This window comes from Acidovorax sp. NPDC077693 (assembly GCF_044542805.1).
Lineage (GTDB): Bacteria > Pseudomonadota > Gammaproteobacteria > Burkholderiales > Burkholderiaceae_C > Acidovorax.
The window spans coordinates 111,194-325,636 of sequence record NZ_JBITVD010000006.1; the positions used below are offsets into that span (position 1 = coordinate 111,194).

The 214,443-nt window shown below is 65.7% G+C and carries 198 protein-coding genes and 1 pseudogene (1 of these 199 running past the window's edge); 93 read left to right on the forward strand and 106 right to left on the reverse strand.

Features of this window, described 5'->3' with window-relative positions:
• Both ACIGHN_RS09920 and ACIGHN_RS09925 read left to right on the forward strand, forming a co-directional pair.
• Positions 1-599 carry the 3' portion of an alpha/beta hydrolase gene (locus ACIGHN_RS09920; RefSeq protein ID WP_396504229.1) on the forward strand. Its footprint begins 538 nt before the window's first position, so the window shows 599 of its 1,137 coding nt (coding positions 539-1,137); its start codon lies beyond the left edge, outside the window; the stop codon is at positions 597-599.
• Positions 600-605: 6 nt separating this feature from the next.
• A complete protein-coding gene (locus ACIGHN_RS09925; protein WP_396504230.1) occupies positions 606-1,055 on the forward strand; it encodes a DUF4952 domain-containing protein in 450 nt (149 codons plus the stop codon).
• A 15-nt stretch (positions 1,056-1,070) separates the two neighbouring features.
• Here ACIGHN_RS09925 and ACIGHN_RS09930 read toward each other — a convergent pair whose 3' ends face one another.
• Both ACIGHN_RS09930 and ACIGHN_RS09935 read right to left on the reverse strand, forming a co-directional pair.
• On the reverse strand, positions 1,071-1,694 hold the full coding sequence (locus ACIGHN_RS09930) for a flavin reductase family protein (RefSeq protein WP_200912361.1): 624 nt from the start codon (positions 1,692-1,694) through the stop codon (positions 1,071-1,073).
• Positions 1,695-1,760: 66 nt separating this feature from the next.
• Positions 1,761-2,708, reverse strand: a complete 948-nt coding sequence (locus ACIGHN_RS09935) for a LysR substrate-binding domain-containing protein (protein ID WP_396504231.1) — start codon at positions 2,706-2,708, stop codon at positions 1,761-1,763.
• A gap of 169 nt (positions 2,709-2,877) precedes the next feature.
• Here ACIGHN_RS09935 and ACIGHN_RS09940 point away from each other — a divergent pair, with 169 nt between their 5' ends.
• Positions 2,878-3,285 (forward strand): tautomerase family protein, encoded by a 408-nt coding sequence (locus ACIGHN_RS09940; RefSeq protein ID WP_396504232.1) that lies wholly within the window; start codon positions 2,878-2,880, stop codon positions 3,283-3,285.
• A 103-nt stretch (positions 3,286-3,388) separates the two neighbouring features.
• Here the strand turns inward: ACIGHN_RS09940 and ACIGHN_RS09945 are convergent, their stop codons facing one another.
• Positions 3,389-4,210 (reverse strand): AraC family transcriptional regulator, encoded by an 822-nt coding sequence (locus tag ACIGHN_RS09945; protein ID WP_396504233.1) that lies wholly within the window; start codon positions 4,208-4,210, stop codon positions 3,389-3,391.
• A gap of 130 nt (positions 4,211-4,340) precedes the next feature.
• On the opposite strand from ACIGHN_RS09945, the gene ACIGHN_RS09950 reads away from it, so the two are divergent.
• The 4 genes from ACIGHN_RS09950 (at position 4,341) to ACIGHN_RS09965 (ending at position 7,754) form a co-directional block, all read left to right on the forward strand.
• Positions 4,341-5,594 (forward strand): MFS transporter, encoded by a 1,254-nt coding sequence (locus tag ACIGHN_RS09950; protein ID WP_396504234.1) that lies wholly within the window; start codon positions 4,341-4,343, stop codon positions 5,592-5,594.
• 180 nt (positions 5,595-5,774) lie between these two features.
• Entirely contained in the window at positions 5,775-6,656 is an 882-nt protein-coding gene (locus ACIGHN_RS09955) for a hypothetical protein (RefSeq protein WP_396504235.1), read from the forward strand.
• A 40-nt stretch (positions 6,657-6,696) separates the two neighbouring features.
• A complete protein-coding gene (locus tag ACIGHN_RS09960) occupies positions 6,697-7,080 on the forward strand; it encodes a VOC family protein (RefSeq protein ID WP_056410568.1) in 384 nt (127 codons plus the stop codon).
• A 161-nt stretch (positions 7,081-7,241) separates the two neighbouring features.
• Positions 7,242-7,754, forward strand: a complete 513-nt coding sequence (locus ACIGHN_RS09965) for a DUF1993 family protein (RefSeq protein ID WP_396504236.1) — start codon at positions 7,242-7,244, stop codon at positions 7,752-7,754.
• A gap of 244 nt (positions 7,755-7,998) precedes the next feature.
• Here the strand turns inward: ACIGHN_RS09965 and ACIGHN_RS09970 are convergent, their stop codons facing one another.
• Genes ACIGHN_RS09970 through ACIGHN_RS09980 form a run of 3 tightly spaced genes read right to left on the reverse strand, consistent with a single transcriptional unit; the run spans position 7,999 to position 10,339 of the window.
• Entirely contained in the window at positions 7,999-8,337 is a 339-nt protein-coding gene (locus ACIGHN_RS09970; RefSeq protein ID WP_396504237.1) for a DUF3325 domain-containing protein, read from the reverse strand.
• Positions 8,330-10,015: a PepSY domain-containing protein gene (locus ACIGHN_RS09975; protein WP_056410565.1), complete on the reverse strand. Its 1,686-nt coding sequence runs from the start codon at positions 10,013-10,015 to the stop codon at positions 8,330-8,332. The genes ACIGHN_RS09970 and ACIGHN_RS09975 overlap by 8 nt, the downstream gene beginning before the upstream one ends.
• A 27-nt stretch (positions 10,016-10,042) precedes the next feature.
• Positions 10,043-10,339 (reverse strand): hypothetical protein, encoded by a 297-nt coding sequence (locus ACIGHN_RS09980; RefSeq protein WP_056410563.1) that lies wholly within the window; start codon positions 10,337-10,339, stop codon positions 10,043-10,045.
• A 257-nt stretch (positions 10,340-10,596) separates the two neighbouring features.
• Between ACIGHN_RS09980 and ACIGHN_RS09985 the strand changes: the two genes are divergently transcribed.
• Positions 10,597-11,991 (forward strand): RAD55 family ATPase, encoded by a 1,395-nt coding sequence (locus ACIGHN_RS09985; RefSeq protein WP_396504238.1) that lies wholly within the window; start codon positions 10,597-10,599, stop codon positions 11,989-11,991.
• A 16-nt stretch (positions 11,992-12,007) separates the two neighbouring features.
• Positions 12,008-12,454 (forward strand): response regulator, encoded by a 447-nt coding sequence (locus tag ACIGHN_RS09990; protein ID WP_056410558.1) that lies wholly within the window; start codon positions 12,008-12,010, stop codon positions 12,452-12,454.
• A gap of 108 nt (positions 12,455-12,562) precedes the next feature.
• On the opposite strand, the gene ACIGHN_RS09995 is transcribed toward ACIGHN_RS09990, so the two are convergent.
• The 6 genes from ACIGHN_RS09995 to ACIGHN_RS10020 all read right to left on the reverse strand — a co-directional run bounded on the left by ACIGHN_RS09995 (position 12,563) and on the right by ACIGHN_RS10020 (position 18,850).
• Positions 12,563-13,465 (reverse strand): sugar phosphate isomerase/epimerase family protein, encoded by a 903-nt coding sequence (locus ACIGHN_RS09995; protein WP_396504239.1) that lies wholly within the window; start codon positions 13,463-13,465, stop codon positions 12,563-12,565.
• 5 nt (positions 13,466-13,470) lie between these two features.
• Positions 13,471-14,682 carry a dihydrodipicolinate synthase family protein gene (locus ACIGHN_RS10000; RefSeq protein WP_396504240.1) on the reverse strand — a complete coding sequence of 404 codons (1,212 nt, stop codon included), beginning with the start codon at positions 14,680-14,682 and terminating at the stop codon, positions 13,471-13,473.
• Positions 14,683-14,776: 94 nt separating this feature from the next.
• Positions 14,777-15,940: a Gfo/Idh/MocA family protein gene (locus ACIGHN_RS10005; protein WP_056410549.1), complete on the reverse strand. Its 1,164-nt coding sequence runs from the start codon at positions 15,938-15,940 to the stop codon at positions 14,777-14,779.
• A 108-nt stretch (positions 15,941-16,048) separates the two neighbouring features.
• Positions 16,049-17,041, reverse strand: coding sequence for a tripartite tricarboxylate transporter substrate binding protein (locus tag ACIGHN_RS10010; RefSeq protein WP_056410545.1), 993 nt, complete (start codon positions 17,039-17,041; stop codon positions 16,049-16,051).
• Positions 17,042-17,584: 543 nt separating this feature from the next.
• Positions 17,585-18,235 (reverse strand): TetR family transcriptional regulator, encoded by a 651-nt coding sequence (locus tag ACIGHN_RS10015; protein ID WP_056410542.1) that lies wholly within the window; start codon positions 18,233-18,235, stop codon positions 17,585-17,587.
• Between the two features lie 153 nt (positions 18,236-18,388).
• Positions 18,389-18,850, reverse strand: coding sequence for an Lrp/AsnC family transcriptional regulator (locus ACIGHN_RS10020; RefSeq protein WP_056411578.1), 462 nt, complete (start codon positions 18,848-18,850; stop codon positions 18,389-18,391).
• A 241-nt stretch (positions 18,851-19,091) separates the two neighbouring features.
• Here ACIGHN_RS10020 and ggt point away from each other — a divergent pair, with 241 nt between their 5' ends.
• Positions 19,092-20,969, forward strand: a complete 1,878-nt coding sequence (gene ggt, locus ACIGHN_RS10025; RefSeq protein ID WP_396504241.1) for a gamma-glutamyltransferase — start codon at positions 19,092-19,094, stop codon at positions 20,967-20,969.
• 94 nt (positions 20,970-21,063) lie between these two features.
• On the opposite strand, the gene ACIGHN_RS10030 is transcribed toward ggt, so the two are convergent.
• Both ACIGHN_RS10030 and ACIGHN_RS10035 read right to left on the reverse strand, forming a co-directional pair.
• The gene (locus ACIGHN_RS10030) at positions 21,064-22,338 is read right to left on the reverse strand and encodes an alpha/beta hydrolase family protein (RefSeq protein ID WP_396504242.1); all 1,275 of its coding nucleotides are present in this window, start codon (positions 22,336-22,338) and stop codon (positions 21,064-21,066) included.
• Between the two features lie 109 nt (positions 22,339-22,447).
• Positions 22,448-23,398 (reverse strand): LysR family transcriptional regulator, encoded by a 951-nt coding sequence (locus tag ACIGHN_RS10035; RefSeq protein ID WP_056410537.1) that lies wholly within the window; start codon positions 23,396-23,398, stop codon positions 22,448-22,450.
• Positions 23,399-23,542: 144 nt separating this feature from the next.
• Here ACIGHN_RS10035 and ACIGHN_RS10040 point away from each other — a divergent pair, with 144 nt between their 5' ends.
• Complete coding sequence (locus ACIGHN_RS10040) at positions 23,543-24,958, forward strand: hypothetical protein (RefSeq protein WP_396504243.1); 1,416 nt, start codon at positions 23,543-23,545, stop codon at positions 24,956-24,958.
• Positions 24,959-25,168: 210 nt separating this feature from the next.
• On the opposite strand, the gene ACIGHN_RS10045 is transcribed toward ACIGHN_RS10040, so the two are convergent.
• The 5 genes from ACIGHN_RS10045 to ACIGHN_RS10065 all read right to left on the reverse strand — a co-directional run bounded on the left by ACIGHN_RS10045 (position 25,169) and on the right by ACIGHN_RS10065 (position 34,173).
• Complete coding sequence (locus tag ACIGHN_RS10045) at positions 25,169-27,406, reverse strand: NADP-dependent isocitrate dehydrogenase (RefSeq protein ID WP_056410531.1); 2,238 nt, start codon at positions 27,404-27,406, stop codon at positions 25,169-25,171.
• Positions 27,407-27,664: 258 nt separating this feature from the next.
• Entirely contained in the window at positions 27,665-28,405 is a 741-nt protein-coding gene (pdeM, locus tag ACIGHN_RS10050; RefSeq protein WP_396504244.1) for a ligase-associated DNA damage response endonuclease PdeM, read from the reverse strand.
• A 31-nt stretch (positions 28,406-28,436) separates the two neighbouring features.
• Entirely contained in the window at positions 28,437-31,262 is a 2,826-nt protein-coding gene (locus ACIGHN_RS10055) for a ligase-associated DNA damage response DEXH box helicase (protein WP_396504245.1), read from the reverse strand.
• A complete protein-coding gene (locus ACIGHN_RS10060) occupies positions 31,259-33,106 on the reverse strand; it encodes an ATP-dependent DNA ligase (RefSeq protein WP_396504246.1) in 1,848 nt (615 codons plus the stop codon). The genes ACIGHN_RS10055 and ACIGHN_RS10060 overlap by 4 nt, the downstream gene beginning before the upstream one ends.
• The gene (locus ACIGHN_RS10065; protein ID WP_396504247.1) at positions 33,103-34,173 is read right to left on the reverse strand and encodes a ligase-associated DNA damage response exonuclease; all 1,071 of its coding nucleotides are present in this window, start codon (positions 34,171-34,173) and stop codon (positions 33,103-33,105) included. Before ACIGHN_RS10065 ends, ACIGHN_RS10060 begins: the two co-directional genes overlap by 4 nt.
• Positions 34,174-34,420: 247 nt before the next feature.
• On the opposite strand from ACIGHN_RS10065, the gene ACIGHN_RS10070 reads away from it, so the two are divergent.
• On the forward strand, positions 34,421-34,993 hold the full coding sequence (locus ACIGHN_RS10070; protein ID WP_396504248.1) for a BON domain-containing protein: 573 nt from the start codon (positions 34,421-34,423) through the stop codon (positions 34,991-34,993).
• A 26-nt stretch (positions 34,994-35,019) separates the two neighbouring features.
• Here the strand turns inward: ACIGHN_RS10070 and ACIGHN_RS10075 are convergent, their stop codons facing one another.
• Positions 35,020-35,721, reverse strand: coding sequence for a hypothetical protein (locus ACIGHN_RS10075; RefSeq protein ID WP_056410510.1), 702 nt, complete (start codon positions 35,719-35,721; stop codon positions 35,020-35,022).
• A gap of 64 nt (positions 35,722-35,785) precedes the next feature.
• Positions 35,786-36,289, reverse strand: coding sequence for a hypothetical protein (locus ACIGHN_RS10080; RefSeq protein ID WP_396504249.1), 504 nt, complete (start codon positions 36,287-36,289; stop codon positions 35,786-35,788).
• 285 nt (positions 36,290-36,574) lie between these two features.
• Here ACIGHN_RS10080 and ACIGHN_RS10085 point away from each other — a divergent pair, with 285 nt between their 5' ends.
• Positions 36,575-38,122 carry an ABC transporter substrate-binding protein gene (locus tag ACIGHN_RS10085; protein ID WP_396504376.1) on the forward strand — a complete coding sequence of 516 codons (1,548 nt, stop codon included), beginning with the start codon at positions 36,575-36,577 and terminating at the stop codon, positions 38,120-38,122.
• Between the two features lie 378 nt (positions 38,123-38,500).
• Here ACIGHN_RS10085 and ACIGHN_RS10090 read toward each other — a convergent pair whose 3' ends face one another.
• The gene (locus ACIGHN_RS10090) at positions 38,501-38,824 is read right to left on the reverse strand and encodes a YnfA family protein (protein WP_056166658.1); all 324 of its coding nucleotides are present in this window, start codon (positions 38,822-38,824) and stop codon (positions 38,501-38,503) included.
• The gene (locus ACIGHN_RS10095) at positions 38,821-39,582 is read right to left on the reverse strand and encodes an ArsR/SmtB family transcription factor (RefSeq protein ID WP_396504250.1); all 762 of its coding nucleotides are present in this window, start codon (positions 39,580-39,582) and stop codon (positions 38,821-38,823) included. Before ACIGHN_RS10095 ends, ACIGHN_RS10090 begins: the two co-directional genes overlap by 4 nt.
• A 90-nt stretch (positions 39,583-39,672) precedes the next feature.
• Here ACIGHN_RS10095 and ACIGHN_RS10100 point away from each other — a divergent pair, with 90 nt between their 5' ends.
• Together ACIGHN_RS10100 and ACIGHN_RS10105 are read left to right on the forward strand one after the other, a co-directional pair.
• On the forward strand, positions 39,673-40,017 hold the full coding sequence (locus ACIGHN_RS10100) for an NIPSNAP family protein (RefSeq protein WP_056410501.1): 345 nt from the start codon (positions 39,673-39,675) through the stop codon (positions 40,015-40,017).
• Positions 40,014-40,358, forward strand: coding sequence for an antibiotic biosynthesis monooxygenase family protein (locus tag ACIGHN_RS10105; RefSeq protein ID WP_396504251.1), 345 nt, complete (start codon positions 40,014-40,016; stop codon positions 40,356-40,358). The genes ACIGHN_RS10100 and ACIGHN_RS10105 overlap by 4 nt, the downstream gene beginning before the upstream one ends.
• A gap of 44 nt (positions 40,359-40,402) precedes the next feature.
• On the opposite strand, the gene ACIGHN_RS10110 is transcribed toward ACIGHN_RS10105, so the two are convergent.
• The 6 genes from ACIGHN_RS10110 to ACIGHN_RS10135 form a co-directional block, all read right to left on the reverse strand.
• Positions 40,403-41,140, reverse strand: a complete 738-nt coding sequence (locus ACIGHN_RS10110; RefSeq protein ID WP_396504252.1) for a metallophosphoesterase family protein — start codon at positions 41,138-41,140, stop codon at positions 40,403-40,405.
• Between the two features lie 14 nt (positions 41,141-41,154).
• Positions 41,155-41,910, reverse strand: a complete 756-nt coding sequence (locus tag ACIGHN_RS10115) for a hypothetical protein (protein WP_396504253.1) — start codon at positions 41,908-41,910, stop codon at positions 41,155-41,157.
• 74 nt (positions 41,911-41,984) lie between these two features.
• Positions 41,985-42,752 carry an alpha/beta fold hydrolase gene (locus tag ACIGHN_RS10120; RefSeq protein WP_396504254.1) on the reverse strand — a complete coding sequence of 256 codons (768 nt, stop codon included), beginning with the start codon at positions 42,750-42,752 and terminating at the stop codon, positions 41,985-41,987.
• Between the two features lie 800 nt (positions 42,753-43,552).
• A complete protein-coding gene (locus ACIGHN_RS10125) occupies positions 43,553-44,374 on the reverse strand; it encodes a hypothetical protein (RefSeq protein ID WP_396504255.1) in 822 nt (273 codons plus the stop codon).
• A 65-nt stretch (positions 44,375-44,439) separates the two neighbouring features.
• The gene (locus tag ACIGHN_RS10130) at positions 44,440-45,315 is read right to left on the reverse strand and encodes a DUF6402 family protein (protein WP_396504256.1); all 876 of its coding nucleotides are present in this window, start codon (positions 45,313-45,315) and stop codon (positions 44,440-44,442) included.
• A 387-nt stretch (positions 45,316-45,702) separates the two neighbouring features.
• Positions 45,703-47,127 (reverse strand): FAD-binding oxidoreductase, encoded by a 1,425-nt coding sequence (locus ACIGHN_RS10135; RefSeq protein ID WP_396504257.1) that lies wholly within the window; start codon positions 47,125-47,127, stop codon positions 45,703-45,705.
• Positions 47,128-47,291: 164 nt separating this feature from the next.
• Between ACIGHN_RS10135 and ACIGHN_RS10140 the strand changes: the two genes are divergently transcribed.
• The 8 genes from ACIGHN_RS10140 to ACIGHN_RS10175 all read left to right on the forward strand — a co-directional run bounded on the left by ACIGHN_RS10140 (position 47,292) and on the right by ACIGHN_RS10175 (position 54,734).
• The gene (locus ACIGHN_RS10140; protein WP_396504258.1) at positions 47,292-47,981 is read left to right on the forward strand and encodes a TetR/AcrR family transcriptional regulator; all 690 of its coding nucleotides are present in this window, start codon (positions 47,292-47,294) and stop codon (positions 47,979-47,981) included.
• A 117-nt stretch (positions 47,982-48,098) separates the two neighbouring features.
• On the forward strand, positions 48,099-49,100 hold the full coding sequence (locus tag ACIGHN_RS10145) for a Bug family tripartite tricarboxylate transporter substrate binding protein (protein WP_396504259.1): 1,002 nt from the start codon (positions 48,099-48,101) through the stop codon (positions 49,098-49,100).
• Positions 49,097-50,611: a carboxylesterase/lipase family protein gene (locus tag ACIGHN_RS10150; RefSeq protein WP_396504260.1), complete on the forward strand. Its 1,515-nt coding sequence runs from the start codon at positions 49,097-49,099 to the stop codon at positions 50,609-50,611. The genes ACIGHN_RS10145 and ACIGHN_RS10150 overlap by 4 nt, the downstream gene beginning before the upstream one ends.
• 126 nt (positions 50,612-50,737) lie before the next feature.
• Positions 50,738-51,601: an FCD domain-containing protein gene (locus tag ACIGHN_RS10155; RefSeq protein WP_396504377.1), complete on the forward strand. Its 864-nt coding sequence runs from the start codon at positions 50,738-50,740 to the stop codon at positions 51,599-51,601.
• Entirely contained in the window at positions 51,598-52,419 is an 822-nt protein-coding gene (locus ACIGHN_RS10160; RefSeq protein ID WP_396504261.1) for a transporter substrate-binding domain-containing protein, read from the forward strand. The genes ACIGHN_RS10155 and ACIGHN_RS10160 overlap by 4 nt, the downstream gene beginning before the upstream one ends.
• A 199-nt stretch (positions 52,420-52,618) precedes the next feature.
• Complete coding sequence (locus tag ACIGHN_RS10165; RefSeq protein ID WP_056410469.1) at positions 52,619-53,293, forward strand: amino acid ABC transporter permease; 675 nt, start codon at positions 52,619-52,621, stop codon at positions 53,291-53,293.
• A 6-nt stretch (positions 53,294-53,299) separates the two neighbouring features.
• Positions 53,300-53,953, forward strand: a complete 654-nt coding sequence (locus ACIGHN_RS10170) for an amino acid ABC transporter permease (protein WP_218383891.1) — start codon at positions 53,300-53,302, stop codon at positions 53,951-53,953.
• Positions 53,937-54,734, forward strand: coding sequence for an amino acid ABC transporter ATP-binding protein (locus ACIGHN_RS10175; protein ID WP_396504262.1), 798 nt, complete (start codon positions 53,937-53,939; stop codon positions 54,732-54,734). Before ACIGHN_RS10170 ends, ACIGHN_RS10175 begins: the two co-directional genes overlap by 17 nt.
• A gap of 231 nt (positions 54,735-54,965) precedes the next feature.
• Here ACIGHN_RS10175 and ACIGHN_RS10180 read toward each other — a convergent pair whose 3' ends face one another.
• Complete coding sequence (locus tag ACIGHN_RS10180) at positions 54,966-55,331, reverse strand: EF-hand domain-containing protein (protein ID WP_396504263.1); 366 nt, start codon at positions 55,329-55,331, stop codon at positions 54,966-54,968.
• 334 nt (positions 55,332-55,665) lie between these two features.
• Between ACIGHN_RS10180 and ACIGHN_RS10185 the strand changes: the two genes are divergently transcribed.
• The gene (locus ACIGHN_RS10185) at positions 55,666-56,103 is read left to right on the forward strand and encodes a hypothetical protein (RefSeq protein WP_056411574.1); all 438 of its coding nucleotides are present in this window, start codon (positions 55,666-55,668) and stop codon (positions 56,101-56,103) included.
• Positions 56,104-56,337: 234 nt separating this feature from the next.
• Positions 56,338-56,907: a cob(I)yrinic acid a,c-diamide adenosyltransferase gene (locus ACIGHN_RS10190; RefSeq protein ID WP_396504264.1), complete on the forward strand. Its 570-nt coding sequence runs from the start codon at positions 56,338-56,340 to the stop codon at positions 56,905-56,907.
• 270 nt (positions 56,908-57,177) lie between these two features.
• On the opposite strand, the gene ACIGHN_RS10195 is transcribed toward ACIGHN_RS10190, so the two are convergent.
• From ACIGHN_RS10195 to ACIGHN_RS10205, 3 genes are all read right to left on the reverse strand, one after another.
• Positions 57,178-57,600, reverse strand: coding sequence for a hotdog fold thioesterase (locus ACIGHN_RS10195; protein WP_056163384.1), 423 nt, complete (start codon positions 57,598-57,600; stop codon positions 57,178-57,180).
• A 99-nt stretch (positions 57,601-57,699) separates the two neighbouring features.
• Positions 57,700-58,851: an ABC transporter substrate-binding protein gene (locus ACIGHN_RS10200; protein ID WP_056410458.1), complete on the reverse strand. Its 1,152-nt coding sequence runs from the start codon at positions 58,849-58,851 to the stop codon at positions 57,700-57,702.
• Between the two features lie 320 nt (positions 58,852-59,171).
• Complete coding sequence (locus ACIGHN_RS10205; RefSeq protein WP_396504265.1) at positions 59,172-60,458, reverse strand: solute carrier family 23 protein; 1,287 nt, start codon at positions 60,456-60,458, stop codon at positions 59,172-59,174.
• Between the two features lie 169 nt (positions 60,459-60,627).
• Here ACIGHN_RS10205 and ACIGHN_RS10210 point away from each other — a divergent pair, with 169 nt between their 5' ends.
• The gene (locus ACIGHN_RS10210) at positions 60,628-61,401 is read left to right on the forward strand and encodes a zf-TFIIB domain-containing protein (protein ID WP_396504266.1); all 774 of its coding nucleotides are present in this window, start codon (positions 60,628-60,630) and stop codon (positions 61,399-61,401) included.
• A 94-nt stretch (positions 61,402-61,495) separates the two neighbouring features.
• On the opposite strand, the gene ACIGHN_RS10215 is transcribed toward ACIGHN_RS10210, so the two are convergent.
• Both ACIGHN_RS10215 and ACIGHN_RS10220 read right to left on the reverse strand, forming a co-directional pair.
• Positions 61,496-61,996, reverse strand: a complete 501-nt coding sequence (locus ACIGHN_RS10215) for a hypothetical protein (RefSeq protein WP_396504267.1) — start codon at positions 61,994-61,996, stop codon at positions 61,496-61,498.
• The gene (locus ACIGHN_RS10220) at positions 61,997-62,905 is read right to left on the reverse strand and encodes a hypothetical protein (protein WP_396504268.1); all 909 of its coding nucleotides are present in this window, start codon (positions 62,903-62,905) and stop codon (positions 61,997-61,999) included.
• 371 nt (positions 62,906-63,276) lie between these two features.
• Here ACIGHN_RS10220 and ACIGHN_RS10225 point away from each other — a divergent pair, with 371 nt between their 5' ends.
• On the forward strand, positions 63,277-64,107 hold the full coding sequence (locus tag ACIGHN_RS10225) for a class I SAM-dependent methyltransferase (protein ID WP_396504269.1): 831 nt from the start codon (positions 63,277-63,279) through the stop codon (positions 64,105-64,107).
• A gap of 192 nt (positions 64,108-64,299) precedes the next feature.
• On the opposite strand, the gene ubiM is transcribed toward ACIGHN_RS10225, so the two are convergent.
• From ubiM to ACIGHN_RS10245, 4 genes are all read right to left on the reverse strand, one after another.
• On the reverse strand, positions 64,300-65,652 hold the full coding sequence (ubiM, locus tag ACIGHN_RS10230) for a 5-demethoxyubiquinol-8 5-hydroxylase UbiM (RefSeq protein WP_396504270.1): 1,353 nt from the start codon (positions 65,650-65,652) through the stop codon (positions 64,300-64,302).
• A gap of 322 nt (positions 65,653-65,974) precedes the next feature.
• A complete protein-coding gene (locus ACIGHN_RS10235; RefSeq protein WP_056410443.1) occupies positions 65,975-66,406 on the reverse strand; it encodes a hypothetical protein in 432 nt (143 codons plus the stop codon).
• 189 nt (positions 66,407-66,595) lie between these two features.
• A complete protein-coding gene (locus ACIGHN_RS10240) occupies positions 66,596-67,552 on the reverse strand; it encodes an alpha/beta fold hydrolase (RefSeq protein ID WP_396504271.1) in 957 nt (318 codons plus the stop codon).
• Between the two features lie 387 nt (positions 67,553-67,939).
• The gene (locus ACIGHN_RS10245; protein ID WP_056410441.1) at positions 67,940-68,551 is read right to left on the reverse strand and encodes a TetR/AcrR family transcriptional regulator; all 612 of its coding nucleotides are present in this window, start codon (positions 68,549-68,551) and stop codon (positions 67,940-67,942) included.
• A gap of 469 nt (positions 68,552-69,020) precedes the next feature.
• On the opposite strand from ACIGHN_RS10245, the gene ACIGHN_RS10250 reads away from it, so the two are divergent.
• Positions 69,021-69,851 (forward strand): M48 family metallopeptidase, encoded by an 831-nt coding sequence (locus tag ACIGHN_RS10250; RefSeq protein ID WP_396504272.1) that lies wholly within the window; start codon positions 69,021-69,023, stop codon positions 69,849-69,851.
• Between the two features lie 195 nt (positions 69,852-70,046).
• Entirely contained in the window at positions 70,047-72,155 is a 2,109-nt protein-coding gene (locus ACIGHN_RS10255; RefSeq protein ID WP_396504273.1) for an acetoacetate--CoA ligase, read from the forward strand.
• A 272-nt stretch (positions 72,156-72,427) separates the two neighbouring features.
• Here ACIGHN_RS10255 and ACIGHN_RS10260 read toward each other — a convergent pair whose 3' ends face one another.
• Both ACIGHN_RS10260 and ACIGHN_RS10265 read right to left on the reverse strand, forming a co-directional pair.
• A complete protein-coding gene (locus ACIGHN_RS10260; RefSeq protein ID WP_396504274.1) occupies positions 72,428-73,465 on the reverse strand; it encodes a Bug family tripartite tricarboxylate transporter substrate binding protein in 1,038 nt (345 codons plus the stop codon).
• Between the two features lie 128 nt (positions 73,466-73,593).
• Positions 73,594-75,576, reverse strand: coding sequence for an acyl-CoA synthetase (locus tag ACIGHN_RS10265; RefSeq protein WP_396504275.1), 1,983 nt, complete (start codon positions 75,574-75,576; stop codon positions 73,594-73,596).
• Between the two features lie 251 nt (positions 75,577-75,827).
• Here ACIGHN_RS10265 and pssA point away from each other — a divergent pair, with 251 nt between their 5' ends.
• Complete coding sequence (gene pssA / locus ACIGHN_RS10270; protein ID WP_056410436.1) at positions 75,828-76,454, forward strand: CDP-diacylglycerol--serine O-phosphatidyltransferase; 627 nt, start codon at positions 75,828-75,830, stop codon at positions 76,452-76,454.
• 66 nt (positions 76,455-76,520) lie between these two features.
• Here the strand turns inward: pssA and ACIGHN_RS10275 are convergent, their stop codons facing one another.
• A complete protein-coding gene (locus ACIGHN_RS10275; RefSeq protein ID WP_396504276.1) occupies positions 76,521-77,450 on the reverse strand; it encodes a DMT family transporter in 930 nt (309 codons plus the stop codon).
• 184 nt (positions 77,451-77,634) lie between these two features.
• On the opposite strand from ACIGHN_RS10275, the gene ACIGHN_RS10280 reads away from it, so the two are divergent.
• The 7 genes from ACIGHN_RS10280 to yccS all read left to right on the forward strand — a co-directional run bounded on the left by ACIGHN_RS10280 (position 77,635) and on the right by yccS (position 83,846).
• Entirely contained in the window at positions 77,635-78,426 is a 792-nt protein-coding gene (locus ACIGHN_RS10280; protein WP_396504277.1) for a hypothetical protein, read from the forward strand.
• Positions 78,427-78,582: 156 nt separating this feature from the next.
• Positions 78,583-78,900, forward strand: coding sequence for a proteophosphoglycan ppg4 (locus ACIGHN_RS10285; protein ID WP_396504278.1), 318 nt, complete (start codon positions 78,583-78,585; stop codon positions 78,898-78,900).
• 212 nt (positions 78,901-79,112) lie between these two features.
• Positions 79,113-79,919 (forward strand): septum site-determining protein MinC, encoded by an 807-nt coding sequence (gene minC / locus ACIGHN_RS10290; RefSeq protein ID WP_056410431.1) that lies wholly within the window; start codon positions 79,113-79,115, stop codon positions 79,917-79,919.
• Positions 79,920-79,923: 4 nt separating this feature from the next.
• Positions 79,924-80,742 (forward strand): septum site-determining protein MinD, encoded by an 819-nt coding sequence (gene minD / locus ACIGHN_RS10295; protein ID WP_056163081.1) that lies wholly within the window; start codon positions 79,924-79,926, stop codon positions 80,740-80,742.
• A gap of 3 nt (positions 80,743-80,745) precedes the next feature.
• Positions 80,746-81,012: a cell division topological specificity factor MinE gene (gene minE, locus ACIGHN_RS10300; RefSeq protein WP_056163087.1), complete on the forward strand. Its 267-nt coding sequence runs from the start codon at positions 80,746-80,748 to the stop codon at positions 81,010-81,012.
• Positions 81,013-81,087: 75 nt separating this feature from the next.
• Complete coding sequence (locus ACIGHN_RS10305; RefSeq protein ID WP_056163091.1) at positions 81,088-81,480, forward strand: VOC family protein; 393 nt, start codon at positions 81,088-81,090, stop codon at positions 81,478-81,480.
• Positions 81,481-81,569: 89 nt separating this feature from the next.
• Entirely contained in the window at positions 81,570-83,846 is a 2,277-nt protein-coding gene (yccS, locus tag ACIGHN_RS10310; protein WP_396504279.1) for a YccS family putative transporter, read from the forward strand.
• A 54-nt stretch (positions 83,847-83,900) separates the two neighbouring features.
• Here yccS and ACIGHN_RS10315 read toward each other — a convergent pair whose 3' ends face one another.
• A complete protein-coding gene (locus ACIGHN_RS10315) occupies positions 83,901-84,476 on the reverse strand; it encodes an MOSC domain-containing protein (RefSeq protein ID WP_396504280.1) in 576 nt (191 codons plus the stop codon).
• Between the two features lie 74 nt (positions 84,477-84,550).
• Complete coding sequence (locus ACIGHN_RS10320; RefSeq protein WP_056163102.1) at positions 84,551-85,072, reverse strand: flavin reductase family protein; 522 nt, start codon at positions 85,070-85,072, stop codon at positions 84,551-84,553.
• 188 nt (positions 85,073-85,260) lie between these two features.
• On the opposite strand from ACIGHN_RS10320, the gene ACIGHN_RS10325 reads away from it, so the two are divergent.
• Positions 85,261-86,049 carry an alpha/beta fold hydrolase gene (locus tag ACIGHN_RS10325; RefSeq protein ID WP_396504281.1) on the forward strand — a complete coding sequence of 263 codons (789 nt, stop codon included), beginning with the start codon at positions 85,261-85,263 and terminating at the stop codon, positions 86,047-86,049.
• Between the two features lie 129 nt (positions 86,050-86,178).
• Complete coding sequence (locus ACIGHN_RS10330; protein WP_396504282.1) at positions 86,179-86,952, forward strand: YdcF family protein; 774 nt, start codon at positions 86,179-86,181, stop codon at positions 86,950-86,952.
• Positions 86,953-86,961: 9 nt separating this feature from the next.
• On the opposite strand, the gene ACIGHN_RS10335 is transcribed toward ACIGHN_RS10330, so the two are convergent.
• From ACIGHN_RS10335 to ACIGHN_RS10345, 3 genes are read right to left on the reverse strand one after another with little or no spacing between them, the layout of a single operon-like run.
• Positions 86,962-87,318 (reverse strand): hypothetical protein, encoded by a 357-nt coding sequence (locus ACIGHN_RS10335; RefSeq protein WP_396504283.1) that lies wholly within the window; start codon positions 87,316-87,318, stop codon positions 86,962-86,964.
• 51 nt (positions 87,319-87,369) lie between these two features.
• Positions 87,370-87,930 (reverse strand): NAD(P)H-dependent oxidoreductase, encoded by a 561-nt coding sequence (locus tag ACIGHN_RS10340; protein ID WP_056411566.1) that lies wholly within the window; start codon positions 87,928-87,930, stop codon positions 87,370-87,372.
• A gap of 38 nt (positions 87,931-87,968) precedes the next feature.
• Entirely contained in the window at positions 87,969-89,306 is a 1,338-nt protein-coding gene (locus tag ACIGHN_RS10345; protein WP_396504284.1) for a D-amino acid dehydrogenase, read from the reverse strand.
• A gap of 117 nt (positions 89,307-89,423) precedes the next feature.
• Between ACIGHN_RS10345 and ACIGHN_RS10350 the strand changes: the two genes are divergently transcribed.
• A complete protein-coding gene (locus ACIGHN_RS10350; RefSeq protein ID WP_056410413.1) occupies positions 89,424-90,335 on the forward strand; it encodes a LysR family transcriptional regulator ArgP in 912 nt (303 codons plus the stop codon).
• A 113-nt stretch (positions 90,336-90,448) separates the two neighbouring features.
• Entirely contained in the window at positions 90,449-91,072 is a 624-nt protein-coding gene (locus ACIGHN_RS10355; protein ID WP_156370394.1) for a TetR/AcrR family transcriptional regulator, read from the forward strand.
• 87 nt (positions 91,073-91,159) lie between these two features.
• On the opposite strand, the gene ACIGHN_RS10360 is transcribed toward ACIGHN_RS10355, so the two are convergent.
• The 4 genes from ACIGHN_RS10360 to ACIGHN_RS10375 all read right to left on the reverse strand — a co-directional run bounded on the left by ACIGHN_RS10360 (position 91,160) and on the right by ACIGHN_RS10375 (position 94,158).
• Positions 91,160-91,615 carry a fasciclin domain-containing protein gene (locus tag ACIGHN_RS10360; RefSeq protein ID WP_396504285.1) on the reverse strand — a complete coding sequence of 152 codons (456 nt, stop codon included), beginning with the start codon at positions 91,613-91,615 and terminating at the stop codon, positions 91,160-91,162.
• A gap of 166 nt (positions 91,616-91,781) precedes the next feature.
• Positions 91,782-92,204, reverse strand: coding sequence for a universal stress protein (locus ACIGHN_RS10365; protein WP_056410408.1), 423 nt, complete (start codon positions 92,202-92,204; stop codon positions 91,782-91,784).
• A gap of 116 nt (positions 92,205-92,320) precedes the next feature.
• The gene (locus ACIGHN_RS10370; RefSeq protein ID WP_396504286.1) at positions 92,321-93,166 is read right to left on the reverse strand and encodes a metallophosphoesterase; all 846 of its coding nucleotides are present in this window, start codon (positions 93,164-93,166) and stop codon (positions 92,321-92,323) included.
• A gap of 32 nt (positions 93,167-93,198) precedes the next feature.
• On the reverse strand, positions 93,199-94,158 hold the full coding sequence (locus ACIGHN_RS10375) for a LysR family transcriptional regulator (RefSeq protein ID WP_056411561.1): 960 nt from the start codon (positions 94,156-94,158) through the stop codon (positions 93,199-93,201).
• 137 nt (positions 94,159-94,295) lie between these two features.
• Here ACIGHN_RS10375 and ACIGHN_RS10380 point away from each other — a divergent pair, with 137 nt between their 5' ends.
• The gene (locus ACIGHN_RS10380) at positions 94,296-94,736 is read left to right on the forward strand and encodes a hypothetical protein (protein ID WP_056163122.1); all 441 of its coding nucleotides are present in this window, start codon (positions 94,296-94,298) and stop codon (positions 94,734-94,736) included.
• 212 nt (positions 94,737-94,948) lie between these two features.
• Here ACIGHN_RS10380 and ACIGHN_RS10385 read toward each other — a convergent pair whose 3' ends face one another.
• From ACIGHN_RS10385 to ACIGHN_RS10425, 9 genes are all read right to left on the reverse strand, one after another.
• A complete protein-coding gene (locus ACIGHN_RS10385) occupies positions 94,949-96,820 on the reverse strand; it encodes a phosphoenolpyruvate carboxykinase (GTP) (protein ID WP_396504287.1) in 1,872 nt (623 codons plus the stop codon).
• Positions 96,821-97,260: 440 nt separating this feature from the next.
• Positions 97,261-97,968, reverse strand: coding sequence for a 7-cyano-7-deazaguanine synthase QueC (gene queC / locus ACIGHN_RS10390; protein ID WP_396504288.1), 708 nt, complete (start codon positions 97,966-97,968; stop codon positions 97,261-97,263).
• Positions 97,969-98,035: 67 nt separating this feature from the next.
• Positions 98,036-98,185: a hypothetical protein gene (locus ACIGHN_RS10395; RefSeq protein WP_200912360.1), complete on the reverse strand. Its 150-nt coding sequence runs from the start codon at positions 98,183-98,185 to the stop codon at positions 98,036-98,038.
• A 131-nt stretch (positions 98,186-98,316) separates the two neighbouring features.
• A complete protein-coding gene (locus ACIGHN_RS10400) occupies positions 98,317-99,516 on the reverse strand; it encodes a threonine ammonia-lyase (RefSeq protein WP_056163130.1) in 1,200 nt (399 codons plus the stop codon).
• Positions 99,517-99,568: 52 nt separating this feature from the next.
• Positions 99,569-100,792 (reverse strand): hypothetical protein, encoded by a 1,224-nt coding sequence (locus ACIGHN_RS10405; RefSeq protein WP_396504289.1) that lies wholly within the window; start codon positions 100,790-100,792, stop codon positions 99,569-99,571.
• 180 nt (positions 100,793-100,972) lie between these two features.
• A complete protein-coding gene (locus tag ACIGHN_RS10410; protein ID WP_396504290.1) occupies positions 100,973-101,818 on the reverse strand; it encodes a hypothetical protein in 846 nt (281 codons plus the stop codon).
• Between the two features lie 156 nt (positions 101,819-101,974).
• Positions 101,975-103,867, reverse strand: a complete 1,893-nt coding sequence (gene recQ / locus ACIGHN_RS10415; RefSeq protein WP_396504291.1) for a DNA helicase RecQ — start codon at positions 103,865-103,867, stop codon at positions 101,975-101,977.
• Positions 103,868-104,134: 267 nt separating this feature from the next.
• Positions 104,135-104,485 carry an RNA-binding protein gene (locus tag ACIGHN_RS10420; RefSeq protein ID WP_056163143.1) on the reverse strand — a complete coding sequence of 117 codons (351 nt, stop codon included), beginning with the start codon at positions 104,483-104,485 and terminating at the stop codon, positions 104,135-104,137.
• Positions 104,486-104,603: 118 nt separating this feature from the next.
• Positions 104,604-104,843, reverse strand: coding sequence for a hypothetical protein (locus ACIGHN_RS10425; RefSeq protein WP_200912359.1), 240 nt, complete (start codon positions 104,841-104,843; stop codon positions 104,604-104,606).
• Positions 104,844-105,191: 348 nt separating this feature from the next.
• Here ACIGHN_RS10425 and ACIGHN_RS10430 point away from each other — a divergent pair, with 348 nt between their 5' ends.
• The 3 genes from ACIGHN_RS10430 (at position 105,192) to yegQ (ending at position 108,988) form a co-directional block, all read left to right on the forward strand.
• Positions 105,192-106,256, forward strand: coding sequence for a homocysteine S-methyltransferase family protein (locus ACIGHN_RS10430; RefSeq protein WP_396504292.1), 1,065 nt, complete (start codon positions 105,192-105,194; stop codon positions 106,254-106,256).
• Between the two features lie 191 nt (positions 106,257-106,447).
• A complete protein-coding gene (gene ttcA / locus ACIGHN_RS10435) occupies positions 106,448-107,398 on the forward strand; it encodes a tRNA 2-thiocytidine(32) synthetase TtcA (RefSeq protein WP_396504293.1) in 951 nt (316 codons plus the stop codon).
• A 189-nt stretch (positions 107,399-107,587) separates the two neighbouring features.
• Positions 107,588-108,988, forward strand: coding sequence for a tRNA 5-hydroxyuridine modification protein YegQ (yegQ, locus tag ACIGHN_RS10440; protein WP_396504294.1), 1,401 nt, complete (start codon positions 107,588-107,590; stop codon positions 108,986-108,988).
• 78 nt (positions 108,989-109,066) lie between these two features.
• Here the strand turns inward: yegQ and ACIGHN_RS10445 are convergent, their stop codons facing one another.
• Both ACIGHN_RS10445 and ACIGHN_RS10450 read right to left on the reverse strand, forming a co-directional pair.
• Positions 109,067-109,657: a hypothetical protein gene (locus ACIGHN_RS10445; protein WP_396504295.1), complete on the reverse strand. Its 591-nt coding sequence runs from the start codon at positions 109,655-109,657 to the stop codon at positions 109,067-109,069.
• 82 nt (positions 109,658-109,739) lie between these two features.
• Entirely contained in the window at positions 109,740-109,874 is a 135-nt protein-coding gene (locus ACIGHN_RS10450; RefSeq protein WP_396504296.1) for a hypothetical protein, read from the reverse strand.
• A 615-nt stretch (positions 109,875-110,489) separates the two neighbouring features.
• Between ACIGHN_RS10450 and ACIGHN_RS10455 the strand changes: the two genes are divergently transcribed.
• Complete coding sequence (locus tag ACIGHN_RS10455) at positions 110,490-111,836, forward strand: SH3 domain-containing protein (RefSeq protein ID WP_396504297.1); 1,347 nt, start codon at positions 110,490-110,492, stop codon at positions 111,834-111,836.
• 245 nt (positions 111,837-112,081) lie between these two features.
• Positions 112,082-112,591, forward strand: a complete 510-nt coding sequence (locus tag ACIGHN_RS10460; protein ID WP_396504298.1) for a hypothetical protein — start codon at positions 112,082-112,084, stop codon at positions 112,589-112,591.
• A gap of 3 nt (positions 112,592-112,594) precedes the next feature.
• Here ACIGHN_RS10460 and ACIGHN_RS10465 read toward each other — a convergent pair whose 3' ends face one another.
• The gene (locus tag ACIGHN_RS10465; RefSeq protein ID WP_396504299.1) at positions 112,595-113,236 is read right to left on the reverse strand and encodes a hypothetical protein; all 642 of its coding nucleotides are present in this window, start codon (positions 113,234-113,236) and stop codon (positions 112,595-112,597) included.
• A 256-nt stretch (positions 113,237-113,492) separates the two neighbouring features.
• Here ACIGHN_RS10465 and ACIGHN_RS10470 point away from each other — a divergent pair, with 256 nt between their 5' ends.
• The gene (locus ACIGHN_RS10470) at positions 113,493-114,602 is read left to right on the forward strand and encodes a hypothetical protein (RefSeq protein ID WP_396504300.1); all 1,110 of its coding nucleotides are present in this window, start codon (positions 113,493-113,495) and stop codon (positions 114,600-114,602) included.
• Between the two features lie 110 nt (positions 114,603-114,712).
• Positions 114,713-115,537: an EAL domain-containing protein gene (locus ACIGHN_RS10475; RefSeq protein ID WP_396504301.1), complete on the forward strand. Its 825-nt coding sequence runs from the start codon at positions 114,713-114,715 to the stop codon at positions 115,535-115,537.
• Between the two features lie 98 nt (positions 115,538-115,635).
• On the opposite strand, the gene ACIGHN_RS10480 is transcribed toward ACIGHN_RS10475, so the two are convergent.
• The 5 genes from ACIGHN_RS10480 to ACIGHN_RS10500 form a co-directional block, all read right to left on the reverse strand.
• Positions 115,636-117,033 carry an MFS transporter gene (locus ACIGHN_RS10480; protein WP_396504302.1) on the reverse strand — a complete coding sequence of 466 codons (1,398 nt, stop codon included), beginning with the start codon at positions 117,031-117,033 and terminating at the stop codon, positions 115,636-115,638.
• Positions 117,033-118,691 (reverse strand): class I adenylate-forming enzyme family protein, encoded by a 1,659-nt coding sequence (locus ACIGHN_RS10485; protein ID WP_396504303.1) that lies wholly within the window; start codon positions 118,689-118,691, stop codon positions 117,033-117,035. Before ACIGHN_RS10485 ends, ACIGHN_RS10480 begins: the two co-directional genes overlap by 1 nt.
• Positions 118,692-119,219: 528 nt before the next feature.
• Positions 119,220-120,539, reverse strand: a complete 1,320-nt coding sequence (locus ACIGHN_RS10490; protein WP_396504304.1) for a Glu/Leu/Phe/Val dehydrogenase — start codon at positions 120,537-120,539, stop codon at positions 119,220-119,222.
• A gap of 164 nt (positions 120,540-120,703) precedes the next feature.
• The gene (locus ACIGHN_RS10495) at positions 120,704-121,597 is read right to left on the reverse strand and encodes a PPK2 family polyphosphate kinase (protein WP_056410380.1); all 894 of its coding nucleotides are present in this window, start codon (positions 121,595-121,597) and stop codon (positions 120,704-120,706) included.
• Positions 121,598-121,773: 176 nt separating this feature from the next.
• Complete coding sequence (locus ACIGHN_RS10500) at positions 121,774-122,784, reverse strand: helix-turn-helix domain-containing protein (RefSeq protein ID WP_396504305.1); 1,011 nt, start codon at positions 122,782-122,784, stop codon at positions 121,774-121,776.
• A gap of 126 nt (positions 122,785-122,910) precedes the next feature.
• On the opposite strand from ACIGHN_RS10500, the gene ACIGHN_RS10505 reads away from it, so the two are divergent.
• Entirely contained in the window at positions 122,911-123,723 is an 813-nt protein-coding gene (locus tag ACIGHN_RS10505; protein ID WP_396504306.1) for an MBL fold metallo-hydrolase, read from the forward strand.
• Between the two features lie 49 nt (positions 123,724-123,772).
• On the opposite strand, the gene ACIGHN_RS10510 is transcribed toward ACIGHN_RS10505, so the two are convergent.
• Together ACIGHN_RS10510 and ACIGHN_RS10515 are read right to left on the reverse strand one after the other, a co-directional pair.
• Positions 123,773-125,929 carry a TonB-dependent siderophore receptor gene (locus ACIGHN_RS10510; protein ID WP_396504307.1) on the reverse strand — a complete coding sequence of 719 codons (2,157 nt, stop codon included), beginning with the start codon at positions 125,927-125,929 and terminating at the stop codon, positions 123,773-123,775.
• A 278-nt stretch (positions 125,930-126,207) separates the two neighbouring features.
• Entirely contained in the window at positions 126,208-127,143 is a 936-nt protein-coding gene (locus ACIGHN_RS10515) for a LysR family transcriptional regulator (RefSeq protein WP_056410377.1), read from the reverse strand.
• A 72-nt stretch (positions 127,144-127,215) separates the two neighbouring features.
• On the opposite strand from ACIGHN_RS10515, the gene ACIGHN_RS10520 reads away from it, so the two are divergent.
• Positions 127,216-127,698, forward strand: a complete 483-nt coding sequence (locus ACIGHN_RS10520; RefSeq protein ID WP_396504308.1) for a PACE efflux transporter — start codon at positions 127,216-127,218, stop codon at positions 127,696-127,698.
• Between the two features lie 45 nt (positions 127,699-127,743).
• On the opposite strand, the gene ACIGHN_RS10525 is transcribed toward ACIGHN_RS10520, so the two are convergent.
• On the reverse strand, positions 127,744-128,130 hold the full coding sequence (locus ACIGHN_RS10525) for a hypothetical protein (protein WP_056410373.1): 387 nt from the start codon (positions 128,128-128,130) through the stop codon (positions 127,744-127,746).
• A gap of 229 nt (positions 128,131-128,359) precedes the next feature.
• On the opposite strand from ACIGHN_RS10525, the gene metH reads away from it, so the two are divergent.
• Both metH and ACIGHN_RS10535 read left to right on the forward strand, forming a co-directional pair.
• A complete protein-coding gene (metH, locus tag ACIGHN_RS10530; protein ID WP_396504309.1) occupies positions 128,360-131,098 on the forward strand; it encodes a methionine synthase in 2,739 nt (912 codons plus the stop codon).
• A 22-nt stretch (positions 131,099-131,120) separates the two neighbouring features.
• On the forward strand, positions 131,121-131,501 hold the full coding sequence (locus ACIGHN_RS10535; protein ID WP_396504310.1) for a hypothetical protein: 381 nt from the start codon (positions 131,121-131,123) through the stop codon (positions 131,499-131,501).
• Between the two features lie 101 nt (positions 131,502-131,602).
• Here the strand turns inward: ACIGHN_RS10535 and ACIGHN_RS10540 are convergent, their stop codons facing one another.
• Positions 131,603-132,169, reverse strand: coding sequence for a shikimate kinase (locus ACIGHN_RS10540; protein ID WP_056410369.1), 567 nt, complete (start codon positions 132,167-132,169; stop codon positions 131,603-131,605).
• Positions 132,170-132,261: 92 nt separating this feature from the next.
• Complete coding sequence (locus ACIGHN_RS10545; protein WP_396504311.1) at positions 132,262-133,407, reverse strand: serine hydrolase domain-containing protein; 1,146 nt, start codon at positions 133,405-133,407, stop codon at positions 132,262-132,264.
• A gap of 186 nt (positions 133,408-133,593) precedes the next feature.
• Between ACIGHN_RS10545 and ACIGHN_RS10550 the strand changes: the two genes are divergently transcribed.
• Together ACIGHN_RS10550 and ACIGHN_RS10555 are read left to right on the forward strand one after the other, a co-directional pair.
• The gene (locus tag ACIGHN_RS10550) at positions 133,594-134,532 is read left to right on the forward strand and encodes a YihY/virulence factor BrkB family protein (RefSeq protein ID WP_396504312.1); all 939 of its coding nucleotides are present in this window, start codon (positions 133,594-133,596) and stop codon (positions 134,530-134,532) included.
• 176 nt (positions 134,533-134,708) lie between these two features.
• Positions 134,709-135,542: a glycine zipper 2TM domain-containing protein gene (locus tag ACIGHN_RS10555; protein ID WP_396504313.1), complete on the forward strand. Its 834-nt coding sequence runs from the start codon at positions 134,709-134,711 to the stop codon at positions 135,540-135,542.
• Between the two features lie 77 nt (positions 135,543-135,619).
• On the opposite strand, the gene ACIGHN_RS10560 is transcribed toward ACIGHN_RS10555, so the two are convergent.
• From ACIGHN_RS10560 to fdxA, 4 genes are all read right to left on the reverse strand, one after another.
• Entirely contained in the window at positions 135,620-136,807 is a 1,188-nt protein-coding gene (locus ACIGHN_RS10560) for an amidohydrolase family protein (RefSeq protein WP_056163203.1), read from the reverse strand.
• A 104-nt stretch (positions 136,808-136,911) separates the two neighbouring features.
• Positions 136,912-137,628, reverse strand: a complete 717-nt coding sequence (locus ACIGHN_RS10565; protein ID WP_396504314.1) for a TetR/AcrR family transcriptional regulator — start codon at positions 137,626-137,628, stop codon at positions 136,912-136,914.
• 67 nt (positions 137,629-137,695) lie between these two features.
• Positions 137,696-138,472, reverse strand: a complete 777-nt coding sequence (locus ACIGHN_RS10570; protein ID WP_056163208.1) for a ferredoxin--NADP reductase — start codon at positions 138,470-138,472, stop codon at positions 137,696-137,698.
• A gap of 76 nt (positions 138,473-138,548) precedes the next feature.
• On the reverse strand, positions 138,549-138,878 hold the full coding sequence (gene fdxA / locus ACIGHN_RS10575) for a ferredoxin FdxA (protein ID WP_056163211.1): 330 nt from the start codon (positions 138,876-138,878) through the stop codon (positions 138,549-138,551).
• 174 nt (positions 138,879-139,052) lie between these two features.
• Between fdxA and ACIGHN_RS10580 the strand changes: the two genes are divergently transcribed.
• The 13 genes from ACIGHN_RS10580 to ACIGHN_RS10640 all read left to right on the forward strand — a co-directional run bounded on the left by ACIGHN_RS10580 (position 139,053) and on the right by ACIGHN_RS10640 (position 155,556).
• On the forward strand, positions 139,053-140,699 hold the full coding sequence (locus tag ACIGHN_RS10580; protein ID WP_396504315.1) for a 6-hydroxynicotinate reductase: 1,647 nt from the start codon (positions 139,053-139,055) through the stop codon (positions 140,697-140,699).
• A 13-nt stretch (positions 140,700-140,712) separates the two neighbouring features.
• A complete protein-coding gene (locus tag ACIGHN_RS10585; RefSeq protein ID WP_396504316.1) occupies positions 140,713-141,663 on the forward strand; it encodes a UPF0280 family protein in 951 nt (316 codons plus the stop codon).
• A 27-nt stretch (positions 141,664-141,690) separates the two neighbouring features.
• On the forward strand, positions 141,691-142,332 hold the full coding sequence (locus ACIGHN_RS10590; protein ID WP_056163220.1) for an amino acid synthesis family protein: 642 nt from the start codon (positions 141,691-141,693) through the stop codon (positions 142,330-142,332).
• Positions 142,333-142,385: 53 nt separating this feature from the next.
• Positions 142,386-142,970, forward strand: a complete 585-nt coding sequence (locus tag ACIGHN_RS10595; protein WP_396504317.1) for an amino acid synthesis family protein — start codon at positions 142,386-142,388, stop codon at positions 142,968-142,970.
• 78 nt (positions 142,971-143,048) lie between these two features.
• Positions 143,049-144,254 carry an ABC transporter substrate-binding protein gene (locus ACIGHN_RS10600; RefSeq protein WP_396504318.1) on the forward strand — a complete coding sequence of 402 codons (1,206 nt, stop codon included), beginning with the start codon at positions 143,049-143,051 and terminating at the stop codon, positions 144,252-144,254.
• A gap of 229 nt (positions 144,255-144,483) precedes the next feature.
• A complete protein-coding gene (locus tag ACIGHN_RS10605) occupies positions 144,484-146,391 on the forward strand; it encodes an ABC transporter permease (RefSeq protein ID WP_056163228.1) in 1,908 nt (635 codons plus the stop codon).
• Complete coding sequence (locus tag ACIGHN_RS10610; RefSeq protein ID WP_396504319.1) at positions 146,388-147,188, forward strand: ABC transporter ATP-binding protein; 801 nt, start codon at positions 146,388-146,390, stop codon at positions 147,186-147,188. The genes ACIGHN_RS10605 and ACIGHN_RS10610 overlap by 4 nt, the downstream gene beginning before the upstream one ends.
• 2 nt (positions 147,189-147,190) lie before the next feature.
• Positions 147,191-147,934, forward strand: coding sequence for an ABC transporter ATP-binding protein (locus tag ACIGHN_RS10615; protein ID WP_396504320.1), 744 nt, complete (start codon positions 147,191-147,193; stop codon positions 147,932-147,934).
• Positions 147,935-148,006: 72 nt separating this feature from the next.
• Complete coding sequence (gene pncA / locus ACIGHN_RS10620; protein WP_396504321.1) at positions 148,007-148,732, forward strand: bifunctional nicotinamidase/pyrazinamidase; 726 nt, start codon at positions 148,007-148,009, stop codon at positions 148,730-148,732.
• A gap of 121 nt (positions 148,733-148,853) precedes the next feature.
• The gene (locus tag ACIGHN_RS10625) at positions 148,854-150,026 is read left to right on the forward strand and encodes an ABC transporter substrate-binding protein (protein WP_200912358.1); all 1,173 of its coding nucleotides are present in this window, start codon (positions 148,854-148,856) and stop codon (positions 150,024-150,026) included.
• Between the two features lie 195 nt (positions 150,027-150,221).
• Positions 150,222-150,713 carry a (2Fe-2S)-binding protein gene (locus ACIGHN_RS10630; protein ID WP_396504322.1) on the forward strand — a complete coding sequence of 164 codons (492 nt, stop codon included), beginning with the start codon at positions 150,222-150,224 and terminating at the stop codon, positions 150,711-150,713.
• Complete coding sequence (locus ACIGHN_RS10635) at positions 150,710-154,480, forward strand: molybdopterin cofactor-binding domain-containing protein (RefSeq protein ID WP_396504323.1); 3,771 nt, start codon at positions 150,710-150,712, stop codon at positions 154,478-154,480. Before ACIGHN_RS10630 ends, ACIGHN_RS10635 begins: the two co-directional genes overlap by 4 nt.
• A gap of 128 nt (positions 154,481-154,608) precedes the next feature.
• Positions 154,609-155,556 carry an SMI1/KNR4 family protein gene (locus tag ACIGHN_RS10640; RefSeq protein ID WP_396504324.1) on the forward strand — a complete coding sequence of 316 codons (948 nt, stop codon included), beginning with the start codon at positions 154,609-154,611 and terminating at the stop codon, positions 155,554-155,556.
• Between the two features lie 60 nt (positions 155,557-155,616).
• Here ACIGHN_RS10640 and ACIGHN_RS10645 read toward each other — a convergent pair whose 3' ends face one another.
• Together ACIGHN_RS10645 and ACIGHN_RS10650 are read right to left on the reverse strand one after the other, a co-directional pair.
• Positions 155,617-156,156, reverse strand: a complete 540-nt coding sequence (locus tag ACIGHN_RS10645; protein WP_396504325.1) for an EVE domain-containing protein — start codon at positions 156,154-156,156, stop codon at positions 155,617-155,619.
• Positions 156,157-156,335: 179 nt separating this feature from the next.
• Positions 156,336-156,716, reverse strand: coding sequence for a VOC family protein (locus tag ACIGHN_RS10650; RefSeq protein ID WP_396504326.1), 381 nt, complete (start codon positions 156,714-156,716; stop codon positions 156,336-156,338).
• Between the two features lie 187 nt (positions 156,717-156,903).
• Between ACIGHN_RS10650 and ACIGHN_RS10655 the strand changes: the two genes are divergently transcribed.
• Positions 156,904-158,232: a flavin-dependent oxidoreductase gene (locus tag ACIGHN_RS10655; protein ID WP_396504327.1), complete on the forward strand. Its 1,329-nt coding sequence runs from the start codon at positions 156,904-156,906 to the stop codon at positions 158,230-158,232.
• Between the two features lie 60 nt (positions 158,233-158,292).
• Here the strand turns inward: ACIGHN_RS10655 and ACIGHN_RS10660 are convergent, their stop codons facing one another.
• The 7 genes from ACIGHN_RS10660 to ACIGHN_RS10690 form a co-directional block, all read right to left on the reverse strand.
• Positions 158,293-158,721 (reverse strand): VOC family protein, encoded by a 429-nt coding sequence (locus ACIGHN_RS10660; protein ID WP_396504328.1) that lies wholly within the window; start codon positions 158,719-158,721, stop codon positions 158,293-158,295.
• 251 nt (positions 158,722-158,972) lie between these two features.
• The gene (locus ACIGHN_RS10665; RefSeq protein ID WP_056410336.1) at positions 158,973-160,715 is read right to left on the reverse strand and encodes a tannase/feruloyl esterase family alpha/beta hydrolase; all 1,743 of its coding nucleotides are present in this window, start codon (positions 160,713-160,715) and stop codon (positions 158,973-158,975) included.
• Positions 160,716-160,842: 127 nt separating this feature from the next.
• Positions 160,843-162,573: an acyl-CoA dehydrogenase family protein gene (locus tag ACIGHN_RS10670; protein ID WP_396504329.1), complete on the reverse strand. Its 1,731-nt coding sequence runs from the start codon at positions 162,571-162,573 to the stop codon at positions 160,843-160,845.
• Between the two features lie 469 nt (positions 162,574-163,042).
• On the reverse strand, positions 163,043-164,032 hold the full coding sequence (locus tag ACIGHN_RS10675; RefSeq protein ID WP_396504330.1) for a Bug family tripartite tricarboxylate transporter substrate binding protein: 990 nt from the start codon (positions 164,030-164,032) through the stop codon (positions 163,043-163,045).
• Positions 164,033-164,235: 203 nt separating this feature from the next.
• Entirely contained in the window at positions 164,236-165,021 is a 786-nt protein-coding gene (locus ACIGHN_RS10680) for an SDR family NAD(P)-dependent oxidoreductase (protein WP_396504331.1), read from the reverse strand.
• A 42-nt stretch (positions 165,022-165,063) separates the two neighbouring features.
• A complete protein-coding gene (locus ACIGHN_RS10685) occupies positions 165,064-166,932 on the reverse strand; it encodes a feruloyl-CoA synthase (RefSeq protein ID WP_396504332.1) in 1,869 nt (622 codons plus the stop codon).
• 54 nt (positions 166,933-166,986) lie between these two features.
• Positions 166,987-167,772: a crotonase/enoyl-CoA hydratase family protein gene (locus ACIGHN_RS10690; RefSeq protein ID WP_056410327.1), complete on the reverse strand. Its 786-nt coding sequence runs from the start codon at positions 167,770-167,772 to the stop codon at positions 166,987-166,989.
• A 157-nt stretch (positions 167,773-167,929) separates the two neighbouring features.
• Between ACIGHN_RS10690 and ACIGHN_RS10695 the strand changes: the two genes are divergently transcribed.
• Genes ACIGHN_RS10695 through ACIGHN_RS10705 form a run of 3 tightly spaced genes read left to right on the forward strand, consistent with a single transcriptional unit; the run spans position 167,930 to position 172,009 of the window.
• Positions 167,930-169,144 (forward strand): thiolase family protein, encoded by a 1,215-nt coding sequence (locus ACIGHN_RS10695; protein ID WP_396504333.1) that lies wholly within the window; start codon positions 167,930-167,932, stop codon positions 169,142-169,144.
• A 2-nt stretch (positions 169,145-169,146) separates the two neighbouring features.
• A complete protein-coding gene (locus tag ACIGHN_RS10700; protein WP_396504334.1) occupies positions 169,147-170,400 on the forward strand; it encodes a thiolase family protein in 1,254 nt (417 codons plus the stop codon).
• A 37-nt stretch (positions 170,401-170,437) separates the two neighbouring features.
• The gene (locus ACIGHN_RS10705; protein ID WP_396504335.1) at positions 170,438-172,009 is read left to right on the forward strand and encodes an acyl CoA:acetate/3-ketoacid CoA transferase; all 1,572 of its coding nucleotides are present in this window, start codon (positions 170,438-170,440) and stop codon (positions 172,007-172,009) included.
• Between the two features lie 183 nt (positions 172,010-172,192).
• Here ACIGHN_RS10705 and ACIGHN_RS10710 read toward each other — a convergent pair whose 3' ends face one another.
• Positions 172,193-172,708, reverse strand: a complete 516-nt coding sequence (locus ACIGHN_RS10710) for a MarR family winged helix-turn-helix transcriptional regulator (protein ID WP_396504336.1) — start codon at positions 172,706-172,708, stop codon at positions 172,193-172,195.
• A 163-nt stretch (positions 172,709-172,871) separates the two neighbouring features.
• On the reverse strand, positions 172,872-173,567 hold the full coding sequence (locus ACIGHN_RS10715) for an ATP-binding protein (RefSeq protein WP_396504337.1): 696 nt from the start codon (positions 173,565-173,567) through the stop codon (positions 172,872-172,874).
• 45 nt (positions 173,568-173,612) lie between these two features.
• On the opposite strand from ACIGHN_RS10715, the gene ACIGHN_RS10720 reads away from it, so the two are divergent.
• From ACIGHN_RS10720 to ACIGHN_RS10735, 4 genes are read left to right on the forward strand one after another with little or no spacing between them, the layout of a single operon-like run.
• Positions 173,613-174,269: a TnsA endonuclease N-terminal domain-containing protein gene (locus ACIGHN_RS10720; RefSeq protein ID WP_396504338.1), complete on the forward strand. Its 657-nt coding sequence runs from the start codon at positions 173,613-173,615 to the stop codon at positions 174,267-174,269.
• Complete coding sequence (locus ACIGHN_RS10725; RefSeq protein WP_396504339.1) at positions 174,262-176,154, forward strand: helix-turn-helix domain-containing protein; 1,893 nt, start codon at positions 174,262-174,264, stop codon at positions 176,152-176,154. Before ACIGHN_RS10720 ends, ACIGHN_RS10725 begins: the two co-directional genes overlap by 8 nt.
• Positions 176,138-177,043, forward strand: coding sequence for a TniB family NTP-binding protein (locus tag ACIGHN_RS10730; RefSeq protein ID WP_396504340.1), 906 nt, complete (start codon positions 176,138-176,140; stop codon positions 177,041-177,043). Before ACIGHN_RS10725 ends, ACIGHN_RS10730 begins: the two co-directional genes overlap by 17 nt.
• Positions 177,027-178,583 (forward strand): TniQ family protein, encoded by a 1,557-nt coding sequence (locus ACIGHN_RS10735; RefSeq protein ID WP_396504378.1) that lies wholly within the window; start codon positions 177,027-177,029, stop codon positions 178,581-178,583. The genes ACIGHN_RS10730 and ACIGHN_RS10735 overlap by 17 nt, the downstream gene beginning before the upstream one ends.
• Before the next feature lie 18 nt (positions 178,584-178,601).
• Here the strand turns inward: ACIGHN_RS10735 and ACIGHN_RS10740 are convergent, their stop codons facing one another.
• Complete coding sequence (locus tag ACIGHN_RS10740; protein ID WP_396504341.1) at positions 178,602-179,207, reverse strand: N-acetylmuramoyl-L-alanine amidase; 606 nt, start codon at positions 179,205-179,207, stop codon at positions 178,602-178,604.
• 138 nt (positions 179,208-179,345) lie between these two features.
• On the opposite strand from ACIGHN_RS10740, the gene ACIGHN_RS10745 reads away from it, so the two are divergent.
• The 5 genes from ACIGHN_RS10745 (at position 179,346) to ACIGHN_RS10765 (ending at position 188,695) form a co-directional block, all read left to right on the forward strand.
• Entirely contained in the window at positions 179,346-181,097 is a 1,752-nt protein-coding gene (locus ACIGHN_RS10745) for a hypothetical protein (protein ID WP_396504342.1), read from the forward strand.
• Between the two features lie 119 nt (positions 181,098-181,216).
• Positions 181,217-182,890 (forward strand): hypothetical protein, encoded by a 1,674-nt coding sequence (locus ACIGHN_RS10750; RefSeq protein WP_396504343.1) that lies wholly within the window; start codon positions 181,217-181,219, stop codon positions 182,888-182,890.
• A 655-nt stretch (positions 182,891-183,545) separates the two neighbouring features.
• Positions 183,546-184,304 carry a hypothetical protein gene (locus ACIGHN_RS10755; RefSeq protein ID WP_396504344.1) on the forward strand — a complete coding sequence of 253 codons (759 nt, stop codon included), beginning with the start codon at positions 183,546-183,548 and terminating at the stop codon, positions 184,302-184,304.
• Positions 184,305-184,643: 339 nt separating this feature from the next.
• On the forward strand, positions 184,644-188,558 hold the full coding sequence (locus ACIGHN_RS10760; RefSeq protein ID WP_396504345.1) for a hypothetical protein: 3,915 nt from the start codon (positions 184,644-184,646) through the stop codon (positions 188,556-188,558).
• Between the two features lie 11 nt (positions 188,559-188,569).
• Positions 188,570-188,695, forward strand: coding sequence for a hypothetical protein (locus tag ACIGHN_RS10765; protein ID WP_396504346.1), 126 nt, complete (start codon positions 188,570-188,572; stop codon positions 188,693-188,695).
• Positions 188,696-189,129: 434 nt separating this feature from the next.
• Here the strand turns inward: ACIGHN_RS10765 and ACIGHN_RS10770 are convergent, their stop codons facing one another.
• The 5 genes from ACIGHN_RS10770 to ACIGHN_RS10790 form a co-directional block, all read right to left on the reverse strand.
• Positions 189,130-189,525: a hypothetical protein gene (locus tag ACIGHN_RS10770; RefSeq protein WP_396504347.1), complete on the reverse strand. Its 396-nt coding sequence runs from the start codon at positions 189,523-189,525 to the stop codon at positions 189,130-189,132.
• Positions 189,522-190,376: a metallophosphoesterase gene (locus ACIGHN_RS10775; RefSeq protein WP_396504348.1), complete on the reverse strand. Its 855-nt coding sequence runs from the start codon at positions 190,374-190,376 to the stop codon at positions 189,522-189,524. The genes ACIGHN_RS10770 and ACIGHN_RS10775 overlap by 4 nt, the downstream gene beginning before the upstream one ends.
• 315 nt (positions 190,377-190,691) lie before the next feature.
• A complete protein-coding gene (locus tag ACIGHN_RS10780; protein WP_396504349.1) occupies positions 190,692-191,336 on the reverse strand; it encodes a hypothetical protein in 645 nt (214 codons plus the stop codon).
• Positions 191,337-191,748: 412 nt separating this feature from the next.
• Positions 191,749-192,399, reverse strand: a complete 651-nt coding sequence (locus ACIGHN_RS10785) for a hypothetical protein (protein ID WP_156371904.1) — start codon at positions 192,397-192,399, stop codon at positions 191,749-191,751.
• A gap of 9 nt (positions 192,400-192,408) precedes the next feature.
• On the reverse strand, positions 192,409-192,966 hold the full coding sequence (locus ACIGHN_RS10790; protein WP_396504350.1) for a hypothetical protein: 558 nt from the start codon (positions 192,964-192,966) through the stop codon (positions 192,409-192,411).
• Between the two features lie 24 nt (positions 192,967-192,990).
• Between ACIGHN_RS10790 and ACIGHN_RS10795 the strand changes: the two genes are divergently transcribed.
• A complete protein-coding gene (locus ACIGHN_RS10795) occupies positions 192,991-193,218 on the forward strand; it encodes a helix-turn-helix domain-containing protein (protein ID WP_396504379.1) in 228 nt (75 codons plus the stop codon).
• Between the two features lie 211 nt (positions 193,219-193,429).
• Here ACIGHN_RS10795 and ACIGHN_RS10800 read toward each other — a convergent pair whose 3' ends face one another.
• Positions 193,430-193,891, reverse strand: a complete 462-nt coding sequence (locus tag ACIGHN_RS10800) for a helix-turn-helix domain-containing protein (protein ID WP_396504351.1) — start codon at positions 193,889-193,891, stop codon at positions 193,430-193,432.
• Between the two features lie 105 nt (positions 193,892-193,996).
• Here ACIGHN_RS10800 and ACIGHN_RS10805 point away from each other — a divergent pair, with 105 nt between their 5' ends.
• Complete coding sequence (locus ACIGHN_RS10805) at positions 193,997-194,308, forward strand: hypothetical protein (RefSeq protein WP_396504352.1); 312 nt, start codon at positions 193,997-193,999, stop codon at positions 194,306-194,308.
• A gap of 39 nt (positions 194,309-194,347) precedes the next feature.
• Here ACIGHN_RS10805 and ACIGHN_RS10810 read toward each other — a convergent pair whose 3' ends face one another.
• Positions 194,348-195,190 carry a DNA/RNA non-specific endonuclease gene (locus ACIGHN_RS10810; RefSeq protein ID WP_396504353.1) on the reverse strand — a complete coding sequence of 281 codons (843 nt, stop codon included), beginning with the start codon at positions 195,188-195,190 and terminating at the stop codon, positions 194,348-194,350.
• A 346-nt stretch (positions 195,191-195,536) separates the two neighbouring features.
• Positions 195,537-195,851, reverse strand: coding sequence for a helix-turn-helix domain-containing protein (locus ACIGHN_RS10815; RefSeq protein WP_396504354.1), 315 nt, complete (start codon positions 195,849-195,851; stop codon positions 195,537-195,539).
• A gap of 50 nt (positions 195,852-195,901) precedes the next feature.
• Between ACIGHN_RS10815 and ACIGHN_RS10820 the strand changes: the two genes are divergently transcribed.
• From ACIGHN_RS10820 to ACIGHN_RS10830, 3 genes are read left to right on the forward strand one after another with little or no spacing between them, the layout of a single operon-like run.
• Positions 195,902-196,201: a DUF4031 domain-containing protein gene (locus ACIGHN_RS10820; protein ID WP_396504355.1), complete on the forward strand. Its 300-nt coding sequence runs from the start codon at positions 195,902-195,904 to the stop codon at positions 196,199-196,201.
• Positions 196,202-196,225: 24 nt separating this feature from the next.
• Positions 196,226-197,509, forward strand: a complete 1,284-nt coding sequence (locus ACIGHN_RS10825) for a nucleoside triphosphate pyrophosphohydrolase family protein (protein ID WP_396504356.1) — start codon at positions 196,226-196,228, stop codon at positions 197,507-197,509.
• Positions 197,506-198,177: a uracil-DNA glycosylase gene (locus tag ACIGHN_RS10830; protein ID WP_396504357.1), complete on the forward strand. Its 672-nt coding sequence runs from the start codon at positions 197,506-197,508 to the stop codon at positions 198,175-198,177. The genes ACIGHN_RS10825 and ACIGHN_RS10830 overlap by 4 nt, the downstream gene beginning before the upstream one ends.
• On the opposite strand, the gene ACIGHN_RS10835 is transcribed toward ACIGHN_RS10830, so the two are convergent.
• From ACIGHN_RS10835 to ACIGHN_RS10865, 7 genes are all read right to left on the reverse strand, one after another.
• Positions 198,174-198,992, reverse strand: a complete 819-nt coding sequence (locus ACIGHN_RS10835; protein ID WP_396504358.1) for a hypothetical protein — start codon at positions 198,990-198,992, stop codon at positions 198,174-198,176. The two genes, ACIGHN_RS10830 and ACIGHN_RS10835, sit on opposite strands and share 4 nt — an antisense overlap.
• Positions 198,993-199,628 carry a C1 family peptidase gene (locus ACIGHN_RS10840; protein ID WP_396504359.1) on the reverse strand — a complete coding sequence of 212 codons (636 nt, stop codon included), beginning with the start codon at positions 199,626-199,628 and terminating at the stop codon, positions 198,993-198,995.
• Positions 199,625-200,701, reverse strand: a complete 1,077-nt coding sequence (locus ACIGHN_RS10845) for an ImmA/IrrE family metallo-endopeptidase (protein ID WP_396504360.1) — start codon at positions 200,699-200,701, stop codon at positions 199,625-199,627. The genes ACIGHN_RS10840 and ACIGHN_RS10845 overlap by 4 nt, the downstream gene beginning before the upstream one ends.
• A gap of 3 nt (positions 200,702-200,704) precedes the next feature.
• A complete protein-coding gene (locus ACIGHN_RS10850) occupies positions 200,705-201,064 on the reverse strand; it encodes a helix-turn-helix transcriptional regulator (RefSeq protein WP_396504361.1) in 360 nt (119 codons plus the stop codon).
• On the reverse strand, positions 201,061-201,336 hold the full coding sequence (locus ACIGHN_RS10855) for a hypothetical protein (RefSeq protein WP_396504362.1): 276 nt from the start codon (positions 201,334-201,336) through the stop codon (positions 201,061-201,063). The genes ACIGHN_RS10850 and ACIGHN_RS10855 overlap by 4 nt, the downstream gene beginning before the upstream one ends.
• A gap of 156 nt (positions 201,337-201,492) precedes the next feature.
• Positions 201,493-201,777 (reverse strand): hypothetical protein, encoded by a 285-nt coding sequence (locus tag ACIGHN_RS10860; RefSeq protein WP_396504363.1) that lies wholly within the window; start codon positions 201,775-201,777, stop codon positions 201,493-201,495.
• A gap of 727 nt (positions 201,778-202,504) precedes the next feature.
• On the reverse strand, positions 202,505-202,777 hold the full coding sequence (locus ACIGHN_RS10865) for a hypothetical protein (protein ID WP_396504364.1): 273 nt from the start codon (positions 202,775-202,777) through the stop codon (positions 202,505-202,507).
• Positions 202,778-202,981: 204 nt separating this feature from the next.
• On the opposite strand from ACIGHN_RS10865, the pseudogene ACIGHN_RS10870 reads away from it, so the two are divergent.
• The 5 genes and pseudogenes from ACIGHN_RS10870 to ACIGHN_RS10890 all read left to right on the forward strand — a co-directional run.
• A pseudogene (locus tag ACIGHN_RS10870) lies at positions 202,982-203,277 on the forward strand (DNA polymerase II); the annotation flags it as partial.
• 1,432 nt (positions 203,278-204,709) lie between these two features.
• The gene (locus ACIGHN_RS10875; RefSeq protein WP_396504365.1) at positions 204,710-208,624 is read left to right on the forward strand and encodes an RHS repeat-associated core domain-containing protein; all 3,915 of its coding nucleotides are present in this window, start codon (positions 204,710-204,712) and stop codon (positions 208,622-208,624) included.
• Between the two features lie 3 nt (positions 208,625-208,627).
• The gene (locus ACIGHN_RS10880) at positions 208,628-209,083 is read left to right on the forward strand and encodes a hypothetical protein (RefSeq protein ID WP_396504366.1); all 456 of its coding nucleotides are present in this window, start codon (positions 208,628-208,630) and stop codon (positions 209,081-209,083) included.
• Between the two features lie 47 nt (positions 209,084-209,130).
• Entirely contained in the window at positions 209,131-209,562 is a 432-nt protein-coding gene (locus ACIGHN_RS10885; RefSeq protein WP_396504367.1) for a hypothetical protein, read from the forward strand.
• Positions 209,563-209,802: 240 nt separating this feature from the next.
• Positions 209,803-210,774: an IS481 family transposase gene (locus ACIGHN_RS10890; protein WP_396504368.1), complete on the forward strand. Its 972-nt coding sequence runs from the start codon at positions 209,803-209,805 to the stop codon at positions 210,772-210,774.
• 200 nt (positions 210,775-210,974) lie between these two features.
• Here ACIGHN_RS10890 and ACIGHN_RS10895 read toward each other — a convergent pair whose 3' ends face one another.
• Positions 210,975-212,345 (reverse strand): hypothetical protein, encoded by a 1,371-nt coding sequence (locus ACIGHN_RS10895; RefSeq protein ID WP_396504369.1) that lies wholly within the window; start codon positions 212,343-212,345, stop codon positions 210,975-210,977.
• Between the two features lie 273 nt (positions 212,346-212,618).
• Here ACIGHN_RS10895 and ACIGHN_RS10900 point away from each other — a divergent pair, with 273 nt between their 5' ends.
• Both ACIGHN_RS10900 and ACIGHN_RS10905 read left to right on the forward strand, forming a co-directional pair.
• Positions 212,619-213,395, forward strand: a complete 777-nt coding sequence (locus tag ACIGHN_RS10900) for a hypothetical protein (protein ID WP_396504370.1) — start codon at positions 212,619-212,621, stop codon at positions 213,393-213,395.
• A gap of 57 nt (positions 213,396-213,452) precedes the next feature.
• Complete coding sequence (locus tag ACIGHN_RS10905; protein WP_396504371.1) at positions 213,453-214,157, forward strand: hypothetical protein; 705 nt, start codon at positions 213,453-213,455, stop codon at positions 214,155-214,157.
• A gap of 82 nt (positions 214,158-214,239) precedes the next feature.
• Here ACIGHN_RS10905 and ACIGHN_RS10910 read toward each other — a convergent pair.
• A partial coding sequence (locus ACIGHN_RS10910; RefSeq protein WP_396504372.1) for an IS3 family transposase occupies positions 214,240-214,443 on the reverse strand: 204 nt, incomplete at its 5' end.

Consider the following 214,443-nt stretch of genomic DNA (forward strand, 5'->3'; position numbering starts at 1 on the left):
TCACGCACGCGCGGGCCGCCCTGCAGGCCGATGCGCAGCAGCGCGCGCGGGATGGCGGGCCCGCGCTGCCCCAGTTGCTGGTCGGCATCTCCGAAGGGGCCGAGCTCTTGCCCGCCCTGGCGCCCGACGTGCCGCAATTGGCGGGCCTGGTGCTGCTGTCGGCCAGTGGGCTCGATCCGCAGGAGGCGGGCACGCTGCAGGCGCAGCGCCTGGGCGCGCAGGCGGACTGGGACGCACTGGCCCGCAGGGTGGCCAGCCGCCAGCCCGACACCGCCGTGGCACAGGGCCGCAGCCTGGGCTACTGGCGCGACCTGTGGAGCTGGCCGCTCACGCTGCCGCTGGTGCACAGTCCCTGGCCGCTGCTCCAGGTGTGGGGCGCCGACGATGCGCTGGTGCCCGCTGCGGCCTACGAGCGATTTACCGGGCTGGCCGCGGTGCGCACCGTGCCGTACTGCGCGCGCAGCCTTGCCGGCGCCGACCACGGCCTGCAGCGCCGCACTGCCGATGGGAACGCCGACGGGGTGCAGCAGGTCTGGGCCTGGACCGAGCAATGGGCACGCACCCCGGCCGCCGGGCTGTGCGCGCCCCTCGGGCGCTGACCAGCCATGGCGCGCACCGCTGCACTGTGTCTGAGCCTTGCGCTGGCCCTGCTGGCACCCGCCGCTGTCGGCCAGACGGTGCCTGCTCCCGCGTGCGGTGATTTCCTGGCCGCGCAGCGGCACAAGCCGCCGGGCCTGCAATGGACGGGATGCACCGAAGACCACTTTCACCAACTGCGCGCCCTGGTCGCCACCTACCGCGTGCCGGGCGCCCAGGCCGCCGCCGTGGAGCGCTACCTCGTGCGCCGCACCGGCATGGCGCGCCTGCACTTCGTGTGCTGCGGCTGGGAGCCCCGCAACCGCCGCGGCCGCGAGGGCGCCGGCAGCCTGCCGGGTCCGGCCGAGGCGTACATCGTGGAGATGGCTGCCGGCGACACCCTGGTCACGCGCCGCAGCGACTGGGCGCAGATCCCGTGGTTCGAGGTGCGCGTCACGCTGCCGCTGGAGTCGCCGTAGCCCCGGCGCTCCTGCTCAGCGCGGCCGGTACATCTTGAACAGCTGCTCCGGCCCCACCGTGAAGTAGTCGGCCGGGCCCCCGGCGCGCAGGATGTGGCCGGCGTTGGCGGTGTCGTACACACCGTCCTTGAGCAGCCGCTGGTCGATGTGCACCACCACCACCTCGCCCAGCACCAGCCAGGTGGGCACCTGCACGCCATCGGCGCCCTGCAGCTGCAGGATCTGCGTGCTGCGGCATTCGAAGGCCACGGGGCTCTCGGCCACGCGCGGCGGGCGCACCTGCGCGGACGGCCGCGGCGTGAGGCCCGCAAGGGTGAACTCGCTGACCTCGGGTGGCGCGTTGGCGCAGCTCTGGTTCATGGCCTCGGCCAGGTCGCGCGTGGCCAGGTTCCACACGAACTCGCCGGTCTCCTGCACATTGCGCACCGTGTCCTTGAAGCCGATGCTCGCAAAGCCCACGATGGGCGGCACGTAGTTGAACGCGTTGAAAAAACTGTAGGGCGCCAGGTTGGTGGCGCCCGCCGCGCTCTGCGTGGAGATCCAGCCGATGGGGCGCGGCCCCACGATGGCGTTGAACGGGTCGTGCGGCAGGCCGTGGCCCTGGCGGGGTTCGTAGCTGTGGATGGCGGAATCGGTCATGGCGGGCGCGCTGGGCGGGAGCGGGTTGGATGCAAGGGACGCAGGAAGGCCCATCGTAGAACCAACTCAGCCTGCGTGCGGGCCTGGGGGTATCGCCTGGGCCGCGGCCTGCGCCAGGAGCCAGGCGCAGAACGCGTCGAGCCGCGGGTGGGTGCCCGCGCGGCGCCGCAGCAGGTAGTCGTAGCCCGAGGCCACGAAGCCCAGCGGTGCCACCAGCCGGCCGGCCTGCACGTCGTCCATCACCAGGTGCCAGGGCGCCACGGCCACGCCCAGGCCGCGCACGGCGGCTTCCAGGGTGAAATAGTAGTGCTCGAACTCGGGCGCCGTGGGGCCCGCCGTGGGCAGCGGCGCGCCGGAGGCTGCGGCCCACATGGCCCAGGCATTGCGCCGCGTGCGGGTGTGCAGCATGTGCGGCGGCAGGGCCGGGGTGGCCATGTCGGCGGGTTGGCGCAGGGTCAGGCGCTGTGCCAGCGCGGGGCTCAGCACCGGGCCGAGGTGTTCGGCAAACAGGCGCGGCGGCGCGGTGCCGGTGCCTGGCTCACCCCCGTACTCCGGGGCGTTCCCCGAGTGGTCGCAGGCTTCGGCGGTGATGGCCACGTCGCAGTGCGTGGGGTCGGCTCCGGGGCCGGTGCGCAGGCGCACCTCGATGCCGGGGTGCCGCGCCTGGAAGTCGAACAGCCGCGGGATCAGCCACTTGACGGTGAGGGTGCTGAAGCAGGCGACGTCCACCGGGCCGCGGCTGCCGTCGCTGACCTCGCGCACGGCGTTGGCGATGTGCGCGAACGCCGTGGTCAGCACGGGCTGCAGCACGCGCGCCGCCGGGGTGAGCGTGGGCCGGGCCTTGCTGCCGTCGAACAGCGGCACGCCCAGGTGCTGCTCGAGCTGGCGCACCTGGCGGCTCACCGCGCCGGGCGTGACCGACAGCTCATCGGCCGCAGCGGTCATGCGGCCCAGGCGGGCAGCGGCTTCGAAGGCGCGCAGAGCGCTCAGCGGGGGCAGGCGGTGGTGGCTCATCTATGTGAGTTTATGGCGCGCATGGGTGGAGAAATCATCGCTTTTCATGGAAGAGGCGGATGGCAAGAATGGCCGCCGGCTGGTGCGGTGGCGGCCTGAAAGGCGTGTGACTGCCCCGACCCACCGAACTCCGATTATTTGATATTGAAGAACATACAGGAAGCACTTCATGCCCTTCATCCGTACCAACGTTCCGCAAGACACCCCCGCCGCCACGCGCGAAGCCATCGTGCAAGGTATCCACCAGGCACTGGTGGACAGCATCGGCATGCCGCCGGACGAACTGTTCAACCTGGTGGCCGGCTATGCGCCAGGCGACTTCGCCTGCAGCCGCACCTTCAACGGCGTGGCCCGCTCCGACCGCGTGGTGGTGGTGGAGATCACCCTGCGGCGCGGGCGCAGCGATGCGATGAAGCGCGCCCTGTATGCCGCCGTTGCGCGCAACCTGCAGTCGATGGCGGGCGTGGCCCCGGCCGACGTATTCATCTTCATGCACGAGAACGACTATTCCGACTGGTCGGTGGGCCACGGCCGGTTCGCCATGGAGCTGGCGCAGCAAACGGGCGCGCCCCGCTGAGCGGAGTCTGCGGCTGGCGCGCCGCCGGCACCGCGGGGAGGCACAACGTACGCTCCATTATTTGCTATCAAATAAATAGCTGCTTGCGCTTGCCGAGAGCGCGCTAGGCAGTGCTTTTGCCGATGAAAGAGCTTGGCGGCTGCCCCATGGCCGTCTTGAACATCGCCGAAAACGCGCTGTCGCTCGCGTAGCCACTGGCCGCCGCCACCTGGGCCACGGGCTCGCCGCGCGCCAAGCGGGGCAGGGCGTGGGCCAGCACCGCCTGGCGGCGCCACTGCGCAAAACCCATGCTGAACTGCGCGCGGAACAGGCGCGCCAGCGTGCGCTCGCTGGCGCCGCTGTCGGCCGCCCAGTCGTGCAGCGTGGCGTAGCGGCCCGGCGCGTCCAGCACGGCCTGGCACAGCGCACGCAGGCGCTTGTCGCTGCCCGGCCCGGGCAGTGGCACGCCCAGGGCCAGGCTTTCGGCGTGGCCGATCTCATCGAGCACCAGACCGGTCAGGGCCGCCATGCGCGCGGGGCCGGGCGGCGGGCCGCCCACCGGGTCCAGCGCGGACACCAGCTCGCGCAGCAGCGGCGTCACCGCCATCACGCGGCAGTGGGCCCCCACGGCCGGCGCCACGCTCGGGTCGATGTACAGCGTGCGAAAGGCCGCGGCCTCCAGCACCGCCACCGCATGCAGCGCGCCGGGGGCGATCCACACCGCGCGCGAGGGCGGCACGATGTACGCCGTGGCGGCGGCCGCGGCGTGCACGCTCACCTGGATCACCCCGCTGGCGCAGTAGGCCAGCTGCCCCCAGGCGTGGCGGTGGGGCTCGAAGTGCATGTCGGCCGGCATGTCGCGCGCCCGCACCCGCACGGGGATCTCGGGCGTGGGGGTGAACGGGTCGATGTCTCCAAGCGGAGCGGCTTGGCTGGTGCGGGCCATGGCGGGGTTGGCAAAAAAAGCGGTGTGTTGCGCTAGCGGTCTGCCGCAGACCGACGGGTTGGCGCAAATTCGCCGAAAGCTGTCGTTCCGTCGCATTCCAGAAACCGGGGCCCAATACTACGATGCCCCCATGACCACCGCAAACGCCACCAGCCTTCCGCCTGCCCCCATCCCGTTGCGCGCTGACGCCAGCGTCATCGGGCTGGTCGGCATCGCCCACCTTATCAGCCACTACAGCCAGCTGCTGCTCGCCCCGCTGTTCCCGTGGCTGAAAGACGCGTTCCAGGTCGGCTACACCGAGCTGGGTTTTCTCATGACCATCTTCTTCGTGGTCTCGTGCGCGGTGCAGGCGGGCTCGGGCTTCGTGGTGGACCGCTTCGGGCCCCGGCCCATCCTGTTCGGCGGCCTGGCGTTGCTGGGCCTGGCGGCCTTCGGTTTTGCGGCCAGCACCAGCTACGCCATGCTGGCGGGCTTTTCGGTGCTGGCAGGCATCGGCAACGGCGTGTTCCACCCGGTGGACTACACGCTGCTCAACCGCCGGGTGAGCGCGCCGCGCCTGGGCCATGCCTACAGCGTGCACGGCATCACCGGCAGCCTGGGCTGGGCGCTCGCCCCCGCCATGCTGGTGCCGATCGCCATCGCCACATCATGGCGCGTGGCGCTGGTGTGCGCGGGCGTGCTGGCGTTCTCGGTGCTGCTGGTGCTGCTGGTCAGCCGCCGCCACCTGGCGCTGCCACCCCTGCCTGCGCCGAGCCCTGCGGCCAAGTCCGCCGCCACGGCTGCGGCGGGGCAGGGCGGCAACTTCGCGTTCCTGCGCATCCCGGCCGTGTGGATGTGCTTTGCGTTCTTCTTCTTCTACGCCGTGGCGCTGAACGTGGTGCAGGCCTTCGCCCCCGAGGCCGCGCGCCAGCTGCACGCCGTGCCCGTGGCGCTGGCTGCGATGTGCCTCACGGTCTACATGGTGGCCAGCGCGGGCGGCATGGTGCTGGGCGGCTTCCTCGCGGCCGACCCCACCCGCTGCGAGCGCATCGTGGGCATCGGTTTCGGCCTGGCGGCCTGCGTGGCCGTGGCACTGGCCCTGGCGCACCCGCCCGGCGTGCTGGTGCCCGTGCTGTTCGGCGTGATGGGCTTTTGCGCGGGCATCGCCGGCCCGTCGCGCGACCTGCTGGTCAAGCGCTCCACGCCCGAGGGCTCCACCGGCCGTGTCTACGGCATCGTGTACTCGGGCCTCGACATCGGCCAGGCGCTGTCGCCGCTGCTGTTCGGCGTCCTGCTCGACCAGGGCCGCTTCACGGCAGTGCTGCTGGGGCTGGCCGTGGTGCAGGGCGTGCTGATCGCCAGCGCGTTCAATGTGCGCCGGGTGCGCAGGACAGCCCTGGCTTGATGGAGAGAACTGACTGAGCCACCAGCTGTTGCGACCCCTGTGCGGTGAGATCGTGCGACGAGGCTGGGCGACAATGTAGCCGTGCGTTGGACGGTGCAAGCCGTGACTTTGTACGCGATGTCCACCGCAGCCGCAGGTTCAGCGAGAGCCTATTTCGTTGTGGCAATAGTGGACTGAAAGATGGCTAAAAAGAAATTGACCACCAAAGGGGTGGCATTGCCTGGTAATCCTGACGGCATGCCGCTCAGTGAACTGCTGGCATTGCTGGAGAACGACTCCAACGACGAACATGCGCAGACGGCAATATTGGACACCGGAAAAATCCTGTTTTCGTCTTCGAGGCGCAAAGGGCTCGCTGCCTGGAAGACGCTCGGGACCTCGATAACTGCAGCGCCGAAGACCAGCTTGGCTGCCTGGCTAGGACACCGCGATTCCATTGCGGCCTTGGAGCGGCAAGGTCTGGCGATTCCCCACTCCAAAATCTTTGCACGCGATCCACAATTGAAACCCGACCCCCATGGCCTGGGGCTTTCTGTGGAGCAAAAAGCTACGGATCTTTTTGTGCGCTGCGTGGCCTTCTGGGGCGCGCAGTCGATACAGCGCGCGGCTCTCGCGTGCGCAGAGCTGCAGTTCGCTGCGCGCAACCGCGCTCCTGCTGCGTTGTTGGTGTTGCGAAACGCTGCGATGGCCGCGGCCCGCAACTACATCGCTTGTCCCTGTGACGCCACCCGGTTGGCTGCGGTACAGGCATCCGAGGCTTGCTGGCAACACTGGGAAAAGCACCGCAACCCAGACAGTGCTGCTGCCCGTGCCACCTGGGAACACCTAGGCGCTCCCTGGTTTGCCGCCACGTTGGCGGGGGACGCCATGGACCTGACGGAATATGACGGCCCTCCACCCCGAGTCGCCAGCGGTACCTGGGGTGCCCGCAGCACGAGTCATCTCAACCATGCCGCAGAAGCCGCAGGGCACTGGACACGTCCAGCCGAAGCCTTGCGTGCGATGCAGGAGGCCTTGCTGGCTTGGGCACTGAGCGACGCGCCAGAGGCAGAGTTCACCTAGACTTTCATCCACCATAGCTTCAGGAAAAATTGTGTCCACCATGCCCCCGTCCGGCGCCGTCGTTTTTGCCAAGGATATTCAGCGGCTCGCTGCGTTCTACGAGCAGCTGTGCGGCCTGACCGTGGTGCATGCCGAGAGCGACCACATCGTGCTGGAGTCGGGCGCGGTGCAGATCGTGGTCCACGCCATTCCGAAGCGGATCGCCCGGACCATCACCATCACGCAGCCGCCCGTGGTGCGCGAGGAGACCCCCATCAAGCTGTTCTTCGCCGTGCCGGACCTCGCCCAGGCCCGGCTGCGGGCTGCGGAGCTGGGCGGGCAGATAGCGCCTGCAGGCAAGGAATGGGAGGCCCGGGGCTTTCGGGCCTGCGATGGCCATGACCCCGAAGGCAACGTGATCCAGCTGCGCCAGCGCCTGGCCTGACGCGGCCGGGCCGGCGCGCAGAAAAAGGCAGGGTGCCAGCACGGAGTGCGCCGATGTGCTGCAATGCGCTCCGGTCCCGGCAGGCAACGAACAACCCAGCCGCCGGGCACTGACCATTCTTTCCCTGTGCTTGACCCCATCCCCAGACCAGAAACCCTGCCATGACCTCTCCCCTGTACAACGCCAGCGTCCCGGTTCTTCGCCAGATGCTGAACTCGCTCAAAGACATCCTGGCCAAGACCGAGGCCCACGCCACGGCCCGCAAGATCGAGCCCGACGCCCTGCTGCAGGCGCGGCTGTTCCCCGACATGTTCCCGCTGGCGCGCCAGGTGCTGATCGCCTGCGACTTCGCCAAGGGCGTGGCGGCGCGGCTGGCGGGTGTGGACGTGCCCTCGTACCCGGACGCGGACCGCCCCGGTTTTGCTGATCTGAACCAGCGCATCGACACCGTGCTCGCCTTCATCGCGAGCCTGCCCGTGGAGGCCTTTGCCGATGCCGCCACGCGCACCATCGTCCTGCAGGCCGGCACGCCGAAGGAAAAGCAGTTTGTGGGCGAGCAGTACCTTCTGCACTACGGCCTGCCGCAGTTCTTCTTCCACGTGACTACCGCCTATGCGCTGGCCCGCCACAACGGCGTGGAGCTGGGCAAGCGGGACTACATGGGCAAGGCCTGAAGCCCCCTGAGCCGCTGCGCGGCTTCCCCCTCAGGGGGACACACCCAGTGGCCCGGCGAAGCCGGTTCCACGGGTGCACTGGCGTTGGGGGCGCGCCAGTGGTTGAGGGCGTGGCGGAATCGGGCTTGGGCAGCCGCGCCTCCCGATATTTCACAACCCGTTCGGGCTGAGCTTGTCGAAGCCGGTGCGCAAACGTTGCACCATCAAGCCCTGAGTTCAGCGAGCAATCTGTGGGTGACGGCGGTTACCTGGCCACGCCAGCCGGACTGCGCCGCACCCAGGCGATCAGCACGCTCAGTACACGCGGGCGCCACGACAGCGTGAACGCGATGGTGAGCGCCGCGCCCGCGAGCGCCATGAACCATACCAGCGACGCCATCGATGCGTGGTCCACGGCCAGGCACAGGGCCAGGGCCACGAGCAGGCCGGTGGCGCCCATCCAGCGCAGGGTGCGCACGGTGTGGCGCTGCAGGGGCTCGGTGCCGCGCACCTGCTCCCAGTGCGCGTCCATCGACAAGGCCAGCCATCCGAGGCTGATCACATTGACCGCCACGGCGGCGGTCAGCAGCAGGGCGTCAGGCACGGGCGGTCTCCAGCGCAGCGGCGGCGCCTGCATCTGTGCCAGAGGGGGTCAACTGACCCTGAGCGCGGCGATGGAGCTTGCGCGCGGCGAGCACGGCGATGGCGCTGCTGGCCAGGATGGCCAGGTCCACACCGGCCACCGGCCAGTAGCCGTTGCCGATGGTGCGCAGCAGGTGGTCGCCGGTGGTCACCCAGTTGAGCAGCACCGCGGCCACGCCCAGCACGGCGATGGCCCAGCACTGCTCGGCCCAGGCCGGTGCCATGCGGGCGCTGGCGACGGGGGCGGTGCGCCAGATGCCGTGCGCAAACGCCAGGGCCCAGGCGCCCCAGAAGATGGCTTGTTCCCAGTCTCCGCGCCCGGCGAGGTCTGTGGGCAGCAGGCGGTTGCCGATGAGCATGGTCAGCGCTGCGATGACGATGCCCGTCACGGTGGACACCGCGAACGCATCCACCCAGCGCGCACCGGTCACGCCCTGCTTGGCGTGCTGGCGCTTGCGCTTTTCCACGAAGAAGATGAAGCCGGTGGCAATGCACACGCAGCCCGACAGGCCGCCCAGCACATACAGCCAGCGCAGCAGCCAGTGGCGAAAGTGCTGCAGGTGCAGGCCGGTGAGGAAGGTGTTGACGCTGGCCACCGCGGTCTGGGGCGGGTCTTCGCGCAGCACGTCGCCGGTGCTGCCCTTGAAGTGGATGCCGTTGCCCACCAGCGCGATGCGGTCGGTGCCCGCGCGGTAGATGCTCACGTACGCATTGGCATCGCCCACGTGCCGCACCACCAGAAAGCCCACGTCGCCCGCCATGCCCTGCGCGGCCCACCGGCGCTGGGCTTCGGTGACCATGGTGTCCACGGAGGCCAGCGTCCCGGGCACGCCCGCGCGGTCGTGGGGCAGGCCGGTCTCGGCGGCCTCGTGTTTTTCATGCAGCTCGTGCAGCGGGTGCAGCTGCGTGTGCGTGATGGGAAAGTAGGTCCCGCCAAAGATCACCAGCCCCGAGAACGCGAAGATGAAGTGAAACGGCAGCGCCACCACGCCCGTGAGGTTGTGCAGGTCGAGCGCGCTGCGCTGCGTGTGCTTTTTCGGGCGGAAGGTGAACAGCTCGCGGAAGATCTTGCGGTGCATCACCACGCCGCTGACCAGGGCCACCAGCATCATCAGCGCTGCGAACCCCACGACCCAGGTGCCCAGGTTCTTCCAGTTCAGGTTCAGGCTGTAGTGCAGCGGGTAGAAGAACTGGCTGCCGATCTTGAGGTGGTCATCGGGCAGCGCCGCGCCCGAGCGCGGGTCGATGGTGCGGCTGCCCCAGACGGTGTCTTCGGGGTCCTTGGCGTTGGGCAGCTCGTAGCCTGCAAACAGGCCCAGCACCGGGTCGCGGTGGGTGGTGTAGGCGCTCCAGGTGTTGATGACCGGAAAGCTCTGCGCGATGGGCCCGTTCACGCGGCTCTTGGCCGCCTCCACGTTGGCCGCATCGGGCTTCATGTCCTGGAACACCGGCTTCAGGACCTTGTCGAACGAGGGCATCGGCTGCGGTTCGAACCGCGTCGCAGGAATCGCCCAGCGGTCGATCTCGCGGTCGAACACCGACAGCGAGCCGAAGAAGAAAACGACCATCAGCACGAAGCCCAGCACCAGGCCGAACCAGGTGTGCAGCCAGGCCATGGTGAGCCGGAAATTTTGAAACATGGGACCTATCTCCTCAGGGCGTGCGGATCACAGGATGGCGCGCTGCACCAGCCAGGCAGCACCCGTCATCACCGCGCCGCCGCCGGCCAGCACCAGCCACACGCGCTTCACGCTCGCCGCCGCAAAGGCCCACACAAAGGCCACCAGAAAGACGATAAAACCCACGATGTAGCCCAGCGCCTCGGCGTCGTGGAACTCCATGCGGGCCGCGAACAGCAGGCCGATGGCCAGCGCGATGAAGCCCCAGGTGAAGGCATACCCGCCCAGCACCCCCGCTGCGATGCGCGAAACGATGTTCAGGCGGGAGACTGCGCTGGTGGCCATGGGTGCGAAGATGCGAGTGGGATTGGTGATGAGACTGATTCGTAATTATGCCGTCCCTCGACCGATTACCCCATGGATGCCATGGTGATTGGGCGTCTTGCGGCGGCTGTGCGGCGCGCCGGTGGCGGGCGCTCTGCGCGCGTTTCGCAGGCCGCGTGCCGTCCTAGAATCGGCATTTCCGGTACCCCGGTCTCGCGCGCCGCCGGCGTGCGGTGGCGCGGGTCTGTTCTCCACCACCTCCTGTCACGCCAATAAGAATGAAACGATTGCCCACCCTTGTGGAAGGTTTGGACGAGATCCTCAACGGCGGTCTGTTCGAGGGCGGCGTGTACATCTTCGAGGGCCCGCCCGGGGTCGGCAAGACCACGCTGGCCAACCAGATCGCCTACACGCTGGCCCGGCGCGAGATCCGCACGCTGTACGTCACCATGCTGGCCGAATCCCATGCGCGCATGCTGCAGCACATGGAGCAGCAGATCTTCTTCGACCAGCAGGAAGTCAGCGCCACCGTGTTCTACGTGAGCGGCTACCGCGAGCTGGAGCAGGGCGGCCTCAAGTCCGTCGTCGAGCTGCTGCGCGCCGAGCTGATGCGCCACCGGGCATCGCTGCTCGTCATCGACGGCCTGGTGGTCAACAGCCTGGAGACCATGACCAACGACTCGGTGCGCCAGTTCGTGCACGAGCTGCAAAGCCTGGTCAGCGCCATGTCCTGCACCAGCCTGGTTCTCACCAGCGGCAACGGCAACGCGCTGAGCGCGGAGCAGACCATGGTGGACGGGATCTTCTCGTTCGAGGACCACGGCTTTCACTGGCGCGCCGAGCGGCGCATGCAGGTGCGCAAGTTCCGCGGCAGCCAGATCATCCGCGGGCAGCACACGTTCTGCATCTCCACGCAGGGCCTGCAGTTCTTTCCGCGATTGGAGAGCCTGCCGCTGACCGGCACCCACGCCAGGCTGGGCAAGACCGCCATCTCCACCGGCATGCCCGCGCTCGACGGCGTCCTACACGGCCGCGGCATCCTGACCGGCAGTGCGTCAGCGGTGATAGGGCAAACTGGCACAGGAAAAACCACATTGGCTCTGGCCTTTGCCGCCTGCTCCACACCCGACGCGCCAGGCTTGGTGCTTTCGTGCACGGAACTGGGCAGCGACCTGCGCCAGCTCGGCTCGGAACTGGGGCTCGGCATCGAGGCCGCGGTCGCCTCCGGGGCCCTGTCGATCAGGAACCTGGGACACGAGGACGAGTCGATGGACGAGATGGGCCACAAACTGCTGCGGTTGGTCGATGAGCTGAAGATCCGGCGGCTGGTCGTGGATGGGGTTGCCGGGCTGGCGGACACCCTGGCGTTTCCGGAGCGTGGCTACCGGTTCCTCGGCCGCCTGCTGATCGAGTTGAGGCAGCGCGGTGTGACATCGCTGTTCACGGTCGACCCCGATGCGCTGGCCGTCGCTGCAGGAACGCCGCTGGCCGATGGTGTGACGGGCTGGTTCGACAACGTGTTCACGTTCGAGACGGGGCCCACGCGCGACAGAAAGGTGGACCAGCGTGTGCTCACGATCGGCAAGGTGCGCGGTGGCGGTGGCGGGGCCACACAGTCGACGGTCGACCTGTTCGTTTCATTCTCCAAGGCCGGTGAGGCCTCCGCTGTTTAAATGAAAGATCGTCTCGATGAAACTTGTTCTGATAGTCGAGGACGAATATGGAAACGCCGAAGTGCTGCAGCTCCTGCTGGAGGCGGAGGGCTACCGCGTCGCCGTGGCGTCCAACGGCAAGCACGCGCTGGACATACTGCAAACCGGTGAGCACCCCGCGCTGATCCTGTCCGATTTCATGATGCCCATCATGAACGGCGGCGAGTTCGGTGCGGTGTTGAAGCAGGATGCTGCCCTGGGCCAGATCCCGTTCGTGTTCATGAGCGGCACCAGCGAGGACGTGGTGCGACGGGTCTTCCAGGGCTACGACGCCTTCCTGGTCAAGCCCATCGAACTCGACAGCCTGCTGGACGTCGTCAAGCGCCTGGTGGAGGAGGGCCCGCAACTGCAGTCCAGCGCAGAGCGTGTGGAAGCCTCGACGCGCCAGGTGCTGCAAGGCATGCGCGTACCACCCCGCGACTGACGCGGCCCCGTGCCGCGCTGGTGCACCCCATCGCGGCGTCACGGCCATGCCGTGCCATGCCAGAGTGATGTCGGCGATCGCGGCGATCGCATCGCCTGCATTGACGGGTCAGACCACGCTGCGGTGCCGCTCGATGCAGGTGTCCAGCGTCTCCTCGCCCGTGCGCTGCCACCAGTCCAGCGCCGAGAAAATCTCCACCTCGGCATAGCCCGCAAAGCCCGCAGCCTCCACCCACTGGCGGATCTTTTTGAGCTCGATCACGCCGTCGCCCATCATCCCCCGATCGCTGAGCAAGTCGCGCGTGGGCAGGCGCCAGTCGCAGACGTGAAAGGCCAGCAGGCGCTCCTTGCCGGCGCGTGCGATCTGCTGCTGCAGCTTGGGGTCCCACCACACGTGGTACACGTCCAGCGCCACGCCCAGCGCGGCTGGCCGCGCTTGTCCATTCGCGCCGGTGGTGAGCGGGTCGAGCGCATCGCAGATGTCGAGCGCGTGCTCCAGCGTGTTGATGCAGGCGCGGTCGGCCGCCTGCATGGGGTGCAGCGGCTCGATGGCCAGGGGCATGCCCACCTGGCGCGCGTACTCCAAGGATGCGGCGATGCCGTCGAACACCTCGCTGCGCGCACGGGCGAGGTCGGTGTAGTGCGGCGTGCCGTCGAGCGCACCGGGCAGCGCACCCACCACCAGCACCAGGCAGGCGGCGTTGAGCGTCTTGGCCTCGTCGATGGCGCGGCGGTTGTCGTCGAGCGCGGCGCGCAGGCCCGCTGCGTCCGCGGCCGGGAAGAACCCCCCGCGGCAGTAGCCCGACAGCTCCATGCCGTGGGCGCGCAGCTGGCGCGCGGTGGCATCGAGCCCGGCCGCAGCCACCTGGTCGCGCCAGGGGCTGATGGCGCGGATGCCGCGCTCCGCGCACTGGTCGATGATGCGTGCGAGCGGCACTTCCGCACCCTGCTGCTTGCGCACGGTGGCGGTGTTGATGGAGAGCCAGCGGTGGTCTTGGGTGAAATCGCGCATGGTGGTCAGGCGCTCACGCCATGCAGTGCCAGCAGATGGCCCATGCGCTGCACCGCCAGCTCGGGCTGCTCCAGCAGGTCGGCCTGGTCGGCCAGCCGGAACAGCTCGGCAAAGTGCACCAGCGATCGCGTGCTCTGCTGCCCGCCCACCATGGTGAAGTGGCTCTGGTGCCCGTTGAGCCAGGCCATGAAGACCACGCCCGTCTTGTAGAACCGCGTGGGCGCCGCGAAGATGTGGCGCGACAGCGGCACGGTGGGGCCCAGGATGGCGTGAAAGCGCGCCGCGTCGCCCGCGGCCAGGGCGGCCAGCGCCGCGCTGGCGGCCGGTGCGATGGCGTCGAAGATGCCCAGCAGCGCATCGCTCTGGCCCTGGCGCGGCGTGCCGCCCGCGCCGTCGCCGGCGATGAGTTCCGCGTAGTTGAAATCGTCGCCGGTGTACATGCGCACGCCCTGGCCGTCGGTGCCGCCGGTGGCGGGCAGGCGGCGGCGCATGGCGACTTCCTTGTCCTTGTCGAGCAGCGAGATCTTGATGCCGTCGACCTTGTCCGGGTGCGCGGCGATCACGGCCAGGGCGGTGTCCATGGCCGCATCCACGTCGCGCGAGCCCCAGTAGCCCGCGAGGGCCGGGTCGAACATGTCGCCCAGCCAGTGCAGTACCACGGGCTGCTGTGCCTGCGAGAGGATGCGGTCGTACACACGCTCGTAGTCGGCCGGGCTCTGCGCCACGCGGGCCAGCGCCCGGCTGGCCATCACGATGAGCTTGCCGCCCAGCTTCTCGATGGCTTCCATCTGCTCCTCGTAGCCGCGGATCACGTCGTCCACGGACTTGACCTCGTCGAGCACCAGGTGGTCCGTGCCGCAGCCCGAGGCCACCAGCGCGCCGGGGCCGAAGTCGCGCGCCGCGTCCAGCGAGCGGCGGATCAGCTCCAGCGACGTCGGCCAGTCCAGCCCCATGCCGCGCTGCGCGGTGTCCATGGCCTCGGCCACGCCCAGGCCCAGCGACCACAGGCGCTGGCGGTAGGCAATCGTCGCGTCCCAGTCCACTGCGCACTGCAGCCACGGGTCGATCGCGGCCAGCGGGTTGGCCACCACGTGGGCGGCCGAGTAGGCGATGCGGTTGAACGCCGCGCCCTGCTGCGGCACGACCGGCGGGCGGCCTTGCAGGGTGTAGGGGCTGGTGCGGCCATCGGCCGTGGGCAAGGGGAGGCTAAGGGCCATGGTGTGCTCGCGGATTGAAGTCAAAATGCTGCCTGCCGCTTGTTAGGTAAGCGCTAGCAGCTATTAAATTGATAGTGTTTGCCTTGGAGAGCCGTCACGCCTGCAATGGCGCCACGTCTACCCAGCGGCGTTCCTTCCAGCTCTCCAGGGCCGCTTCGACCAGCTGCACGCCCTTGGCGCCTTCGGGCAGGGTCCAGCGGTACGGCGCGTCTTCCACCACGTGGCGGATGAAGTGCTCCCACTGGATCTTGAAGCCGTTGTCGTAGACCTGCGAGTCCGGAATCTCCTGCCACTGGTCGAAGAAGTTCATGGTCTGCTTCTCGTCGGGGTTCCACACCGGGCGCGGCGTGGCCACGCGGCTTTGCGCGCGGCAGCTCGACAGGCCCGCGACGGCCGAGCCATCGGTGCCGTCCACGTGGAAGGTCACCAGGTCGTCGCGCCGCACGCGCGTGGCCCAGCTCATGTTCAGCTGCGCGATCACCGGCTCGCCGTTGTGGCCGGTGAGCTCGCAGGTGGCATAGGCCGCGTCGTCGGCGGTGGCCTGGTACGGCTGGCCGGCCTCGTCCCAGCGGGTGGGGATGTGCGTGGCACCTATGCAGGACACCGACTTCACCTCGCCGAACAGGTTGTCCAGCACGTAGCGCCAGTGGCACATCATGTCCAGGATCATGCCGCCGCCGTCTTCGCTGCGATAGTTCCAGCTCGGGCGCTGGATGGGCTGCAGGTCGCCTTCGAAGACCCAGTAGCCGAACTCCAGGCGCACGCTCAGCATGCGGCCGAAGAAGCCCGCGCGGCGCAGCATGTCCAGCTTGCGCAGGCCGGGCAGAAAGAGCTTGTCCTGCACCGCGCCGTGCTTGAGGCCCGAGCCCGACGCCAGGCGCGCGATCTCCACCGCCTCGTTCAGGTTGGTGGCAATCGGCTTTTCGCAGTACACATGCTTGCCTGCGCGGATCGCCTTGGCCAGCAGCGTGGGGCGCATCTGCGTGGTGCCGGCGTCGAAGAACACCGTGTCCTCGGGGTTGGCCAGGGCGGCGTCCAGGTCCGTGCCCCAGCGCGCGATGCCATGGGCTTTGGCCAGGGCCTCCATCTTCTCGGCATTGCGGCCGATGAGGATGGGGTCGGGCATCACGCGGTTGCCGTTGGACAGCACCACACCGCCCTGCGCGCGGATGGCGCAGATGGAGCGGATCAAGTGCTGGTTCATGCCCATGCGGCCGGTGACGCCGTGCATGATGAGTCCGAGTCGTTGGGTTGCCATGGTGTGGGTCCGTTCGTACAGTTCAAAGATTGCAAAAAAAGAAGGGGCAAAGGCGCGGCCTGACCACCCCGTGGCAGGGGCGGGCGTTGCAGTGCTGCGCGCGGGGGATTACTGGGTGGGTTGTAGACCGGCCGCCTTGACGAGCGTGGCGTTGCTCTTGATCTCGTCCTTGATGTAGGCGTCGAACTGCTCGGGCTTGAGCGTCCAGGCATCCGCGCCGAGCTTCAGGAAGCGCTCCTTCACCTCGGGCGTGGCCAGCGCCTTGACCACCTCGTCGTGCAGGCGGTTGACGATGTCGCGCGGCGTCTTGGCCGGCACCATCATCCCGATCCAGAAGTTGAACTCCGAGCCGGGCACGCCGGCCTCGGCCGTGGTGGGCACATCGGGCAGGGCGGCGGCGCGCTTGGGCGAGCCCACGGCCAGCGCCAGCAGCTGGCCGTCCTTGATCTGGCCGATGACGGGCGCAATGGGCGAGAAGTAGTAGTCCACGCGGCCCGACAGCACCTCGGTCACCGCCTCGGCCGAGCCCTTGAAGGGGATGTTCTGCGCGTCGATCTTGGCGGCCAACTTGAACTTCTCGGCATTCAAATGCGTGGCGCTGCCCTGGCCGGCCGAGGCGAAGTTCACCGTGCCGGGCTTGGCCTTGGCCGTGGCCACCAGGTCCTGCAGCGTCTTGATGCCCTTGGCGGGCGAGATCACCAGCGCGTTGGGCAGCGACGAGATCGGCGTCACGCCCGCAAAGTCGCCCACCGTGTCGAACGGCAGCTTGGCAAACGTCGAAGGGCTCACCGTGTGCGACGACGAATGGATCATCACCGTGTAGCCGTCCGGCGCGGCCGTGGCCACGGCCTGCTGGCCGATGGTGCCGCTGGCACCGCCCCGGTTGTCCACCACCAGCGTCTGGCCCATGCTCTGGCCCATCTTGTCGGCAATGGCGCGCGCAATGATGTCGGTGGTGCTGCCCGCGGCGAACGGCACGATCACGCGCACCGGCTTGGTCGGGTAGCTGCCTTGCGCCAGGGCGCCCAAGGACAGGGTGGTGAGCGCGACCGCCGCCAGGGCGGTGGCCGCAGCGCGGCGGGTGGTGCGGGTGATGGGCATGGATTTGTCTCCGTTGGCAGGCTTGGACTTGCTCTTTAATTCACTGATTGGTGAATAGAGTGCATTTTTCAGGAACATGCCTTGCACGTCAACGCGGTTCGACACGGTGGATTTAGGGGTTTACCCGGCTCGCGGTTTGTCGGTTGGGGATTTTGGGAGGTGGTGGCGGGACCTTGAAGGCGCCACTTGCGTTCTCTTCACTCCCTCTCCCGCGAGGGTAGAGGGGATGGGGCAGGGGCGCGGATGGCGGCGGTGTCCGCGAGGGGAGAGGGGATAAGCCGGGGTGTGCGACGACGGTGCCGCGTGTCCGTAGTGCGTGTTTCAGTCACGGTGGGGGAGACCGACACGGCCGACGGCCTCAACACGCGCGAAGCCCTGCCTTCACTCCCTCTCCCCTCGCGGGAGAGGGCCGGGGAGAGGGGGGCGATACAGGCGCGGCGCTGGAATCCGGCCCCCTCTCCCCAACCCCTCTCCCGAAGGAGGAGAGGGGCTAGTGCCTGACAAGCAACAAGTGCTGCAGCAGCGCCCCTGGTGCTCAGACGCTCACGCCCGCAGCACGTACCCCAAAATCACGTCGCACATGTGCGAGAGCCGCTCGTTGCACGCCTTGGGCGCCATGAGGTCGCGCCCGAAGATGGCCGACAGGGTGTGGTTGTTGGACAGATAGAAATACGACAGCCCGGCGATCGACACATACAGCTGCAGCGGGTCCACCCCGCCGCGAAAGCTGCCGTCGCTGCGGCCGCGCTCCAGCACCTCGGCCAGGGTGGCGATCAGCGGCGAGTTCATCTCCCGGGCGCGCTGGGACTCCTGCAGGTGCCGCGCCTTGTGCAGGTTGGCGCTGTTGAGCAGTGTGAGGAACTGCGGGTTCTCCAGGTAGTAGGTCCAGGTGAACTCCACCAGCCGCCGGATGGCCGTGGCAGGCGCCAGCTCCAGCAGGTTGAGCTTGCGCTCTTCCTCGCGGATGTGCAGGTACGCCTGCTCCAGCACGGCCTGGAACAGCTTTTCCTTGTCTTCGAAGTAGTAGTAGATCAGCCGCTTGTTCAGCCCCGCGCGCTCGGCGATGCGGTCCATGCGGGCGCCGCCCAGGCCGTGCTCGGCGAACTCGTCGCGTGCGGCGCTGAAGATCGCGCCCTGCGATCGGTCTGCGTCCCGCTGGCGCTCCTTGGCGGGGGTCTCGGTGTCTTTGGTCATGCCCGAATAGTTCACTATTTGGTTAACAAAATCCAGTCCTGGCTGGATTGCTGGAGGGCGGGCGGCGGCGATGGCGGCGGGCGCGGTGCGGCGCAGTGGCCGGATTGTGCCGTGCGCACGGCGCGAGCGGACGGGCCGCCGCAGGCCAAGGCGTCACTGCGCGTAGTCGAGCGGCAGCGCCGTGGTGAACTTGATCTCCTCCATCGCAAAGCTGGAACTCACGTCCGACAGCGCCACGGCACGGGTCAGCCGCTTGTACACCGCGTCGTACGCGCGGATGTCGGGCACCACCACGCGCAGCAGGTAGTCCACGTCGCCGCTCATGCGGTAGAACTCCACGATCTCCGGGATGCCCATCACCACGTCGCGCAGGGTCTCGAACCACTGCTGGTGGTGCTGGTTGGTCTTGATGGCCACGAACACCGTCACGCCCACGTTGACCTTGCGCGGGTCCACCAGCGCGACGTGCCGGGTGATGTAGCCCTTCTCGCGCAGCCACTGGATGCGCCGCCAGCAGGGCGTGTTGGAGAGGTTCACGGCCTCGGCCAGCGTGGCCAGCGGCGTCTCGGCGTCGTGCTGCAGCAAGGCCAGCAGTTGGCGGTCGATGGAATCCAGATTCTGTTTCACGGCAAATATGAAAACTCGTTTCTCCTATTTGGCGCCTGCGCGGGAATAAAAGCAAAATGATTTTCATCAATTCGTCACATACTGGGCGGGCGTTCTGGCACGGAACCTGCGCTCGCCGTGGCGTGCTTTGCCGGGTTGACGCCAACGTGGTGCGGGGTGCTGTTTCGCAGCGCCCTGCACTGCGGTGCGGTCGGCCCGTTTCCCCTTCCCTCATACAAGGACTTCATTCATGACGGCTTCAGACTTTTCACGCAAACCCGCCCTCTGGGCGCTGAGCCTTGCCGCGCTGGCGGTGCTGTCGGCCTGCGGCGGCAGCGACGGCCCCTCCACCCCCGTCGCCACGCCCGAGCCCGTCGAGCAGTACGTGCCGCCAGAGCCGCCCTCGGGCTACACGCCCAAGACCATCAGCTATGCCAACAAGGACATGGTGTCCACGGCCAACCCGCTGGCCACCAAGGCCGGGGTCGACATCCTGGCCAAGGGCGGCTCCGCGCTCGATGCCGCGATTGCCGTGCAGATGGTGCTGAACCTGGTGGAGCCGCAGTCGTCGGGCATCGGCGGCGGCGCGTTCATGCTGCATTTCGACAAGGGCGCCAACAAGCTCCTGGCCTATGACGGCCGCGAGACCGCGCCCAAGAACGCCACCCCCAACCTCTTCATCGGTGCAGACGGCAAGCCCCTGGCCTTCTTGGCAGCGGTGGACGGCGGCCTCTCGGTGGGCACGCCCGGCGTGCTGCGCATGCTCGAAGCCGCGCACAAGGTGCACGGCAAGCTGCCCTGGAAGGACCTGTTCGAGCCCGCCATCGCGCTCAGCGACAACGGCTTTGCCATCTCGCCGCGCATGAGCGTGTCCATCGCAGGCTCGGCCGCGCGCATCAAGGCGCAGGGTGAGCCCGGCGCCAGCTACTTCCTCAACGCCGACGGCACGGCCAAGGCCGCCGGCACGCTGCTGAAAAACCCCGAGCTCGCGGCCACGCTGCGCGCCATTGCAGCCGGCGGTGCCGATGCGTTCTACAAAGGCGACATTGCCAAGGACATCGTGGCCAAGGTCACGGGCCACCCCACCAACCCCGGCAAGCTCTCGCTGGACGACCTGAACAGCTACACCCACAAGGTGCGCGAGCCCGTCTGCGGCGTGTACCGCACCCAGTACCGCGTCTGCGGCATGCCCGCGCCGAGCTCGGGCGGCATCGCCGTGCTGCAGACGCTGGGCCTGCTGCAAGGGTTCGATCTGGCGGCCATGAAGCCCAACACGCTGGACTCGGTGCACGTGGTGTCCGAGGCCTACCGCCTGGCGTATGCCGACCGCGCCGTGTATGTGGCCGACCCTGACTTCGTCAACGTGCCGCAGGCCGGCCTCATCAACGCCGACTACCTCAAGGACCGCGCCAAGCTCATCAGCCTGACCAAGAGCATCGGCACGCCCACCGCAGGCACGCCTCCCGGCGTGAGCGGCGCCAAGGGCCTCGACAACTCGGCCGCCCTGCCGTCCACCACCCACCTGTCCATCATCGACAACGCGGGCAATGCGGTGTCCATGACGACCACCATCGAGAACGGCTTCGGCAGCCTGCAGATGGTGCGGGGCTTTTTGCTCAACAACCAGCTGACCGACTTCTCGTTCACCGCCACCGACGCTGCAGGCTTGCCGATTGCCAACAGCGTGCAGCCCGGCAAGCGCCCCCGCAGCTCCATGGCGCCCACCATCGTCTTCAACGCCACCACCGGCGACCTGGAAGGCGCCATCGGCTCGCCCGGCGGCAGCGCCATCATCCAGTACACCGCCAAGGCCATCCTGGGCATGACGGACTGGGGGCTGAACGTGCAACAGGCGATCAACCTGCCCAACTTCGGCGCGCAGACCAACGCCACCACGTCCATCGAAAAAGGCTCGGTCATCGACACGGTGGCCATCCGCGACGGCCTGAAGGCCCGCGGCCACACCGTGGCGCAGACCGACACCTTCACCAGCGGCCTGCACGGCGCGGTCTACAACGGTGTGCGTGGCAACGGCACCCCCGGCCTGTTCGCGCGCAACCCGGGCGCGGGCACTTTTGCCGGTGGTGCAGACCCACGGCGCGAGGGCACGGCGCAGGGCAACAACTGATCGGTTGATGTGCGAAAGGCCGCCGCGCTCCGAGGGGGCGCGGCGGCCTTTTTTTGTGGCCGGCCTACCGTCCCATCGGCCCACTGACACATGCTCAGCGCGGCGGGACGACCCGTTGCAGATAGTCCGTAACCGCACCCTCCCACAGGGGCCTTTCGGTGTGGATGAAGTGCCCGTTGCCGCCCGCGGGCGCGGGCAGTGCGATGAACCGGCCCTGTCCGCCGGCCGCCTCGAACGCCGCAAAATTCTGCCGGCTGTGTTGCAGCGAGTAGTACGGGTCCTTGTCCCCATAGAGCCACAGCGTCGGCTTGCGAAAGGCCGCGCCCCGGCGAAAGGCCACCGGGTTGATCTGGTCTGCCGCAGGGCACAGGTCTCCCACCCAGCCGCCCACGAAGTTGATCACGCCCGCGAACATCTGCGGCTGGCTGCCCGCATACCCCACCGACAGGATGCCGCCGCGCGACACGCCGCCGATGAGCAGGCGGGTGGTGTCGACATCCGGCCGCTGGCGCAGGTAGGCCATGGTGGCGTCGAGGTCCGCGATGGCACGGTCCACGCCGGGCAGGGACCGCTCGGGCCGGCACGCATAGCGCGAGCGGTCGGCTTCGAAACCCTCGTCGTACAGCCCGTCGGACTGGCCGCGCCCGCGACGCTGCGGAAACACCACCTGCCAGCCGCGCTCGGCAAAGTAGCGGCCGACCTCGGGGCTCGCCGAGGTGAACTTGAACCACGCGGGCTGATTGCCCTCGCCGGTGGAGCCGTGGTTGAAGACCAGCGTGGGCCAGGGTCCGGGCGTTGCCACCGGGCGGTACACCACCATCTCCAGCGTCTGGGCCTGGCCGTTCTCCGTCCAGGGCGTGGGCACGCGCTCGGTGCTGCGGCGGTAGGGCCGGGCCTGCGCTTTTTGCGTCAGCACGCCCGCCGACAGCAGCTGCGCATTCGGGCGCCACAGCGACATGTCCATGTCGCCGTCGGCCCGCAGGCGCAGCACCAGCTTCGTGCCGGTCTTGAGCTGCGCGACGAGCTCCCCGTCGACAAAGCGGGCGTCCGTGCGTTCGGTGAAGGCCGGTTGCCCGCTGCTGGCCGCTGCGTAGGCCAGGGTGGCGCCGGTGGGTGACAGTTTCTCGACGGCCAGCTTCACATCGCACACCTGGGCGACACAGGCCCAGCCCTGCCACAGGCCGCTCCAGCGTGCGATGCCGGGCGGCACGGTGCTGTCGGGCGCGACCACCGCCACATCGGCCGGCAGTGCGGCGTCGATGGGACTTTCCGACACGCCAGCGGACAGGCGCGGCATGTAGTCCGGCCACGCCGTGGGTTCTGCGTGCACCGCGCCCGCGGCAGCCCATACGGCTGCTGTAGCGACCATCACGGCCCTCAGCCGCCAGCCCTGTCCTGCCATCGCCGTCCTCCTGTCGAATGATCGAACGACTATAGCAACGGCACTGTGCGCCGCGGCACTATCGGCGCTGTCGGCACTACCCGCGCGGCGTTGTCCGGCGTGGCGCTGCCGCCGGCAGTGCACCCGCCAGTGTCTTGAGCAGCGCGGTGAAGGTCGCCGTGGGGCCCACGTTGTCGTCGCTGCGGTAGACCAGCGTCAGCGGCACTTCGAGCCGGCCGTGGTCCACCAGCGGCCGGTACGCAATCGCATGGCGGTGCACGCCCAGCATCGACGATGGCACGACGGAAATGCCGGTGCCTGCGGCCACCAGGTTCAGGTTGGTCAGCATGCGCGCCACTTCGGCCACCACGCGGGGCTGCACGCCGTGCTCGTCGCACAGCGCCAGCAGGTTGGCGTACAGGCCCGGCGCCCCGGTGCGGCGCACCAGGATCATCGGCTCGCCGTGCAGGTCGGCCACTTCGATGGGCAGCGGCTTGCCGCGGCGCTGGCGCAGCGCGAGCGGGTGGTCGATGGGCAGCGCCACCATGGCGGGTTCGTGCTGCAGGGTGTCGAACGCCAGGCCCACAGGCCGTGCCACAGGCACGCGCAGCAGGCCGCAGTGCAGGCGGCCATCGGCCACGGCCTCGGTGATCTCTGCGGCGTTGTTCTCGCCGATCTCCAGCACCAGGTCGGGGTGCCGCGCGCGGCATTCGCGCAGGGCAAACGGCGTGAACTCGTGCGCCGCCGCCGAACTGGTGAACGCGATGGACAGCCGCCCGGTCTTGCCTTCGGCCAGCAGCTGCATGCGGCTGTGCAGCGCATCGAAGTCGTGCACCAGGCGCGTGGCATCGGCCTGTAGCGCGCGCCCGGCCTCGGTGAGCGCCACGCCCTTGGCATGGCGCTTGAACAGGGCCAGGCCCACCGCGCCTTCCAGCGCCTTGATCTGCTGGCTCAACGGTGGCTGGGCCATGCCCAACTGCTCGGCGGCGCGCGTGATGTGGCCCGCCTCGGCGACGGCCAGGAAGTAGCGCAGTTGGCGGATGTCCATGTCAGTGGCTGCAGGGTGCGTTAAAGCAGGTCATAGGTGAATCGTATGGCATGCCGCAATTCAGCATATTTGACGTATGGAACGTGCGTTCCTACGATGCGCTGCGACAGCCGATTCCATGACTATTCCAACGGAGACAACCGCATGACTGCACCGCAGCACCATCCCCTCATCCCGCGCACGCCCCTGCCCGCACGCCTCACGCTGGTGGCGCTCGCCGGCCTGGTGGCCGCCTGCGCCCCGGTGCCACCCCGTGCGCCCTCGGCTGCGCAGGCGGTGCCGGCCCAGGCCACCCGCGAGGCGGCGCCCACGGCGACGGCCTGTCCCAAGGAGCTGGCCGCCATCGCCAAGTGCCTCGCAGGCCAGGATTCCGCCGGGGCCTATTACCTGATCGCCATGCCCACCACCTGGAACCAGCGCCTGGTGCTGCACGCGCACGGCGGCCCGGCCCTGGGCGCGCCCAAGCCCGAACGGTCGGTGGAGGACCTGGAGCGCTGGTCCATCATGGTCCGCGCGGGCTATGCGTGGGCGGGCAGCACCTTCCGCCAGGGCGGCGTGGAAGTGCGCGCCGCGGCGGAGGACACCGAGCGCCTGCGGCAGATCTTCGTGCAGCACGTGGCCCAGCCGCAGCGCACCATCCTGCACGGCCAGTCGTGGGGCGCCAGCGTGGCGGCCCAGGGGGCCGGGATGTTCCAGCGCACGGCCGACGGCAAGCGCCCGTACGACGCGGTGCTGCTGACCAGCGGCGTGCTGGCGGGCGGCACGCGGTCGTACGACTTTCGCACCGACCTGCGCGTGGTCTACCAGTACCTGTGCCACAACCACCCCCGGCCCACCGAGGCGGCGTACCCGCTCAACATCGGCCTGCCGCGTGATGCCACCATGTCGCAAAACGACCTGCAGGCGCGGCTCAACGAATGCCTGGGGCTGAACAAGCCGGCCGCAGAGCGCACGGCGGAGCAGCAGGCCAAGGTCAAGACCATCGTCGATGTGATCCGCATTCCGGCCAGCTCCATCCAGGGCCACATGAACTGGGCCACCTTCCACTTTCGCGACGTGGTGCAGCACCGCACCGGCGGCGCCAGCCCGTTCGGCAACCGGGGCGTGGTCTACAAGGGTTCGCCGGACGATGCGGCGCTCAACGCGGGCGTGCTGCGCTACCAGGCCGACCCACAGGCCGTGGCGCGCTTCGGCCAGGACACCGACCCCACGGGCCGCATCCCCGTGCCGGTGCTGACGGTGAAGGGCGTGGACGACCCCACCGCGTTCGTCGAACTGGACGCGCAGTTCAAGGCCACGATGGAGCAGGGCGGCAGCGGCGCGCGGCTGGTGCAGACCTTCACGCGCCACAACACCCACAGCTACCTGAGCGACCCGACCTACCCCACGCTGTTGACCGCGCTGCTGCGCTGGGCGGATGAAGGCGTCAAACCCACGCCCGAGAGCATCGCCCAGCAGTGCCCTGCCAACGAAGCTGCCTTCGGCAAGGGCTGCGCGTTTTTGCCCGACTACGTGCCGGCGCCCCTGGCCAGCCGGGTGTACGACCGCACACGGCCCTGAGCCCACGACGGCAACAGGCTCCGCAAAGCACAAAGGCCCTGCTGGTCAGCAGGGCCTTTGTTTTAATGCGCTATGAAAAATATAGCTGATAGCGCTTATTGGGAGCGCGGTAGAGGCTTATTTCATCAATAAATCACCATCCGCCCTCCCACTGGATAACTGGCGCGTTCCCTTTCGGGGACAGCGCACAGCGGCTCAGGGGCGTGGCTCTCAGGCTGCGACGCTTTTCAGCGCGTCGTTCAGCGTCTTGCTGGGGCGCATCACGGTGTCGAGCTTGGCGGTGTCGGGCAGGTAGTAGCCGCCGATGTCGGTGGGCTGGCCCTGCACGGCATTGAGCTCGTCCACGATCTTCTGCTCGTTGTCGGCCAGTTGCTTGGCCAGGGGCGCGAACTTGGCGGCCAGGGCGGCGTCGCCGGTCTGCGCGGCCAGCTCCTGCGCCCAGTACAGCGCCAGGTAGAACTGGCTGCCGCGGTTGTCCAGCTGGCCGGTCTTGGGCGAGGGGTTCTTGTTGTTGTCCAGCAGCTTGCCCGTGGCGGCATCCAGCGTCTTGGCCAGGACCTTGGCCTTGTCGTTGCCGGTCTTCAGGCCCAGGTCTTCGAACGACACGGCCAGTGCCAGGAACTCGCCCAGCGAATCCCAGCGCAGGTGGTTTTCTTCCACCAGCTGCTGCACGTGCTTGGGCGCCGAGCCGCCGGCACCCGTTTCGTACATGCCGCCACCGGCCATCAGCGGCACGATGGACAGCATCTTGGCCGAGGTGCCCAGTTCCATGATGGGGAACAGGTCGGTCAGGTAGTCGCGCAGGATGTTGCCGGTGGCGCTGATGGTGTCCAGGCCGCGGATCACGCGTTCCAGCGTGTAGCGCATCGCACGCACCTGGCTCATGATCTGGATGTCCAGGCCCGTGGTGTTGTGCTCGTGCAGGTACATCTTGACCTTGGTGATCAGCTGCGCTTCGTGCGGGCGGTACGAGTCGAGCCAGAACACCACGGGCATGCCCGAGTTGCGGGCGCGGTTCACGGCCAGCTTCACCCAGTCGCGGATCGCGGCGTCCTTGACCTGGCACATGCGCCAGATGTCGCCCTGCTCCACGTTCTGCGACAGCAGCACTTCGCCCGTGGCCAGGTCGGTGATGTTGGCCACGCCGTCTTCGGCGATCTCGAACGTCTTGTCGTGCGAGCCGTATTCCTCGGCCTGCTGGGCCATCAGGCCCACGTTGGGCACCGTGCCCATGGTCTTGGGGTCGAACGCGCCGTGCCACTTGCAGAAGTTGATGATCTCCTGGTAGATGCGGGCGAAGGTCGACTCGGGCATCACGGCCTTCACGTCCTTCAGGCGGCCGTTGGCGTCCCACATCTTGCCGCCGTTCCTGATCATGGCGGGCATGGAGGCGTCCACGATGATGTCGTTGGGCGAGTGGAAGTTGGTGATGCCCTTGGCCGAATCGACCATGGCCAGCTCGGGGCGGTTCTCGTGGCAGGCGTGCAGGTCGCGCTTGATCTCGTCGCGCTGGCTTTGCGGCAGCGTCTCGATCTTGCTGTACAGGTCGACCATGCCGTTGTTCACGTTCACGCCCAGCTCGTCGAAGGTCTTGGCGTGTTTCTCGAAAGCATCCTTGTAGAAGATACGCACGCAGTGGCCGAACACGATGGGGTGCGAGACCTTCATCATCGTGGCCTTCACGTGCAGCGAGAACATCACGCCGGTCTTGCGGGCGTCTTCGATCTCTTTTTCGTAGAAGGCCAGCAGCGCCTTCTTGCTCATGAACATGCTGTCGATGACCTCGCGGTCGAGCAGCGCGACCTTGGGCTTCAGGACGATGGTCTTGCCGCTCTTGGTGATCAGCTCCATCTTGACTTCGCGGGCGCGGTCCAGCGTCATGGACTTTTCACCGTGGTAGAAGTCTCCGGCGTGCATGTGCGAGACGTGCGAGCGCGAGGCCTGGCTCCACTCGGCCATGCTGTGCGGGTTCTTGCGCGCGTATTCCTTGACGGCCTTGGGCGCGCGGCGGTCGGAGTTGCCTTCGCGCAGCACGGGGTTCACGGCCGAGCCGATGCACTTGCCGTAGCGGGCCTTGATGTCCTTTTCCTTGTCGTCCTTGGGCTGGTCCGGGTAGTCGGGCAGTGCGTAGCCCTTGCCCTGCAGCTCGGTAATGGCTGCCTTGAGCTGGGACACCGACGCGCTGATGTTGGGCAACTTGATGATGTTGGCATCGGCCTGCAGCGTCTTCTTGCCCAGCTCGGCCAGCGTGTTCGGCGCGCGCTGGTCTTCCTTCAGGAATTCGGGGAACTCGCCCAGCACGCGGGCGGCCACGGAGATGTCCGATTCCGCCACGTTGATGCCGGCCGGTGCGGCAAAGGTGCGGATGATGGGAAGAAAGGAAGCCGTGGCCAGGCGAGGTGCCTCGTCGGTCAGGGTGTAGATGATGGTCGGTTGCTGAGTCGTCATGGCTTGTCTCACGAAACGAGTATGTGGACGGCCCCTACCGGTGCAGGACAGAGGCCAAACGCGGATGCTCTCGCATTCTCCTTCCTTGGCGCTTTCTCGGGCCCCGGTTTTTGCAATCGAATTCCACGATGCAAAATTTACGGGTGGGTAAACACATTTTTTTCGCTCGTTTCCATGCAGGCATGGGCATTCGCCAAGCGAAAAGGGGTTCTCAAAAAAACGCTAAACCCCATGGCAGGCAGGGCCAAGCACCAGGGCTCAACGGGCCGCAGCTGGGAGCGTGATGGCCATTACGCGGTCCCCCACCACCGCAAACCGCCGCGCCATCGGCGGCACCGATTGGCTCGATGTGCCCGTGAAGGCACCGAATGCCGGCAGCACCAGCAGCCCGGGTGTCAGGGCATAGCAGGGCAGCCGCATGGCATCGCGCGCCGGGCCGTACAGCGTGGTGGTGGGGTGCAGATGGCCGGCCAGCACAGTGGCGCCTTCCGCGGTCTGCGGGTGGTGGCAGGCGGCCACCGGGGCGCCTGGCAGGGGTTGCCAGGGCTCGTCGGCCAGGTCGATGCCCAGGGCGCGCGGCGGGTCGCCCGCGTGCAGGTCGTGGTTGCCGCGCACCAGGGTCATGGCGATGTGCGCGTGGTGCTGGCGCCAGGGCAGCAGCTGGTTCCACAGCCGCTCGTCCGCACCGCTGCGGGCGTGCAAAAAGTCGCCCAGAAAGACCAGGTGCTCCGCGCCCGTCACGGCCAGCACGGTGTCGAGCCGGGCCAGGTTGTCCGCCGTGGTGCCGTGCGGCACGGGCTGGCCTGCGCGGCGGAAGGTGGCGGCCTTGCCGAAATGCACGTCGGCCACGAAGGCCATGCGCGCGGCGGGCCACCACACGGCGCGCTGGGGCAGCAGCCACAGGGCGGTGCCGCAGTGCAGGGTGATGGCGTGGGCGCCAGCAGGTGGGGATGCCAGCGAAGAGGCGGTGGTGGTGTCGGTGTCTGCGGTCACGGGCAAGGTCGGTCGGTCGTCGTCTTCGTCGTCGTGCTCAGAATCCGTGGCGTCCCCGGGGTCGGCGCGGCGCGGCACCGGCGTCGCCGCGGCGTGCGCGCCGGGGGGATGCGGTGGCGCCGTCGGGGACGTCCCAGGCCATGTCGGCCGGGGCCACGGGATTGTCGGCGAGGTGGGTGCCGGTGCTGTCGTCGGCGGCCTTCTCCAGCGCCTGCACCATGCGCGCCAGGCGGTCGGCCAGCGTTTCGGTGCTCAGGCGTTCGCGAAAGCGCTCCACCATCAGCGGCAGGGCGAACGGGGTGGGGCGCGTGAGGGCATGGATGGACAGGGTCTGCGCCTGCATGCCGCGCAGCGTGCGTGCCAGCCGCTCCATGTCGAGCTCGTTGGCCAGCAGCTCGGCACGGGCCTGGGCCAGCAGCAGGTTGTCGGGGTCGTACTGCGCGAACACGTCGTAGTACAGCGACGACGAGGCCTGCAGCTGGCGGCTGCTGCGCTGCTCGCCCGGGTGGCTTTGAAAGATGAGGCCTGCGATGCGCGCGATCTCGCGAAAGCGCCGGCGCGCCATCTCGGTCGCGTTCAGACTGGCGAGCACTTCGTCCTCCAACCCGCTGCCGATGGTGGTGTGCGTGCCCTCGCCGATCAGGCGCGGCAGCAGCGCGGCCCAGTCCACGGGCTTGGCCGACAGCAGCTCCAGCCCATAGTCGTTGACCGCGATGGAGAAGGTGTTGGGCACCTGCTCCGATGCGCGCCAGGCCAGCAGCCCCGCCAGGCCCAGGTGCACCAGGCGGCCCGCGAGCGGGTACAGGTACAGGTGCCAGCCTTCGCGCGTGTGCAGGGTTTCGGCCACCAGGCGGCTGGGCGTGGGCAGGGCCGACCAGGCATGCTGCAGCGCCAGCAGCGGCTGGGCGCACTGCATCTCGGGCGATGCGTAGACGCCGCGCTCGGCCTGCTCCAGCATCTCCAGCATGGCGTCGGCCAGCGTGTTCGACAGCGGCATGCGCCCGCCGTTCCAGCGCGGCAGCGCGGCGCTGCCCTTGGGGGCGATGCGCACGTAGGCCGTCATCTGCTGGGTGCGCACCAGCTCCAGCAGGCGGCCGGCGAACATGAACACGTCGCCCTTGCGCAACCGGGCGATGAAGCTCTCTTCCACCGAACCCAGGCGCCCGCCGCTCAGGAACTGCACCTGCATGCTGGCGTCGCTCACGATGGTGCCGATGTTGCTGCGGTGGCGGCGCGCGAGCCGCGCATCGGGCACGCGCCAGATGCCCTCCTCGTCGGGCGCGGCGCGCTGGAAGTCGGGGTAGATTGCCAGCGAGGCCCCGCCCTGGCGCACGAACTGCAGCGCCCACTGCCAGTCGTTGTCGGCCAGCGTGGCATAGGCCGGGGCGCGGCGCACCTCGGCCAGCAGCGCATCGGGTTCGAAGCCGCCGCCCAACGCAATGGTGACCAGGTGCTGCACCAGCACATCGAGCGGTGCGCGCGGCGTGTGCCGGTCTTCGATGCGGCCCTGGGCCAGCGCGTGGCGTGCGGCGGCGGCTTCCACCAGCTCCAGGCTGTGGGTGGGCACGAGTGTGATGCTGGACGTGCGCCCCGGCGCATGGCCCGAGCGGCCCGCACGCTGCACCAGCCGCCCCACGCCCTTGGCCGAGCCGATCTGCAGCACCTGCTCCACCGGCAGAAAATCCACGCCCAGGTCCAGGCTCGACGTGCAGACCACGGCCTTGAGCAGGCCGGTTTTCAAGCCGTTCTCCACCCAGGCCCGCACGTCCTGGCTCAGCGACCCGTGGTGCAGCGCAAGGGTGCCGGCCCAGTCGGGCCGCGCCTCCAGCAGGGCCTGGTACCAGCGCTCGGCCTGCGAGCGCGTGTTGGTGAACACCAAGGAGGATGCACAGGCCTCGATGGACTCCACCACCTGCGGCAGCAGTGCCAGGCCCATGTGCCCGGCCCAGGCAAAGCGGTCCACCTTGGCCGGCAGCATCACCTGCACCTGCAGCGCCTTGTCCACGCGGCCCTGCACCAGCACGGCCGGTGGTGCCGCGGGGGCGCCCGGGGCAGGGCGGGGCAGCAGCGTGTCCAGCGCCTCCTGCAGGTTGCCCAGCGTGGCCGACATGCCCCACACCTGCAACGCCGGATTCCAGCCCGACAGGCGGGCCAGCGCCAGTTGCGCCTGCACGCCGCGCTTGTTGCCCACCAGCTCGTGCCATTCGTCCACGACCACCAGTTGCACATGGCGCAGGCGCTCGTGGGCGTCGGCGCGGGCCAGCAGCAGCGACACGCTTTCGGGTGTGGTCACCAGCAGCGTGGGCAGGCGGCGGTCCTGCGCGGCGCGCTCGCCGCTGGCGGTGTCGCCGGTACGCAGGCCGCTGGTCCAGTCGGGCGCCAGGTCGGGCAGCGGGGCCTGCAGCGCGCGCAGCGTGTCGGCCGCCAGGGCGCGCATGGGGGTGATCCACAGCACGGTGAGGGGCGGGGCGGCAGCACGGCGCTTGCGCAGGGCAGTGCGGTCGCTGGTACTGGCCGAGGACGTCGCAGCCTCGATGGAACCTGCCCCGGCTTCGACAGGCTCAGCCCGAACGGGTGGGGATGTGATCGGTCTGGTCGATCCGGCTGTCGGCACCAGCGCTGGTGCCTCCCCAGCCCTTGCCAGGTGCTGCAGGGCGCCCAGCCACACCGCATAGGTCTTGCCCGCACCGGTGGTGGCGTGCAGCAGGCCCGAACGGCCCTCGCCCAGGGCGCGCCACACTTCTTGCTGAAAGCCGAACGGTTGCCAGCCGCGCGCCGCCATCCAGCCCGCTGCGGCGCTCAGGGCGACGGTGGGCAACGGCTTGCGCGGGCGGCGCGGCGGGGCCTTGGCAACGGTGCTCATTGCGGTGCGTCTTGCCCTGGCAACAGCGCCATCAAGGTTTGCAGCGTGTCCGCCTCGGCCACGGTCTTGTCCTTGCGCCAGCGCAGCATGCGCGGAAAGCGCACCGCGATGCCGCTCTTGTGGCGCGGGCTCTTGCCGATGCCCTCGAAGCCCAGCTCGAAGACCATGGTCGCATCCACGCTGCGCACGGGGCCGAAGCTCTCGCGCGTGGTCTTGCGCACGATGGCGTCCACCTGGCCGATCTCCACATCCGTCAGGCCCGAATACGCCTTGGCGAATGGCACCAGTTGCCGTTCAGGGTCGTCCGGCGGGCCGTTCCACACGGCAAAGGTGTAGTCGCTGTACAAACTGGCGCGGCGACCGTGGCCGCGCTGGGCGTAGATGAGCACGGCGTCCACGCTCATGGGGTCGATCTTCCACTTCCACCACACGCCCACGTCCTTGGTGCGGCCCACGCCGTAGTGCGCCTGGCGGTGCTTGAGCATGAAGCCCTCGGTGCCCATGCCGCGCGCGGCCTCGCGCTGGCGCGCCAGGTCGTCCCAGTCGGCGCCGTGCAGCAGCGTACTCAGGCGCAGGGTCTGATGCGGTGCGATGGTGGCAGAGGGCGTGGGTGTGGGAGTGGGAGTGGGTTCGGGGGCAAGCTCCACCATCCGTTCGGACTGAGCCTGTCGAAGTCCAGCGCCGCGCTTCGGCAAGCCCGTCGTGAACAGTTCGGTGGCCGGGAGTGTTCCTTGCGGTGCATCGGCCGGTGGTTGCAGCAGCGCCTCCAGCAGCGCGCGGCGCGCCTGCTGGGGCTGCTGGCGCAGGTCCTGGCCCGCATGTTCGAGCAGGTCGTAGGTCACCAGCACCACGGGCAGCTCGCGCAGCAGCTTGGGGCCCAGGGTCTTGCGGCCCAGGCGTTTTTGCAGGTCGGCGAAGGGGCGGGGCTGGGGCTCGCCGGGCAGCCACACCAGGATCTCGCCATCGACCACCGAGCCATCGGGCAGCTGCGCCATGGCAGCCTCGGCCAGTTCGGGAAAGCGGTCGGTCACCAGTTCTTCGCCACGCGACCACACCCACACCGCGCCGCCGCGCCGCACGATCTGCGCGCGGATACCGTCCCACTTCCACTCCACCAGCCAGTCGCCGGGCGTGCCGAGCAGCGCAGGCATCTCGGCCACGGGCTGGCTGAACGGGTGGGCCAGGAAGAAGGGGTAGGGCTGGCCTGCCATGCCGGCATCCACCGTATCGCCCGCGTCCCCATCCGCAGCCTCGCCCACGGGCGCCACCAGCGCGCTGTAGTCTCCTGCTGCGGGCTGCCGGCCGATCTGCGTGTAGCCCATCAGCCGGTGGGCGATGCGCTTGGGGTCGAGCGCGCTCACCGTGGCCAGCGCCTGCGTCACCTGCAGGCGCGACACGCCCACGCGGAAGTTGCCGGTGATGAGCTTGAAGTACACGAAGCGCTGCTCCGGTGCCAGCCTGTCCCACTGCGCGCGCAGGCGGGCGTCGGCTTCGTCGGGCGGCAGCGCGCGCAGGGGCAGCAGCTGGGCCATCCACTCGGCCAGCGGCAGGTCTACGGGTTGCACCGGCGCAGGCAGCAGTAGCGCGAGCGTTTCTGCCAGGTCGCCCACGGCCTGGTAGCTTTCTTCGAACAGCCATTCGGGCAGGCCGGCGGCCTCTTGAGCCAGGGCTTTGAGGCGCTTGGTGGGCACCATCTGGCGCGGCTTGCCGCCCGCCAGGAAGTAGGTGGCCCAGGCTGCATCGGCCGGCGGCGCCGCGCGCAGGTAGGCCACCAGCGCCGCCAGCTTGGCCGACTGCCCGGTGGTGGCATCCAGCGCCTGGAACAGCTCGGCAAACGCCCTCATGGCGCGGCCTCGGGTTGCGTGCCCGGCTCCTCGGCAGGGGCCGCAGGGAGCGCTGCGTTGGCGTCGTCCTCGTTGTCGTCGGCGCCGTATTCCGTCTTGAACACCTGCGCGTCCAGGCCCTGCTCGCACAACCAGCGCACCATCACCTCGGTACTGCCGTGGGTGACGATGACGCGCTCGGCCCCGGTGGCCCCGATGGCCTTTTGCAGGCTGGGCCAGTCGGCGTGGTCGCTCATCACGAAGCCCCGGTCCACGCCGCGGCGGCGGCGTGCGCCGCGCACCAGCATCCAGCCGCTGGCAAAGGCATCGGAATGCTCGCCAAAGCGCTTGAGCCAGGGCGTGCCCGCCGCCGAGGGCGGGGCCAGCACGAGCGCGCGGCGCAGCTCGGCCTTGGTGACGCCCGGGTCCGTCACGCGCAGCGTGGGCGGCAGTGCCACGCCGGCTGCGCGGTATACGGCGTTGAGCGGGTCCACCGCGCCGTGCACGACGATGGGGCCGATGTCCGGGTCCACCCCGTGCAGCAGCCGCTGCGCCTTGCCGAAGGCATACGCATACAGGATGCTGGCCTTGCCCGCTGCGGCATTCGCAGCCCACCAGGCATTGATGTCAGCGAACAGCACCGGCTGCGATGGCCAGCGGTAGATGGGCAGGCCGAAGGTCGACTCGGTGATGAAGGTGTGGCAGCGCACCGGCTCGAACGGCGGGCAGGTGCCGTCGTCCTCCAGCTTGTAGTCGCCCGACGCCACCCACACCTGGCCGCCATGCTCGATGCGCACCTGCGACGAGCCAAGCACGTGCCCCGCAGGGTGCAGCGACACGCGCACGCCCTGCTGGTCGATCACGTCGCCATAGGCCAGCGTCTGCAGGTCGATGTCCGCACCCAGTCGGTTGCGCAGCGTGCCTTCGCTGTCCGTGTGCGCCAGATAGTGCGCCGAGCCCATGCGCGCGTGGTCCGAATGCGCATGCGTGATCACCGCCCGGCTGACCGGTCGCCAGGGGTCGATGTAGAAGTCGCCGGGCGGGCAGTACAGGCCTTCGGGGCGGTGAACGATGAGGTCGCTGGGCATGGCGTGATGGTCAGGGACGCGGGCTGCAGATAAAAAGCAGTGCTGCCGCTGGATGGAATTAGCCTCTTTGCTATGAAATAGTGAGCGCTTGATGTTGGGCGACTGTCCGCCATCATCACCACATCGGCCCAGCCGTCTGCAGGCCAACGCCGCATGTTGCTGAGCACGGGGTGGAATCCGCAGGTGCGAACAGGGGGTCGCTGAGCCGTACCATGGCGCATTCTTTTGCCGAAAGGAAGTGGTTTCCATGCACCTCGTCCTGACTGGGCGCCTGCTGCGCTCCGTGTGCGTCGTGGCAATCCTGGCCAACACGGCGTCTGTCGCCCTGGCGCAAGGCGCTGGCGCCCCGGCGCCAGCCCGCACCAACGCCTTCAACGACCCGTTCGTGCAGGTCACGTCCGCCATGCGCGCCTGCCCCGTGCCCGAGGGCCCGCTCTACACCGAGGCCGAGGTGCGTGAGCTCGCGCATGTGCGTTCGCAGCACGGCGGCAGCTGCCACCGCGTGGGGCGCTGCCGGCTGCCCAACTCGTACCTGTACGACGCCGAGATCATCCCGCGGGTGCAGCACTACTTGCGCGAGGACGGGCGCTTTGGCGATACCAGCGTGTGGGTGCTGGGCGAGCGCCGCCTGGTCACGCTGATGGGCTGCGTGCAGTCGGCCGAGCAGGCGCTGGCGATGGAAAAGGCCGTGGAACTGGTGGACGACGTGATGGGGGTGGTCAACCTGCTGCAGGTGGGCACGGCGCGTGGTGCCGCGCGCTATCCCTTGGCGCCGCTGACGCCGACGCCGACGCCGCCAGAGCCGCTCCAGCAGCGGTAGCGGTAGCGCGCCACGCGCCGGCGCGATCAGACGAACAAGGTGGACAGCATGTGCGCCGGGACGGGCAGGCCGGGCGTGGCGTCCGTGGCTTCAAAAAAATCTGCGCCTTGCTGGGCCGGGCGGATGGACGAAAAAATGGGTGGGAACACGGGCTGCGTGATGTGGTGCTGGGTCTTGCACTCTTCGCAGGCATGCAGCTTGGGGACGAACTGGCGGTTCTTGCGCGAACCCACCGGGCCCAGCGTGTCCCAGACAACGCGCGAGGCTTCTGCCGACACCGGTTTGCAGTGGTTGCGCCAGTCCACGTTGCCCAGCACGGCCACGTAGAAGCCGAGCAGGTTCGACACCAGATCTTCTTCGCTGAAGCCGCTGTCCGTGAAGGCCGACAGCGAGGCCTGCACGTCTTCGAAACCCAGGGAGACTTCCTTGAAGATCGCCAGCGCCACCGAGCGCTGGGTGGCCAGCGGCAGGCCCTTGCGGATGAAGTAGAACTTCGTGAAGTCGCGCGAGAGGCCGAACTTGCGCATCCCCTGGCGGTACATCACCAGATGGTGGTCCGGCTTGCCCGTGACCTGCAGGCCGCGTTCCAGCGAGACGTCCTTCCACAGATAGGCGGCGCTCGCATGGCGGTTGGCCGGCTTCTCGACCGACACCAGGTGGCCAATATCGATCCAGCCGCAATTGCACGTGTAGATGAGGCGATTGGGAATGTCCGAGCGAGATGACATGGGTGTTCAACGGGGAAGTGGAGGAAAGGAAGTGCCCGGCACGAAGGGCGGCGTCTTGGTCGAATCAATCGAAGTGGGTGATTTCGAAGCGGATCAACGGGGTTCCCCCATCGCTGTCCTCATAAGTGGTCAGCAGGACCAGGTCGTGCTTGGCAGAGGTGTATTGCGCCTCCCGCAGTCCCGGGGAGACGGTGTGCTTGTTGCTGGCCACGGTCGGGTCGTTGCCGCCGGTGCTGACGGAGTGCAGGGCCAGGTTTTGCAGTTGCCGGGTCATTGCGTCCCAGACCGCATCGGCGGTTGCAGGCGGCACCTTGAAGCTCAATTGCGATTGGGCCGGCTTGTTCCCATCGCCGACCGAGCCGAAGTACTCGGGGCCCTGCGCCCCGTCGGGCACCTGTACATCGCGGACCAGCGACGAGATGCCCAGGTAGTACACGGGCGAGCCGGGCCGTGTCACGTAGTCTTCCACGGCAAAGAGATAGCCCAGCGTGGCCATGGCCGCCAGCACAAGGGCAGAGGCCGCGACGGCGGCCCATCGAAAGACAGTGCGAAGGGAGAGCCCTGGCATGGTGGGATCGGGGTCGAGCAAAGGAGGACCGGCGATTCTGGCCGTGAAACTCCAAGGCCTGCGTGTAAGAGATGTAATGGACCGTATGCAGCGCCGGGCGGTGGCATGTCATGTGCATGCACCGCGAGGCCCTTGGCTCGCCCATGGTGCCGCACCCCAGGGATTTCCATATCCGCAGAAGCGGGGAGCTATTGCACATTGCGTGCTGACAACACATTGGAGGTTTGTATGCGCCTGCGTTTCGATCGTTCTTCGCTGCTATCCGCCCCTGCACTGGCGGCAGTGATGGCGTGCATGGTGCCCGCCATCGCGGGCGCAAAGCCTTTCAAATGGGCCGGTTCCAGCGACATCCAGACCATGGACATCCACTCGCAGAACAGTGCCCTGGGCAACGGCATCCATGCGGCGGTGTACGAGTCGCTGGTGATGTTCAACAGCCGCACGCTCAAGGTCGAGCCGCTGTTGGCCACCTCGTGGCAGCAGGTCACCCCCACGCAGCTGCGCCTGAAGCTGCGCCAGGGCGTGAAGTTCAGCGACGGCTCGGCCATGACGGCCGACGACGTGGTGTATTCGCTGCAGCGCGCGATGAGCAAGACGTCCACCTACGCCATCTACACCCAGGGCATGGACCGCATCGCGAAGGTGGATGGCGAGACCATCGACATCTTCCTGAAGAACCCCAACCCGGTGCTGCTCAACCAGCTGACCGAGCTGCGCGTGATGAGCAAGGCCTGGGCCGAGAAGAACAACGCGGTGGAGCCCAAGGACATCAAGGCCAAGGACGAAACGTTTTCGCACCGCAATGCCATGGGCACCGGGCCCTTCGTGCTCAAGGAATGGGTGCCCGACCAGAAGATCGTGTTCGCCGCCAACCCGCTGTGGTGGAACGCCGGCAAGACCGAGGGCAACGTGACCGAGATCACCTACACGCCCATCAAGTCCGAGGCCACGCGCATCGCGGCGCTGCTGTCCGGCGAGGTCGACATGGTGCGCGACACCAGCCTGCAGGACCTGGAGCGGCTTCGGGCCAACCCCAATCTCAAGGTCATGGAGATGGTCGAGAACCGCACCATCTACCTGGCCATGGACCAGTTCCGCGACGAGCTGCCGGGCAGCAACATCAAGGGCAAGAACCCGCTCAGGGACCTGCGGGTGCGCAAGGCGCTCTACCAGGCCATCGATGTCGGTACGTTGCAGCGCGTGACCATGCGCGGCATGTCCAAGCCCACGGGCGCCATCGTCTCGCCGCTGGTCAACGGCTGGACGGAGGCGGTGGACAAGCGCCTGCCCTACGACCCCAACGCGGCCAAGGCGCTGCTGGCCGATGCGGGCTACAAGGACGGCTTCGAGGTCGACCTGGCCTGCAGCAACAACGCCATCATCCAGGACGAAGGGCTGTGCCAGGCCATCACCTCGATGTGGGCGCGCGTGGGCGTCAAGGCCAAGCTGCGCACGCTGCCGGCCGTCACCTACTACCCCATGGCCCAGCGGCACGAGGCCAGCATCGCGCTGCTCAGCTGGGGCGTGCCCACGTTCGACGCGCTGTACACCCTGCAGTCGCTCACGCGCACCAAGACCACCGGCGGCGACGGCAACTACAACCTGGGCCGCTACAGCAACGAACGCATGGACTACATCGTGGACCGCGTGAAGACCGAGATCGACCTGCCGGTGCGCAACCGGCTGCTCACCGAAGGGCTGCAACTGCAAAACGACACCGTGGCCAACATTCCACTGCACAACCAGATGCTGGCCTGGGCCATGAAGAAGAACGTGGATCTGGTGCAGCGGCCGGACAACCGCATCGACTGGCGGTTGATCAAGGTGAATTGAGGGTTGGCGGGTTGCTGGTTGGAAGGGGACTGGGGTGAAGCAGCCGTAGCGCGCGGAAGACGGCCCCCTCTCCCCGACCCTCTCCCGCGAGGGGAGAGGGGGTGAAGCCGGGGTGGGGTGAGGCACTGACAAAAATGGCCTCTGGCGCGCTTTCTACGAGCGCTAGAAGCTATTCTTTGTATAGCATTCTTATCCACTGCATCTCGCGGCACACACAGCGACAGGAGCCGCAGACAGCCCCCCAAAAAACGCCCTCTCCCCTCGCGGGAGAGGGCTGGGGAGAGGGGGCGTGAGCAGCAGAGCCTCAATACAAACCCCCGCTCTGCGCACACTGGCAGCCAGCGCGATCGATCCATCCGCCTGCACCCCATCGGTTGCTCACTTCATGGGCTGCCACACGATGATCGCCATGCCCGCCAGCGCCACCAGCACCCCCGCCACATCCCACGGCGTGGGCCTTATGCCGTCCACTGCCCACAGCCAGGCCAGCGCCACGCCGATGTAGACGCCGCCGTACGCCGCATAGACGCGCCCCGCGCCGGCGGTGTCGTGCAGCGTGAGCAGCCAGGCAAACAGCGCCAGGCTCAGCGCGGCGGGCACCAGCAGCCAGGCTGGCTTGCCCTGCCGCAGCCACAGCCACGGCAGGTAGCAGCCCACGATCTCGGCCAGCGCTGTGGCCACGAAGAGTGCGAAGGTCTTCACAGGCCCACCTGCGCTTTCGTTTTCGCATTCGCCAGACGGGGGCGGTGGGCCGTGTCGTTGCTCGCTGCCTCGCCAGCGGCAGGCGCCGTCCATGCGCGCAGGGCCAGCTCGCCCTCGGCCGAGAAGTGCACCACGCGCGAGTCCTTGTCGCGCCGCGCCCAGCCGCGTTCCACCAAGCGCTGCAGCAGCGCGGCACCGAGCGCGCCGCCCAGGTGGTGGCGCCGCTCGCTCCAGTCCAGGCAGGGGCGGCACAGCATGCGCCGCTGGCGCTCCACCACGGCCGTGTCGATGCCTTGCTGGGCAAACCACTCGGCACCCGCCGTGGTCAGCGCGAGGCCGCCATCGGCAGCGTGCAGATAGCCCTGGCGCAGCAACGCCTCGTGCAACTGCACGCCCACTTCGCCCGCCAGATGGTCGTAGCAGACGCGGGCGCGCCGCAGTGCGGGTTCGCGCGGGCTGGCGCGCAAGCGCACCGCGCCGGCACGGAACGCCACGTTCATTAGCGACTCCAGCAACTGCGCCACGTCGCGGTCGGCCAGGCGAAAGTAGCGGTGCCGGCCCTGGCTCTCCACCGCCAGCAGGCCGGCGTCGAGCAGCTTGGCCAGGTGCGCGCTGATGGTCTGCTTGGTGACGCCGGCAATGTCCGCCAGCTCGGTGGCCGTGAGGGCGCGGTCGGCCATCAGTGCGGTCAGGACTTCGGCGCGCGCGCTGTCGCCGATGAGCGCGGCAATGCGCGCGATGTGGGGGCCGTCTTTCATGGTTCGATGTTGGGCGAACCATTCCAGCACGTCAAGCGCCTATCGTCAAACCCTCACACACCACACGCATCCCGACCCGGGCATCACACCATGATCACCTGCTTCATCCGCTACGACATCGACCCCTTCCAGCGCGAGCAGTTCGCCGAATACGCGCGCCGCTGGGGGCAGATCATCCCGCGCTGCGGCGGCCACCTGCTGGGCTACTTCCTGCCACACGAAGGGACCAACTACGAGGCGTGGGGCCTCATCGGCTTTGACTCGCTGGCCGCGTACGAGGCCTACCGCGCCCGCCTGCGCACCGACCCCGAAGGCCGCGCCAACTTTGCGATGGCGCAGGAAAAGCGCTTCATCCTGCGCGAGGAGCGCACCTTCACCCAGGGCGTCGAAGGCACGCTGGGCCTGCCCGCGCACCCTGTGGAGTCCGCCCCATGATCGCCGTGATCTTCGAGGTGCTGCCCGCACCCGGCCGCAAGGACGCCTACCTGGCCGCCGCCGCCGCGCTGCGGCCCGCGCTGGAGCAGATGGACGGCTTCATTTCCATCGAACGGTTCGAGAGCCTGAGCGAGCCCGGCAAGCTGCTGTCACTCTCGTTCTGGCGGGATGAAGAGGCCGTGGCCCGCTGGCGCCAGGTGGAGGCCCACCGCAGCACCCAGCAGGCCGGCCGCGCTGGCATCTTTGCCGACTACCGCCTGCGCGTGGCCGCCGTGGTGCGCGACTACGGCCTGCACGACCGCGCACAGGCGCCAGCGGATTCACGCCGGGTGCACGGCTGAGCGGTGCGCTGCATTGCGGCCCTGCCTGAGGCGCACGATCTGCGTCAGGGCATGTACCCTGTGCGAAGCGCATGCGCCCAATCCGGCCTCTGCCGCTGCTCGGCCAGCAGCGCCATCGCTTCATGGTCGTAAGCCACGGCGATGTGCTCCACCTGCCACTGGCCGCTGTGCAGCGTGATCAGCGCGTAGCGCGCATCGGGCGTGCCAGATTCCACCGCGTGGTAGACCGGGTGGTCGTCGCTGTACGCCTGCAATCCCACGCTGCCGGGGTTGACCAGCAACTGCGCGCCCAGCCGCACTGCGCGCGGCACATGGGTGTGCCCGCAGGCGATCACAGACACCGCAGTCTCTACATCGAGTCGCTCGCGGATCTCTGCGGGCCGCGCCAGGCGCAGGGCGTGGCCGTCCAGCGTCTCCAGCAGGTATTCGTGGTCACTGCGCGGCGAGCCGTGGCACAGCAGCACGTCGTCGGTCAAGCGCACGCGGTGCTGCAGCGTGCGCATCCATGCGAACTCGGCCTCCGTGAGCTGCGCGTGCGCGTACTCGTCCGACGCGCCACCCCGCCCGGGCTGCAGGTGCAGCACCTGCCGCTCGTGGTTGCCCGCCAGCGACAGCCATCCCGAGGCCATGAGCCACTGCGCCGTCTCGCGCGGCAGCAGCGGGCCCGAGAGGTTGTCGCCCAGGTTCACCACCCGGTCGGCGCCGCGCTGTCGGATGTCGGCCGCCACGGCTTCGAGTGCCGCCAGATTGCCGTGGATGTCGGAGACGAGGGCGATGCGCATGGTGAGAAAAACTTTCAGCAGGGTGACACGGAGATGCTCCCCATGCCCTGGCACAGGTGTCCGCTCACGCGGGCCTGGTTGAACAGCAGGTCGCACAGCCACGCGTACACCACCGCAATGTAGGCCAACTGGCCCCATCCCACGTAGCTGCCGAAGACGATGGTGGAGAGCCAGTTCTGGCCCCACAGGTACACACCGCTGCAGATCAGCGTAGCCGCCAGCAGCGTGGCCGCGGCCGGTACCAGCGCCGCCGCTTGTGCACCGCGGCGCCGCCATGCGGCCAGCCCCAGCAAGGCAAACGCGAGCGCATTCGCGCCGCTGAAGATGCGCAGCTCGCGCAGCAGCTTCTCTGCCGTGTCGAGGTAAGCCGTGCGGATCAACGCGTCGAGGCGGGCCTGCATCTGCTGCGCCGTGCCGATCTCCAGCTGCAGGCGCTGCTCGCGCCGCTTGCGGCACTCGCAGGCGGGAATGCCCATCTCGGCTGCGATGGCAGCCACGCGCGCTGGCAGGCCTGCCGACAGCGCCTGGCGTGCCGCGTCGATCTCTTGCTGCTTGCCCTGCCAGAGAAGCCGCGCCCGCCCGGTCAGAAAGCGCTCATCCAGGGCCTGCAGCTTCTCGCCGGTTTTCTTTTCAATGTGCTGGCGGATCATGTCGCGCGCCGTGTGCTCGACCCAGGTGGGTTGCAGCAGGGAGGTGATCAGCAAGGCGCCAAAGAGCAGGCTGCCAAGAAGCGCGATGAGCAGCGTGAACGAGCGAATGAACTGGGGCATTGGTCGAGCATAGATGGGCACGCCCGGGTGGCCTTCACGTGCAGCGATGCCGCCGGATCGCGTCGTGAAATCCATCACTGTTGATGAGAAAAGCTGTCGGTACGGGCCCTGTCGTCCGGCCCCTCGGTCGTCGCAGCAACAGATCTCCACGCGGCTTCGGTCCGCGCACAAAAAGTTGCCACCGCCGACGCGGCAGCGGCGGGCGCGACCTGCAGCAGCAAGTGCGGAGCCTCGATGCGAACAAGCTCGACGCTGGGGAGCGCGCGCGTGATCACCTGAGCCGATGCGTCCTTGATCAACCGATCTTCCGTGGCTTGAAGGTACAGCACCGGCACTTGCACAGTGCGAAGCTTGGCCACCACGTCCACACCCAAAATGGCGCTCGCTCTTGCGCGCAGCGCCGTACCGGACACCTTAGCCAGCGCTGCGTGCAGCAGGCGCCCCAGTTCCGGCGACGCGTGCCGGCCCATGAGAAATTTGCCCACCAGCCAGGCGGGTGCAAGCTCGAAGGGCGTGATGGCTGCGAGCGCCCTCACAGCGCGTAGCAACGGGACCGGGTTCTTCGCAAACGTGGCGCAGAGCACCACCCCGGCCAGCCCTGGCGGACAAGACGCAGCCAGCGACAGTGCGATGGGGCCTGAGAACGACTCACCCAAAAGAACATAGGGTCCGTCCGTAGGCAGTGCTTTTCGCGCCACCGTCTCAAGCGCTTGATAGTCGAGCGCCGCATCCGTGGGATAGCTCACCACAACCGTACGGATCATCGGTCCCAAAGCCGCAACGAATGGTGCGAAAAGGTCACCTGTGCCGTCCATGCCGGGGAGTAGTACGACTGTGACCATGATCCGGATTTTTGACATTGGACGTGTAGGTCTTCCAGGTGCCAACCAGGATGACTAGGCTACAACTGGCACATCAGCCTCTTCCTGCCTCCGCCGCCCATACACCAGCACAGCCAACATGCCAGCGGCCACCGCAGCCTGAATGGCGCGTGAAGGCGCTTCAAAAAAATAAGAGGGAAGCATAACCAACATGCTGGCTGTGATCACCCACTTCGTGGTGTGCGAAATCGCTCCAGACGTCTGCCGGTTGGTGATCAACTTGCCGAACTTTTGGGTGGGTCGTCAGCCACTTGTCCAAGACCGGTGACGAGCGTGAAAAGCACCCAACACCCAACGGCCAGTGCAAGAAACACGATGCCTGGAATTAATGGCACCACCAGAGTGATCAGTGCAATGCTTGTACCTTGACCAGTGTCTACCAGTAAGTGGCATCTTGGACTGCAGAATTTGGCGTGGCGTGGGACTGTCGGCAGTTCGTCCATGAGCGTTGTTGCACCTTCAACACTATGGGATGGCTCGAAAAACGTCAGCGTGCAGAGCCACTTCTTGCAGGATTTCGTCAGAACTCGCGCGGCCAGCTATAGCGAATACGACGCAGATTGCCAGGGATTGCTTTCAGCCAAACACTCTGAGCAAGTTCTTGCGAATTTCTAGCGCGTCGTCGCCCCTTTTGGCCGCTTGCATCAGCGCAGTACACGCCTCTGCATCGGATACAGGAGATGGCGGGCTGATGTCTAATGTTTTGTCCTGTGCTCAGCATCGTCGCTTTGCGTATGGAGTTGGTTTGTGGGAGCAGGCAGTTAGATTTTGAGGCATTTTGTCCATCTTCTCCAAGATTGGCGAAAGATAGGCGCAGAGAAAAAAACAAGCAGAAGCAACACGACGCTGCGCCAAAAAATTGACTTCAATTCTTCAGAGGTAGGGGCGAAGGCGGTTGGGGTACTCGCCATGCTCGGTTGCAATGTTAAAAACGAAAATATGCTAAGTGCGATGCCTAGCAATAGCGTTCCTACCAGTGCCCAACGTGCCTTGTGCCATCGAAATGCCATTCCGATGCCAAATAGCAGCAACCCTAGCATGGTCATGAAAAAATAAAAATTTTCTATGCTGGATATAGGCCAATCACCCGCATTGAATACATATGCCATATGGAGCTTGATCGCCCAGCCGATCAACAAGGCAAAACTGGAAAAAGCCAAATAAAACCACTTAAATACATTGTGGTGTATTAAGAATTTGATTCTTCGACGCCATAGTTTCAACCGCAACCAGCGCCGAGTTCTGGGCGAGTGCAGCGTCACTAGTATCAATAAGGCTATGCAGATGACAAGTGTGGTCGTCAAATTGTCCGTGTTTGGACTGTATACGATAGATATGCTCAAGTCCTCGGCTTGACTTGGATAGGTGTATAAAGAATGTGCGGTAATGCCGCAGCCAATTAGCAGTAGTGAACCCAGCAATGATTGTGCGCCACGCAGGCGAAAAGAAATTCCTGCCCAGAATAGCAAAAATGCGAAAAACGTTGTGTAGGCGGAAAACAAGTCGGCAGACCCGCCGCCAAGCATGGTGCCGGTGACATCCCGTACATTATTCAGTCCGAATAGCCCGATGAGCATGATCATACTTGCCGTGAGCAAGTAGGCGTAACGGAAAAAAGATGAGATTGACAAAGGCACGAAGATTAAGATTAAATTTGGATGGTGATCGGGCGCGGTAGCCTTTTTGTCAGCAAATCGGAAAATATAACAAAGTCGCCGCCACGATTATGTCTGTCTCGCCATTTTCTGAATACGTTGTTTTCGGCAAAGAACTTGCCTAGTACATATGGTGAAACCGACGCGCCAGTTCGATTCCAAGAGCCAAGCGGCTCTCGGTCTGAAGTAAAGTCGTAGCAATCGCGTACATAGAAGTGTAGTTCTGTGATTTCTACCTCATGCGTTTTGCTGGTGCTTTTTGTGCTGAGGGGACTAACAAAACCGCTTATTGCCATATGGAGGGTGAAAGCGGCCAGCGCGCAATCCAATGGATCGACAGTGCCTCCCCAAGGAATGGGTTCTGAATTAAGATGCGCAGTTTCATGCAACACGACAGTGTCTCGTGATACGCCTATTGGTTCACGCCTATTGGTGAGAAACTGTTGGCGTTGTAGAATGCGTCGCAACTCTCGCGATGCTGCAGCGGTTGTGATGCGCTCTCTTTCGAGTTTGATCAATCCATTGACCACGCGAGGAAAGCCTGCAACCCAACTCATCTTGATGGTAGTTGTGTTTAGGTTCTGACTTGGGATGCTGAGGGAGTTAATGTTTCCCGGGCGCCATGACTCGGGCAAAACGAATGGAGGAGATTGAAACCACTGTCGCATCAACTCCGCTCCTTGGGGAGCGTTCATGCTGTGTTGCATTACGGCGGGAATTTCAATTAACTCAAAGTGTTCTGCTATGTCTTCAATTCGGACGGCTGATACGGCCGGTTCTGTTCCAAGGGTGCGACCTATCGTGACTGCTGCCTCGTTGGCAGGGTTTATCTGTGATGCTTTCTTTTTTATGCTCTCAACTAAGCTCATATTATTCTCAGAGGCGGTAGTGTTAATTTGACGGTGAATGTCTAAAATTTCATCACACTATACCCGGTCTGCTTCACATCGGAGTCGCGGTCGTCTTCGGCGATTCTAGGCAGGCGGTATTTTGTGGGCATAATATAAATTCGCCCGAATAAAACTGAATGAAGCAATCATACAGTTGACATGCAAATGGAATAAAGCATTTTCTTCTGTTTTTTTGATGATATGGACATGCTTCTGTGTATTGCATGCGTTGAGGCGGATAAGATGCTTTGTGCCGACCAGAGTGCGCAGGCTCTATAGGAGCTAAGCAAAGATGACGCCCGCGAGATCGGTTGACGCCCGAGAAAAATTATGGGATTAATAGCTCGTCGGGCAGCGTGCTCAAAATCACATCGAAAAAATCTTCCCAGGATTCAAGATGTTCTTCGGGTCCAGCGCCCGCTTGATAGACCGCATCATGTCCACCGCGCCCGCCCCCGTTTCGTCCAGCAGGAAGCCCATCTTGTGGATGCCCACGCCATGTTCGCCGGTGCAGGTGCCGCCCATGCTCAGCGCGCGGGCTACCAGGGTGTGGTTCAAGGCCTCGGCCTTCGCGCGTTCTTCGGCGCTGTCGGGGTCGATCAAGTAGCCGAAGTGGAAGTTGCCGTCGCCCACGTGGCCGACGAGGAAGTACGGGATGCCGCTGGCTTCGGCCTCGTCCACGGATTCGAGCAGGCAGTCGGCCAGGCGGCTGATGGGCACGCAGGTGTCGGTGCTGATGGCGCGGCAGCCCGGGCGGCTTTGCACGGCGGCGAAGTAGGCGTTGTGCCGTGCGGTCCACAGGCGGGTGCGTTCCTCGGGCGTGCTGGCCCATTCGAAGGCCTGGCCGCCAAACTCGCTGGCGATGTCCTGCACGGTCTCTGCCTGCTCCTTCACGCCCGCAGGCGAGCCGTGGAACTCCATCAGCAGCATCGGTTCCTCGCGCAGCGTGAGTTTGCTATGGGCGTTCACCATGCGCACCGTGTGGTGGTCGATGAGCTCCACGCGCGCAATGGGCACGCCCAGCTGGATGGTCTGGATCACGGTGTGCACGGCGGCCTCGATGCTCGGGAACGAGCAGATCGCGGCGCTCACTGCTTCGGGCAGCGGGTACAGGCGCACGGTGATCTGCGTCATGATGCCCAGCGTTCCCTCGCTGCCCACCAGCAGGCGAGTGAGGTCGTAACCGGCGCTGCTCTTCTTGGCGCGCGTGCCGGTGTGGATGATGTCGCCGCTGGCCGTGACCACCTCCAGCGCCAGCACGTTCTCGCGCATGGTGCCGTAGCGCACGGCGTTGGTGCCGCTGGCGCGCGTGGCGCTCATGCCGCCGATGCTCGCGTCGGCGCCGGGGTCGATGGGGAAGAACAGGCCCGTGTCCTTGATCGCATCGTTGAGCTGCTTGCGCGTGATGCCGGGCTGCACCGTCACCGTGAGGTCTTCGGCGTTCACGCTCAGCACTTGGTTCATGCGGCTCACGTCGATGCTGATGCCGCCCTGCACGGCCAGCAGGTGGCCTTCGAGCGATGAACCCGCGCCGTAGGGGATCACGGGCACCTCGTACTGGCTGGCCAGCTTCACGGCGTCGGCCACGTCCTGCGTGTTCTGGGCAAACACCACGGCCGAAGGCGGGGGCGCCTGCAGCGAGCCCTCGTCGCGCCCGTGCTGCTCGCGCACGGCCTGGGCCGTGGAGCACTGCGCGCCAAAGCGGTTTTGCAGTGCCTCGATCAAGGCCTGCGGCACATCGCGCAGGTGGATCTCGGGCATCAGGTGGGCGGTGGCGGTGGGGGCGTTCATGGGTGTGTCTCCGTAGGTCGGCGGTTGGAAATCATTCTAGGTGGCCGGGCCGGCCCTGTGCGGCCGGCCCCCAGTGCGGGCAGGGTTGCGCACCGGGTATTCCCCGATGGGGTGCGACGGCGCCGCATTTACATTACGTTTGAAATGTATATTGCTTGTGCCGCATGAACACCCGGAACATCCCTGAGCGCCGCAGCCACGCCGAGCGCAGCGCGGCCACGCGCCAGCACCTCATCGCCACGGCCATCGACGTGATCCAGCACCGCAGCCTGGAGGAGATGTCCATCCACGAACTGGCGCGCTCGGCCGGCATGACCTCGGGCGCGGTGCAGCACCACTTCGAGTCCAAGGCCGTGCTCATGATGCGTGTGCTGAGCGAGCTGGTGGAGCAGCGCGTGGAGGCAGGCCAGCTCTGGCCGGCGCGCACGCTGCCCGCCGCGCAGCGCGCGACGCTGTTCGTGCAGGCCGCGTGGGATCTGATCTATGCCCAGCCGCGTTTCATCGTCGCCTGGAACATCTACCTCGGTTGCCGCAACCAGAGCGCGGTGCTGGAGCACATCGCGCAGTTGCGCCAGCAGATCAACGCGCAGATGCGCGATGGCTTCTTCGACGCGTTCCCGGAGCTGGCCACGGCGCCGGACCGTGCGGCGTTCCTGGGGCTGGTGTTCTCCACGCTGCGCGGCATGGGGCTGCTGCAGCTGTTCCCGGACACGGCCACCGCACCTGCTGCGGGCGACAGCGCAGCGCCGCAGGCACAGCTGCGGTGCCTGGCGGGCCTGATCGCCAGCCGCTGCGAGGCCGCCGCACCGCCACTTGCAGCCCGCCACGGCGCGCGGCGCGGCCCGAAGACCTGACGACTGTTTCACCGCACGCCGCCTGCAAGGTCGGGCCCAACCGGCCAAGTGCCCGGCCGAGCGCCCGGTCTGGCGCGCGCGTGCAGCCCTTCGCTCACCACCACCTGGAGACACCGCATGACGTCCTCGAAAGCCCATTGCATCCGCCCCACCGCGCTGGCGGCCACGCTGGCCTGTGCGGCCTGGTGGCCCTTCGCCCAGGCCCAGCCGGCGGCGTATCCGGCCAAGCCCCTGCAGCTCGTGGCGCAGCAGCCGCCGGGCAGCGGGTCGGACGCGATGACCCGTGTCTGGGCCGACTGCGCCGCGCGTGAGCTGGGCCAGAGCGTGGTGGTGCAGAACAAGCCGGGTGCCAACGGCATCCTGGCCGTCAACTTTCTCAAGGGCCAGCCGGCCGATGGCTACACGCTCATGAGCATCGGCATGTCGCAGATGTCGATCACGCCCTATGTGTACCGCCAGCGCCCGTACGACCCGCTGGCGGACTTCGATGGCGTGGCCGTGCTCGGTACCTCGCCGCTGGTGCTGGCCGTTCCGGCGGGCAGCGGCATCGCGCGGCTGCAGGACCTGGACAGGCTGGCGCGCGCCACGCCCGGCGGCGTCAACTTCGGCTCGCCGGGCAAGGGCAGCCCGGCGCACCTGCTCACCTCCGCGCTGCTGGACAAGATGGGTGCGCCCGGCACGCACGTTCCGTTCGTCGGCGAAGGGGCGGGGCTCACGGCGCTCATGGGCCAGCAGATCCAGGCCATGACCCTGGTGATGGGCACGGCCGCCGCGCAGGTCAAGGCGGGCAAGCTGACGGCGCTGGCGGTGTTCGGCGCGCAGCGCTCGCCGCTGCTGCCCGATGTGCCCACCATCGCCGAAGCGCTGCCCGCCGCGGCCGACCTCGCGCGGCCATCGTGGATCGCCGTGGTGGCGCGCGCCGGCACGCCGCCCGAGCTGCTCAACCGCCTGAATGCCGCCACCGAGAAGTGCCGCGGCGACGCGCAGTACAAGAGCCGCTTCGACGCCATGAACGTGAGCCTCACGGCCACCGCGCCGCGCGACGTGCGCGTGTGGGCCGAGCGCGATGCGGCGGTGTGGCGGCCGCTGATCGACAAGCTGGGCCTGGCCACCGAATGACCGGCAGCGCTGTGCACTGCGAAGTCTCGCTGGCCCACGGGGGCGGCCTGCGCGGCAGCGTGCAACAGGGCATGCAGGTGTACCGCGGCATTCCGTACGCCCAGCCACCGTTTGGAGCGCTGCGTTTTCAGGCGCCCGCACCCGTGCCGCCCTGGCAGGGCGTGCGCGATGCGCTGGCGTTCGCGCCGGCCGCGCCGCAACTGCCGCGCGTGGCGCAGGCCCACACGCCCGTGGTGGGCGGGCCGGAGTGCCTGGCGCTCAACATCTGGGCGCCCGACCCACCCGCCACCGACGCTGCGGGGGCGCTCCCCGTGGTGGTGTGGGTCCACGGCGGCGGCTTCTTCCGGGGCTCGGCCAGCGACCCGCTCTACGACGGGGCATCGTGGGCCCGGCAGGGCGTGGTGTTCGTGTCGGTGCAGTACCGCCTGGGCATCGACGGCTTTGTGCACCTGCCCGGCGCGCCGGCCAATCGCGGCCTGCTCGACATCGTGGCGGCCTTGCGCTGGGTGCAGCAGCACATCGCTGCCTGGGGTGGCGACGCAGGCCGTGTCACGGTGATGGGCCAGTCTGCCGGCGCGGGTGCGCTGGCCTGCCTGCTGGGCATGCCGCAAACGCTGGGCTTGTTCCAGCGGGCCATCCTGCAAAGCCCCAGCGTGGCTTGCCAGACGCTGGAGGAGGCCGCCGCAGCCCGCGAAGCCGTCGCTGCGCTGGCGGGCGTGGCGCCCGAGCGCGACACGCTGGCGCTGGCGCCGCTTGCGGCGGTGCTGCAGGCCGTGCATCGCCTGGCCATCGACCCGGCGCTGCGCCGCCGCATGGGCCTGGGCGGGCGCCAGTTCTTTCCGCTGCGGCCCGTGGTGGATGGCGAGGTGCTGTCCGCGCCGCCGCTGCACGCCATGCACCATTGCTGGGCCGCACACCCCGTGCAGGCCCGCGCGCTGCAGGTCCTGGTGGGCAGCAATGCCGACGAGATGCGCCTGTACCACCTGCCCACGGGCCTGTGGGACCACGCCACGCCCGCACACGTCGATGCGTTCGCACACGATGCCGAACTGCCCGCAGCGCTGGTGGCCGCCTACCGCACCCGCGTGGACGGCGGCCAGGCCACCCCGGGGGCGCTGCTGGCCGCCTTGCAGGCCGATTACTACTACCGGGCGCCGGCCCTGGGCATCGCGCGCCTGGCGGCGCGCTGCACGGGCGGGGCCTATCGCTACAGCTTCGAATGGCCGTCGCCCCAGGCGCGGGGCCGCCTGGGGGCCGCGCATGCGGTGGAGCTGCCCTTCGTCTTTGCCAACCTCGACACGCCGCAGGGCCTGGAGTTCACTGGCCCGCAGCCGCCGGCGGCCTTGTCGCAGGCCATGCACTCGGCATGGGCACAGTTCGCCGTGTCGGGCGACCCGGGCTGGCCGGCGTTCACCGACAGCCAGGCCTGGACCATGCGCTTCGGTGCGCCGTCTGCCTGCACCGACCGGCCGTACGACGACCTGCTGCACCTCTGGGATGCGCTGACCTGAGGCGGTGATGCCCCATGCCGGGGCGAGGGCGCCCGGCCGGCACGCTGATGGGCAGCCCGGGTGCGCCAGACTGGTGCGCAGAGCTTGTATACCAGTTGGCACGGAACCTGCAATCGGTGGATGGCAATGACCACCGCCAACGACATCAGCAACCGCATCATCGAAGCCGTGATGGCCCAGAAGCTGGCCCCCGGCTCGCGCCTGGGCGAGCAGCAGCTGGCGATGCTGTTCGACTGCAGCCGCACCATCGTGCGCGAGGCGCTCACGCGCCTGTCCACCCGCGGCATCGTCACCGTGAGCGCGCGGCGCGGCTGGTATGTGATCGAACCGTCGGAAGACGAGGCCCGCGAGGCCTTCGAGGCGCGCCGCGTGATCGAACTCGGCCTGTTGCACCAGCTCAAGTCGGTCGACAAGGCCGCCGTGCGCCAGCTCAAGGCCCACTTGCAGCGCGAGAAGGCGGCGCTCGCGGGCAGCGACGTGGGCGTGCGCAGCTTCCTGCTGGGCGACTTCCATGTGTGCCTGGCCGAATGCCTGGGCAACGGCCTGCTCGCCGACACGCTGCGCGACTTCACGGCGCGCACCACGCTGATCGCCATGCTCTACCAGTCGTCGCACGATGCGGCGCAGTCCTGCGCGGACCACGTGCGCATCGTCGAGGCGCTGGAGGCCGGCGACATCGCCCGGGCCGAGGCGTTGATGTCCGAACACATCGGCTCGGTGCAGTCGGCACTGCGCCTGCAGGCCAGCACCGACCCGCTGGCGGGGCTGCGCGACGCGCTGGCGCCCATGCACAAGAGCCCCGCCGCCGATCCGGGCGCTGCCAGGTCCGCCATTGCTGCCACGCCGGCCCAGCCTGCAACCCCAATCACACCTGACAAGAAGCCCCGGCCCCGCAAGCCGCGCGCCGCCACCGCACGTTCCCTTTCCCCCGCGTCCGACAACGACGCAGCACCCGCCGACGCATCCACCTACCTAGGAGCCCTGCTATGACCATCCGCCGCACCCCTGCACCATCGACCCGCCGCCTGACCCTGGGCGTGCTCGCCGCCGCCGGCCTGTCGGCTGCGCTCATGGCACCCGCCGCCCACGCGCAGAACGCGCTGGACAACATCCTCAAGGCCAAGGAAATCAAGATCGCCATCCCCACCGACTACCCGCCCTACGGCTTCGTCGGCACCGACCTCAAGCCCCAGGGCCTGGATGTGGAGATGGCCCAGTACATCGGTGCCAAGCTCGGCGTGAAGGTCGAGCTGATCCCCGTGACCAGCGCCAACCGCATCCCCTACCTGCAGACGCAGAAGGCCGACCTCGTGATCTCCACGCTGGGCAAGAACCCCGAGCGCGAGAAGGTCATCGACTTCACCGCTTCGTATGCGCCATTCTTCCAGGCCGTCTTCGCGAGCAAGAGCCTGTCGATCAAGAGCTTTGCCGACCTGACCGGCAAGTCGGTCGCCGTGACGCGCGGCGCGATGGAAGACCAGGAGCTGGGCAAGGTTGCGCCTGCCGGCGTGGACGTCAAGCGCTTCGAAGACCACGCCGCCAGCATCTCGGCCTTCGTGTCGGGCCAGACGCAGGCCATAGCCACCAGCGCCTCCACGGCCGGCACCATCATGATGAAGAACCCCAACCTGCAGACCGAATACAAGCTGCTGCTGAAAGACAGCCCCAACTTCATCGGCGTGGCCAAGGGCGAGGACAAGCTGCGCCTGCGCGTGAACGAGATCATTGCCGAAGCGAAGAAGTCGGGCGACATCGACAAGCTGTCGAGCAAGTGGCTGGGCCGGCCTGCAGGTGAATTGCCTCTGTGATCAACGGCGCGTTGTGACTCTTTCCCACCGTTCACGTTGATGAGCCTGTGCAAGCCGTTCCCGACGCGCCGTGCGCGCGCCCTGGCTTCGACAGGCTCAGGCCGAACGGGTGTGAGGGCGGTGGCCGTGAAAGTGCTACCCCGCGTTCCATGACGCGCACTGCAGTGCGCAGGCACCCACAACCCAAGCCGCAAGCACCATGCTGATCCAACTCGACTTCTCTGCCGTGCTCTCGTCCTGGCCGCTGCTGGTGCGTGGCCTGGCGTGGACCATCGGCCTCACCATCGTGGGCACCGTGCTGGGGCTGCTGCTGGGCACGGCCTGCGCCTGGGCGCGTGCGCGCAACCTCGGGCCGCGTGCGGCGCCGCTGCGCTGGGCCGTGGCGGCGTATGTAGAGCTGGTGCGCAACACGCCCTTCATCGTGCAGCTGTTCTTCCTGTTCTTCGGGCTGCCGGCGCTGGGCCTCAAGCTCTCGCCCGAGGTCGCGTCGGTGCTGGCCATGGTGATCAACCTGGGCGCGTACTCGGCCGAGATCATCCGCGCCGGCATCGAGGCCACGCCGCGCGGCCAGATCGAGGCGGCGCAGAGCTTGGCGCTCACGCCCGGCCAGACCTTCCGGCGCGTGGTGCTGCCGCCCGCGCTGCTCAAGGTGTGGCCTGCGATGGTCAGCCAGATCATCATCGTGATGCTGGGCTCGGCCGTGTGCGGCCAGATCTCCACGCCCGAGCTGAGCTACGCCGCCAACCTGATATCGAGCAACACCTTCCGCGCGTTCGAGGCCTTCATCCTGGCCACGCTGGTGTACCTGGTGCTGTCCATGCTCACCCGCCGCCTGCTGATGTGGGTGGGGGCGCGTTTTCTGGTGGGAAGGTAGATCGCCATGGTTGATTTTTCTCTGTGGGACATCCTGCGCAACCTGCTGATGGCCGCGCGCTGGACGGTCACGCTCTCGCTCATCGCCTTCATCGGCGGCGGGCTGGTGGGCCTGGTGCTGCTGGTGCTGCGCCTGTCCAAGGTGCGCGGCACCGAGCGGCTCATCGGTGCCTACGTGCAGGTGTTCCAGGGCACGCCGCTGCTCATGCAGCTGTTCCTCGCGTACTTCGGCATCGCGCTCTTTGGCATCAAGACATCGCCGTGGACGGCCGCCGCGTTTGCGCTCACGCTCTATACCAGCGCCTACCTCACCGAGATCTGGCGCGGCTGCGTGGCGTCCATCCCCAAGGGCCAGTGGGAGGCCGCGCAGAGCCTGGCGCTCAACTTCGGCGAGCAGCTGCGCCACGTGGTGTTGCCCCAGGCGCTGCGCATTGCGGTGCCGCCGACGGTGGGTTTTCTGGTGCAGGTGATCAAGGGCACGGCGCTGGCGTCGGTGATCGGCTTCGTCGAGTTGACGAAGGCGGGCAGCATGATCTCCAACGCCACCTACCAGCCCTTCCTGGTCTACGCCTGCGTGGCCCTGCTGTACTTTGTGTTGTGCTTCCCGGTGAGCCTGGTCGCACAGTCCCTCGAAAGGAAACTCCATGGCCACCGCCACTGACACCAGCGCATCCCCCGTGGCTGCACCAGACGCATCGCCCGTGGGCCGCCCCATCGTCGAGATCACGGCGCTGCGCAAGTCGTACGGCACGAACGAGGTCTTGAAGGGCATCGACCTCAAGGTGCGCAAGGGCGAGGTGATCGCCATCATCGGCAAGAGCGGCTCGGGCAAGAGCACGCTGCTGCGCTGCGTGAATGGCCTGGAAGTGTTCCAGGAAGGTGCGCTCAGCGTGGACGGCCAAAAGCTGATGCACGAGAGCCCCACCGCCATGCGCGCACTGCGCCAGCAGGTGGGCATGATCTTTCAGAGCTTCAACCTGTTTCCGCACCTCTCGGTGGGCCGCAACATCATGCTCGCGCCCACGCTCGTGAAGGCGCGCGATGCCAAGACGGCCGAGGCGCAGGCGCGCAAGCTGCTCGAGCGCGTGGGCCTGGCCGAGAAGTTCGATGCCATGCCCGAGCAGCTCTCGGGCGGCCAGCAGCAGCGCGTGGCCATTGCGCGCGCGCTGGCCATGGAGCCGCAGGTGCTGCTGTGCGACGAGATCACCTCGGCGCTGGACCCCGAACTCGTGGGAGAGGTGCTGCGCGTGGTGGAGTCGCTGGCGCTCGAAGGCATGACGCTGATGATGGTCACGCACGAGATGGCGTTTGCCCGCAAGGTGAGCGACCGGGTGATCTTCATGCACCAGGGCCGCGTGCACGAGACGGGCGCGCCGGCAGAGATCTTCGGCAACCCGCAGACGCCGGAGCTGCAGCAGTTCCTGTCGTCGCTGCACGACTGACCGGCCTACCGATCTACCGGCCGGCGACCGCGTTGCAGCGCATCGGCGCCGCAGGCCTAACCCACGCTAACCCACGCTTTTTTTCTGCACGCACAAGAGCCTGCCCACGCCCTGGAGTTCCAGCGCGGGCAGGCTCACGAGCCCTTGCGTCACCGCAGGGCCCGCACATGGCGTGGGGACACCGCGACCCAGGGCATGGCGGCCCTGTGCGGCAGCGTCAGTGCAGGGGCATCAGGAACTGGCGCCTTTCTCGAATTCAGAGCGGGAAAGGGCGCCGTTCTTGTCGGCATCCAGCTCCTTGAAACGTTGGCCGATGGCGGGCAGCTTGGCGGCTTCCTGCGCGCTGAGCTGGCCGTCCTTGTTGGCATCGGCGCGGTCGAATGCGGCAGAGGCCGCGGTGGCTTGAGGCGCCGCTATCACGGCGGGGCCTGTGGAATTTTTGGAGCCAGCGTGGGGCGCAGTCTTGTCACTGGGGCCGAACTGGGGCGAGGAAGTCGTCTGTGCTTGCAATGCGCCTACGCCGCCCAGGGAAAGGGCCGCGAAAAGCATCACGCTGCGCGTGTCGAACGAGTAGTTGCGTCGTTGCAGTGCCTTCATGGAAGTGGATTCCTTCGAAGTTGAACAGGACTCCATTGCACCGCAGCATGGGCGCCAACACCAGCACTCTTGCCTGCTGTTGCCTTGCCCAACATTTGCCAGCGCGGTGTAACGGCCAGGGCGTGGTTTGTGTCCGAATGCGGCAGGCATGTACCCAAACGTACTGCGCGCCGGTGCGGCGTGCGCCGGTATCGAGCCGCCCTGCAGGCTGACCGCTGTGCCCGCGCAAGTCCTACATGGCGTTCGCCCATCGCTTCCAACAATGACTCCAAGCCCGCAACAGTGCGGTGCTTTATTCAACCCTCTGTTGTACTCACTCATCAAGGAGCTCTTCATGCAAAAGCACACCGTCATCGCCGCCCTCGCAACCCTCGCTTGCACTGCCGCTCTGGCCCAGGCACCGAACGCACCCCGTCCTCCGTCGGAAGTGAACCCCGCAGCATCGGGCGGCCCTGCCGCTGCCAATGCACAGAACAAGGCCGATGACCGTGCTGCCCGCAGCACCGCCATGCCCGCCAACCCCGCTGCCGGTGACGGCCGCGGCGCCCCAGTGGCCGAGATCAACCCCAGCGCCTCCGGCGGCAAGGCCGCTGCCAAGGCCGACGCCCGCGTGAACGCACGCCTGATGGACACCAACGGTGACGGCATGGTGTCCCGCGCGGAATGGGATGCGTACCACACCACGTCCTGGAACAACATGAAGCCCACAGGCTCGGGCGTGTCGACCGCCGATATCGACCGCATGAACCGCATGCCCACCACGACCCACTAAGGTTTGTGGATGGCTGCCTGCGGGGGGCGCTGGCCAGTTCCCCCTGCGCAAAGCCCGCACCCACTGATCCACCTCGCGGTGAATCAGTGGGTGCGGGCTTTTTGCTGTGGATGTGGAAGCGCTGATGCCGGTGTGTGAGGCAGCATGTGGCGCAAAATCCGGTCTGCAGACTTTCAGGCCGACCGCTTGCGATCAGGCAGGCGCGCGGACACGACCCTTTCTCTCAAGGCACCCATGGGCAACCGACTCACACAAATCGCCACGCGCACCGGCGACGCCGGCACCACAGGCCTGGGCAACAACGAACGCGTCTCCAAAGACAGCCTGCGCATCCATGCGCTCGGCGATGTGGACGAACTCAACTCCCACATTGGCCTGCTGCTGTGCGAGCCCCTGCCGGGCGACGTGCACGACCTGCTGGTGGAAGTGCAGCACCAGCTGTTCAACCTGGGCGGTGAGCTGTCGATCCCCGGCTTCGAACTGCTCAAGCCCCAGGCGGTGCTGGACCTGGACGAGGCCCTGGACCACCACAACGCCGCGCTGCCGCGCCTGCAGGAATTCATCCTGCCCGCCGGCACCCGCGCCGCCGCGCAGGCCCACGTGTGCCGCACCGTGGCGCGCCGGGCCGAAAGGGTGGTGGTCGCCCTGGGCACCGCCGAGCCCCTGAACGACGCCCCGCGCCAGTACCTGAACCGCCTGTCGGACCTGCTGTTCGTCCTGGCCCGCGTGCTCAACCGCATGGACGGCGGCGACGACGTGTACTGGAAAAGCGAGCGTCTTGCGGCGCAGAATGCTACTGAATAGATAGCTGCTTGCGCTTGTTCAACAAGCGCTGGCGGCCGATTCTCCATCAATTCCGCGACTTCTGAAACTGGCACGCCCCAATACCAGGGATGCCTAGCAAGGGCCGCCCCGCAGCGAGGGCATCGTCCCCCTTCCCGAATCGCGTAGCGATTCGAGAGAAGGGGCTGAGGGCCGCGGCTCCGAGCCTGCTTGCGCAGGCTTGGACGGCCCGAAGAGCTGTCGCCTCTGGCGACCAGCACCGAGGCGCAAAGCGGCTCAGGGGGATGGTCTCTATCTCGGAGCCAGGATCGCCATCGTCAGCCGCGACACGCAGGTCAGCTCGCCCGCGTCGTTGACCATGTCGATGTGCCACACCTGCGTGGTGCGCCCGATGTGGATGGGCCGCGCGGTGGCCGTCACCCAGCCGCTGGTCGCAGAGCGCAGGTGGTTGGCGTTGATGTCCAGGCCCACGGCGTTGTGGCCTTCGGGGCTGGCGTAGTAGGCGCCCACCGATCCCAGCGATTCGGCCAGTACCACGCTCACGCCGCCATGCAGCAGTCCAAACGGCTGCTTGGTGCGCTGGTCCACGGGCACGCGGCCACGCAGGAAGTCGTCACCCAGTTCGATGATCTCGATGCCCAGGTGCGAGGCAGCGGTGTTGTGGTGGTCGGCGTTGAGTCGAGCCAGGTCGACAGGCTTTTTCCAGATGGGCATGGTGGCTTCGGTCGGGCAGGGAGGTGCGGAGGGTGTGGATCTGTTCGGACCGGCCATTGTGCCCATCTCGCCGCCCGGGGCGGCGTGCGGACCTGCTGCTTACCCCACGAACTTGCCGTTGGACCCCATCACGCCCAGCTCCAGGAAGCGCGATCCCACATACGGGGCGCTGCCCGCGTAGTCGATCATCAGGCCGCCCATGTCGTTGCTGCGGATGCCCGCCAGGGCGTTGCGCAGCTTGCCGCGTGTCAGCTCACGGCCGGTGCGCTCCAGGCCTTCGGTCAGAACGCGGGCGTTCACATAGCCTTCGAAGCTGCGGGCCGAGAAGTCCTGGAAGCCCGCGGCCTTCATGGCGCGCTGGTAGTCGCGCACCAGGGCGACGCTGGTGCGGCTCGCGTCGGGCAGCACCATCGACAGGGCCAGGCCGGAGGCCTTGCCGCCCAGCTCGCGCAGGTTGTCGCCGGACAGGGCCACACTGGTTGCGGCCAGCGGGGTGCTGGGCGACACCTTCTTGAACTCGCTGATCAGCGAGGCCGACACATCGCCCGCGGTGCCCAGCAGCACCGTGGTGGGCTTGGCCGCCACGGCCTGCTTGACCACGTCGGCCACCTGCGCACCCTGTGCGTCGAGCTTGAAGGCCTTGGGTGCGGGCTGCTTGGCGGCCTTCATGGCGTTGTTCACATCGGCCAGGAATTCGCGGCCGAAGGCCGTGTCCTGGTAGACGATGGCCAGGTCGGTGATGCCCATGGCCACCAGCTTTTGCGTCAGGCGCTGGGCTTCGTCGGAGTAGCTGGCACGCACGTGGAACACCGAGCGGTAGTCCGCCTTGCGCAGCGACGTCGCGCCGCTTTGCGGGGCCACGTAGGGGATCTGCGCTTCGTCCACCAGCGGCAGGATGCGCTGGTTGTTGGCCGTGCCCATGCACGACAGCAGCGCCACCACGCCGCCGTCGGCGATCAGCTTGCGCGCGTTGGCTTCGGAGCGCGCTGCGTCATAGCCGTCGTCCAGCACCACCAGCTTCAACTCGCGGCCATGGATGCCGCGGGCGTTCGCCTGGGCGATGCCTGCGTCCAGCCCCTGCTTGAGCTCCTTGCCCAAGCTGGCCAGCGGGCCGGTGAGGCCGATGGAGCAGCCGATGGCCACGCTCTTGGCGTCCATCGGGTCCTGCACGCCCACGGCGCGCGAGGGGTTGGCAAACAGCAGGCCGGTGCTGGCGGCGACGAGGGATTGGGTGAACTGGCGACGTTGCATGGAATGAAAACTCACGGGCAAAAAACATCCAGCCCCGGCGGGGCTGGATGTAGCAGGGAACACAGGGGTGGGGGCGGTCGAAAGACCTAGGGTTAACCCTGATTGTAACCAGGGGTGTGTGACAGCCCCGTGTTTGGCCCTGTCCCGGCCGGGGATTCGCTGCCGCACGGCCCGCCATGAACACCGTGCAGCGCGATGCCGGGCAGCGTGGCGCCCGGCCGATAAAAAAAGCCCCCCGCCACGGGGCGGGAGGCCTGGGACCGCACCGCCCTGCCGGCAGTTGCGTTGGATGGAAGGGCCGCCCGCCCTGGCCGAGCCGCTCAGCCCTTGCGGTTGAGCAGCGCGTATAGCAGGATGGCGCCGAACGTGGCGGTACCGATGCCGCCCAGCGCGAACTGGCCGAACTTGAGCGTGAAGTCGCCCGTGCCCAGGATGAGCGTGATGGCCGCCACGATCAGGTTCTTGTTCTGCGAAAAGTCCACCTTGTTGTCCACCCAGATCTTGGCGCCCGCCACTGCGATCAGTCCGAACACCACGATGGAGACACCGCCCATCACCGGCAGCGGAATGGTCTGAATCAGCGCGCCGAACTTGGGAGAAAGACCCAGCACCAGCGCGAACACGCCCGCCAGCAAAAACACGGCGGTCGAGTAGATCTTGGTCGCGGCCATCACGCCGATGTTCTCGGCATAGGTCGTCACGCCCGTGCCGCCCACGCCGCCGCTGACCATGGTGGCCACGCCGTCGCCGATGAACGCGCGGCCCATGTAGCGGTCCAGGTCGCGCCCGGTCATGGCCGTGACGGCCTTGATGTGGCCCAGGTTCTCGGCCACGAGGATGATGGCCACCGGGGCGATCAGCAGCATCGCATTGCCGTCGAACACCGGTGCGGCGAAGTTGGGCATGCCCACCCATGCGGCGTTCGCCAGGATGGACAGGTCGATGGGCTTGCCCAGGCCCAGGCCGTTGGTCAGCACCGCGTAGATGATGCTCGCCACGATCAGCCCCACCAGGATCAGCAGGCGCTGCACCATGCCGCGCGTGAGCACGGCCACCAGGCCCACGCTCACGAAGGTCACTACCTGCATCCAGCTGTCGAAGTTGCTGGCCGCCATGTTCTTGATCGGGATGCTCGCCAGGTTCAACCCGATCACCGCCACCACCGAGCCCGTGACCACGGGCGGCATGAAGCGCTCGATCCAGCGCGTGCCGATGGCCTGCACCAGCGCGCCGATCAGCGTGTAGAGCAGACCGCACGCGATGATGCCGCCCAGCGCCACGGCGATGTTGGCGTTGGGGCCCTTGCCCGCGTAGCCCGTGGCCGCGATCACCACGCCGATGAACGCAAAGCTCGAGCCCAGGTAGCTGGGCACCCGCCCGCCCGTCACCAGAAAGAAGATCAGCGTGCCCACACCGCTCATCAGGATGGCCACGTTGGGGTCGAACCCCATGAGGATGGGCGCCAGCACCGTCGCGCCGAACATGGCGATCACGTGCTGCACGCCCATGGCGGCGGTCTGGGGCCAGGGCAGCCGCTCGTCGGGCGCTATCACCCCGCCTTGCTGCAGCACGGCAGCGCTTTTTTCTTGCCAGTTCATGAATCCCATGGATGTTCCTTGTACTTTGTAGTTCGAGGCGCGAATGCTAGTGGATGAATCCGCCCGCGCTCCACGAACGTCCGGGAAGACCCGGGGCCGGGGAGCGTGCGGCGCCCCGGCGTTAGGATGCGGCCACCGGCGGGCGCGAGGGGCCCGCCTTCACCCTTGCAACGAAACCATGCAGCCTTTCGCACCGTCCTGCCCGTCCTGCCCGTCGTGCCGCCAGCCCATGCAGGCCTACCCCTTCACCAGCAACACCGGGCACGCGCTGGAGCTGGACATCTGCTATGCCTGCCAGGGCATCTGGCTCGACCGGTACGAAAACCTCAAGCTCTCGCCCCAGGCCGTGGTGGACCTGTTCCGGCTGCTGCACGAGCACCGCACCGACGAACACCGCCCGCTGGAGTCGCGCATGGACTGCCCGCGCTGCCACTCTTCGCTGGACAAGGGCTTCGACGTGGTGCGCAGCGGCCGGTACATGACCTACCGCTGCGCGCGCCAGCACGGGCGCTTCAGCACCTTCTCTTCCTTCATGGTCGAGAAAGGTTTCGTGCGCCACATGACGCGCCCCGAGATCGACGACCTCGCCAAGCGCGTGGGCGCCATCTATTGCACCAGCTGCGGCGCGCCGGTGGACATCCGCAAGGACCACGCGTGTCCGTACTGCCGCGCTGCGTTCTCGCTCATCGACCCCGATGCCGTGGTGCGTGCGATGGAAGGCTACGCCCGGGCCAGCGCCCGCCCCGCCCACACCGCACCCGGCACGCCGGCCGCGACGGTGGACATCGGCGACGCCCTGGTGGCGCTGGAGCGCGACCGCAGCCGGGCCGAGCGGGAGCGGCAAAAGAGCGCGTTCAGCGGCACGCGGGACCGCGATGAAGACTCGTTCACCGGCGATCTGCTGGCGGCTGGTGTGGCCATCGTTTGGAGTGTGCTCACTTCTGCGCGATGACGGGAGTCCGGCGAGCCTGTGCGCCGGGGAGGCGCTGCGAATTGCTCAGCGAGTGAAATCGAAGGGCTTTGGCAATCCAACATCGCACAGGCTCTCAAGGCCGAGGGGTGGTGCGCGCTTGCTCCTGCACCCATGCCATGTCCTTCCCGCTTACACACCAATTTGGATTTTGAATCCAGTCCGTGAACCATAAACTGGGATTCCCCTGCAGCAGTGAGCATTGTGTGTAGCCCCGTGCAGGCATTACATGGTTTTGAGCTATGGATGACGCGAAGAAAATCAGCCCAATCAGCCCTACCTGCACCAGCCCCGAATAGAGCAAGACCTTGTCCAGCATGCGAGTGAAGGGGCCCTCGTAAGCGGTAGCCCTTACCAAAGCCAATATCAGTGCGGCGCCAAAGAAGACCAATCCAACCGGGCCGATGACCGCACCTGGCCAAAAGCGCACCATGGGTGCGCGGGCCGCGATGTGTTGCATCAAGGTAACCAAATCCCATGTCATCCATAGGCAGAGAGCCGCCATGGCTGAAAACATGGGAACGATGTACCAAAGGTTACGCCGGAGCTTTTCAACATCTATCGTTGGGGTAGACATTCAATACCTTCTGCAAATGGGGCAAAGCCAGTCCATCAGTTCCTGGTATTTTGCTTGGAGGTCGGAATTGATTTTCTTTTGAAAGCTTTGCGATGTTGTATTTATAACATAAATGCCTTCTGTCACCGTGCTTGGAATAGCCTTTAAGGCGTCGATAACCCCTTGTTTTATTTTATGGTGCCCATCTATTTTGTTCAATGCATAACCGACAATGAAAGTAACTGCTACCACGCCCACAAGCGGAGCAATGGCTACTGTGGTAACTAATCCTACTCCCGCTCCGAATGCATAGGCGGCCATGGAAGCAAGTCCCGCCTTGGCCGCCTCCACACCAATGCCTCCGATTAGGTCGTACATTGTTTTTTCATCATTAAAAATAAACTCGGCGATTTCGATTCCACTTGCTACAACTACGCTCAGAATAAAACCGCCTTTGACGACGCCTGCCATTCCTTTCATTCCAAGGCCGAGCTGTACCATTTTTGGGTTTGCGGCCAGGTAGCGGGTTCCGTTGAGCGCGGCACTTCTATAGGCTGCATAGCCTTTGATAATGATGTAAGTGCCGGCAGGGGTAGTTTTGATATAGGTGGTGATGCCTGATATCCCTAACGCGTTCAAAGTTTTTGTGACCATTACGGCGTCATTGACGCCCATGGCGACGGGCGCTACCCAAGGCTCGCCAATGTTGGGGCTGAGAACTGTTTTCCAGTACTTTCCTGAGCTGCTGCCGGACAATATTTTGCGCAGTGCGCTAGCCAGGGATGGATTATTTTTTGATCTGTCTTCTAGGATGCTGATGTAATCTTCAGGCGTCAATACAAGTGTATCCACCTGATTTTCGCTCATTGATTGAGAAACGGCATTTGCATAACCAACCAAATAAAATGTAGAGGCAATATCTGCAGACATGGGTACCTATAGAAAATGAGGTTGGATTGTCTCTTTGTGTTTGGAGGTTCTGACTTGCCGTTACGAAAAATATGTATTGTGTGTAACTGAAGAGCTGAAAATCAGTGCCCCGTCGGGGATGGGTTTCGGCTGAAATACGGTGGTATATCGGGCTATGGATGCCCCAATAAGCGGCGGGCCATCGTTCCTTTGCGCATCAGTGCACGTCACAATAGATCGCAGCGTTGGCGCGATGGTGGTCGGCGTCGTCGCAAGCTCAGGAGGTAATCAGCGTGCTGCAGTTCCTAACTCCCGCTTCCATTCGCACATTTCCGGCCGCTGCTCACAGCGCGCAGCTCTGCGATGGCAAGGCGCAGGCGCGCGGCCCCGCCTTGCCCCCCGTACCCAGCACCCTGCTCATCCCCCTGGCCGCACGGGCACGGGGCGACCATTACTTTCCGTGGCTGGCGTGCGGCGATGCGGTGGCTGCCGAGCTGCTGGAGCGCATGGGCGCCGACGTGGAGGCCTACCTCAACGACCTGCCCACGGTGCTCAACGTGCTGTGGCGCACGCGGTTCATCCGCGACACGGCGCAGGGATTCTTCCTGATGCACCCCGGGGCCCAGGGCGTGAACCTGGGTTGCGGCCTGTCGCACCATTTCCAGTGGCTGGACACCGGTACCAACCACTGGCTGGACGCCGACCTGCCCGAGGTGATGGCGCTGCGCCGCCCCTTGCTGCCTGCGCAGTGCCCGCGCACCCGCCTGGCCGAGGTGGACATCACCCAGCCCGGCTGGTGGTGCCGCCTGGGCCTGCCGACGCGTGATGCCGCCGCCGGCGAGCCGCCGCCGCCGCAGCCCGTGCTGGTGCTGTGCGAAGGCGTGCTGATGTACCTGGAGCCCGCGCAGGTCGAGGCCGTGCTGACCGAGTTCGCGCAGTGCGCGCCCGCGGGCTCGCGCCTGGTGCTGGATGTGCTGACCCACCGCGCGGTGGGCACGGCGGCCCGCCATGCGAGCGTGGGGCCCACCGGGGCCGAGTTCCGCTGGGGCGTGGCGCGCCTGTCCGACCTGGCCGCCGTGCACCCGCGCCTGGAGCTGCTGCACGAGCACAGCGTGGCGGAATGCTATGGCTGGGCGGGCCTGGCGCTGGAGACGCTGTGGTGGCCCTGGCTGGGCGCGCCGCTGTACGGCATGGTGACGCTGGGGGTGCACGACTCCCCCTGAGTCGCCTATGGCGCCTCCCCCCGAAGGGCGACGCCACCCGTGGCCTGGCGGAGCCAGTTCCACGGTGGCACTGGCCTTGGGGCGCGCCAGTTGCAGAGGTAGCTTGCTATTGAAAATATAGCTGGTGGCGCTTATTGGGGTTGGGTTGCGGTGCAAATACGGCTGCAAGCCAATCCAGGCGTGCGCTGGCAGCTATGTTTTTTGAAGATTTGTGGGACGGCCGGGCGCCAGCGCCTGCATCCAGCCAGGCGGTTTGCCGGTCAGCTGGCCCACGATGGCGGCTTGCAGGGGCGGCAGGCGGCGCGCGCCTTGCAGCACCAGTTGGCGCAGCAGGCGGGGCAGGGGGCGTGCGTCGGTGTACAGCCGCACGATGGCGTTGGTGCCTTCGTAGATCGGCCAGGCGTGGTGGTGGTGCGCGCGGGCGTAGGCGGCCAGTGCGCGGTGGTCGCCGATGTCGCGGCCCTGGCGGCGCGCGGTCTGCAGGGCGGTAGTCAGCCGCTCCACACCGGCCAGGCCCAGGTTGTAGCCGTGCGCCGTCACCGGGTGCATGCCCACGGCGGCGTCGCCCAGCAGGGCGCAGCGCTGGGCGGCAAAGCGGTCGGCATACACAGCCACCAGCGGGTAGGCATGGCGCTCGCCGTCGAGCTGCATAGGGCCCAGGCGGCCACGGAACTGCGCCTGTACCTGGGCCGCAAACGCGCCGGCCGGCAAGGCCATCAGAGCGGCTGCATCTGCAGCGCCTGCGGTGACGACGACCGAGCACCGGTGCGCGGTGCCGACCGCGTCGGCCGCGCCCACCGTGTCCATCGCATCCGGCAGAGGCAGTATGGCCAGCGTGCGCTCGTAGCCAAAACACTCGTGCGCCACGCCGCCGTGGGCGAGGGCATGGCGCATGCGGCAGACGATGACGGTGCGGCCGAAGTCCGCCATGCGCGCGCCGATGCCCAGCTGCCGCCGCGTGGCCGACAAGCGGCTGTCGGCCGCCACCAGCAACGGTGCCTGCAGCCGCTCGGTCGGCGGTGTCGCGCCGTGGGTGCCGGGGCGCGCCGCGGGATCGGACGGCAGGCGGTACTCCAGCTCGGCATGCGTGGCCAGGGTCGCCACGCGCGTCACCTGGGCGCCGGTGACGATGCGCACCCCGGGCGTCTGCGCCGCCACGGCATACGCGGTGCGCCGCAGCGCGTGGTTGGGGACGATGAAGCCCAGCGCTTCATGGCCCGCGCCGGCGCGCCGGGCATCGAGCTGCAGCGCGCTGTGTTGGCCGAGCGGCCCGTCGTGCACCTGCGCCGCGTGGATGGCGCCGGTCTCGTGCGGCGCGAGCTGCGCCCAGGTGCCCAGCCGCTGCAGCGTGGCGCGGCTGGGGTGGGTCAGCGCGATCTCGCGGCCGTCGGGCGCGGGGGCGGCCAGCGCGGCCTGCGGCTGCTGCTCGACCACGGTGGCAGTGAACCCGGCCTGTGCGAGGGAGATGGCCAGCGACAGGCCCGCAGGCCCCGCGCCGACGATGAGGACGTCGTTGTGAGAAGGGGAGGTGGTGGTGGATGTCATGGCCGAGGGGCGGGTGGACCCGCCCGGTACGCACGCCCCTGCAAGCGGAGGCGACGGCCTGCATTGTGGATGCGCCCCGGGCGGCCGGCTTTGCCCTGCATCAAGCCTGGCCTTGGGAGGTGCTGGCGGCTGGCCGCACATCGGCCACGCACGCGCCATGCGGTGGCGAGGAGGGTCTACCGGGCTGTGGGGCGCATGACGAAGCCACGCAGATGGCCCGTCAAGGCAGTTGCTATCCAATAGATAGCTTCTGGCGCCCGTCCATCCAGCGGTAGGCCATCAAAAACCTTCAAAAAAGGTGCCTGATAAAAAAACCTGCGGCTCAGGCGCGCGCTGGCTTGCGGGCGGAGGCCTTGGCGGGCTTCTTCTTGCGGGCGCCACCCGCGGGCTTGCCGCGCAGGTGCAGCACCCAGGTGACCAGTAGCCACAGGTACGCGGCCAGCACGCTGTAGGCGGAAACGGCCGCCAGCGTCAGGGGCTGCGCGGCGATGGAGCGTGGGTTGGCCATGGTCTCCAGCAGCTGGCGGGTGCCCATGCCCAGCACGGCATCGCGGCTGCCCGAGCGGGCCATGCGCGCGGCCATGAAGATGAAGAACTCCATCAGCAGCGCACCGATCAGGAAGCACGCCAGCAGCGCCATCAGGTGCGCCAGCGCGCGCCGGTCGCCCTTGGCCAGAAAGTAGATCGCAGACACCAGCACCAGCGCGGGCAGCAGGTAGGCCAGTGCGGGCCAGGCGGACGTGAGAAGGTGCATTGCAGGCGCCAGTCGGATAGCAGCGTGGGGCGGCCGGTGCGGTCACCGGCCATTCATCGGCCGCTGCGCCCGCAGGAACGGTTCTCGCGGCGCAGCGGCGTCCCGGATGATAGGCGCTGTCCGCCCGGGTCGCCATGGCGGCTGTAACTGTTGGCGACAGGCTGCCCCACGGTTCAAGCCGCGGCCCCATCACTTCGGGCAGCCGTCGGCCAGCAGCCGGCCGGGCCCGGTGCCTGCCGGCTGCTGCGCAGGCACCGGCTGCGCCACGAAATCCGCCACGGCGGCCAGCACCTCGGCGTGCTGCAGGATCTTGCGGTGCCCCAGCCCTTCGGTGGGCATCAGCGTGGCGCCCGCAATGCAGTCGCGGTAGGCCTCGCCGTCGGCAAAGCGGTTGATGCGGTCGCCCCGGTCGTGCACCACCAGCGTGGGCAGGGCGATGCGCGGGCCCACGGCGGGCGGCTCGAACTGGCGCATCAGAATGCCTTCGCGCGCCTCGATGCGCCGCTGCATGGCGGCGCGCGTGTGCTCCGACAGGCCGAACACCTGCGCGAACAGGCGCGTGTATTCGTGCGGCGATGCGGGCGGCGCCAGCAGCACCAGCCGCCCGGTGGCCAGGCCGCGGCTGGCGGCATGCGCAGCCGCATTGGCCGCGAGCGAATGCGCCACCACCGCGGTGGGCGCCGAGTCCTGCGCGTGCAGCCGGGCCGTGGCGTATTCGATGGCCCGGGCGAACTGCGCCAGGTTGCTCACGCGGCCCCGGCTGCCGCCGTGCGCGGGCAGGTCCACCAGCACCGGTCGCAGGCTCCGCGCGGCCAAGGCATCGGCCAGCGGCAGCATCTGGCGCGCGTGGCCGCCCCATCCGTGCAGCAACAGCACGGCGGGGCCATGGGGCTGCGCCTGGGGCGTGTAGAGCGTGATCTCGGCGTCTTCGAACGGCCAGCGCTCGGTGCGCCACGCACCGGCGGGCAGGGCGTTGCCGCCGGGTCTGCGCAAAGGCAAGGGCGTGCCGAACAGGCGGTAGGCCGCGCGCACGGCCAGGGCGGGCCACAGGCGCTCGGCAGCGCCCAGGGCGGTGCGCAGCAGCCGCATGCCGGCATGTCCGCCGTAGAAGTGGGTGGTGGCCTGCAGGGCGTTGGAATGGCTCATGGCGGTGCTCCGGAAAGTCAAACACACAGGGGAGGGTGAGGTGGTTGGCGCGGCGCGGCCTGGGGCCGGGCGTGGGCGTTGAGGGCGGGTCATACAACGCGGCAAAGCTGCTCTGGCCACGCGCTGCGTTGCAGGCAGCGCGGGTCGTCGTACGAACCCGCGCGCGGCCACGGCGCCCGCAGCGTCGTGTGAGCCGCGCTCAGTAGAAGATCCAGTCGCGGTTGCTGCGCGGCAGCTGGGCGAGTGTGTCGCGCAGTGCCTGCACGGCGCGCGCAGCGGCGATGGCGGCTGCCAGTATCAGAAAGATCAACATGGCTTCTCCTTTCTTCGCACGGTTGTGCGAAATTGGGGCAAAACAAAGCAAGGGATTTCCATGGCGCACCGTCTTCAGGCCGCCGTCGGTTGGTAACTCTGGATGAGGCGCGCCCACGACGCCTCCACGCGTTGCACGGCCTGCGGATCGCGCAGGAAGCGCACATCGTGCAACAGGCCCATGATCATCGCGTAGATCTCGCCCACCAGCTGGTCTGCGGGCGTGTCGGCCGGCAGGTGTCCGGCCTCGATGGACTGCAGCACCGTGCGCCGCAGGGCGGCGCGCCAGCGCGTGATCTCGCCGTGCAGCTGGTCGCGCAGCTCGCCGTCGCGGTCGTCCAGCTCGAAGGCGCCGGCGGTGTAGATGCAGCCGGTGAAGGCTTCCACATCGCGCGTGCGGGCGATCCAGCGGCGCACGATCTCGTTCAGGCGCGGCAGGCCTTTAGGGTGCTGCATGGACGGCACGAACACGTCGGCCAGAAAGCGGCGGCCGAACTCTTCGATCACCGCCTTCTGCAACGCCTCGCGCGAGCCGGCGCGCGAGAACACGCCGCTCTTGGACAAGCCCACGCGGTCGGCCACGGCCTGCAGCGTGATCGACTCCAGCCCCTCGGCGGCAGCCAGGTCCAGCGCGGCGCCGACGATGGCGGCGCGGGTGAGCTCTGCTTTTTGGGTCTTGGCGTCCATGGATCGGAATTTAGCACACATGTGCTAAAAATGAAATGGCAGCCTGCGCGCTCTCTGAAGGCCAGCATTTGCTCTTCGCAATGGCTTGCTGGCAGCCTTCGGAATTGTGAGTGCATGTAAGCCGTGCGCCACTGGCGGGAGGCCTTGCAGTTGAACTTCAGGCCACAGCCGCTGAGCCGCCAGGGCGGCAGCAATACGCTACTTGAAGCGCTTTGCACCAGATCACGGTGACGCCGTTGGCGCGTTGGCCTGCCGCCAGCACAGGGCTCGCTGCCCGCTCTCGACGATACGAACGGTTGCAATCGAGTGCAGCCTGTCAAGAAGCGGCCGGTAGCTGCATGAAACAATCGCCCGCCATTTGAAACAAGCCGCTGCAGCGGTTGCAAATGCGTCACCAGGCCGTTGCGCCTGCGCCGCCGGAGCGGCGCGTTGCTCCATCGCAAATTCATCCAAAGAGGGAAACCATTCTGTGAAACGACTGACTTACATCGCCATGGCGTGCGCGCTGTGCCTGGCCGGCTGTGCAACCACCGAGGGTGGCTCTGCCAGCGGCCTGTCCTCCGTTTCTTCCGCCCTGGGCTCCACCAGTTCCGGGGGTTCCGGCGCCAGCAAGTCAGAGAACAAGGTAGGCGCTGTGCTGGACGTGTTCAAAGCCGCCACCGTGTCGGACGACGAACTCAAGTCCGTGGCGCTGCAATACCGCGCCTATGGCGACCGCACGGAAAAACTCGCACCCGCCGGCAACAAGCATGCGAAGCGCCTGGCCCGCCTGACGGCCAAGCACGTCAACGAAGACGGCATGAAGCTCAATTTCAAGGTGTACCTGAGCAACGAGGTGAACGCCAACGCCACGGCCGACGGCTCGATCCGCGTCTATTCGGGCCTGATGGACCTGATGAACGACCAGGAGCTGCTGGGTGTCATCGGCCATGAAATCGGCCACGTCAAGCATGCCCACACCATGAGCGCCATGCGCACCGCCTACATGGCCTCGGCCGGCCGCAAGGCCGTGGCGGCCTCGGGCGGCGCCGGGTCGCGGATCGCGGATTCGGACCTGGGCGAGTTGGGTGAGAGGCTGCTCAACAGCCAGTTCTCGCAAAGCCAGGAAACCGAGTCGGACGACTACGGCCTGGCCTTCATGCAAAAGCACAAGTACAACGTCAAGGCGATGGAAGGGGCCTTCCGCAAGCTCGCTGCCTTGGGCGGCAAGCAAGGCGGCATGGACCAGATGCTGTCGTCGCACCCCGACCCAGGCGCCCGCGCCGACCGCATGCGTGACAAGGCGGCCGGCAAGAAGTAATGCTATTGAAAACATAGCTGCTGGCGCTCTGCAGGCTAGCGGCTGGGCCAGAAATCATCAAAAAAATGGGCTTCGCATTGCGAGGCCCATTTTTTTATTGGCGGCGTGCTGGGGGTCCGCCGCCGCCGTGGTGGATGTCCAACAGGTGACTGTCCGCGGTGGCGCCTGCACGGATGCGCTGCTACCTTGCAGGCGATGGAGACAACAACACCCCCCAGCGGCCCAGGTACCTCGGCCGAGGGCGCACGACCGCCCTACATCCCCCAGATCCGCCTGTACCAGAACTGGCTGCGCGACGAGCGCGGCATCGCGTTCGACAGCTACGACGCGCTGTGGCGCTGGTCCACCACGGAGCTCGACGCCTTCTGGCAAAGCGTGTGGGACTACTTCGACCTGCAGTCGCCCACGCCGCACACCGCCGTGCTGGCACGCAACACGATGCCGGGCGCGCAGTGGTTCCCGGGCGCGCAGGTCAACTACGCACGGCAGGCGCTGCGGCATGTGGATGCCGCACACGCGGCCGGGCTGCCGGCCATCATCAGCCGCAATGAAAAGGGCCAACACCGCGAACTCTCCTGGCCCGAGCTGAGCCGCCAGGTGGCGTCGCTGGCGCTGCACCTGAAGGCCCAGGGCGTGGAGCCTGGCGACCGCGTGGCCGCCTACCTGCCCAACGTGCCCGAGGCCATGGTCGCCTTTCTGGCCACGGTGAGCATCGGCGGCGTGTGGAGCATCTGCGCGCCCGACATGGGCACGCATGCGGTGCTGGACCGCTTCCGCCAGATCGAGCCCAAGGTGCTCATCGGCGTGGATGGAGTCACTTACGGCGGGCGCGACCACGACCGCACGGCGGTGCTGGCGGAGTTGCGCGAGGCCTTGCCCAGCGTGCAGCATGCGGTCCTGCTGGGCAACCTCGATGCATCCGCGTCCATGGACGGCTGGGCGGGCTGGGCGAGCGCTACCGCCCGCCACGACCCCGACACCGCGGCCTTCGAGCCCATGTGGCTGCCCTTCGACCACCCGCTGTGGATCGTCTATTCCAGCGGCACCACCGGCCTGCCCAAGCCCATCGTGCACGGCCACGGCGGCACGGTGCTGGTGGCGCTGCAGCTCAAGGTGCTGCACAACGACATCGGCTGCAGCTACGAGCCCAACAGCTTCGGCGAGCGCTACCACTGGTACAGCTCCACCGGCTGGGTGATGTGGAATGCGCAGCTCTCGGGCCTGCTGTCGGGCACCACCTGCGTGATCTACGACGGCAACCCGGGCGGCAGCAAGGAGCACCCGGACTGGGGCGTGCTGTGGCGGTTCGCGGCCGAGACGGGCGTGACCTTCTTCGGCGCCGGTGCGGCGTTCTTTGCCAACTGCATGAAGGCCGGCATCACGCTCGCGGACTACGGCGACCTGGGCCGCATCCGCGCGCTGGGTACCACCGGATCGCCGCTGTCGCCCGAGGTGCAGGAGTGGGGCACGGCGCAGTTCGAGGCCTTGGGCACACACGACATCTGGTGGAACAATATTTCCGGGGGCACCGACTTTTGCGGCGCTTTCATCGGGGGCCACCGCGAGCTGCCCCAGGTGCCCGGCGAGATGCAGTGCCGCATGCTGGGTGCGGCGGTGGAGTCGTGGGATGCCGAAGGTCGTCCCGTGATGGACGCGGTGGGCGAGCTTGTCTGCGCGCAGCCCATTCCGTCGATGCCGCTCTACCTGTGGGGCGACAAAGACGGGTCGAGGTATCTGTCGAGCTACTTCGACATGTACCCCGCAGGCCACGGCCGCCAGCCCGGCGGTGGCGACGGCCCGGCCAGCATGGGGGCGGTATGGCGCCATGGCGACTGGCTCAAGATCGGCGCCCACGGCGGCTGCGTCATCTACGGCCGCAGCGACGCCACCATCAACCGCCACGGCCTGCGCATGGGCACGAGCGAGATCTACAGCGCGGTCGAGTCCCTGCCCGAAGTGCTCGACAGCCTGGTGGTGGACCTGGAGTACCTGGGCCGCGAAAGCTATATGCCGCTGTTCGTGGTGCTGCGCCCCGGCAGCGTGCTGGACGACGCCCTGCGTGGCCGCATCAACGGTGCGGTGCGCACGGCGCTGTCTCCCCGTTTTGTGCCCGACGACATCTTTGTGGTGGCCGAGGTGCCGCGCACTCTGAGCGGCAAGAAGCAGGAGCTGCCGATCAAGAAGCTGCTGCTGGGGCAGCCGCTCGAGAAGGTGGTCAACAAGGATGCGATGGCGAATCCGGGGTGCCTGGAGTGGTATGTGGCGTTTGCGGGGGAGCGGGCAGGGGTGCCACAAAAGGCATAGCTGCTAGCGCAGGTGGAATAAGCGGTAGCGGCCGTTTGGACTTGGTTTTACGCGAGTGCGCGAAGACCTTGTCGACCCCAGATCCACCAAGCATTAGCGGCGCCCGGCTTTAGCTCCCTCTCCCCTCGTGGGAGAGGGTTGGGGAGAGGGGGCTTGTGCGAGGCGCCGTGCCTTATCACCCCTCTCCCCCGCCCTCTCCCGCAAGGGGAGAGGGAGTTTCGGGGCGTTATCGGCGATGTGGTCAGGGCGACAGGCCCCCAGTCATCCACGCCTCAATCCAGCTTCGCCCCCGACGCCTTGATCAACCGCTCCCACACCGGCCGCTCCTTCGCAATCGCGGCGGAAAACAACGCGGGCGAGCTGCTCTGCACGTCGAACCCCATCGCCGCGATGCGCTGGGCCACATCGGGCAGCTGCGTGGCCTTGCGCACTTCGTCGGCGATCCGCTCCAGGATGGCCGGGGGCGTGCCTGCAGGGGCGCCAAAGGCCAGCCAGCCCGCCACGCGGTAGGCCTCGTCGTTCAGGCCCTGCTCGGCCAGCGTGGGCACGTTGGGCAGGGTGCCCATGCGGCGCTCGCCGCTCACGCCGATGGCCTTGAGCTTGCCGGCCTCCAGGTGGGGCTTGACCTGCAGCGCGCTGGCGAATGCGATCTGGATCTGCCCGCCCAGCAGGTCCTGCACCATGGGCGCCTCGCCGCGGTAGGCCACGTGGCTCATGTCGGCGTTCTGCGACTGGCTCATGTACGCGCCGGCCAGGTGCGGGTAGGCGCCCGTGCCGTACGAGCCGTAGGCGACCTTGCCCTTGTTCGCCACCACGTATTTCAGCAGCTCGGGGCCCGTGGCCACGGGCACGCTGGGGTGGGCCACCAGCACCAGCGGCGCGATCGCGATCTGGTAGATGGGCGCGATGTCGCGCTCGGGGCTGTAAGGCAGCTTGGTGTACAGGAACTGGTTGGTGAGCATCGAATTGCTCAGGCCCAGCAGCAATGTGTAGCCGTCGGGCGGGGCCTTGGCCACCGCGTCGGTGCCGATGATGCCGGCCGCGCCGGGCTTGTTGTCGATGACCATGGGCTGGCCCAGGCCCACGGCCATCTTCTCGGCCAGCACGCGCGCCAGCACGTCGGTGGCGCCGCCGGCAGCGAAGGGCACGACCACCTTGATGGGCTTGCTCGGGTACGGCGCGGCCTGCGCGAACGCGGCCGTGCCGCTGCCGGCGGACAGCGCCAGCGCCGCGGCGCCCAGCCAGGCGCGGCGGTTCATCGCGTGGATGTTCTTCGTTGTTGTCGTCGTCTTCGGGGCCGGTGTGGTCATGCGGTGTCTCCTGGAATGGTTATGGACGGAAAAGCAGCAAAGCAGAACGCAGCGAAAACAGGCAGATCAAGAAAGAAAGATAGATAGATAGAAAGAACGGGTGGGCGCAGCCCGGCGGGTCGGCCGGATCAGGCCTTGGCCTGCACCACCTGCACCGTGGTGCGCACGGGCAGGGGCGCGAGCACCGCGTCCAGCCGCGCCTTCAGGGCCTCTGCCGCGCCGGGGCTGCCGCCGCTGGCGATCACCACGCGCACGGCGCTGTCCCCGTCGGGCAGCACATCGCGCGCGCCGTCGGCACCCAGGTCCGCGCAGGCTGCATCCACCAGCGCGGCCACCGTGTGGCAGGCCGCGCGCAGGCGCAGCTCGGGCTTGAAGATCTTGCCGACGTTGGTCACCGGCATGGTGTCCAGCACCTGCACCCAGCGCGGGCGGGCCACGGCCTCGTCCACGCGCTCGGCGGTGAAGGCGAGCAGCTCGGCCTCGGTGGCCTCGGCGCCCGGCACCAGCGTGGCGTACACCACGGGCAGCTCGCCCGCATAGGCATCGGGCGCGCCCACGGCGGCGCACAGCTGCACGGCGGGGTGGGCGCCCAGCGCATCCTCGATCACCTTGGGGTCGATGTTGTGGCCGCTGCGGATGATGAGGTCCTTGGAGCGGCCGCTCAGGTGCAGCCGCCCCTCGCCATCCACAAAGCCCAGGTCGCCCGTGGCCAGCCAGCCGTCCGGCGTGAAGGCCTTGGCCGTGTCGGCCGCGTCCAGAAAGCCCGAGAACAGGTTGGGCGACTTGAAGAGCACCATGCCCGCCTCGCCGGGCGGCATGTCCTGGTCCGACGCATTGCCGTGCGCATCCAGCGCCACGATGCGCAGCCGCGTGTACGGCAGCCGCCAGCCCACGCAGCCCGCGGGGGCCTCCACGCCCGGCGGCGTGATGGTGGAGATGCCCGCCATCTCCGTCATGCCCAGGCTCTCGTGCACGTGCAGGCCGAACAGCCGCTCGAAGCGCGCCGCCAGTTCGGGCGCCAGGATGGCCGCGCCGGTGCGGCAGTAGCGCAGCGAGCGGATGTCGGCGCCATCCAGCGGCACGTTGGCCAGCGCGGCCAGCACCGTGGGCACGGCCGAGAGGTAGGTGCAGCGGTAGCGCTCGGCCAGGCGCCAGTAGTTGGCGATGACCTCGCGGTTGCGGAACAGGCCGGTGGTGGGGATGATGGTCTCCACCCCCGCCGACAGCGCGGCCAGCGAGCCCGGCAGGACGCCCGCCACATGGAACAGCGGGTAGCCGTTGATGCCCACGTCGCCTGGCGTGATGCCCTGCATCTGCACGCTGCCCCAGGCGGTGAACACCTGCGCGCCGTGGCTGTGGCGCGCGAGCTTGGGCGCACCCGTGGTGCCGCCGGTGTGAAAGTACGCGGCGATGTCGGTGGCCGCGATGCGCCGGCGGCTCACCAGGTGGTCTGCGGGTTGCGCGGTGCGTGCCGCGAAGTCCATCACGCCATGGGGCAGCGCTGCTGCACTTGCCACCGTGGAGCCCACCTCACCGTGCGGCGCCACGCGCAGCACGGTGGTCAGCGTCGGCACCTGGCCGCGCAGGCGCAAGGCCTTGGCCCACAGGCCCGCATCGCCATCGGTGCGCTCGTCGCCCCAGGCGATCAGCACCTTGGCGCGCGCCAGGGCCATCATGGCGGCGATCTTCTCGTCGGTGAGCATGGGGTTGAGCGGCTGCACGATGCCCGCCGCCTCGCCGCCCCACAGGGCCAGGTGGTATTCCAGGCAGCCGGGCAGCAGCACGGCCACCGCATCCTGGGGCCCCACGCCCAGCGTGTGCAACAGGTTGGCGGTCTGGTGGATGCCGGCCAAGAGGTCGTTGAACGACCAGCGCAATGGCGTGTCGTGCGGGTCGGCGGTGGGCAGGAAGGTCAGTGCGGTCTTGTCGCCGAATGCATGGGCCGCGTTGCAGAAAATTTCGTAGGTGCTTTGCACCGGCAGCGCTTCAGCCAGGGGCCGGGCTTCCAGGCGCTCGACGTCGGCCAGGCTGCGGATGCTCGCCACCCGGGCGAAGGGCGGGTTCAGGGGCGGAGCGGATGCGGGGGACGGGGCTGCGGAGGTGGTGGTCATGGGGTCGGCAGTGGACGGATCAGGCATTGTTGGGCCGGCGGGCCGTCCTGACAATCTCGGGGCGTCCCCGGGGGGACCGTCGGGGCGTCCCCAGGGGGAACCCTGCCGCGCCAGGCGCCCGCGGCGGGCGTCTGCGCTCTGCCGGGCGGGCGGTGTGCCTACAGAAAACGCCGCGCACAGCCGCTCATAATGCGGCGTCCTGAGAACGTAACCGCGTTCTTGCCCACCACGGCGTGAACGGAGCCCTCGACATGAACACACCTCAACATCCCAAGCGTTTCTCCATGATCCGCGAATTCCACCTGGCCGACTGGTTCACGCTGGGCAATGCGGTCTGTGGCGTGGGCGCGCTGTTCTCGTCCATGACGTATCTGGAAACCGGCGACGTGGTGCACGTGTACTTCGCCGCCGCCCTGGTGCTGGCCGCGCTGATCTTCGACGTGCTCGATGGCCGCATCGCGCGCTGGCGCCAGAAGAGCTCGGCCATGGGCCGCGAACTCGACTCGCTGGCCGACGTGATCTCGTTCGGCGTGGCGCCCGCCATCATCGCGTATGCCTGCGGCATGCAGGGGCTGTTCGACCGCATCGTGCTGGCGTACTTCGTGGCCTGCGGCGTGTCGCGCCTGGCGCGCTACAACGTCACGGCCGAGACGCTGTCCGAAGGCACGGGCAAGGTGAAGTACTTTGAAGGCACGCCGATCCCCACCTCCATCGTGCTGGTCGCCCTGATGGCCCTGGCCGCGTGGCTGGGCGCGGTGCGCGAGAACCTGTGGTTCGGCAAGATGCTGATCGGCGGCTTCACGCTGCACCCGCTGGTGCTGATCTTCGCGGTGTCGGGCTCGCTGATGATCAGCCGGATCAAGATACCGAAGTTCTGATTGCTACTAAAAACATAGCTGCTACCGCTTGCCAGACAAGCGGTAGCAGCTATTTTTATTCAAATCTCAGCGTGCCGCGGGCTTGCGGTTGACCAGCACGATGCCCGTGGCCACCAGCACCAGTGCCACCACCAGCCCGGGCGTCACGGGCTCACCCAGCCACAGCGCGCCGAACAGCAGGGCGAACACCGGGGTCAGGAACACGAACACCGAGATCTTGGTCGCCGGGTAGTGCGCCAGCATCCACATCCAGGCCAGGTAGCTGGCGAACGCCCCCACCAGCGCCTGCGCCAGCAGCGACCCCCAGGCGAAGGTGCTGAACTGCCAGACCCAGGGCTCCCCCAGCACCAGCGAGATCACCGGCAGCACCGCCGTGCTCACGCCCACCTGGTAGAGCAGCTGTTTGGCAGGTGGCACGGCGGCCAGGGGCGTGGTGCGGATGACCACCGTGGTCAGGGCCCACATCAAGCCCGCGGCCAAACCCAGCAGATCGCCCAGCCAGGCGCGGGGCAGGGCGGCATTGGCGGGGCCCATCAGCCCGTCGCCCAGGGCCAGCCCCACGCCGACGAACGCCGCCGCCAGGCCCAGCCATTGCCAGCCCTGCAGGCGCTCGCCAGGAATGAAGCGCGGCAGCAGCAGCGCCACCCAGAAGGGCGATGCGTACAGGAACACCGTCAGCCGCGAGGCGCTGGTGTACTGCAGGCCCAGGTAGATGCATGCAAACTCCCCCGCGAACAGCGCGCCGGCCAGCAGCCCCGCGCGCGCCGCCCCGGCGGGCTCGGCCGCCGCGGACAGGCGCACGCCGCGCCACAAGCACCAGGCCACCACCGCCAAGGTGGCCAGCGCAAAGCGCACGAAGGCCTGGAACACGGGCGCCACCTCGGCCACGGTGGCTTTGACCAGCACCTGCTGGAAGCCCCAGAACATGCAGCAGGCCAGCAGGATGGCGATGGCCAGGGAGTCGATGTGTGTCTTGCGGGTGGAGGTGGAGGGCATCGGGCGATTATGGAAGGCGCTGCGCAAGGGCCGTGACGCGCCCGTGCCACCGTGCATCGTCGTGCGGCAGGTCATGGCGGCAGCGCTCGTCCTACATGTGCTGCGGCATTGGCGCACGCCCCGTGGCGAACGGGTTGGGTATGGTGAAGGTGAATGGTGGTGCCCTGCCACCGCCCAATGCCCCATGCCCGCGTTGCCCATGCCACCCTGTCGTACCGCCCCTCGAACCCTGCAACAAGGCCTGCTGCTCGGCGCGGCCGTGCTGGCGCTGGCGTGGGGCCCGGCGCAAGGGCAGTCGTCCGCGCCGCCCGCACCACGCCCCGGCCCGGCACCGCGCGCGCTCGCGCAGCAGCAGCAGTTGCCGCAGCAGCCGACACCGGCAACGCCGCGCCTTGCGCAGTTCGGACGCGAAAGCGCCTCGGCCGACGCACGGCGCATCGCCCAGTGGGCGTTCCATTCGGGCGACCATCGCCAGCTGGCTGTGGTCGTGGTCGACAAGAAAGACGCAAAGGTCTACGTCTTCAGCCCTGACGGCCAGCTGCAGGGCGCCACGCCCGCGCTCATGGGGTCGGCCATCGGCGACCACACGGTGCCCGGCATCGGCGACAAGCCCATCGCCCAGGTGCTGCCGGCCGAGCGCACCACGCCGGCAGGCCGCTTCGTCGCGGAGCCCGGCACCAACGCAAGTGGTGAAGATGTGGTGTGGGTGGACTACGACGCGGCGGTGTCCATGCACCGCGTGCGCGCCAACGTGAAGTCCGAGCGCCGGCTCGAACGGCTGGCGTCGAGCACGCCCAAGGACAACCGCATTTCCTACGGCTGCATCAACCTGCCGGTGGCCTTCTACGAAAAGGTGCTGAGCCCGGCGGTGCGCAGCACCGGCGCGGTGGTGTACGTGCTGCCCGAGACGCGGCCCGCTGCCGACCTGTTTGGCGCGTACGAGGTGCCGGGCAGCGCAGCGCCCGTGCGCCGGTGAACGCGGGCGATGGACAGCGGGTGCTGCGTGCAGGCCCCTGTCCGACACAGGCTGCGGACCGGGGATGACGCTGAACGCACCAGGACCTCTTAGTCTGACAGCAGCTGGCGACGGTGCTGGCCAATTCCATCATCCACAGATCCAAGGAGTCCCCTCATGTCCACATCCAAGAATTCGCTCAAGGCATTGCTCGCAGGTTTGGCCACCGTTGCCGTGGTGAGTACCGCCATCGCCCAGAGCAACCCGCCAGCCCCTGCCAACCCCAACCCCGCCACGGGCGCCGGCCAGCAAAGCTCGCAAAACACGCCCATGGGCAGCACGGGCACCCAGGGCGCTACCGGCGGCACTGGCGCTGCTGGCGCGGGCATGAGCGGCTCTTCGGGCGCGACCATGGGCTCGGGCAATGCCGCCAGCTCGTCGGGCTCCGGCATCGCCCCGGCTCCCGCACGTCCAGCACGCGCTGACCGCAACTGAGCACGCGCTGTCTGCCACTGCACAAAGCCGGGCTTGCCCGGCTTTTTGTCGTCGTGGTGGCGCAGGCGGTGGCTGCCGGCGCCTGCACGATGATGGCCTTGAGTGGGGGCAGAGCCTGCCGCCCACCCCCTTGCGGCAGGGCTGGCGTGGCCCCACGGTACACTTTGCGCCTTCCCCAACAGGTTCCCGCGCCCTTTCCACAACGTCCATTCATGGCCCTTACGACGGCGGCCCAGTCCCGCACCAGCTTTGATCTCAAAAGCGCCTCGCTGCCCGTGGTGGCCGTGGTGCTCAAGACCACCGACGCCGCGCAGTTCGCGGCCGACCTGGCCGACCGCGTGGCCGATGCACCGGGCTTCTTCGATTTCGACCCCGTGCTGATCGATCTGGCTGCCGTCAAGGACGCCGAGGACCCCATCGATTTCGCCGCCCTGGTGGCCACCTTGCGCAGCCACAGCACGCTGCCCGTGGCCGTGCGCGGCGGCAGCGCCGCCCAGATGGAGGCCGCTCGCGCCGCCGGCCTGGCCGCCGCGCCCGATGCCGCCCCGGTGCGCGTCGCCGAAGCCGCGCCCGTGGCCGAGCCCGAAGTGCGCGAGGTGATCCGCGAGGTCGAGGTGGTGCGCGAGGTGCAGGTCGAAGTGCCTGTGGCAGGCCCCGGTACCGTGGTCATCGACAAGCCCCTGCGCTCGGGCCAGCAGGTGTATGCCCGCGGCGCCGACCTGGTGGTGATGGCCGTGGTGAGCTTTGGCGCCGAGGTCATTGCCGACGGCAACATCCACGTCTATGCACCGCTGCGTGGCCGCGCCATCGCCGGCGCGCGGGGCAACACCGAAGCCCGCATCTTTTCCACCTGCATGGAGCCGCAGCTGGTGTCCATCGCAGGCATCTACCGCACCACCGAGACCGCGCTGCCCGACGAAGTCGCCGGCCGGCCCGCCCAGGTGCGCCTGGAAGGCGAAAAGCTCCTCATCGAGCCGCTGCGAAATCCTGTACGTATCAACCCCAGAGAGACTCAATAAACCCATGGCCAAAATCGTCGTCGTGACTTCCGGCAAGGGTGGTGTGGGCAAGACCACCACCAGCGCCAGCTTCGCCACCGGCCTCGCCCTGCGCGGCCACAAGACCGCCGTGATCGACTTCGACGTCGGCCTGCGCAACCTGGACCTGATCATGGGTTGCGAGCGCCGCGTGGTGTACGACCTGATCAACGTGATCCAGGGCGAGGCCAACCTGAACCAGGCGCTCATCAAGGACAAGCAGTGCGACAACCTGTTCGTGCTGGCCGCCAGCCAGACGCGCGACAAGGATGCGCTCACGCAGGACGGCGTGGAGAAGGTGCTCAAGGACCTGGCCGCGATGGACTTCGAGTACATCGTCTGCGACTCCCCTGCCGGCATCGAAAGCGGCGCGCTCATGGCGATGCATTTCGCCGACGAGGCGCTGCTGGTGACCAACCCCGAGGTGTCGTCGGTGCGCGACTCCGACCGTATCCTGGGCATGCTGGGCAGCAAGACCCAACGCGCCATCGACGGCGGCGAGCCCATCAAGGAGCACCTGCTCATCACGCGCTACAACCCGAGCCGCGTCGAAGACGGCCAGATGCTGAGCCTGGAAGACATCCAGGACATCCTGCGCATCAAGCTCATCGGCGTGATCCCGGAGTCCGAAGTGGTGCTGCAGTCGTCCAACCAGGGCACGCCGGCCATCCACGCGCAGGGCACCGACGTGTCCGAGGCGTACAAGGACGTGATCGACCGCTTCCTGGGCGCCACCGACAAGCCGCTGCGCTTCATCGAGGCGGAAAAGCCCGGCTTCTTCAAACGCCTGTTCGGGAGCAAATAAGCCATGGCTTCTTTCCTGTCCTTTCTGCTCGGCGAAAAGAAGAAGACGGCCAGCGTCGCCAAGGAGCGCCTGCAGATCATCCTCGCGCACGAGCGCAACGGCCGCAACGCCTCCGAGCCCGACTACCTGCCTGCCCTGCAGCGCGAGCTGGTGGCCGTGATCTCCAAGTACGTGAAGATCAACCCCGAAGACCTCAAGGTGCACCTGGAGCGCCAGGACAACCTGGAAGTGCTGGAAGTCAAGATCGAGCTGCCGGACACAGTGCGCTGAGCGCTGCACGCCGGTGCGGCCGACGCGTCCCTGCCGGGGCCCGGGGCCGCACCCCTGACGACAGGACCCCCCACCATGCTGTCCCATGTATTCATCGGCGTGAACGATTTCGAGCGCGCCATGGCGTTCTACCGCCCGGTGATGGAGCGCCTGGGCCTGGCGCTGCGGTTTGCAGAGCCTGAACGGCCCTGGGCCGGCTGGCAGACGCCCGGCGTGGCGCGGCCGCTGTTCCTCATCGGCCGGCCTTTTGACGAGCAGGCCGCCCAGCCCGGCAACGGTGCCATGAACGCGCTGCTGGCCGCCGACCGGGCCACGGTGGACGCCGTCCACGCGCTGGCCCTGCGCCACGGCGGCAGCTGCGACGGGCCGCCGGGCCTGCGCCCGCACTACCACGCGAACTATTACGGTGCGTATTTCCGAGACCCGGACGGCAACAAGCTGTGCGTGTGCTGCCACGGGGCAGGCTGACCGCAGAATCTTCCGTCCGTACCGCCTGGGTTGAGGCTGGCAGGTCGCCGGCATGGCCGGTTTATTGCTTAACATCAGGGTAATCCCTAATGCGAGGCAGTCCTGTGGACGAATCCTGGAAACTCAGCTGGCAGCGCGCCCGCCACCACGAAGGCTTCACACGCGGCGCGCGGGCCTTTTTCGCCCTGGCGGCGGTGCTGGCCTGCGGCTGGTGGGCCGACTGGCAGGCCGAACTCATGCCCGTGCTGCTGGGCGTGATCGCCAGCGCGCTCACCGAGACCGATGACAGCTGGCGGGGGCGCCTGCGGGCGCAGCTGCTGGCGCTGGGGTGCTTTGGCCTCATGGCGCTGGCGGTGTGGGCCACGGTGTCCTGGCCCTGGGCGCTGATGGGGGCCATGGTGGTGTCGGCCTGGGCGCTCACCCTGCTGGGCGCGCTCAGCGAACGCTACCGCGCCATCGCGTTCGGCTCGCTCATCCTGTTCATCTACGCGGCCCTGGCCGCCGACGCCAGCCGCGCCGCGGCCGAGCAGGCCACGCCGCTGATGCTGGCCGGTGCGGCCTGGTACGGCGTGGTCTCGGTGGTCTGGAGCCTGGCCATGCCCCGGGCCCCGGTGCGTTTTCGGATGGCCAGGCTCTATGCGGTGCTGGGCGAATACCTGCGGCTGAAGGCCCTGCTGCTCGAGCCCGTGCGCGACGTGGACCTGGAGCGCCGCCGCATGGCGCTGGCCCTGCACAACGGCCGCGTGGTGGATGCGCTCAACGCCGCCAAGGAAAGCCTCATGAGCCGCATGGGCCGGGGCACGCCGCCGCCGTGGCTGCAGACGGCCATGCACCAGTACCTGGCCGCGCAGGACGTGCACGAGCGCGTGAGCTCGTCGCACGAGCACTACGACCTGCTGGCGCAGTCGTTCTTTCACAGCGACGTGCTGTACCGCTGCCAGCGCGTGCTCACGCTGCTGGGCGAGCAGGCGCTCAAGCTGTCGGTGGCGATCCAGGAACAGTCGCGGCCGCAGCACTGGGGCGCCACGGGCCGCGCCATCGAGGACATGCAGGCGGCCATCGCCCACCAGGACGCGGCTGCGGCTGCGGCTCTCAATGCATCTGATGCTGCCAATACCCCGCCGCACCCCATGGCCCGCCCGCTGCGCTCGCTGCATGCGCTGGGCCACAACCTCACCGCCATGGCCGGCGTGTTTGCGGGCGCACTCGCGCTGCCGGCAGACCCGCAGGCCGACAGCGCGGTGGACCACACGCTGTTCGACCGCGAGCCCCGCAGCCTGCGCGATGCCGGCTCGCGCCTGCGCGCGCAGCTCAGCGCCCGCTCTGCCTGGCTGCGGCACAGCGTGCGCCTGAGCCTGTCGCTGGCCGTGGGTTTTGCGGTGATGCAGGCCACGGCCGACCCGCACGGCTACTGGATCCTGCTGACCATCGTGTTCGTGAGCCAGCCGCAGTACGCGGCCACCCAGACCCGGCTGCTGCAGCGCGCCAAGGGCACGGCCATGGGGCTGGCGCTGGGCTGGGCGGCGATCCAGCTCTTTCCGGGGGCGCTGGTGCAGGCGGCGCTGCTGGTGTTCGCCGGGGCGGTGTTCTTCGGCGCGCGGCACACGCGCTACACGCTGGCCACGGCGGCGGTCACCATGCTGTTGTTGCTGAGCTTTCAGCAGATGGGCACATCGCAGGGCGTCATCGCGGCGCGCCTGCTCGACACCGCCGTGGGGTGCCTGATTGCGGCTGCGGCGTCGTGGCTGGTGTGGCCGCACTGGCAGTCGCGCCAGTGGCCGCAGCTGGCCGCCCAGGTGCTGCAGACGCAGGCGCTGTACCTGCGCGCCATCCTGGCGCAGTACCACAGCGGCAAGTGCGACCACCTCGAATACCGCCTGGCCCGGCGCAACGCCCACAACGCGGACGCAGCGCTGTCCAACTCGTACAGCGCCATGCTCAAGGAGCCGTTGCGCGTGCGCGGCAATGCCGCGGTGATGGCGAGCTTTCTGTGCCTGTCGCACACGCAGCTCAACTACCTGTCGGCCCTGGGTGCGCAGCGCGGCGCGCAAGGCACGCAGCCGGTGGACGACGCCACACAGGCGCTGGCGCGCACGCTGCTGGTGTCGCTGCAGCAACTGTCGCAGGAGCTCGAGCGGGCGCAGCAGCAGTCGGGCGTGCGGCGGCGCCATGCGGTGGCAGCCCCTGCCGTCGAGCAGGTGCTGCGCGAGTTCGGCACGCCGCAGGCCGCCATGCCGCAGCCCCCAGCGAGCGCGCACAGCCTGATGGCGGCGCAGCTGCTGCTGGTGGGCAAGGTGTTTCCGCAGTTGCAGGCACATGCCCGGCAGCTGGTCGAGCCGGACGCCGGGGCTGCGGGGCGGGCCTGATCCATCTGCCCCCCATGAGAGCCAGGTTCGCGGGGGGCTCCGGGCTGCAGCCGGTCAGCGGATGTGCTTGGCGAACTTGGCCGCAAAGGCCTGCGCAATGCTCAGGCCGCGCTGCCCGGGCACCAGCGTGGCCGTCTGGCCTGCGGCGAGCCTGCCCGGCCGGTCCACCGCCAGGTAGTAGCCGCAGCAGCCGGCGATCGCCATCGCGCGCCCGGCCTGCGCAAAGCCCATCACGGCGTTGAACTTGGAGCAGGGCTCGCGGGGCGCCGTCACGCGCAGCACGCAGTCCGGGAAGTGCAGCTCGTCGCCCACGAAGATCTCGTGCTCCAGCGGCCCGTCCACGGTGAGGTTCTCCCCCACGAACCCTGGCGGCAGCGCTTCGTCGAACAGGCTCACGCCGCGCTCCAGGCGCTGGGCCTGCCAGAACGCGTAGTGCACGGCCGGGTAGGCGTACACGGCCTTTTGCAGGCCGCCATGGATGCTCAGCTCCACTTGCTCGTCGCCGTGCAGTCCCAGCGGGCCGGCAGGGACCGCGCCCTGCACAGGCGACTTGCCGATGCCGGTGAGCAAGCTGCGCTCGCCCACCCGCAGGCGGCGCGCGGTGCCGATGTTGATGCTGCGGATGTGCATGAAGAAGACGGGACGGTAGCAGGTGGCGTGCGTGGGTGGCCAACGCAAAAAACGCCGCGGCCGGGGGCCGTGCGCTACAGCGGGTGCTCGGTGTAGAACCGGCCGCCGTGGTACAGCAGCGGCGGCACGCCCGCGCGGTGGCTGCAGCGCTCGACCTCGCCCACGAAGATCACGTGGTCGCCTTCTTCGTAGCGGCTGCGGTTGAAGCACTCGAAGGTGGCGGCGGCACCTGCCAGCACCGGTGCGTTGCTGATGCCCGGGCTGTGGTCCACGCCGGTCCAGCGGTCCACGCCTTTGGAGGCAAAGCGCTCGGCCAGCGACTTCTGGTCGGCCGCCAGCACGTTGATGGCGTAGTGCGAGCCGTTGGCAAAGGCTGGCATCGACGCGGCGGCGCGCGACAGGCTCCAGAGCACCAGGGGCGGGTCCAGCGACACGGAGTTGAAGGAGCTCGCGGTGAGCCCCACCAGCGCACCATCGCCGTTGCGCGCGGTGACGATGGTGACGCCGGTGGCGAACATGCCCAGCGCATCGCGGAATTCGCGGACGGAAAAGCTGGGGGGGCGGGCGAGGGCAGGGCGGGGCAAGGGCAGGTTCACAACAGCAGCGGCACGGCGAAGGCGCAAGGGCCAGAGCAGCCATTATGAAACGCCCTCCGTAACCGCGCCGCCGCCAGGGCTGCGCCGGTGCGTGAAGGCCTGCGCGCCCGACTGCCGATAATCGGGGCATGGCAGGTGCGGGATGTCTGCCGCCCCCGCCGATTTGTTCTTCATCCAACCCCGACCGCATGGCTCTTCTCCCCACCTTCACCACCCTGGGCTCCGGCGCTACCGTGCTCATGCTGCACGACGCCGATGGCGACCACCTCACGTTCGCCCCGCAGGTGGAGGCGCTCGCGACCGCCGGGTACCGCGCCGTGGCGTGGAACATGCCGGGCTACGGCCGCAGCGCGCCGATCGAGCCCTACAGCTTCAAGGGCCTGGCCGAGAGCTGTCTCCTGCTGATCGAGGCCCTGCAGTGTGGCTCCGTGTCCCTGGTGGGCCACGGCATGGGGGCCATGGTGGCGCTGGAAGTGGCGGTGCGCAAGCCGGCGGCGGTGCGACGCCTGGTGCTGTGCGCCGGTGGCCCGGCCATGGATGCGCAGGCCACGCAGGATTGGGTGGCGCCCCGGCTGGCGGCGCTGCAGGCGCTGGAGCAGGGCGGCAGCATGGAGCAATTGGCGAACACCCTGGTGCCGCGGTTCATCGGCACCGGTGCGCTGCCCGAGGGCGTGCGGCTGGCCACGCATGCGCTGTCGCAGGTCTACCCCGGCGCCTACCGGCGTGCCCTGCAGGCAATGGGCACCTTCGACCGCGGCGCTGCGGCGCTGCGGTCCCTGAGCCTGCCCACCCTGCTGGTGGGCGGCGGCCAGGACCGCTGCACGCCGCCTGAAGCGCTGCAGGCCCTGGCCCAGGTGATGCCCGATGCCGAGCACCTGAACCTGCCGCACGTGGGCCACTGGCCGCAGCTGGAAGACCCGGAGGGCTTCGGCGGCGCGCTGATGGAGTTCCTGGTGCGCCCGCGGGTGCTGCATTGAAGCCCGCCGGGTGAATGCGCCGCGCTGGCGGCCTGGCCATGCTGGCGCCTGCGCGCCATCGGACGGCGCGGGCCTCGGCGGCCGTGGCCGCGCCGCACCGGCATGATCGCCGACCCTCTCTTTGCCTCTATGTGGTTCCTTCTCAAGAAAATCCTGTCTGCCGTGCTGATGCCCCCGGTGCTCAGCATCCTGCTGGCCTTCGTGGGCCTGTGGATTGCGCGGCGCCACCGCCGCACCGGCCTGCTGATCGCGGTGCTGTCGCTGCTGTCCGTGCTGGCGCTGTCCTGGCCGCCGGTGTCTGTGGCGCTGGTGCGCAGCCTGGAGCGGTATCCGTCCATCGCGCAGGCCGACCTGGCCCGTGCCCAGGCCATCGTGGTGCTGGGCGGCGGTGCCGACGCCACCGCACCCGACAACGGCACCGACGTGCTCAGCCGCGGCGCGCGCGAGCGGCTGCGCTACGCCGTGGCGCTGCAGCGGCAGACCGGGCTGCCGCTGCTGGCCACCGGCGGCTCGTTCGGCGGCGCCCGGGCCGAAGCGCTGGTCATGAAGGACGTGGCCGAGCATGAGCTGCGCGGCCGCGTGCGCTGGACCGAAGTGCATTCGCTCGACACGCAGGGCAATGCGGCGAATTCCGCGCCCGTGCTCAAGGCCGCTGGCATCGAGCGCATCGCGCTGGTGACCCACGGCTGGCACATGGTGCGCGCGGCCGATCTGTTCCGGCGCCAGGGGCTCGAAGTGCTGCCTGCGCCCATGGGGCTCACCTACACATCGTCCCACCGCCTGCAGCGGCTGCTGCCGCGCGCCTCGGCGCTGGCGGACAGCAGCCTGGCGCTGCACGAGTGGCTGGGCATTTTGGCGCAGCGCGGGGGCGCGTGGGTGCGCAGGGTGGCGGGCTCCGCCTGAGCCTGCAGTCTAGGTGAGTGGCGTGGGTGGCGTGGGTTGCGTGGGCGGCAAGGTCCAGCCCCGGGCCAGGAGCTTCTGCTGCAGATCGGCCAGTGCGTTCGCCGCGCCGGCGTGCTGCTCCAGTTCGATGTGGATGCTGTTTTGCGGCTTCTCTGGCTCCCACAGGTCACCGCGCACCCTGCAGATGGCCTGGCCCAGGGCCGCACCGCCATGCGCCTGCCAGTAGAAGTCGTAGCTCTGGTTGGCGCCATGGCGCTCGATGAAGCGCGGTGCGTGTGCGCCCAGCGTGTCGAACACCCGCTGTGCCGCGGACTGCAGCGCCAGCCCGGGCGGTGGCGGTAACAGCAGCAGCGTGAGGGTGGTCACCCGGTCACCATGTCGGCGTGCGTCAGGGGTTGTGCCAGCGTGGCCGGCGCCTCAGGCCGCGGCCAGGAACGTCGCCGCAGCGGCCACGGCCTGTGCATCTGCCTGCACGGCATTGGGCGGCCCGCCCTTGCCCCAGAGCGCGCCGCCCCAGGTCATCGACAGGAACTTGGCGCACAGCTCCACGGAGTCGATCATGGGCTGGGCCTTGGCCCGGTCGCCGCTGGTGGTGATGAGGGCCAGCGTCTTGGCGCCCATGGGCTCCTTGAACGCCAGGCCCGGCACGCGCATCCAGGCGCTCCAGTGGTCCAGGTAGGTCTTGAGCGGCGACGGGATGCTGTACCAGTACACAGGGGCCGCGAAGACGATGTGCGTGGCCGCGAGCGTGGCGTCCAGCAGGGTCTTCATGTCGCCTTCGGGCGGCGCATAGGTGCCCGAGGTGTGGCGCTGGTCCACGAAAGGCGGCAGGTCCATGCGCGCCAGGTGGTGCCAGGTCTGCGCGGTACCGGCAGGCAGCGCGGCGGCAGCCTGGCGGGCCAGCCACTCGGTATTGCCGGTGTGGCCTGGCTCGCGGGTGGAGGTGGTGAGAAAGAGGTAGTGCGGTGCTGAAGACATGGCGGGCATCGTAGCGAAACCCGCCTTTCTCTGCAGGCTCAGGCCGCAACCACGGCGCGGGGCGCGCGTGCTGCCTCGGTCCCCAGAAAGCCGAAGTTCATCGCGGGCCGTTCGCCGCAGATGAGTTCGGCCAGCGCCTTGCCGGAGCCTGCACCGTGCGTCCAGCCCAGCGTGCCGTGGCCGGCGTTGACCCAGAGCTTGCCCACGCGGGTCTGGCCGATGAAGGGAATGTTGGTGGGCGTGGCGGGGCGCAGGCCCGTCCAGTACTGCGGGTTGCCGCCTTCTTCGGGCGTGCGGGTGTCGCACACGCCGGGCAGGATGGTCTCGATGCGGCGCGACAGCATGTGGCAGCGGGCGCGTGCGAGGGTGCTGTCCAGCGACAGGTCGTAGCCATTGAGCTCGATGGTGCCCGCCACGCGCAGGTGGTTGCCCAGCCGGCTCATGGCGATCTTCTTGCCGTCGTCGATGGTCGACACCATGGGCGCGCCCTCGGGCTTGAGCAGCGGGAACGTGGCGCTGTAGCCCTTGCCGGGGTAGATGGGCAGGTCCACGCCCACGGTGCGCAGCAGCGGCGCGCTGTAGGAGCCGCAGGCCACCACCACGGCATCGCCCTTCACTATGAAGTCTTTTTTGCCGCCACCGCTTGTCTGGCGTGCCATGACAGCTACTGAATCGATAGCATCGCCGATCTTGTTGAGGCGCAGCACGTCGTGGCCGTACAGGAACTGCGCGCCACGCTCCAAGCAGCGGCGGGCCAGCCCCTGCGTGAACACGCGGGCATCGCCGCTCTCGTCGGTGCTGGTGTAGGTGCCGCCGGTGATCTTGTCGCCGTAGGCCTTGAAGGCGGGCTCGATCTGCAGCAGCTCGTCGCGGCTCACCAGGCGGCGCTGCACGCCGTGCCGGCGCATGAGCTCCACCGCGTGGCCGGCGGCGTCGAACGACTTCTGGTCGGTGTAGAAGTGGGCAATGCCGCGCTCCAGGCGGTTGTATTCGATGCCCGTGGTGCTGACCAGGTCCTTCAGCGCCGCATGGCTGTACGCTCCCAGCGCCACGATCTGCTGCACATTGCGCTCGAACGCCGCGTCGTTGCACTGCGCGAGGAACTGCAGGCCCCAGCGCCACTGCTGCCAGTCCAGGTGCGGGCGAAACAGCAGTGGTGCTTCGTTGTCGAACATCCACTTGAGCGCCTTGAGCGGCGCATCGCGGTTGGCCCAGGGCTCGCAGTAGCTCACCGAGATCTGCGCGGCATTGGCAAAACTGGTCTCCAGCGCCGCATCGGGCTGGCGGTCGACCACGACGACCTCATGGCCCCGTTCGAGCAGGTGCCAGGCGGTGCTGATGCCGATGATGCCGGCGCCCAGGATGATGGTTTTCATGGGGCGCAGTGTGATCCACATTGCGTTCCACTAAAAGCAAAATTAAACTTACTCCAAAAACATCAGCAGGCCTAATGAAGCGGGCCGCGCTGCACCCGGTTCATACGCTGTCACATCATGAGCACCTACGACCCCGCCGCCCTGGAATGCCTTGCCGCCATCGTCGAAGAGGGCGGCTTCGAGCGCGCGGCGCAGCGCCTGAACGTGACCCAGTCCGCCGTCTCGCAGCGCCTGCGCGCGCTGGAGGCGCAGGTGGGCTCGGTGCTCATCGTGCGCAGCCGGCCGCTGCGGCCCACCTCGGCGGGGCAGTTGCTGCTCAAGCACACCAAGCAGCTGCGCCTGTTGCGCGCCGACCTGGAGCGCGACCTGCACGAGCTGGCACCGAGCGCGCCGGGCGGCACGCGCGAGGACGAGCGCATCTCCATCGCCATCAACGCCGACAGCATCGCCACCTGGGCCATGGGGGCGCTGCACGACCTGGTGTGCCAGCGCCTGCCGCTCGAAATCATCGTGGACGACCAGGACTTCACGCAGGAGTGGCTGCGCTCGGGCCAGGTGCTGGGCTGCGTGACCACGCTCAAGCAGGCGCTGCGCGGCTGCAAGATGGTGCCGCTCGGCGCCATGCCCTATGTGGCGGTGGCGGCCACCCGCTATGCCGAGCAGCACCTGCCCCAGGGGCTCACACCCCACAACTTCCGCGAGGTCTCGTTCCTGTCCTTCAACCGCAAGGACGACATGGCTGCCGAGTTCGTCGCCCGGGCCTTTGGCTTGAAGCGTGTGGCCCTGAACCACCTGTTCGTGCCGGGCTCCGAGGCGCAGTTGCGGGCCGTCGCCGCGGGCTGGGCGGTGGGGGTGATCCCCGAACTGCTCGCCCGCCCCGCCATTGCGGACGGCAGCCTGGTCAACGTGGCGCCGGGCCGCTCGTTGCCCATCCAGCTGTACTGGCACTGCTGGAACCTGGAATCGGAATTGCTAGATGCCTTGACCGCCGCGCTCACCACCGCCGCAGCGCACTCGCTGGTGCCATGACGGCGGAGGGGAGGCTGCGGTGCCCGGTTCCCGGCCTTGCGATGCCGGTTATGCCGTGAACGACGTAGTTGCATTGCAACTTGGTCATTTATTTTTCTACCGGAATGTATAAAATGGACGGCATGCAAACGCAGCCCACAAAACCGTCGTTCAAGGAGCAGATGCACCAGGCCCGCGAGGAAGCCATCCTGCGGTCCACCTGCCAGCTGCTCGGCGAAAAAGCTTTCGACGCCATGACCATGGACGACGTGGCCAACGCCGTGGGCATCGCCAAGGCCAGCCTGTACAAGCATTTCTGCAGCAAGGAAGAGCTGTGCAGCGCCGCCATGGTGCAGATCCTGGGGCGGGTGAAGGCCTACCTGGCCAGCCTCCCGCAGGAGATGCCGCCGGTGGAGAAGCTGCAGGCGCTGGTGCGCTGGTCGCTGGAGCGCCTGCTGACCAACGAAATGCCGCTGCTGCCCAGCCGCAACTCCACGCTGCGCGCGGTGCTGATGGCCAACAAGGACTACCTCGACGGCCTGGTCACCGTGAGCGACCAGATCGGCGAGTGGATCACCGTGGCCCAGTCGCAGGGCCTGATCAACCCCACGCTGCCGCCGCTGGTGGTGCTCTACACGCTGTACGCCCGCGCCTGCGACCCGGTGGTGAGCTTCCTCAAGGAAGGCGGCCAGTATTCGGACGCCGAGATCATCGACCTGGTGGTGCGCACCTGCTTCGAAGGGCTGGCGGCACGCTGAGACGCTCCGCGTCGACGAAAAAAAGCCCGGCTTGCCGGGCTTTTTGCTGCGTGGCTGGCCCCGATGGCAGGCCAGCCCTCGGGGTGGTCACTTGGGCATGAGCACGGTGTCGATGGCGTGGATCACGCCGTTGCTGGCCGGCACGTCGGTCGCGATGACCTTGGACTGGTCCACCATCACGCCCATGCTGGTGGACACGGTGAGTTCCTGGCCCTGCACGGTCTTGACCTTGCCGGCCTTCACATCCTTGGCCATGACCTTGCCGGGCACGACGTGGTAGGTCAGCACCTTGGTCAATGCGGCCTTGTCGGCCAGCAGGCCGTCCAGGGTGGCCTTGGGAATCTTGGCGAATGCTTCGTCGGTGGGCGCGAACACCGTGAACGGGCCCGGGCCCTTCAGGGTGTCCACCAGCCCGGCTGCCTGCACGGCTGCGACCAGCGTCTTGAAGTTGCCGGCCTTCACGGCGGTATCAACGATGTCCTGCGCCATGGCGCTGAAGGTGGCGCCAGCAGTCAGGGCGATTGCGATCAAGGTCTTCTTCATGGGTCGTTCCTCTCGGTTTCGATGGAAATGACACGCCAAGATGGGCGTGGCGCGACTGTATAACCAATTGGTCTCAAAGTAAACCAATTGGTTATTCAATGACCGATTGGTAAATTTTGGACACAAAAAAGCCCCGCCAGGGCGGGGCTGCGTTGGGCGCGGACGCTCAGCGCACCAGGAGCACCGGCACCTTGCTGTGCGCCAGCACCTGGGTGGTCACCGAGCCCATGACCAGCGTGGCCAGCGCGCCGTGGCCATGGGAGCCCATCACCAGCAGGTCGAACTTGCCCGAGTCTGCGACCTTGGCGATGGACTCGCCGACCGCGCCCACCTTGACGCTGCGCTTGGCATCGATACCGTGGCGGCCGAGGAACTTGCACACGGGGGCGAGGACTTTCTCGGCTTCTTCGGCGTGGTAGTTGTCCACCACGTCCTTGCCCAGCGCGGAGCGTGCGCGGGCGGGCAGCGGGGCCTGCACGGTGAGCACGGTGTACTGGTGGTTGCCGCTGAGCAGTTCCTCGTGGGTGGCGAGGTAGGCCAGCATTTTCTTGGTGTACGCGCTGCCGTCGACAGCAAGCAGGATGTTCATGAGGTGCTCCAGAAAAAGGGATGGGGTCAGACTACTGCGCGGGGACTTCTGTTGTCTTGACCTGGGTCATGCTTTTTCTCCTGCGCTGGCGGTGCCTCATGGCACCGTCAAGCCCATCATACGGTGACGCAAAAATGCGGCTCGAACGCAGCCTGCTCGCCCTTGCGGGCATAGCCCAGCGGGTTGGCCACCACGCGGCACTGCCAGGGCAGCCCGTTGTCGCGCACGCCCCGCACCAGGTAGTCGCTGGGGGCGTGCAGGTGCCCGTGCAGCCAGAGCTGGGCCTGGGGCAGCAGGGCATCGAGCGCATTGCAAAAGCCTGCGGTGCCGGGCACCAGGCCGTAGCGCGGGTCGGCGCTTTTCAGGCTGGGCGCGAAGTGCGTGACCACGACCGTGGGGCCGTCGAAGGGCGTGGCCAGTGCCGCCGTGAGCCAGGCCTGGCTGGCCAGGGCTTCCTCGCGCATGGACTCTGCCAGAAAGGGCTCGCCCTGGCGCGTGCCGCCCGTCTTGCGCAGGTAGAAGTTCGCGGCGCGGAAGGCCTTGTCGCGGTGCTTCAGGCGGCGGGTGATGTCGGTCGTGCCTTCATGGTCGGCCAGGGCGTCGAAGTCGCTCCAGAGCGTGGCGCCGACAAAGCGCACGCCCTGCAGCTGCAGCGTTTCACGCTCCAGCCACACAATGCCCAGCCCCTCGCAGGTGCGGCGCAGGCGGGCGTGGGCTTCGTCGAAATCCTGCGCGTCGTACTCGTGGTTGCCGGGTACGAAGAACACCGGCGTGGGCCAGCCCGCGTACTGGGGCAAGGGTGAAAAGCGCGCCAGGCCGAAGTCGTCGTCGGCCAGCAGGGAGCCGGTCTGGTAGGAGCCCACGTCCCCGGCCAGCACCAGCACGTCGGCACCGGGCGCGGGTTCGGGTCGGAAATGGGGATGGACCTCCAGGTGCAGGTCGGACAGCAGTTGAATCTTCATGGACCGGGCAGTCTACGTCCTCGCGCTGAGGGTCAGGCTTCGGGGAAGGTCCGCCGGGCCGACCGGGCCAGGGCCTGCAGCAGCCATGTCATGGCGGTCTGCTGGGCGCTGCGGCGGCGCCACAGGGCATCCACGTGCACGGGCGGCACGTCCAGCGGCAGGGTGCGCTGCACCAGCGCATCGGCAATGCCCGTCACCGGAACGAAGTGGCGCGGCAGCACGGTGAGCAGGTCCGAGCCCGACACCACCCGTCCGGCCGTGAAGAACTGGTTGACGGTGATCACCACCTTGCGCTCGCGCCCCAGCGACGCCAGGGCCTCGTCGATGAAGCCGAACGGCCGGCCCGAGAAGCTCACCAGCATGTGGCGGGCCTCGCAGTAGGCGTCCAGCGTCAGGGGCGCGGTGGCCAGCGGGTGGCCCTGGCGCATCACGCACACGTATTCGCCGTCGTACAGACGCCGGCTCTCGAAAGCCACCGCATCGCCCGACTGGGCGCGTGCCGTCAGGTCCGCCAGCACGGCGGGGAAGTAGCCCACGGCCATGTCGGCCGCCTCGTCATCGAGCAGGCGCCGCGGGTCGCGCGTGGTCAGGGGCAGCACGCGGATGGCGATGCCGGGCGCCTCGCGCTCGATGATCTCGACCAGCGCCGGCACGAGCGTGGCCGCGGTGGCGTCGGCCATGGCCAGCACGAAGGTGGATTCGGCCGTGGCAGGGTCGAACCGCCCGGGCGAAAAGGACTCCTGCAGCTGCGCCAGCGCCTCGCGCACCGGGGGCCACAGCGCCAGCGCACGCGCGGTGGGCTCCACCCCCTGGCCGCTGCGCACCACCAGCTCGTCGCCCACCACGTCCCGCAGGCGGCGCATCGCGTTGCTCACGGCGGGCTGGGTGATGGACAGCTTGTGGGCGGCGCGCGTCAGGCTGCGCTCGGCCATCACCTCGTCGAAAACACGCAACAAGTTGAGGTCCAGCGAGCGGAAGTTCAAAGGTGTCATGGCTTTGCCTGCCAGCAATTATCACCAATGTGAATATCCATGATTCAAAATATAAACTTGAATGCTGAAAGGGTAAACCCTAATATCACCCCATCGCCCGGCAATCACGCCACAAGCGTTAGAAAAGGGAAACCGAAATGACCACCTTCGCACACGTTGACTACCCCACCGAACACCTTGGCGTTGTACGCGCCGAAAACGCCGCCGCTGCCCTGAAGCGCGCTGCCACCCAATTTGACGGCGCCCGTGGCGCTGCCACCCTCCTGCTGGCTGCCGTGGTGTCCGCACTGCTGGTGGTGGCCCACCAGGTGGTCGACACCTGGACTGAAGGCCACCTGCTGGCCGCCTGGATGGTGCTGTGGCTCGTCGCCTTCGCCGCCCTGGCCCTGCTGACGTCGCCAGCCCGCCGCGCCAGTGCTGTCCTGCGCGTGGCTGGCAAGGCCTTCACCGAGAACCGCCGCCGCGCCGCCGAAGACGAACGCACCTGGCAAGTCGCCATGAAGGATCCCCGCATCATGGCTGAACTGAACCACGCCATGGGCATCGCCACGGTGAGCGACATCCGCAAGTACTACTGAGATGGACCGTGCGGCCAGGCCGCACGATCCGCCGAACTACTTTGAAAGCCGTGGCGTTCGCGCCACGGCTTTTTTTGTGCTCCGAGGCTTGGCGCGGCGCGCGCCCGAGGCACATGCGGCAAAGGCAGGCGTTAAAAAACCGCCCGGTCACCAGACGGGGCGGTTTTCAGGGGCGGGGCTGACCCGGCTGCGGGGCCGGGCAGGCTACCGGATCAAGCCGCGAGGCGCTTTTCCAGGGCGGCCTTGGTATCGAGCAGCGCCTTGGGCAGGTGGTACGCCAGTTGCTCGAAATGCGCGTCGTGCAGCTTGAACTCCTCGGCCCAGGCGGCCTTGTCGATGTGCGTCACGGCTTCGAACTGCTGGGCGTTGAAGTCGATGCCTGTCCAGTTGATCTCGGCGTACTGGGGTGCCACACCGAACATCGTCTCCGTGCCCTGGGCCGTGCCTTCGATGCGGTCGATCATCCACTTGAGCACGCGCATGTTGTCGCCGTAGCCGGGCCAGACGAACTTGCCGGCCTCGTCCTTGCGGAACCAGTTCACGCAGAAGACCTTGGGCAGCGGCTTGCCGGTGGCGGCGATCTTGCCTTCCATGTCGAGCCAGTGCTGGAAGTAGTCGCTCATGTTGTAGCCGCAGAACGGCAGCATGGCGAACGGGTCGCGGCGCACCACGCCCTGGGCGCCGAAGGCGGCGGCGGTGGTCTCCGAGCCCATGGTCGCGGCCATGTACACGCCTTCCGTCCAGGTACGGGCTTCCGTCACCAGGGGCACGGTGGTGGAGCGGCGGCCGCCGAAGATGAACGCGTCGATCGCCACGCCGTTGGCGTCGTCCCACTGCGCATCGAGCGCGGGGTTGTTGGCGGCAGCCACCGTGAAGCGCGAGTTGGGGTGGGCGGCCTTGGCGCCGGTTTCCTTGGCGATCTGGGGCGTCCAGTCCTTGCCTTGCCAGTCGATCAGGTGGTCGGGCAGCTTGCCGGTGTCCTTTTCCATGCCTTCCCACCACACGTCGCCGTCGTCCGTGAGGGCCACGTTGGTGAAGATCACGTCCTTGTCCAGGCTCTTCATGCAGTTGGGGTTGGTGTGCATGTTGGTGCCGGGGGCCACGCCGAAGTAGCCGGCTTCGGGATTGATGGCGACCATCTTGCCGTCGGCGTTGGGCTTGATCCAGGCGATGTCGTCGCCGATGGTGGTGACCTTCCAGCCGGCAAAGCCTGCCTCGGGCGGCACCAGCATCGAGAAGTTGGTCTTGCCGCAGGCGCTGGGGAAGGCCGCAGCCACGTGGTACTTCTTGCCGGCGGGGTTGGTCACGCCCAGGATGAGCATGTGCTCGGCCAGCCAGCCCTGGTCGCGGCCCATGGTCGATGCGATGCGCAGGGCCAGGCACTTCTTGCCCAGCAGCGCGTTGCCGCCGTAGCCCGAGCCGTACGACCAGATCTCGCGCGTTTCGGGGTAGTGCACGATGTACTTGACCTTGGGGTTGCAGGGCCAGCTCGTGGTGTCCTCCTCGCCGTCGGCCAGGGGGGCGCCCACGGTGTGCATGCAGGGCACGAACTCGCCTTCCACGCCCAGCACGTCGTACACGGCCTTGCCCATGCGGGTCATCAGGCGCTGGTTCACGGCCACGTAAGCGCTGTCGGTCAGCTCCACGCCGATGTGGGCGATGTGGCTGCCCAGCGGGCCCATGCTGAAGGGCACCACGTACATGGTGCGGCCCTTCATGCAGCCGTCGAACAGGGGCTGCAGCGTGGCACGCATCTCGGCGGGGGCCATCCAGTTGTTGGTGGGGCCGGCGTCTTCCTTGGCGGCCGAGCAGATGTAGGTGCGGTCTTCCACGCGGGCCACGTCCGACGGGTCGGACCAGGCCAGGAAGCTGCCAGGGCGCTTGGCGGGGTTGAGCTTCTTGAAGGTGCCGGCGTCGACCAGCTGCTGGCACAGGCGGTCGTACTCTTCCTTCGTGCCATCGCACCAGTAGATGCTTTCGGGCTTGCACAGGGCGGCCATGTCGGCCACCCAGGCGAGCAGCCGGGCGTTCTTGACGTACGTGGGGGCGTTGAGATTCAGGCCCTGCATGGTGGGTGCGTTCATCGGGAGCTTCCTAAGTTAAAAAAACAGTTTTTTCAAAGGAAGCGAACCCGGTGGTACGCGGCAAGGCCTGGCGCAGGTGCGATGCTGAGCGCTGCCTTTGAAAAAACGGCTTGCGTGCTCAGTCGGCGGGCGGGCGCAGGGTCAGCCCCACGGTGTGGCGGCTATTCCACGGAGTCCGCGGGTCGGCTGGGATGTCAATTTTATGAATCTGCTGCCAACTTGTCTGTCAGACTCGCCCCAAAATTATGCAAAAAATGCATGGGGTTATGCGACCAAAAACCGGTGCGCGCGACGCCAGTGTCCCCGTGGAGCTGGCTGCCAGGTCATGCGGATGCGCCCCTTCGGCGGCGGAGGCCCGCGGCTCCGAGCCTGCCTGCGCAGGCGTGGACGGGCACAAGAGGCCGCCCTTTGATCCGCGCCACCGAGGCGCCGCAGGCGACTCAGGGGGTCTTCTGTCCACTCCAGCGCTCGTACCCGGCCTTGCGCAATTCGCAGGCGGGGCAGGTGCCGCAGCCATGCCCCCAGGCATGCAGCGTGCCGCGCACGCCGTGGTAGCAGGTGTGCGACTCGGTGATGATCAGGTCCACCAGCGCGTCCCCACCCAGGGTGCGGGCCAGCTCCCAGGTGTCGGCCTTGTCCAGCCACATGAGCGGCGTGTCGAACGTGAAGCGCTGCCCCATGCCCAGCGACACGGCCACCTGCAGGGCCTTGAGCGTGTCGTCGCGGCAGTCGGGGTAGCCTGAAAAGTCGGTCTCGCACATGCCGCCCACCAGGGTGTGCAGGCCGCGCCGGTAGCCCACCGCAGCCGCCAGGTTGAAGAACAGCAGGTTGCGGCCGGGCACGAAGGTGTTGGGCAGCCCGGCGGCCGTCATCTGGATCTCGGCATCGCTGGTCAGCGCGGTGTCGCTGATGTGGCCCAGCACGGCCAGGTCGAGCATGTGATCCTCACCGAGGCGCTCGCGCCACTGCGGAAAACGCTCGCGCATCTGCGCCAGCACCGTCTGGCGCGCCTGCAGCTCCACATGGTGGCGCTGGCCGTAGTCGAAGCCGATGGTCTCCACGTGGGCGAACTGGGTGAGCGCCCAGGCCAGGCAGGTGGTGGAGTCCTGTCCACCGGAGAAAAGAACGAGGGCGTGTCCGGGTCGCATGGCAAGGCTCCTGGCTTGGGCAAAAAAAAGCCCCGCAGCGCGGGGCTTGTGGCGATGTTCCGGTGGCTCAGGCCATGTACACGGCGATGAACGCCAGCAGGAAGATCAGCACGCCTCCCACCACGGGCAGCACGACCGGGGCCACGTGGACCACGTTCTCCACGGGGTCGTGGGGGTGGGATTCGGCGGGTGCGTGTGCGGTGTTGTGTTCGGACATGGGGCGGCTCCAGATGCTTAAAACTTGCGCAATTCTAGCCGCGAGCGGCGCACACTCCAAACGGCGGGACCGGTTCGCCGTGCCGCAGAGGATCACGCGTGCGCAAACCCCTGCCCATCGCCGGCCGGTTCTCAGATCAGCGCCGCCTCCATGCCCGCCTCGCGCAGGCGACCCAGCACATCGTCGATGTGCGTCTTGCCCCGGGTCTGCAGCACGAGTTCGATCTCCACGTTCTGCGCCGCCAGCATGGTGAAGGCGCGCTGGTGGTGCACCTCTTCGATGTTGGCGCCCGCGTCGGCCACGGTGGCCGTGATGCGCGCCAGCACGCCGGGCACGTCGCGCGCGCTGACCTTGATGCGGGCCAGGCGGCCGGACCGCACCATGCCGCGCTCGATGATCGCGGCCAGCAGCAGCGGGTCGATGTTGCCGCCACACAGCACCAGGCCCACGCGCTTGCCCTTGAAGCGCTCGGGGTAGCGCAACAATGCGGCCAAGCCCGCAGCGCCCGCGCCTTCGACCAGGGTCTTCTCGATCTCCAGCAGCATCAGCACGGCCTGCTCGATGTCGCCTTCATCCACCAGCACCAGGTCGTCCACCAGGCGCTTGACGATCTCCTGCGTGATCTTGCCGGGCGTGCCCACGGCGATGCCTTCGGCGATGGTGGATGTGCCCTGCGGGTGGCGGGTGCCCTGGACCGCATTCACCATGGCCGGAAAGCGCGTGGTCTGCACGCCCACGATCTCGATGCCGGGCTGGATGGCCTTGGCGGCCGTCGCCACGCCCGAGATCAGCCCGCCGCCGCCCACCGCGATCACCAGCGTGTCCAGGTCGGGCACGGCCTGCAGCATCTCCAGGCCCAGCGTGCCCTGGCCGGCCGCCACGCCTTCATCGTCGTAGGGGTGCACGAAGGTCAGCCCCTGCGCATCGGCCAGCGCATAGGCATGGGCGCGGGCTTCTTCCAGCGTGTCGCCATGCAGCACGACCTCGGCGCCGAAGCCGCGGGTGCGCTCCACCTTCACGCCGGGCGTGAAGCGCGGCATCACGATCACCGCGCGCAGCCCCAGGCGCTGCGCATGGTAGGCCACGCCCTGCGCGTGGTTGCCGGCGCTCATGGCCACCACGCCGCGGGCGCGCTCTTCGTCGGACAGCAGCGTGAGCCGGTTGCACGCGCCGCGCTCCTTGAAGGACGCGGTGAACTGCAGGTTCTCGAACTTGAGGAACACCTGCGCCCCCACGATCTGCGAGAGCGTCTTGGACTCCACGCACGGGGTATCGAGCACATGGCCCTGCAGGCGGGTGGCGGCGTCGCGGATGTCTTGGAGGGTCAGCATGGCGCCATTGTGGCGCAGCCCGGGGCGCGGTGGCCGCAGGGCGGGTGCGCCATCACGCGTTGACCGCGTCCATGCTGGTGGCCCTGGCCCGCAGCCTCTCCATGCATCCCGCATCCGGGAACTCCACCACCTCATACCGCGGCAGCACATACGGCAACCGCTGGGCACCGGAGCCTGCGATCTCCAGAAAGTCCGCCATGGTGACGATCAGCGGATCTGCACCTTCCCCTTCACTCAGCAGGACCAGATCCGCCGTGGGCAGCCAGGTATGGACGTCCCGAGGCAGGACGGCGTAGCTGATGAGCTGCCCGTCTGCAGACCTTTCCACCAGCGTGTGCGTGGCAACGAACACATCCGTGCCCGCCTGCTCTTGCGCGATGTCCATCGCCTGCTTCTGCTCGGCGTAGCCGCTGGCCAGAAGCTCGCGCTGCAAACGCTTCAGCGCCTGCCCCGCCTCGCCGGGTGGCGTCCACGGGGCCCAGGTCTTGTCGGTCAGGGTGAACATGTCGGCGGACAAGGGCCGCGATTCCTCGAAGAGGATGCGGCGGGCCTGGCCGACCATCTCGATCAAGGCGGCTTCGTTGTCTGCGCCGCAGACCAGCAGGCAACTGCGGTTGGGCACCATCGCCACCGGCTGCGCGCCAACGGGCAACTGCCAGACCAGCTCGTGCACCAGGATGCGTGCGGCGTCGTAGTAGTCGCCGTAGTGCGACCCGAACAGCCCGCGGCTGATCTCGTGGAACGCGGGAGCCGCCTGGTGGCGAAGGTTGTCGACGGCCACCAGCAGCACTTCGTCGAATGTCTTGTTCCAGCGCTTCAATGCATCGTCGCCGATCTGCTTGATGTTCAGCTCGCTGTCGATGGCCAAGGCAATGCCCAGGTCGTCCGACAAGGGGCGAAAGCACATGATGTCCGACAGTGCTTTTTCATCGCCTGCATCGATGCGCATCAGATCCACGCCCGAGAGGTTTCTCAGCACGGGCAGCAGCCGGTCCTTGACCTCTTCGTAGACATCCTCCGAGCTGCCTGCAGACACCATGCCCCGGACGAAGCGGTCCAGCTGCTGCTGTCGCATCGCCGGGTCGGCACGGCGGTAGTCCGTGAAGATGTTGTGCAGATTGATCAACAGCCCGTCGGACTGCCGGATCTGGAATCTTTCCCGGTCCAGCGTGAAGGTGTGTTCTGGCCAGGTGCGCCGCAGTGCCTCCAGCGCGATGTCGGCGAACTTGTCTGCGCTGAGGGGGCGGTGAAAGAGATTCTTGAAGAAATTGAGCACGGTGTCTGGCAGTGGGTGTGGCGATAGAGGCGCCCGGGGGCATGCCAGGCGCCGATGCATCGGCAACGGTGCAGCACCGGGCTGCGCCTGCGTGGTGTGGGGCCGTGCCCCACCGCGCAGGGCTCGGCCCCGGGTGCGGGTTGCCTGAGAGGCACCCGCCACACCAAAGACGCTGCGTGTTTACTGGGGCACGCCGAACTGGGAGATGTGTTCGATGTGCTGCTGCAAGGCGGATGCATTGCCCGAGCCCACTTCCGCATTCTTGTACAGCAGGCCGGTGCCCACACCCTTGGGCGTGGTCAGGCGGCGGATGTACAGCGTCTGCTGGGCGCTGTTGGCAGACGCCACCGAGTAGCCTTCGCCTTCGTTCACGCTGTAGACGAAGACATAGGTGCGCACGACCTGGTTGCTGGAGTTGATCTTGACGCACAGCACATTGCCGCTCAGTGCGCCACGCACCTGATGCTCGCAACCGAAACTCTGGGCGGTGTTGGCCATCAGGCCGTTGCCGTTGCTGGTCGCGCCCAGGTTGGTGTTGAATTCCACCAGGTCCGACTGCAGGCCTTCGCTGCCGATGGAGTTCAGCGTCCAGAAGCCGCGCAGGCTCTCCGCCACGGCGCCGTAACCGAAGTTGAAGCGTGCAATCGCCACTTCGGGCTCGTTCGGAAAGGTGATGAACCCCGTGGTGCCCGTGGTGAATCGCACGGTCACGTTGCCCGGGCTTCCTGCCGCCGTGCCCGAGCGGGCACCACTGCCGAAGAACCGGCCGCCGGTGTACTTGTTCAGCGGTGCCGTCACCTTGTTGTCCACCATGTCGCCCACGGCGAGGTAGAAGGTCGACTGGCCGCTGTTCTCGTACGCATACATCTGCATCACCAGCGTGGTGTTCTGCACGTCGATGCCGAAGCCACGGCCGGGCTTGCCGTCCATCTCCGACGTCACGATCCAGGTACCCGCTTGGGGGGAGAACGCCTGCGCCAGACCTGCACCCAACAGTGCGACGACCCCCAGAATTTTCTTGAACATCCGCGTCTTTCTCATTGGTTGAACCTCCCTTCGAGGCGAGGAAGGTTATAGCCGATCCGCAAGACGGTCTCTGCCTGCAACGGCAGGAGACACTGCCGAATGCCCGGCACCGGGCGATGAAACCCAACGCGGCATCAGGGCTTCAACCCCCGGCGATCAGGCGTTCGTGCACACCCTGAGCACCTCTGCCCCGTAGGCATCGAGCTTCTTCGCACCCATGCCGCTGATGCCCTGCAGGTCGTCCAGCGTGGTCGGGTTGCGCTCGGCAATTGCCGCCAGCGTGGCGTCGTGAAAGATCACGTACGCGGGCAGGTTGTGCTCGCGCGCGACTTCGGCGCGCCAGGACTTGAGGTTGATGAAGCGCACCTGGGCGTCCGGGCCCAGGTTGGCGGCGGCGGCCGGAGGGGCGCTGCCCTTGCGGGCGCGCTTGGCCGGTGCGGACGACACCGATTCGCGCAGCTGCACCGGCACCTCGCCCTTGAGCACGGCGCGCGAGCCTTCGGTGAGGCACAGGGTGTCGAAGCTGTGGCCGCTGTCCAGCATCACCTTCTGCAGGCCCAGCGCGCCGGTGGCGATCAGCTGGCGCAGCACGCCGCGCAGCTGGGGCTCGGTCAGGTCCGCGCCGATGCCGAAGGTGGAGATCTTCTCGTGCCCGAACTGCGCGACCTTCTCGGTCTTCTTGCCGCGCAGGATGTCCATGATGTGCCCGGTGCCAAAGCTGATGCCGCTGGCCTGGTTCACGCGGTAGATGGTGGACAGCAGCTTCCGCGCGGCATCGGTCGCATCCCACACGGCCGGCGGGCTGATGCAGTTGTCGCAGTTGCCGCACGGCGTGGAGGCTTCGCCGAAGTAGGCCAGCAGCCGCACGCGGCGGCAGTCGGTGGCCTCGGCGAGCGCCAGCAGCGCATCGAGCTTGCCGCGCAGCGCTTGCTTGAACTCCTCGCCCGCCGGGCTTTCGTCGATCATGCGGCGCTGGTTGACCACGTCGTTCAGGCCATAGGCCATCCAGGCGTCGGCATTCAGGCCGTCGCGGCCCGCGCGGCCGGTCTCCTGGTAGTAGCCCTCGATGTTCTTGGGCATGTCCACGTGCGCCACGAAGCGCACGTCGGGCTTGTCGATGCCCATGCCGAACGCGATGGTGGCGACCATCACGATGCCCTCTTCGCGCAGGAAGCGGTCCTGGTTCTTCTGGCGCACTTTGGTATCGAGGCCCGCGTGGTAGGGCAGGGCGTTGACGCCCGCGTCGCTCAGCGTGGCCGCCAGCTCTTCCACGCGCTTTCTGGACTGGCAGTACACCACGCCGGCCTCGCCCGCATGCTCGCGCTCGATGAAGCGCAGCAGCTGCGTGGTGACGTCCTTTTTTTCCTCGATGCGGTAGCGGATGTTGGGCCGGTCGAAGCTGCTGATGAACAGCCGCGCGTCTTCCAGCTGCAGCCGCTCGATGATGTCGGCGCGCGTGAGGTCGTCGGCCGTGGCCGTGAGCGCGATGCGCGGCACGCCCGCATAGCGCTCGTGCAGCACCGTGAGCGCCCGGTACTCGGGGCGGAAGTCGTGGCCCCACTGGCTCACGCAGTGCGCCTCGTCGATGGCAAACAGGCTCAGCACGCCCTGCTGGTACAGGTCGTCCAGCAGACCGAGGAAGCGCGGCGTGTTCAGCCGTTCGGGCGCGGCATACAGCAGCGTGATGGCGCCCGTCTGCAGGCGAAACTCCACGTCCTGCGCTTCGTCGTAGCTCAGCGTGGAGTTGAGGAACGCCGCCTCCACGCCCGCCTCGTGCAGCGCGCCCACCTGGTCGTGCATCAGCGCGATCAGTGGCGAGATCACGATGGTCACTCCGCGCCCCTGCTGCTGGCGCACGATGGCCGGCACCTGGTAGCACAGGCTCTTGCCGCCCCCGGTGGGCATCAGCACCAGCGCATCGCCCCCGCCGATCACATGCTCGACGATGGCCTGCTGCGGGCCGCGGAACTGCTCGTAGCCGAAGACGTCCTGCAGGACGGTGTGGGCGGGGGATGCGGAGGGGGCGGAGGACAGGCGGGAGGACGACAACGGATACTCTGAATTTGATAGCTGCCAGCGCTTGCCTGGCAAGCGGTAGAGGCCAATTGGATCAATATTTCGCGGCAGGCGCGCCCGCAGGCGAAGGGGCTATTGTGCGCCGGGCACCGCGCACGTCCCCACAGCCGGCATCAGGACCGCCGCGGCCAAGCCCCGCAAGGGCCCCGGCCGCGGTACAGCGGCTGGCGGGGCGCCGTGTTCGGGGCGAAAAAAAACCGGCTCCACAGAGCCGGTTTTCAGGACACGGGAAGACCCGGTTCAGTAGCGGCCGCCGCCGAAGCCGCCGTTGCCGTAGCCCACGTCCGAGCGCTTGCCGGCGTTGTAGCCTGCGTCGCTGTAGCCACCCGAGCTGCGGTTGTCTTCGCGTGGGCGGGCTAGGTTCACGACGATGGAGCGGCCGTCGACCGACATGCCGTGCAGCGCGGTGATGGCGGCCTGGGCCACTTCGGCGTTGGCCATTTCGACAAAGCCGAAGCCCTTGGAGCGGCCGGTTTCGCGGTCCATCATGACCTTGGCGGAAGACACGCCGCCGAACTCGGCGAAGTTGCTTTCCAGGCTGGAATCGGTCACGGAGTAGGGCAGGTTGCCCACATAGATCTTGGTGCTCATGGGAGAGTCTTTCTAAAGGATGGCGCGCAGCGAAGGGCGTACCGTTGGGGTGGGTGTGCGGACCGGGAGGAGCCCGCAACCACGGGGGAGGCGGATGGAATCTGCAGCGTGCAGACCATCAGCACATCGGAGGGTGCGGCATGCACGCCTGCAGCCAGCCCTGGGTGACTGCGAACAGCCGGGCGGCTTCGCGCGATGCAAAGACCTTGTCAAAACGGAACACGCGGCAGTAGCTGCCCTTGCTCTCTGAACGATGGACCGAGAAGGAGGCGCGGAAGCGGCCGCAGTCGGTCGGGTGTGTCGCGGGCGAAACGACGTACTTGCCCATGGAAATGGCGGTCTGTGAAATCTGGTTCATTCAATATCGCAGGCGGAACATTGGCCTGCGTGAGCATCAAGGGGCTCGGCGGGCTGCAGCTCTAGCAGGCCCACTGGGGCGACACATGTCGCACAACGCACCTGCAGTGGCAAAGACGTGTTGCTAGCGGTCTTTGAGCAGGCGTTGCTGCGGCGGCGCGGCTCGGAGCCGTGACTGCAGCAAGGCAAATTATATCCCATTGGAATTTAAAAGTCGATCAATATTATTGATGGTTCTAAAAAGCGCCGGGTGCGTCCTGGAAGGTTTTTCTACCGGTTTCCGCACTCCGGGCACTGCAGCAGCCCTGCACACCGCCCTGTGGGCCCCGGCTTTCTACAATACGGGGCTATGCAAGCCCTTCACTACACCCGCGCCGCGCAGCTGCCCGACATCCTTGCCCAACGCATCGTCATCCTCGACGGCGCCATGGGCACCATGATCCAGCGCTTCAAGCTGGGCGAGGCGCAGTACCGGGGCGAGGGCTACAGCGGCCCCGGCGGGGCGGGCGACCGGTTCAAGGACTTCGCGTACGACGTCAAGGGCAACAACGAGCTGCTCTCGCTCACCCGGCCCGACGTGATCAGCGACATCCACGAGCGGTACCTCGCCGCCGGCGCCGACCTCATCGAGACCAACACCTTCGGCGCCACCACCATCGCGCAGGACGACTACCACATGGCCGGGCTGGCGCGCGAGATGAACCTGCGCTCGGCCCAGCTTGCCCGCGCCGCCTGCGACAAATACAGCACGCCCGACAAGCCCCGTTTCGTGGCCGGCGCCCTGGGCCCCACGCCCAAGACGGCCAGCATCAGCCCCGACGTGAACGACCCGGGCGCGCGCAATGTCGACTTCGAGCAGCTGCGCGCCGCGTACTACGAGCAGACCGAGGCGCTGGTCGAGGGCGGCTCCGACGTGCTGCTGGTCGAGACGATCTTCGACACGCTCAACGCCAAGGCCGCGCTGTTCGCCATCGACGAGTACTTCGAGAACAGCGGCCAGCGCCTGCCGCTGATCATCAGCGGCACGGTCACCGACGCGTCGGGCCGCATCCTGAGCGGCCAGACCGTGACCGCCTTCTGGCACAGCGTGCGCCATTCGCGCCCGCTGGCCATCGGCCTGAACTGCGCCCTGGGCGCCACGCTGATGCGCCCCTACATCCAGGAGCTCAACCGCGTGGCCGAGGACACCTTCATCAGCTGCTACCCCAACGCCGGCCTGCCCAACCCCATGAGCGACACCGGCTTCGACGAAACCCCCGAGATCACCAGCCGCCTGGTGCACGAGTTCGCGGCCGAGGGGCTGGTCAACATCCTGGGCGGCTGCTGCGGCACCACGCCGGACCACATCGGCGCCATCGCCAAGGCGGTGGAGACCGTGCCCACGCGCAAGATGTTCTACCCCGCCGAAGCCTGATTTTTGGATGGAATTGGCTGCTACCGCTTGCTGATCCAACGGTAGTAGCTATAAAAACAGTAGCAACTGAAAACTGCTGCCGTGCGGTAGCGCATTGCCGGGCGACCGACTCTGCGGCACATTCCACAGGCTCTGACGCCTTCGGCTGAACTTTGTCTTTTCCCTTGCCCCACACCCCGGCCTGCTTTTCCATGTCCGAACCCGCCACCCTCCTTGAAACGCCTGCGGTCCCCAGCGCAGAAGACAGCGCAGCCGCCGCCGAGAAAGCCGCCGCCCACGCCGCGCTCAAGCTCGAAAAGCGCCTGGTCCGCCAGGTCGCCCAGGCCATCGGCGACTTCGGCCTCATCGAAGACGGCGACAAGGTCATGGTGTGCGTCTCCGGCGGCAAGGACAGCTACGCCATGCTCGACGTGCTGCGCATGCTGCAGCAGCGCAACGGCCACAAGTTCGAACTGATCGCCGTCAACCTCGACCAGAAGCAGCCCGGCTTTCCGGCCCATGTGCTGCCCGACTACCTGGCGAAGGTGGGCGTGCCCTTCCACATCGAAACGCAGGACACCTACAGCGTCGTCAAGGAGCACATCCCCGAAGGCAAGACCATGTGCAGCTTGTGCAGCCGCCTGCGCCGAGGCATCCTGTACCGCGTGGCCGACGAACTGGGGTGTACGAAGATCGCGCTGGGCCACCACCGCGACGACATGCTGCAGACCTTCTTTCTCAACATGTTCTTCGGCGGCAAGCTCAAGGGCATGCCGCCCAAGGTGCAGAGCGACCGCGGCGACCACCTCATCATCCGCCCGCTGGCCTACGTGGCCGAAGACGACCTCAGCCGCTGGGCGGACATCCGCGCCTTCCCCATCATCCCGTGCACGCTGTGCGGCAGCCAGGAGAACCTGCAGCGCAAGCAGATCGGCCAGATGCTGCGCGACTGGCAGCAGCTGTACCCCGGCCGCATCGAGAACATGGCCGTGGCCCTGCGCAACCTGGTGCCTTCGCACTTCATGGACCCGCGCCATTTCGACTTCAAGGGCATTGTGCCCAATGGAGTGCAGGACGCCGATGGCGACAAGGCGTTCGATGCGCCAGAGTTTCCAGCGCAGGCCGTGGGCACGCTGGCGGGCCTGTCGGTGATGCCCCGCTGACCCCTGTCCGATGCACTCCATCGCCATGGTTTTACTGACTGCGTTTGCACCCCCCGGACCGTTCGGGCTGAGCCTGTCGAAGCCGGGTGCGAGCCTTCGACAGGCTCAGGCCGAACGGGTGGGGTGTGAACGGGCAGATCCGCACCCGTCCGTCCTCATCCGCCCTCACCACGCATCCAGAGGCACCCCATGACCACCCTCCTCAAAGCCCCCGAACTCCTGCTGCCCGCCGGCTCGCTCGACAAGATGCGCGCCGCGTATGACTTCGGCGCCGACGCCGTGTACGCCGGCCAGCCGCGCTACTCTCTGCGCGCGCGCAACAACGAGTTCAAGCTCGAGCAGATCCGCCAAGGCATCAGCGAGGCCCATGCGCGCGGCAAGAAGTTCTTCGTCACCAGCAACCTCATTGCGCACAACGACAAGATCCGCACCTACCTGCGCGACATCGAGCCCGTGATCGACTGCCGGCCCGACGCCCTCATCATGGCCGACGCGGGCCTGATCATGATGGTCAAGGAGAAGTGGCCCGAGCAGGTGGTGCACCTCTCGGTGCAGGCCAACACCACCAACTGGGCGGCCGTGAAGTTCTGGCAGAAGATGGGCGTGGAGCGCGTCATCCTGTCGCGCGAACTCAGCCTCGACGAGATCGAGAAAATCCGCCAGGAATGCCCCGACATGGAGCTGGAGGTCTTCGTGCACGGCGCGCTGTGCATCGCGTACTCGGGCCGGTGTTTGCTCAGCGGCTACTTCAACCACCGCGACCCCAACCAGGGCACCTGCACCAACGCCTGCCGCTGGAACTACGCCACCCACGACGCCGACATCGACGCCACCACGGGCGAAGCCATCGCCCAGAAGATGGAGGGCGACTTCAACTTCGAGGCCGCGCAGCAGAAGGCCGAACAGGCCTTTGCATCGACCACCGGCAACGGCGAGCGCCACCCCAAGGCCGACAAGGTCTACCTCATCGAGGAAGCCGGCCGCCCCGGGCAGATGATGCCCATCATGGAAGACGAGCACGGCACGTACATCATGAACAGCAAGGACCTGCGCGCCGTGGAGCACGTGGCGCGCCTGGCGCAGATCGGCGTCGATTCGCTCAAGATCGAGGGCCGCACCAAGAGCCTGTACTACGTGGCCCGCACCGCCCAGGTCTACCGCCGCGCCATCGACGACGCCGTGGCCGGCCGGCCGTTCAACCCCGAGCTGCTGATCGAGCTCGAAGGCCTGTCCAACCGCGGCTACACCGGCGGCCTGCTGGAGCGCCGCCCCAGCAACGACTACCAGAACTACATCAACGGCCACTCGGCCACGCAGCGCAGCCAGTTCGTGGGCGAAGTGCTGGGCGCCGAAGGCCTGGCTGCAGCGGGCCTGAGCGGTGACTGGGTGCAGGTCGAAACCAAGAACCACTTTGCCGTGGGCGACCTGCTGGAAGTGGTGCACCCGAGCGGCAACCTCACGCTGCGGCTGGAGCAGATGCGCAACGTGGACGGCCAGAGCATCGCCGTGGCGCAGGGCAACCCGGTGCGTGTGTGGATACCGCTTGCGGCGCGTTATAGCGGATCGCTGTTGGCACGGATGGTGGAATAGATTGCCGAGTCTCGACAGAGAGTTCTTCTGATTGAATGATTTTTTAGAAGAGCCAGAAGAAGGTTGCCGCACCGTTAGTCAGGGAACTTCTTCCTCATAAATCAGATAAGGAATTGTAATCCAGTCGTCGGTGTAGTTTTTAGCTGCCAGGACTCGGACCAAAGCACGCACTGGCATTTTGAGATCACGCAGTAAAATCTTGTGCATTTTCAATAACGCATCCAAACCGGAAATAAAATAGTCTGGAGTGGTAATCATTGTCACACTAACATCGCCATGTAGCGTGAAACATCCTTGCTCGTTTGATTTGGAATGGCCCTCTGTCCCAATATTTCCAACGGAAGAAAATGCTGTCACTGTGCCTAGGGTGCCCTGAAGCCAACCGATTTTTGAAGTCATGGCGGGACTAAAAAGACCTGGGTGGAGCTTCGGTTCGTTTTCTAATTCGGGCAAAACACGCGATAACATTTCTAGAGTCGACACTGGAAACGTACGTGTCTCGGTGGCACTAACTTCTGCTGAGAATACCGGAATTGATGCACCTGCTTTTTTTCCTTGCGCCTTGGTGATTTGTGATTGAGGGGAGAGACCGGTTGTAATCTCGTATTTGCCTGCAATATAATCACGATCCAAGTAAACTAATGATGAGTAGAGTTTTGAGGAAAGCATATTAAGTTTATATGTTTGAAAAACAAAGCAAGCCAGCCCGTTAAATGGGTGGCTTGCTTTTTCAGTCTTTCATATATATTTTTTACGGGCGAAACTCAGTTCCACTACATTTTGGGCAAGGTGGTAGTGTGTCGGAGGAATCATTTAAAAAAATGCGTTGACCACATTTGATGCAAGTGTAGTTGCCAACTCCCGGCTTCTGTCCTGTTGATGACATTAACGGTCTCCTTAGAATTGCAGCCCTTTATTTATTTCCAGGTAGGCTGGAGCCCTGGATTTCAAGACGTCTCCGTTTCAAGTCACTGGTGTCTAGAAATTGATCGCGCGACGACAATTTTTAAGAGTCAGAAATTCGTCCTTGACCCAGTTGCCTGTCACGTTAAACCAAGAGTTACGATAGCGCCACGGAAAAATTGCCAACTAGGCCATTGAGGGTGAGCAAAGGAATCAAGCGCACGACAGCGTCCTATCGCCCAGACAAAAAACTCGAAATTTGCCGCCTCGCATGGTCCTTACTATCAATCCTTCCCCAGGTGCACCTCCTGATGCAGCGCGGCTCTTGATCAATGCAGGCCAGCAGCGGTTATCTGCGCTGCTGGGCTTAGACGAACAAAAGCCCATCGCCGCGCTTGCACCGTTACCAGTGCGCGACTTCGGTGCGTTGCCGCTACCGAATTCATCGCTCAGTCCGCTCTGCGGGCAGTTGCTAAAACTGATCACGAAGGAAAGCATCCCCACACAAACACAGGAGCGATCCGATACCAGTTTCGATCCGCGCCGTGGCAAGGTGTGTCGCAGCAGCAATGCGTACCTCGGAGTGTGGGCTCGGGCCTTGGGCGTACTGTCCGCTATTGCCGCCTTCAGCACTAGCGTATGTCCCCAACCTACGACTGCACTCGTACCAATTGAACTCGCCAAGCTGCGCTACGTTCAGGGCTCCTGGGTCAACCTGCGCGACGCCGCCCAGCCCCAGGCCCGCGTGGTGGCCCAGGTGCCCGCCAACACGGTGCTGGAGCAACTGGTCGAGCGCGACGGTTGGTGCGCCGTGCTGTACCGCGGCGACCCGCGCCTGGGCGCTGCGCTGGCGGCGCCGTTGCAAGCCCATGTGTCGTGCCAGCTGCTGGCCGACCAGCCCCTCACACTGGCCCAGGCGGGCAAAGACGCTGCCCGCGCCTTCTGGGTGGCACCATCGCCCAACCGCCTGCGGGCCTACGGCAATGCCTTGCCACGGCCGGCCGCGCTGCAGATAGCGACGCTGGCCAAGACCCATGCGCTGGACGCACCGGTGGTGTACCCCCAGCGCCCCGAATGGGACGCGGCCAAGAGGCTGATGCGGGCCGGCGTACTGCTGCGGCCCGAGCAGGAGATCGACCGGGGCGCACCCGTCAACCCGCTCGCAGATGTCCAACTCGCCACCCGCGCGGTGGACAACCTGCCGGCAGTGGCGCCCCTGGCCGCACGGCCGGTACTGCCCGCCATCGCCCCGTCGTACTTTCGCCGTCACGACAGCGTGGCCTTGCTGCACGAGACCGATGCCGACGGCCTGGCCGCCGTGGCCGGCACCCGCATCAGCGTCATTCCCACCGGCACACCCGTGGGCCGTTTCGCCCGCCACAGCGGGCCCGAGATCGAGTACGTCACGGGCTTCTGGGACGTAGGCACCGCAGACCAGGCATTCGCCCCGCCACTCACCGTGTACGCCATCGCCCAGCAGGGCCTGGTGGGCGCGCACGCCGTGCGCCAGCGCATGTGGGACATCAGCAACGACGCCCACTACTGCGGCGGCCACTACCCCGGCCGCGCGTTCAACGACCCCGTCGAAGAGGCCCAGCCCGTGCGCGGCTACGCCAAACTGTCCGACACCGCCGACGTGCTGGCCCGCCTGGTCGTCCCCGGCAAGCTGCCGCCGGAGGCCGTGAAGGTGCGCTCCGCGCGCTACGCCACCAGCTGGACGATGCCCGCCGACCCGCCCATCCGCGACAAGCCCCAGCGCAAAAACACCGCCGTGACGGTGCACGTGATCGACCTGGACCGCGACGGTGTGGCAGACATCTTGCGCATCGACGTGCCCGCGCCGGGCAGCATGAGCTATGAGCCTGTCTTTGAATGGCGGTGGTACCTGAACATCAACGGGCAGTGGTTCAGAGCGGGGTACTGGGTGGACCAGGAGTGCACGTGAGGCGCTCTGCAAAAGGTGAGTGTTAGAACGAATCAAGCCGCACAGCAATGATCCTGAGTAAAAGCCTGGAGTCTTGTGTCCGTCCTCTAGTCGCCGAGACAGGAATCGAGGAAGCCCCTCACCGTGTTTGGGCAAGTTCGTTTCTTGTCGGTTTCAACCGAAGATGCTTCTTGGTCACTACACGGCATGGACTTCGCCCATACGAGGATCTTTCCCCGTTGTGTGTCGTCAGCCCAAAGGGCCGCTTGTTCGAGCTGATTGATGTTTTCTACATGCCCCTCGAAGCCTACGGCGAGGACCATTTCGACATTGCTGTAGTTGAACTCAACCTGCAGAAGCTGGAGGGAGATTTGGGAGAGACACCCATTCTTCCTCTTGACCATAGTGAGCGAGATTGGATGAGCTACCGAGAGATCTCGCCATTTAGAGTGCTGGGCTTTCCTAATGACCATACCTATGTGGACTACGACTGCGGAGAGGTTGTGGAAGGGCTTGTCACACTAGAAGCCAACTACATCGGACCTACTGAGAGCCCTTGGATTCACCAGCTGACTGTGCCCACTCCTCCTCCCCTATCAACGTTTTCAGGTTTTAGCGGTGGGCCTGTTTTCGCGATTTCGCGAAGTCTTGGGAAACCAGCTGTGCCGGTCTTTGCGGGTATGGCACTTCAGGGAAGTATCCAGTCACGGATTGTTCGGTTTGTCGTGAGAGAGCGTGTGGAAGATATGGTTCGGGCGCGAATAACCCGAGGGTAGGGCCTAGGCTTTCGGTTGCCGCAACAACGCCGCCAGCACCAGCGCCTCCGCCACCACCTCCAGCGCCTCTTCCAAAGTAGCCAGCAACTCAGGCAACTCCGGCAGCCACGCCCCCTGCGGCTGCACATTCGGCCACTGGTCCACCCCAATCGCCAACAGCCCCACCGCAAAACCGGCCCACAGCCAGCCACGGGTAGTGCGGTGCGACAAAGCCCCGTGCAGCCACACCAGCGTGCACAGGCCCACCACGGCCACCGCCAACATTGGCGCCTCGCGCACGACACCCCACCGGCATGCATCCAGCCACTCGTGGCAGCGAAACTTCCACAGCTCGTGCAGCATGAACTGCTCGTCCAGCGCCAGCGCGCCGAAGGCCACCGTGAGCCACACGCCCAGCCGCCACGAAAGGCAGCGCTCGGCCGTCAGGCGCAGTGCGGTGATGCACAGTGTGAGCAGCAGCGCGCTCGACAGCCACGATGCGGGCGAGTTGTCGGAGCGGAAAGCGCGCTCCCAGCCGGGCGCAAAAACCCAGGCGCTGAGCAGCAGGAATGCCAGCACCGCGCCCAGCAGCGCAGGCGCAACCCACGGGTGGGGCGCTGGGCTGAAGGCCTGGGGGGTGTGCGGTGCGATGGTGCGCGGGGACATGGCGGTTGGATGCTGAGGGCTGCCACCGACAATGTGTTGGGCGGAGCAGGCACAGCGGATTCTGAAGCAAAAATGCGCCGTACCGCGCTCTGGTTGAGCGCCAGACGCTATAAATTCAATAGCTTAATGCCTTGGGAGCGTGGACACCGGCCGATCGGATGAGTTGGTGGCGGGTTGCGCGGCCCCGTGGGTCGCCGCCCACCCTGGTCAGGCTGCAGGAATCGCTACAGAATCCACCATCCCCCGCATCCTTGGCATGGCCCTTCCCATCGACCCCTCCCGCAGCGCGCTCCCGCCCGTGGCCCAGTTCCTGGCCGAGGCGGCGCTGCAGCGGCAGACGTCGCTGCTGGGCCTGGACAAAGCACCTGCGGCGCATGCGCCGGCCGGGGCCGACCCGGCTGCGCCGCCTCCGACCGCGGGCTCGCCCCCGTCGCCCACCAGCCCGCTGCCCGTGCCGGCCGACAAGGCCAGCATTTCGGCGCAGGCGCGCGAGCAGCTGGGGGCGGGCTTCAACCCCCGGCGCGGTGGGGCCGATGCCGCGCAGGGTGGTGCCAGAGCCGGCGCCGCGCCGCTGCGCATGCCCGCGCCGCCGCCGCTGCCCACCGGGGCGCCTGCAACGTCTGCCACGGCGGCCGGGGCTGCATCTGCCGCGTCGGGCACCGCCTGGCCGGCCACCGGCCTCGGCGCGCCGCTGATGCGCATGGTCAGCGCGCTGGTGCAGCAGGTCACGGCCAGCAGCGGTGCGCCGCAGCGTGTGGTGTCAGCGCAGCCCTGGCCGGTGGGCCTGGCGCAGGCGCTGGAGAGCGGCTCCATCGACCCGGAGCAACCTCCGCTGCAGACCTGGCTGGTGCGCCAGGGCACGGCGCAGACGCCCGAGGGGCCGCGCGGCTTTGCGCTCACGCTGCGCGTGCCGGTGCCCTGGCTGGCCGCGCAGGCAGCCCCCTCCGCAGCCACCGCGGCCGCCGCGCTGCCCGGGGGCGCCCTGCAGGTCCCCTTTGCGGGCGGGGGCCAGGCGCTGCAGTCGGGCGTGATGGCGCTGGTGCTGCAGGGGACCGATGCCGCATCAGCCCGCACCAGCGCGCTGCTGGTGCTGGATTTTCAGCCGCAGCTGGCGGCCACCGTGTATGGCCGCGACATGCTGGCGCAGCAACAGGCCGGCCGCCTGGACCCCTGGACGCAGATGGCCGTGCTGCAGGCCAGCGGCCAGGTGCCGCGCGAGGAAGACCGGGCACGCAACGGCGCGTCCGGCCTGTGCGAGACCGTGGGCTGCCCCTACGCCGCGCGGGCCGAATGCGTGCAGCCGTTTTGCCTGGCGATGCGGGGCGTGGTGCCGGCCGATCCGGTGGGGCCGTCACCCACTGCCTAGAGCCCCTGTGTGCATCGCCGGGCTGTGCGCGTGCTTTCAGCGGGCGCAGTGGTGGCCCGGCCGTGCAGGTGCAGCGCTGATAATTTACGAACCGAACGGACCACCCAGCCATGTACGCACTTCCTTCCCTGTCCGCCCACGCCGCGTTTCCCGTCGGGTTCGTTCCGCTGGCGGGCACACGGCAGGACTGCGAGGATTGCGGCAGGGGCGAGGGCCTGGGGTTTCAGTTCGACTTCGCGTACCAGCCGATCGTGGATGTCCACAGCCGCGAGGTCTATGCCCACGAGGCGCTGGTGCGCGGCCCGGGCGGCGAAGGCGCGATGACCGTGCTGTCGCAGGTGAACGACCGCAACCGCTACCGGTTCGACCAGTCCTGCCGGGTCAAGGCCATCAAGGGCGCTGCGCGGCTGGGGCTGGCGCAGCCGGTGTCCATCAACTTTCTGCCCAACGCGATCTACCGGCCCGAGGTCTGCATCCGCACCACGCTGGAGGCGGCCCGTGCGCACGGCTTTCCGCTCGAGCAGATCATCTTCGAGGTCACCGAGGGCGAGCGTGTCGAAGACGGCCCGTGGTTTGCGAGCATCCTGCGCGAGTACCAGCGCTGCGGCTTTCGCACCGCCATCGACGACTTCGGCGCCGGCTATGCGGGCATGAAGCTGCTGTCGGACTTTCAGCCCGACATCATCAAGATCGACATGGACCTGATCCGCCACGTGGACACCAACCGGGCACGCCAGGCCATCGTGCGCAGCCTGGTGCGCCTGTGCGCGGACATGGACATCCAGTTGATTGCCGAGGGCATCGAAACCCGCGCGGAGCGCGACTTCCTGGCCGACACGGGCATCCGCCTGATGCAGGGCTACCTGTTTGCCCGGCCGGCCTTTCGCGCGGTGGCTGCGCTGGACGCGGCGGCGTTCGACACGCTGCGTCCGTAACCCTGCCGCAGCCGCAGCCCTGCTGGCGCGCCGGCGGCAGGCCCGGCCATTGCGCGGGCTGCAGCGTCGGCGGTGCGGTGGCTCAGCGAATCAGCGACTCAGGATGAGCCCATGCGCGAGAGGATGCCTGCATGCCGCGCGCGGGTGATCGGGTAGGCCACCAGCAGCGGAACCGCCAGCACCAGGCACACCGCCGGCAGCACGCCCGTCATCAGGGTGATGCCCTGCAGCGCGCTGGCCGACTGCGCCACGTTGGGCACGTAGCCGGTCACGTCGAGCATGCCGGCCACCATCACCGTGGCCAGCGTGCGCGCCAGCTTGTCCATCAGGCCGTACAGCCCGTAGTACATGCCCGTCTTGCGCTCGCCGGCCTGCATGTGGCCGTGGTCGATGGTGTCGGGCACCATGGCAAAGGGCACGATCCAGTGCGCACCCATGCCGATGCCGATGACGACCAGGATGGCCATGACCATGCGCTGGTCCCCCGGCCCCACCCAGTACAGCGCCACCAGGCCGCCCGCGCACAGCACCAGGCCCAACACGTACGCCCAGTTCTTCTCCCAGCGGTCCACCACGTACTTCCACACGAACAGCGACAGGCCCACCACGCCGAGCAGCGTGCCCATGTAGCGGGGCAGGTCGCCCCTGTCGCCCTGCAGCTGGTAGATCACGAAGTACGCGAGCGAGGCCTGCACCAGCGTGAGGCCCAGGCGCACCAGGGTCGCGGCGCTCATCAGCAGCAAAAAGGGGCGGTTGCGCAGCGTGGTGCGCAGGGTCTCGCGCACGCTGTCCCACATGGGTCGTGCGTCGGCGGGGGCTTCGGTCTGCGCGGTGGGTGCGGCGCTGCCCTGGGGCTCGCGCACGCGCCAGGCCACCACGGCCACGGCCACACCGGCCACCAGGCCGAAGCACGAGCCCGCCAGCGCATAGCCCGTGCGCGCGTCGGGTGCGGCCCGCACCAGGATCGGCATGAACACGCTGCCCGCAAAAAAGCCGATCAGCGCGCCCATCGATGCATAGGCCGTGAGGCTGGTGCGCTCGTCGTAGTCGGTGGTCATGTTCGCGGCCATGGCCTGGTAGGGCAGCTGCACCAGCGTCATGAGCGTGTCGAACACCGTGTACGTGATGGCGATCCACAGGAACGCGGCCACGGGCGACAGGCCCGGCGGCACCATCCACACAGCGGCTGCCGCAATGCCCAGCGGGATCGCACCGTAGATGAGGTAGACGCGGTGGCGGCCCCAGCGCGAGCGCGTGCGGTCGGTCACCCAGCCGAACAGCGGGTCGTTGACGGTGTCCCACACCTTGCCCACCAGCAGCGCCGCGCCGGCCACGGCAGGCGCGACCAGGGCCACATCGGTGTAGAAGATCATGAGCATGAAATTCATCGCCGCGACCAGCATCTGCAGGCCGACGTTGCCGACCGCGTAGCTGAGCTTGGTGCCGAGGGTCAGGGGCGATGGCGTGGTGCTGCCAGGCGCGTGGCTGGGGTGCATCACGGTGCCACCGCCGAGACGGACGCGGGCACTGCGGCGGATGTGGGCGCAGGGGCGGCTGCGCGCGGCGGCGCGGCTTCGAGCATCAGCCGCACTTCGCGGCGCAGCATCTTGTTCAGGAAGCTGCGCGGAATCTCCTCGACGATGCGCACATCGTCAGGCTGCAGGTGGGCGGGCAGCTGCTGCACCAGGTACTGCGCGATCTCGCCTTCCAGCGTGCGCCAGTCGTGCTCCTTGCGCCAGCTCTGGCGCAGGCTCAGCACCAGCACGGCCTGCGCACCATGCTGCACCAGGCAGGCCTCCTTGACCGAGGGGTGGGTGTGCGCCACCTCTTCCACTTCGCGCGGGTTGAGCAATTGGCCGTTGCGCGAGACGCGGTCCGCGCTGCGCCCCAGCACGTGCAGGTAGCCCGCCTTGTCGAAGTAGCCCAGGTCGCCCATCACCACCCAGCCGTCGCGCAGGGTCTCGCTGGTCTTCTCGGGGTCGAGCCAGTAGCCGTCGAAGCGCACGGGTGTCAGCACGGTGATCAGGCCCATCTCGCCCTGCGGCAGCGGCTTGAAGTCGTCGCTGCGGATGACCACCTGCACGCCCGGCATGACGCGGCCCACGGTGGAGAGCACCTCCAGCCCCAGCGGGTTGCCCTGGGCATCCACGTGTTCGTGCGGCAGCAGCCAGGTGATGGGCGGCAGCGCCTCCAGGCAGCCGTAGCCCTGCTGGAAAATCGGCCCGAAGCGGCGGATGGCCTCGGCGATCTTGGGTGCGGGCGTCATCTCCGAGCCGTAGGGCACATGCGTCAGCGACGACAGGTCGTACTGGTCGAGCGTGGGCTCGTCCAGCAGGTCGATGATGGCCGAGGGCGAGAGGAAGGCGCGCGACACGCGGTGCTTCTGGATGAGGGCGGCCAGCGTCGTGGCGCTGAAGTCCTCGGGCATGACGAGCGCGGCGCCCGACAGCAGCGTGGGCAGCACCAGGCCCGATCCCGGCCCCGTGAGCGGCAGGCCCAGCATGTTCACATCGGGCCCGCCCACCGGCGGCGTGAAGTTGATGGACCGGGCGATGAAGCGCACGCTGTCCAGGTATTTGCGGTTGCTGTAGCCGATGGACTTGGGCAGCCCGGTGGTGCCCGAGGTCATGTGCAGCGCGAAGATATCGTCCTCGTGCACATCCACGGTGCTGGGCGAGGGCGGGTGCTGGGCCAGCGCCTGCTCGTACTCCGGGCCGATGGCCAGCGTGCGCAGGCCGGGCAGCTTCTCGCGCACGGCCTGCAGGATGGGGGCACTCAGCTCCGGGTCATGGATGAACACCGTGGGCTTGACGCGGCCGATGGTGGTCAGCGCCGCGTCGGCCGGCAGGTGCTTGTGAAAGCTGGCAAAGATGGTGCCGTTCTCGAATGTGGCCAGGCGCGCCTCGTACTGCTCGCCGGTCTCGGGCAGCAGCGTGAACACCACGTCGCCCTTCTTCACACCCTGCGCCTGCATCCAGGCCTGCAGCCGGTACACGCGGTCTTGCAGCTGCGCATACGTCAGCGTGCCGCGCCGGTCGATGAGCGCCGGCTTGTGCGGGTGCCTCCGGTAGGCCAGGCGGGCCACGGAGCGCGCGGTGCGCAGGCGGTTGAGGAGAAAGCGCGCCACAAAACTGCGCAAAGAAGGTAAAGCCACCGGAATCTCCCGAAATTGCCGTGAAGAAAACAAGGAAGTTTTTCACGACTGCTCGTAGCAAGAGATGACGATTTGTACGTATGCGTATCTATTGGTTTCCGTTTCGCCTATGCGGTAAGTTTCCCTTGTCAAACGGTCGGTGGCGCCGCCAACAGCGTCACCACCGCGCAACAGCAGGCCAACCCCAGCCTTGACCCGTGCAGAAAATCACCGGAAATGGAGCGGCCACCGAACGTCATTGCGCCGTCCTGGTCAGCCTGCGCACGACCCTCGAAGTTACAACTGCCGCTCCAGCAACACGCAGGTCCAGACCGCATGCCCCCGGCCCGCAGACAAAAAAACCGCCAGCACCGGATCACGGCACTGGCGGTTTTCTCAAGACCAGCCCCCGAATAAGGGACCGGGCCATTTTCAACTCATACCGCCCCACCACAGGGCGCTCCCCCTACCAGCGTACCCGTGGATCTGGCTCTGCCAGTCCACCCGGTGCGTCCCCCTCGGGGGGAAGCGGCGCAGCCGCTCAGGGGGTCAAGGGTAAAGTCCGCGCATTTCGCGCGCATGCAGGATGCGCTGGCAGGCCACGATGAAGGTGGCGGTGCGCAGGCTCAACTTGTGCTCTTGCGACACCTGCCAGATGCCCGCAAAGGCCTCCTGCATGATGCGCACCAGGCGGGCGTTGATCTCGTCCTCGCTCCAGAAGAAGCTGGAGAAGTCCTGCACCCACTCGAAATAGCTCACCGTCACGCCACCGGCGTTGGCGATCACGTCGGGCAGCACCAGCACGCCCTTGTCGTTCAGGATGTCGTCGGCTTCAGTGGTCGTGGGGCCGTTGGCGCCTTCGATCACGAGCTTGGCCTTGATCTGGCCTGCGTTGTCCTTGGTGATCTGGCCTTCCAGGGCCGCAGGGATCAGGATCTCGCAGTCCACGCCCCAGAACTCCTCGGGCTTCATCACGTCGGCGCCAGCAAAGCCGCCCACGCCGCCGCGGGTCTTCACGTGGGCCAGCAGGGCCGGCACGTCCAGGCCGTTGCCGTTGAAGATGGTGCCGGTGTGGTCCTGCACGGCCACCACCTTGGCGCCGGCTTCGGCAAACAGCTTGGCTGCAATGCCGCCCACGTTGCCGAAGCCCTGCACCGCCACGCGGGCGCCGCTGAGCGCCAGGCCGGTCAGCTTGGCGGCTTCGACACCCACGGTGTACACGCCGCGGCCGGTGGCCTCGACGCGGCCCAGCGAGCCGCCCAGGTCCACGGGCTTGCCGGTGACCACGCCGGTGGCGGTGGCGCCGGTGTTCATGGAATACGTGTCCATCATCCAGGCCATGACCTGTCCGTTGGTGTTCACGTCGGGTGCGGGGATGTCCTTGGAGGGGCCGATCAGCAGTCCGATCTCGCTGGTGTAGCGGCGCGTCAGGCGCTCCAGCTCACCCAGCGACAGCTTCTTGGGGTCCACGCGGATACCGCCCTTGGCGCCGCCGTAGGGCACGTTCACCGCGGCGTTCTTCACCGACATCCAGGCCGACAGGGCCATCACCTCGGACAGCGTCACGTCCTGGTGAAAACGCACGCCGCCCTTGCCGGGGCCGCGGCTCAGGTTGTGCTGCACGCGGTAGCCTTCGTAGTGGGCGATGGTGCCGTTATCGAGCTCGATCGGCACGTCCACGATCAGGATGCGCTTGGGGCGCTTGAGCGTTTCCACCCAGCGCGCCAGGTTGCCCAGGTAGGGGGTGACGCGGTCGACCTGCTGCAGGTAGTTGCCCCAGGGGCCGAGGTGATCGGCTTGCAGGTAGGAGGGCAGGCTGTGGACGGCGCCCGCAGCGGTGGTGCCAGGGGCGCCGGTGGATGAAGACATGGTGAGTTCCTTGTGGGATCGATCAGTTCAGGCTGCGAAGCTTATGCCTGTGCCCTCACGCTGTCTAAGGCCGGAGTGTTTGCGGGTTATGCGTTTGATGCATAACCAGCCGAAAGCGCCTGTCCATGCGGCATTGCAGCAAAACCGGCGCTCTCCACCGCGGGTCATTCGACCTTGAGCTGTGCCAGGGCCGGGTCGCCCTCGGGGTAGCGCAGGTCCAGGTTCTGCAGCACCTCGCGCAGCACGGTGGCGATCATCAGGTTGCGGTGCGTCTTGGAGTTGGCCGGCACGATGGTCCACGGCGCCCAGGGGGTGTGCGTGGCGGACAGCAGCGTGTCGTAGGCGCGCTGGTAGTCGGCCCACTGCTTGCGCACCTCGATGTCGCCCTGGCTGAACTTCCAGTGCTTGGCCGGGTCGTCCAGGCGCTCCTGCAGCCGCTCCTTCTGCTCGTCGGCGCTGATGTGCAGCAAGAACTTGAGCACCACCGTGCCCGTCTCGCTGAGCATGCGCTCGAAGTCGTTGATGTGGGCCAGCCGCTGCTGGTGCTGCTCGGGCGTGATCCAGCCGTTGACCACCGGCACCAGCACGTCCTCGTACTGGCTGCGGTTGAACACCGTGATGTCGCCCGCCTGCGGCACCTGCTGGTGGATGCGCCACAGGTAGTCGCGGGCGCGCTCGGCCTCGGTCGGTGCCTTCCAGCCCACGGCGTGCACCCCCAGCGCACTCATGCGGCCGAACACGCCGCGGATGGTGCCGTCCTTGCCGGAGGTGTCGGTGCCCTGCAGCACCACCAGCAGCTTGTAGCGCTTGTCGGCGTAGAACAGGTCCTGCAGCGTGTCCAGCTCCGCGGCCAGCGCATCCACGGCCGCCTTGTCCTGCGCCTTCCCGCCCAGGGAAAACGGCTTGGCGCCCGGGTCGTAGTCGCCCAGCGACACGCCGCGCTGCGGCTTGCCGCGGCTGCCGTCCTTGCCGTCATCGGCGGTGGGTTTGCCGGGCTGCCATTGCGACCACAGGTCGGCGGTCTTGCTGCGGGATTTGGGGATCAGGGGTGAGGGCATGGATGTGAGGGGCGGTGCGTGGATGGGGCACAGGTTAGGGCAACAGGGCGCGTTTCACAAATGGTCTGCGCGGGCCGCTGCTGGTTGCCAAGGCCGTGCCGGGCGCCCAGGCGCACCCTGGCCCGCAGCGACAGCGGTGCGTGGGCGGGCCCGGGTTCGGAAGAGGGGAAGGCGCGTCACCGCTGCGCCATGCGGTAGGCCAGCGGCGTCTGCCCGGTGGCCTGGCGGAAGGCGCGGTGCAGGCCGGCTTCGCTCGCAAAGCCCAGGTCTTCGGCGATGCGCTTCAAGGGGTGTGGCGTGTCGCACAGCGCCTCGCTCACCTGGCGCAGCTTGATGCGGCGCATCCAGTGCGCGGCCGACAGCCCCGTGTGCGCGTGCACCCGGCGCGCCAGCGTGCGGGGCGACAGGCCCAGCGCCTCCGCCAGCGCGGGCAGCCGCAGTTCGGTGGCGGGGCTGCGCTGCACCCAGAGCATGGCGTGGCGCAGGTCGGCGTCGGCCGTGGCCATGAGGTCGTGCCCCGCGAACGCCGGGTGGGTGGTGCGCGGGCGCGGCAGCATCAGCAATGCCTGCAGGTCGGCCAGGGCCTCGGGCGCCAGGCGCGCACCCAGCGCGTGCAGCATCAGCGGCAGGTAGCCGTTGGCGCCGGCTGCCGTGGTGGCGGTGCCGTCCTGCACCAGGGGCTCGTCAAAACGCCAGTGCACGGCGCTGTATTGCCGCTCCAGCGCGGCCCGCAGCCACCAGGTGGCCGTGGCGCCGCGCCCGCGCAGGCGCCCGCTGGCGGCGGCCAGCAACACGCCCGCGCAGTAGCTCCACACCTGCGTGCGGCGGGGCAGTGCGGCCAGGGCCTGCACCGCCGGGGCCAGTGGCTGCAGTTGCGCGGCAAGGCCGTCGGTGGACGATAGCCACAGGCCGGGGACCAGCACCGCGTCCAGGTCCGCAGCGGCCAGTGCAGCGCTGGGCGTGAGCGAGGGTCCTTGCCAGGTGGGCACGGGCTGCAGGTCCGCGCCCACCCACAGCGTCTGCGCCACGGGCCGCTGCGCCCGCAGGCCGGCTGCGCGGGCCATGTCGGCGGCGGCGAACAAGCCGGCCGGCATGCAGCCGGGGTAGAGCAGCAGGCCCAGGCGCAACAGTGTGGTCGGCGGCGGTGCGTGCCGACGGGGGGCCGATGGCACAAGGGGCGGGGTCATGGGCAAAAAATGGGGTGGCTAAAAATGGCAAGAAATTGTCAGATCAGGCCATTCTCGCGCAGGCCGTGGCATCCAACAATCGGGCATCGACCTATCCACCCACCGGCCTTGTTGGAGACCCCCGCCATGCACATCACCCATCTGCGCAATGCCACCGTACTGCTGGAGTTCTCAAGCCAGGGCCGCCCCGTCGGCCTGCTGGTGGACCCGATGCTCGCGCCGCGCGGCACGCTGCCGGCGCTGCGCTACCTGGGCAAGGGGCGTGAGCGCAACCCCATCGTCGACCTGCCGCCGGGCACGGACGCCGCGCTGGAGCGGGTGACGCACGCCCTCATCACCCACTGCCAGCGCGGCCACTTCGACCACCTGGACAGTGCGGGCAAGCGCTTTCTGCGCGAACGGCAGATTCCGGTGATCTGCATGCCGCGCGATGCGGCCTACCTGGCGCAGCGGGGCCTGGTGGTGTTGCCGCTGTCAGGCCCGGAGCGCCAGCCGTTTGCACTGGGCGGCCACGTCACGCCGGTGGCCTGCATGCACGGGCGGGGCTGGATCGCCCGCTTCATGGAGCACGGCCATGGCTACCTGCTGGAGCTGCCCGGCCAGCCCAGCGTGTACCTGGCGGGCGATACGCTGCTGACCCCCGCCGTGCGCGACTGCCTGGCGCGCCTGCGGCCGGACGTGGCCGTGCTGCCCGCAGGCGGCGCGCGCTTCGATGTGGGCGCGGAGATCCTCATGGACGCCGCCGACATGGCCCAGGCCGCCGCGCTGACCCCGGGCACCCTGGTGGTGAACCACCTGCAGGCGCTGGACCACTGCCCGACCACCCGCGAAGCAGTGCGGGCGCTGGCGCAGCAGGGTGGCTGGGACCACCGCCTGTGGGTGCCCGAGGACGGAGAGCGCAGGCGCTTCCTCCCCACGGACACTGCTGTGTGCTATTAAAACAATAGCTGCTTGCGCTTGCTGATCGAGCGGCAGGGGCAGTTTTCGTTCAAAACGACACCTGCACGCCCGCCACCACCTGCCGCTGCGCGCCCGGGATGACGGTCAGCGCGCCCCACGACGCGGTGTAGTAGGTCTTGTTGAACAGGTTGTGCACGTCCAGCGTCAGGCGCGTGCGCTTGTCGATCTGCCAGTAGCCCGTGAGGCGTGCCGTGGTGTAGGCCGGCAGGCGGTAGGTGTCGGTCGCGGTGCCGGTGCGCTCGCCCACGTGCACCAGGCCGCCGCCCACGCCGTAGCGGCCGCCCCAGGGGGCCTGATCTTCGCGGATGGCGAACAGGCCGGCGCTCACGCGGGGCACGTTCAGCAGGCGCTTGCCCAGCAGTGCGGCGTTGTTGTCGCGGGTCACCTCGGTGTCGGTGTAGGCCAGGTTGGCGGTCATGCGCCAGTGGGCGTCGATCTGCCCGGCCACATCCAGCTCCAGGCCGCGGCTTTGCACCTCCCCCGCGGCGATGCTGAAGTTGGCGTTGGTGGGGCTGCGCGTGAGCACGTTGGTCTTGCGGATGTCGAACAGCGCCACGCTCGCGTTCATCCGCTGGTCGGCCGACTGCCACTTGGCGCCCAGCTCCAGCGCCTGGCCCTTTTGCGGGTCGAACGCGCGGCCGCCTTCGTCCGTGCCCGCGTTGGGGCGGAACGAGCGCCCGGCCGAGGCGTAGACGGACGTGTTCGGATCGATCAGGTACGTGACGCCGATGCGCGGCGTGGCGGCGGAATGCTCCTGCACCTGGCGCGTGGCGGCCAGGCGGTTTTCGCTGTCCTGGTGGAAGCGGTCGAAGCGCACACCGGCCAGCAGCTTCCAGCGCTCGCTCAGGTCGATCTGGTCCTGCACGAACAGGCCCGTGGCGCGGGTGCGGTCCACCAGGTCGAAGCCTGGGGTCAGGTTGCCCACCGGCTGGTTGTACACGGGGTTGTAGATGTCGATGGCGAACGGCTGGCTGGCCAGGCTGGAGTAGCGGATGTCCTGCGCCGCGGTCAGGCGCCAGGTCTCCACGCCGGCCAGCACGGTGTGCGCGAGGCCGCCGGTGCGCAGCTTGCCCTCGACTTCGGCCTGCAGCGACGCATCGCGTGCGGGCAGGCTGCGCCAGCTGTCGCGGCGCGTCAGGGTGCGGCCGTCGGCGGCCAGGGCGCCGGTCAGGTCCACGGCCGCGCCATACAGGTCCGTCTCGCGGTACGACGCGCCCACGCGCGTGCGCCAGCCCTGGCCCAGGTCGTGGTCCAGCGTCACCTGGTGGGTGTCGCCGTTCACGTGCAGGTTGGGGCGGCTCGGGTCGCCCAGGTAGCGGTCGGACGGCAGCGCGCCCACGTTGCCCCGCACCTGCACGATGCCGCGGTCCAGCGGCGTGCGGATGCGGATGAACTCCGCCTCGTAGTTCAGCACCGTGTTGGGCGCCAGGTTCCAGGTGATGGACGGTGCCACCACCAGCTTGCGGTTGTCCACCAGCGCGGTGCGGCTGGCGCCGTCTTCGGCCGCCACGTTCAGGCGGTAGGCCACGTCCTTGCCCAGCGGGCCGGTGGTGTCGAGCGTGGCACGCCGGTAGCCCTGGCCGCCCACCTGCAGGCCGGCCTTGTGGGCGGCGGTGAACTGCGGCTTCTTGGTGACGATGTTGAGCGTGCCGCCCGGCTCGCTGCTGCCGTACAGCGCGGCCGCCGGGCCCTTCAGGAATTCGATGCGTTCGACCGAGCTCACGTCGCGCTGCGGGCCGTAGCCCCGGTTGGACGCAAAGCCGTTGAGCAACTGGCCGCCGTCGGTGTTGCTGAAGCCGCGGATCGCGTAGTTGTCCCACGTGCCGCCGAAGTCGTTCAGCCGGGTGATGCCGCTCACGTAGTCCACCGTATCGGCCAGGCGCGTCGCGCCCAGGTCCTCCATCAGCTGCTGGGGCACCACGCGCACGGACTGCGGGGTTTCGATCAGCGGGGTGTCGGTGCGCGTGGCGCCGGTGTTGCGCTGGGCGCCCTGGTAGCCGGTGGCGGCACTGCTGTCGCGCACCTGCACTTCCGACAGCGCGGGGCTGGTGGCGGTACCGGCGTCAGGGGCGGGGGCGGGCGCAGTCTGGGCCAGCGCGGCGGCGGCCGCAGACAGGGCGCACAGCGCCAGGGCGGCGCGCGCGACGGCAGTCGTCCGTGCGGGCCGGTGGGTCAAGGAATGCATGGTCACAACGAAGAATGGAAAAGGCGAAGACCGCGGCTGCGCTGGTGGGGCAGCCCGCCAGCTCCCGTGCGAGCGCGGGGTGGGCGGGGCAGTGGGTGAGGGCTTGGCGGGTGTGCGGGAAAAGGGGCGCCATCATAGCCTCAAATGCAACTAATTCGCATTCTCTTTTATCTTTGGGTTTGACCGGCGGGTGTCCTGCGCAGAGCACGCTGAGCGACGTGCCCGCCACCCGGCTTGGCGGCACTGCCCCAAGGCCGCAACGCCCGGGGAGCACGCCTTCAGCGCTGCGTTGGCGCGGCGGCGGTCTTCATCAGGGCCACGAAGCGCGCGGCGCCCAGGCCCTGGGGCCGCTCCTTGGACCACACCACGTCCACCCACAGGGCGGTGCCGTTGCTCAGGTTCTCGAACGGCATCTCCACCAGCGTGCCCGCCGCGATGCGGGGCTGTACCAGCGCGCGCGGCTGCCAGCCCCAGCCCAGGCCGGCCTCGATGAGCCCGAGGGCCGCCAGGTGGTTGTCGGTGCGCCAGTGGTGGCGCGCGAAGACGAAGCGCGGATCGGTCTGGGCCAGGTCGCGGCTGGCCACCACGATCTGGCGCGTGGTGGTCAGGTGCTCCTCGCGCAGCATGGCGCTGCCGGGTGGCTCGCCCCGGGCCTGAGCGGCGGCGCGCGCCGCCGCCAGAACGGGGTGGTCGGGGGCCATTACCGCGACCAGCGTCTCGGTGCCAACCTCCTGGAAGCCCTCGCGCCCATCGATGCTGGGGCGCTCGAACACCAGCGCCAACTGCGCCCGGCCGGCATGCACCAGCGCCAGCGCGTCCACCTGTGGCGCGGCCAGCACCTCGACCTGCAGCAGTGGGTATTCCTGCGCCAGTGCGGCCAGCGGCCCCGTCCAGCGCGCGGCCAGCAGTTCGGGGGCGATGGCCAAGGTCAGGCGCTCCTCCAGCCCCTGGGTGAGTGCCAGCGCCTGGGCGTTGAGCTGCTGCAACTGCCCCGCCAACAGCCGCGCCTGGGGCTCCAGGGCCCGCGCGGCGGCGGTGGGGCGGGGCTCCCGGCCGCTGCGGTCGAACAGCTGCACATCGAGTTCGGCCTCCAGGTGCGCAATGGTCATGCTGACCGCCGACGGCACGCGCGCCAGCGCCCGCGCGGCGGCGGAGAACGAGCCGTGGTCCAGGGCGGCCAGAAACACCTGCACGCTGTCGGAGGAGAAAGCCATGCGGCTCAATCTATCAGAAAATCTGAAACAAGCTGACTTTATGTATCAGTGCGGCGCACATACAGTAGCGCCATGACTTCCAGCACCCCGCACCTTCAGGCCACGCCATCCACCCCCGCCAGCACTGGGCTGCAGGGCATCAAGCGCCGTGTGATCTACGTCACCCTGTACGAGCTCATCGCCATCGCGGCCGCCACGCTGGGGCTGGCGCTGCTCACGGGCCAGGGTGCGGGCCATTCCAGCGTGGTGGCGGTGGCGGCGTCGGCGATCGCCATCGTGTGGAACATCGTCTTCAACTGGGCCTTCGAGCGCTGGGAATCGCGCCAGGCCGTGCGCGGGCGCAGCGTGGGCCGCCGGGTGGCGCATGCCATCGGCTTCGAGGGCGGGCTGGTGTTCACGCTGGTGCCGCTGTTCGCCTGGTGGTTCGGCGTGAGCCTGTGGACCGCCTTCGTCATGGACCTGGGGCTGATCGTGTTCTTCCTGTGCTACACGTTCGTCTTCAACTGGGGATTCGACCGCATCTTCGGCCTGCCGGCGTCGGCCCAGGCGGCCTGAGCGCGCTTTGCGCTCTTCGGGCCCATCGCACGGGCCCCGCGGCGCTCAGATGCGCTTGAGCCCGAGCGCGTTCAACTCGGCCTCGCTCAGGCGCGACAGCACATCGCTGCGCAGCTTGTCCAGCTGGGCGCGGTGGCTGAAGTCCAGGTCCACACCGTGCACCGGCAGGTTGCCGTCACCCCCCAGCGCATAGGCTTCGCCCGTGGTCTCGTTGAGCACCAGCCACATTCTGCGCACCTGGCCCCGCTGGCCGCCCGAGGTCTGCTGGGCGACGTAGCCGTCCGCATCGGCACGGCGCGTGAAGACGGCCTTGAGGATGTCGTCCCCGAGCAGCGATATCCACACGCCCCAGCCCTCACGGAGCGATGCATCGAAGCGCTGGCCCGGCAGTTGGGTCGCGGCGTAATAGGCGGTGTCTACGGGGTGTTTCATCAGCGCAAGGAAATGGAAGCAGCGGGAGCCACCGCATCTTAGCGGCGTGCAGGCGGCACATCACGGGCTTTTGTGCCAGCCCCGCGGATTCAGCCCTGGCGGCTGGCGCCCGTAAAATCAGGGCTTCCCCAAAGAGCGTCGCAGCGGGCCCCCACGCCCGCAAGGTCGGTCATCCCTGGATGCGATGACGCTCGGTGGCCCCCACGAACCGATTGCACGAGTGAGCCTGATGTCCGCTGTCCCCGTTCCTCCCATGAAGCTGTCCGGCCTGGAGCCGGTAACCATCGGCGAGGGCACGCTGTTCGTCAACATCGGCGAGCGCACCAACGTCACCGGCTCCAAGGCCTTCGCCCGCATGATCCTGAACGGCCAGTACGAAGAGGCCCTGGCCGTGGCCCGCCAGCAGGTGGAAAATGGCGCTCAGGTGATCGACGTGAACATGGACGAGGCCATGCTCGACAGCAAGGCCGCCATGGTGCGCTTCCTGCAGCTCATCGCCTCCGAGCCCGACATCGCGCGGGTGCCCATCATGGTCGACAGCTCCAAGTGGGACGTGATCGAGGCCGGCCTGCGCTGCATCCAGGGCAAGGGCATCGTCAACTCCATCAGCATGAAGGAGGGCATCGACAAGTTCAAGCACGAGGCGCGCCTGGTCAAGCGCTACGGCGCGGCCGCCGTGGTCATGGCCTTCGACGAGAAAGGCCAGGCCGACACCTTCGAGCGCAAGATCGAGATCTGCGAGCGCGCCTACCGCGTGCTGGTCGACGAGGTGGACTTTCCGCCCGAGGACATCATCTTCGACCCCAACATCTTCGCGGTGGCCACCGGCATCGAGGAGCACAACAACTACGCGGTCGACTTCATCGAGGCCGTGCGCTGGATCAAGCAGCACCTGCCGGGCGCCAAGGTCTCGGGCGGCGTGTCGAACGTGAGCTTCAGCTTTCGCGGCAACGACCCGGTGCGCGAAGCCATCCACACCGTGTTCCTCTACCACGCGATCCAGGCGGGCATGGACATGGGCATCGTCAACGCCGGCATGGTCGGCGTCTACGACGACCTGGAACCCACGCTGCGCGAGCGCGTGGAGGACGTGGTGCTCAACCGCCGCCCCGATGCGGGCGAGCGCCTGGTCGAGGTGGCCGAGACCGCCAAGAGCGGCGCCAAGGACGAGAGCAAGAAGCTCGAATGGCGCGGCACGCCCGAAGCCCCCAAGACCGTGGGCGAGCGCCTGTCGCACGCGCTGGTGCACGGCATCACCGACTTCATCGTCGAAGACACCGAAGAGGCCTACCAGGCCATCGTCGCCAAGGGCGGGCGTCCGCTGCACGTGATCGAAGGCCCGCTCATGGACGGCATGAACGTGGTGGGCGACCTGTTCGGCGCGGGCAAGATGTTCCTGCCCCAGGTGGTCAAGAGCGCGCGCGTGATGAAGTCCGCCGTGGCCCACCTGATCCCCTACATCGAGGAAGAAAAGCGCCAGGACGAGCTGGCCGGCCGCGACGTGCGCAGCAAGGGCAAGATCATCATCGCCACCGTCAAGGGCGACGTGCACGACATCGGCAAGAACATCGTCACCGTCGTTCTGCAGTGCAACAACTTCGAGGTGGTGAACATGGGCGTGATGGTGCCCTGCCACGAGATTTTGGCGCGTGCCAAGGTCGAGGGAGCCGACATCGTGGGCCTGTCGGGCCTGATCACGCCCAGCCTGGAAGAAATGCAGTACGTGGCCGGCGAGATGCAGAAGGACGACCACTTCCGCATCAAGAAGATCCCGCTGCTCATCGGCGGCGCCACCACCAGCCGCGTGCACACCGCCGTCAAGATCGCCCCGCACTACGAAGGCCCCGTGGTCTACGTGCCCGACGCGTCCCGCAGCGTGAGCGTGGCCCAGAGCCTGCTGGGTGACGGCGTGCAGACCTATGTCGACGAACTCAACGCCGACTACGACAAGGTGCGCACCCAGCACGCCAACAAGAAGCAGACCCCGCTGTGGTCGCTGGCCAAGATCCGCGCCAACAAGACGCCCGTGGACTGGGCAGCCTTCCAACCCACCGTGCCGCGCGCGCTGGGCCGCCGCGTGTTCAAGAACTTCGACCTGGCCGAGCTGGCGCGCTACATCGACTGGGGCCCGTTCTTCCAGACCTGGGACCTGGCCGGGCCGTACCCCGCCATCCTGACCGACGAGGTCGTGGGCGTGGAGGCCACGCGCGTGTTCGCCGACGCGCAGGCCATGCTCAAGAAGATCATCGAAGGCCGCTGGCTCACCGCCAACGGCGTGATGGGCCTGTACCCCGCCAACAGCGTGAACGACGACGACATCGAGTTCTACACCGACGAGACGCGCACCGAGGTGGCCATGACCTGGTACGGCCTGCGCCAGCAGGCCGAAAAGCACACCATCGACGGCGTGACGCGCCCCAGCCGCTGCCTGGCCGACTTCGTCGCGCCCAAGAGCAGCGGCATCGCCGACTACGCCGGCCTGTTCGCGGTGACGGCGGGCCTCGGGATCGAGAAGAAGGAAAAGGCCTTCATCGACGCGCTGGACGACTACTCGGCCATCATGTTCAAGAGCCTGGCCGACCGCCTGGCCGAGGCCTTTGCCGAAGCCCTTCACCACCGCGTGCGCACCGACCTGTGGGGCTATGCGGCTGGCGAGCACCTGTCCAACGACGACATGATCGCCGAGAAGTACACCGGCATCCGCCCCGCCCCCGGCTACCCCGCCTGCCCCGACCACAGCGCCAAGACGGAGTTGTTCCGCGTGCTGCAGTGCGACGAGGTCGGCATGACCCTGACAGAGAGTCTGGCCATGATGCCTGCCGCCAGCGTGAGCGGGTTCTACCTGGGCCACCCCGAGAGCGTGTACTTCAACGTCGGCAAGATCGGCGAGGACCAGCTGCACGACATGGCCCATCGCCGGGGCATGGACGAGGCCGTGCTGGCGCGGTTGCTGGCGCCCAATTTGTAGTGCGGGCGCAGTGCCGATGCCCATGAAGAAATCGCTCGTGAAAAAGTCCTGCATGGCCGCGGCCCTGCTGGGCGCAGCCTGCGCCGCAGCGCTGGCCGCCGACTGGGCGTTCGCGTTCAGACCGGTGACCGCGCAGATGGCGATCTACTCGGGTGGCCTCGGCGACCCGGGTGCGCCCACCGCGCAGGATGCCAAGGTGTCCTTCCACGTGCAGGGCAGGGCGGCCCGGGACCTTTTCGACCGTCTGGGCCCGGACGTGAAAGATGAGTGCACGGCCGACCCCAAAGTCCGCGTCCGCGTGAAAGAGCGGCTGCAGTGCATCCAGCACTCGAGGTCGGACACCAGCTGCTATTTCGGGTTCGACCTCAAGGACGGCAAAAGCATCGGCGGCAGCATCTGCTGATGCGGCTGATGCGGCTGGGCTGAGGGTTCCAGCATCGCGCTTGTTCGCCCTGTGCCAGGTGGGCGCCCCGGGCGGAGCGCCATCAGGCCTGTAGCGCAGGTTTATGCGACCGGTGTGGCCCCAGCGGCCGGCGCCGCTGTTCCCTCGACGCTCGCGGCCATCTCCAGCTGCATCATGATCATGTTGACCAGCGTGTGCACCGTGGGGCGGCCGGTCTCGATGATGAAGTGTGCGGTCTCGCGGTACAGGCCGTCGCGCTGGGCGTAGAGCTCGCGCAGCTTGTCCATGGGGTTGCCGCCCTGCAGCAGGGGGCGCGTGCGGTCGTGCTTCACGCGCTTGTAGATCTCTTCGGCCGAGGCGCGCAGGTAGATCACCGAGCCGAACTCGCGCAGTACCCCGCGGTTCCCGGCACGCAGCACGGCGCCGCCGCCGGTGGACAGCACCATGCCGCCGCTGCCGCGGCACACCTCGGCCAGCACCTCGGACTCGAGGTCACGAAAGCGTGACTCGCCTTCCGCCTCGAAAAAGCTGCGGATGGTGGTACCGATGGTCTGCTCCAGCCGGTGGTCCAGGTCGATGAACGGCACGCCGGCGCGGTGGGCGAGCTGACGGCCGACGGTGGATTTGCCCGAGCCGGGCATGCCGACCAGTGCACAGCGAATCTGCATATATGTCCTGTTGTGATGCTGTACCAACTGGGCGCAGAGTGTAAGGGGGCGGCGCCAGCGCACCCCGGGGCGCAGTCCCCGGCCTGTTCGGCTCAGAGCGCGGCGTAGACCAGCGCAGGGAACAGCGTGCACAGATAGCGCAGCTGTCCTGGTGCCTGCGTGAGCAGGATGGCGAACAGATCCTCGGCCGGGTCCACGAAAAAGCAGGTTCCGCCCAGGCCGCTCCAGCTGTAGCTGCCGGCCGACCCGGGGCTGCTGCCCAGGCCGGTGGCGCTGCGCACGGCCACACCCAGGCCGAAGCCGTGGCCCGGCGGCAGGAGGTCGCCCACCACCGGGATGCCGCCCAGGTGGTCGGCGGTCATGAAGTCCACCGTGGCGCGGCTGGCGAGGCGGACGGGGCCGTCTGCGGCCTGCAAGGTTCCACGGCCCAGCATCAGCGCCAGAAACCGGGCGTAGTCGGCCGCGGTGGACACGAGGCCGCCACCTGCGGACTCGAACGCGGGCGGGGCGGACACGTCGTTGAGCGCCATCGCTGCGGCGCCGGTTTGCGGGTCGATCGCGAACGGCTCGGCCAGATCGGCCAGCCGGTGGGCCGGCACCGCAAAGCCCGTGTCCCGCATGCCCAGCGGGCCCAGCACGCGCTGCTGCAGGATGGCGGAGAGCGGCGCGCCTTCGACCGCCTCCAGCACGGCGCCCAGCACGTCGGTGGCGCGGCTGTACTCCCAGGCGCTGCCCGGCGGGTGCACCAGCGGCAACGGGCCCAGGGCCGCCACCTGCGCGGCATTGGTCAGGCGGCGCGACCCGATGCGCGCCGCGCGGTAGGCATCGGCCACGGCGCCGGGCTCCCAGGCGTAGCTCAGGCCCGCCGTGTGGCGCAGCAGGTCGTGCACGGTGGCTTCGCGCGCTGGCGGGTTGCTGGTGCCGGTGGCCTCGTCGTACACGCGTTGGCCGGCAAACGCCGGCAGGTAGTGCGACACGGGCAGCGACAGCAGCAGCCGGCCTTCTTCCATCAACATCAGCGCCACCAGGGAGGCGATCGGCTTGGTCATCGAATAAATGCGGAACACGGCATCGGCCGCCATGGCGGGCGCGTCGCTGCCCGGGCGCAGCGCGCCCACGGCCTCGTGCAGCACGGTATGGCCGCGGTGGTGGACGAGCGCCACGGCGCCGGGCAGCAGGCCCTGGTCGACATGGCGCTGCAGCGCCTCACGCAGGCGGGGCAGGGCAAGGGGGTTCATGGGCGATCTCCAGGTGGGCATGACATGGCGTGGCATGGCACGCCATGCCCACCGAGTATGCGCACCCAGGGCGATGGCGCGGTCGCCTGCGCAACAGCTGCAGGGCCCGCGGTGTCGGACCGAACCTACCTGCATTGCAGCGAATCGCGGCTGGATGCAGGTGCCGTGCCGCGCTAGGCTTGCGGCATGACCGTCTCCAGCCTCCAGCGCCGCGCCCTGCGCCTTGTCGATCCCTTGTGGAAAATGGTGCAACCGTTCTGGCGCGCCATCAATTTGTGGCTGGACGCCGACGGGCTGCGCATGAGCGCGGCGATGTCCTTCTACGGCATGCTGAGCCTGGCCCCGTTGCTGCTGCTGCTGGTGGGCGTGCTGGGCTGGTGGATGGACCGCAGCTACCTGGAGACCAACCTCATATCCCAGGTGCAGGCCGTCATGGGCCAGCAGGTGGCCGAGGTGATTCGGCAGGCCCTGGCCAGTGCCAAGGAGCCGTCGGAAGGGCGGCTTGCATCCCTGGTGGGTTTTGTGGTGCTGGTGTCGGGCGCTACGGGGGTGTTCGTGGAGCTGCAGTCGGCACTGGAGCACTTGTGGCGCAGCGAAGCGCCGACGCAGCAGCGCGCCGCCTGGTGGCGCATGGCGTCGCTGCGGCTGCGGGGCCTGGCGTATGTGCTGGCCCTGGGCTTTTTGCTGTTGGTGTCGCTGGTCCTGTCCACGCTGATCAACCTGTTTGCGGGCTGGGCGGGCTCGCACCTGTCATCCGCGCCCGTGGCGCCGGCCATGCAGATACTCAACGAGGTGGTGGCCTTCGGCTTTGCGGTGATGCTGTTCATGGGACTGATGCGCATTGGCGGCGGTGCCCGTCCGTCTTCGCGCTGCATCCTCGCGGGGGCCGTGGTGGGCGCGACGCTGTTCACCGTGGGCAAGCAACTGCTGGCGTGGTACCTGTCCACGGCTGCGGTGGTGTCGGCCTATGGGGCGGCGGGGTCGCTGGTGGTGCTGCTCATGTGGATCTACTTTTCGTCGGCAGTGCTGTTGTTCTCGGCCAGCTGTGCGCGCGCATTCCAGGAGATGCATGGCACGCCGGCAGAGCCTGCCGCAGCGCCTGAAGGGGCGGTCACCGCGCGGTGAGGTGCGCCAGGCGCAACGTAGCTCGCTGCTCGCGAGCCCGCCTTGCATCCATCTGCCGGTAAACAGCTTCTTACGTCCTTTACAGGGGCTATGTCCGGTTTTCAGGCACCCGCAGGTACTCTGCAGCCACTCTTCCAGCGTTGTGTTGGTACCGCTGGATCTTTCGGAGAAAAATCATGAGCCTTATCGTTTCGTCATCGTCCCATCCTTTGTCGGCCACATCGCACGCAGGCGTTGCCGGTGCGGCCTCGGGCCACTCGCTCAAATGGCTGTGGGCTGCCATCGGGGTGCTGGGGGTGAGCGTGGTGGCCTTGGGCACCACCCTGGTGGTGCAGAACGCCGGCAAATCGTCTGCAGAGGCTCCGCCCGCCGCCATGGCAACCCTGGCGCAGCCGGCGACCGGCACGCCCCCAGTCGATGGGCCTGCGCAAAACAAACCCCTGCCGCAAGCTGGTCAAAGAAATATTGCTACAAATAATGTAGCCAACCAGGCGCCCGGCTATTCGCAAGGTTCGTCTTACCAAGGCGGGTCTTACCAAGGTGGATCTTCGCAAGGCGGCTACGCGCCGCCCCAGCCTGCCATGCGCACCGCAGCGCCAGCACCCGTATGCGCATCCTGCGGCCGGGTCGAGTCGGTGCAGGCCGTGCAGCAGGCGGCGCCTGCCACGGGCGTGGGCGCCGTGGCCGGTGGCGTGCTGGGTGCCGTGGTGGGCAATCAGGTGGGCAAGGGGTCGGGCCGTACCGCGGCCACGGTGCTGGGTGCCGTGGGCGGCGGCTATGTGGGCCACAAGGTCGAAGAGCGCACGCGCACGCAGACGGTCTACCAGATCGCCGTGCGCATGGAAGACGGTTCGGTGCGACGCTTCACTCGCGCGCAGCCTCCGGCCGTGGGCACACCGGTCGTTTTGCAGGGCAAGGGCTTCCGCGTGGATGACGGCACGGCCTCGCGCGCCGCAGAGTCCTATCCGCGCGCCCAGCCAGGCGCTGTGCGCGTGGCCGATACGTATTGAGCCAGCACTGAACCCCAGTGCAAAAGCCCGCAACTGCGGGCTTTTTTGTTGGGCGGAGGCGCAGTGAGTGGCTGCGGCTACAGCACCACCGGGATTTCCGTCGCAGGCGGCGTGTTGCGGCTGCGGCCGCAGCGCACCAGGCCGTCGATCATCACCATGCCGATGCCCGGGATGTCGCCCAGCTGCACGCTCTCCAGCAGCGTGGCGCCGGCCGTGTGCTGCGCGCGGTCCATGAACACGAAGTCCGCCGCGCGGCCCGGCTCGATCAGCCCGCAGTTCAGGTTGCGGATGCGCGCCGTGTTGCCCGTGGCAAAGCAGAACACCAACTCGGCAGGGATGTCGGCAAAGCTCGATATCAAGGCGATCATGCGCAGCATGCCCAGCGGCTGCACGCCCGAGCCGGCCGGGCCGTCGGTGCCCAGAATCACGCGGTGCGGGCACTTCAGTTCGATGGCCGCGCGCGCGGCCTGGATGGCGATCTTCTCGTTGCCGTTGTGCACCAGCTCGATCGCGCGCGACGACTTCTCGCACAGCTCGCACACGTGCTTCCAGGGCAGCGAGGTGTGGCCGCCGTTGATGTGGCCGATCACATCGGCATCGGCCTCCAGCACCACGTCCTTGTCGATGAGGCCTGAGCCCGGAATGGACGGGCCGCCCGTGTGGATGGTGCTCTGGATGCCGTGCTTGCGCGCCCACGCCACCATCTGCTGGGCCTCGTAGCCCGCCTTCACGGAGCCCAGGCCCACTTCGCCCAGCAGCGTCACGCCCGCGTCGGCCAGGTCCTTGAAGTCCTGCTCGGTCATGCCCTTTTCGATGACCGGGGCGCCCGCGATCACCTTCACGCCGCCGGGGCGGAAGTTGTCGAACGAACGCTGCGCGGTGATGGCCAGCGCCTTCAGGCCCACGATGTCCTTGGGGCGGCCGGGCAGGTGGACCTCGCCGGCCGAGACCATCGTGGTCACGCCGCCGTTCATGGTGGAGTCGATCCAGCCGATCTGGTTTTGCCGCGGCGTCCAGTCGCCAAAGACCGGGTGCACGTGGCTGTCGATCAGGCCGGGGGCCACGCAGGTCTGGCGCGCATCGATCACGGTCTGCGCGTGTTCGGTGTCGCAATCCTTTTCGCGGCCCACGGCCACGATGAGTCCGTCGTTGACGACGATGGTGTCGGCATCGAGGATGGGGCGGTCGAGGTCGCCCGACAACAAGAGACCGATGTTTTTGATGACGACCTTGCCCGACTTGCCGCCGGCTGCTGCTTCTGCCATGGATTCTCCTCGTGGGTGGGGGTTCGGGCCCGTTGCGGCCCTCGCTCAGAAAATCGTTGTGTCTTGTGGGCTCTGCGGCGCGTGTCGGCCGGTGCAGACAACCTTCAGGCCGCTGCCTTGCCCTTGGGCAAACTGGGGCCCGGCGCCACGGTGCGCAGCACGCTGTCGATGACGAAGGACTCCCAGTGCGCCAGCGCATCGGGCGTCTCCAGGTCTTCGCCCAGAAACGCCGACAGCGTGTGGCGGTTGGACATGTAGAAGTAGCCCGTGGCGGCGATCAGCAGGTACACGTCGCGCGCCGACACGTCCTTGCGGAACAGCCCTTGCGCCTGGCCGCTCTCCAGCACGCGGCGGATCACCTCGATGGCGGGCGAGGAGTATTCGCGGGCCCGCATCGACTTGGAGATGTGCTTGCCCTTGTGCAGGTTCTCGGTGTTGAGCAGGGTGATGAACTCGGGGTTCTTGCGGTAGTAGCCCACCACGAAGCGGATCACCGCCTGCAGCGCCTCGACCGGCTTGGCGGTGTCCAGGTCGAGCTTGGACTCCGCATCGTTCATGCGCCGGTAGGTTTCCTCCAGCACCTCGATGAACAGGCCTTCCTTGCTGCCGAAGTAGTAGTAGATCATCCGATCGAAGGACTTGGCCGCCTTGGAGATCTTCTCCACGCTGCCGCCTTCGTAGCCATAGCGCGCGAACACCTTGGTCGCCGCTTTCAGGATGTTGTCGCGCGTGGTCTGTGCGGCCTGCTCGCGCACCCCCGTCTTGCGCACGGTGGGAGATCGGCTGGACGCTGTCCGGGTCTTGGGGGGAGTGGCAGACATGGCGGGTCCTGGTGGGTGGGGCCGGCGCCCGGGGCCTGATCCTCAGGCCCCGCCGCCGGCCGGGAGATCACTGCTCTGCGAACGCGCGTTCGATCACGAAGTCGCCCGGCTTCGTGGTGTTGCCTTCCTTGAAGCCGCGCTCTTCCATCATGTGCTTGAGGTCGCGCAGCATCTCGGGGCTGCCGCAGATCATCACGCGGTCTTCCAGTGGGTTGAGCGCGGGCAGGCCCAGGTCGCGGGCGAGCTGGCCGTTCTCGATCACGGTCGTCACGCGGCCCTGGTGCTTGAACTCCTCGCGCGTCACAGTCGGGTAGTACTTGAGCTGCTTGCTCACGATCTCGCCCAGGAACTCGTGCTGGGGCAGTTCGTTGGTGATGTAGTCGTGGTAGGCCAGCTCCTTCACCTCGCGCACGCCGTGCACCAGGATGACTTCCTCGAACTTCTCATACGTCTCGGGGTCGCGCATCAGGCTCAGGAACGGCGCCACGCCGGTGCCGGTGGACAGCATGTACAGGCGCTTGGCGGGCAGCAGGTAGTCGATGAGCAGGGTGCCTGTGGGCTTCTTGCCCACCACGATGGTGTCGCCCACCTGGATGTGCTGCAGGCGCGAGGTCAGCGGGCCGTCGGGCACTTTGATCGACAGGAACTCCAGGTGCTCTTCGTAGTTGGCGCTGGCGATGCTGTAGGCGCGCAGCAGGGGTTTGCCGTTCTCGCCACGCAGGCCGATCATCGTGAAATGGCCGTTGGAAAAGCGCAGGGCCGTGTCCCGCGTGGTGGTGAAGGAGAAAAGGCGGTCCGTCCAGTGGTGGACGGAGAGGACGCGTTCTTCTAGAAAGGCGCTCATGGTGCTTGGTCGAAAAAGTTGAAAGAACAGAAGAAAACTGGCTGAAGTCCGCGCTGGCGGCGTGCTGGAGCAGGGCTCAGAACGCGATATCCAGGCCGGAAAGCTTGTGGCTCACAACCCTCCATTGTTCCGCATCTGGCAAAGCCGGTTTTCTTTTGGTGATTGTGGGCAGGCCCGGGGCCAGCTTTTTGTTGAATTCGAGGAAGATTTCCAGGCCCGGGGGCAGGTCGTCTTCGGCATAGATGGCGTTGGCGGGGCACTCGGGGATGCAGACCGCGCAGTCGATGCACTCGTCGGGGTCGATGACGAGGTATTCAGGCCCCTCCTTGAAGCAATCGACCGGGCAGACATCGACACAGTCGGTGTACTTGCACCGAATACATGCATCCGTCACTACGTGCGTCATTTTGGGGCTCCTCGTGCACCGTTTCAGGGGGTGCGAAAACACCATTGCGGACCATCATCGATTGCGCTACATTCGCGATCAATGTAGCAATCACAACATTTAAGTTAAGTGAATGCTACACAAAATGCAATGCGCGTACAAGCATTTGAAAAGATGCAATGAATGGGCTCCACGATGACTGAACACACCAAGACCGACGGGCTTCCAGGCATGGATGCGCCAGAGCTGCCGCAGGTGCTGGAGCGCGCCCGGCCGCGCAACGAGCGCATGAACGCCGCCAAGGTGGAGTGCAACGCGTGCCCCGTGCTGTGCCAGATATCGGAAGGCCGCGCCGGCGCGTGCGACCGCTATGCCAACCACGCCGGCGTGCTGGTGCGCGTGGACCCGGTGGTGCTGCTGCGCAAGACGCTGGAGGCGGGCGAAGTTGCGCTGGTGCCGTTCGCAGGCCGCTCGTCCGCGGCGGATGCCGGCGCGCCGGTGGATGCCGAAGGCGGCACCGCCGACGGTACCGCCGCGCAGCACGCCTGGAGCGGCGACCTGTTGCTATCGGAAGAAGTGTTCGTCACTGGCGTGGGCTCGTCCACCACCTACCCCGACTACAAGCCTGCGCCGTTCATCGTGGGCTCCAAGGTCGATGGCGTGGACATGGTCACCGTGGTCACCGAGGGCATCTTCAGCTACTGCAGCTTCAAGGTGAAGATCGACACCGACCGCTTCCTCGGCCCCGAGCAGGCCAACGTGCGCTGCAAGGGCGAGGTGGTGGGGCACGTCACCACGGCCGAATACGGCTCACAGATGCTGTCGCTCGGCGGCGTGCACCACCTCACGGGCGGCAGCAAGAAGGAAGGGCGCATCGCCAACGAGATGATGCAGCTGCTGGGCAACAAGCAGGCGGTGGAACTCACCATCGACGGCGGCTCGCAGCTCGTGATCCAGGCCGGCCAGGCGCCTATCGTCAACGGCGTGGCCGAGCAGCGCATGCGCGTGGGCTGCGGCTCCGCGGCCATCGGCATCTTCGCGCGCCAGTTCTTCGGCCAGGCCGATGAGGTGGTGGTGGTGGACGACCACATCACCGGCGTGCTCACCGAGCACCAGGCCGGCCGCTGCCTGGACATGAAGTCCTCGGGCATCCAGATGCGCGGGCGCAAGTCCACCCCGGGCCGCTACTTCCAGGTGGCCAATCCCGGTACGGGCTGGGGCGGCACCGACATCGCCGACCCGTTGTCCATCATCGAAGGCTGGGACGCATCGGTCGCGTGGCCGGGCCTGCGCCTGCTCATGACCTCCACCACGGGCGAGCACGCCAGCTGGTACGTGCTGAACGAATCGCTGGTGCCGGTGGAGGCCGAGATGCCCGATGCGGTGCGCCGCATCGTGGAGCGCATCGGCGAGAACTGCGAGCCCTCGCTCACCTCGGTGCTCTTCCTGGGCGGCGCGGGCGGCAGCCTGCGCGCGGGCGTGACCGAGAACCCCGTGCTGCTCACCCGCTCCATCAAGAACGCGTTGGTCAACGTGACCTGCGGCGGCGCACCCGCCTATGTGTGGCCCGGCGGCGGCATCACCGTGATGGCCGATGTGCTGCGCATGCCCGACAACAGCTTCGGCACCGTGCCCACGCCCGCCATCGTGGCGCCCATCGAGTTCAGCATGCGCCGCACCGACTACGAGGCCCTGGGCGGCCATGCCGACCAGATCCGCAGCCTGCGCGAGGTGCTGGAGCACGGCGCGTGGCACAACGACGGTGCGCCGCAGTCGCTGTCCTGGCAGGCGCTGCCCGCTGGCAACCCCTGGCCGCTGGGCCGCCCGCCCCTGCTGGGCTGAACGGGCTCTTGTCATGCACGCCTGCCGCAACTTTCTGCCCGACGGCCGCTGGCACTTCCAGCACGGACCCATCGACCTGGTCATCCAGGCCGAGGGTGACCGCAGCGCCGTGGCTGCCGCGCACGAGCGCGCCTGGCAGCGCTTCGAGGGGCTGCTGCAAGAGCTGGTGAACGAGCTGCCCGGCCTGCGCGCCCCGGTGGGTGAAGCCACCTCCTTGCAGGGTGTGGTCGCACAGCGCATGTGGCAGGCCTGCCACCCGTACCGCAAGGGCTTCATCACCCCCATGGCCGCCGTGGCCGGGGCGGTGGCGCAAGAGATCCTCGCGTGTTTCGCGCAGGACGGCATTGCCCGCGCCTGGGTCAACAACGGTGGCGACATCGCGCTGCACCTCGCCCCGGGCCAGTCGGCCTCGGTGGGGGTGTATGCGGACATCGCCAGGCTCGATGCCGCCCAGCTGCGCCACGGGCTGCTGCTGGACGGCCAGTTGCGCATCGACAGCACCATGCCGGTGCGCGGCGTGGCCACCAGCGGTTGGCGCGGGCGCAGCCAGTCGCTGGGCATTGCCGACAGCGTCACGGTGCTCGCGCGCTCCGCGGCCGAGGCCGACGCCGCCGCCACCGTGGTGGCCAACGCCGTGAACGTGCTGGACGAGCGCATCACCCGCATGCCCGCCTGGCTGGTGCGCGACGACAGCGACCTGGGTGCCATTCCCGTCACGGTGGATGTCCCGCCGCTGCCGCGTGCACAGGTGCTGCGCGCGCTGCACCAAGGGCTGGAAAAGGCGCAAGAATTGCAGTCCCGCGGGCTGATCTGGTGCGCGCTGCTCGCGTGCCAGGGCGAGTTCGCGGCCACCCGCATGCCCGAGGCAGCGCTGGCGGGGCTGCCCGCACGCACCGAAGGCCCGGCAGGCGCTGAAGGCGCGGTGAGCGCGGTGCACGAAGAAGTTGGTTCAGTATTTGCTTAACGAATTCACAAGCCCACAGGCCATCCCATGATCCAGATACGACGCGTTTTCACCCACCTCGAGGACATCCGGCACGAGTTCGGACCCGTGGCCGATGTGCCGCTGCTGCGGGGTGCCATCGGCGCGGTGCTGACCAACCCCTACGCCGGCCGCTACGAGGCCGACATCCTGCCCATGATGGAGGCGCTGCAGGACGTGGGCCTGGACATGGCGCAGCGCCTGCTCAAGGCCATGGGCGTGCCCGCCGAGCGCATCGAGACCTACGGCAAGGGCTCCATCGTCGGCGCGGCCGGCGAGCTGGAGCACGGCGCGCTGTGGCATGTGCCGGGCGGCTACGCCATGCGCGAACTGCTGGGCTGGAAGGGCGACCGCAACGCCTACGCCAAGGGCCAGGCCGAAGAGAAGACGGGGCAGCCCGCCAACGCGCTGTCCATCGTGCCTTCCACCAAGAAGGTGGGCGGCCCGGGTGCTGCGCTCGACGTGCCGCTCACGCACATCAACGCCAGCTACGTGCGCAGCCACTTCGATGCCATGGAGGTGCGCGTGCCCGGCGCGCCGCTGGCCGACGAGATCGTCTTCATCCTGGCCATGACCACCGGCCCGCGCGTGCATGCCCGCGTGGGCGGCCTCAAGGCGCAGGACATCAGCCAGTGGAACGGCCTGCGCTAGGGTCCCGCACCACAACCAGAACGCAACAGCACAAGAACCCAGGAGTACAAGACATGCCCGCCAAGATCCGGAAAATCATCGTGCAGACCGACGAAGTGCGTGTGGAGATGGGCCGCGACGTGCAGCCGCCCGTGCGCAAGGCCCTGGCCATGGCCGTCATCGAGAACCCGTTCGCCGGCCGCTACGCCGAGAGCCTCGATGAGCTCACGGCCATCGGCGAAGAGCTGGGCGCGCTGCTCGGCCAGCGCTGCGTGCAAGCGCTGGGCATCGAGCCCGGCCAGGCGCACAGCTACGGCAAGGCCGCCATCGTGGGCGAGGCCGGCGAGCTGGAACACGCCGCCGCCATCCTGCACCCCAAGCTCGGCGCGCCGCTGCGCGTGGCGGTCGAAAAGGGCGCCGCCCTCGTGCCGTCCAGCAAGAAGATCGGCGGCCTGGGCACCGCCATCGATGTGCCCCTGGGCCACAAGGATGCCGCCTACGTGCGCAGCCACTTCGACGCCATGGAGGCCCGCGTGGCCGATGCGCCCCGCGCCAACGAGATCGTGGTCGCCATCGTCGTCACCGACAGTGGCCGCCCTCTGCCCCGCATCGGTGGCCTGCAGGTCTCCGACATCCAGGGCGTGGACGGCCTGCGCTGAATGCGCCGTACCGCACTACCATCTCCCCCGTTCCCGACCATCTCCCACACCCACCCTACCTTTTCCAGGAGTGTTCCCATGACGATGCGACAAAACCTCATGCGTGCCACGGCCGCAGCCGCGCTGGCCATCACGCTGGCCCCTGTGCACGCACAGGATGTCATCAAGATTGGTGAGATCAACAGCTACAAGGCGCAGCCCGCTTTCCTGGAGCCCTACAAGAAGGGCATGGAGCTGGCGGTGGACGAGATCAACGCATCGGGCGGCCTGCTGGGCAAGAAGGTGCAGCTGGTCATTCGCGACGACAACGCCAACCCGGGCGATGCCGTGCGCGTGGCCGAAGAGCTGGTCTCGCGCGAGAAGGTGGACGTGCTCACCGGCTCCTTCCTGTCGCACATCGGCCTGGCGCTGACCGACTTCGCCAAGCAAAAGAAGTTCTTCTTCCTGGCCAGCGAGCCGCTGACCGACAAGATCGTCTGGCAAAACGGCAACCGCTACACCTACCGCCTGCGTGCGTCCACCTACATGCAGGTGGCGATGATGGTGCCGGACGCGGCGGCCCTGAAGAAAAAGCGCTGGGCGCTGGTGTACCCCAACTACGAATACGGCCAGTCGGCCGTGGCCACGTTCAAGCAACTGCTCAAGGCCGCGCAGCCTGATGTGGAGTTCGTCGTGGAACAGGCGCCGCCGCTGGGCAAGGTCGACTCGGGCAGCGTGGTGCAGGCCCTGGCCGACGCCAAGCCCGATGCCATCTTCAACGTGCTGTTCGGTGCCGACCTGTCCAAGTTCGTGCGCGAAGGCAACACCCGCGGCCTGTTCAAGGACCGCGAGGTGGTCAGCCTGCTGACCGGCGAGCCCGAGTACATGGACCCGCTCAAGGACGAAGCCCCCAACGGCTGGATCGTCACCGGCTACCCCTGGTACGGCATCCAGACGCCTGAGCACAAGGCTTTCATGACGGCCTACCAGGGCAAGTTCAACGACTACCCGCGCCTGGGTTCGGTCGTGGGCTACAGCGCCATCAAGTCGCTGGGTGAAGGCATCAAGAAGGCCGGCTCCACCGACACCGAAAAGCTCATCGCCGCGTTCAAGGGCCTGCAGGTCACCACGCCGTTCGGCCGCGCCACCTACCGCGCGGAAGACAACCAGTCCACCATGGGCAGTTACGTGGGCCGCACCAAGAACGAAGGCGGCAAGGGCGTGATGGTGGACTACCGCTATGTGGACGGCGCCAAGGTGCAGCCGACCAACGAAGAAGTCAAGAAGCTGCGCGCGGCAGACTGAGTGCGCGTTCAACAGGCGGCCCCGCGTGGGCGCCTGCGATCGCCATCTCCCTGCCAGTGTGATCTGTAAAAAGCTGCACCACCGTTCACGCTGAGCTTGTCGAAGCGCTGCGAAGGGCTTCGACAAGCTAAGCCCGAACGGCTTGGGATGGCGCTGCGCGTTTGCCTCACCCACACCGCAGGCACCGACCTGCAGGGATGAACTTTGCCGTGACCCCGAAGGATCTGGAATGAGTTTTTCGAGTTTTATCGTTCAGCTGCTCAACGGACTGGCGGGCGCGTCCTCGCTGTTCCTCGTGGGCGCCGGGCTCTCGCTGATCTTCGGCGTCACGCGCATCGTGAACTTTGCGCACGGCTCGTTCTTCATGGTGGGCATCTACGTGGCCTATTCCATGGTCGCCAAGCTGGGCACAGGCCTCGCGTTCTGGCCTGCGCTGCTGCTGTCGGCCGTGGTGGTGGGAGCGCTCGGCGCGGTGGTCGAGGTGGTGCTGTTGCGCCGCATCTACAAGGCGCCCGAGCTCTTCCAGCTCCTGGCCACGTTCGCGCTGGTGCTGGTCATCAAGGATGCAGCGCTGTGGATCTGGGGCCCTGAAGAACTGCTCGGCCCGCGCGCGCCGGGCCTGTCGGGGTCGGTGGACATCCTGGGCCGCCAATTCCCGTCGTACGACCTGTTCCTCATCGTCGTGGGCCCGGTGGTGCTGGGCCTGTTGTGGCTGCTGCTCACCCGCACCCGCTGGGGCACGCTGGTGCGCGCCGCCACGCAGGACCGCGAGATGGTCAGCGCCCTGGGCGTGAACCAGGCCTGGCTGTTCACGGCGGTGTTCGCGCTGGGCGCGCTGCTGGCGGGCTTGGGCGGTGCGCTGCAGCTGCCGCGCGAGCCGGCCACGCTGGAGATGGACCTCAACACCATCGGCGCCGCCTTCGTGGTGGTGGTGGTGGGCGGCATGGGCTCCATTCCGGGCGCATACGTGGCCGCGCTGCTCATCGCCGAGATCAAGGCGGTGTGCATCTGGCTCGGTGTGGTCGAAATCTTCGGCTATAGCGTCTCGTTCTCCAAGCTCACGCTGGTGGTCGAATTCCTCGTGATGGCCGTGGTGCTGGTGGTGCGCCCCTGGGGCCTGATGGGCCGCCCGCAGGCCGCCAGCCGCAACACCGGCCTGCCCGAGGCACCGCTGCGTGCGCCGGACCGCTGGTTCAAGATCGGCGGTATGGCGCTGCTGGCCGTGCTGGTGCTGCTGCCGATGCTCACGGCCGGCTCGCCTTACCTCACCGTGCTGTTCATCGACCTGTTGATCGCCGCGCTGTTCGCGGCCAGCCTGCACTTCATCATGGGGCCGGCGGGCATGCATTCGTTCGGCCATGCGGCGTACTTTGGCCTCGGGGCCTACGCGGCAGCGCTGCTGGTGCGCTCGGCCGGCATTCCGATGGAGCTGGCCCTGGTGGTGGCGCCGCTCGCGGCGGCCGCCGGTGCGCTGCTGTACGGCTGGTTCTGCGTGCGGTTGTCGGGCGTGTACCTGGCCATGCTCACGCTGGCCTTCGCGCAGATCACCTGGGCCATCTGCTACCAGTGGGACGGTTTCACCGGCGGCAGCAACGGCCTCACCGGCGTGTGGCCCGCGGCCTGGCTGTCGGACAAGCGCAACTACTACTACCTCACGCTCGCGCTGGTCGTGGGCGGCGTGCTGCTGCTGCGGCGCATCCTGTACTCGCCCTTCGGCTACGCGCTGCGGGCGGGGCGTGACTCCGTGCTGCGCGCGGATGCCATCGGCATCGACGTCAAGCGCATGCAGTGGACGGCCTTCGTCATCGCCGGGCTGTTCGCGGGCCTGGGCGGCGCGCTGTTCGCGTTCTCCAAGGGCAGTATCTCGCCCGAGACGCTGCACGTGGGCCGCTCGGTCGACGGCCTGGTGATGGTGCTGCTGGGCGGCATCCAGACGCTGGCCGGCCCCGTGGTGGGCGCGGTCACCTTCACCTGGCTGCACGACACCGTGGCGCGCAACACCGACTACTGGCGCGCCATGCTGGGCGCCATCATCCTCATCCTGGTGCTGCTCTTCCCGCAGGGCATCGCAGGCGCCATCAAGCAGGTCTTCGACAACCGGCGCGAAGCCAAGAACATGAAGGAGGGCCAGGCATGAGCCTGCTCAAAGTCACGGGCCTGGGCAAGTCGTTCGGCGGCGTCAAGGCGGTGGATGGCATCCACTTCGAGCTGGCCGCGGGCGAGCTGCTGGCGCTCATCGGCCCCAACGGCGCCGGCAAGTCCACCACCTTCAACATGGTCAACGGCCAGCTGCCGGCCGACGTGGGCTCCATACAGCTCGACGGGCAGGAGCTGGTGGGCCGCAAGCCCCGCGACATCTGGCGCATGGGCGTGGGCCGCACCTTCCAGATCGCCGAGACCTTCGCCTCGCTCACCGTGGTGGAGAACGTGCAGATGGCGCTGATCTCCAGCGACAGCCGCCTGTTCTCGATGTGGCGCAAGGCCGCGGACCACAAGCGCGACGAGGCGCTGGCGCTGCTCGACCAGGTGGGCATGAAGTCCCAGGCCGATCGCCCCTGCAGCGTGCTGGCCTATGGCGACGTCAAGCGCGTGGAGCTGGCCATCGCCATGGCCAACAGCCCGAAGCTGTTGCTCATGGACGAGCCCACCGCCGGCATGGCGCCCAGGGAGCGCAACGAACTGATGGCGCTGACCAAGCAGCTCGTGATCGACCGCGGCATGGCCGTGCTGTTCACCGAGCACAGCATGGACGTGGTGTTCGCGTATGCCGACCGCATGATCGTGCTGGCGCGCGGGCGCCTCATCGCCGAAGGCAAGCCGCTGGAGCTGCGCGACCACCCCAAGGTGCAGGAGGTCTACTTCGGCACCGGCAAGACCTTCGAGAAGAAAACAGCAGCATCGGCCGCAGCGGCCCCGGCGGCGGAGACGGCATGACCATGACGAGCAGCGCAACGAACGAAGTTCTCCTGAAAGCCCAGGGCCTGCAGGCCTGGTACGGCGCCGCGCAAATCCTCTACGACGTCGACCTGGAAGTGCGCCGCGGCGAGGTCGTGGCGCTGATGGGCCGCAACGGCGCGGGCAAGTCCACCACGCTCAAGACGCTGATGGGCATGCTCGCCAAGCGCAAGGGCAGCATCCAGTTCATGGGCAAGGACCTGTCCAAAAGCGACCCGCACGACGCGGCCCGCCTTGGCCTGGGCTTCGTGCCCGAAGACCGCCGCGTGTTCACCGACCTCACGGTGATGGAGAACCTGGAGGTGGGCCGCCAGCCGGCCCGCCAGTGGCCCGACGGCACGGCCGCCCCGCTGTGGACGCCCGAGGCCTTGTTCAAGCTCTTCCCCAACCTGGGCGAGATGCCCCAGCGCCCGGGCGGGCGCATGAGCGGCGGCGAGCAGCAGATGCTGACCGTGGCCCGCACGCTCATGGGCAACCCGTACCTGGTGCTGCTCGACGAGCCCTCCGAGGGCGTGGCGCCCGTCATCGTGGAGCAGATGGCGCAGATGATCCTGGAGCTCAAGGGGCAGGGCGTGAGCATCCTGCTGTCCGAGCAGAACATGCATTTTGCCGAGCTGGTCTCCGACCGCGCCTATGTGCTGGAAAAGGGCCAGATCCGCTACCAGGCCACGATGGCCGAACTGGCGGCGAACGAGGAAGTCCGGCGGGCCTACCTCAGCGTGTGAAGCGAATCCCCGGCGGTGGCCCCACCGGGCCGCCGCCGATGTGTCAGTGCGTTCCCAACCGGAGTGGTCACCATGCCAACTGCACAGCGTCGTCGCCTTCTTCTCCAATCGGCCGCGTTCACCGTGGCCGGCGTCTGCCTTCCCACCGCGTGGGCGGCGGGCAAGATCAAACCCGGCGAGCGCGCAGCGCTCATCGTGGTGGATGTGCAGAACTGCTTCGTGCCGGGTGGAACCCTGCCGGTGGCCCAGGGCGACGAGGTGGTGCCGGTCATCAACCGCATCGCCACCGCCTTCGAGAACGTGGTGGTCACGCAGGACTGGCACACCCAGGGCCACGCCTCGTTTGCCAGCAGCCATGCGGGCAAGAAGCCGTTTGAAACCGCCAAGCTCAGCTACGGCCCGCAGGTGCTGTGGCCCGACCACTGCGTACAGGGCACCGACGACGCAGCGCTGCACAAGGACCTGAAGGTGCCGCAGGCGCAGGTGATCTTGCGCAAGGGCTTCCACCAGCACGTGGACAGCTATTCGGCGTTCGAAGAGGCGGACCGCAAGACGTCCACCGGCCTGGCGGGGTACCTGAAGCAGCGCGGCATCCGGGCGGTATTCGTCACCGGCCTGGCCACCGACTTCTGCGTGGCCTGGACGGCGCTCGATGCCAGGCGCCTGGGCTTTGAGACGTACGTGGTCGAGGATGCCTGCCGCGCCATCGACCTCAACGGCTCGCTCGCCGCCGCCTGGAAGAACATGGCCGCCAGAGGCGTCAAACGCATTCAGTCCAGCGACATCGACATCGCGTGACCGCCCGCAGCGCTGGCGCCGCGGCGCCAGGCGTTTGACGGATTCACAACACACCGCAGAAAGTGTTGCAAAGCCCCTCCAGTTAAAGGGAAGATTGCGCCTTTGATGTAAGGAGCGTTTCATGAAGTTTCGTGGGATGGAGGAAGGGCGCATCGACCGCCGGGTGGTGCTCACAAGCCTGGCCGCCGCTGCTCTGGCAGGGGCGGGGCCGGCCGCCGCCGAGACCGGAGTGACGGACTCCCGCATCAAGGTGGGGCAGTCGGCCGTGTTCACCGGGCCTGCCAAGGATTTCGGGGTGGACTACAAGGCCGGCATCGCGCTGGTCTTCGACAAGGTCAACAAGAGTGGCGGCGTGCAGGGCCGCACGCTGGAGCTGGTGTCGCACGACGACGCCTACGACCCCAAGAAGACGGCCGAGAACACCGCCAAGCTGATCGACGAGGACAAGGTCTTCGCGCTGATCGGCTACGTGGCCACGGGCAACCTCATCGCCGCGATGCCGCTGGCCGAGAAGGCGGGCGTGCCCATGTTCGCGCCGCTGGTGGGCACCACGTCGTTCCGCACCACGCACAACCGCTATCTGTTCCACGTGCGCGCCAGCTACGAGACCGAGCTGCGCAAGATCGTGGGCCACCTGGCCACGCTGGGCATCACCAACATCGCCGTCATCTACCAGAACAGCGCGTTCGGCAAGTCCAACCTCGACACCTGCCTGCAGATCGCGCAGGGCCTGAAGGTCAAGGTGGTCGAATCCGTGCCCATGGAGATCGCCGCCACCGACGCCAAGGCGCAGGTCGCCACGCTCACCAAGGCCCAGCCCGGCGCGGTGGTGATGATCATGGCCGGCAAGATGGTGGAGGTCTTCCTGCGCGACTACCGCGCGGCGGGCGCCGCGTCGCCGCTGTACACCATCTCGGTGGGCATCACCGATGCGCCGGGCTCGGCGCAGCGCCTGAACGGCGGCATCGAAGGCCTGGTCACGGCGAGCATCGTGCCGTCGCCGCAGGCCAGCCGCATGCCCATCGTGGTGGACTACCGCAAGGACCGCACCGACGCGGGCGAGAAGATCGACAGCTACACCATGCTCGAGGGCTACATCGCCGCGCGCGTGTTCGTGGAAGGCCTCAAGCGCGCGGGCCGCAACCTCACGCGCGACGGTTTCATCAAGGCGCTCGAAGACATGGGCACGACCAAGATCGGCGACTTTCCGCTGCAGTACGGCCCCGCCAATCACAACGGCTCGAACTTCGTGGACCTGGAGATGTACACGCGCACCGGAGCGCTCAAGCGCTAAGGATATGGTGCAACCCCCTGTGGCGCTTCGCGCCTTCCCCCTTCTCTCGCATTGCTGCGCAATGCGGGAAGGGGGACGCCGCCAGCGGGGCGGGGCGGCCCTTCCGCGGCGGCCCCTGACTTGGGCTGCGTCAGTGTCGTACGTCGCTGACGCAGCAACCGTGTCTTTCGTCCGAAGTAAACAACCATCCAGCAAATGCAGTTAGTCGCTGTTGTCAACGGCCAGCCCTGCCCCCTGACTGCAGCCACGTCCGGCAGCGCCACGCTGCTGCACGTGCTGCGCAACGACCTGGCGCTCAACGGCCCCAAGTACGGCTGCGGGCTGGGGCAGTGCGGGGCGTGCACGGTGCTGGTGGACGGCGTGGCCGCGCGGGCCTGCGTGATTCCGGCGCAGGGCGTGGCAGGGCGTGAGGTGACCACGCTGGAGGGCCTGCCCGGGCGCTGCGGCACTGCGGCGGGGCGCCACCCGGTGCAGCAGGCCTTCATCGACGAGCAGGCCGCGCAGTGCGGCTACTGCCTGAACGGCATGGTCATGATGGCCGTGGCGCTGCTGGAGCGAAACCCCCACCCCGACGAGGCCGCCATCCGCCGTGAGCTGTCGGCCAACCTGTGCCGCTGCGGCACGCATGTGGAGATCATCCGCGCCGTGCAGCGCGCGGCGGTGTTGATGCAGGAGGCCAGGGCATGAGCACACCGCCCGCCAGCACTGCGCCGCTGCGCGCCCACACGCCCCTGACCCGCGCCGACTTCCACGCGGCCGACGGCGTGCTGCTGGTGGTGCGCAACCCGCCGCCCGCGCCGCCGCCGGTCAAGGGCCAGCCCGCGCTGGTGGCCGGCAACCCGGCCGAGGGCGTCGAAATTCTGATCGCCGTGTGGGACGACGGCAGCGTGACCGCGCTCAACGGCCATGTGGACCTGGGCACCGGCATCCGCACCGCGCTCGCGCAGATCGTGGCCGAAGAGCTGGACGTGGACCTGGCCCGGGTGAACATGGTGCTGGGCGACACCACGCGCGCGCCCAACCAGGGCGCCACCATCGCAAGCGCCTCCATCCAGATCCACGCCAAGCCGCTGCGCCTTGCCGCAGCGCAGGCGCGCCACTGGCTGGTGGCCCGCGCTGCAGCGCGCCTGAACGTGCCGGCGGACGCGCTGCAGGTGTCGGGCGGCGTGGTGCAGCTGGCGGCCGACTCCGCGCAGCAGTTGCGCTACGGCGACCTGCTGGCGGGCCAGCACACGGTGCTGGAGCTGTCCGACGCCACACCCACCAAACCCACGGCCGACTACCGCGTGGTCGGCCAGTCGGTGCCGCGCGTGGACATCCCTGCCAAGGTCAGCGGCGAACTGGTCTTTGTGCACGACATGCGCGTGCCCGGCATGCTGCACGGCCGCGTGGTGCGCCCGCCGTATGCGGGGGCCGACCATGGCGACTTCATCGGCAACACGCTGGCATCGGTGGACCAGGCGTCCATTGCCCACATCGCCGGCATCCGCGCGGTGGTGGTGATCCGCGACTTCGTGGGCATCGTCGCCGAGCGCGAGGAGCAGGCCGAGCAGGCCCTGCGCGAGCTGCGCGTGCAGTGGAAGGACTGGCCCGGCTTTCCGCGCCAGGACAGCCCCGAGGCCATCGCCCAGGCCATCCGCGCCAACCCGGCCACGCAGCGGCGCCTGGTGGACGAAGGCGATGTGGACGCAGCCCTGGCCGCGGCCGACCAGCCCATGCCGCGCACCTACGTGTGGCCCTACCATATGCACGCGTCCATCGGCCCGTCGTGCGCGGTGGCCGAGTGGCGGGCGCAGGATGGCACCGGTCGCCCGCGCATGACCGTGTGGGCCGGCACGCAGAACCCTCACGTGCTGCGCGCCGACCTGGCCCGCCTCATGGGCATGGGCGATGTGGACATCGACCTCATCCGCATGGAGGCCGCAGGCTGCTACGGCCGCAACGGTGCCGACGATGTGGCGGCCGACGCCGCGCTGTTGTCGCGCGCCGTGGGCGCCCCGGTGCGGGTGCAGCTCACGCGCGAGCAGGAGCATTTGTGGGAGCCCAAGGGCACGGCGCAGCTCATGCAGGTGCGGGGCGGGCTCAACGCCGATGGCTCGGTGGCAGCGTACGACTTCGAGACCTCTTACCCGTCCAACGGCGCGCCCACGCTGGCCCTGCTGCTCACCCGCACCATCGAGCCCGTGGCCCAGGCCTACGAGATGGGCGACCGCACCGCACGCCCGCCTTATCAGTACGACAACCTGCGCGTGGCGGTCAACGACATGCCGCCCATCGTGCGCGCATCGTGGCTGCGGGGCGTGTCTGCGCTGCCCAACTCCTTCGCGCACGAATCGTATGTGGACGAACTGGCCACCGCCGCCGGCGTGGACCCGGTGGCCTTTCGCCTGCAGCTGCTGAACGACCCGCGCGCGGCCGAGCTGGTACAGGCCACGGCCGAGAAGGCCGGCTGGGTGCGCCGCACCGGCCCGCAGCAGCGCGCGCCGGACGGTGGCAGTGAAGACGGCGACTGGGTGCAGGGCCAGGGCTTTGCGTACGCCCGCTACATCCACAGCAAGTGGCCCGGCTTCGGCGCGGCCTGGGCCGCCTGGGTGGCCGATGTCGAGGTCAACAAGCGGACCGGCGAGGTGCATGTGCGCCGCGTGGTCGTGGGGCACGACGCCGGCCTCATGGTCAATCCGGCGGGCGTGGAGCAGCAGGTGAACGGCAACGTGCTGCAGACCACCAGCCGCGCGCTCAAGGAGCAGGTGACGTTCGAGCCCGTGAAGCAGGCCGTGGACAACCGCGAATGGGGCAGCTACCCCATCCTGAGCTTTCGTGAAGTGCCCGTCATCGAGGTCATGCACATGCCCCGGCAGGACGAGGCGCCGCTGGGCTCGGGCGAGTCGTCCTCGGTGCCCGGCACGGCGGCCATCGCCAACGCGATCTTCGACGCCACGGGCGTGCGGTTTCGGGCGCCGCCGTTCACGCCCGAGGTCGTGCGTGCGGGCTTGAACCCCCTCACCGCGGCAGCCGAGGCTGCAGGCCGCGGCCGGCCCGGCGACGAGGGCGGTACGCCCACCCCGCCGGCCGACGTGCTGCCCACCCTGGAGCTGCCCGCACCCGCCGTGCCTGCCACCGCCACCTGGCCGCGCCGGCGCAGCCTCTGGGCGCGCGGCGGTGTACTGCTGGCTGGCGGGCTGGCCCTGGGCGCCGCACTGCTGGGATGGCGCCCGTCCATCGCGCCCGTGGTGCAGACGGCGGGCGGCGCGGCGGTCTACAACGCCGCCACCATCGAACGCGGCCGCCTGCTGGCCGCTGCAGGCGACTGCGTGGTCTGCCACACGGCGCCCGGCGGCACGCCCAACACCGGCGGGCGCGGCATGGAGACGCCGTTCGGCACCGTCTACACCACCAACCTCACGCCCGACGCCGAGACCGGCATCGGCCAGTGGTCGTTCAGCGCATTCCAGCGCGCCATGCGCGAAGGCATCTCGCGCGACGGCAAGCACCTGTACCCCGCGTTCCCGTACACCGCGTTCGCGAAGATGAGCGACGACGACCTGACAGCGCTGTACGCCTACCTGATGGCGCAGCCCGCCGTGCGCGCGGAGGTGCCCAAAACGGATTTGGCCTTCCCGTTCAGCGTGCGCCCGCTCATGGCCGGCTGGAACGCGCTGTTCCACGACGCCACGCCCTGGAAGCCCGACCCCACGCGCCCGCCCGAGTGGAACCGCGGCGCCTACCTGGTGCAGGGCGTGGGCCACTGCGGCGCCTGCCACACGCCGCGCAATGCGATGGGTGCAGAAATGGGCGGTGCCGCCTTCCTGTCGGGCGCGCTCGTCGACGGGTGGGAGGCGCCCGCGCTCACCGGCTTGTCGAAAGCGCCCGTGCCGTGGAGCGCGGAGTCGCTCTACAGCTACCTGCGCCACGGCCACAGCGCGCAGCACGGCAGCGCCTCGGGCCCCATGGCACCGGTGGTGCGCGAGCTGGCGCACCTGCCGGATGGCGACATCCGCGCCATGGCCACTTACCTCGCCTCGTTCACCGCGGACACCGAGCCCGCCGCCGATGCCGTGCAGGCCCGCGAGGCGACGGCCCTGGCCGCCGTGGCCCAGGCCGCCGCACTCGCGCCCCAGCCCGGCCAGGCGCAGCGCCTGTTCAACGGCGCCTGCGCCGCCTGCCACCACGACGGCGACGGCCCGAAGCTGCTGGGCGTGAACATCCCGCTGGCGCTGAACAGCAACCTGCACAGCGACCGGCCCGACAACCTGCTGCAGGTCATCGTGCACGGCATCCGCGAACCCGCCACGCGCGACATCGGCTTCATGCCCGCCTTCGGCCATGCGCTCAGCGATGCGCAGGTCACCGAGCTGGCGCACTACATGCGCCAGCGCTACGCACCGGGCCGGCCTGCGTGGAGCGGCGTGCCCGAGGCCCTGGCGCGCGTGCGGGCGGGTCCTGCGCATCCCTGATGCAGGGCTTTGCATGGCCTGGCGCTTGCTGAAAAAGCGCCAGGCGCTATCAAAAACATAGCTTTAGTAGTACGTGCGTCTGCATGTCCACACGTCCGCAGCCCGGGCGGGCAAAGCTACGATGCCGCATGACTGAGCCAACGAATCCACCACCCCCTGCCGCAGCCGACGCAGCCCTCGCCAATGCCGACGCGCTCGATGACCTGGCCACCCAGACGGGCATCGAGGTACCCGCCCTGTTGCGCGCCTTGGTCGCCGCTGGCGCCACCTTCTACGCCCCCGACTGGGCAGGGCAGTGGCGCACGCTGTGCCTCACGCAGCCGCCCGCCTTCATCAGCTGCGAGGACTTCGAGTGGATGGATGCGCAAGAGCGCGCAGACGCGGCGCAGGAATGGCTGTACGCAGCCGCGCAGGGCGGGCGCAGGTTTCTCCCCTTTGCACAGAACGGCGCGGGCGACGCGTACTGCCTGACCCTGGGCGCCGATGCACCACCCCACGCAGTGGCGCCGGTCGCCCTGGTCCCCCACGACGATGACGAGGCGGTGGTGCTGCACGCCAGCTTCGACGACTTTGCCACTGCGATGCTGCTGCAGTCCATGGCGGACCTCAGCCACCAGATGGACGAGTTCTCGCAGGAAGAAGCCGTTACCCAAACCCGCCTTGATGTCGCGCGCACATCTGCGCTGATGCCCGCCGACAGCGCTGAACGCCTGCAGGCGATGGCCGGGCAAGCGCCGCAGCAGCAATCGGTGCAGGACGGGCCGCGTGCGCGGCCGCGCGACGTGTGGGCGCTGATCTCGCCGCAGCAGTTGGCGCAGGAACTGGAGCGGCTGCCGGATGCGCAGGCAGCGCCGCTGCGGTTTTCAGTGGTGCCTCGCTGGGAACTTCGATCTGCCCCTGCGCAGGAGGTGAACGCGCCGGCCGCCGTGCAAAGCCCCGCTGCGCCAACATGGCAATCGCTGGCGGCGGACCCGGCCACGCGTCGGCAGGCCATCCGCGCCTACCAGGCAGAGTTTGGCGGCGACCTGCCCACTGCCAAGGCCGCGGTGGATGCGCTCAACCCACTGTCGCGCTAGATGGCGTTGGAACCTGATAAAAAATGCCGCTACCGCTCCATGGCCGGGCGCTAGCAGCTATCAAAAATGTAGCAATTGCTCCGACGCCCCCATCGCCAGTGCAATCACGCGCATGTCGTGGTCGCTGATGGCAAACAGCCCGAAGCGAAACTTCGCGCCCCAGCGCTGGGGGTCTTCCACAAACTCCAGTTGCGCCAGCAGAGGGCGGATCGGCGCCTCGCGGGCGTCCGGCACATAGGCCACGTCCCTGCGGTGTGGCACAAAGCCGTTGCCCATGTCGACGGCATACGGCGCGCCCTGCAGCACGGTGCCGATGGAGACGAAGGACTGCAGCCGGTCCGCGCCGCGCATCGTCGTGGCGGGTGCGTAGTAGGCCACCCGGTCCCCGGCGCGCATGCGCTGCAGCGGGGCCACCTTGCCGTGGCACACCTGCAGGTAGCCCGCAGCGGGCTCGGCACGGCCCAGCCGCGCGTGTTCTGCGCTGGCCACGGCGATCCAGTTGCGGCGCGGCTGCGCCACGGCGTCGGACACAGCAGCCCGCCGCGATGGCCGGGCGACGGCGGTGGTCACGGGCGTATCCGCCCACAGTGCGTGCTGCATGGCGCAGTCCTTGTGGTTGTGGTGTTGGTGTCGCTATGGGGAGTCGCGATGGCTTGCTCACCCTAGCCTGCGAAGTGAGCGCGGCACAGACCAGCGCACCCGTGGATCCGGCTTCGCCGGTCCACCGGGTGCGTCCCCCCTCCGGGGGGAAGACGCCGCCAGGCGGCTCAGGGGGGAGCCTATTCCAGCGCATGCAGGCCCACGCGGTTGCCGTCCAGGTCGTGGATGTGCGCAAAGAAGCCCATGCCCGGCGGCAGCGCCTGGCGGGGCAGGGCCACGCGGCCGCCCTGGGCCACCACGCGCTCGAGCGCGGCGTCGAGCGAAGGCGAGGCATCGAGGTACACGAGCGTGCCGGTGCCTGGTGCCAACTGGGGCGCCGTGGGGCCCATCATCAGCGCGCCGCCGGCACCGTCTGCGGCGGGGTCGTAGGCGAACACGGCGCCTTCGCTGGGGCCCATGTTTTCACGGCGCATGGCCTGGCCGAGCACGGCCTCGTAAAAGGCCTGGGCGCGGTCCAGCTGGGTGGTGGGGATCTCAAACCAGGCGATAGCGTTCTTCATGACAGGGCTCCATCGGTGTGCCGACAGGCACGTGTTGTTGTTGAAGCCCTGATGGTGCCCGGGGGGTACTGACAACGGCATGTCAGCAGCGTTCAGCAGCCATGGCTGGGTGCGCCCGTTGCGCGCCGCCGCAGCCGCTGGCCATGAAGCAATTCTTCCGGGCGCCCACTGCGGGGACAATATCGTTATGTCCGGTAATGTTTCACCCCCATCTTCTTCCCGCCCCGTCCTGATTGCCGGTGGCGGCATCGGCGGCATGGCCACTGCCCTCACGCTGCACCAGATCGGCGTGCCCTGCGTCGTGTTCGAATCGGTGCCCGAGCTGCAGCCGCTGGGCGTCGGCATCAACCTGCAGCCCAATGCCGTGCGCGAGCTGCACGACCTGGGGTTCGGCAACGACGTGCTGGACACCATCGGTCTGCAGGCACGCGAATGGGCGCTGGTGGGCCGCAACGGCAGCGAGATCTACGCCGAACCCCGCGGCCTGCAGGCCGGCTACCGCTGGCCGCAGTACTCGGTGCACCGGGGGCAGCTGCAGATGCTGCTGTTCAACGCGGTCAAAGACCGCCTGGGCGACGGTGCCGTGCGGCTGGGCCAGCGGGTGACGGGCTACCGGCAGGATGCCGAGGGCGTCACGGCGTTGGTCGAGACCCGCAGCGGCGAACGCCTGGAAGTACCGGGTTCGCTGCTGATCGCGGCCGACGGCCTGCACTCGGCCGTGCGCGCGCAGATGCACCCTGCGCAGCCGCCCATCCAGTGGGGCGGCGCCATCATGTGGCGCGGCACCACGCCCGGGGTGCCGGTGCGCACCGGTGCGTCCTTCGTGGGCGTCGGCTCGCTGCGCCACCGCGTGGTGTTCTACCCGATCTCCCCGCCGGACCCGGTCACCGGCCTGGCCACCATCAACTGGATCGCCGAGATCACGGTGGACAACCAGGGCGGCTGGCAGCAGGGCGACTGGAACCGGCGCGTGGCGCTCGAGGAGTTCATCCACCACTTCGAGGGCTGGAACTACAGCTGGCTGGATGTGCCGGCGATGCTGCGCGGCGCGACGGACATCTTCGAATACCCAATGATCGACCGCGACCCCGTGCCCACCTGGGTGGATGGCCGCGTGGCCCTGCTGGGCGATGCGGCGCATGTGATGTACCCCGTGGGCTCCAACGGTGCGAGCCAGGCCATCGTGGACGCACGGGTGCTGGGCGCACAGCTGCTGGCACAGGGCGTGGGGCCCCAGGCGCTGCGCGCCTACGACGACAAGCTCTGCCAGGACATCTCCGCGCTGGTGCTGCGCAACCGGGGGTCGGGCCCCTTCGGCCTGCTGGGGCTGGTGGACGAGCGCTGCGGCGGCGTGTTCGACAACATCGACGACGTGCTGCCGCGCGCAGAGCGCGAGGCCTTCATGGCGCGCTACAAGCAGGCGGCGGGCTTTGCGATCGAGACGCTCAACGCGGCGCCATCCACCATCGCGCCGGGCCAGCGTGTGGCGGGGGCTGGTGGGCAGCCTGTGGCGTGAGGGCGGTGATCCCAGCGGGGTTCTGTCAACGCTGGGTCAGAGATTGAGCCCCGCTGTGATCTAGAACGTCACTTTGACCGACGCGGCGCTGCGCTGCGCCTCGCCGTGGAACACGGCCTCGATGTTGTTGCCGTCCGGGTCCAGCACAAAGGCGGCGTAGTAGCCGGGGTGGTAGGGGCGCTCGCCCGGCGCGCCATTGTCCTTGCCGCCGTGCGCGAGTGCGGCGCGGTAGAACGCTTCGACCATCGCCCGGTCTTTTGCCTGGAAGGCCAGGTGGTGCCAGCCCGTCAGGTGGCCCTGGGCCGCCGCGCTGTCGGCGGTGGAGACAAAAAGCTCGTCGGCCCAGAAGTAGCCTTCACCCGTGCCGCCCATCGGCACGCCGAGTGCTTCGAATACGGCAGTGTAGAAGGCCTGGCTGGCCGGCAGGTCGCGCACGACCAGCTGGATGTGGTCGATGAGGCGGCCGCGGTGCAGTTCCTGCGTTTCCATGGTGGTCTCCGGTGCATGGGATCGGCGCAGTGTAGGCACGCTCCCGGAGGGCGGTGTGTCAGACCCCGCCGCCATCTCGGATTTGGAACCGCTCCAGCAGCGTGGCTGGAAGGTCCGGTGGCTGCCTCGCGCTGCACACCGCTTGATCCCCGCCACAACGCGCGGTAGCCGAAGGGGAAGCCCTCACCCGCCGAGCCATCCGTCCCGGCCTTCAGCCGGGGTGGCGGGGTGGGCGGGGTGAGGGCAAACCGCTACTTGCAGCTGAAGCTGCTCGCGCTCTCCACGTCGCCGCTGCCGTTGTAGCGTGCCACCTTGGGGTACACGCACAGCGGCCGGGTGCGGTTGGCCGACCAGCTGGCGGGCAGCTCGGCGTTGACCAGGTTGCTGCCGGCGCCGCGGGCGCGGGCGGTCACGCTGTCGGGCGCCTGGCCTTGCTCCACCCAGGCCACCAGGGGCGCCAGCATGTCGAACTGGTCGGTGGCGGGGCCGCCGGAGCAGTGGTTCATGCCGGGGACGAGGAACAGGCGCGCAAAGGCGTCGGCACTGCCGCCGTGGTTGGCGTTCAGCCGGTCCATCCACTGCGCGGTGTCCAGCGGCGAGAACACGCCATCGGCCACGCCGTGGTAGACCATCATCTTGGCGCCGCGGTTCTTCAGGGCGCCCAGGTCCGCCTCGTTGGGGGGCGTCATGTAAGACCAGGGCGACTCGTTGTACGGCGCCGTGGTGGCGAACATCTTGGGGTAGTCCGTCTCCATGCTGAAGTTCAGCGCGTACTGCATGCCGGGGATGGCGGTGAACGCGGCCACGGTGGACGGCGGTGACGTGAAGATGAACGCCACCGCACCCGCATCGCGCGTGGCGGGCGAGCCGAAGTGCCACGACGCGAAGTTGGCGCCTGCGATGCCCGGGTCGAACCAGGTGCCGGTGTACAGCGCCTCGCCCTTGCTGTTCTTCGGCCCCGCGAAGATGCTGGCGAGCACGCCCTTTTGCGCGCTGGAGATGCAGCTGCCGTCCCGCGCGCCGGTGCAGGTGGGCACATCGGTCTGCAGGTTGAACGCTGCCTGGCACGCGGCCACGTCGTTGACCTGGCCGTCCACCACGCCGTCGAGCGCATCGCATTTGGCGACGATCTTGCTGCCGATGAGCTTGAACTCGGCGGGCGTCACGGCGGATGTCAGGTCGGGCTGGCCGGCCGCATCGGTGGTGGTGCTGACCTTGGCGTACTGCTGCGCCTTCCACAGTTGCGTGGTGGCCGCCTTGGGCAGGTGAAAGCCGGGGTTGCCGGCCAGGATGCCGTCGTACTGGTCGGCATAGCGCGACGCGCCCACCATGGCGTGGCGGCCGCCGTTGGAGCAGCCGGCCAGGTACGAGCGGTCGGGCGCCTTGCCGTAGGCGCCCTTGATGAGGTTCTTGGCCATGGGCGTGAGCGTGCCCACGGCCTGGTAGCCGTAGTCCAGCCGCGCCTGTGGGTCGAGGCCGAAGAACGGCGTGGGTGCGCCGTGGCCCGCGTCGGAACTGAGCACCGCAAAGCCCTGCACCAGCGCGGGCGCCACGGGCGCGGCACCGCTCACCGCGCCCAGCGCGGGCACCACGCTGCCGTCCAGCCCGCCATTGGCCTGGTGCAGGAAGCGCCCGTTCCAGTCCTGCGGCAGGCGGATCTCGAAGCCGATGGCGTAGGCCGCGCCGTCCACCGGGCCGGTGCGCTCCTTCATCTTGCCCTTGACCAGGCAGTGCGCGGGCACCTGCGTCGTCACGCCCTGCAGCGTGATCGGGCCTGCGGGCACCAGCTCGGCGGAGGTGATGCGGGTGTCGGGCAGCGCCAGGCTGCCGGCCAGCGTGGCGCACGACTGCAGCGGCGCCGGCGTGGCGGCCGACAGCCGCGGCAGGGCCGCGTCGGACGAGCCGCCGCAGCCGATGAGCAAGGCGGCCACGGCAGCCGATAGCGCCACGGACTGGGTGCGCAGGGGGGTGGATCTTCCTCTCGTCAAACTCATGGTCTTGTCTCCGGTTGATTTTCTTGAGGCGCAGGACGGCCCGCAGCGTGGCCTCGGTACGCTGTGGGGGGGTGAGCGGTGGTGGCGTGCTGTTGCTACTGAATCAGGAGCATGTTGCGCTGGTCCGTCAAACGGTAGCGGCCGATTTCTCTGCAGAAACGGGGCCCGGGCGCGCATCGGTGGTGGCGGCGGCGGCCGTAGCAGCGATGCGCGTGCGCATCACGGCAGCCCGCAGGTCGAACTCCGGCAGCACCCAGCTCGCAAACGCCTGGGCGGGCGTCTTCCAGCGCGGCGCGCCGCCGCCCGGTGCTGCCTCTATGCGCCCCCAGGCCCATTCCAGCAGCACCAGTGCCAAGGCGCGCAGGTAGTCGTCGGCCACCCAGTAGGGCAGCTCGGGGTCGGCCTGCGCGGCCCGGGCGAGCTGATGGGTGATCTCGATCAGCGCCGTGTGCCGGGCCCGGGCCGCAGGCGTGGCGGGCAGTGCGTCCAGCAGCGCCGCCAGGCCCTCGCCGCCATCGGCCAGCACCTTGCGCACCAGCAGATCGATCGCCTGGATCTCGTTCGTGCCCTCGTAGATCATGGCCACGCGAGCGTCGCGCACGATCTGCTCGATGCCCCATTCGCGCACATAGCCGTGGCCGCCGAACACCTGCAGGCAGGCGCTGGCGCCGTGGAACGCCTGGTCGGTGAGCGCCGCCTTGAGCACCGGCGTGACCAGCGCGCACCAGCGCTGGGTCGCGGCGCGCTCGTCAGCGTCACCGCTGTGTTTGGCGGCGTCCAGTTGCAGCGCCGTGTGGTACGCCAGCACCCGCCCGCCGTCGATCCACGCGCGCTGTGTGGCCAGGATGCGACGGATGGCGGGGTGGTCCTGGATCAGGCTGGTGTCCCTGGCGCCGGGCGCGCGCATCTGGCGCCGCTTGGCGGCGTAGTCGCTGGCCTTTTGCCATGCGGCGTCCAGCAGGCCTATGCCTTGCAGGCCCACGTGCAGGCGCGCCGCATTCATCATCACGAACATGGCGGCGAGGCCCTTGTTCGGCTCGCCCACCAGCCAGCCGGTCGCGTCGTCAAACCGCATCACGCAGGTGGGGCTGCCGTGCAGGCCCATCTTTTCTTCGATGCGCTCGCACACGACTGCATTGCGGGCGCCGCCCTCCAAAACTTTGGGCACGAGAAACAGCGACAGGCCCTTGGGCCCGGCAGGCGCATCGGGCAGGCGCGCCAGCACCAGGTGCACGATGTTGTCGGTCAGGTCGTGCTCGCCGCCGGAGATGAAAATCTTGCTGCCGTTCACCCGCACGCTGCCGTCGGGCTGCGGCACACCGCGCGTGCGCACCAGCCCCAGGTCGCTGCCCGCATGCGCTTCGGTCAGGCACATGGTGGCCAGCCACTCGCCGCTGGCGATCTTGGGAAGGTACTGCGCCTTCAGGTCGTCGCTGGCGTGGTGCTTGATGCACTCGTACGCGCCGTGCAGCAGCCCGGGCGCCATGGTCCAGCCGTGGTTGGCGCCAGCCAGCCATTCGAACAGCACGCATTCGAGCACCGCCGGCAACCCCTGCCCGCCGTCAGCCGGGTCGCACGAGAGCGACGGCCACCCCGCCTGCCAGAACGCCTGGTACGCATCGCGAAACCCCGCGGGGGTGTGCACCTGGCCCGCGTCGAAGCGGCAACCCTCTTCGTCGCCACTGCGCTGCAGCGGGGCGATGGCGCTGTCGACAAACTTCGCGGCCTCATCAAGCACCTGCGCGGCCAGATCGCCGTCGGTGTCCGCAAACGGCGCCAGCGCCTGCCACCGGGCGGGTGCCTGCAGCACCTCGGTCAGCAGAAACTCAATGTCGGCGAGAGACTGGCGTGCTGGCATGGTTTGCTCTTGATTTGATAGCTTGTAGCGCTTGCTGGATAAGCGACAGGGGCTGTTTTTTCTTGAATTCGGAAGCTTCTGTACCGGACCGTTCACCCTGAGCCTGCCGAAGGGCCGCGCAAGCGGTGCGCCCTGGCTTCGACAAGCTCAGCCCGAACGGTTCGGGGGCGGCATCACGTCATTCCACGCTGGCTTTACGCGCTGGCCCTGGCTTCGACAGGCTCAGCCCGAACGGGTTGGGGAAGAAGGGGCGCGGCCAGGAGAAACAACCAGCGCCCACATCTCGGCATCGGTCGCGCAACATCAGCAACACCACCGACCGCACCCTCAAAACCCGACCAGCGCCACCGCCACCACCCTTGGCAACCGGCGCGCCCCCAGGCCAGCGCCACCGTGGATCTGGCTCCGCCAGTCCAGGGGTGGCGTCCCCCCTCAGGGGGGAAGGCGCGCCAGCGCCTCAGGGGGGAGCCTAGGACTCTGCAGTAAAGCCGATCTTCTTGATCAGCGGGCCCCAGGTGTCGTACTCGGCCTTCTGCCAGCGCGCCTGCTCTTCGGGCGTCGAGCCGTGCGGCATCAGCCCCACGATGGCCAGGCTGTCGATGACCGACTTTTCCTTCAGCGCGGCGTTGATCGCGGCATTGGCGGCTGCGATCACCGGCTTGGGCGTGGCGGCCGGGGCGTAGAAGCCGAACCATTCTTCGGTCGTCAGCTCCGGGAAGCCCTGCTCGGCGAACGTGGGCACGTCGGGCACGTAGATCGAACGCTTGGGGCCCGACGTGGCCAGGATGCGGATCTTGCCGGCCTTGTAGTTGGCGATGAAGTCACCGTGCGGCGTGACCATGGAGGCGATCTGCCCGCCCACCACGTCCGTCACGCCGGGGATGGAGCCGCGATACGGCACGTGGCGCAGGTCCACGCCGCTGTTGATGCCCAACAGCGCACCCAGGAAGTGGGGCGTCGAGCCCGCACCGGGCGAGCCGTAGCTCGCGTCCTTCGGGTTGGCCTTGGCCCAGGCCAGGAAGTCCTTCACCGACTTCACGCTGGCGGGCACCATGGGGCCCACGGCCAAGCCGTGGTGCATCACCGCAGCGATCGACACGGGCGCGAAGTCCTTGTCGGTGTAGTTCATCTTGCTGTAGATGTGGGGGTAGTTGGCCAGGGCCGACACCTGCGCCACGGCCAGCACCGAGCCGTCGGCCGGGGCGCCCTTGAGCGTCTCCAGCGCAATGCGCCCGCCCGCACCGGGCTTGTTCTCCACCACACCGGCGTTCTTGCTGAAGGCCGAACCACCCCACTTCTCGGCCACGCGGCGCGCCACGGTGTCGCCCGAGCTGCCGGCCGGAAAGCCGAAATACACCTTGACCTGGTCCACCTGCGCATGGGCGGCGAAGGGGTGCAGGGCGCCCAATGCGGCGCTGGCGCCAAGGGCCTGAACGAATTGACGGCGTGTGGTGGTCATGGTTTGTCTCCTGATGTGAATCTGACGGAAATTTCAAAAATCAACTGGGGTGTTTGCACACCCTCTCGTTATCGACTGGGCTGCGCCTCCCACGGCGCTTGAAACTGGCGCTGCGCAAGCCAGCGCCACCGTGGAACTGGCTTTGCCAGGCCACCGGTGGCGTCCCCCTGGGGGGATGACGCGAAGCGGCTCAGGGGGGCTTCTCATCTTGGTGCCATACGGAGGGCGCCATCCAGGCGGATGACTTCGCCGTTCAGGTGCCCGTTGGTCACGATGTGGCAGGCCAGCTCGGCAAACTCCTCGGGCTTGCCCAGGCGCGGGGGAAAGGGGATGCTCGCGGCCAGCGACTGCTGCACGGCCTCGGGCAGCTCCTTCATCAGCGGCGTGGCGAACAGGCCCGGCGCCACGGTGCACACGCGGATGCCGTGCTGCGCCAGGTCGCGCGCCATGGGCAGCGTCATGCCCACCAGGCCACCCTTGGAGGCGCTGTAGGCCTGCTGGCCCACCTGCCCGTCGAACGCGGCGGCCGAGGCGGTGAACATCATCACGCCGCGCTCGCCATTGGGCAGGGCGTCGAGCTTGGCGCAGGCGGCGGCGAACAGGCGGCTCACGTTGTAGCTGCCGATCAGGTTGATGGTGACGACGCGCGTGAAGTCCTCCAGCGGCGCGGCGCTGCCGTCGCGCTGCACGATGCGCTTGGCGCTGCCGATGCCGGCCACGTTCATCAGGATGCGCGCGGGTCCGTGGGCCGCAGCGGCCTTCTCCAGCGCAGCGGTGACGCTGGCGGGGTCGGTGATGTCGCAGGCGCAGGCCACGGCGCAGCCGTCTCCAAATTCCTTACCGATATCGGCCGCGACCTTCTCGGCCAGCTCGGCATTGCGGTCGAGCACGGCGACCTTGGCGCCCAGGCGGGCGAGTTCGCGGGCGGTGGCTTCACCGAGGCCCGATGCGCCGCCGGTCACGATGGCGGCTTGTCCTTGGATGTCCATGCTGTGTGTCCTTGAGAAAAATGGTGGGTGTGTCTTGGGCGTTCAGTGGCGCGGCACCAGCGTGCCGGGCAGCGTGCCGCCGTGCAGTGCGTCCACCACGTCCGCGCGGTGTTGCAGCACGGCGCGCTGGTTGATGGAGCCCTTGTCGGTGACCTCGCCCTTGTCGAGCGAGGGCGGCTCGGCCATCAGGTGCGCGCGGGCCACGCGGGTGGCGCTGCCGGTGGACTCTGCCGCGAGCTTGTCCAGCACCTGCTGGAAGTGCTGCTGCACCGGGGCGCTGGCCAGCACTTCGTGCAGGCTGGCGCTCTCGGGCAGGTCGCTGAGCGTGCGGATGGTGGGGGTGGGCACCAGCAGCGCGCCGATCTCTTTGAGGTTGATGCCGGTGATGACCGCGTCCTGCACGTAGGGCGCGCAGGCGGCGATGATCTTGGCGCGCATCGGCCCCACGCTCACGAAGGTGCCGGTGCTGAGCTTGAAGTCCTCGGCAATGCGGCCGTCGAACTTCAGGCCCTTGTTCAGGTCGTTCTCGTCGATCCACTTCACCGCGTCGCCCGAGCAGTAGAAGCCCTCGTCGTCGAAGGCGTCGCGCGTGGCTTCGGCATTGCGCCAGTATCCGGGCGTGATGTTGGGGCCGCGGTAGCGCACCTCGACCTTGCCGTCCACGGGTACGAGCTTGAGCTCGAGCCCCGGCGTGGGCACGCCGATGTCGCCGGCCTGCACGTCGGGGCTGTTCACCGCCACGCAAAAGGGGCAGCCTTCGGTCATGCCCAGGCCCGTGTTCATCACGATGCGCTCGCCCACCTCGCGCTCGGCGCTCTCGAACAGCGAGTCCCAGATCGGCTGCGAGAGCGCAGCAGCGGCAAAGAAGAACATCTTCACGCGGCTGAGCAGGTTCTTGCGCAGTTGCGCGTCGGTCTTCATGGTCTGCGCGATCACCTCGAAACCCGTGGGCACGTTGAAGTACACCGTGGGCGCGATCTCGCGCAGGTTGCGGATGGTCTCGGCCATGCCCTTGGGCGTGGGCTTGCCCTCGTCCAGGTAGAGCGTGCCGCCGTTGTAGATGACGATGCCGAAGTTGTGGTTGCCGCCGAAGGTGTGGTTCCACGGCAGCCAGTCCACCAGCACCAGGGGCTCTTCGGCCAGCACCGGCATCGACTGGTTCATCTGCTGCAGGTTGGCGGCCCACATGCCGTGCGTCACGATCACGGCCTTGGGCAGCTTGGTAGAGCCCGAGGTGAACATGAACTTGGCGATGCTGTCGGCCGTGATGGCGCCATGCGCCGCATCCACGGCCGGCGTGGCAGAGGTGGCCAGCAGGTCGCTGAAGGCCACGGTGCTGCGGCCCGGGATGCTGCCGGTGCCCAGCACCACCTTCACGTCGGCCGCCACGGTGGCCTCGATGGCGCGCGCGAAGCGCGTGGCGTCGCTCGCGAACACCAGGCCGGGGGTCAGGGTGTCCAGCACGTGGCGCAGCTTGTCGAAGTCCTGGCTGATGGTGGAGTACGCGGTGGACACGGTGCACTGCGGCACGCCGGCCACCAGGCAGCCCAGCGACAGCAGCGCGTGGTCCAGATCGTTCTCGCTCAGGATGGCCACGGGGCGCTCGGCGCTCAGGTGCATGTCGAGCAGGGCCTGGGCAATGCTGCGCGCGGCCTGCCAGGCCTGGCCGTAGGTGATGTGGCGCCAGTCGCCCAGGCTGCCGTCGGCGTTCTTCACGCGCTGGGCCATCCAGGTGCGGTCGGGCACGGTCTCGGCCCAGTGCGCGAGCCGGTCGGTCAGGCGCAGCGGGTAGGCCTCCAGGTCCTGCGTGGCCCGCACATAGACCACGCCGTCGTCGGCCCGGCGGGTGCTGACTTCGGTCACGCCGAAGCGCAGCGGCCGGTAGCGGGGAGAGGGGTTGGTTGCCGTCATGGAAAAAGCGTCTCGGTGGGGCTGGGGTGGCGCCGTGGGGAGCGTGTCGGTCGGTCAGTCCTTCTTGACCTTGGCGGCCTTGCCGTCCAGGAAGGCGCGCACGCGCGCCTTGGCCTCGGGGGCGCTCTGCGCGATGGCGGCCATCATGGCTTCGGTCATCAGGCCCTGGTCCGACGGCTGCTCGGCAATGCGCGGCAGCGCGTGCATCAGCGCGTAGTTGGTCAGCGGCGCGTTCTGCGCAATGCGCTGGGCCAGCTCGAAGGCCTTGTCGAACGCCGTGCCGGTGGGCACGAGGTACTGCGCAAAGCCCACGCGCTCGCCGTCCGCCGCGTTGTAGACGCGGCCGGTCATCATCATGTCGGTCATGCGCGCCGTGCCGATCAGGCGCGGAATGCGCACCGCACCGCCGCCGCCCACGAAGATGCCGCGCGAGCCTTCGGGCAGCGCGTAGAAGGTCGATTCATCAGCCACGCGGATGTGGCAGGCGCTGGCCAGCTCCAGGCCGCCGCCCACCACCGCGCCGTGCAGCGCGGCCACCACGGGCACGGGGCCGAACTGCACGCGGTCCAGCGCCGCATGCCACATGCGCGAGTGGTGCAGGCCCTGGCCCGCATCGCGCTCCTTGAGTTCGGACAGGTCCAGGCCCGAGCAGAAGTGCTCGCCCTCGCCATCGATCACGGCCGCGCCCACGGTGGCGGGCAGGTTGTCCATCACGTCCCGCAGCGCCAGGATCAGGCCGTCGTTCAGGGCATTGCGCTTGGCGGGGCGGGACAGGCGGATGACCGCGATGTCCTCGCGTTCGCCGCGGATTTCGAGGGAGATGTCGGAGTGCTTGGTCATGGTCGTCGAGGTGAGTTGGAGAAATTATGGTTATCAAAAATAACTAAAACAAGGCCGTGGAGGCGGTCTTTGCTAGGTGCTTTCCCTAGCTTTTCCAAGGACTCATATGATTATGATAAATAACTAAAATGGCACCGATTCACAGCAAGGAACCGTCATGAACGCCTTCATCCCCTACGGCATCTACTGGTCGTCCCCGTTCGCCAAGTGGCAGGGCTCGCTGGCCAACCTCAACGCGCTGCCGCTGGCGGCCACGGTGGGCAAGCAGGCGCTGGCCGCGCGCGGGTACGACCTGGCGGCGGTGGACCTGGCGATTCTTGGCATCACCAACCCGCAAAAGGGCAGCTTCTACGGGCTGCCCTGGGTCACCGGCATGATGGGCATCGACCGCGTGGCCGGCCCCACGGTGCAGCAGGCTTGCGCCACCAGTGTGCGCGCGCTGCAGATGGCCGCGCAAGAGGTGGCCTGCGGCACCGCCACCAGCGCGCTGCTGGTGATGGCCGACCGCCAGTCCAACGGCCCGGTGGTGTACTACCCCGATTCGAGCGGCACCGGCGGCTACGGCATCACCGAGCACTGGGTGCCCGACAACATGGGCCACGACCCGTATGCCAAGAACCCCATGCTGCAGACCGGCGAGAACGTGGCTGCGCGCTATGGCATCAGCACCGAAGAGCAGCACGCGCTCAAGCTGCACCGCTACACGCAGTACCAGGCCGCGCTGGCCGATGACCATGCCTTTCAAAAGCGCTACATGGCCGATGTGCCGGTCACGGACTCGAAATTCCGCAAGCAGACCGGCACGCTCAGCGCCGACGAAGGCATCTTCCCCACCACCGCCGAAGGCCTGGCCAAACTCAAGCCGGTGAAAGAGGGCGGCACCGTGACCTTCGGCGGCCAGACGCACCCAGCCGATGGCAATGCGGGCGCCATCGTCACCACGCGTGACCGCGCGCGTGCCGTGGCCACCGACCCCGGCATCGAGGTCGAGATCCTGGGCTTCGGCATGTCGCGGGTGGAGGCCGGCTTCATGCCCATGGCACCGTCGCCAGCGGCGTTCAATGCGCTCCAGCACGCGGGCCTGTCGATTGCCGACGTGCACGCCATCAAGACGCACAACCCGTTCGCGGTGAACGACATCGCGCTGGCGCGCGACACCGGCTTTGCGTGGGAGCGCATGAACAACTACGGCAGCTCCATCATCTGGGGCCACCCACAGGCGCCCACCGGCCTGCGCGCCATCATCGAACTCATCGAAGAGCTGGTGCTGCGCGGCGGCGGCGTGGGCCTGTTCACCGGCTGCGCCGCGGGCGACACCGGCTACGCCACCGTGCTGCGCGTGACGGACAGCAAAACCACTTCCAAGGCCTGACCATGACGACCGCTTCGACAAGCTCTTTCTCCGCCCTCTTGAACGCCTGGCTGGTGGACGGCGTGCGCACGCCCATGGTCGACTACTGCGGCCCGCTCGGGCATGTGTCGCCCACCGACATGGGCATCAAGGTGGCCCGCGCCGTGCTGGAGCGCGCCGGCGTGCCTGCGGCCGACGTGAACTCGGTCATCACCGGGTCGATGGCGCAGGCCGACTTCGACGCCTTCGTGCTGCCGCGCCACATCGGCCTGTATGCAGGCGTGCCGCAAGCGGTGCCGGCCATCCTGGTGCAGCGCATCTGCGGCACAGGCTTCGAGCTGTTCCGCCAGGCTGCGGACCAGATCGCGCTGGGCTACGCCGACGTGGCGCTGGTGGTGGGCACCGAGTCCATGACGCGCAACCCGATCGCCGCGTACACGCACCGCACGGGCTTCAAGCTCGGTGCGCCGGTGGAGTTCAAGGACTTTCTGATGGAGGCGCTGATCGACACCGCAGGCCCCGTCACGATGATCGAGACCGCCGAGAACCTGGCCAAGAAGTACGGCATCACCCGCGAAGACGTGGACGCCTACGCGGCGCGCTCGTTCGAGCGGGCGCTGCAAGCCCAGGCCGAAGGCTTCCTGGCCGGCGAGATCGTGCCGGTGACGAGCGAGAAGTTCGAGCTTGCAGGCTACGCCACGCGCGGCATCACGCTGCCGCGCAAGGTGGCGCAGCTCGACCGCGACACGCACCCGCGCCCCTCGCCCGTCGAGGCCCTGGCGGGGCTGCGCACGGTATACCCCGGCGGCGTGCAGACGGCGGGCAACAGCTCGGCCCTGGTGGATGCGGCCGTGGGCGCCGTGGTGGCCAGCGATGCGTATGTGCAGCGGCGCGGCCTCAAACCCCTGGCGCGCCTGCGCGGTGCGGCTGCAGTGGGTGTGGCGCCCGAATTCATGGGTATCGGCCCCGCGCCCGCCATCCGCGCGCTGCTGGCGCGCACCGGGCTCACGCTGGATGACATCGGCCTGTTTGAAATCAATGAAGCGCAGGGCGCGCAGACCATCGCCGTGGAGCGCGAGCTGGGTCTCGACCGCGACAAGCTCAACGTGAACGGCGGCGCGATTGCGCTGGGCCATCCGCTCGCTGCCACCGGCGTGCGCCTGACGGTGACGCTGGCGCGCGAGCTGCGCCGCCGCGGCCTGCGCTACGGCATCTCGAGTGCCTGCGTGGGCGGCGGGCAGGGCATGGCGCTGCTGATCGAGAACCCTGACGCCTGAACCAGTCATCCCCTTTTTTCGCAAGAGCACACAGACCATGAAAATCATCACCGCCGCTGAAGCCGGGGCCCTGATCCCCGACAACGCCACCATCTTCCTGGGCGGCCTGGCCGTCTCCAGCCTGCCCGAGGAAGTGCTCAAGGGCGTGGAAAAGAATTTCCTCGACACCGGCCACCCGCGCAATGTGACCACCTGGGCCTGCGGCGCCATCGGCAACAGCAAGGACGCAGGCATGGTGCACTTTGCCCACCCGGGCATGATCAAGCGCACCGTGGCAGGCCACTTCGGCCAGACCGGCGCCGAGATGATGAAGATGGTGTTCGACGGCGAGGTCGAGGCCTACAACTTCCCGCAGGGCAGCCTGTCGCACCTCACGCGCCACATCGCCAGCCGCAGCCCCGGGCTGCTGACCAAGGTGGGCCTGGGCACGTTTGTGGACCCGCGCATCGAAGGCGGCAAGCTCAACAGCAAGTCCACCGAAGACCTGGTCAAACTGGTGGAGTTCAACGGCGAGGAGTGGCTGTTCTATCCCGCGCCCAAGGTCGATGTGGCCATCATCCGCGGCACGCTGGCCGATGAGAACGGCAACATCACGCTGGACAAGGAAGGCGTGCTGCTGGAGCAGATCAACATCGCCCACGCGGCCAAGGCCAGCGGCGGCATCGTGATCGCGCAGGTGGAGCGCATCGTGAAGGCCGGCAGCCTGCACCCCAAGTCGGTCAAGGTGCCGGGCGTGTCGGTGGACTACGTGGTGGTCAGCCAGCCCGAGAACCACATGCAGACCATCACCACGCAGTTCAACCCCGCGCTGTGCGGCGATGTGCGCGTGCCGCTCAATTCGCTGGCGCCGATGCCGCTGGACGAGCGCAAGGTCATCGCGCGCCGCACGGCACTGGAGCTCACGCCAGGTGCCATCACCAACCTGGGCATCGGCATCCCGGCGGGCGTGCCGTCGGTGGCGGCGGAAGAGGGCGTGTCCGACCAGTTCACGCTGAGCGTGGAAAGTGGCATCACGGGCGGCATCCCGGCGCAGCTGGGGGACTTCGGCACTGCCTACAACGCCGACGCGATCATCGAGCAGTCGCTGCAGTTCGACTTCTATGACGGCGGCGGTCTGGACGCGAGCTTCCTGGGCCTGGCGCAGGCCGACAACCACGGCAACGTGAACGTGAGCAAGTTCAACGGCCGGCCCGTGGGCTGCGGCGGCTTCGTGAACATCACGCGGTCCACCAAGCACCTGGTGTTCTGCGGCACCTTCACCGCCGGCGGGCTGGAGGTGAAGGTAGCTGATGGGACACTCACCATCGTCAAGGAAGGCCGCTCGCGCAAGTTCATCGAGAAGGTCGAGCAGATCACCTTCAACGGCCTGGACGCTGCGCAGCGCGAGCAAAACGTGCTGTTCGTCACCGAGCGCGCCGTGTTCCATCTGACCACAGAGGGGTTGGAGCTGACCGAGATCGCGCCCGGCATCGACCTCGAACGCGACGTGCTGGCGCACATGGGCTTCAAGCCCATCATGCGCAACGTGAAGACCATGGACCCGGGCCTGTTCCGCGCGCAGTGGGGCGGCCTGGCGCAGGCCATGGCGGCGAAGGCTGCGCAGGGCTGAGGGGCGTGCACGCCCAGGCGCTGGTCGGCGGCATGGGCCGGGCCCGGCGCCAACACCCACAAAGCAAAAAGCCAGCGGCCCAGGGAGGGCGCGCTGGCTTTTTGCCGTAATGGGCTGCCGCTGCGGTGTGGCTGTGGGGCCCTGTGGCCTTGTGGCCCTGTGGCCGTGTTCCCAGCCTGCGCGCTACGAAGCGCTTTGCGTATAGACCTTTTGCAGCAGCCGGATCAGCGTGGTGCGCTCGGCGGTGGTCAGTCTGGAGGTGGCGTCCACCTCCAGCTGCGCGGCGGTCTGCTCGGCCTGGGCGGTCAGCTCGGCCCCTGCGGGCGTGAGGTGCACCCCCATCGCACGCCCGTCGCTCGGGTGCGGCCGGCGCTCGATCAGCCCGCGCCGCTCCAGCGCCGCAATCAGACCCACCAGGTTAGGCGGCAGCACGTTGAGCGTGGCGCACAGCTGGCGCGACGTGATGCCCGGGTTGTGCGCCACCAGCGACAGCACCGAGAAATCCACCACCTTCAGGCGGTACACCGCCATGCGCTCCATGAAGACCTCGATCACGGCCAGCGACGCACGGCGCGCGTTGTAGCCCACCAGCGTGCGCAGAAAGCCCGTGTCCACCGACTCGGTGAAGGGCTCGGCCGAGGGGGTGGCGGTTGCTGCTATAGCAGTGGCGGTTTTCTTGGAGGGGCGGGCGCTGGGCATGGGGCGATTGTGCAGAGTGGGAGGCGGGCCAGAGGCCGAAGCAAACGCAGTGGTTGATGTAGATCAGGCCCTGCCGCAGGTTCTGAAAGCCTTGTTTGCTATGGATTTTATAGTTTTGGCAGGGTGATGCCGTCGCTGCCTTGTGGGGCGCCTGAGCACAGCGCTACGCCGGGCTGCGCAGCACGCGCCGGTACTGCACCGCCTCGGCCACGTGGCTGACTGCGGTGGTGGGCGCGCCCGCCAGGTCGGCGATGGTGCGCGCCACCTTGAGGGCGCGGTGCGTGCTGCGCGCCGACCAGCCCAGGCGGGCCGCGGCGGTGTTGAGGAATTTCACGGCCGTGTCGTCCAGCTGCACGTGCGTGTCGATCTCCTGGCCCTGCAGCGCCTGGTTGGTCTTGCCCTGGCGTGCCAGGGCCACAGCGCGGGCGCGCTCCACCCGCTCGCGGATGGCGGTGGTCGACTCCCCCGCGGGCGCCTGCACCAGTTGGTCGGCGGGCAGGGCGGGCACTTCCACATGCAGGTCGATGCGGTCCAGCAGCGGCCCGCTGAGCTTGCCCTGGTAACGGCTGATCTGGTCCGGCGTGCAGCGGCAGGCGCGCTGCGTGGAGCCCAAAAAGCCGCAGGGGCAGGGGTTCATCGCAGCGATCATCTGAAAGCGCGCCGGAAAGTCAGCGCGCTGCGCGGCCCGCGATATCGTGATGTGGCCGGTCTCCAGCGGCTCGCGCAGGGCCTCCAGCGCGGCGCGGGGGAATTCGGGGAGTTCATCGAGGAACAACACGCCGTGGTGTGCCAGCGAGATTTCGCCCGGCTTCGGGGGTGACCCCCCTGTAAATATTGGTAGTAAATGCGAAAAGTGCACATTTTTTGGCATTATTTGCGAAAAATGAGCTTTAAGCTAGCCCTCATGCAGATTCCTAGCTCTGTCCGTCGCATCCCTATCTCAACAGTCAGCATCACCGGCAGGCTCGACGGTCAGATGTTTGAGTCGGCGTTGGAGCGTGACCTTCTGATGCAATTGGCTTGGTCTGAAAACGTCGAATGGTTCGTCACGCAGCCGGTAGAGATCCGGTATGAATTTCCTGTGGGAAAAAAACGCGTCTACACGCCTGATGTGCTGTTTGGGTTCAGCGACGAGACGTCTTCTCCCGTCGAAGCGGTCCTTTGTGAGGTGAAGTATCGCGAGGACTTGGCCAAGAACTGGCAGGAGTTGCGACAGAAGTTTCGCGCGGCACGGCGCTACTGCGCTGAACGGGGATGGCGCTTCGTGATCTTCGACGAGACGCGGATCAGAGACGTTCAGCTTAAGAACATTCAGTTTCTATGGAACTACCGCGGCCAGTCAGTTCCGCCCGAACTTGAGCTGAAATTGCTCCAGCAATTCGCTGCTTTAGGTGATGCGACTATGAGCAAAGTGGTCGAACAGGTGGCTGCGACGCAAACAAACAAGGCAAACGTCATCTGGGCTTGGTGGTGCCTTGTCGCGCAAAAACGCGTGCTGTTTGACGAGGATCAGCCACTTAACGGCAATACGATTTTCTTCCTACCGGCTACTCATGAATGACTTTGACTCTCGAGTCTTGCCAGGTAGTCGCGTGATGTTCGAGAACGCGGTATACAGAATTTCCGACTTTGCAGATCCAGAGCGCGCGGTGCTCGCAACTGACGACGGCGCGTATGTGGTTGCGCCAATCGCGTCATTGCGTCCTGTTGCTGGTAGGGCGGCTCGTTCCGATGACTTGGTCTCCATTGACAGATCAAGGTGGGAAAAAGCATTTGATGTATATCGCCACATTCAGGACCTCGAGGCGGTAGACAAACACGTGATGTCCACAGAGCTGGACCGCAAGGCGAAATTCCTGGGAGTACACCGGTCCACGATGTATCGGTGGATAAAAAGGTACCGGGAGACAGGCTTGATCTCGTCGCTCTTGCGGCCGGTGCGTGCTGACCGTGGCGAAAGCAGGCTCTCTGAAGAGGTTGAAGCCATAGTCAGCCAGTGCATACGAACTCACTACTTAACTTCGAACCGTAAGCGCGTATCCAGCTTGGTGAGTGAGATAGCTAAAAAGTGCTCGGAAAAAGGGCTTAAAGCCCCTAGTTCGTACGCAATCACCGCGCGGGTTCGGCGACTGGAGCCGGCAATGGTTGCAGAGCAGCGCTTCTCCAAGAAATATGCTGACGAGCGCTACGAACCGTTGAGAGGCTCGTTCCCCAACGCCAACTATCCGTACGCAGTCATTCAGATCGACCACACCCCGATGGACGTCATCATCGTGGACGACGTCCATCGCAAGCCAATCGGCAGAGCATTCCTGACGCTCGCCATCGATGTCAACACTAAGATGGTCGCTGGGTTCGTCATCTCAATAGACAACCCTGGAGCGTTTGCGACCGGAACTTGCATTTTGATGTCCATATTGCCAAAGGATGAGTGGCTTCGCGAGAAGGGGCTTCCAGACGATTTGAAATGGCCGTGTTATGGACTGATGCGCACCATCCACACGGACAACGCAAAGGAGTTTCGCGGGACCATGATGAGCAAGGCCTGCGACGAGTACGGTATCGTTGGGGAGCAGCGGCCCCGAGGTCAACCCCAGTACGGAGGAAGTATCGAAAGGGCGTTTCGTACCTTCATGGAAAAGAGCCATGAGGAGCTGCCCGGCACCACATTCGGAAGCGTTGCAACTCGGTTTGACTACGACTCTGAGGGCAAGGCAGTAATGTCCTTTTCGGCGCTGGAGCGCTGGTTCACTATGTATTTGCTTGGTGTGTACCACCAACAAACGCATCAGGGAAATCCTTCCAGCATGCCGCCCATACAGATGTGGTGGAAAGGCATTCTGGAAGGCACAGAGACGACGCCTCCGGTTGGTCAGCCTCTACCGCTCGATCCAGATAAAGCAGAGCGTTTGCGTCTCGACTTCCTGCCCTATTTCGAGGCTACGGTTCAACAATATGGCGTTAGACAATGGAGCATCGACTGGTTCTCAAATCGCTTAAGGCGTTTCATCGGCAGCAAGCTATCTGACAAGAAGACTGCCCGCAAGTTCGTATGTCGGTATGACCCAAGAGATCTGAGAAAAATTTGGTTCTACGACGACGAAGCGCGGTCATACATCGAGCTGCCGTTCCGGATCATCTCCAGGCCAGCAGTTTCGCTCTGGGAGGTAAGGGCCTCCAAAAGAACGCTCATTTCTGAGGGGCGCCCTAGCACTAACGAGGCTTTAATTTTCAAGACAATCGACAGCATGCGGCAGCTGGTCGAGAGAGAGTCTGAGGTGACGAAGTCGGCACGACGCACCGCTCAAAGGAAGAAAGAGTGGGAAAAAGCGCAGACCAAATCGCCTTCGCAACCTGCCAAGAAGCCTGCGCAAGTCGAAGTTGCGCCCTCGATTGAATTCGACGAGGCAGAGCTGCTTGGGAACATCCATGAATCAGATGACTGAACAAAAGAGAGTTCTTACCCCGCGGGCCAGAGAACTGCTTGACGCGCCAATCGATGAGAGGATCGCACTCATTCGCAGACCCCGTTTCATCACTTACGGTCATGCCAAGAAAATTTTGGATGAGCTGGAGCAGCTTCTCACACTGCCCAAGTACAACAGGCCGCCAAACCTCTTGATCATCGGCAAGTCCAACAACGGGAAGTCGGAAATCCTGAAGGAGTTCAAGCGGCTCCATCCTGCCCAGGAGCGCCCCGACGGCGATGTCACTTACGCACCCGTGCTCTTTCTACAGGCACCTCCCGGACCGGATGAGAAACAGCTTATTGATTCCGCGCTTCGCAAGTTCAACATCACCCCTCTCAAGAGCCACACTACTCCCAGGAAGCTAGAGCTGTTTATTGAGCAGTTGCAAGCTTCACAGACGAGGGTGTTGATCATCGATGAGTTGCACTCGATACTGGCTGGATCGACGAGTCGCCAGTTGCATGTGCTGAACACGCTGAAGTACATCAGCAATGAGACTGGCGTGTCCATGGTCTTGGCCGGCACTGAAGGTGCCCGTGACGCTCTGGCCACAGATAAAGAACTGCAAAGCAGATTTCCGGAAAGGCCGCTACCTCGTTGGAAAAACAATGACGTCGAATACTTGAAGCTGCTCGCACAATTTGAGATGACGCTTCCGCTCAAGGAAGCTTCAGGATTGAGGGACAGGGCGTTGGCCGAACTGATCTTCGACTTCTCGGAGGGCTTTTTGGGGGGCATTGCGGAGGCCGTGCGCGAGAGCGCAATCTGTGCGCTGCAAGCCGGAGACGAGTCAATCACCGTCGCGCATTTAGAGCAACTGAACGCGCGGCGAAAGAAACGTCAGGATGATGCGCTCGTCCTCTGAGCTGACGCTGTGGCCCAACCATCTGAAGCCGCTGCAGGATGAGTTGGCAAGCAGTTGGCTCGTTCGACTTGCTCATGCTCATGGCTACAAATCTGAGCAGCTATGCCGGATCTTGCTCGGGAGGGCACGGCCGATGTGGAACAGAGATGTCGACAGGCAACTAAGCGAGGAACTCCGGGAGGCTCTTCGAAACGTGACCGCCATTTCTGCAGAGCAGCTGGACTTGCTCGGTTTGACGGCGTATCAAGGGATTGTCAGCGAGCAAGTGAATGCCAATGGCAACAGCCGGTGGATCTTGCCACTGGGTGTTTGGCACAGGAAGCGACGCATGTCGAGTCTCATGTGCTGCCCGATGTGCCTGGCCACGGATGCCGTGCCCTACTTCAGACGCAGCTGGCGCTTGTCATTTGTGACCGTGTGCACAAAGCACCACGTGGACCTGATTGATGAGTGTCCAGCTTGTTGCAGCCCGATCACGCCACACCGCGTTGATGTGGGCAAAGTTGGACTAATACCGCGGAAAAATACTTTGGTGAAATGTGCGAGCTGCGGGTACGACCTCAGGTCGGTTGTTCCGACGAAGGCGGAGTCCAAACTTGCGGCGTTCACGCGAACACTCAACCAGGCGGTAGCGGTAGGGCACGTTGACTGGGCAGGTCGACCTGGCATGCACTCCGTCCTCTTCTTCAACGGCTTGCGCTCGGTGATAAAGGTGGTTCTTAACAGAGACCTTTGGACCCTTCCCATCGGCACGGAGTTTGAGCGTCACCCGATTGCTACTCGGCGTCGAGCAATGCAAATCGCGGCTTCCATCTTTAATGGAACCCCACAACCCTTACTTCAGTTTGCATACCGGGTGAAAGCAAGATATGTCGATTTTGTAGACGATCCGCGACTATGTCCATACTGGCTCCTCACGCAACTGAGTGGCTTGCAGCGTAGCCAGCACCCGAGGCGAAGTGCAGTAGAAATCGCTGCTATCGCAGATGCAGTAGAGCGCAAGGCTGGTCGAGCGAGCCCAAATCGCGCGCGACGAGAGTTTGGCGTAAATTTGTCAGGCCCGGGCCATTCTAGGTTCCGGAGCCAAGTGTCCGACGAGGCGTTTGAGTGGTTAGTCGCCTCCGTGGATCATTCGATCTCTCGAGCGCACGATCCGTCTGCCAAGCTGGCGTTGATTCAGGATAAGGTGATGTTTGGCCTGATTCGCGCTGTGGGCTGGGGAAGCAGCCGTCTTTGCCGAGTGGGCCTTGATGAGGTTGAAGCGTCTCTGCCTTTGTGTGGATTCGCGAGAGGCGAGTCCTTGTGGTTTGATGCCGGCCCACTAGCAGCTGATTGTGCGGCCGCGAGGGTCTGGTGGTTCCTAAATGAAATGCGACCTCGGATTCCAAACTCGGCGGCATGCGGCCGCGTGTTTCTTAACACGACCTCTGGCCTTCCTTTAAGCGAATCTGCGATTGGCGCTAGGTTCACGAAGGCTGTGCGCATCGCGAATCTCACAGCTTCGATACGCGACATGCATGCGCTTAAGCGCATGCCGTAGTCGTTCAACCCAGCTTGATCACGCCCTACCCAAAACGATGGAGCGAAAGCTATCTAGCGGAAACAAGGGTCCTGGGTCCACCTTCCGTCCCGGGCTTATATCGTCGTGACCCAGGATGTCGGTGAAAGTGTAGGTTTTGTGCAGAAGCACAGATACGGCTTTCGCCGCTTCAATCTGAGCTGCAGAGTACTCGTGCCAGCCCGACTCAATCGCCTCGTCTTTGTGGATGGCAACCGAGACCTCCTCGGGTGGCACCACTTTGCCGGACCATGTTAACCACTCGCCGGCCGCGTTTTTTCGAAGCTTTCCAGCGTTCACCAGCTCTATCCCGATGGAGTACTGGTTCATACCCTCCAGGTTTCCCCACCTGCTCTTGCCGGCGTGCCATGCGCGCCGATCAAATGGAACCATCTGCACGATCGAGCCATCGCGATCAATAACCAAATGCGCCGAAGCCTGAGCATCAGGGTTTTGGAACCAGGAAACGGCTCCATTCAGCTTGGTGCCTGCGGTGAAATGAATCACCAAGTAGATCGGAGAGATTCCAGCCGAGTGGTTCGGACTCTTGACGAAGGATATGCGCTCAGCTCCCTCTGCCACTAGCAAATGATCAACGACCTTCATGAGTAGACCCTCCTAAGTTCTTCGCACGCCGCACGACGTTCAGAAATCCTAGTCGCCAAATCTGAAATGGCAAGAATGTTTTTGCAGTCTTCTAAAACTCGTGGAAAGATGGGATGGCAAATAGCATAAGGAGGGACCATGAAGGTAAGCGCAACTCACGCAACTGCAGCAGCACTCATGCTACTGCCGTCATTGGCCATCGCGGCGACAGTCATCTATCCGCATCAAACACCGAGGGAGGAGAAGCACACTGAGGCGCCAAGTTGGCTATCAAAAGGTAAGGGTCATGACGGCTACGTGTCTGTTACGGCGAAGATATCCGCGGCCTCTGTGTGCGACCGGATCAACAAGCCGCCAATGTTGGGAGTTCTCTTCAGCGAGAAGGTGCAGTCTGTGGTCACGCTGCGGGTTGCTGGATTCAATAGTTCAGTTGACGACCTATCTTTTCCAGTAGCCACTTTTAATGGCACGGGTGAAGCTAACGATTGCTACGGACTGGCTCGGCTACCGGTCACCATGGTTCAATACGCGCGGTTCCCTCGTACCGGACCAGGCGCGTTGGGACCTATCGACATCCATCTGAATGTGCACACCACGGTGGATGAGACATCGAACATTATTCCAGCGGCAGTGGCCTTCACAGAAGTTGCCACAGTGTTTGCCAGCGGACCCGCCGCAGGCGCGCTTACGACAATCAGTTCAACCTTGGCAAATCCGGTCCTCTCCAAGTTGGAGGCTGGTCTCAACGCGTCATTGGGGAACAAGACGAAAGCTATTTCGGCCTACTCGAGTAGTTGGTCAAGAATGCGCGGAGGACTGTCGACCCTCACCTTTCCCATTCACATCGGCGCAACTCAGTGGAATGGCTTTTCGCAAGAATCACCGTCTCAGGCGATAGACCGACTGCAGACGGCAGGCAAAGGTGCGGCAGGGAGCAAACTCGTGGATGTCGTTCTTACTTTCACATATACAAAGTCGATTTTCGACCAAAGTGTCTCAGGTGAAGACGATTTGCCATCTGGTTCCATGATTGGGCGTCAACGAGTCCTTAACCGTGGACTGGCGGGACAAACATTCATACAGATTCTCAATGCTGGTTCTCCGAGTCTCCAGCAAGAAGTGTCCGCTGCCGACGGACCACCTAAGCTGAGAGCAGCCTGCCAAAAGATTGACGACGTGCTTGAAAAGGCGGGTCTGGCCGCGGCGGACCGCATCATCGTGAAAAAGGCATTTGTTGACGAGGCAACAGGCGGCGAGGCGTGGTACGGCCAAAAGACGATCACTGCGTGCTTTACTGCTGACGAGATCGCTACTGTGATGAAAATTTATGGCGATGGAACCGCGAACTTGCCTCCGGTAGTTGGTGTGCAGGCAGGCAATGGTGAGTTGCACAGCAAATGGTTGAGGAATGTCGCCCCCGTTGCTGTTGATCTAGGGTCCGCGCTGGTGCTTGCGAGTGCCCGAGATCGCACACTCATTTCTGTCCTGAAGGGTGACGTATCAGACTTTGTTGATTTTGGTTGGGCAACTGAGTTGCAGCCACCGGAAAGCGATGTGAGCGCTAGAGCGTTTCACACCAAGTATCCGGAAATATGGAGAGTTGCCACTCGTCGCGCAGCTGCCGTGAGTTGTCTCAGTTATTTCAGTACGGCTCAACTTGAGCAAAGTCCAGATATCTTCCATATGGTTCTCCTTGATGCTGACGGCAAGCGATGGCAGCTAAAAGGGAGGGTTAGCGCGAATGGTGGCGCTCCGCGGATTGCCTCGTTAGACATTCGGCCGCTTGTCGATGGTTGGAAGGGGATTTGGGCGGGGTACTTCGATAATGACAATGAATGCCTTGAGGCTCTTGGGAGGCCAAAGGCCGTGTACGCGAAGCAGGCAGGCTGATAGCCAGTGCGCATTGATTGACCGTCGCTGTGCATGCATGGTCGGATAGAGGCAGCAAGACCCTAGCTGTTTTTCGGTGATTGTTACCGCATCAATAAGTCTTCATTGAAACCACACGAATGGAAAAAGAAAAAATCCGTCTTCAAGCTTTGGATATTGGTGAGAGCAAATTGGTTCGGATCGAATGGCTCGGAGACATTGTTGGTGATGAGCACAAGCGGATCCGAGTATCTGTGTCGCGAATCGGATCATCTGTTCTAGATCTTTTTCCTCAGCCCGACTTGATTGATGTCGATGTCTCTATTGGCTACCTGCATCTGCTGCGTCTTGGAAGTCTTTGGGAAAATGGGGTGTGCGTCCGCGATGAGCAACGAGCTGGGGACAGCATAGAAGAATTGTCGATCGACTCCCGAACGGCGACCGTGGTAAGCAGCGGCAGCCGCTTAGGCCCTGGGAGTACTTCCTTCCTGCTTCCCTACTCGCAGTTCGAACTCCATTCGAGGCACACTTCCTCGCTACTGGTCAAGGCAAGACTCAATGAATCCATGTCTGTGCTCGTCCCTTGCTCAGAGGTGATTCGCTTCTACTTTGGGGAGTCTGGCAACCTGGTCAAGCAGCTTGTCTCGGGACGCCTCGCCCTTGAAGGCGTCACCGAGGGATCTCGAATCTTTGACGGCAATGCGAATGTCATTCTTCCGACTGGCTGGCATCCTTGTGCCGTGCCGTACATGGCAAGGATCTGCTTTGATCCGGCAGCGAAGATTGCTGCGAAGAGGTTGGCGGAATCCGGAGTTGTAGCAGCGGTCAATGGGCGAGAGTGGTACCCAAGGATGGATCTTCCGTTCTCTGGCACAACCAAGATAACAGCGAGAGGTCGATGGATAGAGCACAAAGATCATCGAGTTTTTTTGGTGCTGCGATTACTACGATGCACTCATCCATTTCCGTACTCGAAGGTCTTCTATAAGTATCCGAGCAGCGTCACTGCAGGGGACGTACCGGCAAAAGTTCAGCGGAAATCCACCATAGACAAATCGGGCCCGATCGCCAAGACGAAGCGGACATTGTCCAATCGTCCATATGGTGAAGGCGCGAAGATCACGGTCGAAGCTCGCGAGTACGGGGAGAGCCCATTCCCAGATCTAGCGAACAAGCGTGTCGTTCACGCAGGGATGGCGAAAGTCATCGGAACGATCCATCAATCTGACTCACCTGCGGAGCTACTTACCGCGGGAGGCTCAACCGGATTGTCTGCCCGCGAGATGGAGCTTGTGGTAACCAACCTGGGAGGTGTAGATCCCGAAGCGGCACCTGTCACCCTTTGGCACTTCGACCGAGAGTTACGCCTCCTGCGACCGGACCTAAAAGTGATCACATTTCCTGACGGGCATGGTTTTGGCAGATTCTGGGTAGAGCAGTCTTTTGCTGGTTTGTACTCACAACGCTGGGTAGGTATACGCCTGCTGGCGACTGCAGGTGGAGGGGCAACAGAGCAAGCTCTCGCGCTCATATGTGCAGAGGAGCGGATCGATGGCGACGCGCCAGAATTTTTGGTTCTGCAGCTGGAGCCTTTATGTTCGGTCGAATGCGCGAGTCGTGTGCAAAAATTTCTTGCTCACTGGGGTTGGAGGGTTGGCACTTGCCAAGCGTCGCATGCGACCTGCGTTTTGGCATTGAGTTCAAATGCGATTGATCGAGCGCTGGTAAGAGAAGCATTTTCAGGCCTCGTCGGTTCAGTTAGTTCCAAATGCTCTGTCGCACCAACGGATTCCGACTTGAAGATAAGCACGTAGTGGGCAGCTCATGCCCGCACAGAAATGCGTTGGAACGCTTGACGTCATTTCACGTTGACTCATGAGCTTTCTGCCAAAGTCAAGTCTGACCAACGGCACCAAGTCGCCAATGCCACTGCGTGGACGATGTCTGTTGTAGTGATGCTGCCAACTTGCCAGGGCCAGAACTCCAGCTTGCGCAGTTCCAGAATCAGCAAAGCCTGGTGTGAGTGTGCTGACCTAAAGATGCATCGACCAGAAGCTGCCTCACTTCCTGCCAACTAGCGCGGCTAGGGCTTTTTCTGGCCGCTGGTGGGTCAGGTGCGCTGCAGGGCCATCGGCAAACGTTCAGCAAACGTAAGTCGGGCATGCTCATGGGTTTGAATTCGACAGGATGTCCTGAATCGATGGGGTGTTCGCGACTTCTAGTCGCTTGGAACCCAATCCGAATGAACAGCTGGTACAACCCCTTCAAACTTCACCCAACCCTTAGCACGAAGTCAACGTCTTCAGGCGGAAGGCGTCTATACCGCGACCCATTCGGGAAGCACGTCACGCGGCTCTGACTGAGGCCAACGACGTCAGCACAAGTTAGAGGGTTGGCATGTTTTCCATTGCGTAAATTAGCAAGAACAACTACAAACCTGTCACCCCAGAATATTTAGATCTCTGACATATGAACGCCGAAGCTGCGCCGCCGTCACCGGAACTAACCACACTCGAGATTGAGAAGTGGCAATTTGAGAAGGCAGCTCGTGAAAGAGAACTGCGAATCCAGGAAGGCGAATTGGACCTAAAGCGTGCAGAACACACCGCAGCTCAGTGGCGAAATCCCTTAGTTGTGGGAGTATTTGCCGCCGCGATGGCAGCAGGCGGAAATGCTCTCGTTTCATACACAAACGCAAATTCGCAGCGAGAACTGGAATTTCAGAGGGCCGAGCAGGCGCGGATTCTTGAGATGATTAAAACGGGTGATCCAGACAAAGCAGCCGAGAATCTGAGATTCTTGGTCAGCGCCGGATTGGTGGCTGACGCTTCTCTTAAGAAAAGCATGACTGAATTCTTAGCCAACCGAAAGCCAGGAAGCGGCCCGACTCTGCCTTCCGTAGCGCCCACCCCGAAGCTCACAGCACCAATTATCGACAACGCTCGCATATATCTGCTGACTGGCAGAAAGGAGTCATTGGCAACTTTTCCGAGCCTTCGGGAAGAACTGGGGGCAGTGGGCTTCGCGATAGTTGGCGCGAAGTACAAAGAAGACTCAGGCAGGCCCGACCACCCTGAGATCAGGTACTTCAACGCAACGGACAAGGAACAAGCCGAAAAAATTGCGGAGGTCATGCGATTTCGACTTAACACCAAAGCTCTTCTCGCCAGTGAGTACAAGGATCCCACGGTCAGACAGGGCTATATAGAGATATGGCTTGGACGTTAAAGTCCGTTCTGCCTAATCGCCTGCGAGGCGGCAGGTGATGAGGCCCGCGCCAAGCGTCGTATTTCGTCTTAAAGCTCCTGCTAACGGTTAAATTCGCGATCGGCACCGAGATTCGAAAGATCTTGAGATACTCTGTGTAGAAGTTCTTCGAGGGGGTGCAGTGCGTTAAGACGGTCTGATTGTTGCCGGCGTGATCCAAGTTTGCTTGGCGCTCGCGATGACCAGAGATGGCTGCCATTCGACGTTTTGCTGACTTGTCTGCTGTGTGTGAAGTCCTTCTCGCCTTTGTTCGAGCTTAAGTAAAACAGTTTGTTGGGTATGAGAAGGTAAGCTAGAGCAATGCCAGTCAACAATGAACTTTCTAGGCCAGAAACGGAGGACGATTTCGAAGCGATGTGCTGCTTGCTCTATCAGCAGGTCTTCCGCGATCCTGGATTGATGCGAGTCGGCGGGGCGGGTCAAGGTCAGTTCGGCGTGGACTTGTTAGGTGCGGATCGAAGATCAGCGCTTGGCATCAGCATCGGGGTTCAGTGCAAGCACTACGTCGCGAAGAAGTTTACTCTGGCGACAGTTACTGACGACATTGCTAAGGCAGACATCGCGAACCTCGCGATCGACCATCTGCTATTCGCTACCACGGCGCCAGCCTCTGCAGATATTGTTCGTAGGGTTCATGAGCTAAGTGAACAGCGGCGTAAACAGGGAAAGTTCAGCGTATCCGTTGATTACTGGAATGCCATCCAATCGCACATCCGGATGTTTCCTGAAGTTGGGCGTGCGTTCATCCCGGGATTTCCGGGCGGAACGCTTATCGAAATTCGGGAAATCGTTATGCAAGTGCAGAGCGATGTTGAGCAGCAATCCGTTACATCACAGGAGCGCCTTGAGTCGCTCCACGCGGGGCAAGCGGGGCATGCGGCGATTCTCCAGGAAATTTTGACCACGATTGTGGCGCCAAGCTCGCGGTCATTGACTCCAGACCCGAAGGGTGACGAAGCAGACCCAGGTGTTGTCACTAGTCTGAATTTCGTAAGAGATCGTTTGCGTGAAGGAAAAACCCTTGACGCTCGCAGTTTGCTGACCGCTCTGGGAGATCCAGTCTCCTTTCGAGACGCGTTCTCTCGCTTCCGATGGCATACCAATGCTGCGGCTGTTGAACTGTTGGAGGGGCGCTCTGAAGAGGCTGCCAAAGGCTTCTTGCAAGCGTTCGATTTAGCACGTGATGATGAAAAAGCTCACATGAATCGAGCACATGCCTACTTCTTGCAAAAGAAATTTGAGGCATCCGAAGTGGCATGCGAAGAGGCTCTTGCGAAGTTCCCTGTGAGCGCTCCTCTATGGGGCATGCGTCTGCACATCCGGTCGCAGCTCGGGAAAGAGCCCGAGGACGGGAGGCCACCTAAGGAGGTCCTGGAAAAATCCGATTATCTTTTCTCGCTTGCTCGGATTCGTGCAAATGCAGGAGACCGAGCAACCGCTGTCGGGCTGCTAAAGCAGTGTGTTGACCTCGATGGTGGATCAATCGATGGTCGACGCGCCTATCTCGCGGAATCGCTGATGTGGGTTGGTTCAGGCAAAGTATCGGCTTTCTTGGGTCAAATGCCTCAAGCACGTAGATCGGCACTCGTTGACTCTTTGAGCCGGTTTGAACCGCTTGAAGAGACTTTGGCAGTGATTCAAAGCGAGCCTCTGTCAGAGGAGCTCGCAACCAACGTCACATCATCGTTAACAGTTCTTGGAAATTTGTCACGGGCCAGGTCGATTGCCCAACAGATGTTGGCCCGCCATCCAAACCTTGAGCAACTGCTACGTACACGGTTGGTGGACTTGGCGGAAAGCAAGAATTTGAAAGGCCTCAAAGCGTTGTGTGGGGGCCGATTGGATTCGCTACCTAGTTCTGCAATCGCGCTTCTCGCTGAGGCATCAGCAGTTCTTGGCGACATAGATTGGAATACCGAAATTCTCGCTGTTACAGCATCGCGGGCGCGGGAGGACGATCGCCTTGAAGAGGTTGCGCCGCTGACTGCCGTCGCGGCTTGGCGAGCGGGTGAGAAGACACATGCGCTACAGTGGATCCAGATTTTTATTGCAGCCCATCCCAGTCACATCTTAGGCCGCGTCATAGCGGCCCAGATCTTCGAAATGTCCGGTAAAACTGCGGAAGCGGTAGCTCAAGCGCATGCTTGTATTGCGCTTTTGCCCGAGGACGGCAGCAATGCCAACGTCTTGCAGGTTGCTGAACTGCTTGCCAGTCTTGGCGTTCATTCGGAGGCCGCAGCCCTCTTCGAACGGTTTGTGGAATCACCGTGTGCGGATGAGCTGACGATCAAGTGGTTGCAATGTCTTGTTTCGTCGGATCAGCGAAAGAAGGCCCAGTTGATCCTAGAAAAGATGACGACGGAAGATCGAACAAAGCAATCTGTTCGCCATATCGAAGTCAACCTCGCATCCAGAATGATGGACTGGAAGCGTATGAGAGATTTGCTGGCACTAGACCTCGCGCCTGGACCCCTTCGTCCCGATGTCGCGTTGGGCTATGGAACTGCACTCTACCGGTTGAACGAGACGGAGCGGCTGAAGGAGTTCGCTGCGTCAGACCCGGTGCTACGTAAGGCGGGCGTCAATGAGGAACTTGAGTTCTCGAAACTACAGGTGGCTGCAGGCCTCCCTCAAATAGGCCTCAAACGTCTATTCGCCCTCTTCAGAAAGCACCCAAACAATGTAGACGTTGCCGGCATTTTCTTGGGGCAAGTCCTAATGGCAAAGTCGGTAGAGGCCCTTGCTGTTCCAAAGTGGGTCGAGCCTGGAACCGCGGTGGAAGTGAAGGCTGGCAGCGAGCGTTGGTGGGTTGCGATAGATGCTGCCAATGCTGAGCCAGCGGAGACTTGGCCCGAACTTGCCGCTTCTGATGCACCCATCTCACAGCAGTTAATGGGTGCGAGCCTTAGCGAGGTCCGTGGCGTCACCCGTGGGATTACCACGCATCAAGCAGAGGTACTTCAAGTTACAAGTCTCTTTGCGTTCGCTATCCAGAAAGCGCACGAACTTATTGCTAAGAAAGCTGGGCCTCACGGCCCGGTATGGAGCGTTCGTGTCATCAAGGAGGATGGCCGCTTGGATATCGAAGCGCTATTGCAGCAGGCGCGTAAGCGCAGGGAGCACGTTGAATCAGTATTTGGCCTGTATCGTGAGCAACGAATTCCGCTTGGCCTGCTTGCAAAGATGCTCGGTTCCGATCCAGTCTCGTTACTATTGGAATGGCCGTCCCGAGAGATGAGTTTGTTTGTCGGTATTGGTAGTGAGGATGAGCGCCAAGCCGCGTTTCTGACGATTCGGAAAACAGAGCAACGATTCGTCACCGACATCCTGACGATCGCGGAGATACTGCGCCGTAAAACTGGACCAGCCGTCGTTGCAACGATCGGCCGGCCGATGATCCCAGAGTCTCAGCGTCAGTGGTTGCTCGCGATCATGGAGCGGTTGCCAAGCGAGCGCACTGCTTCGATGCAAGAGGATGGCGGTCGCTTGCGAGTAATCGAGATCCCAGACGCGCATAAGTTAAGGCGTATGCGCTTCCTGAAAGCGATCCTTGCCTTCATTGACGAGAATTGCGAAGTCGTAGCGACTGCGGGACCAGAGACTCAGTCTAGGGAGCTGCGAGAACTCGTGAGCTTGCTAGACGATCCCTCAGCGGATTGCGTCCTTTTATGTTTGGAGAAGGATGCTGCACTTCTTACGGAAGACGGATCGTTTCGACTTCTTGCCCTCGGTTCGGGGGTGAAGGATGCATCTTGGCTTCAGCCGGTATGGATGATTGCCGTGGAGCAGGGGCATCTGGACGCTAAGTCTTACGCAAAGTGTGTTGCCTCGAAGATATTGGCTAATCACGACTTTGTCAGTGTGAGTGGCGACGATTTGATGGTGCTTGCTTCGACCAATCCCCAAAAGATCAGCCCAGCCGTTCGGGCAGCTCTTGCAACTTTTACGAGGCCAACGCTGGAAATCCTGTCTGGCATCCATGTGTGCGTCGAGTTTCTGCGCATGGCTGTTCGACGTTTGCCGCCTGAGATTGCCGGCAGGTATGCCTCGATAGCAATGAGCGCGCTTTTGCAGGAGCGGGCTGTGCGCCGACGAGTCTTTGACAGGGTGTTCGCTTCGCGGATCAGCATCTTCGGTCGTAACGGTCGGAACATCCCCGCTCATGTTCGAAGGCTGTTCGGTGGAGTGCTATCGCGGCAGCATTTGCGTCGGTGAACTAGATCGGCATGGCCACCGTCACGCCGGCAGCCGGAGCCAATCAGCTGCTGGCCATACGCCGTGTGCCGGTGGCAAACGATCCGCGCACCACCAGCATGAGCTGGGAGTACCTGTTGGCGTTCCCGGCGCATTGAGCAAGCCCGACGAAACAGATGTCAGCTGCGCTCTGCGTGGTGTCCATATGGGTTCACCGCTTGCTTACGAAAAATCCAAATTTCGCTGCCAGCCTAGCGGCGATGAAAATCGTTGGGTGTTCGAAGGACCAAAAATAGGGCTAGGTCGCAATGTTCCCATTCAGGGGAACGCACGCATCCCTGCACCACGGTCTCTTCATACAGCCGCTGCACAGCTTCCAAGGCAGCCCCTTCCTCCTGCGCACATCGCAGAATCAGCCGTGGTTCGACCTCCACAAAAAGCCCGGACAGGATGTCGTTAGCAGCCTTCGTGGCGGCGGACAGTCGTCCCGACGTTAAGGAAAGTGCCACGTCTCCCGCGCTCACAATCCGCCCGTAGGGAGCGTTTAAATGGGTAGCGATCAGGGATGCTGCTGGCATGAAATCTGAGCCGCCTAAGGTTGCCCGCGAGGCACAAACTCCCCGTCGGTCGTGAGAAGACCTTTCACGGCAGATCCATCGATATCGGTTCGCACGGCGGTGTTCGGATCGTCGGGATCTATGCTGATCCGGATCGGGTTTTGTTGTTTGATCCGCTCCAGCGCATCAGCGCCGGGGGTATTGCTCAGCACAGCCAGCAGGCCAGCCAGCAGATCTGGCCGGAGATCCATGGCCTTTCTCGCACCCGCGCTTTCCTCCAGCTCGAGCCCGATCACACAGCAATGTGCCAACAGATCTCCCAACTCGCATCCCCGCTCGTTGGCCAGGCGCCGTGCTTTCTCGATCAACTCCATTGACAGTTCAATTTCCAGAAGCGTTGTGCGTTTCTGGCTGGTTCGCGCGTTGCTCATGGCATGGTCTCCGTCTCACAAGTGAAGTTGCCCACCTGAATCTGTAGAGTGACTAAAAACTGATCGTTCTCTCCGCGCGACGGTTGACCAAACGTGTACCCCCGAGGATTGCAGACCACGCGAGTGCTGTTCACTTCGTAGTCGAAGCTGTCGTGCGTGTGCCCATGGATCCAGAGGTTTGCGTTCCCCATCAGGTGCTCCAGATTGGAGACATAGGCTGGAGTCAGCGAATGCCCGGCGTAGCCCGCAGGAATCGAGCGGGGATGCGGTGCATGGTGCGTCACCACAATCGTTCGCGACGGATCGCCGCTTTTGAACTGCTCTTCAAGCCAGGCGATGCTCTCTCGATGCCGGCGCTGAGTCAGTACGGGAATCACGTGTTTGGAACGGACCCAGTAGAAGTCGGCTGTCCCTGAGTTTCTGGAAAACTTGATCCTTTTGTAGTCCGTCATGCGGTGCTGGGCCTCACGCATGCACTCCTGCGCAGCGTCTGCTCCATTGATCTCAAAGTCGGTCCACAGGCTGCAGCCCAAGAACCGAAACCCTCCAATCTCCACGCTCTCACGCTCGAGGAAATGGATGTCCAACTCGGCAGCCAGGGCGCGCAGATCGTGCAGGTGCTTGGTCCAGTCACGGGAGTAGAACTCATGGTTGCCGGCCACATAGATCACTGGCTTGCCCACAAAGGCCTGCGCAGCCCAGCGCAGGCCCTTGAGTCCCTCATCGATATCGCCGGCGAGAACAACCACGTCCGCACCCGCGTCAATGCGCTGGCCTTCGGCATCGACCAATGACAGTGCCTGGTGATCAAGATGAAGATCAGATAGAACGAGCAGATTGAGCAGAGGCATACAAAGCTCCTGGGGCGGAGAACTCCTGTTCGGATCGGAGACGGACAGAGCAAAGTCAAGCGCTAGCTGGTGCAATCAAGTGCATGCGCCCATGGAAGAGCGGCGCTTTTCCAAACTGCGGGGGGTGGCGCGAAGACTGGTGGGCACGTGGACAAGCTACCGGGCGAGAGCGATCGTGTCTAGGGGGGGGCAACGCGCAACGAGTGCGACCGCAAGCTTCCTCGGGCCACGTTCGCCGCGATGGACGAGAGCTTGACCGGCAGGCGGAACGGACAAGCAACTCAATCAAAACTCCAGCAGTTGAGCTTGTGGGCCTCAAAGACATACGATTCCTTGAGTGACATCCCAGCCGACGTTCACGAAGTGCGTAGTCTCAGTGGGAGCCAGCACATCCCGGTGTAAATGCCCGTGGTAGTTCACAAGCCGACCCAAACCGTGTTCCACGGTCGCCGGATAGTGGCTCACGAAGACGTTCTGCTCCAGAGCATCCCTCCAATTCAGGAACGGCACCACGGCCTCGAATAGAGGGCGTTGTTCACCCGAAGACATTTCTGCGATATACCGGCATTCCCCCTTCCTGCCGACCACCAGAACCTTTCGGCCAGGGATGCGCCGGACCCACTCCATCGCCAACTGGTGGTCTCCCATCGCCAGGTCGCCCACGATCACCAGCCACTCGTCATCGCGAACCTTTCGGGTCTGCGAGACCAGGTGCTCGTTCATCTGCGAAGCATCAGTGAAGGGGCGGTTGCAGTACCCGATGACATTGGCATGGGACAGGTGCAGGTCCGCAGTCATCCACACCCGCTCACCGCGGACGAGCGCCTGCTGGATCTGTGTGCTGACCGTGGTGACGATGTCGGGCTGCGCCAGCGCCAACATGGTCGCGTGCACATCCGGGCGACTTCTCTCGGTAGCAAGAGTGCGCGTGAAGAGGTCCAGAGCGATGTCGAACTTCATCTCGTCCCCTTAGTTGAAGAGACACGAATGCAGGAACGACGGCGGAATTGTGAAAGGCATGGCGGGCTCCTGTGTGCGGAGCCCGGTAGGGATGGCCTGAGGGGGTATGTACCAGGCTCCGCGGTCAATACTGCGGGCTGGTGGGATCAGAGAAACTAGGTCTTCAACCGGATACCAAGCACCGCTCGATGGTCGTGCTAACGACTATCGAGACAGGTCGGACGGAATGGATGCGGCGAGACATGAGAGCGATGATCCAGGAGGGTTCGCGCCTTGTCAACAACGCAGCACGGCCGCTCGGAATGGGAGTTGGGGAAATGCAAAGGGACGTCCGCGGCAATCCATCTCGACCAGCCGATCCGGCTCCGGTGCACAGGAGGAAATCCAGGGGGGTCAATGCTCAACGCTGCACCTACTTCTCCAGAGTCTTTACTGTCACCCCACTTGGGATTCCATCTGTCCAATTGAGCGTCCTGTGGATGCCCGTTTGCAGGGCGGCATCAAGTCGTGCCATCCCGCGTGCCGCAGTTCGCTTGGTGTAGATCGCGATCGCGATCAGCGTGGTCAAGCCAACGCCAAACCCAATCCATGCCGGAGTTTCTGAGCGATAGACGTGACCGTACTTGATGGATGCCCAGAACGGAAAAACAGGGACTGCCAGGAAGCCTAGCACCGGCAACATGCACCCGTTCGTGAAGGAGCCGCCGTAGTCCAGAGAAATGGACATGGAGCGTGCCGTATAGACGGACAGCTCCTTGGTCGCAGCGTTGAAAACTGCGACGGGCGTGACGGTGTCTTCGTCGCTCCACCCGACGTAGATGATGGTGACGTCCTGGCCATCCCTCAAAGGTATCAGTTGACCGAAGCGGCACTCTTTCTCGGTGCCATCAGGTTGCTTGATCCACCAAGTGGTGGAGTGTCGATTGGAGTGCGTAAGGTGCGCTCTTTTTGTCGAGGCGGAATACTCCTCCCGATACACCACGTCCGTGTTTTGTTTGACGCCATACGCCGTTCCGGAGATCCCGTAGACGACGAGGTTGCGCTTTCCGATTGGAATGGACACCGTTTCTCCCTAGTTTGCCGTTGTGGTGGTCTGAGTTGGGGATAAAGCGCGCGATGGCCGATCTCCATGTTTCCGTGCAGCGCGGTACATCAACTCGGTTTTGTGAAAGTCAAAGATGGACTCCATGCCACTGCAGTCAGCAAGTTCCCGGCCGTCCTCCAGCACGTGGATCCAACCGCGGCATGTATCGCCACGAGGCAAAGACGCCTGACACAGCCACAGCTGCGCAAGCGGATCCAGCGACCATTGACCGGTGCGGTTCACATGGCCTGGCGAGAGCAATCCAATGCGGGTGATCTCGCGTTCCGGCACCAGGCGCTCCAGCTCGGATGGGCAAGAAATCAGCACGCGGGATTGATCCGGGTCATCGGCGCATGCCACCTCGATCCAGAGACGGCATGACACCGAGGCCAACGCCATCTGGCGCCAGAAGCTGACGCTCCCGTCGAGTGCGGGAAACGGCTGAACTTGGTGGTGGACTTCGGCAAAAAACACGGAGATGGCTGAGTCGGCTGGCAGCCGCTCATAGGTAAATAGTCGATTTTCGACTATTTTGCCTGAACCCAAATAGTTGGCCGGCCTATGGCCAACATGTTCAAGACGCGGTACAGCCGCAGATATCGTCAGTTTCTGAATGCGCTTTGCGCAGCGCGGGCGTCCGCCGGGCTCACCCAGGCAGACCTAGCCAAGCGGCTGCGGGTGAGCCAGTCCTGGGTCAGCAAGTGCGAAAGGGGCGAGAGACGCCTGGATGTCGTGGAGCTGGAGATCTGGTGCGCAGCTCTTGGGCTGGAGGCGGCCCAGTTTCTGGAGTCGTTCTAGCTCTTCCATGCTCCGTGCCGCCAGGAGCAAGAGGGAAGGTGCTGTTGCAGGGGGCCGCCGATGACGGCCATTTGCCTTGCAGCGTTCGATTTCTTAAGCCATGCGCGTGGGGTCTCGATCACCTGATGATGATCAGTACCGACACCGCACGAAGCTGTACGACGAGTCGCGCATGCAGCGACAGCCGCAGTAAAGGGCGGCCGGCCAGCTATCAGGCCTTTGCGGCCCGCTGCATCTTCTTTCCGGCCTTGACCGGACCCATCTTCACCAATGCTTCAATCTTCGCGAGTTGCTTGATGCGAGGCGTCACTTGTCCCTTTTCCCACCGCGAGTACGACAGCTGCGAAACAGCCAGCAAGGCTGCCATTTGGAGTTGCGTGGCGCTGAGTGCACTGCGCATACTGGCCAGCATCTCCGGCGCAAACGCGAACGCTTGGCCTGTAGCCCGTTTTGCTAAACTGGCTTGATCGATTGGAAGACCCGAGCGCACAACGTTGGCTTGGCGCTGGGCTGTTTTCAGCTGGGAAGTGAGGCTCTTCACTTCACGCTTGAGCGCCACAATTTCCGAGCGGTGAGCAGAGATCGCTTTGCGCATGCCCTGGAGTTCAGGCTTGAGTTCCTTGCGCGCTATGCGGATGACTTCTGCGCGAAAAGCGTTGGAAAACGTGTTCATCGGCCGATGTTAGTGGATCGCTGTGAGAAGTGCTCTTGGGCCGTGCCATTGAGGCTGGCGAAATGCGCTGCTAAGCTTCGACGTCCCCATCGACGTGAGACGGAAATGAACGCTGAAGAACGAGAAGTGGCATTGCAGCGCATGGAGCGTGCAGCCGATGTGTTTTACCGAAGCGCTGTGCAAATCGGCAACCATCCCTTCATTGAGTTCGCGGGTCTGATGAATGAGTACATCACGGCCTGTCGGCAAGCACACGCACAAGGGATCGACTTCAGCCAGTGCAGCAAGCACAACGGCATGGCCTTGCCGCTGCACCCGGTCATGTCAGACTACATCAACGAGAAGCTGGAGTGCATTTTCACGGGCGCAAAAGTACTCGACGCAAAGGTGGCTGAGGCAGCATTTCCTCCGCAATAGGGAGCAAGGGTGCGGCTCGTGCTCGACCGCCTGAACAAGTCAGTGTTGGAGCCCGGCTTTGGGCAAGAAATCGACACCTGTGCGTTTCACTAGTTCTTGGTAGCTGATCGGCCGGCTCGCTATCTCGCCTTCTCGATTTTCCTGCCAGTGCGCCCAGGCCCTCTGGGTCGTAGCGTCGTAAACGAGCTTGTACAAATAGGTTGGCACCTTCACCCCACCGGCCCCGATGCGCGGCCCTGCCTCCGTGAATACGGGGCCTGTGATGACGAACACGTCCCCTTTGGCCCTTCGCGCATAGTGCCGCGTGTCCTGCTCGATCTTGTTCCAGGCACCGCCGTTGTGCTGCGCATTCTGCGGAACCATGTTGGCCAGGCTGAAGCTTTGCGCCATCGCCGTCGGAGTAGGCATGTCGCCTGCAGGCGCCATGTGACCCCGGCTGTATCCGGAGTGCTTGTAGTCTTCCAATTCAGCCCGCTCTGCGCTGGGTAGCCGGGCGTCAGCGAAGAACCGCTTCGCACGCTTCTCGTCGGCATCTTCAACACTGCGGCGATTGAGGCGCTGCGCGACATACACCGGCGTCTTGGTCGTGCCACTGTGCAGCACCGCGAATGCCTCGTAGCACAGCTCACGCAACTGGGGCCGAGGGGTGATTGCCGGTGGTGTGCCGCCGGCAAAGAACTGCGGACATTGTGCGAAGCTGGTCGGCTGCGGGGTGAGCAGCGCAGTGCTGTCGAATTGGGGAGAACGAGCCCAAGAGAGATGGGGGAGAGAGAAGCCAGCCAGTGAAAGGGCCAGCACCATGGCCGAGCGCTTGGCGCGCGGCCAGAAGATCATTCGATTCACAGTAGTGGGTGCAACAAAAACGAAGTCTGATTGGAGCATCGTTCCTGGCTCTGGTGGACCTGGATACCTGGAAATCACACGGATTTACAGCTGCTTGCACCGACATGCGCCAGCAACAAAAGGGCTCCAAGAGGAGGCGTGCTGCGGTCCTGAACCAGCGGTTTGATCGGCGCGTGTCAATCGAGTGGTGGCAGCGTTCACTGCTCACGCGGTCATTCGCCGTGCTGTGGCCGACCGGGATTGCGAGTGTAGGTTGGCGGTGAGGCGACTCGTTGCAGCGCGTGCATGCCCGAGGCCATGAAGGGCGGGTTTTGGGCCTGTGGTCTCGGATATTGAACGCGCTTGGTGGTCGCTCCGTGCCGCGCCACCAGGCCTTTCCTTCGCCTCATCGCAGAGTTTCCAGTGTGAGAACCAAGGCAGCTGCGGCGGCCTCGTGGCGTGTGGACTGTTTGACGGCCGCCGCGAACCGATCCAGCAGCGATCGGGTAGACGACTTTGCATCCAGGTCAATTTGCAAAAACTCGGAAAATTTCTGCAAATTTGGGGTCACGAACGAGAAGTCGCCGCGCTCGAAACGAGACAGATGACCCACATTCACCCCCGTCTTTTTAGAAGCTGATGAAAGCGTAATTCCCAATGAATTACGCTTGGAGCGCAACTGCTCGCCAAGGTCGATTGCTTCAATTTTCGTCTTGCGCACGCGTGTCATGTGGTTTAGAATTATGCAAATTAATTTTTAAATTTGCAAACATGGCAGTGTACGTCGATGATGAGCAAATTCCATGGCGAGGCCGGCTCTGGTGCCACTTGGTAGCCGACTCGCTGCCGGAGCTCCATGCGTTTGCTACGCGCCTGGGCCTGAAGCACTCCTGGTTCCAGAACAAGTCGCGGTATCCGCACTACGACGTGACGATTTCTGTAAGAGATAAGGCCTTGGGGCTGGGGGCCCAGCTGGGTGATCGGGCAACCATCATCGGTTGCGCCAAGCGGCTCAAGTCTGAGATGTCAGAAGAAGTTTCCGCTCCTGAGGGTGTTGTGCCACAGTGCTGATATCAGCACTGAAGGGGACTCTGAATGCAGGCAACGCAGGTGAACAACACACCACGATTGACGTTGGAGCAATACCAAGCGCAAGCGCTTGCCTCCAACCAGTTCAAGGCATCCAGTGATGCGCTGAACCAGCTGCGGTTCGGCCTGTTCGGCGAAGTCGGCAGTCTGCTCTCTGCGGTCAAGAAAGAGCACCGGGACCTGGCGCCGGCGCAGCACAACAGCATCACCGAGGAACTCGGCGATGCGCTGTGGTACACCACCACCGTGGCTGAGCAGTGCCGCAGCTCGTTGCTGGACATAGGCGCGGCAGCCGTTGCGGAGCTGCAAGGCCGCTTTCGCGTGGCGCGAGATATGCCTAAGGAGGGGCTGTCCTTTGAAGCGATTGATGGCCTGCTGGACTTCTGCGCCACTGAAGTTGAGGCCTTGGACTTCGGGCAGGAGCTGCGGCGATTGGGTTCTCACGCTGGAAGCCTGATGCAAGCTCAGATCGAACCTGATTTGGCAGGCCATCGTATTGAAGATCTGCTGTCTTCCATCTTTGCGGATTTGGCCCTGACAGCCGCCCTCTTCAAGCAGCGCCTGGCGACCATTGCTCGCTCCAACCTGGAGAAAATCGAGTCGCGGTGGCCACCTCAAGGTTCTACCCATATCCCGCTGTTCGACGAGAAGATGCCTTCGTTGGAACGTTTCCCCAGGCTGATCAAGATGCACTTCATCGAGCGGCAAAAGGGCGATGGAACTCCCTACGTGGTGCAGCAGCTCAATGAGGTGAATGTCGGCGACCGACTGACCGACAACCGCCTGGAGCCGGATGGCTACCGTTTCCACGACGTCTTCCATCTGGCCTACGTCGTGCACCTGGGGTGGTCGCCGGTCATGCGCGCATTGCTCAAGCTCAAGCGCAAGAGTGACCCTTCGCTCGATGAAAACGAGGATGGCGCTCGTGCGACCATCATTGAGGAAGGTATCGCGACCTGGATCTTCAACCACGCGGTCGGCAGAAAGCTTTTCGCTGACGGTGCGCCAGGGAAGATCGAGTACGGCATGCTCAAGCAGGTCAAGGACATGGTCTCCGGCTACGAGGTCCAGGCCTGCCCCATCTGGCAGTGGGAGCAGGCCATTCTTGATGGTTTCACGCTGTTTCGCAAACTCTTCGAGAATGGCGGCGGGATTGTCGTCGCTGACCTCACGGCTCGTACCCTGACGTTCGAGTCACCTGTTGTGGAGCCGGAAGCCCCGCCTCCTGCTCCCTTGCGGCCAATGTTGGTAACGTCGGCGCTGCCTCCCCCTGATCAACTACTGCAATGACAAGTCCCAAGAGTTTCGTCGCATCGCTGGCCGAGATCCAGCTGACTGGTGTGTTCAATCCTTACCGCGATCGCTGTGAGGTTCATGACCTGGCCGATGCTGCGGCAACGCGTCGGCGAAATTTGCGCTCCTACCTTGCCGCGATTGAGGCCATGGGCTCCGACACCATATGGATGGGGCGGGACTTGGGGTACCGGGGCGGCCGGCGTACGGGCCTTGCGCTCACAGACGAGCTGAACCTATCTTCGCTGGCCATCTCGTATCCTGGGGCAACACCAGCCAAGGCAACCAAAGGCCCCGTGGTTGCCGAACGCACAGCGGCTGAAATCTGGGCGGTGCTGAATCGGCTCACGCGCCGGCCGCTACTATGGAATGTATTCCCCTTTCATCCCCATGAGCCAGAGGACCCGCTGAGCAATCGGCGGTTCACGAAGTCCGAGCTTGAGACGGTGAACGAGCTCAATCGAGAGTTGGTTGCCTGGCTCAAGATCCGGCGCATCATCTGCATCGGCCAGGATGCTGCTTCCTACGCGGCCACGTTTGGGGTCGACGTGGAGTGCGTGCGCCATCCCAGCTACGGAGGAGTCAAGGACTTCCGCGTCGGCATCGGCAGGATCTATGGAGCGCAGCTCAAAGAGGCGGAAGCGACCCAGGCGGCAATGTTCTAGGTTCGAGGGTGGAGGATGCCGCGCGCGGCGGTGATGCCTCCCCAGGCTTCAACGTCGAGGGTTGCATGGGTCGACAGGCAGGTCAGGGTCCCGACGGCAAGACCGGCTTCCTTCGCTACGAAGGACTGCAGCTGCGCAAGGCCGAGAAGGTTTCCAAGCGCTCGCGCGCAGTAGCTGTGTGAGCGATACATCGCGGTGAGATTGACGGCATGGCCCGTTCCATTGGCTACCCGCTTGAAGCTCACATGGGAGAGGCACGGCAGGCCGCGCCAGCGGTTGCCGTCGAGACCGGGGTCGTAGGTTGGAAGCTCGCCTCCGATATCTGGCGCGCTTTCGACGTGGTCTTCTTCCGGCTCGGTCAGGCCCAGTTCATAGCAACTTTGAAATGAGGCGCCGTCCGGCTGTCCTGCGTCGGAGATCTTCTCGACGATCTTCTCCAGCGGGTTGATGATCCCGCGCGAGGATTTGCCCTGCCTAGCAATCATACGCAGTGCGTAGGTGCCCCAGGTACCTGGAGCCTTGCCCCGCTTAATCATCCGCTCGAACTCGGCATAGAAAGCGGGACGTCCATGCCTGCGATAAAGGTCGAGTGGGAAGATCGTGCCGGCAACGGAATTCAGAGGCCATTGCCCGCAGCTCTCAAGCAGGACGTCGACGGCGTACATGCTAGCTCGATCTTCCTGGGTGATTTCCAGCGGATTGGAGATCTCCAGCACTAGGTTCTGAGCGCTGCGACCAGCGAGAGGTTCAAGATATTGCACGGCAGCAAGCCAGGTCGGCACGATGCGCTCTTGTATATCGAACAGCTTTGCCATTTAGAACATCACTCCTTCAACCAGGTGCATTTCAAGATAGGGGCGCGATACCCAGGCGTGCCCGTTGCCACCCCAGTTGACGCCCCAGGAGTTGCGCAACTGGACGTGCAACTCGCCGCTTTGTGCGTGGTGACCTACGGCCACGGCGATCATTGCGTGGTACTGGTCGGGCAGCACCCCCCGATCGAACACGACAATATCGTTGACAGGGCGAAACAGGGAGGGCGTGACCGCAACGACGACGCCAACCGGCTGGCCGGCGCTGATGCGCTCGAGGATCTGGGGAACACCAAGTCCGCGCCGCTGCGCCGGACTCGTGTACAGCGGGGCCAAGTGGGCATGCGGCACAACCAAGGGCGCTGCGGGGTTGTTCGGTGAATAGGGATACTGGGCTTCGAGCGGCTGCCCGGGTTGGTGGGCTGCGCTCAAGATTGCCTCGATGGTGAAACCTTCGTGCGATTGCCAGCCAGGCATTGCGCGGGCAGCGTGATGGCAGAGGTAGTCGACGCTCAGGTGTTCCGTGTCGTTCGCCGCCGCGTTCAAATCGGATGCCGTGAAAGCCAGACAGGTTCCCCTCTGTCCCTGGTGTCTCACCGGGCCCAGGGCGCCCGATACTTGCGAGTGGACATTGATCATTGTTTTCGTTGTAGTGAAGCCAAGACGAGCTTCTCCTGTTCGGAAACAGAGAGCCCTTCTCTGGTCGGCTCGAACTCCGTGTTGAAGGCAAATGTATCCATGGCCTGCGATGCAGGCAGCCACGGCGTCACCTCCTGCAACGAGACCTTTTTTCTTCGTGCATATATGGGGTCAAGATCCCCAGCCTTTTCCGGGGGACGGCGGTACATCTCCGGTGGGTCAAGTACGTAGGAAAGCATTGCGTTCCCAGACCCCACGATCACATTGCGGGATTGGGCGTGGTCGCGCTGTCGACCGTCGGCAGTGAAAGGCTGCAAGGTAAAGCCTTCGGAGCGCAGCTCATCGACCGACCAAAGGTGGCCGGAGCCGGCATGATTGGGCAACTCCAACACGAATCTGTCGCCATACCCAGGCTCCAGTACACGATCCTTGTCGGCTGGCTGGAGAACCCATACATCGGCATTGGCATGCTCTAGCTCAGCACCACCAAGTGCGTGGACCTTCAGCGTCTTCGGCTGCAGTTTGTCGAGGGCCAAGGTGACTGGCTCCTTCAGCAGCTTCAAACGGTTCAGGGACCAGACCATGGCCTTGAAGCTGATGCCGAGCCGAAGCGACATCTGGTAGACGACATGGGGCTGAACCAGGTCCGCCATGGTCCAATGCCGATCATTCATCGTCTTGGCGACCAACCACCTGGGCGCGAGCAGGGAGTATGCAAACTGATCCGCTGTCTGTTCGACCATCGAAGCCGATGTCCCGTGGTAGATCTCCTGGTCCGCAGAGCTTTCGTGGTTTAGGAAAAAGTGCCCGAGTTCATGCGCGCACGTCATGTGCATCAGCCCGCGAGAACGATCGCAGTTGACGAGGATTCCAGGATTCGAGCGTTCCCGGATGAAGCCGCCCAGAAGCTTGTCCAGCTTCTTGTACATAACCTGCACATTCACCGTGGCGGCGATCTGGGCTGGGTCGACGCGCATATACCCGCCATCGCGAATCCTGTCCTTTAGGCTCAGGTCTTCGATGACCTCGTTCGCCTTCTTGCTCGCCTCAAATAGGGGGTCGCGCGGAGCCATGGGTTACTTGCCTTGTTTGGTCTTGGAGGAACTCTTGAGGAAAGATGCGAAACGGCCCAGTTCCTGAAGGTCGCTGTCCGACAGACCTTTGGTTGCGCGAGCAAGAAACGCGGTGTGAGACACCTCCTGTGGCGTCTCATGGCCGAGAAGCTCTTCAACGGGCCTGCAATACAGGGCACTGAGCTGCTTGAGCTCCAGCGCCTCGACGCGGCGCGTGCCCGCCTCGATGTTGGTCACTGCGGGGCGCGTGATCCCAAGGGTCATGGCGACGTCTTCCTGGGATAGTCCAACGTACTCACGCGCTTGCCTGAGCCGGCGGGCCAATGCCAGCTTGTCCGCATCGCTATCGCTTGGCTGGCTCATGATTCACCCTGCAGTCGGTGCATGACCTTGCCGGTCAGGTCCGCAACAAACTGCTGGCGCGTTGAATAGCCACCTTTCCGGATGAGGGAGTTGGGAAGCTTGAGACCGGAGATCTTGTCTAGCGCGACCAGCACATCCATAGCGGTCATCGACTCAACGGGTGCGACGAGTTCATCGACGGTCGTGGCTCCATCGGGACCCGTGGCAATCGCCCGCTCGTCCCAAAACTGGCCGAGTGCAGCGCGGAGCTGAGATTCGATGGATGCGCTCATGTTCAACGTCCTGAAGGTTTGGTACGAAAATCGTACATTCCAAACCACTGGATGTCAATACAGTATTTTGCCGAGGTGAGCGCTGGGAAACATCTGGCAGACCCCGATCGCGACGCATGGATGGGCGCGACAGACAGCATCTTTGCGGCGGACTGGTTAGGCACCATGTCCTGACATCAACCCCAGCGGGGCTGTCAAATTCAAGAGCTTCGCCGCCCTTGTGATGATCCTGTTCGAATGCTTGGGAATACACCAGCTTGCACTCAACAGTGCCTCGAAGGCGGCGTTCAATGCGGTGGCCTGATTGCCAGCGTGAACCGCGAGATTGCACTGGCAGTGCGGCACCATCTGGTGTGGCAGGTCCTTGAACAAGGCGAGTGCCTTATTGACCTGCGAGGGCTTCGTGCTAGGCAGAGAGAGCTTGCCGTGTTCCTGGAACATGCGAAGGGTGGAATTTTCGCCCGCGCGGGGTACTCTGGAATGAAACAATCTGAAAATCTGCCGGCGCGCGCTAGCATATTTGGATCTGTCGATGACCACAGGCTTTTCATTCCGATCACCCTAAAGGAAACACCGGATAAGTCAACGTAAAAATTACCGGGGAGTAACTCCATCAGTCGGGGAGCAATGTGGTGCGAAGCAATTGCGGTCCAAATTCGCACACGATGAAGAAGAACTACTCGCAAAATATCAAAAAGTCAGGCTTTGTTCACGCGATAGGGCATCACTCACCTGCGAGGAATAGTCAAAGGTCGGCGCACCCCGCATGAGCTCCCAGTTAAGCGTCCCGGCAAGTCATGTTGACTGAACGTACCAGCCGCAGCCTACCAATTTATGGCTCGGGCCGGCCAACGCGAATCACAATGAATTGCGCACAGCACCCGGTCGAGAAACAATAGCAAGTCGACATTACCTCTGGTTGTCCTGAGGTGAGACGTCATGTCATCAAACGCCAGCCCGACCAAGTAGAAGTCCTTTACGCTCAAGCGGTCCAGATGGAGGATGTCGATGGCGGCCTCCTCGTAGGTCCAGAGCGCAGCGGATAGTGCGTCTTGATTCGAGTCTGTCGTACGTTTTCTGAGTTCGCACGCGATCCAAGCAAAGTCAACGCCTCTGACATCAAACTGAGCCTCTGCTCCGACAAAGATAGTTCCGGCCACTGCTGATCTCAGCTCCGCATGGTGGCTATCCAGGCGACGCTTAAGCCGTCGCGGACAATGCAATACCCAGCTCCACCGGTCAAAGGTTGCGGGAAATATTCCCAGAACCAGAGTTCGTCGCCGGGCTGTAGATTGAGCGCGAAGTTATTCCACCGTTCTTGCCAGTGGGGGCTGATAGGGAGGCCGAGTTCATCGGACTCTTTGCGTAGCTCTGCTTCGGCTTCAGCGCGACTAATACGACGCTTCCAGCTTTCAGCTGGTGGGTAAGGCTTATTGTTCAACGACCGATCCTCCAGCTCGAAGTATGCCGGGCGCATCTATGGCACTGAGGCTGTGGCTCAGGCCAGCTACTTGGGTTCCACAATCTGGCCCACTGCTAGCTCTGGGGCATCTTTGTGCATATCAACACAGTACTAAATTCAGCGATGGAACCCACCGCTCCTTCTGCGCAACCCGTCACACGTTGCTGGTTCAGGTCCTTGGGGAAACGCCTGCGTCACCGGCTCGATGCCTACGAGGTCAACGTGCCGCCCCAGATGCGCGCGGCACGAATTGCTGATGCACACAACGCGAAGTTGAACCGCCACCAGCAATGCCAGCGTGGTGGCTGGATCAAGTACGTGATGACGCAAGCGGTCTCGAACCCCTGGAGGCCCGGCATTCGCGCATTGACTACGAACACTACCTCGTCAAGCAACTGCAGCCCATTGCAGATGCAATTCTTCAGCCGTTGGGCGAAAGCTTTGCGGCATTGACGAGCGCGCAGAAGGTTCTGTTTTAGGAAATGCTGATGGGCAACTTGGGGTGATGTTTGATGATCGGATTATTTGACCGGTGGAGGGTGGGGTGTCAGCTTGGCAGGGGTTGCTGCCGCTCAACGCGCAGTCGTTGAACAACTGCTGCGATCTGAGAGCGGGCAGTGGAGAGCATCGCCGCTTAAGGTCTTAGCGCTCCAGAACTGACATAAACGGCATGGGCTAGCTCATGTTGGCCGCAGTGGCATCGCTTTCGGCTCAAATAGAAACCGACGGTCTTTGGCGGTTGCTTATAGGGGCAGCCAGTTACACGATAGGAAAGTGCGCCACGCCCATGGAGTCAGGCACTTGTTTGGCCTAGGGCGACAACGAGCCATTTCGTTGCTATTGCCCGGTTTGTGTTTTGATCCGAATCTCTTCAGTTTTCATCAGCACTTCGTTCGGAAAATCACCGCCCATAGCAGCCGCTCTTCGGGGGAAACGTAGGACTGCCGCGTCTGCCGCGCTCCGCCAGTCACATAAGTAGGGGCGGAACACAAGCGGGGCATGGCTGACGGCAGCCCGTTAGGCAAGGATTTTGGTCAAAAATTGCCAATAGAATGGATGCCAAGCGCTCCGTGATGACGTCTCAATGCCGCGGATTGATGGCTGCGCACATGTGGCCCACGGAGAAAATACTTAATATGTGAGGGGGGATGGATGAAGCGTATGCATATCTTGCACCACGTTTTTTGCGCATTGGTGTTTCTCGGATTTCATGCAAGTGCTGCGGCGGATGTAGTGACCGTTATAAAGCCTGCAATCCTCGAATACTATTTGAATACTGGCCCTCAGGATGCATTCGATTCCCCTGAGGAGGCGGTTAGTGCGTTGGAGTCTTGGTACAACGCTCGAAAACCGCCGTCTGTAGTCCTGACGAATGTAAGGCCGGAACCGGCATACACCACAACCTACAATGGCAAAGCTATTGTATGGGTTTGGGATTACGAATATACCTACGGTAGCGACGTGTACAACGGAACAACGGGGATGGTTGGCCTTGTTCCTAAGTGCGAAAGTGCTGATTGGACATTAACAGCCACGTTAGATAATCTCGTCGGAGTTGACTATATTCACCGATGCGAGCGGCAATACACGATACCCGTCGGCATACCCGGCGATGACTCCGGTGGGAGTGGCCCCGAGGGGCCAGGCTCAGGTGGAGACCCAGGACAGGGACCTGACTTAGGTGGCGGGCCCGGCACTGGGCCAGACAACAAACCATGCAACAGATGCCCCTGCGGAAACTCTGGCGGACAGGGCCCTTACGGCGGCTCGTTCGGCGATCCTATCTTGCCCGCCTCCGGTGACGAGTATCTCAATGAGAAAGACCTCGCAGATGCCTCGGCTCACGGGCTTCACCTCAGCCGAATCTCCTTAAGTCGGTGGGCCAGACAACCGGTTGGCACCCCTGGTCCTATGGGCAGGATATGGCGCCACAACCACTTCGCGCAGCTCAAGCAGCGCGATGACAACTTCCTGGACATCGATTTGCCTGGCGGTGGGCAACGAGTATTCGTTCGGAATACCTTTCCCTCCCAGGGGCCGTGGCGGCCCACGAATGGATTTGACGTTCTGACCCAGACAGCCAACGGCTGGACATTGCACCTCTTGGCGGACGACAGTGTGCTGGCCTTCAATACCACCGGCGTTCTACAGACGGTCACGCAGCGTAATGGCTGGGTGTATACCTATGCCCACGACGCGGCAGGCAAGGTGACGCAGGTGAGCAATCAGTTTGGACGCACCCTGGGATTCCAATACAACGCCAGCAACCAACTGACCAGTGTCACTGCATCCATCGGAACAGTTGGCTATTCGTACGACAGTAGCGGTCGACTGGTGACAGTGACCTATCCCGACAGCACCCAACGCAGCTACCACTACGAACATACGAGCATTCCAGACCTAGTCACAGGAATCTCCATTCAGGGTACGCGCTACGCCACCATCGGTTACGACATACGAGGTTTTGCGACCAGTACCGCGCTGGCCGGCAACGTCAACGCGTACTCGGTGGCCTATTCCGATATGACTCCTGGAAGGTATGCGGCGGTCACCGATCCGCTCGGCAATACCCGCAACTTCGGCTATAGCTCTGTTCGAGGCGTGCTGGCCGTGACCTCCGGCTCTCTGTCGCTCACAGGCGCGCCAGATGCCTACTCGCGCGTGCAAAACTCTTTAGGCCTGATTGATTCAGAGACCGATTTCAAAGGTGTCAACACCACCTACGAATGGGATGCCGCTCGTCGCCTTCGTCTTTCCAGTACAGACGCAGCGGGCCGGTCCGAAACCCGCACTACGACCACAACATGGCACCCGCAGTGGCGCCTGCCTGTAGCTGTCACCGAACAAGGCCGAGTCACCAGTTACACCTACGACAGCGTGGGCAATGTACTGAGCCACACGATTACCGACTCGGGTACCAGCGGCAGCTCCCGCACCACCAACTGGACGTACTACCCTACTGGACTGGTGGCCACCGAAACCGCTCCAAACGGCGCAGTCACTAGCTACCAGTACGACAGCGCTGGCAACCTCACCAGCGCCATCAACGCTCAGGGCCATGTGGATACGTACACTCGTGACGCTGCAGGCCGGGTGCTCACCCACACCACGCCCACGGGCGTGACGATCACCTACACCTACGACGCCCGCGGCCGTATGCTGACCGCCAGCGCGGATGGGCAAGTCACCGCGCTCACTTATAGCTCCTCTGGCAAGGTGGCCACTGCGACCTTGCCCCACGGCCATCTGGTCACTTACCAGTACGACGCTGCGCAGCGCCTGACTGGCTGGACCGATAACCGAGGCGCTAGCGCCACCTACGTGCTGGACGGCATGGACAATCGCAAGTCCGAGGAAGTGCGTAATGCCCAAGGCCAGGTCGCCTGGAACCTGGCGCGGACGATCAACAGTTTGAACCGCGTAGAGAGCGTCACGGTAGGTCCGCAGGCTGCTATCACCTACGGTTACGATGCAAACGGCGACCTCTTCAGAACCACCAATGGGCTGGGTGTGAGCACCCATTTCGGTCTGGACGCCCTGCGCCGCGTTCAGGCGATTCACGACAGCGAACTGGCCACAGCCACTCTGACCTACAACGCGCTGGACAGCGTGACCCAGGCTAGCGACTTCAAAGGCGTAGCCACCACCTACGAGCGCGACGCCCTGGGCAACGCCAAGACCGAGGCCAGCCCGGACGCCGGCACCCAAAGCGCCCAGTACGACGCGCTGGGCCTGCCCAGCAGCATCACGGACGCCCTGGGGCGGGCCACCACCATCGTGCGCGACAGCCTGGGACGGCCCACCAGCATCACCCACGCCGGTGGCGCAGGTGGAACAGGTGGAACAGGCGTAGCCAGCCAGACCACCACCCTGCGCTACGACCTGCCCGGCAGCGCCTACAACCAGAGCGGCCAGCCCAACGCCAGCAAAGGATCGCTGAGCGAGATCGTGGACGCCAGCGGCACCACCAGCTACCAGCGGGACTGGCACGGCCGCGTCGTGCGCAAGACCCAGCAACTGAAGAACGGGCACACCAGCACCGTGGGCTACAGCTACGCCCCGAGCGGCCTGCTGGCCAGCATCACCTACCCCGACGGCAAAGTGCTGCAGCACCAGTACGACAGCACAGGTCTGCTCACCGCCCTGACCTGGAACAACCAGCCGCTGGTCAGCGGCATCACCTGGAACCCGCTGGGCCAGCCCACCGGCTGGACCTGGAACCTGCAAGGCAGCCAGGGCAGCACCAGCCTGAGCGTGGCGCGCAGCTACAACACCGCGGGCCAGCTGACCACCACCGACTTCAGCAGCTACCAGTACGACGCAGCGGGCCGCATCAACAGCCTGACGCAGAACCTGTGGGCGCCGGCCAGCCCCAACCCGCTGGAGCAGACCGTGCAAGAGTCTCCCGTGACCTGGAGCGTGCAGTACAGAAGCACCGGCCAGATCATGGGCTTTACCCGCCAAGGCGCATCGGGTGCCGCTCCGGACACCACTAGCTACAGGTACGACGCCAACGGCAACCGCACGGCGAGCACCAGCGAGCGCACCCTGGCGGGCAAGCCCACGGTCACGAACCGCAACTACAGCGTCAGCGCCAACCGGCTGACCGGTTTCTCGCAGAGCCAGCAATCCACCGACCCTGCGACCGGCCAGGTCAGCACCGCCAACACCAGCGTGGCATACAACTACGACGCGGCGGGCAACCAGCAGGGAGACGGCCTGCACGGCTACCAGTACGACAGCGAAGGCCGGCTGGAGCGGGTGACGCTGGGCACGGGGGCGGGAGCTTCCAGCGTGCAGTACGCGCACAACGCGCTGGGCCTTCGGGTGTTCAAGACCGACGTGCTGGCAAGCGGTACGTCCAACAGCACCACCGCCAACAACAAGACCGGCCCAGCCCAGATCACCCTGCTGGGTGACGACGGCGAAGAGCAATCCGCAACCGGTCTCCAACCCACCGGCCTGCTGAAGGACCTGCAGAACTTCTGGCTGCGCCTGTGGAGCCCGCAGACCGACAGCACCCAGGCCCAGGGCCGGGCGTTCGTGTATGCGGAAGATGGCAGCCTGCTGGGCGAATACCCCATGGAGGCCAACCCGGCCACGGCACCGACAAAGGGAGCGCAGCACATCTGGCTGCCCACAGCCAACGGCCCGATGCCGATTGCGGTGGTGGGTGAAGGCCGGCAGTACGCGGTGCATGCGGACCACCTGAACACCCCGCGGAGGCTGACTCAGGAAGACGGCCAAGTGGCCTGGCAGTGGGAATACAGCGCGTTCGGGGACGAGGCGCCGACGACGGCGGCCACGCGGTTCACGAGCGCCAAGACCAACCCGACGACGGGGTCAACGGCGGTGCCGCTGGTGCAGTACAACCTGCGGTATCCGGGGCAGTACTTTGACGAGGAAAGCGGGCTGCATTACAACCACTTCCGTAGCTATGACAGCAAGGTTGGGCGGTATACGCAGGCTGATCCTATTGGGCTGGAGGGTGGTTGGAATCGGTTTGGATATGTAGACGCGAATCCGCTGTCATACATGGATTCGATGGGTTTGGTAGCAAGTGCCGATCCTTGGTTTGGCTATGGCGGAGACAAGGGATTTAGAGACTGGTGGCATGCTCAAAAACCATATTATGGCGGTCAGGATATTCCCAATAAAGAAGTCTGCGATAACCTATACAAGGACTATAAAGAGTCAAACGAACGCGGTAAAGGAGGTAAGAGCGGTAGAGGTGGAAAGAGTAGGGGCGATAAGCGTCCCACCCTCAACGAACTACTTCGAAACGGTGGACGGGGCGGGTATGGCCGTGGTGGAAGTGAGGAGTAAGCTATGAGGACTTACTGCTCATTGGTCATCAGCAGCGATACCGATGCCCAGCTGGCGGCAACCGTTCTAAGAATTCTTGGATTGAGATCCAGTGAAGTTGTAGACACCCAGACTCCCGATCTAATTTTCCGCAGGGAAAAAATCGCAAAAATTCTCGGTAAACCACCCTTATGCCCACCTCGCTACATCTGGCGTTTCTCTTCGAAGAACATAATTCATGACAAGGATATACAAGCTCACATTGCATGGCTGTTAAGTCAGGTTAGGCTAGGGCGATCAATCCGTGAGGTCACCGAAAATGGAGGTAATGCTTTTCTCACGTGCTTCTGGGCTGGCAATGGTCGGGGCGGTGGACCTATCTTGCCTTCAAGCTTGATGCGGGCGGTCGCTGATCACGGTGTTGAGTTGCAATTTGATTTTTACGTTGAGGAAAATAATGAATCAGCATGCGAAGACTAACCGTGTGATAAAAATCCTGCATTCATTTTGAAAACGATAGGCATAAAATGCATCGTCGTAAACTACTCATTGGGATTTTTGGCGCAGTCCTGACCGCGTCTTGCGATGATTCATCTTTAAAACCTGCTGATGATGTTAGGCAGCGTTTAATTGGGCGATGGTTGGAAGAGATTTCCGATGGCGGCTTTCAAAGCAGAAGCGTTGTCACACTTGATCGAAACGGTACGTTTATCGAAGTAGAGGAAGCTTTGAAAGCGAATGAATTGACCATGCAGCAAACGCATGCAGGTGAATGGTCTTTTGATGGGGTTAACTTCAAGAGAAAGTATACTAATCTGAATGGTAAAAATCTGTCAAATGCTAGTTTCGGGTATGCAACCTACGCGATCAAATTCCTCGGCGAAGATAGTTTTATCGGTATTGACAACGTTCGTGAAAGGGAATATCGCTTTAGTCGGATTGAAGCGATCGTGCGTTAAAGTAATCAGTACTTCCAGTCTGCACGGCCGCTAGATTAAGGCTTCTCATAATCCCCCCAAACCTCCCATCCACAACCCAGCCGCTAAAGCTGTTGGGCCAAGTAACTTCTTCTTTTGCCGCTGAGCTACGTGTCGCATCCCGGATGATTGCATCGATCCAAAACGCTATCCACTCTTCATTGCCCGAGCGGTTCTGCAAGAGTTGATAGAGTCTCTGCAATCCACCCGGGGAGTGAAGCCATGTTGATTGCCCTGCACAAGAACGCCCGCACCACGCCTGCCGTGCGCGCCGAGATCGCAGCCAGCGATGAACCAGCCAGCGTCCTGGCCCAGCGCTTTGGGATCACCGAGCAGACGGTCTACAAGTGGAAGAACCGCGAGGTCTTTGGGGACCGCTCGCACACGGCCCATCACTTGCAGACCGTGCTCACGCCTGCGCAAGAAACCGTGGTGGTGCACCTTCGGCGTACCTTGCTGTTGCCCCTGGATGACCTGTTGGCGGTCACGCGAGAGTTCTTGAGCCCCGATGTCTCACGCTCAGGTTTGGACAGGTGCCTGCGCCGCCATGGAGCAGGCAACCTCAACGCCCTCAAGCCCCACCAGCCTGCGGTACCCCACAAGGCCTTCAAGAGCTACGAGCCAGGCTACGTGCACATGGACGTGAAGTACTTACCCCAGATGCAGGACGAGAGCAGCCGGCGCTATCTGTTCGTGGCCATCGACCGGGCCACGCGATGGGTGTTCGTGCAACTCAAGGCCAACAAGACAGCGGCGAGTGCACAGGCCTTCCTCAAGGCATTGCACAAGGCCTGCCCGATCAGGATCAACAAGCTGCTGACCGACAACGGCAAGGAGTTCACGGACCGCCTGTTTGCCAGCAAGGAGCGCGAACCCAGCGGCAACCATGAGTTCGACCAACTGTGCCAGGAGCTGGGCATAGAGCACCGGCTGACCAGGCCCAGGAGCCCAAGAACCAACGGCATGGTGGAGCGGTTCAATGGCCGCATAGCGGACGTCCTGAAGACCCACCGATTCAACAGCCGTGAAGATATGGAGCAGACCTTGCAGCGCTATGTGGCCTTGTACAACCACCAACTGCCGCAGTCAGCACTGGGCAGCAAGACGCCGATGCAGGCCATGAAAGAGTGGTACCAAGAGCACCCGAATCTGTTTCACAAGCGGCCATATGATCGTCCGGGATGTGACACCTAAAGATGGTAAGAGCCTTGAGTCGAGTCGAAAACTCAAATATCTGCAGGGACCTGACTGAAGCTCAATAGGCTCCGTACAGAGCTTTGCGCCGTCCGTCGACGTTTGCAATAGAAGCCGAACCAGATCGGGTAAATCCATCAAACCAAATGCGCCCGATGACACGAATGCTTTCGGTGCATGTATTTGAAAGAATCTGCGCACTAAAAGCCCGCGAACGACAAGTTGTAGCGCATGTAGCGGCCATAGTTGTCATTGGGAGATGCCGATTGGGTGTCGCGGACGGCGAGAACTACTCCTGCGCCATTCTGTGCAATGTTTCGGTAGTTCAAGTCGGTATCGCTTGGATCAAAAACCGACATGTACGCACCGGACTGCAAGTTGAACGCGCCAGAAAACGGATGGCCTTGCCCAAACTGTTGAAGGTGGCCTTCGAGTTCCAGCGGATTGGCGAGTGTGGTGCAGTAGGAAAAGTGAAGTGCACCTGGATACGCCACCCCAAGCACCACGAACTGGCCTCCCACCTTGCGCACCGCTTGCGCCATGGCCATGTTGGCCATCCACTGGCCCGGCAAGTTGCCCCGGTAGAACACGTATGGTTTGATCGGCGCCTCGGGCACGCTGGCATCGGCCCACTCCCAACGAGTGATGTACTGCCAAGCTCCGGCGTTGTTGAAGATTTCCCAGTAGTGGCCGTTTCGGTTGTTGGGGTTACCGGTCTGCCCGAGCAACGAGGTGGCGCATCGCAAAAGCACGGGGCCGGCCTTGCCCGCTGGAGAGTCAGGCGCACCAAACGGGATTGCCATCGTTGGGTTCTGGGTCGCAGGAATATGCTGCGCGAACGTGTAAACGTAGCCGTTGTCTTCGATGAGGTTGGACGGGTGCAAAAAACCATAGTGCGCCAACTTGCCCAGCCTGCCGTATTGGGGCAACGCTGGGTGAATGATCATGTGATGGTCGCTGTGTGTGGTCGTGCCCGAGAAAGGAGCGGGGTTAAACGCGTAGGTGAACTGGTCGTGATCGCCAGTTCGAGGCTCCGTCTTGAAGAGCGACAGGCTGTTGAACCACTGAAACGTACTGCTGCCTTCGTTGGGCCAGTAGGTGCCGGCATCTGCCGCGAGTTCGGTGTAATTCTCCGAGTGTGCAATGGCGAAAGCTTGGGTCTGATCCACGTTGAAAACGGAGAACAGCCAGTGCCGCATGTCCATGCTACCCATTTGCGGATTGCGTGCCGACTTCATCGTCATCGGCTCGACAGGCGACAAGCTGGGCGCCGCCATCGATCCCGGCACCAGATACATGGTGCGGTTCTCGCTGTGTGGAACCACCGCACGCATGACGTCTGTTGAGCTGCGGCGGTAGGGGTTCAAGGGACCATCTGCCCAGCTTCCGTAAGGCCTACCTGCACCTACATATGTCTTGTAATTTGGCAACGCGTTGAAGTCATAGATGTTGCTGGCCGTAGCGAATGAGAGAGACACCGTGGGAGCAGACTGCGCCAGCACATTTCCAGACATTGAGACTGCGGCCAATCCCGCAGTGCTGGCTTTAAGAAATTCACGACGATTGTTCAATGGACTCTCCCTTTGGTTGATCTATTCAGCCTACAAATTGCTGACACAACGGCACTTCGGATCGTAGTGAGGACACTGGGATTTGCATGTAAGGGCTTGTTCCTTGTGTAACTACCCGGTGCTACTCGAAACATGTTTGCGCACAATTAAACAACTTGCGGATAGATTGAAGACGCGGGTCATATTGCCAGTGCCCGTGCAGTTGGGAGGGTGCCTGCGCTTTTGTGCGTTGAGCTCCTAAAACTTGTTCAACATCAATTTGGAAGCGTGATCATGATCAAAAAACTTCTGGCCATCACTTCGATTGCCTTAGCGCCATTGGTGGCCAGTGCAGGTGCGGAAAACGGAGTTCTGGCTCACCCTGGCGGCGGGCTGGACTTCCAATACCCCAGCACGTTTGCGAAAGCCCGTGCCAGCATTCAGAACGGTGGGCAAATCAAATTGCAATCGCGTTTTGTTTGGGGTGGTCCTGCCGGGAGTCCTATTGGCGGAGATGAGCACGCCATCGTTGCCTTTACGCAAGGCGCCAACAACAGTTACGTCAATGGATTTCTGCAACCGTTGTGGACACACGGTGTGGGTGCATTTGTGCATCCCAACGGACTGCATCTGGAACTCTGGTTCCGCAACGATGACAACGGCAATGGAACCATCGCAGACGACGTGACCAAGGCGGACGTGTGGGGCCAATATCCCAACAACTGCCGCACCGAGATCAACGGGGTGGGGAACACCAATGTCGACTGCCTGGGGGGCACCCCACACTCTGGTGGCTACATGACCCCTTCGGCTTTCTCGCTAAAGAAGGGCGCCATCTACTGGGTGCGTATCACCGTCGCTGATATCCCGACGAATCCTCTGTTCGCATCACTGCAAGCCGACTTGTTGGAGGAAACACCCAGTGGCGTTGTTCTGCGCCAGCAGGGCCTCGTCAATTTCGACAAAGGACGTCACTTCCCAGACTACTCGTCCCCGCTGAAGGGAACCATTGCGCGCACGGGGGGCAGCGGAGAGGTCATCCAGTTCAACGCATTTGACTATGGCTTCTGACGCGCATGCCCGGATGTGTGAGCCGCTCACTAAGTTGAACTGTGACAAAGGAAGAATATGAAGAAAGCAATCGCTGGATTGGTGATCGCAACCGTTGCGTTGTTACCGAGCGTGGGGAGCGCCCAGACGGGGCACCCTTACTACCCAATGAATGCTGGCACGCAGATCGTCTACCAGGTCTATGAGATACAGGGGCACTGGGACGAAGCAACCATGCAGCTATCGGTGACCAGCCGCACTCCCTGGAATCGTCCTATTGCCATTCAGTACTCGAACACGACGTGTCCTGCTTACTTTGGCAACGGCCCCCTGTATCGCGCGACATACGTTGACTCAGGTACCGCTGGCGGTGCACTGATTGATGGCGGAGGTGTGAGTCCCGGCGGCATCTCCTACATAGGAGAGGCCATCAACGAGATTGGCTGGGTGCATGTACCGTTCATTGCCAAGCTCGCTGTTAATCCCTCAGCAGGACAAACGATAGATGCTACCTCGACCGTAACAAGAGGATGCAGTGATACAACGTTCCAACAGACCTTGCGGTGGCGAAATAGAACCATTGCACACGCCAGCAGTTGGGGGCCTTTTCAGGACGTGTGGAGAACCGGGCTGCACGAGTACGGCTCTGAAAGCGGCGGTGTGGATCGCGTCTACAACTATGTTTTTGCCAGAGGCAAAGGCATGGTGAATTTTTGGTACGGACAACTCGGACCGGATGGAGCCATCACCAACGGACAAGAGTTCTACGCAATTCAGTACTAGATATGAATGCGAATGAAGCCGCCTTAAGGTGGCTTTTTTTATGCTATGTGACGCATGTGAGAAGTGAATAGCCCCGGCTTATCTAGACACTTTTGAGCCGTTGGGCATGTCGCTGCTGGAACTCTACAGGGGATAGTCCTGCCGCCGATGAATGACGGTGCTGTGAGTTGTAGAACATTTCGATGTAGTTTAAGACGTCCGCTCTCGCATCATCACGGGTTGCATAGACCCGCCTGCGGATGCGTTCGCGCTTGAGCAGTTGGAAGAAGCTCTCAGCCACAGCGTT

Excerpts from the sequence above, each read along its gene's own strand:
- ACIGHN_RS10735 (WP_396504378.1), top strand. The coding sequence starts at position 177,027 with ATGCGCTCGTCCTCTGAGCTGACGCTGTGGCCCAACCATCTGAAGCCG.
- ACIGHN_RS10315 (WP_396504280.1), bottom strand. The coding sequence starts at position 84,476 with ATGCACATCCGCAGCATCAACATCGGCACCGCGCGCCGCCTGCGGGTG.
- ACIGHN_RS10170 (WP_218383891.1), top strand. The coding sequence starts at position 53,300 with ATGGTTGATTTTTCTCTGTGGGACATCCTGCGCAACCTGCTGATGGCC.
- ACIGHN_RS10325 (WP_396504281.1), top strand. The coding sequence starts at position 85,261 with ATGGCTCTTCTCCCCACCTTCACCACCCTGGGCTCCGGCGCTACCGTG.
- ggt (WP_396504241.1), top strand. The coding sequence starts at position 19,092 with ATGACGGCTTCAGACTTTTCACGCAAACCCGCCCTCTGGGCGCTGAGC.
- ACIGHN_RS10755 (WP_396504344.1), top strand. The coding sequence starts at position 183,546 with ATGAACGCCGAAGCTGCGCCGCCGTCACCGGAACTAACCACACTCGAG.
- minC (WP_056410431.1), top strand. The coding sequence starts at position 79,113 with ATGGCCCTTACGACGGCGGCCCAGTCCCGCACCAGCTTTGATCTCAAA.
- ACIGHN_RS10640 (WP_396504324.1), top strand. The coding sequence starts at position 154,609 with ATGACTGAGCCAACGAATCCACCACCCCCTGCCGCAGCCGACGCAGCC.
- ACIGHN_RS10060 (WP_396504246.1), bottom strand. The coding sequence starts at position 33,106 with ATGAGGGCGTTTGCCGAGCTGTTCCAGGCGCTGGATGCCACCACCGGG.
- ACIGHN_RS10355 (WP_156370394.1), top strand. The coding sequence starts at position 90,449 with ATGGACGGCATGCAAACGCAGCCCACAAAACCGTCGTTCAAGGAGCAG.
- ACIGHN_RS10425 (WP_200912359.1), bottom strand. The coding sequence starts at position 104,843 with ATGAACCAGATTTCACAGACCGCCATTTCCATGGGCAAGTACGTCGTT.
- ACIGHN_RS10120 (WP_396504254.1), bottom strand. The coding sequence starts at position 42,752 with ATGGTCACAGTCGTACTACTCCCCGGCATGGACGGCACAGGTGACCTT.
- ACIGHN_RS10685 (WP_396504332.1), bottom strand. The coding sequence starts at position 166,932 with ATGACGGCAACCAACCCCTCTCCCCGCTACCGGCCGCTGCGCTTCGGC.
- yccS (WP_396504279.1), top strand. The coding sequence starts at position 81,570 with ATGCGAGGCAGTCCTGTGGACGAATCCTGGAAACTCAGCTGGCAGCGC.
- ACIGHN_RS10015 (WP_056410542.1), bottom strand. The coding sequence starts at position 18,235 with ATGACCAAAGACACCGAGACCCCCGCCAAGGAGCGCCAGCGGGACGCA.
- yegQ (WP_396504294.1), top strand. The coding sequence starts at position 107,588 with ATGACCACCCTCCTCAAAGCCCCCGAACTCCTGCTGCCCGCCGGCTCG.
- ACIGHN_RS10235 (WP_056410443.1), bottom strand. The coding sequence starts at position 66,406 with ATGCACCTTCTCACGTCCGCCTGGCCCGCACTGGCCTACCTGCTGCCC.
- ACIGHN_RS10740 (WP_396504341.1), bottom strand. The coding sequence starts at position 179,207 with ATGAAGGTCGTTGATCATTTGCTAGTGGCAGAGGGAGCTGAGCGCATA.
- ACIGHN_RS09945 (WP_396504233.1), bottom strand. The coding sequence starts at position 4,210 with ATGGCCCGCACCAGCCAAGCCGCTCCGCTTGGAGACATCGACCCGTTC.
- ACIGHN_RS10395 (WP_200912360.1), bottom strand. The coding sequence starts at position 98,185 with ATGTCCGAACACAACACCGCACACGCACCCGCCGAATCCCACCCCCAC.
- ACIGHN_RS10380 (WP_056163122.1), top strand. The coding sequence starts at position 94,296 with ATGACCACCTTCGCACACGTTGACTACCCCACCGAACACCTTGGCGTT.
- ACIGHN_RS10045 (WP_056410531.1), bottom strand. The coding sequence starts at position 27,406 with ATGACGACTCAGCAACCGACCATCATCTACACCCTGACCGACGAGGCA.
- ttcA (WP_396504293.1), top strand. The coding sequence starts at position 106,448 with ATGTCCGAACCCGCCACCCTCCTTGAAACGCCTGCGGTCCCCAGCGCA.
- ACIGHN_RS10890 (WP_396504368.1), top strand. The coding sequence starts at position 209,803 with ATGTTGATTGCCCTGCACAAGAACGCCCGCACCACGCCTGCCGTGCGC.
- ACIGHN_RS10690 (WP_056410327.1), bottom strand. The coding sequence starts at position 167,772 with ATGACCAAGCACTCCGACATCTCCCTCGAAATCCGCGGCGAACGCGAG.
- ACIGHN_RS10500 (WP_396504305.1), bottom strand. The coding sequence starts at position 122,784 with ATGACCCCGCCCCTTGTGCCATCGGCCCCCCGTCGGCACGCACCGCCG.
- ACIGHN_RS10535 (WP_396504310.1), top strand. The coding sequence starts at position 131,121 with ATGAAGAAATCGCTCGTGAAAAAGTCCTGCATGGCCGCGGCCCTGCTG.
- ACIGHN_RS10630 (WP_396504322.1), top strand. The coding sequence starts at position 150,222 with ATGCAGTTAGTCGCTGTTGTCAACGGCCAGCCCTGCCCCCTGACTGCA.
- ACIGHN_RS10795 (WP_396504379.1), top strand. The coding sequence starts at position 192,991 with ATGTTCAAGACGCGGTACAGCCGCAGATATCGTCAGTTTCTGAATGCG.
- ACIGHN_RS10195 (WP_056163384.1), bottom strand. The coding sequence starts at position 57,600 with ATGCCCATCTGGAAAAAGCCTGTCGACCTGGCTCGACTCAACGCCGAC.
- ACIGHN_RS10070 (WP_396504248.1), top strand. The coding sequence starts at position 34,421 with ATGCACCTCGTCCTGACTGGGCGCCTGCTGCGCTCCGTGTGCGTCGTG.
- ACIGHN_RS10215 (WP_396504267.1), bottom strand. The coding sequence starts at position 61,996 with ATGTCTACCCCAACGATAGATGTTGAAAAGCTCCGGCGTAACCTTTGG.
- ACIGHN_RS10385 (WP_396504287.1), bottom strand. The coding sequence starts at position 96,820 with ATGAACGCACCCACCATGCAGGGCCTGAATCTCAACGCCCCCACGTAC.
- ACIGHN_RS10820 (WP_396504355.1), top strand. The coding sequence starts at position 195,902 with ATGGCAGTGTACGTCGATGATGAGCAAATTCCATGGCGAGGCCGGCTC.
- ACIGHN_RS10680 (WP_396504331.1), bottom strand. The coding sequence starts at position 165,021 with ATGGACATCCAAGGACAAGCCGCCATCGTGACCGGCGGCGCATCGGGC.
- ACIGHN_RS09955 (WP_396504235.1), top strand. The coding sequence starts at position 5,775 with ATGGCTAAAAAGAAATTGACCACCAAAGGGGTGGCATTGCCTGGTAAT.
- ACIGHN_RS10285 (WP_396504278.1), top strand. The coding sequence starts at position 78,583 with ATGTCCACATCCAAGAATTCGCTCAAGGCATTGCTCGCAGGTTTGGCC.
- ACIGHN_RS10650 (WP_396504326.1), bottom strand. The coding sequence starts at position 156,716 with ATGAAGAACGCTATCGCCTGGTTTGAGATCCCCACCACCCAGCTGGAC.
- ACIGHN_RS10275 (WP_396504276.1), bottom strand. The coding sequence starts at position 77,450 with ATGCCCTCCACCTCCACCCGCAAGACACACATCGACTCCCTGGCCATC.
- ACIGHN_RS10595 (WP_396504317.1), top strand. The coding sequence starts at position 142,386 with ATGCCCGCCAAGATCCGGAAAATCATCGTGCAGACCGACGAAGTGCGT.
- ACIGHN_RS10255 (WP_396504273.1), top strand. The coding sequence starts at position 70,047 with ATGGAGACAACAACACCCCCCAGCGGCCCAGGTACCTCGGCCGAGGGC.
- ACIGHN_RS10635 (WP_396504323.1), top strand. The coding sequence starts at position 150,710 with ATGAGCACACCGCCCGCCAGCACTGCGCCGCTGCGCGCCCACACGCCC.
- ACIGHN_RS10265 (WP_396504275.1), bottom strand. The coding sequence starts at position 75,576 with ATGACCACCACCTCCGCAGCCCCGTCCCCCGCATCCGCTCCGCCCCTG.
- ACIGHN_RS10165 (WP_056410469.1), top strand. The coding sequence starts at position 52,619 with ATGCTGATCCAACTCGACTTCTCTGCCGTGCTCTCGTCCTGGCCGCTG.
- ACIGHN_RS10145 (WP_396504259.1), top strand. The coding sequence starts at position 48,099 with ATGACGTCCTCGAAAGCCCATTGCATCCGCCCCACCGCGCTGGCGGCC.
- ACIGHN_RS10905 (WP_396504371.1), top strand. The coding sequence starts at position 213,453 with ATGAAGAAAGCAATCGCTGGATTGGTGATCGCAACCGTTGCGTTGTTA.
- ACIGHN_RS10130 (WP_396504256.1), bottom strand. The coding sequence starts at position 45,315 with ATGAGCTTAGTTGAGAGCATAAAAAAGAAAGCATCACAGATAAACCCT.
- ACIGHN_RS10400 (WP_056163130.1), bottom strand. The coding sequence starts at position 99,516 with ATGCTGACCCTCCAAGACATCCGCGACGCCGCCACCCGCCTGCAGGGC.
- ACIGHN_RS10835 (WP_396504358.1), bottom strand. The coding sequence starts at position 198,992 with ATGGCAAAGCTGTTCGATATACAAGAGCGCATCGTGCCGACCTGGCTT.
- ACIGHN_RS10555 (WP_396504313.1), top strand. The coding sequence starts at position 134,709 with ATGAGCCTTATCGTTTCGTCATCGTCCCATCCTTTGTCGGCCACATCG.
- ACIGHN_RS10770 (WP_396504347.1), bottom strand. The coding sequence starts at position 189,525 with ATGAGCAACGCGCGAACCAGCCAGAAACGCACAACGCTTCTGGAAATT.
- ACIGHN_RS10775 (WP_396504348.1), bottom strand. The coding sequence starts at position 190,376 with ATGCCTCTGCTCAATCTGCTCGTTCTATCTGATCTTCATCTTGATCAC.
- ACIGHN_RS10660 (WP_396504328.1), bottom strand. The coding sequence starts at position 158,721 with ATGGAAACGCAGGAACTGCACCGCGGCCGCCTCATCGACCACATCCAG.
- ACIGHN_RS10605 (WP_056163228.1), top strand. The coding sequence starts at position 144,484 with ATGAGTTTTTCGAGTTTTATCGTTCAGCTGCTCAACGGACTGGCGGGC.
- ACIGHN_RS10220 (WP_396504268.1), bottom strand. The coding sequence starts at position 62,905 with ATGTCTGCAGATATTGCCTCTACATTTTATTTGGTTGGTTATGCAAAT.
- ACIGHN_RS10475 (WP_396504301.1), top strand. The coding sequence starts at position 114,713 with ATGTACGCACTTCCTTCCCTGTCCGCCCACGCCGCGTTTCCCGTCGGG.
- ACIGHN_RS10750 (WP_396504343.1), top strand. The coding sequence starts at position 181,217 with ATGGAAAAAGAAAAAATCCGTCTTCAAGCTTTGGATATTGGTGAGAGC.
- ACIGHN_RS09925 (WP_396504230.1), top strand. The coding sequence starts at position 606 with ATGGCGCGCACCGCTGCACTGTGTCTGAGCCTTGCGCTGGCCCTGCTG.
- ACIGHN_RS10005 (WP_056410549.1), bottom strand. The coding sequence starts at position 15,940 with ATGGCAACCCAACGACTCGGACTCATCATGCACGGCGTCACCGGCCGC.
- ACIGHN_RS10465 (WP_396504299.1), bottom strand. The coding sequence starts at position 113,236 with ATGTCCCCGCGCACCATCGCACCGCACACCCCCCAGGCCTTCAGCCCA.
- ACIGHN_RS10875 (WP_396504365.1), top strand. The coding sequence starts at position 204,710 with ATGGGCAGGATATGGCGCCACAACCACTTCGCGCAGCTCAAGCAGCGC.
- ACIGHN_RS09960 (WP_056410568.1), top strand. The coding sequence starts at position 6,697 with ATGCCCCCGTCCGGCGCCGTCGTTTTTGCCAAGGATATTCAGCGGCTC.
- ACIGHN_RS10350 (WP_056410413.1), top strand. The coding sequence starts at position 89,424 with ATGAGCACCTACGACCCCGCCGCCCTGGAATGCCTTGCCGCCATCGTC.
- ACIGHN_RS10855 (WP_396504362.1), bottom strand. The coding sequence starts at position 201,336 with ATGAGCGCATCCATCGAATCTCAGCTCCGCGCTGCACTCGGCCAGTTT.
- ACIGHN_RS10105 (WP_396504251.1), top strand. The coding sequence starts at position 40,014 with ATGATCGCCGTGATCTTCGAGGTGCTGCCCGCACCCGGCCGCAAGGAC.
- ACIGHN_RS10200 (WP_056410458.1), bottom strand. The coding sequence starts at position 58,851 with ATGCAACGTCGCCAGTTCACCCAATCCCTCGTCGCCGCCAGCACCGGC.
- ACIGHN_RS10110 (WP_396504252.1), bottom strand. The coding sequence starts at position 41,140 with ATGCGCATCGCCCTCGTCTCCGACATCCACGGCAATCTGGCGGCACTC.
- ACIGHN_RS10150 (WP_396504260.1), top strand. The coding sequence starts at position 49,097 with ATGACCGGCAGCGCTGTGCACTGCGAAGTCTCGCTGGCCCACGGGGGC.
- ACIGHN_RS10880 (WP_396504366.1), top strand. The coding sequence starts at position 208,628 with ATGAGGACTTACTGCTCATTGGTCATCAGCAGCGATACCGATGCCCAG.
- ACIGHN_RS10495 (WP_056410380.1), bottom strand. The coding sequence starts at position 121,597 with ATGCCCTCACCCCTGATCCCCAAATCCCGCAGCAAGACCGCCGACCTG.
- ACIGHN_RS10085 (WP_396504376.1), top strand. The coding sequence starts at position 36,575 with ATGGCGTGCATGGTGCCCGCCATCGCGGGCGCAAAGCCTTTCAAATGG.
- ACIGHN_RS10705 (WP_396504335.1), top strand. The coding sequence starts at position 170,438 with ATGAAAATCATCACCGCCGCTGAAGCCGGGGCCCTGATCCCCGACAAC.
- ubiM (WP_396504270.1), bottom strand. The coding sequence starts at position 65,652 with ATGACATCCACCACCACCTCCCCTTCTCACAACGACGTCCTCATCGTC.
- ACIGHN_RS10695 (WP_396504333.1), top strand. The coding sequence starts at position 167,930 with ATGAACGCCTTCATCCCCTACGGCATCTACTGGTCGTCCCCGTTCGCC.
- ACIGHN_RS09965 (WP_396504236.1), top strand. The coding sequence starts at position 7,242 with ATGACCTCTCCCCTGTACAACGCCAGCGTCCCGGTTCTTCGCCAGATG.
- ACIGHN_RS10560 (WP_056163203.1), bottom strand. The coding sequence starts at position 136,807 with ATGGCAGAAGCAGCAGCCGGCGGCAAGTCGGGCAAGGTCGTCATCAAA.
- ACIGHN_RS10370 (WP_396504286.1), bottom strand. The coding sequence starts at position 93,166 with ATGAAGATTCAACTGCTGTCCGACCTGCACCTGGAGGTCCATCCCCAT.
- ACIGHN_RS10135 (WP_396504257.1), bottom strand. The coding sequence starts at position 47,127 with ATGAACGCCCCCACCGCCACCGCCCACCTGATGCCCGAGATCCACCTG.
- ACIGHN_RS10585 (WP_396504316.1), top strand. The coding sequence starts at position 140,713 with ATGCACGCCTGCCGCAACTTTCTGCCCGACGGCCGCTGGCACTTCCAG.
- ACIGHN_RS10240 (WP_396504271.1), bottom strand. The coding sequence starts at position 67,552 with ATGAGCCATTCCAACGCCCTGCAGGCCACCACCCACTTCTACGGCGGA.
- ACIGHN_RS10720 (WP_396504338.1), top strand. The coding sequence starts at position 173,613 with ATGCAGATTCCTAGCTCTGTCCGTCGCATCCCTATCTCAACAGTCAGC.
- ACIGHN_RS10210 (WP_396504266.1), top strand. The coding sequence starts at position 60,628 with ATGCAGCCTTTCGCACCGTCCTGCCCGTCCTGCCCGTCGTGCCGCCAG.
- ACIGHN_RS10580 (WP_396504315.1), top strand. The coding sequence starts at position 139,053 with ATGACTGAACACACCAAGACCGACGGGCTTCCAGGCATGGATGCGCCA.
- ACIGHN_RS10810 (WP_396504353.1), bottom strand. The coding sequence starts at position 195,190 with ATGCTCCAATCAGACTTCGTTTTTGTTGCACCCACTACTGTGAATCGA.
- ACIGHN_RS10205 (WP_396504265.1), bottom strand. The coding sequence starts at position 60,458 with ATGGGATTCATGAACTGGCAAGAAAAAAGCGCTGCCGTGCTGCAGCAA.
- ACIGHN_RS10175 (WP_396504262.1), top strand. The coding sequence starts at position 53,937 with ATGGCCACCGCCACTGACACCAGCGCATCCCCCGTGGCTGCACCAGAC.
- ACIGHN_RS10140 (WP_396504258.1), top strand. The coding sequence starts at position 47,292 with ATGAACACCCGGAACATCCCTGAGCGCCGCAGCCACGCCGAGCGCAGC.
- ACIGHN_RS10525 (WP_056410373.1), bottom strand. The coding sequence starts at position 128,130 with ATGAAACACCCCGTAGACACCGCCTATTACGCCGCGACCCAACTGCCG.
- ACIGHN_RS10610 (WP_396504319.1), top strand. The coding sequence starts at position 146,388 with ATGAGCCTGCTCAAAGTCACGGGCCTGGGCAAGTCGTTCGGCGGCGTC.
- ACIGHN_RS10670 (WP_396504329.1), bottom strand. The coding sequence starts at position 162,573 with ATGCCAGCACGCCAGTCTCTCGCCGACATTGAGTTTCTGCTGACCGAG.
- ACIGHN_RS10840 (WP_396504359.1), bottom strand. The coding sequence starts at position 199,628 with ATGATCAATGTCCACTCGCAAGTATCGGGCGCCCTGGGCCCGGTGAGA.
- ACIGHN_RS10825 (WP_396504356.1), top strand. The coding sequence starts at position 196,226 with ATGCAGGCAACGCAGGTGAACAACACACCACGATTGACGTTGGAGCAA.
- ACIGHN_RS10655 (WP_396504327.1), top strand. The coding sequence starts at position 156,904 with ATGTCCGGTAATGTTTCACCCCCATCTTCTTCCCGCCCCGTCCTGATT.
- ACIGHN_RS10305 (WP_056163091.1), top strand. The coding sequence starts at position 81,088 with ATGCTGTCCCATGTATTCATCGGCGTGAACGATTTCGAGCGCGCCATG.
- ACIGHN_RS10260 (WP_396504274.1), bottom strand. The coding sequence starts at position 73,465 with ATGACCACACCGGCCCCGAAGACGACGACAACAACGAAGAACATCCAC.
- ACIGHN_RS10845 (WP_396504360.1), bottom strand. The coding sequence starts at position 200,701 with ATGGCTCCGCGCGACCCCCTATTTGAGGCGAGCAAGAAGGCGAACGAG.
- ACIGHN_RS09935 (WP_396504231.1), bottom strand. The coding sequence starts at position 2,708 with ATGAGCCACCACCGCCTGCCCCCGCTGAGCGCTCTGCGCGCCTTCGAA.
- ACIGHN_RS10065 (WP_396504247.1), bottom strand. The coding sequence starts at position 34,173 with ATGCCCAGCGACCTCATCGTTCACCGCCCCGAAGGCCTGTACTGCCCG.
- ACIGHN_RS10600 (WP_396504318.1), top strand. The coding sequence starts at position 143,049 with ATGACGATGCGACAAAACCTCATGCGTGCCACGGCCGCAGCCGCGCTG.
- ACIGHN_RS10340 (WP_056411566.1), bottom strand. The coding sequence starts at position 87,930 with ATGTCTTCAGCACCGCACTACCTCTTTCTCACCACCTCCACCCGCGAG.
- ACIGHN_RS10040 (WP_396504243.1), top strand. The coding sequence starts at position 23,543 with ATGACTGCACCGCAGCACCATCCCCTCATCCCGCGCACGCCCCTGCCC.
- ACIGHN_RS10645 (WP_396504325.1), bottom strand. The coding sequence starts at position 156,156 with ATGCAGCACGCACTGTGGGCGGATACGCCCGTGACCACCGCCGTCGCC.
- ACIGHN_RS10185 (WP_056411574.1), top strand. The coding sequence starts at position 55,666 with ATGCAAAAGCACACCGTCATCGCCGCCCTCGCAACCCTCGCTTGCACT.
- ACIGHN_RS09985 (WP_396504238.1), top strand. The coding sequence starts at position 10,597 with ATGAAACGATTGCCCACCCTTGTGGAAGGTTTGGACGAGATCCTCAAC.
- ACIGHN_RS09980 (WP_056410563.1), bottom strand. The coding sequence starts at position 10,339 with ATGGCCACCAGCGCAGTCTCCCGCCTGAACATCGTTTCGCGCATCGCA.
- ACIGHN_RS10515 (WP_056410377.1), bottom strand. The coding sequence starts at position 127,143 with ATGGCTTTCTCCTCCGACAGCGTGCAGGTGTTTCTGGCCGCCCTGGAC.
- ACIGHN_RS10095 (WP_396504250.1), bottom strand. The coding sequence starts at position 39,582 with ATGAAAGACGGCCCCCACATCGCGCGCATTGCCGCGCTCATCGGCGAC.
- ACIGHN_RS10450 (WP_396504296.1), bottom strand. The coding sequence starts at position 109,874 with ATGTCATCAACAGGACAGAAGCCGGGAGTTGGCAACTACACTTGCATC.
- ACIGHN_RS09995 (WP_396504239.1), bottom strand. The coding sequence starts at position 13,465 with ATGCGCGATTTCACCCAAGACCACCGCTGGCTCTCCATCAACACCGCC.
- ACIGHN_RS10280 (WP_396504277.1), top strand. The coding sequence starts at position 77,635 with ATGCCCGCGTTGCCCATGCCACCCTGTCGTACCGCCCCTCGAACCCTG.
- ACIGHN_RS10155 (WP_396504377.1), top strand. The coding sequence starts at position 50,738 with ATGACCACCGCCAACGACATCAGCAACCGCATCATCGAAGCCGTGATG.
- ACIGHN_RS10510 (WP_396504307.1), bottom strand. The coding sequence starts at position 125,929 with ATGCATTCCTTGACCCACCGGCCCGCACGGACGACTGCCGTCGCGCGC.
- ACIGHN_RS10540 (WP_056410369.1), bottom strand. The coding sequence starts at position 132,169 with ATGCAGATTCGCTGTGCACTGGTCGGCATGCCCGGCTCGGGCAAATCC.
- ACIGHN_RS10245 (WP_056410441.1), bottom strand. The coding sequence starts at position 68,551 with ATGGACGCCAAGACCCAAAAAGCAGAGCTCACCCGCGCCGCCATCGTC.
- ACIGHN_RS10365 (WP_056410408.1), bottom strand. The coding sequence starts at position 92,204 with ATGAACATCCTGCTTGCTGTCGACGGCAGCGCGTACACCAAGAAAATG.
- ACIGHN_RS10800 (WP_396504351.1), bottom strand. The coding sequence starts at position 193,891 with ATGAACACGTTTTCCAACGCTTTTCGCGCAGAAGTCATCCGCATAGCG.
- ACIGHN_RS10665 (WP_056410336.1), bottom strand. The coding sequence starts at position 160,715 with ATGAGTTTGACGAGAGGAAGATCCACCCCCCTGCGCACCCAGTCCGTG.
- ACIGHN_RS10730 (WP_396504340.1), top strand. The coding sequence starts at position 176,138 with ATGAATCAGATGACTGAACAAAAGAGAGTTCTTACCCCGCGGGCCAGA.
- ACIGHN_RS09930 (WP_200912361.1), bottom strand. The coding sequence starts at position 1,694 with ATGACCGATTCCGCCATCCACAGCTACGAACCCCGCCAGGGCCACGGC.
- ACIGHN_RS10470 (WP_396504300.1), top strand. The coding sequence starts at position 113,493 with ATGGCCCTTCCCATCGACCCCTCCCGCAGCGCGCTCCCGCCCGTGGCC.
- ACIGHN_RS10850 (WP_396504361.1), bottom strand. The coding sequence starts at position 201,064 with ATGAGCCAGCCAAGCGATAGCGATGCGGACAAGCTGGCATTGGCCCGC.
- ACIGHN_RS10430 (WP_396504292.1), top strand. The coding sequence starts at position 105,192 with ATGCAAGCCCTTCACTACACCCGCGCCGCGCAGCTGCCCGACATCCTT.
- ACIGHN_RS10375 (WP_056411561.1), bottom strand. The coding sequence starts at position 94,158 with ATGACACCTTTGAACTTCCGCTCGCTGGACCTCAACTTGTTGCGTGTT.
- ACIGHN_RS10570 (WP_056163208.1), bottom strand. The coding sequence starts at position 138,472 with ATGAGCGCCTTTCTAGAAGAACGCGTCCTCTCCGTCCACCACTGGACG.
- ACIGHN_RS10055 (WP_396504245.1), bottom strand. The coding sequence starts at position 31,262 with ATGAGCACCGTTGCCAAGGCCCCGCCGCGCCGCCCGCGCAAGCCGTTG.
- ACIGHN_RS09990 (WP_056410558.1), top strand. The coding sequence starts at position 12,008 with ATGAAACTTGTTCTGATAGTCGAGGACGAATATGGAAACGCCGAAGTG.
- ACIGHN_RS10360 (WP_396504285.1), bottom strand. The coding sequence starts at position 91,615 with ATGAAGAAGACCTTGATCGCAATCGCCCTGACTGCTGGCGCCACCTTC.
- ACIGHN_RS10805 (WP_396504352.1), top strand. The coding sequence starts at position 193,997 with ATGAACGCTGAAGAACGAGAAGTGGCATTGCAGCGCATGGAGCGTGCA.
- ACIGHN_RS10035 (WP_056410537.1), bottom strand. The coding sequence starts at position 23,398 with ATGGACATCCGCCAACTGCGCTACTTCCTGGCCGTCGCCGAGGCGGGC.
- ACIGHN_RS10115 (WP_396504253.1), bottom strand. The coding sequence starts at position 41,910 with ATGCCCCAGTTCATTCGCTCGTTCACGCTGCTCATCGCGCTTCTTGGC.
- ACIGHN_RS10030 (WP_396504242.1), bottom strand. The coding sequence starts at position 22,338 with ATGGTCGCTACAGCAGCCGTATGGGCTGCCGCGGGCGCGGTGCACGCA.
- ACIGHN_RS10420 (WP_056163143.1), bottom strand. The coding sequence starts at position 104,485 with ATGAGCACCAAGATCTATGTGGGCAACCTGCCCTACTCCGTGACCGAT.
- ACIGHN_RS10075 (WP_056410510.1), bottom strand. The coding sequence starts at position 35,721 with ATGTCATCTCGCTCGGACATTCCCAATCGCCTCATCTACACGTGCAAT.
- ACIGHN_RS10900 (WP_396504370.1), top strand. The coding sequence starts at position 212,619 with ATGATCAAAAAACTTCTGGCCATCACTTCGATTGCCTTAGCGCCATTG.
- minD (WP_056163081.1), top strand. The coding sequence starts at position 79,924 with ATGGCCAAAATCGTCGTCGTGACTTCCGGCAAGGGTGGTGTGGGCAAG.
- ACIGHN_RS10000 (WP_396504240.1), bottom strand. The coding sequence starts at position 14,682 with ATGGCCCTTAGCCTCCCCTTGCCCACGGCCGATGGCCGCACCAGCCCC.
- ACIGHN_RS10180 (WP_396504263.1), bottom strand. The coding sequence starts at position 55,331 with ATGAAGGCACTGCAACGACGCAACTACTCGTTCGACACGCGCAGCGTG.
- ACIGHN_RS10010 (WP_056410545.1), bottom strand. The coding sequence starts at position 17,041 with ATGCCCATCACCCGCACCACCCGCCGCGCTGCGGCCACCGCCCTGGCG.
- minE (WP_056163087.1), top strand. The coding sequence starts at position 80,746 with ATGGCTTCTTTCCTGTCCTTTCTGCTCGGCGAAAAGAAGAAGACGGCC.
- ACIGHN_RS10760 (WP_396504345.1), top strand. The coding sequence starts at position 184,644 with ATGCCAGTCAACAATGAACTTTCTAGGCCAGAAACGGAGGACGATTTC.
- ACIGHN_RS10345 (WP_396504284.1), bottom strand. The coding sequence starts at position 89,306 with ATGAAAACCATCATCCTGGGCGCCGGCATCATCGGCATCAGCACCGCC.
- ACIGHN_RS09950 (WP_396504234.1), top strand. The coding sequence starts at position 4,341 with ATGACCACCGCAAACGCCACCAGCCTTCCGCCTGCCCCCATCCCGTTG.
- ACIGHN_RS09975 (WP_056410565.1), bottom strand. The coding sequence starts at position 10,015 with ATGTTTCAAAATTTCCGGCTCACCATGGCCTGGCTGCACACCTGGTTC.
- ACIGHN_RS10675 (WP_396504330.1), bottom strand. The coding sequence starts at position 164,032 with ATGACCACCACACGCCGTCAATTCGTTCAGGCCCTTGGCGCCAGCGCC.
- ACIGHN_RS10480 (WP_396504302.1), bottom strand. The coding sequence starts at position 117,033 with ATGCACCCCAGCCACGCGCCTGGCAGCACCACGCCATCGCCCCTGACC.
- ACIGHN_RS10710 (WP_396504336.1), bottom strand. The coding sequence starts at position 172,708 with ATGCCCAGCGCCCGCCCCTCCAAGAAAACCGCCACTGCTATAGCAGCA.
- ACIGHN_RS10780 (WP_396504349.1), bottom strand. The coding sequence starts at position 191,336 with ATGAAGTTCGACATCGCTCTGGACCTCTTCACGCGCACTCTTGCTACC.
- ACIGHN_RS10830 (WP_396504357.1), top strand. The coding sequence starts at position 197,506 with ATGACAAGTCCCAAGAGTTTCGTCGCATCGCTGGCCGAGATCCAGCTG.
- ACIGHN_RS10625 (WP_200912358.1), top strand. The coding sequence starts at position 148,854 with ATGAAGTTTCGTGGGATGGAGGAAGGGCGCATCGACCGCCGGGTGGTG.
- ACIGHN_RS10080 (WP_396504249.1), bottom strand. The coding sequence starts at position 36,289 with ATGCCAGGGCTCTCCCTTCGCACTGTCTTTCGATGGGCCGCCGTCGCG.
- ACIGHN_RS10125 (WP_396504255.1), bottom strand. The coding sequence starts at position 44,374 with ATGATCATGCTCATCGGGCTATTCGGACTGAATAATGTACGGGATGTC.
- ACIGHN_RS10590 (WP_056163220.1), top strand. The coding sequence starts at position 141,691 with ATGATCCAGATACGACGCGTTTTCACCCACCTCGAGGACATCCGGCAC.
- ACIGHN_RS10885 (WP_396504367.1), top strand. The coding sequence starts at position 209,131 with ATGCATCGTCGTAAACTACTCATTGGGATTTTTGGCGCAGTCCTGACC.
- ACIGHN_RS10545 (WP_396504311.1), bottom strand. The coding sequence starts at position 133,407 with ATGAACCCCCTTGCCCTGCCCCGCCTGCGTGAGGCGCTGCAGCGCCAT.
- ACIGHN_RS10410 (WP_396504290.1), bottom strand. The coding sequence starts at position 101,818 with ATGTTCAAGAAAATTCTGGGGGTCGTCGCACTGTTGGGTGCAGGTCTG.
- ACIGHN_RS10100 (WP_056410501.1), top strand. The coding sequence starts at position 39,673 with ATGATCACCTGCTTCATCCGCTACGACATCGACCCCTTCCAGCGCGAG.
- ACIGHN_RS10490 (WP_396504304.1), bottom strand. The coding sequence starts at position 120,539 with ATGTCTTCATCCACCGGCGCCCCTGGCACCACCGCTGCGGGCGCCGTC.
- ACIGHN_RS10765 (WP_396504346.1), top strand. The coding sequence starts at position 188,570 with ATGGCCACCGTCACGCCGGCAGCCGGAGCCAATCAGCTGCTGGCCATA.
- ACIGHN_RS10700 (WP_396504334.1), top strand. The coding sequence starts at position 169,147 with ATGACGACCGCTTCGACAAGCTCTTTCTCCGCCCTCTTGAACGCCTGG.
- ACIGHN_RS10505 (WP_396504306.1), top strand. The coding sequence starts at position 122,911 with ATGCACATCACCCATCTGCGCAATGCCACCGTACTGCTGGAGTTCTCA.
- ACIGHN_RS10745 (WP_396504342.1), top strand. The coding sequence starts at position 179,346 with ATGAAGGTAAGCGCAACTCACGCAACTGCAGCAGCACTCATGCTACTG.
- ACIGHN_RS10860 (WP_396504363.1), bottom strand. The coding sequence starts at position 201,777 with ATGTTCCAGGAACACGGCAAGCTCTCTCTGCCTAGCACGAAGCCCTCG.
- metH (WP_396504309.1), top strand. The coding sequence starts at position 128,360 with ATGTCCGCTGTCCCCGTTCCTCCCATGAAGCTGTCCGGCCTGGAGCCG.
- queC (WP_396504288.1), bottom strand. The coding sequence starts at position 97,968 with ATGCGACCCGGACACGCCCTCGTTCTTTTCTCCGGTGGACAGGACTCC.
- ACIGHN_RS10445 (WP_396504295.1), bottom strand. The coding sequence starts at position 109,657 with ATGCTTTCCTCAAAACTCTACTCATCATTAGTTTACTTGGATCGTGAT.
- ACIGHN_RS10550 (WP_396504312.1), top strand. The coding sequence starts at position 133,594 with ATGACCGTCTCCAGCCTCCAGCGCCGCGCCCTGCGCCTTGTCGATCCC.
- fdxA (WP_056163211.1), bottom strand. The coding sequence starts at position 138,878 with ATGACGCACGTAGTGACGGATGCATGTATTCGGTGCAAGTACACCGAC.
- ACIGHN_RS10330 (WP_396504282.1), top strand. The coding sequence starts at position 86,179 with ATGTGGTTCCTTCTCAAGAAAATCCTGTCTGCCGTGCTGATGCCCCCG.
- ACIGHN_RS10520 (WP_396504308.1), top strand. The coding sequence starts at position 127,216 with ATGACTTCCAGCACCCCGCACCTTCAGGCCACGCCATCCACCCCCGCC.
- pncA (WP_396504321.1), top strand. The coding sequence starts at position 148,007 with ATGCCAACTGCACAGCGTCGTCGCCTTCTTCTCCAATCGGCCGCGTTC.
- ACIGHN_RS10190 (WP_396504264.1), top strand. The coding sequence starts at position 56,338 with ATGGGCAACCGACTCACACAAATCGCCACGCGCACCGGCGACGCCGGC.
- ACIGHN_RS09940 (WP_396504232.1), top strand. The coding sequence starts at position 2,878 with ATGCCCTTCATCCGTACCAACGTTCCGCAAGACACCCCCGCCGCCACG.
- ACIGHN_RS10160 (WP_396504261.1), top strand. The coding sequence starts at position 51,598 with ATGACCATCCGCCGCACCCCTGCACCATCGACCCGCCGCCTGACCCTG.
- ACIGHN_RS10565 (WP_396504314.1), bottom strand. The coding sequence starts at position 137,628 with ATGTCTGCCACTCCCCCCAAGACCCGGACAGCGTCCAGCCGATCTCCC.
- ACIGHN_RS10615 (WP_396504320.1), top strand. The coding sequence starts at position 147,191 with ATGACGAGCAGCGCAACGAACGAAGTTCTCCTGAAAGCCCAGGGCCTG.
- ACIGHN_RS10725 (WP_396504339.1), top strand. The coding sequence starts at position 174,262 with ATGAATGACTTTGACTCTCGAGTCTTGCCAGGTAGTCGCGTGATGTTC.
- pssA (WP_056410436.1), top strand. The coding sequence starts at position 75,828 with ATGAACACACCTCAACATCCCAAGCGTTTCTCCATGATCCGCGAATTC.